213 protein-coding genes, 3 tRNA genes and 1 pseudogene (2 of these 217 only partly in view) are annotated in these 230,686 nt (G+C 58.6%); 107 read left to right on the forward strand and 110 right to left on the reverse strand.

What is annotated here, in order from left to right; translation table 11 throughout:
* The 4 genes in view from FOY56_RS08325 to FOY56_RS08340 are tightly spaced (at most 52 nt apart) and all read left to right on the forward strand, a layout consistent with a single transcriptional unit that may run on beyond the window.
* Positions 1–361: the end of a DUF2270 domain-containing protein gene (locus FOY56_RS08325; RefSeq protein WP_146345377.1), read on the forward strand. The gene continues 464 nt to the left of window position 1, outside the view; only the last 361 of its 825 coding nucleotides appear in the window; the start codon falls outside the window, past its left edge; the stop codon is at positions 359–361.
* A 47-nt stretch (positions 362–408) separates the two neighbouring features.
* Positions 409–1,980, forward strand: a complete 1,572-nt coding sequence (guaA, locus tag FOY56_RS08330; protein WP_146345378.1) for a glutamine-hydrolyzing GMP synthase — start codon at positions 409–411, stop codon at positions 1,978–1,980.
* Positions 1,981–1,987: 7 nt separating this feature from the next.
* Positions 1,988–2,878: an FkbM family methyltransferase gene (locus tag FOY56_RS08335; protein WP_146345379.1), complete on the forward strand. Its 891-nt coding sequence runs from the start codon at positions 1,988–1,990 to the stop codon at positions 2,876–2,878.
* A 52-nt stretch (positions 2,879–2,930) separates the two neighbouring features.
* A complete protein-coding gene (locus FOY56_RS08340) occupies positions 2,931–3,644 on the forward strand; it encodes a class I SAM-dependent methyltransferase (RefSeq protein WP_146345380.1) in 714 nt (237 codons plus the stop codon).
* 135 nt (positions 3,645–3,779) lie between these two features.
* Here the strand turns inward: FOY56_RS08340 and FOY56_RS08345 are convergent, their stop codons facing one another.
* Positions 3,780–4,076 (reverse strand): DUF6477 family protein, encoded by a 297-nt coding sequence (locus FOY56_RS08345; RefSeq protein WP_146345381.1) that lies wholly within the window; start codon positions 4,074–4,076, stop codon positions 3,780–3,782.
* Between the two features lie 237 nt (positions 4,077–4,313).
* Here FOY56_RS08345 and FOY56_RS08350 point away from each other — a divergent pair, with 237 nt between their 5' ends.
* On the forward strand, positions 4,314–5,456 hold the full coding sequence (locus FOY56_RS08350) for a DUF6456 domain-containing protein (protein ID WP_146345382.1): 1,143 nt from the start codon (positions 4,314–4,316) through the stop codon (positions 5,454–5,456).
* 116 nt (positions 5,457–5,572) lie between these two features.
* On the forward strand, positions 5,573–6,526 hold the full coding sequence (gene lipA / locus FOY56_RS08355; protein WP_146345383.1) for a lipoyl synthase: 954 nt from the start codon (positions 5,573–5,575) through the stop codon (positions 6,524–6,526).
* Here lipA and FOY56_RS08360 read toward each other — a convergent pair.
* Both FOY56_RS08360 and hpt read right to left on the reverse strand, forming a co-directional pair.
* Positions 6,523–6,702 carry a hypothetical protein gene (locus FOY56_RS08360; protein ID WP_146345384.1) on the reverse strand — a complete coding sequence of 60 codons (180 nt, stop codon included), beginning with the start codon at positions 6,700–6,702 and terminating at the stop codon, positions 6,523–6,525. The two genes, lipA and FOY56_RS08360, sit on opposite strands and share 4 nt — an antisense overlap.
* The gene (hpt, locus tag FOY56_RS08365) at positions 6,699–7,235 is read right to left on the reverse strand and encodes a hypoxanthine phosphoribosyltransferase (protein ID WP_146345385.1); all 537 of its coding nucleotides are present in this window, start codon (positions 7,233–7,235) and stop codon (positions 6,699–6,701) included. The genes FOY56_RS08360 and hpt overlap by 4 nt, the downstream gene beginning before the upstream one ends.
* Positions 7,236–7,308: 73 nt before the next feature.
* Here hpt and FOY56_RS08370 point away from each other — a divergent pair, with 73 nt between their 5' ends.
* Both FOY56_RS08370 and tmpT read left to right on the forward strand, forming a co-directional pair.
* Positions 7,309–7,752: a type II toxin-antitoxin system RatA family toxin gene (locus tag FOY56_RS08370; protein ID WP_146345386.1), complete on the forward strand. Its 444-nt coding sequence runs from the start codon at positions 7,309–7,311 to the stop codon at positions 7,750–7,752.
* Between the two features lie 132 nt (positions 7,753–7,884).
* Complete coding sequence (gene tmpT / locus FOY56_RS08375; protein ID WP_146345387.1) at positions 7,885–8,535, forward strand: thiopurine S-methyltransferase; 651 nt, start codon at positions 7,885–7,887, stop codon at positions 8,533–8,535.
* A 62-nt stretch (positions 8,536–8,597) separates the two neighbouring features.
* Here the strand turns inward: tmpT and FOY56_RS08380 are convergent, their stop codons facing one another.
* The 4 genes from FOY56_RS08380 to FOY56_RS08395 all read right to left on the reverse strand — a co-directional run bounded on the left by FOY56_RS08380 (position 8,598) and on the right by FOY56_RS08395 (position 12,048).
* Positions 8,598–9,779 (reverse strand): ammonium transporter, encoded by a 1,182-nt coding sequence (locus FOY56_RS08380; protein WP_146345388.1) that lies wholly within the window; start codon positions 9,777–9,779, stop codon positions 8,598–8,600.
* A 165-nt stretch (positions 9,780–9,944) separates the two neighbouring features.
* Positions 9,945–10,412 (reverse strand): CinA family protein, encoded by a 468-nt coding sequence (locus tag FOY56_RS08385; protein ID WP_146345389.1) that lies wholly within the window; start codon positions 10,410–10,412, stop codon positions 9,945–9,947.
* Positions 10,409–10,909: a phosphatidylglycerophosphatase A family protein gene (locus FOY56_RS08390; protein WP_146345390.1), complete on the reverse strand. Its 501-nt coding sequence runs from the start codon at positions 10,907–10,909 to the stop codon at positions 10,409–10,411. The genes FOY56_RS08385 and FOY56_RS08390 overlap by 4 nt, the downstream gene beginning before the upstream one ends.
* Entirely contained in the window at positions 10,906–12,048 is a 1,143-nt protein-coding gene (locus FOY56_RS08395) for a bifunctional 2-C-methyl-D-erythritol 4-phosphate cytidylyltransferase/2-C-methyl-D-erythritol 2,4-cyclodiphosphate synthase (RefSeq protein ID WP_146345391.1), read from the reverse strand. Before FOY56_RS08395 ends, FOY56_RS08390 begins: the two co-directional genes overlap by 4 nt.
* Before the next feature lie 220 nt (positions 12,049–12,268).
* Between FOY56_RS08395 and dusB the strand changes: the two genes are divergently transcribed.
* The 5 genes from dusB to ntrX all read left to right on the forward strand — a co-directional run bounded on the left by dusB (position 12,269) and on the right by ntrX (position 19,477).
* Complete coding sequence (dusB, locus tag FOY56_RS08400) at positions 12,269–13,225, forward strand: tRNA dihydrouridine synthase DusB (protein WP_146345392.1); 957 nt, start codon at positions 12,269–12,271, stop codon at positions 13,223–13,225.
* On the forward strand, positions 13,222–14,304 hold the full coding sequence (locus FOY56_RS08405; protein ID WP_146345393.1) for a two-component system sensor histidine kinase NtrB: 1,083 nt from the start codon (positions 13,222–13,224) through the stop codon (positions 14,302–14,304). Before dusB ends, FOY56_RS08405 begins: the two co-directional genes overlap by 4 nt.
* Positions 14,304–15,671 carry a response regulator gene (locus FOY56_RS08410; protein ID WP_146345394.1) on the forward strand — a complete coding sequence of 456 codons (1,368 nt, stop codon included), beginning with the start codon at positions 14,304–14,306 and terminating at the stop codon, positions 15,669–15,671. Before FOY56_RS08405 ends, FOY56_RS08410 begins: the two co-directional genes overlap by 1 nt.
* A 99-nt stretch (positions 15,672–15,770) precedes the next feature.
* A complete protein-coding gene (locus FOY56_RS08415) occupies positions 15,771–18,065 on the forward strand; it encodes a sensor histidine kinase NtrY-like (RefSeq protein WP_146345395.1) in 2,295 nt (764 codons plus the stop codon).
* Positions 18,062–19,477, forward strand: a complete 1,416-nt coding sequence (gene ntrX, locus FOY56_RS08420; RefSeq protein ID WP_146345396.1) for a nitrogen assimilation response regulator NtrX — start codon at positions 18,062–18,064, stop codon at positions 19,475–19,477. The genes FOY56_RS08415 and ntrX overlap by 4 nt, the downstream gene beginning before the upstream one ends.
* Positions 19,478–19,480: 3 nt before the next feature.
* Here the strand turns inward: ntrX and FOY56_RS08425 are convergent, their stop codons facing one another.
* Positions 19,481–19,975 carry a hypothetical protein gene (locus tag FOY56_RS08425; RefSeq protein WP_246139442.1) on the reverse strand — a complete coding sequence of 165 codons (495 nt, stop codon included), beginning with the start codon at positions 19,973–19,975 and terminating at the stop codon, positions 19,481–19,483.
* A gap of 141 nt (positions 19,976–20,116) precedes the next feature.
* Here FOY56_RS08425 and trkA point away from each other — a divergent pair, with 141 nt between their 5' ends.
* The 4 genes from trkA to hflX all read left to right on the forward strand — a co-directional run bounded on the left by trkA (position 20,117) and on the right by hflX (position 24,672).
* A complete protein-coding gene (gene trkA, locus FOY56_RS08430; protein ID WP_146345397.1) occupies positions 20,117–21,493 on the forward strand; it encodes a Trk system potassium transporter TrkA in 1,377 nt (458 codons plus the stop codon).
* 2 nt (positions 21,494–21,495) lie between these two features.
* The gene (locus tag FOY56_RS08435) at positions 21,496–23,028 is read left to right on the forward strand and encodes a TrkH family potassium uptake protein (RefSeq protein ID WP_146345398.1); all 1,533 of its coding nucleotides are present in this window, start codon (positions 21,496–21,498) and stop codon (positions 23,026–23,028) included.
* Positions 23,029–23,161: 133 nt separating this feature from the next.
* Positions 23,162–23,401, forward strand: a complete 240-nt coding sequence (gene hfq / locus FOY56_RS08440) for an RNA chaperone Hfq (protein WP_146345399.1) — start codon at positions 23,162–23,164, stop codon at positions 23,399–23,401.
* Entirely contained in the window at positions 23,401–24,672 is a 1,272-nt protein-coding gene (gene hflX, locus FOY56_RS08445) for a GTPase HflX (protein ID WP_146345400.1), read from the forward strand. Before hfq ends, hflX begins: the two co-directional genes overlap by 1 nt.
* A gap of 3 nt (positions 24,673–24,675) precedes the next feature.
* Here the strand turns inward: hflX and FOY56_RS08450 are convergent, their stop codons facing one another.
* From FOY56_RS08450 to hemB, 4 genes are all read right to left on the reverse strand, one after another.
* Positions 24,676–25,866, reverse strand: coding sequence for a cation:proton antiporter (locus FOY56_RS08450; protein WP_146345401.1), 1,191 nt, complete (start codon positions 25,864–25,866; stop codon positions 24,676–24,678).
* Positions 25,867–25,869: 3 nt separating this feature from the next.
* Positions 25,870–28,335, reverse strand: coding sequence for a penicillin acylase family protein (locus tag FOY56_RS08455; protein ID WP_146345402.1), 2,466 nt, complete (start codon positions 28,333–28,335; stop codon positions 25,870–25,872).
* A gap of 158 nt (positions 28,336–28,493) precedes the next feature.
* Positions 28,494–29,069 (reverse strand): lipid-binding SYLF domain-containing protein, encoded by a 576-nt coding sequence (locus FOY56_RS08460; RefSeq protein ID WP_146345403.1) that lies wholly within the window; start codon positions 29,067–29,069, stop codon positions 28,494–28,496.
* A gap of 192 nt (positions 29,070–29,261) precedes the next feature.
* Positions 29,262–30,260 carry a porphobilinogen synthase gene (hemB, locus tag FOY56_RS08465; RefSeq protein WP_146345404.1) on the reverse strand — a complete coding sequence of 333 codons (999 nt, stop codon included), beginning with the start codon at positions 30,258–30,260 and terminating at the stop codon, positions 29,262–29,264.
* Between the two features lie 116 nt (positions 30,261–30,376).
* Here hemB and FOY56_RS08470 point away from each other — a divergent pair, with 116 nt between their 5' ends.
* Positions 30,377–30,901: a component of SufBCD complex gene (locus tag FOY56_RS08470; protein WP_146345405.1), complete on the forward strand. Its 525-nt coding sequence runs from the start codon at positions 30,377–30,379 to the stop codon at positions 30,899–30,901.
* 23 nt (positions 30,902–30,924) lie between these two features.
* Positions 30,925–34,389, forward strand: a complete 3,465-nt coding sequence (mfd, locus tag FOY56_RS08475; RefSeq protein WP_146345406.1) for a transcription-repair coupling factor — start codon at positions 30,925–30,927, stop codon at positions 34,387–34,389.
* On the opposite strand, the gene FOY56_RS08480 is transcribed toward mfd, so the two are convergent.
* From FOY56_RS08480 to FOY56_RS08505, 6 genes are all read right to left on the reverse strand, one after another.
* A complete protein-coding gene (locus tag FOY56_RS08480) occupies positions 34,380–35,675 on the reverse strand; it encodes a lysophospholipid acyltransferase family protein (RefSeq protein ID WP_246139448.1) in 1,296 nt (431 codons plus the stop codon). The genes mfd and FOY56_RS08480 overlap by 10 nt on opposite strands.
* Positions 35,676–35,812: 137 nt before the next feature.
* Positions 35,813–37,474, reverse strand: coding sequence for a hypothetical protein (locus FOY56_RS08485; RefSeq protein ID WP_146345408.1), 1,662 nt, complete (start codon positions 37,472–37,474; stop codon positions 35,813–35,815).
* A 58-nt stretch (positions 37,475–37,532) separates the two neighbouring features.
* Entirely contained in the window at positions 37,533–38,741 is a 1,209-nt protein-coding gene (locus FOY56_RS08490; protein WP_146345409.1) for a multidrug effflux MFS transporter, read from the reverse strand.
* 96 nt (positions 38,742–38,837) lie between these two features.
* Positions 38,838–39,197, reverse strand: a complete 360-nt coding sequence (locus tag FOY56_RS08495; protein ID WP_146345410.1) for a potassium channel family protein — start codon at positions 39,195–39,197, stop codon at positions 38,838–38,840.
* Complete coding sequence (locus FOY56_RS08500; RefSeq protein WP_146345411.1) at positions 39,194–39,844, reverse strand: DsbA family oxidoreductase; 651 nt, start codon at positions 39,842–39,844, stop codon at positions 39,194–39,196. Before FOY56_RS08500 ends, FOY56_RS08495 begins: the two co-directional genes overlap by 4 nt.
* A gap of 4 nt (positions 39,845–39,848) precedes the next feature.
* Positions 39,849–41,366, reverse strand: coding sequence for a class I adenylate-forming enzyme family protein (locus FOY56_RS08505; protein ID WP_146345671.1), 1,518 nt, complete (start codon positions 41,364–41,366; stop codon positions 39,849–39,851).
* Between the two features lie 65 nt (positions 41,367–41,431).
* Between FOY56_RS08505 and FOY56_RS08510 the strand changes: the two genes are divergently transcribed.
* Positions 41,432–42,055, forward strand: a complete 624-nt coding sequence (locus tag FOY56_RS08510) for a helix-turn-helix domain-containing protein (RefSeq protein WP_146345412.1) — start codon at positions 41,432–41,434, stop codon at positions 42,053–42,055.
* 27 nt (positions 42,056–42,082) lie between these two features.
* On the opposite strand, the gene FOY56_RS08515 is transcribed toward FOY56_RS08510, so the two are convergent.
* Together FOY56_RS08515 and FOY56_RS08520 are read right to left on the reverse strand one after the other, a co-directional pair.
* Positions 42,083–42,331, reverse strand: a complete 249-nt coding sequence (locus tag FOY56_RS08515) for a hypothetical protein (RefSeq protein ID WP_146345413.1) — start codon at positions 42,329–42,331, stop codon at positions 42,083–42,085.
* A 111-nt stretch (positions 42,332–42,442) separates the two neighbouring features.
* Positions 42,443–44,260 carry an ABC transporter substrate-binding protein gene (locus tag FOY56_RS08520; RefSeq protein WP_146345414.1) on the reverse strand — a complete coding sequence of 606 codons (1,818 nt, stop codon included), beginning with the start codon at positions 44,258–44,260 and terminating at the stop codon, positions 42,443–42,445.
* A 330-nt stretch (positions 44,261–44,590) separates the two neighbouring features.
* Between FOY56_RS08520 and FOY56_RS08525 the strand changes: the two genes are divergently transcribed.
* The 3 genes from FOY56_RS08525 to FOY56_RS08535 are packed head-to-tail and all read left to right on the forward strand — an operon-like array spanning position 44,591 to position 46,729.
* Positions 44,591–45,364 (forward strand): 3-hydroxybutyrate dehydrogenase, encoded by a 774-nt coding sequence (locus FOY56_RS08525; protein ID WP_146345415.1) that lies wholly within the window; start codon positions 44,591–44,593, stop codon positions 45,362–45,364.
* Positions 45,361–45,702, forward strand: coding sequence for a pentapeptide repeat-containing protein (locus tag FOY56_RS08530; RefSeq protein WP_146345416.1), 342 nt, complete (start codon positions 45,361–45,363; stop codon positions 45,700–45,702). Before FOY56_RS08525 ends, FOY56_RS08530 begins: the two co-directional genes overlap by 4 nt.
* The gene (locus tag FOY56_RS08535) at positions 45,695–46,729 is read left to right on the forward strand and encodes a patatin-like phospholipase family protein (protein ID WP_146345417.1); all 1,035 of its coding nucleotides are present in this window, start codon (positions 45,695–45,697) and stop codon (positions 46,727–46,729) included. The genes FOY56_RS08530 and FOY56_RS08535 overlap by 8 nt, the downstream gene beginning before the upstream one ends.
* A gap of 211 nt (positions 46,730–46,940) precedes the next feature.
* On the opposite strand, the gene FOY56_RS08540 is transcribed toward FOY56_RS08535, so the two are convergent.
* The 5 genes from FOY56_RS08540 to FOY56_RS08560 all read right to left on the reverse strand — a co-directional run bounded on the left by FOY56_RS08540 (position 46,941) and on the right by FOY56_RS08560 (position 51,066).
* Positions 46,941–47,618, reverse strand: a complete 678-nt coding sequence (locus tag FOY56_RS08540; RefSeq protein WP_146345418.1) for a DUF502 domain-containing protein — start codon at positions 47,616–47,618, stop codon at positions 46,941–46,943.
* A 77-nt stretch (positions 47,619–47,695) separates the two neighbouring features.
* Positions 47,696–48,610, reverse strand: a complete 915-nt coding sequence (locus FOY56_RS08545; protein WP_146345419.1) for a pseudouridine-5'-phosphate glycosidase — start codon at positions 48,608–48,610, stop codon at positions 47,696–47,698.
* A complete protein-coding gene (locus FOY56_RS08550; RefSeq protein WP_146345420.1) occupies positions 48,607–49,500 on the reverse strand; it encodes a PfkB family carbohydrate kinase in 894 nt (297 codons plus the stop codon). Before FOY56_RS08550 ends, FOY56_RS08545 begins: the two co-directional genes overlap by 4 nt.
* A 41-nt stretch (positions 49,501–49,541) precedes the next feature.
* Positions 49,542–50,348 carry a DUF4198 domain-containing protein gene (locus tag FOY56_RS08555; RefSeq protein WP_146345421.1) on the reverse strand — a complete coding sequence of 269 codons (807 nt, stop codon included), beginning with the start codon at positions 50,346–50,348 and terminating at the stop codon, positions 49,542–49,544.
* 97 nt (positions 50,349–50,445) lie between these two features.
* Positions 50,446–51,066 (reverse strand): thiamine phosphate synthase, encoded by a 621-nt coding sequence (locus tag FOY56_RS08560; protein ID WP_146345422.1) that lies wholly within the window; start codon positions 51,064–51,066, stop codon positions 50,446–50,448.
* Between the two features lie 133 nt (positions 51,067–51,199).
* On the opposite strand from FOY56_RS08560, the gene FOY56_RS08565 reads away from it, so the two are divergent.
* Genes FOY56_RS08565 through FOY56_RS08575 form a run of 3 tightly spaced genes read left to right on the forward strand, consistent with a single transcriptional unit; the run spans position 51,200 to position 54,629 of the window.
* Positions 51,200–51,949 (forward strand): RNA methyltransferase, encoded by a 750-nt coding sequence (locus FOY56_RS08565; RefSeq protein WP_146345672.1) that lies wholly within the window; start codon positions 51,200–51,202, stop codon positions 51,947–51,949.
* Positions 51,950–52,008: 59 nt separating this feature from the next.
* Positions 52,009–53,163 (forward strand): heme A synthase, encoded by a 1,155-nt coding sequence (gene ctaA / locus FOY56_RS08570; RefSeq protein ID WP_146345423.1) that lies wholly within the window; start codon positions 52,009–52,011, stop codon positions 53,161–53,163.
* Positions 53,160–54,629 (forward strand): carboxypeptidase M32, encoded by a 1,470-nt coding sequence (locus tag FOY56_RS08575; RefSeq protein ID WP_146345424.1) that lies wholly within the window; start codon positions 53,160–53,162, stop codon positions 54,627–54,629. The genes ctaA and FOY56_RS08575 overlap by 4 nt, the downstream gene beginning before the upstream one ends.
* On the opposite strand, the gene FOY56_RS08580 is transcribed toward FOY56_RS08575, so the two are convergent.
* The 3 genes from FOY56_RS08580 to gyrA all read right to left on the reverse strand — a co-directional run bounded on the left by FOY56_RS08580 (position 54,626) and on the right by gyrA (position 58,790).
* On the reverse strand, positions 54,626–55,402 hold the full coding sequence (locus FOY56_RS08580; protein ID WP_146345425.1) for a transglutaminase-like domain-containing protein: 777 nt from the start codon (positions 55,400–55,402) through the stop codon (positions 54,626–54,628). The two genes, FOY56_RS08575 and FOY56_RS08580, sit on opposite strands and share 4 nt — an antisense overlap.
* Positions 55,403–55,505: 103 nt before the next feature.
* Positions 55,506–55,865, reverse strand: a complete 360-nt coding sequence (locus FOY56_RS08585) for a hypothetical protein (protein ID WP_146345426.1) — start codon at positions 55,863–55,865, stop codon at positions 55,506–55,508.
* Positions 55,866–56,054: 189 nt separating this feature from the next.
* The gene (gyrA, locus tag FOY56_RS08590; protein ID WP_146345427.1) at positions 56,055–58,790 is read right to left on the reverse strand and encodes a DNA gyrase subunit A; all 2,736 of its coding nucleotides are present in this window, start codon (positions 58,788–58,790) and stop codon (positions 56,055–56,057) included.
* Positions 58,791–58,982: 192 nt separating this feature from the next.
* Between gyrA and FOY56_RS08595 the strand changes: the two genes are divergently transcribed.
* Both FOY56_RS08595 and FOY56_RS08600 read left to right on the forward strand, forming a co-directional pair.
* Complete coding sequence (locus FOY56_RS08595; protein WP_146345428.1) at positions 58,983–59,252, forward strand: usg protein; 270 nt, start codon at positions 58,983–58,985, stop codon at positions 59,250–59,252.
* Positions 59,253–59,425: 173 nt separating this feature from the next.
* A complete protein-coding gene (locus FOY56_RS08600; RefSeq protein ID WP_146345429.1) occupies positions 59,426–60,745 on the forward strand; it encodes a calcium-binding protein in 1,320 nt (439 codons plus the stop codon).
* A 125-nt stretch (positions 60,746–60,870) separates the two neighbouring features.
* Here FOY56_RS08600 and FOY56_RS08605 read toward each other — a convergent pair whose 3' ends face one another.
* Together FOY56_RS08605 and FOY56_RS08610 are read right to left on the reverse strand one after the other, a co-directional pair.
* Positions 60,871–62,646, reverse strand: a complete 1,776-nt coding sequence (locus FOY56_RS08605; RefSeq protein WP_146345673.1) for a SulP family inorganic anion transporter — start codon at positions 62,644–62,646, stop codon at positions 60,871–60,873.
* A gap of 204 nt (positions 62,647–62,850) precedes the next feature.
* The gene (locus FOY56_RS08610; RefSeq protein WP_146345430.1) at positions 62,851–64,068 is read right to left on the reverse strand and encodes an acyl-CoA dehydrogenase; all 1,218 of its coding nucleotides are present in this window, start codon (positions 64,066–64,068) and stop codon (positions 62,851–62,853) included.
* Between the two features lie 101 nt (positions 64,069–64,169).
* Between FOY56_RS08610 and FOY56_RS08615 the strand changes: the two genes are divergently transcribed.
* Entirely contained in the window at positions 64,170–65,075 is a 906-nt protein-coding gene (locus FOY56_RS08615; protein WP_146345431.1) for a LysR family transcriptional regulator, read from the forward strand.
* Between the two features lie 98 nt (positions 65,076–65,173).
* Here the strand turns inward: FOY56_RS08615 and phoB are convergent, their stop codons facing one another.
* The 11 genes from phoB to FOY56_RS08670 all read right to left on the reverse strand — a co-directional run bounded on the left by phoB (position 65,174) and on the right by FOY56_RS08670 (position 75,967).
* Positions 65,174–65,863 carry a phosphate regulon transcriptional regulator PhoB gene (gene phoB / locus FOY56_RS08620; RefSeq protein WP_146345432.1) on the reverse strand — a complete coding sequence of 230 codons (690 nt, stop codon included), beginning with the start codon at positions 65,861–65,863 and terminating at the stop codon, positions 65,174–65,176.
* A 2-nt stretch (positions 65,864–65,865) separates the two neighbouring features.
* Positions 65,866–66,576: a phosphate signaling complex protein PhoU gene (gene phoU / locus FOY56_RS08625; RefSeq protein ID WP_146345433.1), complete on the reverse strand. Its 711-nt coding sequence runs from the start codon at positions 66,574–66,576 to the stop codon at positions 65,866–65,868.
* A gap of 31 nt (positions 66,577–66,607) precedes the next feature.
* Positions 66,608–67,405 carry a phosphate ABC transporter ATP-binding protein PstB gene (gene pstB / locus FOY56_RS08630; protein ID WP_146345434.1) on the reverse strand — a complete coding sequence of 266 codons (798 nt, stop codon included), beginning with the start codon at positions 67,403–67,405 and terminating at the stop codon, positions 66,608–66,610.
* A gap of 15 nt (positions 67,406–67,420) precedes the next feature.
* Positions 67,421–68,776: a phosphate ABC transporter permease PstA gene (gene pstA / locus FOY56_RS08635; protein ID WP_146345435.1), complete on the reverse strand. Its 1,356-nt coding sequence runs from the start codon at positions 68,774–68,776 to the stop codon at positions 67,421–67,423.
* Entirely contained in the window at positions 68,773–70,251 is a 1,479-nt protein-coding gene (pstC, locus tag FOY56_RS08640; protein WP_146345436.1) for a phosphate ABC transporter permease subunit PstC, read from the reverse strand. Before pstC ends, pstA begins: the two co-directional genes overlap by 4 nt.
* An 88-nt stretch (positions 70,252–70,339) precedes the next feature.
* Positions 70,340–71,395, reverse strand: coding sequence for a substrate-binding domain-containing protein (locus FOY56_RS08645; protein ID WP_146345437.1), 1,056 nt, complete (start codon positions 71,393–71,395; stop codon positions 70,340–70,342).
* 192 nt (positions 71,396–71,587) lie between these two features.
* On the reverse strand, positions 71,588–72,649 hold the full coding sequence (locus FOY56_RS08650) for a sensor histidine kinase (RefSeq protein WP_146345438.1): 1,062 nt from the start codon (positions 72,647–72,649) through the stop codon (positions 71,588–71,590).
* A 55-nt stretch (positions 72,650–72,704) separates the two neighbouring features.
* The gene (locus FOY56_RS08655) at positions 72,705–73,892 is read right to left on the reverse strand and encodes a trans-sulfuration enzyme family protein (protein WP_146345439.1); all 1,188 of its coding nucleotides are present in this window, start codon (positions 73,890–73,892) and stop codon (positions 72,705–72,707) included.
* Between the two features lie 4 nt (positions 73,893–73,896).
* Positions 73,897–74,418, reverse strand: coding sequence for a gamma carbonic anhydrase family protein (locus tag FOY56_RS08660; RefSeq protein ID WP_146345440.1), 522 nt, complete (start codon positions 74,416–74,418; stop codon positions 73,897–73,899).
* On the reverse strand, positions 74,415–75,062 hold the full coding sequence (gmk, locus tag FOY56_RS08665; RefSeq protein ID WP_146345441.1) for a guanylate kinase: 648 nt from the start codon (positions 75,060–75,062) through the stop codon (positions 74,415–74,417). The genes FOY56_RS08660 and gmk overlap by 4 nt, the downstream gene beginning before the upstream one ends.
* Positions 75,063–75,076: 14 nt before the next feature.
* Complete coding sequence (locus tag FOY56_RS08670) at positions 75,077–75,967, reverse strand: YicC/YloC family endoribonuclease (protein ID WP_146345442.1); 891 nt, start codon at positions 75,965–75,967, stop codon at positions 75,077–75,079.
* 290 nt (positions 75,968–76,257) lie between these two features.
* Between FOY56_RS08670 and FOY56_RS08675 the strand changes: the two genes are divergently transcribed.
* Entirely contained in the window at positions 76,258–76,878 is a 621-nt protein-coding gene (locus FOY56_RS08675) for a PAS domain-containing protein (RefSeq protein WP_246139445.1), read from the forward strand.
* Positions 76,879–76,929: 51 nt separating this feature from the next.
* Here the strand turns inward: FOY56_RS08675 and FOY56_RS08680 are convergent, their stop codons facing one another.
* Positions 76,930–78,300, reverse strand: a complete 1,371-nt coding sequence (locus FOY56_RS08680) for a class II 3-deoxy-7-phosphoheptulonate synthase (protein ID WP_146345443.1) — start codon at positions 78,298–78,300, stop codon at positions 76,930–76,932.
* 188 nt (positions 78,301–78,488) lie between these two features.
* Between FOY56_RS08680 and FOY56_RS08685 the strand changes: the two genes are divergently transcribed.
* On the forward strand, positions 78,489–79,493 hold the full coding sequence (locus tag FOY56_RS08685) for a GlxA family transcriptional regulator (RefSeq protein ID WP_186766281.1): 1,005 nt from the start codon (positions 78,489–78,491) through the stop codon (positions 79,491–79,493).
* On the opposite strand, the gene FOY56_RS08690 is transcribed toward FOY56_RS08685, so the two are convergent.
* Positions 79,494–80,591, reverse strand: coding sequence for a PQQ-dependent sugar dehydrogenase (locus FOY56_RS08690; RefSeq protein WP_146345444.1), 1,098 nt, complete (start codon positions 80,589–80,591; stop codon positions 79,494–79,496).
* A gap of 179 nt (positions 80,592–80,770) precedes the next feature.
* Here FOY56_RS08690 and FOY56_RS08695 point away from each other — a divergent pair, with 179 nt between their 5' ends.
* The 9 genes from FOY56_RS08695 to FOY56_RS08735 all read left to right on the forward strand — a co-directional run bounded on the left by FOY56_RS08695 (position 80,771) and on the right by FOY56_RS08735 (position 87,733).
* Positions 80,771–81,952 (forward strand): ABC transporter substrate-binding protein, encoded by a 1,182-nt coding sequence (locus tag FOY56_RS08695; RefSeq protein WP_146345445.1) that lies wholly within the window; start codon positions 80,771–80,773, stop codon positions 81,950–81,952.
* 115 nt (positions 81,953–82,067) lie between these two features.
* The gene (locus FOY56_RS08700; protein ID WP_146345446.1) at positions 82,068–82,850 is read left to right on the forward strand and encodes an ABC transporter ATP-binding protein; all 783 of its coding nucleotides are present in this window, start codon (positions 82,068–82,070) and stop codon (positions 82,848–82,850) included.
* A gap of 80 nt (positions 82,851–82,930) precedes the next feature.
* Positions 82,931–83,158 (forward strand): hypothetical protein, encoded by a 228-nt coding sequence (locus tag FOY56_RS08705; protein ID WP_146345447.1) that lies wholly within the window; start codon positions 82,931–82,933, stop codon positions 83,156–83,158.
* A 38-nt stretch (positions 83,159–83,196) separates the two neighbouring features.
* Positions 83,197–84,018 carry an ABC transporter ATP-binding protein gene (locus FOY56_RS08710; protein WP_186766282.1) on the forward strand — a complete coding sequence of 274 codons (822 nt, stop codon included), beginning with the start codon at positions 83,197–83,199 and terminating at the stop codon, positions 84,016–84,018.
* Positions 84,019–84,020: 2 nt separating this feature from the next.
* On the forward strand, positions 84,021–84,422 hold the full coding sequence (locus FOY56_RS08715) for a hypothetical protein (RefSeq protein ID WP_146345448.1): 402 nt from the start codon (positions 84,021–84,023) through the stop codon (positions 84,420–84,422).
* 2 nt (positions 84,423–84,424) lie between these two features.
* Entirely contained in the window at positions 84,425–84,802 is a 378-nt protein-coding gene (locus tag FOY56_RS08720; protein WP_186766283.1) for a hypothetical protein, read from the forward strand.
* A 206-nt stretch (positions 84,803–85,008) separates the two neighbouring features.
* Positions 85,009–85,425: a hypothetical protein gene (locus tag FOY56_RS08725; protein WP_146345450.1), complete on the forward strand. Its 417-nt coding sequence runs from the start codon at positions 85,009–85,011 to the stop codon at positions 85,423–85,425.
* On the forward strand, positions 85,425–86,435 hold the full coding sequence (locus FOY56_RS08730; protein WP_146345451.1) for a branched-chain amino acid ABC transporter permease: 1,011 nt from the start codon (positions 85,425–85,427) through the stop codon (positions 86,433–86,435). The genes FOY56_RS08725 and FOY56_RS08730 overlap by 1 nt, the downstream gene beginning before the upstream one ends.
* Complete coding sequence (locus FOY56_RS08735; protein WP_146345452.1) at positions 86,432–87,733, forward strand: branched-chain amino acid ABC transporter permease; 1,302 nt, start codon at positions 86,432–86,434, stop codon at positions 87,731–87,733. Before FOY56_RS08730 ends, FOY56_RS08735 begins: the two co-directional genes overlap by 4 nt.
* Before the next feature lie 134 nt (positions 87,734–87,867).
* Here the strand turns inward: FOY56_RS08735 and FOY56_RS08740 are convergent, their stop codons facing one another.
* The gene (locus tag FOY56_RS08740; RefSeq protein ID WP_146345453.1) at positions 87,868–89,409 is read right to left on the reverse strand and encodes a helicase HerA-like domain-containing protein; all 1,542 of its coding nucleotides are present in this window, start codon (positions 89,407–89,409) and stop codon (positions 87,868–87,870) included.
* Positions 89,410–89,852: 443 nt separating this feature from the next.
* Here FOY56_RS08740 and FOY56_RS08745 point away from each other — a divergent pair, with 443 nt between their 5' ends.
* A complete protein-coding gene (locus tag FOY56_RS08745; protein WP_146345454.1) occupies positions 89,853–90,479 on the forward strand; it encodes an invasion associated locus B family protein in 627 nt (208 codons plus the stop codon).
* Between the two features lie 64 nt (positions 90,480–90,543).
* Here FOY56_RS08745 and FOY56_RS08750 read toward each other — a convergent pair whose 3' ends face one another.
* The 4 genes from FOY56_RS08750 to FOY56_RS08765 are packed head-to-tail and all read right to left on the reverse strand — an operon-like array spanning position 90,544 to position 94,810.
* Positions 90,544–91,752, reverse strand: a complete 1,209-nt coding sequence (locus FOY56_RS08750) for a beta-ketoacyl-[acyl-carrier-protein] synthase family protein (RefSeq protein WP_146345455.1) — start codon at positions 91,750–91,752, stop codon at positions 90,544–90,546.
* 23 nt (positions 91,753–91,775) lie between these two features.
* Complete coding sequence (locus tag FOY56_RS08755; RefSeq protein WP_146345456.1) at positions 91,776–92,033, reverse strand: acyl carrier protein; 258 nt, start codon at positions 92,031–92,033, stop codon at positions 91,776–91,778.
* Positions 92,034–92,066: 33 nt separating this feature from the next.
* Positions 92,067–93,158, reverse strand: a complete 1,092-nt coding sequence (gene lpxD, locus FOY56_RS08760) for a UDP-3-O-(3-hydroxymyristoyl)glucosamine N-acyltransferase (RefSeq protein ID WP_146345457.1) — start codon at positions 93,156–93,158, stop codon at positions 92,067–92,069.
* Positions 93,159–93,193: 35 nt separating this feature from the next.
* Positions 93,194–94,810, reverse strand: a complete 1,617-nt coding sequence (locus FOY56_RS08765) for a L,D-transpeptidase family protein (RefSeq protein ID WP_146345458.1) — start codon at positions 94,808–94,810, stop codon at positions 93,194–93,196.
* A gap of 339 nt (positions 94,811–95,149) precedes the next feature.
* Between FOY56_RS08765 and mepK the strand changes: the two genes are divergently transcribed.
* A complete protein-coding gene (gene mepK, locus FOY56_RS08770) occupies positions 95,150–95,719 on the forward strand; it encodes a peptidoglycan L,D-endopeptidase MepK (protein ID WP_146345459.1) in 570 nt (189 codons plus the stop codon).
* A 103-nt stretch (positions 95,720–95,822) separates the two neighbouring features.
* On the opposite strand, the gene FOY56_RS08775 is transcribed toward mepK, so the two are convergent.
* The 9 genes from FOY56_RS08775 to FOY56_RS08815 all read right to left on the reverse strand — a co-directional run bounded on the left by FOY56_RS08775 (position 95,823) and on the right by FOY56_RS08815 (position 105,662).
* Positions 95,823–97,682 (reverse strand): CHASE2 domain-containing protein, encoded by a 1,860-nt coding sequence (locus tag FOY56_RS08775; RefSeq protein ID WP_146345460.1) that lies wholly within the window; start codon positions 97,680–97,682, stop codon positions 95,823–95,825.
* The gene (locus tag FOY56_RS08780; protein WP_186766284.1) at positions 97,634–98,134 is read right to left on the reverse strand and encodes a FecR domain-containing protein; all 501 of its coding nucleotides are present in this window, start codon (positions 98,132–98,134) and stop codon (positions 97,634–97,636) included. Before FOY56_RS08780 ends, FOY56_RS08775 begins: the two co-directional genes overlap by 49 nt.
* Before the next feature lie 216 nt (positions 98,135–98,350).
* Positions 98,351–99,310: a 2-hydroxyacid dehydrogenase gene (locus FOY56_RS08785; protein ID WP_146345462.1), complete on the reverse strand. Its 960-nt coding sequence runs from the start codon at positions 99,308–99,310 to the stop codon at positions 98,351–98,353.
* Complete coding sequence (locus FOY56_RS08790; RefSeq protein ID WP_146345463.1) at positions 99,310–99,507, reverse strand: DUF2244 domain-containing protein; 198 nt, start codon at positions 99,505–99,507, stop codon at positions 99,310–99,312. The genes FOY56_RS08785 and FOY56_RS08790 overlap by 1 nt, the downstream gene beginning before the upstream one ends.
* Before the next feature lie 13 nt (positions 99,508–99,520).
* Complete coding sequence (locus tag FOY56_RS08795; protein ID WP_146345464.1) at positions 99,521–100,855, reverse strand: amidase; 1,335 nt, start codon at positions 100,853–100,855, stop codon at positions 99,521–99,523.
* A complete protein-coding gene (locus FOY56_RS08800; RefSeq protein ID WP_146345465.1) occupies positions 100,855–102,219 on the reverse strand; it encodes a TRAP transporter large permease in 1,365 nt (454 codons plus the stop codon). The genes FOY56_RS08795 and FOY56_RS08800 overlap by 1 nt, the downstream gene beginning before the upstream one ends.
* Before the next feature lie 37 nt (positions 102,220–102,256).
* The gene (locus FOY56_RS08805) at positions 102,257–102,826 is read right to left on the reverse strand and encodes a TRAP transporter small permease subunit (protein ID WP_146345466.1); all 570 of its coding nucleotides are present in this window, start codon (positions 102,824–102,826) and stop codon (positions 102,257–102,259) included.
* Positions 102,827–102,909: 83 nt separating this feature from the next.
* Positions 102,910–104,004, reverse strand: a complete 1,095-nt coding sequence (locus tag FOY56_RS08810) for a TRAP transporter substrate-binding protein (protein ID WP_146345467.1) — start codon at positions 104,002–104,004, stop codon at positions 102,910–102,912.
* A gap of 425 nt (positions 104,005–104,429) precedes the next feature.
* Positions 104,430–105,662, reverse strand: coding sequence for an MFS transporter (locus FOY56_RS08815; protein ID WP_146345468.1), 1,233 nt, complete (start codon positions 105,660–105,662; stop codon positions 104,430–104,432).
* 228 nt (positions 105,663–105,890) lie between these two features.
* Here FOY56_RS08815 and FOY56_RS08820 point away from each other — a divergent pair, with 228 nt between their 5' ends.
* The 12 genes from FOY56_RS08820 (at position 105,891) to FOY56_RS08875 (ending at position 115,144) form a co-directional block, all read left to right on the forward strand.
* Complete coding sequence (locus FOY56_RS08820) at positions 105,891–106,124, forward strand: hypothetical protein (RefSeq protein WP_146345469.1); 234 nt, start codon at positions 105,891–105,893, stop codon at positions 106,122–106,124.
* Between the two features lie 37 nt (positions 106,125–106,161).
* Positions 106,162–106,659: a hypothetical protein gene (locus FOY56_RS08825; protein ID WP_146345470.1), complete on the forward strand. Its 498-nt coding sequence runs from the start codon at positions 106,162–106,164 to the stop codon at positions 106,657–106,659.
* 166 nt (positions 106,660–106,825) lie between these two features.
* Positions 106,826–107,065 (forward strand): hypothetical protein, encoded by a 240-nt coding sequence (locus FOY56_RS08830; RefSeq protein ID WP_146345471.1) that lies wholly within the window; start codon positions 106,826–106,828, stop codon positions 107,063–107,065.
* 326 nt (positions 107,066–107,391) lie between these two features.
* Positions 107,392–108,510, forward strand: coding sequence for a tyrosine-type recombinase/integrase (locus tag FOY56_RS08835; RefSeq protein WP_146345472.1), 1,119 nt, complete (start codon positions 107,392–107,394; stop codon positions 108,508–108,510).
* Positions 108,507–108,941: a hypothetical protein gene (locus tag FOY56_RS08840; protein WP_186766285.1), complete on the forward strand. Its 435-nt coding sequence runs from the start codon at positions 108,507–108,509 to the stop codon at positions 108,939–108,941. Before FOY56_RS08835 ends, FOY56_RS08840 begins: the two co-directional genes overlap by 4 nt.
* A gap of 82 nt (positions 108,942–109,023) precedes the next feature.
* Complete coding sequence (locus tag FOY56_RS08845; RefSeq protein ID WP_222434967.1) at positions 109,024–109,254, forward strand: hypothetical protein; 231 nt, start codon at positions 109,024–109,026, stop codon at positions 109,252–109,254.
* A 95-nt stretch (positions 109,255–109,349) separates the two neighbouring features.
* Positions 109,350–109,721 carry a hypothetical protein gene (locus FOY56_RS08850; protein ID WP_146345474.1) on the forward strand — a complete coding sequence of 124 codons (372 nt, stop codon included), beginning with the start codon at positions 109,350–109,352 and terminating at the stop codon, positions 109,719–109,721.
* Positions 109,718–110,659 (forward strand): bifunctional DNA primase/polymerase, encoded by a 942-nt coding sequence (locus FOY56_RS08855; RefSeq protein WP_146345475.1) that lies wholly within the window; start codon positions 109,718–109,720, stop codon positions 110,657–110,659. Before FOY56_RS08850 ends, FOY56_RS08855 begins: the two co-directional genes overlap by 4 nt.
* A gap of 13 nt (positions 110,660–110,672) precedes the next feature.
* Positions 110,673–113,042: a DUF927 domain-containing protein gene (locus FOY56_RS08860; RefSeq protein WP_146345476.1), complete on the forward strand. Its 2,370-nt coding sequence runs from the start codon at positions 110,673–110,675 to the stop codon at positions 113,040–113,042.
* A 395-nt stretch (positions 113,043–113,437) separates the two neighbouring features.
* Positions 113,438–113,923, forward strand: a complete 486-nt coding sequence (locus tag FOY56_RS24125; RefSeq protein ID WP_425468359.1) for a ProQ/FinO family protein — start codon at positions 113,438–113,440, stop codon at positions 113,921–113,923.
* Between the two features lie 415 nt (positions 113,924–114,338).
* On the forward strand, positions 114,339–114,815 hold the full coding sequence (locus tag FOY56_RS08870; protein ID WP_186766286.1) for a P27 family phage terminase small subunit: 477 nt from the start codon (positions 114,339–114,341) through the stop codon (positions 114,813–114,815).
* Positions 114,812–115,144 carry a hypothetical protein gene (locus tag FOY56_RS08875; RefSeq protein ID WP_146345479.1) on the forward strand — a complete coding sequence of 111 codons (333 nt, stop codon included), beginning with the start codon at positions 114,812–114,814 and terminating at the stop codon, positions 115,142–115,144. Before FOY56_RS08870 ends, FOY56_RS08875 begins: the two co-directional genes overlap by 4 nt.
* A 480-nt stretch (positions 115,145–115,624) precedes the next feature.
* On the opposite strand, the gene FOY56_RS08880 is transcribed toward FOY56_RS08875, so the two are convergent.
* Complete coding sequence (locus tag FOY56_RS08880) at positions 115,625–116,569, reverse strand: SphA family protein (protein ID WP_146345480.1); 945 nt, start codon at positions 116,567–116,569, stop codon at positions 115,625–115,627.
* Positions 116,566–118,002, reverse strand: a complete 1,437-nt coding sequence (locus FOY56_RS08885; RefSeq protein WP_146345481.1) for an arylsulfatase — start codon at positions 118,000–118,002, stop codon at positions 116,566–116,568. Before FOY56_RS08885 ends, FOY56_RS08880 begins: the two co-directional genes overlap by 4 nt.
* Before the next feature lie 35 nt (positions 118,003–118,037).
* Between FOY56_RS08885 and FOY56_RS08890 the strand changes: the two genes are divergently transcribed.
* Complete coding sequence (locus FOY56_RS08890) at positions 118,038–119,144, forward strand: AraC family transcriptional regulator (protein WP_146345482.1); 1,107 nt, start codon at positions 118,038–118,040, stop codon at positions 119,142–119,144.
* A 461-nt stretch (positions 119,145–119,605) separates the two neighbouring features.
* A pseudogene (locus FOY56_RS08895) lies at positions 119,606–120,363 on the forward strand (IS5 family transposase).
* A 113-nt stretch (positions 120,364–120,476) separates the two neighbouring features.
* On the opposite strand, the gene FOY56_RS08900 reads toward FOY56_RS08895, so the two are convergent.
* The 3 genes from FOY56_RS08900 to gntH all read right to left on the reverse strand — a co-directional run bounded on the left by FOY56_RS08900 (position 120,477) and on the right by gntH (position 124,912).
* Entirely contained in the window at positions 120,477–121,760 is a 1,284-nt protein-coding gene (locus FOY56_RS08900) for a HupE/UreJ family protein (RefSeq protein WP_146345483.1), read from the reverse strand.
* A complete protein-coding gene (locus tag FOY56_RS08905) occupies positions 121,753–123,549 on the reverse strand; it encodes a hypothetical protein (RefSeq protein ID WP_146345484.1) in 1,797 nt (598 codons plus the stop codon). Before FOY56_RS08905 ends, FOY56_RS08900 begins: the two co-directional genes overlap by 8 nt.
* Before the next feature lie 169 nt (positions 123,550–123,718).
* A complete protein-coding gene (gene gntH, locus FOY56_RS08910; RefSeq protein ID WP_146345485.1) occupies positions 123,719–124,912 on the reverse strand; it encodes a guanitoxin biosynthesis MBL fold metallo-hydrolase GntH in 1,194 nt (397 codons plus the stop codon).
* A gap of 117 nt (positions 124,913–125,029) precedes the next feature.
* On the opposite strand from gntH, the gene FOY56_RS08915 reads away from it, so the two are divergent.
* The 3 genes from FOY56_RS08915 to FOY56_RS24060 all read left to right on the forward strand — a co-directional run bounded on the left by FOY56_RS08915 (position 125,030) and on the right by FOY56_RS24060 (position 130,288).
* Positions 125,030–125,614 (forward strand): TetR/AcrR family transcriptional regulator, encoded by a 585-nt coding sequence (locus tag FOY56_RS08915; RefSeq protein WP_146345486.1) that lies wholly within the window; start codon positions 125,030–125,032, stop codon positions 125,612–125,614.
* 336 nt (positions 125,615–125,950) lie between these two features.
* A complete protein-coding gene (locus tag FOY56_RS08920) occupies positions 125,951–126,928 on the forward strand; it encodes a hypothetical protein (RefSeq protein WP_146345487.1) in 978 nt (325 codons plus the stop codon).
* Between the two features lie 648 nt (positions 126,929–127,576).
* Positions 127,577–130,288 carry a choice-of-anchor Q domain-containing protein gene (locus tag FOY56_RS24060; protein ID WP_146345488.1) on the forward strand — a complete coding sequence of 904 codons (2,712 nt, stop codon included), beginning with the start codon at positions 127,577–127,579 and terminating at the stop codon, positions 130,286–130,288.
* A 324-nt stretch (positions 130,289–130,612) separates the two neighbouring features.
* Here FOY56_RS24060 and FOY56_RS08930 read toward each other — a convergent pair whose 3' ends face one another.
* The 3 genes from FOY56_RS08930 to FOY56_RS08940 form a co-directional block, all read right to left on the reverse strand.
* Positions 130,613–132,535 (reverse strand): UvrD-helicase domain-containing protein, encoded by a 1,923-nt coding sequence (locus tag FOY56_RS08930; protein ID WP_146345489.1) that lies wholly within the window; start codon positions 132,533–132,535, stop codon positions 130,613–130,615.
* Positions 132,523–134,781, reverse strand: coding sequence for an ATP-dependent nuclease (locus FOY56_RS08935; protein ID WP_146345490.1), 2,259 nt, complete (start codon positions 134,779–134,781; stop codon positions 132,523–132,525). Before FOY56_RS08935 ends, FOY56_RS08930 begins: the two co-directional genes overlap by 13 nt.
* A gap of 830 nt (positions 134,782–135,611) precedes the next feature.
* Positions 135,612–135,688 (reverse strand) — tRNA-Arg (locus FOY56_RS08940).
* 288 nt (positions 135,689–135,976) lie between these two features.
* On the opposite strand from FOY56_RS08940, the gene FOY56_RS08945 reads away from it, so the two are divergent.
* The 3 genes from FOY56_RS08945 (at position 135,977) to FOY56_RS08955 (ending at position 138,925) form a co-directional block, all read left to right on the forward strand.
* Complete coding sequence (locus FOY56_RS08945; protein ID WP_146345491.1) at positions 135,977–137,530, forward strand: class I adenylate-forming enzyme family protein; 1,554 nt, start codon at positions 135,977–135,979, stop codon at positions 137,528–137,530.
* A gap of 267 nt (positions 137,531–137,797) precedes the next feature.
* On the forward strand, positions 137,798–138,541 hold the full coding sequence (locus FOY56_RS08950) for a VOC family protein (RefSeq protein ID WP_146345492.1): 744 nt from the start codon (positions 137,798–137,800) through the stop codon (positions 138,539–138,541).
* Positions 138,542–138,925 carry a hypothetical protein gene (locus FOY56_RS08955; RefSeq protein ID WP_186766287.1) on the forward strand — a complete coding sequence of 128 codons (384 nt, stop codon included), beginning with the start codon at positions 138,542–138,544 and terminating at the stop codon, positions 138,923–138,925. It begins immediately after the preceding gene.
* A 182-nt stretch (positions 138,926–139,107) separates the two neighbouring features.
* Here the strand turns inward: FOY56_RS08955 and FOY56_RS08960 are convergent, their stop codons facing one another.
* From FOY56_RS08960 to FOY56_RS09005, 10 genes are all read right to left on the reverse strand, one after another.
* On the reverse strand, positions 139,108–139,350 hold the full coding sequence (locus tag FOY56_RS08960; RefSeq protein ID WP_186766288.1) for a phosphopantetheine-binding protein: 243 nt from the start codon (positions 139,348–139,350) through the stop codon (positions 139,108–139,110).
* A 75-nt stretch (positions 139,351–139,425) separates the two neighbouring features.
* Positions 139,426–140,646, reverse strand: coding sequence for a cysteine desulfurase (locus FOY56_RS08965; protein WP_146345495.1), 1,221 nt, complete (start codon positions 140,644–140,646; stop codon positions 139,426–139,428).
* Positions 140,639–141,229 carry a Yip1 family protein gene (locus FOY56_RS08970; protein ID WP_146345496.1) on the reverse strand — a complete coding sequence of 197 codons (591 nt, stop codon included), beginning with the start codon at positions 141,227–141,229 and terminating at the stop codon, positions 140,639–140,641. The genes FOY56_RS08965 and FOY56_RS08970 overlap by 8 nt, the downstream gene beginning before the upstream one ends.
* On the reverse strand, positions 141,226–141,705 hold the full coding sequence (locus FOY56_RS08975; protein WP_146345497.1) for a YIP1 family protein: 480 nt from the start codon (positions 141,703–141,705) through the stop codon (positions 141,226–141,228). The genes FOY56_RS08970 and FOY56_RS08975 overlap by 4 nt, the downstream gene beginning before the upstream one ends.
* Positions 141,705–142,985, reverse strand: a complete 1,281-nt coding sequence (gene sufD, locus FOY56_RS08980; protein ID WP_146345498.1) for a Fe-S cluster assembly protein SufD — start codon at positions 142,983–142,985, stop codon at positions 141,705–141,707. The genes FOY56_RS08975 and sufD overlap by 1 nt, the downstream gene beginning before the upstream one ends.
* Positions 142,986–142,987: 2 nt before the next feature.
* Positions 142,988–143,743 (reverse strand): Fe-S cluster assembly ATPase SufC, encoded by a 756-nt coding sequence (sufC, locus tag FOY56_RS08985; RefSeq protein ID WP_146345499.1) that lies wholly within the window; start codon positions 143,741–143,743, stop codon positions 142,988–142,990.
* Positions 143,744–143,757: 14 nt separating this feature from the next.
* Complete coding sequence (locus FOY56_RS08990; protein WP_146345500.1) at positions 143,758–144,588, reverse strand: polysaccharide pyruvyl transferase family protein; 831 nt, start codon at positions 144,586–144,588, stop codon at positions 143,758–143,760.
* Positions 144,589–144,616: 28 nt separating this feature from the next.
* The gene (locus FOY56_RS08995; RefSeq protein WP_146345501.1) at positions 144,617–145,192 is read right to left on the reverse strand and encodes a hypothetical protein; all 576 of its coding nucleotides are present in this window, start codon (positions 145,190–145,192) and stop codon (positions 144,617–144,619) included.
* A 75-nt stretch (positions 145,193–145,267) separates the two neighbouring features.
* Positions 145,268–145,873 carry a hypothetical protein gene (locus tag FOY56_RS09000; protein WP_146345502.1) on the reverse strand — a complete coding sequence of 202 codons (606 nt, stop codon included), beginning with the start codon at positions 145,871–145,873 and terminating at the stop codon, positions 145,268–145,270.
* A 3-nt stretch (positions 145,874–145,876) separates the two neighbouring features.
* Positions 145,877–146,188, reverse strand: coding sequence for a heavy metal-binding domain-containing protein (locus FOY56_RS09005; protein WP_146345503.1), 312 nt, complete (start codon positions 146,186–146,188; stop codon positions 145,877–145,879).
* A 56-nt stretch (positions 146,189–146,244) separates the two neighbouring features.
* Between FOY56_RS09005 and FOY56_RS09010 the strand changes: the two genes are divergently transcribed.
* Positions 146,245–146,460 carry a hypothetical protein gene (locus FOY56_RS09010; protein ID WP_146345504.1) on the forward strand — a complete coding sequence of 72 codons (216 nt, stop codon included), beginning with the start codon at positions 146,245–146,247 and terminating at the stop codon, positions 146,458–146,460.
* A 91-nt stretch (positions 146,461–146,551) separates the two neighbouring features.
* On the opposite strand, the gene sufB is transcribed toward FOY56_RS09010, so the two are convergent.
* The 3 genes from sufB to iscR form a co-directional block, all read right to left on the reverse strand.
* Positions 146,552–148,075: a Fe-S cluster assembly protein SufB gene (gene sufB, locus FOY56_RS09015; protein WP_146345505.1), complete on the reverse strand. Its 1,524-nt coding sequence runs from the start codon at positions 148,073–148,075 to the stop codon at positions 146,552–146,554.
* A 17-nt stretch (positions 148,076–148,092) separates the two neighbouring features.
* Positions 148,093–149,136, reverse strand: coding sequence for a cysteine desulfurase family protein (locus FOY56_RS09020; protein ID WP_146345506.1), 1,044 nt, complete (start codon positions 149,134–149,136; stop codon positions 148,093–148,095).
* Positions 149,137–149,242: 106 nt separating this feature from the next.
* On the reverse strand, positions 149,243–149,704 hold the full coding sequence (gene iscR, locus FOY56_RS09025; RefSeq protein WP_146345507.1) for a Fe-S cluster assembly transcriptional regulator IscR: 462 nt from the start codon (positions 149,702–149,704) through the stop codon (positions 149,243–149,245).
* A gap of 183 nt (positions 149,705–149,887) precedes the next feature.
* Here iscR and FOY56_RS09030 point away from each other — a divergent pair, with 183 nt between their 5' ends.
* Genes FOY56_RS09030 through FOY56_RS09040 form a run of 3 tightly spaced genes read left to right on the forward strand, consistent with a single transcriptional unit; the run spans position 149,888 to position 151,352 of the window.
* The gene (locus tag FOY56_RS09030; RefSeq protein ID WP_146345508.1) at positions 149,888–150,541 is read left to right on the forward strand and encodes an alpha/beta hydrolase; all 654 of its coding nucleotides are present in this window, start codon (positions 149,888–149,890) and stop codon (positions 150,539–150,541) included.
* The gene (locus tag FOY56_RS09035) at positions 150,541–150,771 is read left to right on the forward strand and encodes a hypothetical protein (RefSeq protein ID WP_146345509.1); all 231 of its coding nucleotides are present in this window, start codon (positions 150,541–150,543) and stop codon (positions 150,769–150,771) included. The genes FOY56_RS09030 and FOY56_RS09035 overlap by 1 nt, the downstream gene beginning before the upstream one ends.
* A complete protein-coding gene (locus tag FOY56_RS09040; RefSeq protein WP_146345510.1) occupies positions 150,768–151,352 on the forward strand; it encodes an HD domain-containing protein in 585 nt (194 codons plus the stop codon). The genes FOY56_RS09035 and FOY56_RS09040 overlap by 4 nt, the downstream gene beginning before the upstream one ends.
* Here FOY56_RS09040 and FOY56_RS09045 read toward each other — a convergent pair.
* Positions 151,349–152,377 (reverse strand): alpha/beta hydrolase, encoded by a 1,029-nt coding sequence (locus FOY56_RS09045; RefSeq protein WP_146345511.1) that lies wholly within the window; start codon positions 152,375–152,377, stop codon positions 151,349–151,351. The genes FOY56_RS09040 and FOY56_RS09045 overlap by 4 nt on opposite strands.
* A 205-nt stretch (positions 152,378–152,582) precedes the next feature.
* On the opposite strand from FOY56_RS09045, the gene FOY56_RS09050 reads away from it, so the two are divergent.
* The 3 genes from FOY56_RS09050 (at position 152,583) to FOY56_RS09060 (ending at position 155,168) form a co-directional block, all read left to right on the forward strand.
* Positions 152,583–153,797, forward strand: a complete 1,215-nt coding sequence (locus FOY56_RS09050) for an NADP-dependent isocitrate dehydrogenase (RefSeq protein WP_146345512.1) — start codon at positions 152,583–152,585, stop codon at positions 153,795–153,797.
* A gap of 210 nt (positions 153,798–154,007) precedes the next feature.
* Positions 154,008–154,706: a sulfotransferase family protein gene (locus tag FOY56_RS09055; RefSeq protein ID WP_146345513.1), complete on the forward strand. Its 699-nt coding sequence runs from the start codon at positions 154,008–154,010 to the stop codon at positions 154,704–154,706.
* Positions 154,707–154,832: 126 nt separating this feature from the next.
* Positions 154,833–155,168, forward strand: a complete 336-nt coding sequence (locus tag FOY56_RS09060; protein ID WP_146345514.1) for a DMT family transporter — start codon at positions 154,833–154,835, stop codon at positions 155,166–155,168.
* Between the two features lie 8 nt (positions 155,169–155,176).
* Here FOY56_RS09060 and FOY56_RS09065 read toward each other — a convergent pair whose 3' ends face one another.
* A complete protein-coding gene (locus tag FOY56_RS09065; protein ID WP_186766289.1) occupies positions 155,177–156,112 on the reverse strand; it encodes an efflux RND transporter periplasmic adaptor subunit in 936 nt (311 codons plus the stop codon).
* A gap of 143 nt (positions 156,113–156,255) precedes the next feature.
* On the opposite strand from FOY56_RS09065, the gene typA reads away from it, so the two are divergent.
* Positions 156,256–158,076 (forward strand): translational GTPase TypA, encoded by a 1,821-nt coding sequence (typA, locus tag FOY56_RS09070; protein ID WP_146345516.1) that lies wholly within the window; start codon positions 156,256–156,258, stop codon positions 158,074–158,076.
* A 375-nt stretch (positions 158,077–158,451) separates the two neighbouring features.
* Here the strand turns inward: typA and FOY56_RS09075 are convergent, their stop codons facing one another.
* The 3 genes from FOY56_RS09075 to recA form a co-directional block, all read right to left on the reverse strand.
* Positions 158,452–158,739 (reverse strand): DUF1330 domain-containing protein, encoded by a 288-nt coding sequence (locus FOY56_RS09075; RefSeq protein WP_146345517.1) that lies wholly within the window; start codon positions 158,737–158,739, stop codon positions 158,452–158,454.
* Position 158,740: 1 nt separating this feature from the next.
* Complete coding sequence (gene alaS, locus FOY56_RS09080; RefSeq protein ID WP_146345518.1) at positions 158,741–161,410, reverse strand: alanine--tRNA ligase; 2,670 nt, start codon at positions 161,408–161,410, stop codon at positions 158,741–158,743.
* Positions 161,411–161,568: 158 nt separating this feature from the next.
* On the reverse strand, positions 161,569–162,639 hold the full coding sequence (gene recA / locus FOY56_RS09085) for a recombinase RecA (RefSeq protein ID WP_146345519.1): 1,071 nt from the start codon (positions 162,637–162,639) through the stop codon (positions 161,569–161,571).
* 191 nt (positions 162,640–162,830) lie between these two features.
* Between recA and FOY56_RS09090 the strand changes: the two genes are divergently transcribed.
* A complete protein-coding gene (locus FOY56_RS09090) occupies positions 162,831–163,424 on the forward strand; it encodes a sulfotransferase family 2 domain-containing protein (protein ID WP_146345520.1) in 594 nt (197 codons plus the stop codon).
* Positions 163,425–163,426: 2 nt separating this feature from the next.
* On the opposite strand, the gene FOY56_RS09095 is transcribed toward FOY56_RS09090, so the two are convergent.
* The 3 genes from FOY56_RS09095 to guaB all read right to left on the reverse strand — a co-directional run bounded on the left by FOY56_RS09095 (position 163,427) and on the right by guaB (position 168,492).
* Positions 163,427–165,736 carry an ATP-binding response regulator gene (locus FOY56_RS09095; protein WP_146345521.1) on the reverse strand — a complete coding sequence of 770 codons (2,310 nt, stop codon included), beginning with the start codon at positions 165,734–165,736 and terminating at the stop codon, positions 163,427–163,429.
* A gap of 99 nt (positions 165,737–165,835) precedes the next feature.
* Complete coding sequence (locus FOY56_RS09100) at positions 165,836–167,005, reverse strand: RsmB/NOP family class I SAM-dependent RNA methyltransferase (RefSeq protein WP_146345522.1); 1,170 nt, start codon at positions 167,003–167,005, stop codon at positions 165,836–165,838.
* A gap of 38 nt (positions 167,006–167,043) precedes the next feature.
* Positions 167,044–168,492, reverse strand: a complete 1,449-nt coding sequence (guaB, locus tag FOY56_RS09105) for an IMP dehydrogenase (RefSeq protein ID WP_146345523.1) — start codon at positions 168,490–168,492, stop codon at positions 167,044–167,046.
* Positions 168,493–168,791: 299 nt separating this feature from the next.
* On the opposite strand from guaB, the gene FOY56_RS09110 reads away from it, so the two are divergent.
* From FOY56_RS09110 to FOY56_RS09125, 4 genes are all read left to right on the forward strand, one after another.
* Positions 168,792–170,840 (forward strand): ASKHA domain-containing protein, encoded by a 2,049-nt coding sequence (locus FOY56_RS09110; RefSeq protein WP_146345524.1) that lies wholly within the window; start codon positions 168,792–168,794, stop codon positions 170,838–170,840.
* A gap of 112 nt (positions 170,841–170,952) precedes the next feature.
* A complete protein-coding gene (locus FOY56_RS09115) occupies positions 170,953–171,918 on the forward strand; it encodes a sialate O-acetylesterase (RefSeq protein ID WP_186766291.1) in 966 nt (321 codons plus the stop codon).
* 582 nt (positions 171,919–172,500) lie between these two features.
* On the forward strand, positions 172,501–173,574 hold the full coding sequence (locus FOY56_RS09120) for an OmpA family protein (protein WP_146345526.1): 1,074 nt from the start codon (positions 172,501–172,503) through the stop codon (positions 173,572–173,574).
* Positions 173,575–173,614: 40 nt separating this feature from the next.
* Positions 173,615–175,246, forward strand: a complete 1,632-nt coding sequence (locus FOY56_RS09125) for a caspase family protein (protein ID WP_146345527.1) — start codon at positions 173,615–173,617, stop codon at positions 175,244–175,246.
* Between the two features lie 58 nt (positions 175,247–175,304).
* Here FOY56_RS09125 and FOY56_RS09130 read toward each other — a convergent pair whose 3' ends face one another.
* Positions 175,305–175,808, reverse strand: coding sequence for a hypothetical protein (locus FOY56_RS09130; protein WP_146345528.1), 504 nt, complete (start codon positions 175,806–175,808; stop codon positions 175,305–175,307).
* Between the two features lie 252 nt (positions 175,809–176,060).
* Positions 176,061–176,146, reverse strand: a tRNA-Leu gene (locus tag FOY56_RS09135).
* Positions 176,147–176,442: 296 nt separating this feature from the next.
* On the opposite strand from FOY56_RS09135, the gene FOY56_RS09140 reads away from it, so the two are divergent.
* The 6 genes from FOY56_RS09140 (at position 176,443) to FOY56_RS09165 (ending at position 180,076) form a co-directional block, all read left to right on the forward strand.
* The gene (locus FOY56_RS09140; RefSeq protein WP_146345529.1) at positions 176,443–177,708 is read left to right on the forward strand and encodes a hypothetical protein; all 1,266 of its coding nucleotides are present in this window, start codon (positions 176,443–176,445) and stop codon (positions 177,706–177,708) included.
* A gap of 121 nt (positions 177,709–177,829) precedes the next feature.
* Complete coding sequence (locus FOY56_RS09145; protein WP_146345530.1) at positions 177,830–178,408, forward strand: YqaA family protein; 579 nt, start codon at positions 177,830–177,832, stop codon at positions 178,406–178,408.
* Positions 178,408–178,866 (forward strand): disulfide bond formation protein B, encoded by a 459-nt coding sequence (locus FOY56_RS09150; RefSeq protein ID WP_146345531.1) that lies wholly within the window; start codon positions 178,408–178,410, stop codon positions 178,864–178,866. Before FOY56_RS09145 ends, FOY56_RS09150 begins: the two co-directional genes overlap by 1 nt.
* Positions 178,867–179,107: 241 nt before the next feature.
* Positions 179,108–179,314 carry a cold-shock protein gene (locus FOY56_RS09155; RefSeq protein ID WP_146345532.1) on the forward strand — a complete coding sequence of 69 codons (207 nt, stop codon included), beginning with the start codon at positions 179,108–179,110 and terminating at the stop codon, positions 179,312–179,314.
* A 119-nt stretch (positions 179,315–179,433) separates the two neighbouring features.
* Positions 179,434–179,706, forward strand: coding sequence for a DUF982 domain-containing protein (locus tag FOY56_RS09160; protein WP_146345533.1), 273 nt, complete (start codon positions 179,434–179,436; stop codon positions 179,704–179,706).
* A 136-nt stretch (positions 179,707–179,842) separates the two neighbouring features.
* Complete coding sequence (locus tag FOY56_RS09165) at positions 179,843–180,076, forward strand: hypothetical protein (protein WP_146345534.1); 234 nt, start codon at positions 179,843–179,845, stop codon at positions 180,074–180,076.
* A 173-nt stretch (positions 180,077–180,249) separates the two neighbouring features.
* On the opposite strand, the gene FOY56_RS09170 is transcribed toward FOY56_RS09165, so the two are convergent.
* Positions 180,250–180,834: an HNH endonuclease gene (locus FOY56_RS09170; RefSeq protein ID WP_146345535.1), complete on the reverse strand. Its 585-nt coding sequence runs from the start codon at positions 180,832–180,834 to the stop codon at positions 180,250–180,252.
* Positions 180,835–181,061: 227 nt separating this feature from the next.
* On the opposite strand from FOY56_RS09170, the gene FOY56_RS09175 reads away from it, so the two are divergent.
* Entirely contained in the window at positions 181,062–181,685 is a 624-nt protein-coding gene (locus tag FOY56_RS09175) for a pseudouridine synthase (protein WP_146345536.1), read from the forward strand.
* Between the two features lie 140 nt (positions 181,686–181,825).
* A complete protein-coding gene (locus FOY56_RS09180) occupies positions 181,826–183,397 on the forward strand; it encodes an oleate hydratase (protein ID WP_146345537.1) in 1,572 nt (523 codons plus the stop codon).
* Positions 183,398–183,399: 2 nt separating this feature from the next.
* On the opposite strand, the gene FOY56_RS09185 is transcribed toward FOY56_RS09180, so the two are convergent.
* Complete coding sequence (locus FOY56_RS09185) at positions 183,400–183,702, reverse strand: putative quinol monooxygenase (protein ID WP_146345538.1); 303 nt, start codon at positions 183,700–183,702, stop codon at positions 183,400–183,402.
* A gap of 246 nt (positions 183,703–183,948) precedes the next feature.
* On the opposite strand from FOY56_RS09185, the gene FOY56_RS09190 reads away from it, so the two are divergent.
* Positions 183,949–185,229 carry a calcium-binding protein gene (locus tag FOY56_RS09190; protein WP_146345539.1) on the forward strand — a complete coding sequence of 427 codons (1,281 nt, stop codon included), beginning with the start codon at positions 183,949–183,951 and terminating at the stop codon, positions 185,227–185,229.
* A gap of 37 nt (positions 185,230–185,266) precedes the next feature.
* On the opposite strand, the gene FOY56_RS09195 is transcribed toward FOY56_RS09190, so the two are convergent.
* From FOY56_RS09195 to FOY56_RS09205, 3 genes are read right to left on the reverse strand one after another with little or no spacing between them, the layout of a single operon-like run.
* Complete coding sequence (locus FOY56_RS09195; protein ID WP_146345540.1) at positions 185,267–185,761, reverse strand: GNAT family N-acetyltransferase; 495 nt, start codon at positions 185,759–185,761, stop codon at positions 185,267–185,269.
* A gap of 1 nt (position 185,762) precedes the next feature.
* Complete coding sequence (locus FOY56_RS09200) at positions 185,763–186,428, reverse strand: alpha/beta hydrolase (protein ID WP_146345541.1); 666 nt, start codon at positions 186,426–186,428, stop codon at positions 185,763–185,765.
* Positions 186,425–187,057: a DNA-3-methyladenine glycosylase family protein gene (locus tag FOY56_RS09205; protein WP_146345542.1), complete on the reverse strand. Its 633-nt coding sequence runs from the start codon at positions 187,055–187,057 to the stop codon at positions 186,425–186,427. Before FOY56_RS09205 ends, FOY56_RS09200 begins: the two co-directional genes overlap by 4 nt.
* 82 nt (positions 187,058–187,139) lie before the next feature.
* Here FOY56_RS09205 and FOY56_RS09210 point away from each other — a divergent pair, with 82 nt between their 5' ends.
* Positions 187,140–188,351 (forward strand): MFS transporter, encoded by a 1,212-nt coding sequence (locus tag FOY56_RS09210; RefSeq protein ID WP_146345543.1) that lies wholly within the window; start codon positions 187,140–187,142, stop codon positions 188,349–188,351.
* Between the two features lie 34 nt (positions 188,352–188,385).
* On the opposite strand, the gene FOY56_RS09215 is transcribed toward FOY56_RS09210, so the two are convergent.
* The 5 genes from FOY56_RS09215 to cysS all read right to left on the reverse strand — a co-directional run bounded on the left by FOY56_RS09215 (position 188,386) and on the right by cysS (position 193,987).
* Positions 188,386–189,162, reverse strand: coding sequence for a squalene/phytoene synthase family protein (locus FOY56_RS09215; protein ID WP_146345544.1), 777 nt, complete (start codon positions 189,160–189,162; stop codon positions 188,386–188,388).
* Positions 189,152–190,123 carry an alpha/beta hydrolase gene (locus FOY56_RS09220; RefSeq protein ID WP_222434968.1) on the reverse strand — a complete coding sequence of 324 codons (972 nt, stop codon included), beginning with the start codon at positions 190,121–190,123 and terminating at the stop codon, positions 189,152–189,154. The genes FOY56_RS09215 and FOY56_RS09220 overlap by 11 nt, the downstream gene beginning before the upstream one ends.
* A gap of 12 nt (positions 190,124–190,135) precedes the next feature.
* A complete protein-coding gene (locus FOY56_RS09225; protein ID WP_146345679.1) occupies positions 190,136–190,861 on the reverse strand; it encodes a class I SAM-dependent methyltransferase in 726 nt (241 codons plus the stop codon).
* Positions 190,862–190,869: 8 nt separating this feature from the next.
* Positions 190,870–192,483 carry a citramalate synthase gene (cimA, locus tag FOY56_RS09230; RefSeq protein ID WP_146345545.1) on the reverse strand — a complete coding sequence of 538 codons (1,614 nt, stop codon included), beginning with the start codon at positions 192,481–192,483 and terminating at the stop codon, positions 190,870–190,872.
* Between the two features lie 109 nt (positions 192,484–192,592).
* Positions 192,593–193,987: a cysteine--tRNA ligase gene (cysS, locus tag FOY56_RS09235; protein WP_146345546.1), complete on the reverse strand. Its 1,395-nt coding sequence runs from the start codon at positions 193,985–193,987 to the stop codon at positions 192,593–192,595.
* Between the two features lie 205 nt (positions 193,988–194,192).
* Here cysS and FOY56_RS09240 point away from each other — a divergent pair, with 205 nt between their 5' ends.
* Together FOY56_RS09240 and FOY56_RS09245 are read left to right on the forward strand one after the other, a co-directional pair.
* Positions 194,193–194,537, forward strand: a complete 345-nt coding sequence (locus FOY56_RS09240) for an MmcQ/YjbR family DNA-binding protein (protein ID WP_146345547.1) — start codon at positions 194,193–194,195, stop codon at positions 194,535–194,537.
* 95 nt (positions 194,538–194,632) lie between these two features.
* On the forward strand, positions 194,633–195,802 hold the full coding sequence (locus FOY56_RS09245; RefSeq protein WP_146345548.1) for a pyridoxal phosphate-dependent aminotransferase: 1,170 nt from the start codon (positions 194,633–194,635) through the stop codon (positions 195,800–195,802).
* Between the two features lie 37 nt (positions 195,803–195,839).
* Here the strand turns inward: FOY56_RS09245 and FOY56_RS09250 are convergent, their stop codons facing one another.
* Positions 195,840–196,355 (reverse strand): outer membrane protein, encoded by a 516-nt coding sequence (locus tag FOY56_RS09250; protein WP_146345549.1) that lies wholly within the window; start codon positions 196,353–196,355, stop codon positions 195,840–195,842.
* Positions 196,356–196,762: 407 nt separating this feature from the next.
* Here FOY56_RS09250 and FOY56_RS09255 point away from each other — a divergent pair, with 407 nt between their 5' ends.
* Positions 196,763–198,307 carry a trimethylamine methyltransferase family protein gene (locus tag FOY56_RS09255; RefSeq protein ID WP_146345550.1) on the forward strand — a complete coding sequence of 515 codons (1,545 nt, stop codon included), beginning with the start codon at positions 196,763–196,765 and terminating at the stop codon, positions 198,305–198,307.
* Positions 198,308–198,322: 15 nt separating this feature from the next.
* On the opposite strand, the gene FOY56_RS09260 is transcribed toward FOY56_RS09255, so the two are convergent.
* Positions 198,323–199,297 carry a calcium-binding protein gene (locus tag FOY56_RS09260; protein WP_146345551.1) on the reverse strand — a complete coding sequence of 325 codons (975 nt, stop codon included), beginning with the start codon at positions 199,295–199,297 and terminating at the stop codon, positions 198,323–198,325.
* Positions 199,298–199,743: 446 nt separating this feature from the next.
* Positions 199,744–203,430, reverse strand: a complete 3,687-nt coding sequence (locus FOY56_RS09265) for a vitamin B12-dependent ribonucleotide reductase (RefSeq protein ID WP_146345552.1) — start codon at positions 203,428–203,430, stop codon at positions 199,744–199,746.
* Positions 203,431–203,975: 545 nt separating this feature from the next.
* Between FOY56_RS09265 and FOY56_RS09270 the strand changes: the two genes are divergently transcribed.
* On the forward strand, positions 203,976–204,407 hold the full coding sequence (locus FOY56_RS09270) for a hypothetical protein (protein ID WP_146345553.1): 432 nt from the start codon (positions 203,976–203,978) through the stop codon (positions 204,405–204,407).
* 30 nt (positions 204,408–204,437) lie between these two features.
* Here the strand turns inward: FOY56_RS09270 and FOY56_RS09275 are convergent.
* From FOY56_RS09275 to pdxH, 4 genes are all read right to left on the reverse strand, one after another.
* A tRNA-Pro gene (locus FOY56_RS09275) sits at positions 204,438–204,514 on the reverse strand.
* Positions 204,515–204,558: 44 nt separating this feature from the next.
* Entirely contained in the window at positions 204,559–205,020 is a 462-nt protein-coding gene (locus FOY56_RS09280; protein ID WP_146345554.1) for a DUF192 domain-containing protein, read from the reverse strand.
* 4 nt (positions 205,021–205,024) lie between these two features.
* The gene (locus tag FOY56_RS09285; protein WP_146345555.1) at positions 205,025–205,561 is read right to left on the reverse strand and encodes a cold-shock protein; all 537 of its coding nucleotides are present in this window, start codon (positions 205,559–205,561) and stop codon (positions 205,025–205,027) included.
* A 119-nt stretch (positions 205,562–205,680) separates the two neighbouring features.
* A complete protein-coding gene (pdxH, locus tag FOY56_RS09290; protein WP_146345556.1) occupies positions 205,681–206,286 on the reverse strand; it encodes a pyridoxamine 5'-phosphate oxidase in 606 nt (201 codons plus the stop codon).
* A gap of 136 nt (positions 206,287–206,422) precedes the next feature.
* Here pdxH and fabI point away from each other — a divergent pair, with 136 nt between their 5' ends.
* The 6 genes from fabI to FOY56_RS09320 all read left to right on the forward strand — a co-directional run bounded on the left by fabI (position 206,423) and on the right by FOY56_RS09320 (position 213,339).
* Complete coding sequence (gene fabI / locus FOY56_RS09295; RefSeq protein WP_146345557.1) at positions 206,423–207,229, forward strand: enoyl-ACP reductase FabI; 807 nt, start codon at positions 206,423–206,425, stop codon at positions 207,227–207,229.
* A gap of 4 nt (positions 207,230–207,233) precedes the next feature.
* Entirely contained in the window at positions 207,234–207,752 is a 519-nt protein-coding gene (gene gpt / locus FOY56_RS09300) for a xanthine phosphoribosyltransferase (protein ID WP_146345558.1), read from the forward strand.
* Positions 207,753–207,797: 45 nt separating this feature from the next.
* Positions 207,798–208,967 carry an aminotransferase gene (locus tag FOY56_RS09305; protein WP_146345559.1) on the forward strand — a complete coding sequence of 390 codons (1,170 nt, stop codon included), beginning with the start codon at positions 207,798–207,800 and terminating at the stop codon, positions 208,965–208,967.
* An 83-nt stretch (positions 208,968–209,050) separates the two neighbouring features.
* Positions 209,051–210,892 carry a SurA N-terminal domain-containing protein gene (locus tag FOY56_RS09310; protein WP_146345560.1) on the forward strand — a complete coding sequence of 614 codons (1,842 nt, stop codon included), beginning with the start codon at positions 209,051–209,053 and terminating at the stop codon, positions 210,890–210,892.
* An 18-nt stretch (positions 210,893–210,910) separates the two neighbouring features.
* Entirely contained in the window at positions 210,911–212,422 is a 1,512-nt protein-coding gene (gene trpE, locus FOY56_RS09315; protein WP_146345561.1) for an anthranilate synthase component I, read from the forward strand.
* 116 nt (positions 212,423–212,538) lie between these two features.
* Positions 212,539–213,339: a glycoside hydrolase family 25 protein gene (locus tag FOY56_RS09320; RefSeq protein ID WP_146345562.1), complete on the forward strand. Its 801-nt coding sequence runs from the start codon at positions 212,539–212,541 to the stop codon at positions 213,337–213,339.
* A 16-nt stretch (positions 213,340–213,355) separates the two neighbouring features.
* Here FOY56_RS09320 and FOY56_RS09325 read toward each other — a convergent pair whose 3' ends face one another.
* A complete protein-coding gene (locus tag FOY56_RS09325; protein WP_146345563.1) occupies positions 213,356–214,993 on the reverse strand; it encodes a divergent polysaccharide deacetylase family protein in 1,638 nt (545 codons plus the stop codon).
* Positions 214,994–215,183: 190 nt separating this feature from the next.
* Here FOY56_RS09325 and FOY56_RS09330 point away from each other — a divergent pair, with 190 nt between their 5' ends.
* The 6 genes from FOY56_RS09330 (at position 215,184) to lexA (ending at position 220,017) form a co-directional block, all read left to right on the forward strand.
* Positions 215,184–215,765: an anthranilate synthase component II gene (locus FOY56_RS09330; protein WP_146345680.1), complete on the forward strand. Its 582-nt coding sequence runs from the start codon at positions 215,184–215,186 to the stop codon at positions 215,763–215,765.
* Positions 215,762–216,781 carry an anthranilate phosphoribosyltransferase gene (trpD, locus tag FOY56_RS09335; RefSeq protein WP_146345564.1) on the forward strand — a complete coding sequence of 340 codons (1,020 nt, stop codon included), beginning with the start codon at positions 215,762–215,764 and terminating at the stop codon, positions 216,779–216,781. The genes FOY56_RS09330 and trpD overlap by 4 nt, the downstream gene beginning before the upstream one ends.
* Complete coding sequence (trpC, locus tag FOY56_RS09340; RefSeq protein WP_146345565.1) at positions 216,778–217,593, forward strand: indole-3-glycerol phosphate synthase TrpC; 816 nt, start codon at positions 216,778–216,780, stop codon at positions 217,591–217,593. Before trpD ends, trpC begins: the two co-directional genes overlap by 4 nt.
* Positions 217,593–218,066 carry a cyclic pyranopterin monophosphate synthase MoaC gene (gene moaC / locus FOY56_RS09345; protein WP_146345566.1) on the forward strand — a complete coding sequence of 158 codons (474 nt, stop codon included), beginning with the start codon at positions 217,593–217,595 and terminating at the stop codon, positions 218,064–218,066. The genes trpC and moaC overlap by 1 nt, the downstream gene beginning before the upstream one ends.
* On the forward strand, positions 218,063–219,235 hold the full coding sequence (locus tag FOY56_RS09350) for a molybdopterin molybdotransferase MoeA (RefSeq protein WP_146345567.1): 1,173 nt from the start codon (positions 218,063–218,065) through the stop codon (positions 219,233–219,235). The genes moaC and FOY56_RS09350 overlap by 4 nt, the downstream gene beginning before the upstream one ends.
* Before the next feature lie 80 nt (positions 219,236–219,315).
* Positions 219,316–220,017 (forward strand): transcriptional repressor LexA, encoded by a 702-nt coding sequence (lexA, locus tag FOY56_RS09355; RefSeq protein WP_146345568.1) that lies wholly within the window; start codon positions 219,316–219,318, stop codon positions 220,015–220,017.
* Here the strand turns inward: lexA and FOY56_RS09360 are convergent.
* Entirely contained in the window at positions 220,011–222,029 is a 2,019-nt protein-coding gene (locus tag FOY56_RS09360; RefSeq protein ID WP_146345569.1) for a ComEC/Rec2 family competence protein, read from the reverse strand. The genes lexA and FOY56_RS09360 overlap by 7 nt on opposite strands.
* Before the next feature lie 79 nt (positions 222,030–222,108).
* On the opposite strand from FOY56_RS09360, the gene gltX reads away from it, so the two are divergent.
* The 3 genes from gltX to FOY56_RS09375 all read left to right on the forward strand — a co-directional run bounded on the left by gltX (position 222,109) and on the right by FOY56_RS09375 (position 226,176).
* Positions 222,109–223,533: a glutamate--tRNA ligase gene (gene gltX, locus FOY56_RS09365; RefSeq protein WP_146345570.1), complete on the forward strand. Its 1,425-nt coding sequence runs from the start codon at positions 222,109–222,111 to the stop codon at positions 223,531–223,533.
* 97 nt (positions 223,534–223,630) lie between these two features.
* Complete coding sequence (gene gltA / locus FOY56_RS09370; protein WP_146345571.1) at positions 223,631–224,926, forward strand: citrate synthase; 1,296 nt, start codon at positions 223,631–223,633, stop codon at positions 224,924–224,926.
* Positions 224,927–225,195: 269 nt separating this feature from the next.
* A complete protein-coding gene (locus FOY56_RS09375) occupies positions 225,196–226,176 on the forward strand; it encodes a calcium-binding protein (protein ID WP_146345572.1) in 981 nt (326 codons plus the stop codon).
* Here the strand turns inward: FOY56_RS09375 and FOY56_RS23560 are convergent.
* The gene (locus FOY56_RS23560) at positions 226,173–226,316 is read right to left on the reverse strand and encodes a hypothetical protein (protein ID WP_186766293.1); all 144 of its coding nucleotides are present in this window, start codon (positions 226,314–226,316) and stop codon (positions 226,173–226,175) included. The two genes, FOY56_RS09375 and FOY56_RS23560, sit on opposite strands and share 4 nt — an antisense overlap.
* Positions 226,294–227,373 carry a PA0069 family radical SAM protein gene (locus tag FOY56_RS09380; protein WP_146345573.1) on the reverse strand — a complete coding sequence of 360 codons (1,080 nt, stop codon included), beginning with the start codon at positions 227,371–227,373 and terminating at the stop codon, positions 226,294–226,296. The genes FOY56_RS23560 and FOY56_RS09380 overlap by 23 nt, the downstream gene beginning before the upstream one ends.
* 210 nt (positions 227,374–227,583) lie before the next feature.
* On the opposite strand from FOY56_RS09380, the gene FOY56_RS09385 reads away from it, so the two are divergent.
* The 3 genes from FOY56_RS09385 to FOY56_RS09395 all read left to right on the forward strand — a co-directional run bounded on the left by FOY56_RS09385 (position 227,584) and on the right by FOY56_RS09395 (position 230,273).
* On the forward strand, positions 227,584–228,282 hold the full coding sequence (locus tag FOY56_RS09385) for a cobalamin B12-binding domain-containing protein (RefSeq protein WP_146345574.1): 699 nt from the start codon (positions 227,584–227,586) through the stop codon (positions 228,280–228,282).
* Positions 228,283–228,491: 209 nt separating this feature from the next.
* On the forward strand, positions 228,492–229,529 hold the full coding sequence (locus FOY56_RS09390; protein WP_146345575.1) for a Hint domain-containing protein: 1,038 nt from the start codon (positions 228,492–228,494) through the stop codon (positions 229,527–229,529).
* Between the two features lie 81 nt (positions 229,530–229,610).
* Positions 229,611–230,273, forward strand: a complete 663-nt coding sequence (locus tag FOY56_RS09395) for a DUF1638 domain-containing protein (protein ID WP_146345576.1) — start codon at positions 229,611–229,613, stop codon at positions 230,271–230,273.
* Positions 230,274–230,322: 49 nt separating this feature from the next.
* Here FOY56_RS09395 and FOY56_RS09400 read toward each other — a convergent pair whose 3' ends face one another.
* Positions 230,323–230,686 carry the 3' portion of a SufE family protein gene (locus FOY56_RS09400; protein ID WP_146345577.1) on the reverse strand. Its footprint extends 56 nt past the window's final position, so the window shows 364 of its 420 coding nt (coding positions 57–420); the start codon falls outside the window, past its right edge — the gene reads right to left on this strand; the stop codon is at positions 230,323–230,325.

Raw genomic sequence — 230,686 nt, forward strand, 5'->3', positions numbered from 1 at the left:
TGACGGCGACCTGCATCTGGAAGAAAACTGGCAGAAAACCCTGGCCAATGATTATCTCAAGCCGCGCTATCACACCAGTTTTCTGACCGCGATAGGGCGGCGCATCCGGCGCAATTACCTGTGGATTCTGGTGATCCAGACACTGGCCTTTATCGGCAAAATCACCGTGCATCCCACCCCGGCGCAATCCGTGGACGAGGCTGTGCGCCGCGCCGATATCGGCCCGCTGCCGGGGGAGGCGGTTATTGGAATCGGTCTGTTGTATCTGCTGACCTGGTCGGCGATTGCGCTGTGGAGTCACCGCGCGGACGTCAATCGGGGGCAACAACGGGGGGCAAAGGCATCGGAATCGATGGGTTAAGGTCTGCCACCTCTTGCCAGCTTAACCGCACCGGATTAGGAGGCGTCATGACGCAGACATCCCATGACCGCCTTCTCATCATCGACTTTGGCAGCCAGGTGACGCAGCTGATCGCTCGCCGCCTGCGCGAACTGAACGTCTATTGCGAAATTCACCCTTATCAGAACGTCACAGATACGTTCCTGACCGAATTCGCGCCCAAAGCCATCATTTTTTCCGGTGGACCGGATTCGGTGATGCGCGACGGTTCGCCCCGCCCGCCGAAAGCCGCCTATGATCTGGGCGTGCCGATCCTTGGCATCTGTTATGGCCAGCAGGTCATGATGCATGATCTGGGCGGCAAGGTCGAAGCGGGCGAACATGCCACGGCCGAATTTGGCCGCGCTTATGTAACCCCGACGGACGATCGCGCCGACCTGCTAACCGGCTGGTTCATGGATGGGTCGGGCCGCGAACAGGTCTGGATGAGCCATGGCGACCACGTGTCGGAAATTGCGCCCGGCTTTCAGGTTTACGGAACCTCGCCCGGTGCGCCTTTCGCGATCACCGCCGATCCTGCCCGCAAATTCTATGCAGTTCAGTTCCACCCCGAGGTGCATCACACGCCGAACGGCAAGACGCTGTACGAAAACTTTGTCCGCGAGGCTGGTTTTTCCGGCGACTGGACCATGGGGGCCTACCGCGAAGAGGCGATCCGCAAGATCCGCGAACAGGTGGGCGACAAGAAGGTCATTTGCGGCCTGTCCGGCGGCGTCGATTCGTCTGTTGCGGCGGTTCTGATCCACGAAGCGATTGGCGATCAGCTGACTTGCGTCTTTGTCGATCACGGGTTGTTGCGCATGAACGAGGCCGACGAAGTCGTGTCGATGTTCCGCGACAATTACAACATTCCGCTGATCCACGCCGATGAAAGCGACCTGTTCCTTGGCGAACTTGACGGGCAGTCGGACCCTGAAACCAAGCGCAAGATCATCGGCAAGCTGTTCATTGACGTGTTCCAGAAATACGCCAACCAGATTGAGGGCGCCGAATTCCTTGCGCAAGGCACGCTGTACCCCGACGTGATCGAAAGCGTCAGCTTTTCGGGCGGCCCTTCGGTCACCATCAAATCACACCACAATGTTGGCGGTCTGCCCGAGAAGATGGGCCTGAAGCTGGTCGAACCGCTGCGCGAGTTGTTCAAGGACGAGGTTCGGGCCCTGGGTCGTGAATTGGGCCTGCCGACGTCGTTCATTGGGCGTCATCCGTTCCCCGGTCCGGGTCTTGCGATCCGCTGCCCGGGCGAAATCACGCGCGAAAAGCTGGAGATTCTGCGCAAGGCGGATGCGGTTTATATCGACCAGATCCGCAAACATGGGCTGTATGATGAGATCTGGCAGGCCTTTGTTGCCATCCTGCCAGTTCGCACTGTCGGTGTGATGGGCGACAGCCGCACCTATGATTATGCCTGCGCTTTGCGTGCGGTGAATTCGGTCGACGGGATGACAGCCGATTATTACCCGTTCAGCCATGAGTTTCTTGGTGAAACCGCGACCCGGATCATCAACGAGGTCAAAGGCATCAACCGGGTCACCTATGACGTGACTTCAAAACCGCCCGGTACAATCGAATGGGAGTGAGGACGCCATGATCCGATTTCTCAGGAAACGACTGAACCGGCGCCGCGAGCGAACCGAGCAAGACCACCGCATCGGCAAGTTCGATATCACGCTGTCAGCGGGTCATATGTTGCCGGTCTATCAACGTGATAATCCACAATACGACCGCTTTCTGCCCTGTCTGGTGAGAGAGTTGCCCGGCGGGATGGTTGTCGATGTGGGCGCGAATGTCGGCGACACAATTGCGTCGATGGTCGATCAGAACCCTGACCTGAGTTACATCGCGATTGAGGCGGATGACGCGTATTTCGGGTACTTGCAGCGCAACCTTGCCAAAATCAAGAAAGTGTCACCGCAAACACAAATTACTCCGATCATGGCACTGGTTGGAAAGACCGTGAAAGTGGGGGCCTTGCAAGGGGACAAGGGCACGGCCAAGGCTGTTCTTTCGGACGCGGAAGACCAAGATACGGCCATCCAAACCCGAACTCTGGACGATATTGTGCAGGCGGAGCACGGCACGGATCTGGCTTTGATAAAATCCGACGTTGATGGGTTTGATTTCGACGTCATCAACTCGGCTTCCGGATCAATCGATGCGCAAGGCCCGTTGCTGTATTTTGAATGCCAGTGCGATACGGTAGATCAGTATCAGGAATTCCTTGAACTTTTGAACCGGCTTTCATCGCAGTGGGATTACACGTTTTCCGTTTTCGATAACTTTGGCGGGGTTATTGTCGAAAACGCGGATGCATCAACTTCAATTTCGGTTCTGCGTTATGTTCAGGATCAAAACGACGGTACATCTAAGCGCACGATCTATTATTGTGACATTCTGGCCTATCGGGAAAATCACACCGATATCGTGACGCGTGCCTTGCTGCGGCACAGGAAACGCCCTGTCCAAGATAACGCGTGATGGGCGAATGACACCAAGAACGGTCCCGGACCCGAGGTAGGAGACTCAACAGATGAAAAAGCTGTTTTCGCGGTTGCTGAACAAGAAAAAGCACAAGCCAACGGCACCGGCAGATTATGATGGCCTGTCCCGGCAAGAGGCGTTTTCGAAGGTTTACAGGGATCGGATCTGGAGCAGAACCACCCCGGATGAAAGCCCCTTTCATTCTGGAGAAGGGTCGCGCAACCCAGAAGTCACCGGACCTTACGTGGCCGCGATATCCGGGTTCCTGCAGGAATTCGGGTCGGGCAAGTCGGTGGCCGATATCGGTTGTGGTGACTTTGAGATCGGTCGGCAACTGGTGCCGTTTGCGACCCGCTATATGGCATTTGACATTGTACCGGAACTGATCGAGCACCACCGGGCAAACGAGACAGCAGACCACCTGAGTTTCGACGTTTTGGATCTGGTGGAAGACCCGCTACCGCCGGCGGACATCATTCTGGTGCGTCAAGTCCTGCAACACCTAAGCAATGACGACGTCTTGAGCTTTGTCAGAAAATTTCCGGGCAGTTGCCAGCACTTGATCGTCACCGAGCATTTGCCCGCGGACGAAAACTTCGTTCCAAATCTTGAACATGATTCAGGTCCCGGAATCCGCCTGAGCGTGAACAGCGGCGTAGATCTGAGCGCGGCGCCGTTCAACCTGCAGGCCAGTTCCAAGCGGATTCTATGCGATGTGTTGGCCTATGATGGGCGTATCCGCACGACCCTGTACAGTTTCTGATTACCCTGGTCCGATCCATGGCCTGTCGGTCACGATCACATTGCAGCGCAATGTCGGCTGTCCGCCCGAAGATATGAGCCTGAAACGGGTCGACCTCCTGCGTGCGGGGCATTCGGTCGACGGGTTAACCTGACCTTAGGTCAGCTGGAGACGGCTGACCTGTACCAGTTGGATTTCGCCCATCATAGCGATCAGAATATCCAGATGCCGGTGCAGGGAATATCCGGCATCATCTTCGCGGCGTTGGGTATCCAGATCCTGTTCAAGCTCCATCAGGCGCATGAGGGCAGGGGCAGGGCGTGGCAGGCTGCCATATCCCAATATCCGCTGCAGATGTCTGTCGCGATTATAGTCTTTTGCCCCGATGCGCGCGGTGCGGATCAAAAGGCGTGGGCGGCGCAGAGCAGATAATAGTCCCATCAGATCTTGCATGGTCAGTCCCCTGTTTGGTGAATGGCCAGATCAATTTGTCACAACTTAAGCGGGTGTTGCGAATGGCGGAATGGTAGCGCGCGATGGTTTCACAACTGTTTATGATTTGGAAACAATACTAAGCATTCACGGTTATTTTAACACACAGGTAACCAATACACGCATAGGTTGTGTTTGGTTTGAAGATAACTACTGGATAACCGGGTTAGTCTTATTGCCGTAAAAGGATGCTGCAGAATGGACGAATGTCTGGTCGGATCAATTCCGGGATGGGTGCCACAAGGCGCTCTACGCTATCTCGCTCATACGGAGTCAGGCCAATCGATCCGCACGCTTGCGCGTCGGGCCGGGTGCCATGCGTCGACCGTGATGCGCCAGATTCGCCGGATTGAAACGCGCCGCGATGATCCCCTTGTTGATGCCGCCCTTGCAGCGCTGGCTGCTTGCCATTTTTCCCGGTCCGGGCACCGAAAGGTGACCGAGAAAAGAGAGGAACCACTACAAATGTCCATGCCGATGCGCATAGCAGAAGAAACACCGGACGCTTTAACCCTGGAACGCGAGGCAAGCCGGGTCTTGCGCCGGCTTTGTGAAACCGGAGCGGTTCTGGCGGTGGCCGAAGATATGGAGAAAGCCGTCGTGGTACGTGACACGGCCGGTACCAGCGCACGGACGGCTGTGGTCGAATGCTCAATCGCGCAGGCCATGGCCCTGAAAGACTGGATCACCTGCGCATCGCCCGGACGGATCAGCCGATATCACATCACGCCTGCCGGACGGGCAGCGCTAAGCCGGATGCTGGCGGACAATGAAAACCGGGCTCACACCAGCAACAGCAACGGGTTTGGCGAGGCGCAGACACCGTTTGGCGACCAGCATCGCGCTTGGGGCGAAAAGCAGATCGACAGTGATGAGGGCGAGCGTCCGCAGAGGGTGCGCTATAATATGGCCGAAAGCCCGCTGACCGCTCTGGCGCGGCGCAAGGGTCAGGATGGGAAACCGTTTCTGGACGAAGCTTTGGTTCGGGCCGGGGAACGGCTGCGCGAGGATTTCGAACTGGCCCAGATGGGGCCACGCGTGGCGCAGAACTGGGACAGGTTTCTGACTGGCGGGGGCCGAGGTGGTTTTGCGCCGGACGGCGGTATCGGATCAGGGCCAAGCGGCGCGCGCGACAGGGTTTCGCGAGCGTTGGCCGACCTGGGCCCGGGGCTGAGCGATGTGGCGTTGCGGTGCTGTTGCTATCTGGAGGGGCTTGAAACCGCAGAGAAAAAGATGGGGTGGTCGGCGCGGTCCGGCAAGATCGTGCTGCGGATCGCATTGCAGCGGTTGCATCGGCATTATGACGATACCAAGGATGCGGCCAGCAACATGATTGGGTGACAACCCCGTCAGGCGGGACCGCGCGCCGCATACCAGCTATGCATGGCTGGCGGTTCCTGTGACGTCGCGTTATGATAAGGGGAAGACACCCAGCCCCGAAAGACAAGGCCAATTCGATGCGCGACTTGAAAATCCCTGAGCAACGTCACCCGGAAAAGGCGCATCGCCCGGATAACGAACAGCCCAAAAAGCCAAGCTGGATCCGTGTCAAAGCGCCCGGCGGCAAGGGATATGCCGATACGCGCAAGATCATGCGCGACAATGGGTTGGTGACCGTCTGCGAAGAGGCCGGATGCCCGAATGTCGGCGAATGCTGGAGCCAGGGCCACGCCACCATGATGATCATGGGCGAGGTCTGTACCCGCGCCTGTACATTCTGCAACATCGCGACGGGCAAGCCGCCCGAAGCGCTGGATGCATTTGAGCCGGGCCGTGTGGCGCATGCGGTGGAAAAGCTGGGTCTGAACCATGTGGTTGTGACCAGCGTTGACCGGGATGATATCAAGGATGGCGGGGCCGATCATTTTGCCCAGACGATCCGCGCGATCCGGCATCGCAGCCCATCGACAACAATCGAAATCCTGACGCCCGATTTCATTCGCTGTGATCCCTCGGTGCTGGAGATCGTGGTCGAAGCGCGACCTGATGTGTTCAACCACAACCTTGAAACCGTGCCGGGACTGTACCCCGAGGTGCGTCCGGGCGCGCGGTATTTTCATTCGCTGCGCTTGTTGCAGAGGGTCAAGGAACTGGACCCGTCGATGTTCACCAAATCCGGCATCATGGTCGGACTGGGCGAAGACCGCCAGTCGGTGATGCAGGTGATGGAAGACATGCGCGCGGCGGATATCGATTTCCTGACCATCGGTCAGTATTTGCAGCCGACGCCGAAGCATCACAAAGTCGACCGGTTTGTGACGCCTGATGAATTCGCGTCTTACGAAAAGGCGGCGTTTGGCAAAGGGTTCCTGATGGTGTCGGCGACTCCGCTAACCCGGTCATCCTATCACGCGGGCGATGATTTTGCCCGTTTGCGGGCGGCGCGTCAGGCCAAGCTGGCTGGCGTTTAACGCAAACGGCGCGGCACGCGGTCGGCGGTGGCCCAATCGGGCCACAGGCCGAGCTTTTCAATGCCGACAATGGCCAGGCAAATTCCGATAGCGGCGAAGACAAAGATCACGCGTTTGGTGGAGGGCGGATTGCGCGACCAGCGCGAGGCGCGGATCAGCCAGCCCCAACCGTTCACGTGAACCGCACTTTGCCGATAAAGGGCAGGTTGCGGTTGCGTTGGGCGAAGTCGATGCCATAGCCCACGACAAATTCATCCGGAATTTCGAACCCGATCCAATCGGCCGTGAAATCGACCTCGCGCCGGCTGGATTTGTTGAGCAATGCAATGGATCGCAAACGCGCCGGTTTGCGGCTGCGCAGCAGGGCCGTGACATGGCTGAGGGTGTGACCGGTATCCACAATGTCTTCGACAACCAGCACATCACGCCCTTCAATTGCGCCGCGCAAGTCTTTGAGAATGCGGACTTCCCGGCTGGATTCCATCGCATCACCATAAGACGACGCCTCAAGAAAATCGACCTCGATGGGTAAGTCGAGTTCGCGCACCAGATCGGCGATAAACACGAATGATCCACGCAACAGGCCGACAACAACCAGCTTGTTGGTCCCGTCGAATTCATCATGAATCTCGCGGCACAGTTCTTCGATCCGGGCGGCAATCGCCTTGGCCGAAATCATTTCATCGATGACATAAGGCCGCTCTGACATGAGACCCCCTTGAATCTTTTCGCTAACCATACGACATGACGCGCCACTGTCACCCTCAAACCCGCAAGGACAGATGCCAACCCACGCTGAAACCCGACAGCTGCCGTATTCGGCCCAGCAGATGTATGATCTGGTGGCCGATGTGGCGCAATACCCGCAGTTTTTGCCGTGGTGTGCTGCCGCGCGTATTCGGCGAACCTTTGGCGATGGCGACGCGATGGTGATGGAGGCGGATCTGGTGATCAGCTTCAAAGTGTTCCGCGAGCGGTTTGGCAGCAAGGTAACGTTGTACCCGCAGGAGTCCCGGATCGATACCGAGTATCTGGACGGACCGTTCAAGTATATGAAATCGCGTTGGGATTTTGCCGATACCGACAACGGCTGCGATGTGCACTTCTTTGTCGATTTTGAATTTCGCAACGTGATTCTGCAAAAGGCCATTGGCCTTGTGTTCAACGAAGCGATGCAGCGGATTGTGCGAGCGTTCGAAGCGCGCGCCAAGGATCTCTACGGCTGATCCGGAGCAACTTGTGCCAAGCGTTCCACAGCAAAACCGCGCCTGCGGTTTATCATGGCGCTTGCGGCCGAGTTGGCTTTAAGTCGTATCCAAGCAGGGTATCGACAGCATTTGCAAGCGGAGTGGTGCAGCATGGAAGAAACCTTTTGGCAGGAACGGTGGCGCGAGGGGCGCATCGGGTTTCACGAGGCCAAGGCCAACCGGCTTCTGGAGGCGCATTTTCCGGCTCTTGGGCTGACTGCTGGGAATACGGTGTTTGTCCCGCTGTGCGGCAAGTCACTGGATCTGGACTGGCTGCTGGGGCAGGGGCTGCGCGTGGTTGGAATTGAATTCAGCGAAGAGGCCGTGAAAGAGGTCTTTACCCGGTTAGGGCTGGATCCGGTTGTTCAGGATGTTGGGGGCCTGAAACGCTATGAAAACGGGGATCTGGTGATTTTTGTCGGTGATATCTTTGCGTTGACGCGCGACCTGCTTGGCCCAGTCGCCGCCGTTTATGATCGGGCCGCAGTGGTGGCGATGGCTCCGGAAGACCGGGCGCGCTATGCCGCCCATACCAGCGATCTTTCAGGCACAGCGCAGCAGCTGGTGATCACCTTCGACTATGATCAGAGTCGGATGAGCGGACCGCCCTTCGCCGTGAACGCGGATTACGTGGCCGATCTGTACGGGAAGCCCTATGGGATCAACCGACTTGAACGCAGCGACATCAAGGGTCCGATGGGCGAGCGCACTGGCGGCGGGGCTGAGGAAGTCTGGCTTATAACCGCACGCACCGACGACTGAGCCGTTTCAAAACCAAAACGGGCCCCATGAAGGGGCCCGCAGGTATTCGGTTTCCAAGGGCTTTAGCTGGTGATGTCGTAGGCGCGTTCGCCATGCACATCCAGGTCAAGCCCGTTGGTTTCGGTTTCCAGATCCACCCGCATCGGGGTGATCATTCCGACGACCTTGATCAGGACGAAGGTCACGACGATGGTGAAGATGCCGACCACGGCCAGACCGCCGAACTGGGCGGCAAAGGTGCCAGCCCCGAATACCGCGATCATGATCGTGCCGAAGATGCCGCCGACGCCGTGGACCGCGAACACATCAAGCGTGTCGTCGATCTTGATCTTCTGGCGGATCAGGGTCACGGCCTCCTGACACAGGACACCGGCGATGGCACCGATGATCAGCGCCTCGACCGGGCCAACAAATCCGCTGGCCGGGGTGATTGATGCGAGACCGGCAATGGTGCCGGTCACGGTGCCAACCAGCGAGGCTTTGCCGAACTTGATCTTTTCCCACAACGCCCAGGTCAGCGAGGCGGTTGCGGCAGACAGGTGCGTGACCGTCAGCGCCATGGCCGCGCCACCATCTGCTGCCAGTTGCGAGCCGCCGTTAAAGCCGAACCAGCCGACCCACAGCATCGCCGCCCCGATCATCACATAGCCGGGATTATGCGGCGGTGTGGTGCGGTTCTTGCGCGGGCCAAGGAAGAACGCGATCATCAGTGCCGCGATACCGGCCGTTTCATGAACCACGATGCCACCCGCGAAATCGCGCACGCCGATTTCACCAAAGATGCCGCCGTCGGACAGAATGCCGCCGCCCCATATCCAGTGGACCACGGGCGCATAACACAGCAGCATCCAGAGGCCCGAGAACAGCATGACAAAGCCAAATCCGACGCGTTCGACATAGGCGCCGACAATCAGCGCCGGGGTGATGATGGCAAAGGTCATCTGGAAGGCAAAGAACAGGATCTCGGGCAGGGTGCCCGCAAGGCTGTCGGCATCAATGCCGAGCAACAGAACCTTGTCGAGCCCGCCCCAAAGCCCGGAAGTGCCGCCGCCAAAGGCGATGGAATACCCGAACATCATCCAAAGAATGCTCATCAGGCAGGCAATGGAAAAGCAGTGCATGAAGACGCTGAGCACATTTCGTGCCCGCACCAGACCGCCATAGAACAGCGCCAGACCCGGCAGTGTCATGAAAAGGACCAGGGCCGTGGCCACGATGATCCATGCTGTATCGGCTCCGTTCATGGGCCGCTCCTTCCCTCGTATTTATATGGTTGGAGCGGGTTCAATCGAATGCGGGGCGCGGAAAAAAGAGGCAATGGTGAGAAAGGGCGCATATTCCCTATGCGTTTTGCCAAATGCTTAGCTTGCGTGCAGCTTTGGTTGCGGTGTGATGAATTTTTGGGCGATTTACGAAAGCGCTGTGTCCAGCAAGGCCAATGCGTGATCGCGGGCCGCACGGCGGACGTTGTCACGGCCCAATGCGCCAAAGTCGATGGTTTCGGTGCGGGTGTCTGCGCCGATTTGGGCCAGACCGAAACACACCCGGCCTTCTGGCTTGAACTCAGATCCGCCGGGGCCTGCGATGCCGGTGATGGACACGGCCAGTTGTACCGGTGCGTGGGCCAGAGCGCCGTCCGCCATTTCGCGGGCAACCTGTTCGGACACGGCACCAAAGGTATCCAACGTTTGCGCGCGGACGCCCAGCATGTCTTGCTTGGCCTGATTGGTGTAGGTGATGAAGCCGCGTTCGACCACGTCGGACGACCCGGGTATGTCGGTCAATGCCGCGACGACCATGCCGCCCGTGCAGCTTTCTGCCGTGGCGATCATGACCTTGGCGTTGCGCGCCCGGTCCAGCAGGTCAGCAACGGTCATAGGCCCAAGACTCCGTGGGCCAGCCCGGCCAGCACCAAAACACCGGCGGCGGCAAAAACCCCGGCGATCACGTCATCCAGCATCACGCCCAAAGCGTCGCCGCGTTTGTCGGCTGTTCCGATTGGGCCCGGTTTCAGGATATCGAACAGGCGGAACAGAACGAAAGCCGCGATCCAGCCGGGCCACAGGGCGGTGATGTCGATACCATGCTTCCAGGCCGGGTAGGACAGCGGGAACAGGGCGATCAGCTGGCCGACCACTTCGTCAATGACAATTTCGGACGGATCGTGATTGTCTTGTCCTTCGGTCATCACCTGCGTGGCCCAGAGGCCAAAGATCAGCAAGGCGGCGGTGGCCAGCACGAGCAACGGGAAGCCGCCCAGCATATGCAACCCATAGCCCAGCGGCAGCGTGACCAGCGACCCCCAGGTGCCAGGCGCGGGGCGCAGGTAACCGACACCCAACACGGTGGCCGAAAGCTGAGCGAATTTCCTCATGATCGCACCAATGCTGCAGTGGCGAGCGAGGCAATGCCTTCGCTGCGTCCGGTAAACCCAAGCCGTTCGGATGTCGTGGCCTTGACCGACACGGCGTCGGGTGAAAGCCCCATGATGTCAGCCATTTTCTGACGCATTGCAACGGCATGGGGGCCGATCTTGGGGTATTCGCAGACCAATGTGCAGTCGACATTGCTGATGCGATAGCCGCGCGATTGGGCCAGTTCCACGGCGTGGCGCAGGAAAATCTCGCTCGCGGCGCCTTTCCATTGCGGATCAGAGGGCGGGAAATGCTGGCCGATATCGCCTTCGGCCAGCGCGCCATAGATTGCGTCTGTCACCGCGTGCATCCCGACATCGGCGTCGGAATGGCCCTGCAGTCCACGATCATGTGCGACCTCGACCCCGCACAGCGTCACGAAATCGCCGGGGCCAAACCTGTGCACATCATATCCATTGCCCAATCGTACATCCATGCTGTGCCCCAATATGCGTTCTGCCCGCACGAAATCTTCGGGTCGGGTGATTTTGATATTGTCTGCGTCGCCCGGCACGATGGCAACCGCGATTCCGGCGGCGCGGGCGACTTCGACGTCATCTGCTGCTTCGCCGGGATGGGCCGCATGGGCCGCACGGATGGCCTCATAGTGAAACCCTTGCGGGGTTTGCGCCGCGAAGAGGTGCGCGCGATCCTGCGTTCCGGTAACAAGACCGACATCGCCGGTCCAAAGCGCATCTGTGACGGGCAGGCCCGGGGCCGCGCCCTCGTGCTGATCCAATGCGGCGCAAATCGCATCAATCAGATCGGGAGTCACGCAGGGGCGCGCGACATCGTGGATCAGAACCTTGGTGATGCTGCGGTTTTGCAGCGCGTCGAGCCCGTTTCTGACCGAACCTGCGCGGTCAGTGCCGCCCTTGGTGAGAATCAGATCGTTGCAGTCAGAGAACTCGGCCCATGCGTCGCGATCATCCTCGGCCAGAACCAGCATGATGTCGTCCACAGCGGAGGCGTTGCGAAAGCACGCCAACGTCCAGTCCGCGACCCGCTGCCCTGCAAGAGCGCGCCATTGTTTGGGCACGCCGCCGCCAGCCCTTTGACCGCGTCCGGCGGCAACGATCAGCGCAGCTGTTCTTTCCAAACTCGGGCTCCTGAAAGATCGGGATGTGATTGCGGACCCTGTTTATGTGGTGATGTCAGGTGAAGCAATTCCCCACGTAAACTTGCCCAAAAATTAAGCACCTGATGTTAAGCTGGGCCTTTCGACGGCGCAGAACATTGTGCGTCCGCAGCATTCCCGATAGGAAAAATGCAATTGCACAAGGATTGGGCACTTGGCCGCGCGTAAAGATAGCACACTTATGTCTGTTCCCGTGGTGCTGGCCCCGATGGCCGGGATCACCGACCGACCGTTTCGCGATCTGGTCGCAGGGTTCGGCGCCGGGCTGGTGGTCAGCGAAATGGTGGCCAGTCAGGAAATGATCCAGGCCAAACCGGGGGTGCGCGAACGGGCCGAACTGGGGGCCGAGGTGGAAAACACCGCCGTCCAGATTGCCGGGCGCGATGCGTATTGGATGGCCGAAGCCGCCCGGCTGGTGGCCGATAAAGGCGCGCGGATCATAGATATCAACATGGGCTGTCCGGCCAAAAAGGTCACGAATGGCTATTCGGGGTCGGCGTTGCTGAAGACCCCGGACCACGCGCTGAGCCTTATCGAGGCGGTGGTCGCGGCGGTCGATGTGCCGGTAACGTTGAAGACCCGGCTGGGCTGGGACGACGCTTTGCTGAACGCCGCGGACGTGGCGCGGCGCGCCGAAGGGGCAGGGGTGCAGATGGTGACGATTCACGGCCGCACCCGCTGTCAGTTCTATAAGGGATCGGCGGATTGGGCGGCGATTGCAGATGTGAAATCGGCTGTCGGCATTCCGGTGATTGCCAACGGCGATATTGTCGATGCGCAGACGGCTGAAACCGCGCTTGCGCAATCTGGGGCCGATGGCGTGATGGTGGGACGCGGCGCGCAGGGACGGCCGTGGGTGTTGGCCGAAATTGCGCACCAGCTTTATGGCACGGCGATGCCCGAGATCCCGCAGGGCGAAGATCTGTCGGACATGGTTTGCGGACATTACGAAGCGATGCTGGGCTTTTATGGCGCAGATCTGGGCCTGCGGGTCGCGCGAAAGCATCTGGGCTGGTACATGGATACGGCAGGCACTGGCGCAGGGTTGCGCCGGGCGGTACTGACGGAAAAGACCCCGGCAAATGTACTGCGCCTGTTGCCCGATGCGCTAAGTAACACCGAGCAGGTGGCGGCATGACCTCTGATTCCGTGATCTGGGCGTCGTTGCCCGTACCTGCGTTTTTGATCGACGAATCCGATCTGATCATCGACGTGAATTCAGCAGGCGAAGGGTTTTTGAACGCCTCGAAGAAATCGATCACCGGCACACCCGCCTGGGATCTGATCGCGGTGGATGCCCCGATCGAAGAGGCGTTCGGCCGGGCCCGGATGAACGGCACGCCTTTGTTTGTCAATGACATCGATGTCGGATCGGGCAACCGTGCGCCGCTGCAATGCGCCATTCAGATCGCGCCGTTGATGGGAACAGAAGGCAAGATGATCATGATCATCTCGCCGCGTGAACTGGCCGGGCGCATGACGCAGAACCATTCGGTCAAATCCGCCGCCCAATCGGCCATCGGCATGGCCGAAATGCTGGCGCATGAGATCAAGAACCCGCTGGCAGGCATCACCGGCGCCGCGCAGCTGCTGAGCATGAACCTGAGCCAGGACGATCTTGAGCTGACCGACCTGATTGTCGCCGAAAGCCGGCGCATCGTGAAGCTGCTGGAGCAGGTCGAACAGTTCGGCAACCTGTCGGCACCGGATTTCAAGGCTGTGAATGTCCACGACGTTCTGGACCGCGCGCGCCGCTCGGCGTTGCTGGGGTTTGGCGCGCATATGAAGATCATCGAAGATTACGACCCGTCGCTGCCGCTGGCCTTCGGTGATCCGGATCAATTGCTGCAGGTGGTTCTGAACCTGTTGAAGAACGCCTCGGAGGCGGCTGACCCCAGGGGCGGCACCATCCGGATGCATACCTATTTTGAACACTCCTTCCGCCTGCGCCGCAGTGATGGATCGGGGCATTCTCTGCCGCTTCAGATCGAGATCATTGATGATGGTCCGGGCCTGCCGGAAAAGATCCGCGGCGATATTTTTGACCCGTTCGTGTCGGGCAAGGAAAACGGCACCGGGCTGGGTCTGGCGCTGGTGAGCAAGATTATCTCGGACCACGACGGCTGGATTTCAGTGACCTCGGTGCCCGGGCGCACCGTGTTTCGCCTGTCGCTGCCGCGTGTCCCACGTGACCATGTTAACAAGGAGACCGACTGATGGATGGAACTGTCCTGGTTGCCGATGATGACCGTACGATCCGCACGGTTCTGACACAGGCGCTGACGCGTGCAGGGTGCAAGGTTCATGCGACGTCGTCGCTGACAACGCTGATGCGTTGGGTCGGTGAGGGCAAAGGCGACGTTGTGATCTCGGACGTGGTCATGCCGGATGGTAACGGATTGGAAATGCTGCCAAAAATCTCGCAGGATCGCCCCGGTTTGCCGGTGATCGTGATTTCGGCGCAGAACACCATCATGACAGCGATTCAGGCGGCCGAGGCCGAAGCCTATGATTACTTGCCCAAGCCCTTTGATCTGCCCGACCTGATGAAGCGCACGGCGCGGGCACTGGAACTCAAACGCCGTGCCCCAAGCGAGCCACGCGAAGATGTGGCCGACCGCCCTGACGAACTGCCGCTTGTCGGGCGCACGCAGGTCATGCAGGCGCTGTATCGGCTTGTTGCGCGGGTTATGAACACGGATCTTCCGGTGTTGATTTCTGGTGAAAGCGGGACCGGAAAGTCCCTGATCGGGCGTGCAATTCACGACTTCTCGGATCGGAGAACACTGCCATTTGTCACCGTGACAGCGGCCGACTTGCAGAATCTGGAAGGTCCGGCGCGGGTTCTGGCACGGGTTAAAGGCGGGACCGTACTGATCGACGAAATTGCCGATATCGATGATGAAATTCAGGCCCGGATTGTCCGCATGATGGATGCGCCCGGAGACCACGTGCCACGGTTCATGGCGACCAGTCAGAGCGATCTGGGGGCCGCGATGGAAAGCGGGCGGGTACGGCAGGATCTGTATTATCGGCTGTGTGGCGCAACGATCCATGTTCCGGCGCTGCGGGAGCGGGTTGATGACATCCCGCTGCTGGCCGAACATTTCCTGCAGCGCGCTGAACGCGATGGTGCGCCCAAGCGCCAGCTGAGCGATGAGGCGGAAGAGCTGTTTCGCGCCTATTCCTGGCCCGGGAACGTGCGGCAGCTGGAAAACGCAGTGCGCCGACTGGTGCTGACCAGCCGCGCGGACGAGATCAACCGCTCCGAAGTTGAGATCGTTCTCGGATCGCAACCTGAAATGGAGCCGGTTCTGGGCGGAGTCGACCCTGAAAAGCTGTCGGCGTCGGTCGAGCGGCATCTGCGCCGATATTTCGACCTTCATGGCAACATGCTTCCACCTCCGGGGCTGTATGCGCGAATCCTGCGCGAGGTCGAACTGCCTCTGATCGAAATCGCGCTGGATGCGACGGGTGGGAATCAGGCGAAATGCGCCGATTTGCTGGGGATCAACCGAAATACCCTGCGTAAGAAAATCACTGATCTGGATATTCAGGTGACACGGCGCCGCAAGTTGATGTAAAATCGTCACAGAAACGTGGCAAGCCAGTCTCAGCGCTGGTGAAGATCACGATATGTGGCGGTACGTCGCGCAAGCGACACATCAGTATGAGGGCAGCACGTGGCGAGTGGGTCACAAATCAGGCCATTTCCAGCGATAAGTCGCTGGCGACGCACGCGACGTGCGCGCAATATCGGCACATTGGGGCTGGTGATCCTTGGCCCCATTCTGGCCGGTCTCACGTTCCTTGTTCTGGGGCCGTTCGATCTGGGCGCGTCGACGCCAACGCTGCGATTCATTCTGTTGGCGGATTTCGTCTATGTTCTGTCTCTGGCCGCGATGGTTATGGCGCAGATCGGTCGTCTGATTGCGGCGCGGCGGGCCAAATCGGCGGGTTCCCGCCTACACCTCAGGCTGATCGGGGTGTTCACTCTGCTCGCCCTGATTCCGGCAGTGACAGTTGCCGTTTTTGCCGGCCTCACAGTGAATATCGGGCTTGAGGGCTGGTTTTCGGATCGGGTGCGACAGGTGGTGGGATCATCGCTGGCCGCCGCGCAGGCGTATGAAACCGAACACCGCGAAGATCTGGCCGAAGACGCAATTGCGCTGGCCCGATTCCTGGATAACGGGCGGCAGCTGTCGTTCTACATCAATGACGCCGAGCTGCGCCAGATGCTGGTGCAGGGGCAGAGCCAGATTCAGCGCGGTCTGCGCGAGGCTTACATTATCGATGGTACCGGCGAAATCCGGAACCGGGGCGAACATTCTTATCTGTTCAACTTTGAACGCCCTGATCCCAGCCATATCGAAGAGGCGACTTCGAATGATTTCATCATCATTCAGGATTGGAACAACAATGAATTCCGCGCCCTGGTACGGCTGAACGCGTTTCCGGACCGGTTTTTGTATGTCAGCCGCGAAGTCGACGGCGAAATCCTGAACCTGTTGGACGATACCAAGGAAACCGTGCTGCTGTATCAGCAATTGGAGCAGGAACGCGGACGCGTGCTGTTTGAATTTGGCCTGATTTACCTGGGCTTTGCGGTGATTTTGGTGCTGGCTGCGATCTGGTTGGGACTGTGGTTCGCCGAACGCCTGTCGCGCCCGGTGGGACGGCTGACAACGGCGGCGCAACGCGTTGGCGGCGGTGATCTGGATGTGCAGGTGGTCGAAGAAGAGGGCGATGACGAGATCGCCATGCTGAGCCGGTATTTCAACCAGATGACCAAGCAATTGAAGGCACAGCGCGAGACGCTTTTGGACAACACAAGCCAGATCGAGCGCCGCCGGCGTATGTTCGACTCTGTGCTGACATCCGTTACCTCGGGTGTTGTCGGACTTGACCCCAACGGGCGCGTGACCTTTGTGAACCGGTCTGCAAAACGCTTGCTGGACTGGTCGGGGGACGAACAATCGCTGGACCTGTCTGTTGCCGTGCCGGAATTCGGGCCGCTGTTTAGCAACCTAAAGCAGTCCTCGGCGGAGGTCATGCAAGGTGAGGTCAAGGTCTCGCGGCAGGGCCGGTTGGAGAACCTGCTGGTGCGCATGGCCACGCGGCGCAACGAAGACGGCGGGTTGGAGGGCTATGTGGTGGCCTTTGACGACGTGACCGATCTGGTCAGTGCGCAAAGGATGGCGGCCTGGGGCGATGTCGCGCGTCGGATCGCACATGAGATCAAGAACCCGCTGACCCCGATTCAGTTGAGTGCCGAGCGTATCAAACGTAAATTTGCGCCGCGTCTGGGTGAAGAAGATAGCGATCAGCTGGAATCGATGACGGATGTTATTATTCGCCAAACCAATGACTTGCGGCGTATCGTCGATGAGTTTTCAAAGTTCGCGCGGATGCCCGAACCGGACCGGCGCAGTGAGGACCTGACAAAACTGGTCTCGGATGCCGTGTTGTTGCAGCAAGCCGGGCAACCCGATCTGAAAGTGGTGCCTGATTTGCCGGATACGGCGACCATGGCCGAGGTTGATGCAACAATGATGTCTCAGGCCCTGACAAACCTGATCAAAAATGCGGGCGAAGCCATTGAAACCCTGAAGAAAAAGGGTGCACCCGAGGGTCTTGATCCGCAGATCCGGGTCAGTTTGTCGGAAACGGACACCGGATGCCTGATTACGATTGCGGACAACGGCATCGGCCTTCCAGAAGATCGCGCGCGCTTGTTTGAACCCTATGTGACGACGCGCAATGAAGGCACCGGTTTGGGATTGCCCATTGTGAAGAAAATCATTGAAGAACACGGCGGTACGCTTGTTCTTGAAGATGCGCCGGTGTTTGAGGGCCAAAGCCATTTCGGCGCCATGGCGGTGATCCGTTTGCCGTTTACATCGCCCAGCCAAACCCAAAACGACGCGACACCGACACAGGTGGAACCAGTAGTAAAAGAGAAAGCAGGTCTGATATGAGTGACATTCTGATCGTTGACGATGAACGGGACATTCGCGAACTGGTCTCGGACATCCTGGAAGACGAAGGTTTTACAACCCGGCTGGCGGGGAATTCGGATGACTGCATGTCCGAAATCAACGCCGAACCACCTGCGCTGCTGATTCTGGATATCTGGTTGAAAGACAGCCGCATGGACGGGATCGATATCCTGAAGACGGTAAAACGCGACAATCCGGATGTTCCGGTGGTGATCATTTCGGGGCATGGCAACATCGAAATCGCCGTGGCTGCGATCAAGCAGGGTGCGTATGATTTCATCGAAAAACCGTTCAACATCGATCAGTTGCTGGTTGTTATCCGCCGGGCGATGGAAACATCCCGCTTGCGTCGCGAAAACAACTCGCTCAAGCGGCGTGAGGTAACGAGTGCCGAGATGATCGGCAATTCGGCGTCGTTCCGCGGGCTGGTCGGACAGTTGGACAAGGTGACGAAGTCGAATGGTCGGGTCATGCTGACCGGTCCTGCAGGCAGCGGCAAGGAAGTCGCAGCGCGCTATATCCACACCAATTCGAACCGGGCAAGTGCGCCGTTCGTGAGTGTGAGTTGTGCCAGCATTGAACCCGAGCGCGTCGAAGAGGTGCTGTTCGGGCGGGAATCACTGGAACGCGGTGTTGAGCCGGGATTGCTGGAAGAAGCGCATGGTGGCGTGATCTTTTTCGACGAGGTTGCCGACATGCCGTCTGGCACGCAATCCAAGATCCTGCGGGTTCTGGTTGATCAGCAATTCCAGCGGGTTGGTGGCAATGACAAGGTGCGGGTGGATCTGCGGGTGATCTCAAGCACCACCAAGAACCTTGAAGAAGAAATTGCGGCGGGCCGGTTCCGACAGGAACTGTTTCACCGGCTGAATGTTGTGCCAATCGATGTCCCGTCGCTGGAAGACCGTCGCGAAGACATCCCGGTTCTGGCCGAGTACTTTATCGGCGTGTTGAACGATACGCAGGGCCTGCCACCGCGCGCTTTGTCGGAAGAAGCCATTGCGCTGATGCAGACGATGATCTGGCCCGGCAATGTGCGTCAGCTGAAAAATCTTATCGAACGTGTGCTGATCCTTGGCGATAGCTCGGGGCCCATAGAAGCGCGGGAATTGCCCAACGAAGACGAAGCAGATGCCCAAGAGGGCCGTGTTGTGCTGTCTGGCGCGCTGGCGACACTGCCACTGCGCGAGGCCCGCGAAGCGTTTGAGCGGGAATATCTGCTGACCCAGATCAACCGGTTTGGCGGCAATATCAGTCGCACAGCATCTTTCGTGGGGATGGAACGCAGCGCGCTGCATCGCAAGCTGAAATCACTGGGCGTTGTGACGTCAAACAAGGCCGGCGCACGGGTTGCCCATGTCGAGGATGAGACCGCCGAAGCGGCTGAGTAACCCTCAGTCCGCGACGACGGGCGTTACGATCTGCCAGCTTTTGTCCTGGTACTTGATCACGCAGGTTGTGGGGCCAAGCTTGGGCAAAGCCGTGGTTTGGCGCGGTGCAACGGCTTCCCTTACCTGCAGCGAGCAGGCCGGGATGGTAATTGGTTCGTACCCCTTGCCAGCCATGCACATGTCCAGAACCCGTTTACGCAGGTCTGTGTTCACGTCGACAGTGTAAAAACCGCCATCCACCCAATACCCCGGGTTGGTCCAGCATTGTCCTGCCGAATTGCAGACCCGCCGGCCCGGCAAATAAACCGGCGGACGTTGGCGAATTTCGTTAGCGACGGGCGCGTCTTTCAACGCGTCAACCTCGCATCGGGTCTGATCGGTTTGCAGTCGCGACACAGCGACGCCCGGCTTGTAAAACGTTGTCAGGCTGGTGTCACAGCCAACCATCCCGGCAAAGCCAAGGATCGCAAGCAAGTAATGGCGGGCAAAAATCTTCATACCGCGAACCTGCACTTGGGCGAGGCACGTTTCAATAGCCAAGCCTGTGATTTGGCGGGATCCCGCGACAATTGAATTGACCGCTCACGGGGCTTCTGTCATTCAAAACACCGTCGAAACGGAACCGGAGACGGACAGCGCATGAAGGTCATTATCTGCGGCGCAGGTCAGGTCGGCTGGCAGATCGCCCGGCATTTGTCCGGAGAACATAACGACGTCACCGTGGTCGACAACAACCCCGATCTGGTGCGCCGCGCCACCGATACGCTGGATGTGCAGGGTATTGCCGGGTTCGCAAGTTATCCCGACGTGCTGGACCGGGCCGGGGCAGGCGACGCGGACATGATCATCGCCGCCACACATTCGGACGAGGTCAACATGGTGACCTGTCAGGTGGCGCATTCGGTATTCTCGATCCAGCGCAAGATCGCGCGCCTGCGGGCACAATCCTATCTGACGGCGATTTATTCTGACCTTTATCGTCGCGACCACCTGCCTATCGACGTGGTGATCAGCCCCGAACGCGAAGTCGCCGCAGCCGCGATGCGCCGACTGTCCGCCCCGGCTGCGTTTGACACCGAAACCTTCATGGATGGTCAGGCCCAGCTTTTGGGGATCAATCTGGACGAGGCTTGCCCGGTCCTGAACACGCCGCTGCGCCAGCTGACAGATCTGTTTTCGACCTTGCGATCCATTGTCGTCGGGGTCCGGCGCGAAGGGTCGTTGTTTGTGCCCGAACCCGGAGATCAGTTGTTTGCGGGTGACGATTGTTACGTGTTCTGCCATGCGGATGACGTTGACCGCACAATGGAAATCTTTGGTAAGTCACAGAAAAAGCAAGAACGCATGGTCATTGTCGGTGGCGGCAATGTCGGGCTGGAAGTGGCCAGTACGCTGGAGAAAAGCGCCAGTCGGACCCGCGCCAAAATGATCGAACGCAGCCGCAAACAGGCTGAACGCGCCGCCGAGGCGCTTGAACGTACCATCGTGCTGCACGGCGACGGTCTGGACAGCGCATTGCTGCGCGAAGCCGGGATCAACCGCGCCGACGCCATGCTGGCAGTGACCGATGACGACAAGACCAACATGCTTGCGGCGGTTCGTGCCAAGGCCGAAGGTTGCCCGATGGCGATTGCCCTGATCAATGACCCGACGCTAGTGCCCTTGATGGCGCCGCTTGGGATTGATGCCTATATCAACCCGCGCGCCACAACTGTCAGTTCCATCCTGCGCCATATCCGTCATGGCCGGGTGCGGCAGGTTTATTCGGTTGGCGATGCCGAGGCCGAAGTGATCGAGGCCGAAGTGCTGTCGACCTCGCCCATGGCCGGTCAAAAGCTGCGCGATATCGACTTTCCCGAGGGCGTGCTGGTAGGCGCGATCCGCAAAGGCGACAAGATCCTGCGCATTGATGGCAACCTGCGCGTGGAAGAAGGCGATGTCGTGGCGTTGTTCGCCATGGCAGATGACGTTCCCGAAGTGGAGCGTCTGCTTCAGGTTTCAATCGATTTCTTCTGACGATGGCAACGCGCGGGCAACCCAACTGGCTGATGCGCCTGCCTTTGTCCCTGCTGATCTGGGGCGTCACATCGCTGTCCATGTGGCTGCCGGCGATTCATGCACTGAACCGGGATGAGCACGCGATTTCGCGCGCGTTCTTTTATTCAGGGCTATTGGGTCTGGTTGGCGTGGTTCTGATCGCGATTTCGCTGGGCAACCGTAAACTGCGCTATGGATCGTTGGGGCAATTGCTGGCTTTGCTGACAGCATTTTCGATCTTGCCGATGTTCCTGGCCTTGCCGTTGTACGAGGGATTGCAGACGACGACCTATCTGAATGCGTATTTCGACATGGTCAGCGCGTTCACCACGACAGGTGCAGATATATTCAATGATCCCAATCGTCTGGATGACTCACTTCATCTTTGGCGGGCGCAGGTTGGCTGGATGGGCGGGTTCCTGATGTGGGTCGCGGCCTCGGCCATTCTGGCGCCATTGTCTTTGGGCGGGTTTGAGGTGACGGCGCGCGGCGAACCGGGCCGCGCCGTTGCGGCGCCGATGCAGATGGACCGGGTCGATCCCAGAAAGCGCCTGCTGAGGATCGTCAAAACACTGGCCCCGGTTTATGCCGGGCTGACCGGCGTTGTCTGGGTACTGCTGCTGATCGCAGGCGAAGGGTCTTTGGCGGCGGTGTGCCATGCCATGTCGGTGATGGCGACCAGCGGGATTTCCCCGATCGGGGGTGTGACCGAAGGGCTGTCGGGGCGCACAGGCGAAGCGCTTTTGTTCCTGTTCATGTTCTTTGCCTTGTCGCGCCTGACATTTTCGGCCGACACTTTGGCATCAGGCCGGGGGCGGCTGGATCGTGATCCTGAGTTTCGCATCGGTTTGCTGCTGGTCTTCGGACTGCCGCTGCTGATGTTTCTGCGCCATTGGTTGGCGGCGTTTGAGGTCAGCGCCGAACCAGAGCCTATGCAGGCGCTGCAGGCGTTGTGGGGATCGGTCTTTACGGTGATGTCGTTTCTCAGCACGACAGGATTTGAAAGTGCCGACTGGGACGAAGCGCGGCAATGGTCGGGCCTTGGCACGCCGGGGCTTATCCTGATGGGTCTGGCCCTGATCGGAGGCGGGGTTGCGACGACCGCGGGCGGGGTCAAACTTTTGCGGGTTTATGCGCTGTATCTCAACGGCTTGCGCGAAATGCAGCGGTTGGTGCATCCCTCGTCGGTCAGCGGTGAAGGGGCGCGCAACCGGCGGATACAAAAAGACGGCGCGTTTATCGCCTGGATCTTTTTCATGATGTTCGCAATTTCTCTGGCGGTGATCAGCACGACACTGGCCGCCCTTGGATCGGATTTCGAAGAGGCGATGATCTTGACGGTCGCAGCCCTTTCGACCACAGGCCCGCTGATCAAAACCGTTGCGGAAACCCCTATTCAATTGACCGAACTGGGCGCTGCAGCAAAAGGCGTCCTGTGTGCCACGATGGTTTTGGGGCGTCTGGAAACGCTTGCGATTGTTGCCCTTTTCACGCCGGAACTTTGGCGCCGGTAAGCTGCGTTGAATAGATGGGTTGGCGATATCGCTTTTTCGGCTGGAATCTCCTTTCGGCACACGACATACTTGGCACCGAGGGGCGCATTGGTCCGCGATGTGTTGCAAGAACAAAGGCGAGAATTAGAACAAAATGGCTTCAGACAGACAGAATCTTCAGGATGCGTTCCTGAACCACGTCAGAAAAACCAAAGTCCCCGTGACTATTTTCCTGATTAACGGTGTGAAACTGCAGGGTGTGATCACCTGGTTCGATAACTTTTGCGTGTTGCTGCGCCGGGATGGCCAGTCTCAGCTGGTCTATAAGCATGCAATTTCGACCATCATGCCCGCCCAGCCGATCAGCTTGTACGAGGGCGAAAACGCCTCTTGATGGAACACGGGCTGGACCGCACCCGTGCGTGGGTGCTGCATCCGGAAATTAAATCGGATGAACATCGTCGGGCCACCGGGCCCGCGCTTGAAGAGGCCGTTGCGTTGGCGGCAGCCTTGCCCGATCTTGATGTGATCGGATCAGAAACCGTTATCGTGAGGCGGCCGCAACCGGGGTATTTGTTCGGCAGCGGCAAGATCGAAGAACTGGCTGAGCGTCTGAAGGCAGCCGAAGTCGAACTGGTTTTGATAGACGGTGCGCTGACGCCGGTGCAGCAACGCAATCTGGAGAAAGCCTGGAAGGTCAAGATCCTGGACCGGACCGGTCTGATCCTTGAGATTTTCAGCGACCGGGCGCGCACCCGTGAAGGTGTATTGCAGGTCGAAATGGCCGCGCTAAGTTATCAGCGCACGCGACTGGTGCGGGCCTGGACCCACCTTGAACGGCAGCGCGGCGGATTGGGATTTGTCGGCGGACCCGGCGAAACCCAGATCGAAGCCGACCGGCGCGCGATTGACGATCAGTTGGTGCGGTTGCGCCGTCAGCTTGACAAGGTGATCCGAACCCGGACGCTGCATCGCGAGGCGCGGGCCAAGATCCCGTACCCGATTGTTGCACTGGTGGGGTACACAAACGCGGGCAAATCGACGTTGTTCAACCGTCTGACCGGGGCCGATGTGATGGTCAAGGACATGCTGTTCGCAACGCTTGACCCAACAATGCGCCGGGTGACCTTGCCCGACGGTCCCGAGATCATCCTGTCGGACACGGTTGGATTCATCTCGGACTTGCCGACCGAACTGGTGGCCGCGTTCCGCGCGACATTGGAAGAAGTGCTGGGCGCCGATCTGATCCTGCATGTCCGTGATGTCAGCCACGCCGGAACCGAAGAGCAGGCCGCCGATGTTAACGCCATCATGACCTCGCTGGGGATCGATGAGAACCGAAAAGTGATTGAGGTCTGGAACAAGGTCGATCTGCTTCCGCCTGAAGACCGGGACGCCATGAATGCCCGTGCGGACCGCGACCCTGACGTATTTGCGATTTCGGCGCTGTCAGGCGATGGGCTTGATCCGCTTTTGGAGGCCGTTGCTGAACATTTGCAAGGCATACGCCATGAAAGCGCGATCACACTGACATTTGCCGAGGGGCGCAAGCGGGCCTGGTTGTTTGAACAAGACATCGTTCAGCATGAAGAGCAGACCGAAACCGGGTTCGACATTACTGTGTTGTGGACGCCCAAACAGCAAGCCCAGTTCGCCAGCCTGTGACGGTCACGCCTTATCCTGTGATCGCGAGCTGGTCTGGGCGACGCGCTGAATTGCCGCCGCCGCGATCAGAGGGCCGATCAGTTCGAATACAACCGTCGTGCCGATGGTCAGGGCAATGATCATGTCGCCATGATCCGGCAGGTATTCAGCCGCAATCAGGGCCATACCAATGGCAACACCGGCCTGAGGCAAAAGCGCAGGGCCGAACCATTTACGCTCGTTCTTGGGGCTGCCCGCCAGCACGCTGCCGCTCCATCCACCGACCATGCGTCCGGCGGTGCGGAGCAAGAGGTATCCGATGCCAACACCTCCAAGCGCCCAAAGCGAAGACAGATCAAGGGACGCGCCTGCCAGGATGAAGAAGATCACCATGAACGGCCACTGGATGTGTTCAATCTCGTGAAAGGCGCGGGTGTGATGGCGGGCGACATTGACGATAATGGCGCCGACGGTCATGCCGGTGATCAGATAAGACAAGTCCAGCAGCAACGACAGACCTGCCGTGACAAAGATCAGCCCCAGTGCCTCGATCCGCAGTGGTTCGCCTTCGGACAGGCGTCCGGTCAGCAGTGCTCCGGGCAGGCCGATGGCGATGCCCAATGCCACCGAGAGGCCGACTTCGGTGATGGCGTCCTGAAAAAGCTCCGCTCCGTTGCCAGCACCTGACAAGCTTTGCGCCACAACGATGACAAGGCTGAAAACCAGCAGGCCCCAGGCGTCATCAATCGCAACGATGCCTTTGAGCGTATCGGTGAACCTTGTGCGCTGTTTGGATTGGGTGATCACATCCAGTGTCGCGGCAGGATCGGTGGCGGTTGCAATCGCCCCAAAGACCAGCGCCACCGCCAGCGGCAGCCCAAGCGCCCAGAGGCCAAGACTGACCATGGCCAGCGTCACCACAACGATGGTCAGTGAGATGATGAGGATGGCTTTGCCATGTCTGTACAAAGCGCGCAGCGACAGACTGCTGCCCAGCAGGAACGACACAGAACACAAGGCGATCACCGACATCACGGGGTAAAGCTCAGCAAGGGCCTGGGGGATCAGATCGAAGCCTGACGCGCCGCCCAGCAAGCCACAACCCAGCAACAGGGTGACGCGGGGCAGGCGGGTTCTGCGCCCGATGCTGTCGGCCGCCAGCCCGGCCAGAAACAGGCCACCCAGCGCAATCAGGACAGGCGCGACGTCTTGCATCGCTTATGGCTCGGGGATCAGTTGGGTCACGCCGACAGCGGCCGCGCGGGCCAGGTTTTCGTCCAGTGACATCGGAATGTATTCGCCACGCCGCCACAGTTGAGCCAGGTCGTCATAGTGGCGCGACAGGAAATGGCCCGATTGCCCGGTCGAAGTCACAAAAACCGAACTGTCCGGATCGGCAAAATCATAGACACCGCGATACCCGGCACCGTGCACGTTCTGGAACGGATCCGGGCCCTCGCCCGAGGTCCGGCCCCTTTGCAGGGTATTGTCCCCGCCGCTGGTGGATTGGCGGATGTTGACGAAATACCGCAATACGGGAACCTCGCCCAAAATCGGGTGATCATGGGTGGCCTGATGCGCATCGCCCCAGCGCAGGGATTGAAGTGCGGTGCCGAAATTGTCGCCGATCCAGACCAGCGCATCGTCCAATGCCAGCCGCGCCATATCGGTACAGGTTTCGGCCGGCGCACTTTGGCGGACGTCGCACCAGACAGATGCCCCGCCAATATCGCGGTACACACGTTCAATGAACAGCGGTTCAACATGCTTGAACTCGCCAGCGAGCGGACCAAGTTCATCCGCGATCAGGCGATTTTGCAAAGCTCGCAGCCACGCCGCATAGATCAGAGGTTCGGGCAGATGTTCGTTCATTTCGCCGTTCCACTCGGCCAGCAGAGACAGGGCAATCTGGCGCTGGCGGTCAGGTGTTCCGTCAGCAGCGGCTTCGCCCGTGAACCACAGATCAGCGCCGATCAGCGGCAAAAGAGAGCGTGCGGTAAAGCTGACCGGGTCCAGTTGCGCTTCGATAAAGCTGTCGCGGGTATGGACCTGACGGGACTGCATCAGACGCTGCCAGCGGTGGATACGCTGCGTATCGCCCCAGGAATAGGACACGTGGCTTGGAAACGGGCGTTCGAGGATCTTGTTGTTGGTGTTGCCCAAGATCCCGCCGCGGGGGGCCAGAAACTGCGGATTGGCGGCATAGGGCGCGCGGCCCTGCCAGCGGTTTTCGGTGCGCCAGCCTTGCGACGGCATGCGCCCCTTGCTTTGGTGGCGCGGATCACGGCGCGGGGTAAACCCGATGGTCTTCATCGCGATGGTTGAGGTGTCGACCAGCGACAGGTTCATGGAAGGGGCAAGATAGCCTTCGCTGACGCGGATGGCGTCTTGCACGGTATCTGCCCGCATCACGCCGATGGCCGCCGTCATCGAGGTGTCCTGCGCACTCAGCGCCGCCCAATTGACGGTGGCGACATGTCCAGCCGGTGTGACCGTGTCGAGCTTGAAATGACTGCCGGGCAGAACGGGGCCATTTTCTGTCCACCGCAGCGTCAGGGTGATCGGGGGTTCGTCACGGATCTGTATGATCGAGGGACGGTTTTCGAAGGGCTTGTAGCCCTGAGGGGTCAGGTATTCTTCGGGGGTCTCGGGATTCAGCTGCTCGATATAGACGTCCTGATCGTCGAGATATGAAGACGTTACGCCCCAGCCCAGTTTCGCGGACCGGCCCGTCAGAATGACCGGCATCCCCGGGATGGTCGCGCCGATCACGCCGCCGGTCGCAAGCTCCAGCCGGGCCAGATACCAGACCGACGGCGCGGTGAAGCCCATATGTGGATCGTTGGCCAGAAGTGTCCCCCCCGAGGCCGACCGTGTGGGCGCCGCGCTCCACGCGTTTGAGGCTCCGGCCAGGCCGCGTTTCGGAAACGGTGACAGTGGGTCATCCGGCATCGGCGTGCCGCGGGCAAAACGTGGCAGATCCGGGAACAGTGCGGCATATTCGGGCAGCGCGGCAATACCTGTGCCCGGCGCGTCTGGCAGGATATCGCCAAGCCTGTCTTCGTTTGCCAGCATCAGAGAGGTTCTGGCGCGCAGGACTTCGTCTTCGAGATGACCGCTGAGTTGCAGGGCCATGAGTTTCACGATCGCCAGAGAGTCACCGGGTTGCCACGGCGCGACCGGCGCGTTGAACAAGAACATCTCGGGCGCGCCGCGCCCCAGCGCCTTATCGTTGATTTCGGCCAGACGGGCGTTGACCCCGGCAGAATACGACTTGAGCGCGGCTTGCGTGTAATCGTCCTGCGACGGCACCGATTGCACTGCCAGCCGATAGATATCAAGGCGGCGCAAAAGCTTGTCGATGGCAACGGTACGGGTGCCAAAAACCTCGGACAAGCGGCCCTGTGCGGTGCGCCGCATGATGGTCATCTGCCACAGACGGTCCTGCGCATGGGCATACCCAAGGCCGAAAAACACGTCCGGGTCGGTATCTGCAAAGATATGCGGAACATTTGCGTGATCGCGTACGATTTCGACCGGGGCAGTCAGGCCCTGAACGCCGAGCGTGTTGTCATAGTCGGGCAGCGATTGACTGGCCAGGTAATAGGCCAGCACAACGCACAGCACCACCAGTGCTACCAATCCGGCGGTGATCCGCAGCAGCCAACGGAAGACTAACCCCATGTCGATCCTGTTCCCGATCCGAGTGTGCCCGTTGGCAAGGCCACGGTTGGCCGTAACTTATGCCATGTCGCGACCAGGTTAAAGGCGAAGCAAAGGAAAGGGCCGTCGCCGATTTCACGGCGCGGCCCTTTTGACTGTCTGCCCTGACGGATCAAGGTCTAAGGAATGATGCGGGTGTATTTGGTGCCTTCCAGCGTTGCGCCGACGCGCAACCCGGCCTGTCCGAAGATCGCCGCCAGAACCGGCGAGGTCAGCGTATTGGTGTCCGCCGCCAGCGAGTCACCCTTGTCGCTCACGACATATTCCAGATCGGCCCCGGCGGCCCAACCTGCTGAGCGACGGAATTCGCCCAAAGCGTCATCGGTCATGAAAAACAGAACGTGTGCATATTGCTGCGCACCGATCTGAAAACCTGCGCTGCCTTTGACGGTGGAATAATAGTCGACGGTGACTCCGTTCACCCGCAAGGCACCGCGCCCGTACGCACCGCCAAACCCAAACCCGGCTTCGGTCACAAGCGGCATGATCAGCATGCCGGTCGATTTCTCGGCCAGTGTCACCGTGTTGGGAAATTCGTCGTACATCTGGTTCAGCGTTGCATCGACGCGGGCATCGATTGTCGCGGCGTTGGTGGTACCAACGCCGTTGCCGCAAGCGGCCGTCACGGCCAGACCCGCGATTGCTGTCAAGGCGAACCCGCGACGGGTCAGCCGTTGAGTGGTAAGACTGCTCATGTTTTTGTGCCTGTTTTATACCTGATATGGCCAGTTAGCCCGACCTTGCCGAAATACATACGCGGATCGCGCGACTCTGTCACGGCCCATGCACAGGGTTTCGGCGAGTTATCGCTTTTTTTCACCGCAAAACGGCAAAGGTCGCCACCGATTGGTGCCGCCTAACGGAGCCGACTTGTTGCGCTGATCATGTCAGCCGTTCAGCAATCGGGCGGCTTCAGGCGCGAAATAGGTCAGCACACCGTCACAACCCGCCCGCTTGAAACACATCAGGCTTTCCATCATGACCTTTTGACCATCGATCCAGCCATTTTGCGCGCCCGCCTGTATCATCGCGTATTCGCCAGACACCTGATAGGCAAAGGTCGGAACCCCAAACGTGTCCTTCACTTTGCGGCACACATCAAGATAAGGCATGCCGGGTTTGACCATGACCATGTCCGCACCTTCGTTCAGATCGCGCTGGATCAGGCGCAGAGCCTCGTTCCCGTTGGCCGGGTCCATCTGATAGGTGTTCTTGTCGCCCGTCAAAGCGCCCGATGCGCCAACCGCATCGCGGAACGGACCATAAAACGCGCTGGCGTATTTGGCGGAATAGGACAGGATCGTCACGTTCTGATGACCTTCGGCTTCCAAGGCCGAGCGCATAGCGCCGATCCGGCCATCCATCATGTCACTGGGGCCAATGATGTCGGCACCCGCTTCGGCCTGGGCCAGAGTCATCTTGACCAGTGCCTCGACGGTCCGGTCATTGACGATTTCGCCGTTTTCGACAAACCCGTCATGGCCGTTGATATTATAGGGGTCCAGCGCCACATCGGTCATCACGGCCATGTCCGGTACAGCATCCTTGACAGCCCGGATCGCACGGTTGGCGATATTGTCGGGGTTCCAGGCCTCGGCGCAATCTTCGGTGCGTTGTTCAAGCGGCGTGTACGGAAAGATGCAGATCGCCGGGATACCAAGGGCATATGCCTCTTTCGCGGCGTCTGCGATTTTGTCGACAGTGCGCCGCTTGACCCCGGGCATCGACGGCACAGGTTCTTCTTCGCCCGAACCGTCACGCACGAAGACAGGCCAGATGAAGTCCGCAGGGCTGAGCGAGTGCTCGCGGACCATCGACCGAATGGCCGGAGTTTGGCGAACGCGTCGCGGACGGGCCGCAGGGAACGGAGCGATTGTGGGTTTCATCGGCAGACTCCTTGAACAATTCCTCATTGGGTGGCATGGAAAACTGCCACTCACAAGAGTATCAAACGCCGCTATCAAGCTTCGCGGTGAAACAACGGGCAAAAAGGGCAGGGCGCTTGGACTGGTATACCTCGATTTTCGAGCTGATCGATATGCGGTCTTTTTCGAACCTGTGGTTCTGGATCGCACTGGCCGTGGCCTGGTCTTCGGCCAGCCATTGGGTCCTTGGCGTGCCTTATGACATGGTTACACGCGCGCGCCGCGTTGGCGGACAGGCCGAAACCGACCTGGAAGATATTGCGCGCGTGAACACCAACAGGATTCTGTATATCGCGCGGGTCTCGGGGATTTGGCTTTTGGGCGCGACCTGCTTTGTTCTGACAGCTCTGGCGATGCTGGGCTTTCTCTATGGGATCGAATTCGCGCAGGCGGTGTTTCTGCTGGGCTTTCCGATGTCACTGGTAGGTCTGGTGGGCCTGTCGGCCGCGCGCAAGATCGAAGCTGGCGAAGCGCATGGCGAACCGCTGTGTAAGCGTCTGACCCGGACCCGGATCTATACGCAGATGATCGGCACGTTGTCGATTTTTGTCACCGCGCTTTGGGGCATGTACCAAAACATGTCGATTGGCGTTCTGGGATAACCGGCGCAACGAAAGGGCAATCCATGACGGCAGCAACCCATATCACGGTGGGCGGCGCCCCCGAGGGCTTTGACGCACGTCTGATTCTGCGCGAGATTGAACAATCGGGCGGTCCGGTCTGTCATATCGCCCGAGATGACAAGCGGATGGAGGCGATGCGCGCCGCGCTGGCCTTTTTTGCGCCCGACATGCCGGTCTTTGTGTTTCCGGGCTGGGATTGCCTACCTTATGACCGGGTGTCGCCCAACCCGGACATTTCGGCTGCGCGGATGGCAACGCTGGCGGCACTGGTGCACCAGATGCCCGAGCGATTTGTTCTGCTGACAACACTGAACGCTGCAACGCAACGCGTGCCTGCGCGCGCGGTTTTGCGCACATCGGCGTTTTCCGCGCAGGTCAATCATCGCATTGACGAAAAGGCTTTGCGCGATTTCCTCGTGCGTATGGGGTTTTCGCAAAGCCCGACGGTGATGGAGCCCGGCGATTATGCGATCCGCGGCGGCATCATCGACATCTATCCACCGGGTGATGGCGGCCCTGTGCGGCTGGATCTGTTCGGTGACGTTCTGGACGGGGCGCGTCGTTTTGATCCTGCCACCCAGCGCACTACTGAAAAACTGGACGTGGTCGAACTGGCCCCGGTCAGCGAGGTCATTCTGGATGATCCGGCGATCACGCGGTTTCGTCAGAATTACCGTTTGGAATTTGGCGCCGCCGGAACCGACGATCCGCTGTATGAAGCGGTCAGCGCCGGGCGAAAACATCAGGGTATCGAACACTGGCTGCCGTTCTTTCATGATCAGCTTGAAACACTGTTCGACTTCCTGCCGGACGCTGTGATTTCGCTGGACGATCAGGCCACCGCGTCGCGTCTGGCCCGATGGGACAGCATCGCAGACCAGTACGAGACAAGAAAACTGGCGATGGTCGCAAAATCCCGGATGGATACGGTCTATAAACCGGTCCCGCCTGATTTGTTGTATCTGGACGATGCCGCGTGGGAGGCCGCTGTGGCCAACCGTCGGATATTGCAGTTTCACCCGCTCGCCCAGGCCTCGGGGCCCGGTGTGGTGGATGCGGGCGGGCGGATCGGGCGCAACTTTGCGCCTGAACGACAGCAGGAAACCGTCAGCCTGTTCGGTGCTTTGGCAGATCACATCAAGACCCGGATGGACAAGGGTCCGGTGGTTGTCGCGTCTTATTCTGAAGGCGCGCGCGAACGTCTGTCGGGTCTGATCGAAGACGAAGGTCTTGCCGAAACCATCGCCATCCCGAATGGCACCCGCATTGGCAAACGCGGGCTGCATCTGGCCGTCTGGGCATTGGAACACGGGTTCGAAACGCCGGACCTGACCGTCATTTCCGAACAGGACGTGCTGGGCGACCGGTTGATCCGAACCACGCGTAAACGTCGGCGCGCCGAGAATTTTCTGACCGAAACGCAATCCTTGTCGCCCGGCGATCTGGTCGTGCACGTGGATCATGGCATCGGTCGGTATCACGGGCTTGAGGTGATCACGGCCGCCGGGGCTGCGCATGAATGTATCAGCCTTGAGTATGCCGAAAGCTCGCGGTTGTACCTGCCGGTCGAAAACATTGAGCTGCTGTCGAAATACGGCCATGACGAAGGGCTGCTTGACCGATTGGGCGGCGGCGCGTGGCAGGCCAAGAAGGCCAAGCTGAAAGAACGCATCCGCGAGATGGCGGACCGGCTGATCCGCGTGGCGGCCGAGCGGGCGTTGCGCACCGCTCCATCGCTGGAGCCCGAGCATCACGCGTGGGAGGCCTTTAGCGCGCGGTTTCCGTATGAGGAAACCGACGATCAGATGCGTGCCATCGCCGATGTGATGGAGGACCTGTCAAGCGGGTCGCCGATGGACCGTTTGATTTGCGGCGATGTCGGCTTTGGCAAGACCGAAGTCGCCATGCGCGCGGCTTTTGCAGCCGCCATGTCGGGCGTTCAGGTGGCCATCGTCGCGCCAACCACGTTGCTGGCGCGCCAGCATTACGCCAGCTTTGCCGAACGGTTTCGCGGTTTTCCGGTCAATGTGCGCCAGTTGAGCCGGTTCGTCAGCTCGGCCGAGGCGCAGAAAACCCGCGAGGGCCTGGCGCGCGGCACGGTTGATATCGTGGTCGGCACCCACGCCCTTTTGGCCAAATCGATCCGGTTTCAGAATCTTGGCCTTTTGATTGTCGACGAAGAACAGCATTTCGGGGTCAGCCACAAGGAACGGCTGAAGCAGATGCGCTCGGACATTCACGTGTTGACGCTGACCGCCACCCCGATTCCGCGCACGCTGCAATTGTCGCTGTCGGGTGTACGGGATCTGTCGATTATCGGCACACCTCCGGTCGACCGGCTGGCAATCCGCACCTATGTCAGCGAATTCGACGCGGTGACGATCCGCGAGGCTTTGCTGCGCGAACATTATCGCGGGGGACAAAGTTTCTATGTTGTCCCGCGCATTTCGGACCTGCCTGAGATTGAGGCGTTTCTGAAGGATCAGGTGCCAGAAGTCAGCTATGTTGTTGCCCACGGTCAGATGGCAGCGGGCGAGCTGGATGACCGGATGAACGCATTTTATGACGGCAAGTACGACGTGCTGCTGGCCACCACGATTGTCGAATCCGGTCTGGATATCCCGACGGCAAACACCATGATTGTGCATCGTGCGGACATGTTCGGGCTGTCGCAACTGTATCAGATCCGTGGACGTGTAGGCCGGTCCAAGACCCGCGCCTATGCGTATCTGACAACCAAACCGCGGGCCAAACTGACGCCCGCCGCCGAAAAACGCCTGCGGGTTCTGGGGTCTTTGGACACGCTGGGGGCCGGATTTACGCTGGCCAGTCAGGATCTGGATATTCGCGGCGCCGGCAATCTGTTGGGCGAAGAACAGTCTGGTCAGATGCGCGATGTCGGGTACGAACTGTACCAATCGATGCTGGAAGAGGCGATTGCCAAGATCAAGGCCGGCGAGTTGGAGGGTTTGAGCGACGGCGACGATCAATGGGCGCCGCAGATCAATCTGGGCGTGCCGGTTCTGATCCCGCAAGACTATGTCCCCGATCTGGATGTGCGCCTTGGCCTGTATCGTCGCCTGTCATCGCTGTCGACCAAGGTTGAACTGGAAGGTTTTGCTGCAGAACTGATCGACCGGTTTGGGAAATTGCCTAAAGAGGTCAACACCTTGCTTCTGGTTGTTCGCATCAAAGCCATGTGCAAACGGGCCGGTATTGCCAAGCTGGACGGAGGGCCGAAGGGCGCCACAATCCAGTTTCACAATGATAAATTCGCTTCGCCCAAAGGGTTGGTTGAATTTGTGCAGGCCCAGAACGGTCTGGCCAAGGTCAAGGACAACAAAATCGTGGTGCGCCGCGACTGGAGCAAGAACAGCGACAAAATCAAGGGCGCCTTTGCGATCGCACGGGATCTGGCCGAAAAGGTCGTGGCCGAGAAAAAAGCGAGGAAGGCCGCTCAATCCTGAACCGGGTCAGGCATGTCTTCGACAAGGGTTGCAAGGTCTTCCAACTGCTGTAAGGCATCCTTGCGCATCGCCTGCAAGCAGCCCTGCAATGCTTTGTCTTTGCTTAGTTTTCGCCAAGCGCGCACGTCGTGGAGCCAGCGTGTTGCGCGATCCGAAACGTTCAATGTGACCGGTAAGGCTGCGGGCCCGGAGATCAGCGTGACCAGACCCACCACCCAGCCAAAACACAGCCCCGCAAGCAGGCCCTGCAAGCACCAGAAAAACGGAGCAAGAGCAATGGTCGGGAACACCTGCCATGTGGCTCTTTGATCCGGATCACGCCGCAACGCCATGGTTTTCACGACGCCAAAAGACAATAAGTTCAACACAGTACCGACCACTGCAACCGGAAACAGAAGCAACAGGCCACCGGCGGACGACATCAAAAAACGGCGCCAGTCCGAAGCCGAGGCCTCGGCACCAATGTGGACATCACGCATACTGTTCTTGCGCAGGGCAGCATCATAGGCGGCAAAAGACGCCCACGCGGCGGCAGTCTGTTTCGGGTGTTCGGCGCGCAACCAATTATACCGTTGTACAAAGTCCCGCCGCCGTTCAGCCGTGATGACCAGGGCCGGTTGGTCGGACAGGGTCGGATGCGGTGTTTCCCACAACTCGGCCGCCCGTCCAACCAGACGCGCAAGGTCGCGGTTTTCATAGTTCTGGGTCACATCCAGCATGGCGCTGTGAATGGCTTGCGTCAAAGCCCGGGTCGACGCAGCCTCGCTTGATCTGTCTACAAAGCTGGCGACAGGAATGGGTGTGCCCAATTCCATCAATGCGCGGGATCGAAACCGGCCTTTCGCGTCATAACTAAGCCCGATGGGCACGATCGACACGCCCGGCGATGGGGCCTCGGCATGCGCACGCAACGCCAGACGCGCCGTACCGCTTTTCAGCGGTTTGACGCGGGGTTCATCATGGCTTTCGCCCTCAGGAAACACAGAAATCATACCACCTGCGGCCAGGAGGTCGGTAGTGGCGGCAAATGTGGATCGGTTCTTTTGAGCGGAACCTGCAATTTCGGAGCGTCGATGAATTGGGATGACACCGGCCATATTCATGATCGGTATCAACGGCTTATAGGCCCAAATTGTACTGGCGACGATCAAGCGAGGGATGCGGGGAAGAAACCCGCTGACCATGGCGCCATCGACAAGGCTGTTGGTGTGGTTGGCAACTACAACCACGGGGCCGCTGGTCGGCAGGTTGTGCAGGCCGACCACATCGACCTGACGATAAAACATCTTGAGCACGCTACGGGCCAACCATTGCAAAAAGTGGTCAGCCAGTGGGCGTGGCTCGGTTGTTCGTCCACGAGGTTCTGCGCGGTCGCGCAGAGAGGTAGAATTGTACTCAGTCACTTAGGTACTCGGTCAATTGGTTATTCGGCGGCTGTCATCGCCGCCTGGGCACAGGCACATGAGGCCGCAACGCGGTCGGCCCGGGCCTGAGCCAGATCCAACCGTTGACGGATCAGAACGATTTCGTCTGTTTCGCCGCGCGCGTCAAGACAATCGTGCAAGCCTTTGAGGCTCCACACATTATCTGGGTGAATCGTCGCGCGCGACAGGGATCCGCCCAATCCCAGATCCTCGCGGTAAACCGCTTCGGCCTCGTCCACGTGGCCCTGTTCCAGCAACAGTGCGCCAAGCGCATGACGGGTGGGCTGCATCCAGCCCCATGGTTCGTCATAGGGCAGATTGTCATCCAGTTCGACGGACTGGCGCAGATGGGCAAAGGCCACGTCATGGTTGCCTTTGCGATACTCGATCTCACCGCGCAGCATTTCCCGTGCGATTTCAAGCAGGTCGACAACGCGATTGTTGTGCATCAACCGGGTGTCCGGCACGCGGGATTTCGCGGCAAGGAACAGGGCTTCTTCGGCTTCGGCGCGGGCCACGTCACCGGTGGCGGCGCATCCAATAGCACGGGCATAATGGGTTGTGGCCGTCAGCGTGCGGTACAGATCCTGATCTTGGGGCAGATCCAGATCCATCGCCTCTTGCCATTTACCAAACCGGATCAGGATATGCGGCCCCATGGCCATGTAGCTTTCGAAATAGTCCGCCATCGGAGGCGACGGAATACGCAACATCGCTTCCGGGACGGTATCGAACATACCCTGATTTGCATCCAGCGCGGGCTGCATTTGTCCAAGGAAAAGAGCACCATAGATCACGAAGTGATAGTCATGCTGCCGATAGCCGGTGTAAATATTGTAAGCGCCTTCGCGTTCGAAATACTTCAGGTCCGCCTCGACCGCTTTCTGGTTCCAGTAGACGGTGTTGTGATAGTGGCCACACAGCACGTCAATATGGGTTGGCATGTGCACCAGATGCCCGGCATCGGGAACAAGGGTGCGCAACACGTCGCCCGCCTTCAGCGCCTTTTCGGGAAACGGCGACATTTCCATCAGATGCACATAGAGATGCAGCAGGCCCGGATGCGACATCGCCCCGGGCTGGGTGTCCATCGCCAGTTCAAGCACATCCTGCGCTTCCAGGGTGGCCGCGCCTTCGGCGGGGTGGCCTGATTTCAGATCCCACATTTTCCATGGGGTCAGGTTCAGCAACGACTCGGCATAGATAGTGCGCAGGTCAAGATGATCGGGGACCTCGGCAAACGCCGCCCGCATGGCATCTGCAAAATCATGGTTCCACGGGTGCATGTCGTCGACGATTTCGGTCTGAGGATAGCGCGCCTGAACCGCCCGGATCAGGGCCTGTTCGGCCGGGGTGCAGGTTTCAACGCGCGCAAGTGCTTCCCGTGCGGCCTGATGCGCGGTTTCCAGCGCTTTCGCCCGTCCGGCATCGTCAAACAGGTTCCACGGCATGTTGTAGTTCGGGCCAGCCGCATAGGCGACGCCCCACCACGCCATTGCGCAGTCGGGGTCATGCTCCAGCGCGCGACGAAAACAGACGACAGCCTCTTCATGGTTATAGCCATATGTCCAGATCAGCCCGCGGTCGAACCAAAGCTGCGCCTGTTCATCCGACGTGCTGACCGGGCAGCTATAGCGTCCAAGATCGTAATAGGTGTCCATGATACAGCCCCCTCGTTTCACACAGTCTACCGGAGGTTGGCGTTTCAGGCGACCAAGATCATACCGGCAGGCGATCTTCCACCCGGGCCATGTGCCGCATCAGGCCGTATCCGATGCAGGACATGATCAGAATGCCAAAGCCCAAAGGCAGCAACGAGCCATTGAACAACAACCCGACGGGCGCGGCGATCAGGATGGCGCCAACGGTAGCAACGGCACCGATAACGGATGCGGCCGTACCGGCGATGTGACCCATGGGTTCCATCGCCATGGCGTTCAGATTGCCCATGGTGGTGCCCGCGATGAAAAACACGCTGGTTTGCCAGACCACGAAACAGGCGAAATGCACAGGTTCAGACAATGGAAGCGCTTCGAGTGCCAGCATCAGGGCCGAGAGTACGATTTGTGACGCCAGCGACCACGACACGATGCGACGCATGCCTAGCCGGATGACGAGTTTCGCGTTCAGCAAACTGGATGTGCCCGAGACCAGAGCGACAGCGCCGAAGATAAAGGGGAACGATTCGGCCTTGTCAAAAATCACGTCATAAACCGGCTGAACCATGGTCAGCATCGTGAAGAGAATGCCCATGGCCAAGGTCTGGACCATAATCGACAACCGGACGGTGGGGTGACGGGCGATCTCGGCGGCAGCGGCGGCCAGCAGGGCCGGGCGAATGGGGCGACGACTTTCACGCGGCAAGGTTTCCGGCAGGCGCAGACCCATCCAAACCAGGACGATCAGCGAGAACAGGATGAAGGCCAGAAAGATGCCACGCCATCCAACCATCGCAATGATCCCGGCCCCCAACAGGGGCGCGAAGGCCGGAAAGATGGTGAATATCATCATGGCGATCGACATGATCCGGGCCATGTCACGTCCCTGGTACAGATCACGGATAATGGCCAGCGCAACAACACGCGGTGCCGCAGCCCCCAGACCCTGCAACACGCGGGCCATCAGCACGACTTCCAGAGACTGGCTGACCCAGGCCAGCGCGGCCCCTGCGATGTAGATGACCGATCCAAAAACGATGACGTTCTTGCGGCCAAATGCATCCGAGATCGGCCCAACCACCAAGGTTCCGGCGCCCATGCCCAATACGAAAGACGTCAGGATCAACTGCGCACGGTTGACGTCACCGGGGCTGAGTTCCTGAGCGATTTCCGGCAAGGCAGGTAACATCGCATCCAGAGAGAATGCGATTGTGGCGAACATCATCGCAATCAGGGCGATGAATTCGGCTTTGGACATACGATCTGACATGATGCCTCTGCGTGGGGATGACCTGAGGCCGCTACCACGGCAGATCACGCGGGCCAACGGCCGCTACGCACACTGGGGTGTGTGAAAATTCAGGGGTCAGCTGTCTGGCGGATCGTCGCGATTCGCCGCTTGCTGTTCTTTGGGCTCTTGCTGATGCCCAAGCCGGGCAACCAGCCATTCGGTATGCTCTTCGCGTTTGCGCATATGGTAAAAGGCAAACTGCTGGATCGCGACGGCAAAAACGCCCAGCCCGACAAAGATCAATGCCGTGGTTGCCAGCTTGCCAACAATTGTGGCGGGGACAAGCTGCCCATAGCCGACGGTCGAAATCGTGACCATCGTGAAGAAATAGCTATCGATCCACGACCAGCCTTCCACAATGTGGAAAAACACCGTGCTACCTGCCACAACGGCAAGCAGACTTACGATGATGGTGCTGGGCTTCAGCTTGATCACGAGGCGATTTGCTCTTGTATTTCACCGATCACCTTTTGCCACAGCTCGGTCGACTGTGCACCAGGAACCGCATGTTTTCCGGCAACGATGAAGGTCGGGACCGAGTTCACGCCAGCTTCGCGGCTGGCCGCGTCGCGATCGCGGATGTTCTGTTTGTCTGTGTCCGAGGACAACAGCTTCATCACAACGGCTGCATCCATGCCGATTGTGTCGGCAATGTCGCCCAGCACTTCGGGGTCGCCAATGTCACGGCCATCTTCGAAATAGGCCTTGAACAGCTCATCCACAGCTTTGCCCTGCAGACCTTCGATACCGGACCAATGGATCAAACGGTGTGCATCCAACGTGTTGGGGGTTCGTTTCATGGCTTCGAAATCGATGTTCAGCCCGGTGGCCTCGGCATGCTGCACGACGGGCGCATAGGCCCGCACAGCGCCGTCTTTGCCGCCAAACTTGCCTTCAAGATAGGCGCGCCGATCCATGCCGCCTTCGGGCATGTCCGGGTTCAGCTGGAAGGGATGCCATTCGATGACGAACGGATGATCCGGGACCGCCGCAAGCGCGCGGTCCAGATTGGTTTTACCGATAAAGCACCAGGGGCAGATCGGGTCGGACAGAATATCAAGTTTGACAGGCTGGGGCGCCATGGGGTCAGGCTCCGATAGTGAAGTAGGCAGGCAGGGCGCGGCGTATCAGTTTGCCGTTTGCGCCCGCTGGCATTTCTTCGAGATGAATGTAAGCGCGCGGCTGCTTATAGCGGGCAAGCCGTTCACTGGCAAATTGTGTCAGGTCTGCTGTGTCGAGTGGTGCAGGACCCGTGTAAAACGCGGCGATGATACGGGTGTCTTCCTTGATTTCGACATCCGTGACGCCGACCGCCGTTATGCCGGGATGGGCAATCAGCGCGGCTTCGACTTCGACCGGGGACACGCGATAGCCACCGGCGTTCATCATGTCGTCGTCGCGGCCCAGATAGGTGATCTGGCCATCGATGGTCATTGCCCCCTGATCGCCGGTCAGAAACCAGTCACCGCGCATCCGCGTGGCGAATTCTTCCGGCGCGTTCAGATAGCCCAGCATCAGGCCGGGGTCGTCGCGGTGCACGGCGATGGTGCCTTCAGCGCCTTGCGGCACGGGTTGGCCATCGTCATCCACAATCGCAATGCGACGTCCGTTTTGTGGTTGGCCCAGTGCATCACTGCGGGCCGGATGAATCGGGCTGGACGAGATGAAAGTCGAACATTCGGACATGCCATACGCTTCGTGCAGCTCGGTCCCGCTGGCGTCTGTCCAGAGTTCATGCAGATGGCGCGACAGCTTTTCTCCTGCACACAGGCCATGGCGCAGGTCGGGCAGGTGCAAGGTGGTGTTTTCTTGCAGAATCTTGCGGTAAACCCCTGGTGCGGCTGCAAAAATCGTTGCCTTGTGGTGGCGCAGAAGATGCGGGAGCGATCCGATGTCGGTGCCGGGTTCCGGGATCAGGGCGGTCGCACCGATGGTCCATGGGTCCATCAAACCGGTGCCCAGCGTATAGGTCCAGTTGAAGGCGCCAGCATGGCACAACCGGTCTTTCGCGGTCAGCCCGTACCAGCCATCCACCATCATCTGACGCGCCCAGATCGCCCGATGGGCATGGGCCACAGCACGCGGTTTGCCCGAGGTGCCCGATGTGTAAACCACGTAAGCCATCCGATCCGGATCGCCCATGGCCCACTCACAGGGCGGCAGGCTGCGCATCGCGTCCAGCGCTTCAAGTCCGATCTGGTTTGGGTGATCGGCGCAGGCCACAGCCGGATCGCGCAGGATCGCCGACGGGGCCAGATCGTCGATCATCTTTTGCGTTTCAGGCGCGGTCAGTTGGGACGATGTCGGCACCGGCACCAGACCGGCAGCAATCGCGCCCAGATAGGCAATCGGGAATTCGACCGTATTCCCCAGCCGCATCAGAATGATCTGGCCGGGCTTCAACCCGGCCTGTAACAGACCGGTCCCGGTACCGCGCACGGCCTGTTCGAGCTCGGCAAAGCTCCAGTCATCCGAGCCGGCAGGGCGCAAAACCGACAGGGCAATCTTGTCCGCGTTTTGCTGCGCGCGGCCCAAGACAAACGCCGCCAGATTGAACGGCGCAGGGCAGGGCGGCGGGGCGCCATGATCAAAGATAGACAACATGATGCCGTGGCTATCCTGCCTTTGCACACGTTGCAAGATAACGGCATCAGACATATAGAACCTCAATGACAACGCGCGATCCCAAATCGATAATCCGGATAGCCCGCGATGGCGGGCAAGACGTCGAAGTTGAGCCGCTGGACCTTGGCGTGCGGGTGCGCGAACTGCGCAAGGCGCGCGACTGGACGCTGGAGCAGGCGGCCAATCAGGCCGGGCTGGCCCGATCTACGCTGAGCAAGATCGAAAACGGGCAGATGTCGCCCACTTATGACGCGCTGAAGAAGCTGGCCGAAGGCTTGCAGATTTCAGTGCCGCAGTTGTTCACACCTCCGCAACGCGATCAGGTGAACGGGCGCATGGCCGTGACGCTGAATGGCCAAGGGGCTGCCCATGCCACGGCGACCTATGAACACGAACTGCTGGCCGAAGCACTGACCAAGAAACTGATGCTGCCCTATCGGGCGCGGGTTCGGGCGCGGTCGATGGAAGAATTTGACGGCTGGGTGCGCCATGATGGAGAAGAATTCCTGTACGTTCTGACAGGGGTTATCCGGCTCTATACCGAGTTCTATGAACCGGTCGAAATGCGGCGCGGCGACAGCGCGTATTACGATGCCACGATGGGTCACAACGTGGTGTCGCTTAGCGACGAAGATGCGACGATCCTGTGGGTCACATCGCTGGGCTAAGCTTGGCGCGGGCAGGGTTGGTTGAGTTCAGTCCGCCGTTGCGGTTTCCTGCTGCGCTTCGCGTGTGAGTGTTTCGATGTACAGAAAGTCGCGAAATTCTTCGCGGGCTTCTTCGAGTGAGAGTTGATGCGTTTCCGCCAGATGCGCCTCAAAACGGTCCCGGTCCTGTTTCAGAAACGGCATTGAGCCATCATCCAGATTTGGAAACCGTGTTTTGATACGCGAAAAAGCTGACGCCCAATTCTGAGTCAGGTCAGTCCAGTCTATAATCCCCATGAGCATTCCTTGTTGTCTGTGACAAAAGTTGGCGAACGCTCCTCCCCACGGGCAGGCTAGTTACAAAAGTGTTAACCACTTAGGTGACAAGGTGTCGCAGACCGGGAAGGGTTAATCTTCTTCGTACCACCAGACCTCGGGCATGAACTCAATTCCGTCTCCCGAAATCGGCAACCGGTCGGGAAATTTCAGCTGACGCGCGTGGGCGATCCGGCCGACATCGAACCGCCAGATCGGGATCACGTATCGGCCGGCCGTAAGGATGCGGTCCAGCGCGCGGACGGCGGCAAGGAAATCCTCTTGGCTTTCCGAAGACAGCATCGCATCGATCATCGCCTCGGCGGCAGGAGAATCCATGCCCATCAGGTTGCGCGACCCCGGCGTGGTGATGCCGTCGCGCCCCCAATACAGGCGCTGTTCGTTGCCAGGCGACAGTGACAGATCCCTGCGGAACGTTGTCATGTCGAAATCATACTCGGCCTCACGCGCAGTGAATTGGGCGTTGTCGACCTTTTCGGCCTGGATTTCGATCCCCAGCCGCTCAAGCGCGCGGGCATAGATTTCGACGACGCTCAGCATGTCGCCTGCACCTTGCCGCATCAACACGTTGAACGTGAACGGGTCGCCATCCGCATTGCGCAGTAGGCCATCCTGCACTGTCCATCCCGCGTCGTTCAGCAGGGCCATGGCAAGGCGCAGATTTTTGCGATTGCGCGCCGTGCCGTCGCCAACGGGCAGGACATATCCCTCAAGCGTGCCCGGAAGCACGGTGTCGGCAAAGGGGGCAAGCAGCGCCTCGACTTTGTCCGTGGCGGGCCCCGGCAGCATCGCAAGATGCGAGTTCGAGAAATACGAACTGATCCGTGACTGCGCGCCGCCCGTCACCGTGTCGTTGATGTATTCGAAATTGAACGCCAGGATCAGCGCCTCGCGGACGCGCCAGTCATCAAACGGCGCGCGGCGGGTGTTCATCACGAAGCCGGTCATGCCGCTGGGGCGTGCATGCGGGATTTCGGTCTGGACGATATCGCCGCGTCTGGCGGCTGGAAAATCGTACTGCGTTGCCCATTTCTCGGCGTTGAATTCGCGGAGCGCGCTTAACTCTCCGGCTTTGAACGCTTCGAACATCACAGTCTGGTCACCGTAGAATTCCAACCGGATTTCATCGAAATTGTTGGTCCCGCGTCGCAAGGGCAGATCGGCCCCCCAATAGTCGGGATTGCGCTTCAGCGAGACGCTGCGCCCGGGATCGAATGAGTCCACCATATAGGGACCGGTGCCCATAGGCACGTCAGGCAGGCTGGATTCTGCAAAACTGCGACCCTCCCACTGGGCCTTTTTCAGGATCGGGCGCAAAGCGGCAATCAGGGCAAGTTCGCGGTTGTCGCTGTCAAAATCAATGCGCACGCTGCGCTCGCCCGTCTGCGTGATGGCTTTGATCTGGTTCCACAATCCGCGATACCGCAGATGCCCTTCGGTGCCCAATGTTTCGTACGACCAGATCACATCTTCGACCGTAACCGGGCTGCCATCCCAGAATCGGGCATCATCGCGCAAGGTGAATTCGGCCCAGGACCGGTCGGGCGGGATGTCGACCGATTCGGCCAAAAGGCCGTAAAGCGTGAAAGCTTCATCCCGGGAGCGGCCCATCAGGGACTCATATCCCCAGAACCTCCATTGCCAGGGAACGGTGCCTTTTGACACGAATGGATTGAGTGAATCGAAGCCACCGGTATTTCCAAACACGATTTTGCCGCCCTTGGGCGCATCGGGGTTGGCATAGGGCAGAGACACAAAATCCGGTGGGAGCGCGGGCTCACCATACATAGCTATGCCATGTACCGATTCTGCAGACGCAAAACCTGTGGACAAAAACGCCGTGACTCCGGCGATCAGAGCCCGTCTTAGGGGGAAATAAACTGGGCGCACTTTGGCAACAATCCTGCTCTGGCCTTATTTTGTTGGATGCATTGTTACTGCGGGATTCTCATAGATTCAAACTTTTAGCTTGGATGCCGCGAGGGAATTGCTTATAAAGGACCCACTGCTCGATAGGTTTCTTGCCTGTATGAAACCTGCCTCAATAACTTAACGCCAGCTTCGTGCTGGCGTTTTTTTTTGCCCAATGTTCAGGCAAAGCGGGTGGTGATGTGAAGAACATGTCACACCTTTCGGCGGAGTTTCGCGACCTTTGTCGTTTGACATGTCAGAACAGATTGGCAGGGTGCGGACAACATCGAAACGCTAGGAGAGCACAGCATGTCATTGCAGGGTAAAACCGCCGTTGTCACGGGGTCAAATTCAGGGATCGGGCTGGGCGTCGCATGGGAACTGGCAAAGGCCGGTGCAAATGTGGTGCTGAATTCGTTCACCGACCGCGACGAAGATCATGAACTGGCAAAAACCATGGCCGCCGAAACCGGGGTCGAGGTGCGCTATATCAAGGCAGACATGTCCAAAGGGGCAGAGTGCCGGGATCTGATCGAACAGGCCGGGGCGTGTGACATCCTTGTGAACAACGCGGGCATCCAGCACGTGGCACCGATCAGTGAGTTTCCGGTCGACAAATGGGACGCAATCATCGCGATCAACATGAACTCGGCCTTTCACACCACCGCCGCCGCACTGCCCAAGATGCGGGCCGCTGGCTGGGGCAGGGTGGTCAATATCGCGTCGGCCCACGGTCTGACCGCGTCGCCCTTTAAATCGGCCTATGTGTCGGCCAAGCACGGGGTTGTCGGCATGACAAAGGTTGTCGCCCTGGAGACCGCGCAGGAGCCGATCACTGCCAACGCGATCTGCCCGGGCTATGTGCTGACTCCGCTGGTCGAAGCGCAGATCCCCGATACGATGAAAGAATACGACATGAGCCGCGAAGACGTGATCAAGAACGTCATGCTAGAACGCCAGCCATCGAAAGAGTTCGCAACGGTCGAACAACTGGGCGGCACCGTCGTGTTTCTGTGCTCAGACGCTGCAACCCAGATCACCGGAACAACAATTTCCGTCGATGGCGGCTGGACCGCGCTATGAGTGATGAACCCGAAGCCGGTCGTGACAAGCTGGTCATCGACAACATGTTCCTGTGCGGGTCTGCGTTCAGCCGCGTCAGCCTGAAGGACGCGACATTTCGCGATACCCATCTCACGGGTGTTCGGTGCGACGACGTCAATGCGACCGGCATTACGTTTGACAATGCGAACCTCAGCGGGGCGACCTTTCACAACGTCAACCTGTCCGGCGCCACGATCATGAATGCCAATCTGCGGGGTCTTGCGGTAACGCAGGCCAATATCACCGACATGACGATTGATGGCATCAAGGTCAGCGATCTGATTGCCCTGTGGGACACCCATAACGGAAATGGCTAAGCCAAAGCAAATCAACCTCGCCCTGCAAGGTGGCGGGGCGCATGGGGCCTTTACCTGGGGCGTTCTGGACCGTCTTCTGGACGAAGACGATATCGAGGTTGCCGGGATCACCGGCACCTCGGCAGGGGCGCTGAACGGAGCCGCCTTCAAGGCCGGAATCGTCAAGGGTGGGCGTGACGGCGCGCGCGAAAACCTGGATTGGTTGTGGGGTCGCATGGGCGCAGTGGGTGACATGCGCATGAACTATTGGATGGGGTTTGTCGAAGCCGAAAAAATGGCACAGACGATTGAGTATTCACTACCGTATTCCGTTGCCGGACTGTGGTCGCAACTGGTGTCGCCCTATGCCTATGGTCCGTTCTACAAGAACCCGTTGAAGGACATCGTGGATGAGTTCGATTTCGACACCATCTGTGCCGATCAGGGGCCACAGTTATTCGTTTGTGCCACCAAAGTGAAATCCGGCAAGATCCGGATTTTCAAGGGGGACGAGATTTCGACCGACGCGATTCTGGCCTCGGCCTGTTTGCCCAGCGTGTTTCAAGCCGTCGAGATCGAAGATCCTGACACTGGCGTCTCCGAGGCGTATTGGGATGGCGGCTATACCGGCAATCCGGCGCTGTTTCCCCTGTTCAACGCGGATCTTCCCAAAGACGTTGTGATCGTGAACATAAACCCTCTGGAACGCGAGGAAGTGCCTGTCACGCCTCAGCAAATCCAGAATCGGGTGAACGAAATCAGCTTCAATTCGTCCCTGTTGCGCGAGCTGCGCGCCGTGGCATTTGTTCAGCGCCTGCTGGACGACGGCACCTTGCGCCCGGGCCGGATGAGCCGCGTTCTTGTGCACATGATTGCCGACGATCCTTTGATGAACGACCTGTCCATAGCGACCAAGATGGTGCCTGCACCGATGGTTCTGGCCCGCCTGAAAAAAGCCGGGCGCGCGGCTGCAGATACGTTTCTGGCAGATCACAAAGCAGATCTGGGCACCCGGTCTTCCGTGGATCTGGCTGCGATGTTTGGCTGACACGCCGCGCCCCGAACCGAGGGGACCGGGGCGCGGCTGGCCTTGCGTGACCTCTGGGAGGAGGGTGCGTGCAGGCTTGTCGGGTTCAAGATAGTTTTCTCATTCATGTGTCAAGGTGATCTGATCAATGCAGGTCACTATCGGGCACACATGGCTGCAAATTCCGGGCCAAACGGTCACGAGATAGACATGGGTGACGACAAAAGACGCCTCAGGTCGGCGGTGTCGTCGGGTCTTTTCCGTTCGGATAAACAAGCCCGGCTGAAATCACCAGTTTGGCGGCCTCTTCGATGCTCATATCCAACTCGATCACATCTTCTTCGGGAAAGAACAGCAGAAAACCAGACGTCGGGTTAGGGGTCGTTGGAATGAAAACGCCAAACAACCGACCACCAGTTTCCGCCCGGTCCGAGACTTCGCCTTTGGCCACGGTCGAAATAAACCCGATCGCCCAGATCCCGCGGCGCGGGTATTGGACCAGACAGGCTTTCTCAAAAGACCGTTCGGATTGCGCGAACACGGTTTCCGAGATCTGTTTGATCCCGGAATAGATCGACCGCACCACCGGCATCCGGTTCACAAGACCTTCGGCAAAACTGATCAGCGAACGGCCAATTATTCCCTTGGCGATCCACCCGACAATGACGGTGAAAACAAGGAAAAACACTACGCCGACACCGCGCAGGTTGATACCAGTGTATTCTTCAGGGTTGAACCGGTCCGGCACCAGCGGCAACACTACACCATCGATCCAGCCCACCGTGGCCCATAGCAACCAAATGGTCAGGCTGACAGGCGCAATAACCACGATCCCCGTGAAAAAGGACGAGCGCAATCTGGAAAACAGACCGGGACCGCGAGGCGGTTTTTCATCAAATGGGGTGTTCATTTTTTTCCCGTGTGAGCCGTCTGGAACTTAGGCGGTAACCGGCAGGTCTACAATGGGGTCTGGTCGCTGTTGCGACATCAGGCACACAAGCTGCTCAAGGACTGAGCAATTCCGGCCGCCAACCGCGCATTGTTTCGAACCAATGCGATATTTGCCGTAAGCGAGCGCCCCTCGGTGGCCTCAAATATCTCCTGCAACAGGAACGGCGTGACCGCCTTGCCGCTGATCCCCTGTACGTCCGCTTTGGCCTGCGCCGCTGCGATCACCGGGGCAAGTGTTTCTGCCGCGATTTCATCGGCTTGCGGGACGGGGTTGGCGATTAGTTGCCCGCCCGGCAAACCCAAAGCGACACGCATACGATGGGCGCGGGCAATCTGATCGGCGCTGTCCATCCGCAGGGGCGCCGCAAAGGGTGACGTAGCCGACCAGAACGCCGGAAAGCTGTCCTGCCCCACCGAAATCACCGGAACGCCAAGTGTTTCAAGCACTTCCAGCGTTTTGGGCACATCCAGAATTGCCTTGGCGCCGGCGGCGACAACGGTCACCGGTGTCTGGGCCAGCTCATGCAAATCTGCGGATATATCAAAGCTGTGTTCGGCACCCTTATGTACGCCGCCGATCCCGCCGGTGGCAAAAACCTCGATCCCGGCATGGTGCGCGGCGATCATGGTCGCGGCAACGGTGGTGGCACCGGTCCCGCCGGTCGCCAGACACGCCGCAAGATCGGCGCGCGACAGCTTGGCCACGCCCTTGGCTTGGCCGAGGCGGTCAAGCTGATCCGGGTTCAGACCGATATGCAGCCGCCCGTCCAGCACGGCAATGGTGGCCGGAACTGCACCGGCTTTGCGAATGTCGTCTTCGACAAGCCGGGCGACCTCGACATTCTGCGGATGCGGCATCCCGTGCGTGATAATGGTGCTTTCCAGCGCCACGATAGGCAGGCCAGTTTCTTTGGCGCGAGCGGCCTCGTCTGAATACTGCAGGTCGATCACAGCGGTGTTTCTCCTGAAACATAGGTGGCAGCGGCTTTCAGCGCGCGATTTAAGGCGGCTTCGCGGTCATCGCCTGCGGCTTCGGCAGCGATATGGGCGGCCATGAATGTGTCGCCCGCCCCGGTGACGCGGGTCACCAAGACTTCGGGCGGGGGCAGATTGATAATTCCGTCTGCGGATCCTTCGGCAGCCGGGTTGCCGCCATCCGTGACCAACGCGCGCAGCGCTCCGCGATCCAGCAACCCTTTTGCCGCATCGCTCGCTGTCGAAAACTCGCACTGACACAGCAATCCGGCCTCTTCGAGGTTCACATACAGCGTGGCACGGGCGTGGGTCAGAAACGGGCTTAGCCGTTCGGCTTTCCCGGGCGAGGCCGGAGCAACGCGCAGATCGGCCCGCGCAAATGCCGGGCTTAGGGCAATATCGTTCAGCAATGGCAGTTTCAGGTTTCCATCCAGCGCGATCAACCCGTCATAAGGGGCCGCTGCCGTGCCAAGCGGGCCATGTTCCAAAGGGGTAAGGATCTTGGCATCCGCCGCTTCAAGCGAATGCGCATCTGCGATGGCCGCGATCAGGCCATTCGCGCCTTCAACGGCCATATAGCGGTCAGTCGGCAAGTCTTCGGACCGATAGATATGATCTGTGTTCATCCCCAGACGCTGACAGGCCAGCACCAGTTCGTCGCCCTCGGCGTCACGCCCGATGGCGGTCAGCAAAGTTGGCGTCATGCCAAAGCGGGCCAGCGTCATGGCGATGTTCATGGCGACACCGCCGGGCAGGCGGGTGATGCGGCCCGGTACGTCCGACCCTTGCCGCATATGGCTGGCGGATCGCCCGATCACGTCCCACAAGACGCTGCCGATGCAAAGGATTGGCGGAAACGAGTTCATGGACAGGTTCTGCCTTCTATCCCCGAATGGTGCAAGCGCGGTTACTGCACCGGGGTCGAAAACGTAAGCGCCGCCCATAGGGTTTCCCAAACGGCTGCGTCATCGTCATCAGCGGGACGTAAGACGACCGCATCAAGAAGGTAGTCATGACCTGCAGACACCGGGATCACGACCTGACCCAATTGGTCGGTCCGGTGCAGGGTAATAGTCACTTGGCCATCTGGCGCTCGGTCGAACACTTCGACCTGAGCATCGGGCCTCGGCAGGTTTTCATAGAGCAGACCAACCGAGACCCCTTGAGTTAAATCATCGGTGTAAGGGTTCGTAAGCGCAACGAATTCTGTTTCAAGCCCTGTGCGCCCGTCAGCCCCTTTGGCATTGCCAACCCCGACCAATGCCTTGACATATCGGGTGTATAATTCGCTAAAACCCGACGCTGGCAATCCGCGAGCGATGTGTTGGTCGCGCGCTTGCGGGAAATCTTTGTGGGTGGTGAATTTCTCAAAGTTTTTCCATTGCGGATAGGTGATACGGGATGGGGCTGTCTGATGCACGAGAACCCAAAGGCCCGGTTCATCTGCCTGCATCCGGAAAGCCGGATAATCGCCTGCATTACCCAGGTAAACGCGCGTTTCACCATTAACGATAACGTCGAACCGTTCGGATTGGCCCGGAAAGAACGGATATGTTGCACCGCGAAACCGTTCTCCGTTTCTGAAATCGGCCTGGATTTCGGTGCCGACTTCAACCTGTGGCCGATCCGGCGACAACCAGAATTCATGGCCCGCCGCCGGGAAGGCCGAAAGGCAAACGCCGGAAATGACAGTGGCAACAAAGCGCAGCAGCATGGAACCCGATCCTGTGTGTTCACCAAATGCTGATCCCAGTTGGACAAAAGTCAAGAGACGCAGGATTACCCGATGAATCTAATAGGGCTGATCCTTGTCAGTCCAGAGGTGCAATCAGCGTCTTGAGGGCTGACAGCGGATCATCCGCTGACCAAATCTCATCCCCGATTCCGAAGAAATCAGTCATCGGGGCAAGTTGAGCCACCAGGTCGGGGGTCAGGCCACCTTCAGCGACAACCGGCAATTCGACGACATCCGACCACCACTGGAACAACTCAGTGTCAGCCACCGACCCGTCCCCCAAACCCGATCCGCTGACCGGGCCAAAGCTGATGTAGTCAGCCCCGGCTTCACCGGCGGACAGCCCATCATGGCTGGACACACCACAAAAGCTGCCAACGATCGCATCCGCGCCCAGCGTCTTGCGGGCCGCGCGCACCGATTTTCCGGCATCGCTCAGGTGCACACCGTCAAGCCCCAGCCGTTCAGCCAGCAACACATGGTCATTCACCACGATCGCGATATCGCGGGCATGGGCCACGGCGCGCAGCGCATCCGCAGCGCGGGCTACAGTGTCTTCGTCCGTGCTGGCCATGGCCAGGCGGATGCAGGCAATTGGCAACCCGTCCAGGACATTGGCCAAAACCGGTGCAAATGCGTCGGCGTCAAACACCGGCGGGGTGATCAGATAAAGTTGCGGCTGCTCGGGGGCGTCCATAGCGGTGGTCCTTCAATGGTCGTGCCGCGCGGTTTAGCGGATTAACGGCGGGAATCAAACGTTTTTGCAGGGCAGGCGGCTTGCCCTTGGTCGTCTGGGCGACTAGAGCAGGCCAGATTTCCGGAGGATCATGATGCCCACCGCCACGCCGCAGCCTGCCTTTGTCCTGGTTCGCCCGCAAATGGGCGAGAACATCGGGGCCGCCGCGCGGGCCATGTGGAACTTTGGTCTGGACCGGATGCGCATCGTTGATCCGCGCGATGGCTGGCCAAACCAAAAGGCCGTCGCCATGTCGAGCGGGGCAGGGCGTTTGCTGGACGAAGCCGGGTTGTTTGACGGCGTCGCCGATGCAGTGGCCGATTGTTCTTATGTCATGGCGACAACGGCGCGCCCGCGCGGCCTGACCAAACCCGTGCTCAGCCCCGAACGCGCGATGCAGATCGCTGCCGAAAAAATCGCGGCGGGTGAAAAGGTTGCGGTGATGTTCGGACCTGAACGCGCCGGGTTGGAAAACGACGATATCGCCAAGGCCAACGCCATCATCTCGGTTCCGGTGAACCCCGAATTCGCGTCGCTGAACCTGGCGCAATGCGTGTTGCTGACCGGATACGAATGGCAACGCCAGCAGGCCGGTATCGTCCACGAAACCGTGGACAGGCGGCGGCAGACCGATTGGGCCACCGGGCTTGAGGTTGAAAAGCTGGCACAGCACTACGAAGATCGGCTGGATCAGGCGGGGTTCTTCTTTCCCGACACCAAGGCCGATGGCATGAAAACCAATCTGCGCAACCTGTGGAGCCGGATGGAACTGACCCGCGCCGATGTTCAGATGTTTCATGGCATCATGCGGCAGATGGTCCGTTGGAAAGAACGCGGCGACTGAGACTGGACGACGCCGGGGCCTGCACCTAGCTTCGGAACAAAGCAGAATGTGAGGATGGCATGAGCGGCAAGCGCAACATCTTTGAAGAGGTCTCGGGCGATGACCCCGTGCGTCCGGTGACCCAACCCGGTCTGATCGACAAGGGACGGGGCGGCGCGCGCAACGGCATCCGCGTCTGGCTGATGATCCTGTTCGCATTGGTCGTTGCGATGATCGTCGTGGGCGGGTTGACCCGGCTGACCGACAGCGGGTTGTCGATCACCGAATGGCGCCCGGTCACAGGGGCAATGCCACCGATGACCGAAGCGGATTGGCAATCTGAGTTCGATAAATACAAGCAGATCGACCAGTGGCAGATCGAAAATCAATGGATGCAACTGTCTGATTTTAAACAGATCTACTGGTGGGAATGGGGCCACCGCCAATTGGGCCGTGTCATCGGGCTGGTCTGGGCACTTGGGTTCTTCGGCTTCCTGATCGCGCGCAAGATCCCAACAGGGTGGACCGGCAAACTGATCATTCCCGGTGCGCTGGGTGGCCTGCAAGGGGCCATCGGCGGGTGGATGGTTGCATCGGGCTTGACGCAGGGCGAAGGCATGACTTCGGTCGCCTCGTACCGGTTGGCGCTGCATCTGGGACTGGCCTTTGTTATTCTGGGCGTCATCGCGTGGTATGTGTTTGAACTGGGTCGCACGGACCGTGATCTGATGCAGGCGCGGCGGGCCAAGGATGCCAAGCTGTTCGGGATGTCTACCGGGTTGCTGCACTTTGCGTTCCTGCAGATCCTGCTGGGCGCACTGGTGGCGGGTATCGATGCCGGACGCAGTTATACTGACTGGCCGCTGATGGGCGGGCAGGTGATCCCGCCCGATCCGATGCTGCTGGAACCGGCATGGCGAAATTTCTTTGAAAACCCGGGCCTTGTGCAGTTCATTCACCGGGTCAGCGGGTATCTTCTTTTGGCCTTCGGCGTGGTGGTCTGGATGCGCGGACGGGCTTCGGCACACCCGAACACGCGGTTTGCGTTTAACGCGGCCTTTGCAGCGCTGTTGCTACAGGTTGTTCTGGGCATCGTGACCGTGGTCTATGCCGCACCGCTGCATATCGCGATTGTCCATCAGCTTTTGGCGGTCGTTGTCTGGGTCGCGATCCTGCGCGCCCGGTTCCTGTCTGCCTATCCACAAGTCACATCTGTCCGGGGAGCCCCAGCATGAGCGCGTATGATGAATTGATGGCCTTTCAGCGCGATACCAGCGCGATGGGCCAGATTGCCGGTCGTCTGGGCTGGGATCAGGAAACAATGATGCCACGCGGCGCAGCGTCACAACGCGGGGCCGAGATGGCGGCAATGGAAGCCGTGCTGCACGCGCGCAGATCAGATCCGCGCGTCGGCGATTGGCTGGACAAGGCTGAAGCCACCGATGACGTCAGCGCGGCGCAACTGCGCGAAATCCGTCGCAGCTATGAGCGGACGCTGAAAGTACCCGCGGATCTGGCGCGCAAAATCGCACAGGTCACGTCCGAGGCGCAAGGCAAATGGGCTGCGGCCCGCGCCGATGAAGACGTCGACGCGTTCCTTCCGGTTCTGGAAGAAGTTGTCGCCCTGAAGCGCGAAGAAGGCGCGGCCCTGGCCGCCGGCGGCGACATCTATGACGCGATGCTTGAGGATTATGAACCTGGCACAACCGGGACGCAAATTGGCGACACCTTTGATGCCATGCGCCCGCGTCTGGTGGCGTTGCGGGCGGCTGTTCTTGATCAACCAGAACCGCAGGGTTTGAGCGGAACCTATGATGCGGCGGCGCAGATGGCCTTGTCTGAAAAGCTGGCGGTGGCATTTGGCTATGATCTGAACCGGGGTCGGCTGGACAAGGCAGTGCACCCGTTCAGCTCGGGCAGCGGATCGGATGTCCGGATCACGACCCGTACATCTGCGACCGATCCGTTCAACTGCATCTATTCAACGATCCATGAAACCGGCCATGCCTGTTACGAACTTGGCGTCGACCCCGCCTTTGCGCTGACTCCGCTGGGAAGTGGCGTTTCGATGGGCGTGCACGAAAGTCAAAGTCGCATCTACGAAAACCAACTGGGCCGCTCGCGCGCTTTCACCGGCTGGCTGTTCACCCAGATGCAAGACACCTTTGGCGATCTTGGCGTGGCCGATGCCGATGCGTTTTATGCGGCTGTGAACCGGGTCCAAAACGGGTACATCCGGACCGAAGCGGACGAGATTCAGTATAATCTGCACATCATGCTGCGCTTCGATCTGGAGCGCGCGTTGATGAGCGGGGATCTGGCTGTTGATGATCTGGAAGCCGCCTGGAACGACCGGTTTGCCGCCGATTTCGGATATGCTGTCGACAAGCCGTCGAATGGCTGTTTGCAGGATGTGCATTGGTCGGTCGGTCTGTTCGGTTATTTCCCGACCTATTCTCTGGGCAACGTCTATGCTGGGTGTTTGTATGGCGCGTTGCGCGGCGCCGTGCCGGATCTGGACACGAACCTGGGGCAGGGCGACACGTCTGGTGCCACAGGATGGCTGCGCGAAAACCTGCAACGCCACGGCGGGCTCTATGCCCCGCGCGATGTGATCGAACGGGCCAGCGGAGTGACACCCGGCCCCGAGCCGTTGCTGGCCTATCTTGAAGCAAAGTTTAGCGAGATCTACGGCCTCTAAATCCGCATCACGTTGACGTTTTGATAGATGAACCCGGCGGGGTCCGATGTCTCCATAAAGGCCACGTCGCAAGCGTCGCGGCCAACCGAGATCACGGCAACCTCGTCCGGGTGACACATGCCGGTTGCATCGACATTGTGCCATCTGCCGTCCAGCCAGACCTGTGCGACGGCGTGGAAGTCGGGCGGCTGCACACCTATGCCGTACACCGAACAATAGCGCGCCGGGATGTCCGCCGCGCGGACTAAGGCACAGACCATATGCGCATAATCGCGACAAACGCCTGCGCGCGCGGCGAACGTGTCAATCACCGTGGTCGTAGCGTCCGAAGTGCCCGGCACATAGTCCATTTCGGTGTGCACCCAGTCGCGGATCGCGGCCACTTTTGCGCCGCCCTGCAAATGGCCGAACCGACGCGCGACAAAACCGATGAACATATCGGACTGGCAATAGCGGGACGGGCGCAAAAAGCTTAGCACTTCGCCCGGCAAGGCGTGACGCGGTGTGCTGTACAGGGTCTCAAGCGCTGTCGCGTCCGGGGTAATTTCGGCTTGCGCGCAGTATCGCACCGACATCCTCGGCATCTGAAGCCCGGCCCACAAACGCTGTCCGACGCCAGCCTCACCCGCCACGCGGGTCAACGTTGCATTGGGAAAGCTCAGTGTCTCGTAAAAAACAGTCTGGGCTGATGTCCGGGCCACCTCGAACGCCAGGCAAGCAAGAAGGTCACCAGAAAGATCATACTCCATCGCAACGTCGATCTGGATCTGCATTCAGGCCCCTTTGGTGAAAACGGGCAGCTGATCGCCGCCCGATATCATCCGGTATCGTGGTCGCAGAAAACAGTTCTTAAAGCTGACGCCCTCGCAGACGGGATTACTGTTTCACGCAGGTTGATTTTGGAACGCCAGACCCCGACACTGTCAAGCTGCCATTTTTGTTCTGAACGATCTTGCGGCTGGCATTTGTACTTGCGTTGCGCATTTTGCCGTTCTTGTGCAGATTATAGCCCGCCTGAGTGGTCTTGCCGTCCATGGTGACAGTGTAGGGAAAACTTTTTCCCGCGGGGTCCGATTTGGAAAAGGACCAGACCATTGATCCTCCACCGAACTTGCAGTCAAACGTGTTGCCATTTAGCGCGGTCACCAAGTCAGAGCCTTTGAGTTCAGCAGCTGATGCCGAGGTTGACAGAAGCGCCAGACTGACTGCGGCAGAGATTGAAAAGATCTTGAACATAAAAATTACCCAATTCAGCTATGTTTGTTTTTTAGTTTTATTGATTCAGTTTAGCCACAAAACAAAGCCAACTCGCAACACTTTATTCAAAATCCACTGGACTCCACATTACCCGTCAAGATCAAAAAAAATCGGGCCCGGATCATAATGATCGCGGGCCCGAAGACTTAAGTATTACGGATCAAACCGTCATTCTTCGCCGTCGTCCTCGTCGCCCTGATCGGCGATCCAGGCCACGCTCACGACTTCTTCTCGGACGCCCGTGTTGAACACCTTGACGCCACCGGCACTGCGCGACCGGAACGAGATTCCGTCAACCGGGACCCGGATCGATTGCCCCTTGGACGTCGCAAGCATGATCTGGTCGTCCATCTCAACCGGGAAGGAGGCCACGATTTCACCGCCGCGCATCGCCTTGTCCATCGCTGCAACACCCATGCCGCCGCGGCCGCGCACCGGATAATCATGTGAAGAACTCAACTTACCCGAACCACCCGCCGTGATGGTCAGGATCAGGTTTTCGGCAGCCGACATCCGCGCGTATTTTTCGGGACCAAAGGTATCGCTTGCAGCGACTTCTTCGTCGTCCGATCCATCTTCATCGGTCAGTCCGGCAACAGCGCGACGCATTTTCAGATAAGCAACGCGATCTTCGGGCGTGGCTTCAAAATGTCGGATCACAGACATCGACACAACCCGATCGCCATTGGACAGTCGGATGCCCCGCACACCGGTGGATTCGCGCGAGTTAAATACCCGCACATCCGTCGTGCGGAATCGGATCGCACGGCCAGAATTGGTGAACAGCATCACGTCATCGTCTTCAGAACAAATCCGCGCATTTACCAGATGAACGGATCCATCTTCTGGCAGCTTCATCGCGATCTTGCCGTTGCGGCGCACGTTGGTGAAATCCGACAACCGGTTGCGGCGCACATCGCCAGCCGATGTCGCAAAGATCACCTGCAGGTTTTCCCACTCTTCGTCCGGCACGTCGACCGGCATGATCGCCGCAATCGACACACCTGTCGGGATTGGCAGGATATTGACGACGGCCTTGCCCTTGGCAGTTCGGCCACCTTGGGGCAGGCGCCAGGTCTTGAGCTTATAAACCATGCCTTCGGTGGTGAAGAACAGAAGCTGGGTATGCGTGTTGGCCACAAAGAGCGTGGTGACCACGTCTTCTTCTTTGGTCTGCATCCCGGCCATGCCTTTGCCGCCCCGCTTCTGAGAACGGAAATCGACCAGAGGCGTGCGCTTGATATACCCGCCCGAAGTCACGGTCACGACCATGTCTTCACGCTCGATCAGGTCTTCGTCTTCCATGTCGCCGGACCAGTCGACAATCTCGGTGCGACGCGGCACGGCGAACAGGTCTTTGACCTCGCGCAGTTCGTCTCCGATGATCGCCATGATCCGGTCACGCGAACCCAGAATTTCCAGGTATTCCTGAATCTTACGGGCCAGTTCTTCAAGTTCGTCAGTAACTTCCTTGACGCCAATTTGAGTGAGGCGCTGCAGACGCAATTCAAGGATGGCACGGGCCTGGGTTTCCGACAGATTATAGGTCCCGTCATCATTCATCGGGTGGGTCGGGTCGTCGATCAGCTGGATATAACCCGCGATATCCGCGGCTGGCCAACGCCGGGTCATCAGTTTTTCACGCGCTTCGGCGGCATCTGCCGAACTGCGGATCGTTGCAACGATCTCATCAACGTTGGACACAGCGACGGCCAGACCACATAGGATGTGGCTGCGATCACGCGCCTTGCGCAGTTCAAACGCGGTGCGCCGCACCACAACATCCTCGCGGAAGTCTATGAAAGAGGTAAGGAATCTCCGCAACGTCAGCTGTTCGGGGCGGCCACCATTCAGCGCCAGCATGTTGCACCCGAACGAGGTCTGCATTGGCGAAAAGCGGAACAGCTGGTTCAGCACCACTTCGGCCGTCGCATCGCGCTTCAGTTCAATTACGACGCGCACACCGTTACGGTCGGATTCATCCTGAACGTGGCTGACGCCTTCAATGCGTTTTTCGCGCACCGCCTCGGCGATCTTTTCGATCATTGAGGCCTTGTTCACCTGATAGGGAATCTCATCCACAACAATGGCATAGCGGTCTTTGCGGATCTCTTCGACACGGGTCTTGGCCCGGATGATGACGCTGCCACGCCCTTCAAGATACGCCTTTCGCGCGCCGGTTCTGCCCAACATGACACCACCGGTCGGGAAATCCGGACCCGGGACATAGTTAATCAACTGTTCGCTGGTCAGATCCGGTTCGTCGATCAAAGCCAGCGTGGCATCAACCACTTCGCCCAGGTTATGCGGCGGGATGTTCGTGGCCATGCCGACAGCAATACCGCCAGCGCCGTTGACCAGCATGTTCGGGAAGCGGGCAGGGAGCACGGTCGGCTCCTGATCCTTACCGTCATAGTTGTCCTGAAAATCGACAGTTTCCTTGTCGATATCAGCCAGCAAAAACGCGGCAGGCTTGTCCATCCGGACTTCGGTATAGCGCATGGCCGCCGGGTTATCGCCGTCCATCGATCCAAAGTTGCCCTGACCATCCAGCAGCGGCAATGACATCGAGAAATCCTGCGCCATTCGGACCAAGGCGTCATAAATCGCTGAGTCGCCGTGCGGGTGATACTTACCCATGACATCGCCGACCGGGCGCGCAGATTTTCTGTACGATTTGTCGTGCGAATTGCCCGTTTCGTGCATCGCATAGAGGATCCGGCGGTGCACCGGTTTCAACCCGTCGCGCAGATCCGGGATCGCGCGCGAAACGATGACCGACATGGCATAATCCAGATAGGATGTGCGCATCTCGGATTCGATAGAGACAGTCGGGCCTTCATAGGCCGGCCGCTCTGGCGGGGTTTCATCCATGTTTTCAGGGGTTTCCGGCGTATCGCTCACGTCTCGTGCCCAATCTTTGTGCAGGGTCTATATGTTGTGTTCTTACCTTATCATTACCGTCATATAAGGTGCAATGGGCCTTTGAACGACGCGTTGGCAGCCGCCTTCCAGAACTGCTAACACATTGTTTTATATGAAAACTAAAGAATTTGTTGGATCATGGCTTTGGACGCAGTCAAGAAGGAGGTTCAAATGCCCCAATCCGAGACCGAGTTGATGCTGAAAGGTTATGGCCTGACCACGGCTGAGTTTTTCTATCATATGCCCGATTACATTCACGTCCTGAACACGTTCATCTGGCAAGACTACGATCTGGCGCCGGATCATCCCAAGTTGTTTGATTTTGTCGAGTTCTGGCAGAAAGAGATCGACGGACCGTTGCATTCCGTTCGGTTCACGCATCGCAAAATGCTGTCTTCCGGGGAATGGCGAAACATCGTGGGCGAATTCCGTTTGAACTGAAAATTCCGATTCAAGCATTCACAATTGACGAAGATGCCGTAAGGTCAATGATACCTGTAGCTGCACATTGATCACCTTCGCTGAAGGGCAGGCGACACGCAGGTATCAATTTTCGGCCACCTATTTGGGTGCCCAAATCGAATATTTTGTTCAAACAACATGAAAGAGATCCCATGGAAAGCGGACTTAACCTTTCGACCACCACAGTTACAATTTATGGGGACTGGTTTGGACCCAACTTTGTGAATGGCCTCGCGGCTCAGACAATGACCTACGAAGTGCTGTCGGAACACCACGCAAAGCTCGTCTTTGTCGGAGGATTCAATGACAACGTCACCTATGTCCAGCATGTATCCGGCTACGGGTTTGACTATGATCCTGTGACAGAGCGGTATTCCGGCACGGTTACCAGCTATTACTCATACGAACGCGGCGACCAGCAAAACGCATGGAGGTTCACAAACCTCGACGCCTCGCTGGATGTGCTGAATTCGAACGCCTCGGACACAGCGGTTACTTTTGGCGACCTTCTGGTTGTTCCGTTGCAGTACGACTTTGTCGGTGCGGCCGGGAAAGACTTCTATATTCTGGGGTCTTTCAATGACATAGCGCACGGCTTTAATGGCGACGACACGTTTATCGGACTGACTGGAAACGACACCATTTACGGCAACACCGGCGACGACAAACTGGTTGGTAGCGAAGGCGAAGATTTCATCAGCGGCGGCGGCGGGTTCGATTTCATTCGAGGTGGCGAAGACAACGATGAGCTGTACGGAGATGCCGGTGACGACACTATCCTTGGCGGGCGTGGATCGGACGAGATGCATGGCGGTCAGGGTCACGACGACATGGAAGGCGGCGCTGGCAATGACATGATGATGGGCGACAGCGGCGACGACATGATGTTTGGCGGAACCGGTTCTGACCTGATCAACGGTGGCGACGGGCGCGACACAATTCACGGTGGCGACGACGGCGATACGCTGCGCGGCGGCAGCGGCAATGACATGATCTACGGCAATGATGGCTCTGATTTCATCTATGGCGGCGGTGGCAATGACATGATCATCGGCGGCGACGGCACCAACATCATGTATGGCGACAACGGCAACGACACCATTCAGGGCGGCGACGCCAGCGATGAACTGTTCGGTGGGCGTGGCAACGACGTGCTGTCCTCAGGACTGGGGCCGGACTTTCTGAATGGCGGACTGGGCGACGACATCTTGTCTGCGAATGGCGGCGGCGATGGCGACAAGACCAGCGACAACTTCATTTTTGAAGGCACATTCGGCAACGATACGATCACCGATTTCGAAGTCGGTTTTGACAGCATCATCCTGGCAGTCGCCATTGACGAGTCAGACGTGACAACGCAAATCATCGGCGACGACGTTCTGATCGAAGTTGCGCTTGGGCAGGGTCAATCCATCCTGGTCGAAGGCGTGGCGTCAACTTTTGACGCAAGCATCGACATCTCGTTTGCTTGACGGATCTGTCAGCACATCCAGCTAACACATTGGACCATTGCGGTTAATCGCAATGGTCCAATGTGTACTAATTTAACATAATACTGATTATAAGATTATCGTATGATTGGTATGGCCAAGCCATGTCAGGCCGCGCTAGGTTCTGCAATCTGCTCTTTGCTCACCCGCTTGAGCCGTTCGAAGGCCTCGTATTGCGACAGGAAGATCTGCCCTGTCATCTCTTCAAGGAAGTGACTTCGGATCAAACGGTCCATAACCGGGCCTTTGACTTCGGAAAGATGCATCGTGATGCCCATGTCCTTGAGACGCTGATTGATCGCCTCAAGGGACTCAAGGGCGCTAAAGTCGACCTCGTTCACGGCCGAGAACATCAGGATCACATGCTTCAGCTCATCCCGGTTCTGAAGCACCCGCGCCTGAATCAGATCCTCCATCCGGCGCGCATTTGCAAAGTACAGGCTTTCATCGATGCGCAGCGTTACGAAAGACGGATCAGTCAGCACCTTGTGGCGGTTGATGTTGCGGAAATGCTGGCTGCCCGGCACCAGCCCGACCTCGGCAACATGCGGACGCGAGGTTTTCCAGATGAACAACAACAACGAAACACCGACGCCAGCGGCAACGCCCACTTCGACCCCGACCAGCAGCGTCAGCATGATCGTTGTCAGAACTGCGAGAAAATCGGCCCTGGAATAGCCCCAGCTCCGCGTCAGGATCGACAGATCGACCAATGACAGCACCGCAACGATGATGGTCGCGGCCAATGTCGCTTTGGGCAAGAAATACAACAGCGGTGTCAGCGTCAATGCGGCCAGCAACAACCCGACGGCGGTGAATGCCCCTGCCGCAGGTGTCCGCGCACCCGCGTCGAAATTCACCACGGACCGGGCAAAGCCACCCGTTACCGGATAGCCGCCCGACAAAGCCGACGACACGTTCGATGCCCCCAGCGCGATCAGTTCCTGATTGGGTTCGATGCGTTGTTTGCGTTTGGCGGCCAGCGTCTGAGCCACCGAAACGGATTCCACATAGCCGATGACCGAAATCAGCACTGCAGGGCCGACCAGCGCGCCAAGCAGTGCGAAATCTATCGTCGGCAGGCCCAGAGGCGGCAAACCGGTCGGAACCTCTCCGACGACCTTCACCCCTGCCCCCGGCAAGTTCAGCAGCCAAGTGACCAAGGTGGTGCCGACGATCGCAAAAACCGGCCCAACGCGGGCAATCGTTGCGGCCAGTCCCGGCTCGAACCCAAGTTTGGACACCAGCACACGCGCCATGCCCTTGCGCACCCAGAACAGGAAGGACAGCGCGGCAACGCCGATGATCAGCGTTGGCCAGTTCAAGTTCGGCAGTTCATGCCAGATCGAGGTCAGCACCTCGGGCAAGGTATGCCCATGTGCCGTTACGCCCAGGATATGCTTTAGCTGGCTGGCTGCGATCAGGATGCCCGAGGCCGTGATGAACCCTGCGATCACCGGATGCGACAGAAAATTCGCCACAACACCCAACCGCAAGATGCCCATGCCCAGCAAGATCAGACCTGACAGCAGCGCCAGAACGGCGGCGGCGGTGGTGTATTCGCTCAGCGTTTGCAGTTCTAACGGCGCCAGCGCCGAGGCTGTCATCAGCGACACAACGGCCACCGGCCCCACGGCCAACGCCCGGCTGGTGCCAAACAGCGCATAAAAGACCAGGGGCAGGATCGATGCATACAGACCCACCTCAGCCGGCAGCCCCGCCAACAAGGCATAGGCCAGAGATTGCGGGATCAACATGATTGTCACGATCAACGCCGCGGTCAAATCACCGCTCAGCTGATCACGATCATAGCGGCGCCCCCAGTCCAGAACCGGAAGTGAGCGTTGCAGACGCTCGGATTTGCCGAGACTTTCGGACAGCATATTCATTATGTTTTTCAAACTGTTTCACCCCTGGCAAAGGATCGGCCCGGCACAGTCGGCCGGGCATGGGAGCATGTTCCATTAACACATCGTGTTTTTTATATATGTACAACATGCCTTTTGTGAAGGCCACCCCCAGAGTGTCGCAGTCATGACAAAGGCCGGGCACCCTGCCCGGCCTTGTTATCCAGCTCAAAGTGGCGTTCAGAAAAACGCCTGCAACCCGGTTTGAGCGCGCCCGAGGATCAGCGCATGCACGTCATGCGTGCCCTCATAGGTGTTGACAGTTTCCAGGTTCAGCAGATGGCGGATCACCTGGTATTCCAGGCTGATCCCGTTGCCACCATGCATGTCGCGGGCATTGCGCGCGATCTCAAGCGCCTTGCCACAATTGTTGCGTTTCACGATCGAAATCATCTCGGGCGCGGCCCTGGCTTCGTCCATCAAACGGCCAACCCGCAACGACGCGTGCAGACCCAGCGTGATCTCGGTTTGCATATCTGCCAGCTTGCGTTGGAACAGCTGAGTCTGTGCCAACGGGCGGTTAAACTGCTTGCGATCCAGACCGTACTGGCGCGCGGCATGCCAGCAGGCCTCGGCCGCCCCCATCGCGCCCCAGCTGATGCCATAGCGTGCCCGGTTCAGACAGCCGAACGGACCTTTCAGCCCCTGCACATAGGGCAGCAGCGCGTCTTCGCTGACCTCAACACCGTCCAGAACAATCTCACCGGTGATCGACGCGCGCAGCGACATCTTGTTTTCAATCTTCGGCGCGCTCAGACCCTTGGTGCCCTTTTCCAGAACAAACCCGCGGATCTTGCCGCCATGCGCTTCGGACTTTGCCCAGACCACGAACACATCGGCAATCGGCGCGTTGGAAATCCACATTTTGGAGCCATTCAGCACATACCCGCCCTGCACCTTTTCAGCGCGGGTTTTCATGCCAGCCGGGTCCGATCCGGCGTCTGGTTCGGTCAGCCCAAAGCAGCCAATCCATTCGCCGCTGGCCAGTTTCGGCAGATACTTCTGTCGCTGCTCTTCGCTGCCATAGGCATAGATCGGATACATCACGAGCGAACTTTGCACCGACATCATCGACCGGTACCCGCTGTCTACACGCTCGACCTCGCGCGCGACCAGCCCATATGACACATAGCCGCCGCCAAGCCCGCCATACTCCTCAGGGATCGTGGTGCCCAACAGCCCCATTTCGCCCATCTCGCGAAAAATCTCGGGGTCGGTGGTTTCGTTGGCAAAGGCATCTGTGACACGGCTTTGCAGTTTTTCCTGAGCGTATGACCGCGCGCTGGCGCTGATCATGCGCTCATCCTCGGTCAGTTGGTCATCCAACAGCAGCGGATCGGCCCAGTCAAAACTTGACAGATCCGGAGCATCCTTGGCGCGAAGCGTGGGTTGAGACATCGACGTTTTCCTTGCATTGCATCCGGTTTGGCGCACCCTACCCTGCCATTTCATCAAGAAACAGCGAGACTTTTACATGGTTGCATGACTATACCGCATAGATGCTGACAAGTCGCCGCCACCTTCCCTCCTTTGCCGCGCTCAGGGCGCTGGAAGCGCTCGACAGGTTGGGCAGTGCCTCGGCGGTTGCTCAGGAACTTGCCCTCACGCAAAGCGCGATCAGCCGTCAATTGCAGGGCCTGGAAGATCAATTGGGCGTGGCGTTGATCAACCGAGCGCAGAAACGTCTGACGTTAACGCCACAGGCCCGGACCTTTGTCGATGAAATTCGCCCTGCCCTGACTCAGATTGCCCAGTCCGCGCTGCGCTTGCAGGTGCCACACAGCGGTGGCTCGCTGAATCTCGCAATCCTGCCCGCCTTCGGGATGCGCTGGCTGATGCCAAGACTGCCCGACTTTGCACGCCTGCACCCGGATGTGACCATCAACATGGCGACCCGGCTGGAGCCGTTCAATTTCGCCTCGGAAAGCTTCGACGCGGCGATCTGGTACGGGTCCGGAAACTGGCCCGGTACCGGGACTCTGTTGCTGAAGCACGAACAGGTCTTGCCGATTTGTTCACCCGAAATGGCCGCGCGGATCACGTCACCGCAGACCCTGCTGACCCTGCCGCTGCTTCACATCCAGTCGCGGCCCCGCGCCTGGGCCGATTGGTTCACACAGGCCGGCGTCTCACTTTCGGGCCCGGTTCCCGGAACCTTGTATGATCAGTTTTCAACAATCACTCAGGCCGCCCTGCATGGGCTTGGCGTGGCCCTGATGCCCGATTATCTGGTCGAACAGGATCTCGCCACGGGCCGGCTTGCCGCGCCCTGCGGTGCAGCCACCGAAAGTCCCGGCGCCTATTATCTGGCGTGGCCTCTGGCCAAGGCCAATGACAGCGCCCTGTCCCTGTTTCGTGACTGGCTGACGCCACAGGCCCAGCCCGAAGACCCGTTGCCGCGCTAAACGACGCCGGACCTGCGCGCCCTGCCCCATTCTTCTCTTTGCAAAATACTCCCGCCGGAGGCATCCGCCATTACCGCTCACTTAACCGGTTTCGGCCCTTACCCCAGCGCGTATCCCGCGCCACGCACCGTCCGCACCGGATCATCGCCACCATATTGGGTCAACGCCTTGCGCAATCGACCGATGTGAACGTCCACGGTTCGGGTATCAACATAGATGTCGCGCCCCCAGACCCGGTCCAGCAGCTGCTCACGGCTCCACACCCGGCCCGGCTTTTCCATGAAGGTCGACAACAGGCGAAACTCGGTCGGGCCCAACTTCAATGGTTTTTCCGATCGGCTGACCTTGTGCGTTTCGGCGTCCAGCACGATATCATCGAATTCAAGCTGCAGGCCAACGGTCGATGGGCGGACCCGCCGCAACTGAGAGCGCACGCGGGCCATCAGTTCGATCACCGAATACGGCTTGATCACATAATCATCCGCCCCGGTTTCCAGACCGCGCACCTTGTCCAGTTCTTCGGTCCGCGCTGACAACATGATGATCGGGATAGACCGGGTTTCAGCGCGCGATTTCAGCCGTCGGCACACTTCGATCCCGCTCAGGTTCGGCATCATCCAGTCCAGAACGATGATATCGGGGTTCTCTTCCTCAACGATCAAGAGCCCTTCTTCGCCATTCTCGGCCTTCAGAACACGAAACCCTTCGGCTTCCAGATTGTATGCCAGCACTTCGCGCTGAGCCAGTTCGTCTTCGACCACAAGAACTGTCGGCTGATCGACAGACATTCTTACAACTCCAATGTGCTGATCGACGTGGTATCGGCCTTTTGGCGATCTTCCGCCGGGCGATCCCCCGTCACCAGATACACCACCTGTTCGGCAATCGCTGTAACGTGATCACCCATCCGTTCGATGTTCTTTGCGATGAAATGCAGATGCATGCAGGACGAGATATTTCGCGGATCTTCCATCATGAAGGTCAGGAATTCGCGGAACAGTGCATTGTACATCTGATCGACCTCGCGATCGCGTTCGATGATATCCTGCGCCAGTTCAGGATCGCGCTGGATGTATGAATCCAAAGCGTCTTTCAGCATCAGCTCGACTTCCCGGGCCATCCGGCGCAGCGCCGCTGCGCTGTCATTGACCGGCTGGGCCTTTGCCAGCACGCCGGTTCGTTTGGCGATATTCTTGGCGTAATCACCAATCCGTTCCAGGTTGGCGCTGATCTTCATCACCGACAGAACAATCCGCAGATCGACCGCAGTCGGCGACCGCAAGGCCAGCAGACGGGCCGTTTCTTCGTTGATCAGCTCTTCCAGCCCATCAATGGCAAGGTCGTCCCGGATGATTGTTTCGGCCAATTCGACATCGCGGGTTTCCAGTGAATGCGCCGATTTCACGATCGCGGCTTCGACCAGGCCACCCATCTTCATGATCTGGGCCTGAATGGCCTCAAGATCCCGATCAAAAGCAGTCGCAATATGCTGTTCTGGCATAGTTTTCTCCAATTCGCAGTCGGATCTCAGATCACCCGATCCGGCCGGTGATATAGCTTTCGGTGCGCGGATCTTCGGGGTTGGTAAAGATCTGGCCGGTCTCGCCGAACTCAACAAGGTTGCCCAAGTGAAAAAACGCCGTTTTCTGACTGACCCGAGCGGCCTGCTGCATCGAGTGGGTCACAATGACCACTGAATAGCTTTGACGCAACTCGTCGATCAGTTCTTCGACCTGCGCCGTCGCGATGGGGTCGAGCGCGGAACAGGGTTCGTCCATCAGCAAGACTTCGGGTTCTGTCGCGATGGCGCGCGCAATACACAGACGCTGTTGCTGCCCCCCCGACAACCCCGTGCCGGGCGCGTCCAGACGATCTTTGACCTCGTCCCAGATGGCACCCCGGCGCAATGATTTTTCCACGATCTCGTCCAGCTCGGCCTTATTTCTGGCCAGACCGTGGATCCGGGGGCCATAGGCGATGTTGTCATAGATCGATTTCGGGAACGGGTTGGGTTTCTGAAACACCATGCCGACCTTGGCGCGCAGCTGCACCGGGTCGACCTTGGGGTCATAGATGTCTTCACCGTCCAGAGTGATCTGACCTTCGACCCGGCAGATATCGATCGTGTCGTTCATCCGGTTTAAGCAGCGCAGGAACGTGGATTTCCCGCAGCCTGACGGGCCGATAAACGCCGTGACTGTGTTGCTTTCGATGTCCACATCCACGTCTTTGATGGCGTGGGTATCGCCATAGTAAACCTGAACTGCGCGAGCGGAAATTTTGATGTTCCGGGTATCCACGTTTTTCCCCACAAGAGTCATATCGTTCATTTTCAGCCCCCCGCTCTACCAGCGGCGTTCGAAGCGACGGCGCAGGATGACCGCAACCGTGTTCATGGTGATCAGGAATACCAAAAGGATGATGATACCACCCCAGGCGCGTTCATAAAATGCCGGGTCGGCCCGCTTGGCCCATTCATAGATCTGGGCCGGCATGGCCGAGTTTGGCGACATCAACCCAGCGGCGATGCTGTCGGGCGGGTTCGACGCGATAAAGCCGACCATGCCGATCAGCAACAGCGGCGCGGTTTCCCCCAACGCCTGCGCCAACCCGATGATGGTTCCCGTCAGAATTCCCGGCGCGGCCAGGGGCAGCACGTGATGGAACACGGCCTGCATCTTGGACGCCCCGACCCCAAGAGCCGCATCGCGGATCGACGGCGGAACCGACTTCAGCGACGCACGGGTCGAAATGATGATGGTCGGTAAAGTCATCAGCGTCAGCACCAGACCGCCAACCAGCGGTGCTGACATCGGCAGGTGCATATAGTTGATGAACACAGACAGGCCCAGAATACCGAACACGATCGACGGAACCGCGGCAAGGTTCGAGATATTGACCTCGATCACGTCGGTGATCCAGTTTTTCGGGGCGAATTCCTCAAGATAGATCGACGCGGCTACACCGATTGGCAGGGCCAGGGCCAGAACAACCAGCATCATGAACAGAGACCCGACCATCGACACGCCCATCCCGGCCGCTTCGGGCCGTTGGTCGGATGCGTCCGATCCAAGGATGAAGTCCAGGTTGACCCTTTTCTTGATGGCACCGGCTGCGACCAGTTGATCGACCAGATCCAGTTGCGTCACCGAGATGCTTTTGTCGTTGGCAATCGAGTCACGGGTCACGCGGCCCTTCATGTATCCATCAACCCGGCTGTTGGTCAGGAACTTAAACGTAACGGTCTTGCCGATCTCATCGGGGTTCTTGATCACATAATTCCGCATCTGGGCGGCTGCGCCTTTGGACAACAGCTTGCCCATCTTCTTGGGGCTCAGATCGGTTTCTATCCCGTCTTTGGCCACCAGCGTCTCAAAGGCGTTGGCCAGCAGCGGCGCATATCCAAAGGTCGATACCTTCTTGATATCGGCGATATCGCGATTGCCTTTCTTGTCCAGCTTGGCCTCCAGAAGCTCAACATCCAGCGTCATGAAGGTTTGCTGAAAAGCCCCCATACCGGCGCCGAAAATGTTGACGACAAGAATAACCAGCATGATCAGACCGCTGGCAATGGCCGCCATTCCGTACATCCGGAACCGGCGCTCGGCGGCGTTGCGGCGTTTGGTGCGCGGTGTCAGCTCCAGCAGGGATGCGCCGTGCTTGCTGTGCGGGGTTGCGTTTGTGTCGGGCGTATCGGTCATTCGTACTGCTCCCGGTACTTACGGACGATGTAGAGGGCGAAGATGTTCAGCCCAAGTGTCAGAACGAAAAGGGTCAGCCCCAAGGCAAACGCCACAAGTGTTTCAGGGCTGGCAAAGTCGGTGTCGCCGGTCAGCTGGCTGACGATCCGGGTTGTAATGGTCGTCATTGCCTCAAGCGGATTGCCCGAGAATTTTGCAATGGCACCGGCCCCCATGACCACGATCATCGTTTCGCCAATGGCGCGCGAGGCGGCCAACAGGATGGCGCCAACGATGCCGGGCAGGGCTGCCGGAAGGACAACCTGACGAACCGTTTCAGATTTTGTTGCGCCAAGACCCAGCGAGCCATCGCGCATCGTTTGTGGCACGGCGTTGATGATGTCATCGCTTAGCGAGCTGACAAACGGGATCAACATGACCCCCATCACCAGCCCCGCAGTCAGAACCGACGTCGCGCCCGACATCCACTCAACACCCAGCAACCCGTCTTCGCCGCGCCCAAAGACCTTGACCAGGGCGGGGCCAACAGTCAGCAAGGCGAACAGGCCGTAGACGATGGTCGGAATACCGGCGAGGATTTCCAGCAGCGGTTTGGCGAAAGATCGCACCGTGTACGACGCATATTCCGACAGATAGATGGCGGCGAACAAGCCGATTGGCACAGCCACCAGCAAAGCCACCACCGAGATATAAAGCGTGCCCCATAACAGCGGCAGGATCGACAGCTCGCTGTCCCCGCGAAAGTTCGGCGCCCATGTGCTGCCAAAGAAGAAATCTTTCCACGAGTGCAGGCTGAAAAAATTCATCGTTTCAAACAACATCGACAGGACAATGCCGACCGTTGTCAGGATCGCAATCGAGGCCGCCAGCAACAGCAACAGCAGAATGCCCCGCTCAACCGTGTTGCGCGCCCGGAAATCCTTGTCGGTTTTCAGATAGGCCAGCGCCAGCCCCGCAATCGCCAGCACCGCAACCACGATTGACATCCAGACTGCGCCGGTCTGGCTCATCCGGCGGTACCGCTGTGCCGCACTCAGAACTTCGGACCGCACCTCGGACCCAAGTGCAACGCCGACCTCACCAAGACGCGCCCGCACATCGGTGTCGTCGGTGCTGATCGTGTTGACCTCGTCCCGGGTCATGGCCCCTTGGGCGATCGCGGTATCCAGTCCTTCGGCAACGCGGCGCACATCGCTCATTACCAAGCCGCGGGTGGTTGCTTCGGGGATCAGGTCATCCGGGATCATCCCCGACACGGTGCTTTCAATGATCATGGGTTGTGCAAACAGCCAAATCACCAACACACCCAACGCGGGAACAAGTGACGTCAGAGCAACGTTGAGGCCATAATATGAAGGGAGAGAGTGAAGCTGTCGTGCATCTCCACCAGCAGCTTGCAGAGCGCGCTGACGCCCCAGAAAAAAGCCTGCGGCGGACAGCGCGAACAAGGCAACAACAAGCCAGAAAGTCGGCATCTGCAGCTCCAATAGCGTCGGGCAGAAGGAAGGGAAAGCGGATCAGGAATAAGGTGGCCGGGACAAAGACTGTCCCGGCCAAAGCGGCTTACATGCTGCCGCCCATTACCTTTTCGTCAGCCACAGCGGCCTGCGTGTCGGCCAGGTCCGGATCGGCAACCAGACCATATTCGGACAGCGGGCCGTCGGGGCCGGCGATCTCGTCAGCGACGAAAAACTCAGCATAGTCTTTCAGGCCGGGGATCACACCGATGTGGGCTTTCTTCACGTAGAAGTACAGCGGGCGCGACACCGGGTATTCGCCAGTTGCGATTGACTCGGTCGAGGGAACGACACCGGACATGGTTGCAACCTGCAGCTTGTCGGTGTTGTTTTCGTAGAACGCCAGACCAAAGACGCCGATACCGTCCTTGTTGCTTTCGATGCGGGCCAGAGTCTCGGTATAGTCGCCATCGATGTCGACAGAACGGCCATCTGTACGCAACGAGATACAGGCTTTCTCGGCGGCCTTCTTCTTGGCCTTGTCGCTATCCCCTTCGGCCGCAACCAGCAGGTGCTCAAACGCGCCAGTGGCTTCGCACCCTGCCAGGATCACCTTGTCTTCGAACACTTCACGCGTGCCGTGCTTGGTGCCCGGGACGAAGGCCTGAATATCTTGCGCCGGGAAGTGCGGGTTTACCTGATCCCATGTCTTGAACGTGTTCTCGACCAATTTTCCGTCAACCAGAACTTTGTCGGACAGGGCTAGGAACCAGTCGGTCGGCGTAAACTCGAACGAGTTGCCTTTGATGTCGGACGCGAACACAATGCCATCATACCCGATGCGAACTTCGATGATGTCGGTGACACCATTGTCCGCACAGGCTGCGATTTCATTGTCTTTGATTTTGCGCGACGCGTTTGCGATGTCGATGGTGTTTTCACCAACACCTTCGCAGAACCGCTTCAGGCCAGCTGACGACCCGCCGGATTCAACAACCGGGGTCGGAAAGTCGAAGTTTTCGCCAAAGGCTTCTGCCACGATCGAGGCATAGGGCAGAACGGTCGATGAACCGGCAACTTGCACCTGATCACGGGCGGCGGCTGCGGTGGCCGACACGGCGGCAATGGCCAGCGCGGAAGAGGTCAGTTTCACAAAGGACATGTCTGTCTCCTTGGTATAGGTAGAGGTTGTGATCATCCCCATGATGATCTCACGCCCCTCCTATTGTGTGGGCATGTGCCTTTTGTGACAGTCATGTAACAGCTGTATGACAACGACCCTCTATTTTCTGACAACCCGTTTTGCGTCTGCAGCATAGCTTGCAGAAATCATTGGTCAGAAGCCGTCAGTGCATCAGTTTTGTTCGGTTTTGCGCGGCAAAATCACCGTAAATACAGATCCTTGACCCAGATTGCTTTCGACACGCAGCCGTCCGCGATGCCGATTGATAATATGTTTCACAATGGCAAGGCCCAGACCCGTCCCGCCCAACTCTCGCGACCGGTGACTGTCGGCGCGATAGAATCGCTCGGTCAGACGCGGCAAATGGATGGGGTCGATTCCCGCCCCCTGATCGATCACCTGAATGCGCGCACCTGGGGCCCTCAGGGCCGGTTCGCGGTCAGATATCGACAGCACCACATCGACCCGTCCACCAGCCCCGCCATATTTGATCGCGTTCTCGATCAGATTGGTACAGACCTGTTGCAACTGGTCCGGATCGCCGGTGACAATCACAGGGTCGTCCGGCGCGGTCATATGCAAGGTGACACCGGCCTCGTCAGCCAGCGGGCGCATTGATCGCAGGGTCGACTCAATCTGTTGCGTCAGGTTGACGTCTTCACTAGGACGCACCCGCTCTTCGCTTTCGACCCGGTTCAAAGAAATCAGATCGCCCACCAGACGGTTCATCCGGTTGGCTTCACCATCCATGATGCTCAGAAAACGGTCCCGGGCATCGGCATCGTCGCGGGCGGCCCCGCGCAGGGTTTCGATGAACCCCATCAACGCTGTCAGCGGCGTGCGCAACTCGTGGCTGACGTTGGCGACGAAATCGCGGCGCATCTGTTCTGCCTGCCCCAGGTGCGACACGTCCAGAAACGACACCAGCACGGCGCCGCCCTTGACTGCACCAATCCCGTTCACATAGCGGAATGTGACGCGAAACGTGGTGTCCTGCGCCCCGTCATTGGCCAGATGCTGCGCCTCGCGCGGGCGTTTGTCGCGCAGGATGGTTTCAATCGCGTCGGTTACGGGGGGCTGGCGCAGAATGGTCGCGAAATGGCGGCCGACAATCTGCTGCCCCAGCAAGGTCAGTGCCTCGGGGTTTGCCCCGATGATCCGTTCTGACTGGTCAACAAGCAGCGCCGGCAACGGCATAGCGCAAAGGAATTCATCAATAAGGGCGTCAGGCATCAGGATACGACTCGCGTCAAGACAGGTTGGGGGCCAGTTTGCCCTCTGATTGTAACTATGATGCGGCGACAGCGTCCTCGATGGCCCGCGTAAAGACCGCTTTCAGATCTTCGGGCGACTCCAACCCGACGGACACCCGGAAGAACCCTTCACTCAGCCCAACTGCAGCCCGCTCTTCAGGCGTCATGGCCCGATGCGACGATGACGCAGGATGCGACAGGGTCGTGCCCACGTCGCCAAGAGTCGGCGCAAAACTTAGCCCCTCGGCCCCACGAGTGAACGCATTGGCCATGGCGCGGCCACCGTCCAGCTCAAAACTGACCATATTGCAGCCCTGCCCGTTCAACAGCGCCTCTGCGCGGTCCCGATCCGGGTGATCATCGCGCATCGGATAGATCACGCGTTTCACGCCCGGCAATCCTGCAAGGTGGTCAGCCAGATCAGCCGCCGTGCTTTGCGCACGGTCAAAACGCAGATCGAAACTCAGCATGCCACGTTCGGCCAGCCAGCAATCAAACGGGCTGGGCGTCATGCCCGTTGTCACGCAGAAGATCCGCATCCGATCCGTGAGCTCCAGATCACGCGCCACGACATAACCCAGCATGACATCCGAATGCCCTGCCAGCAGTTTTGTGATCGAATGGATCACAATGTCAGCACCATGATCGAAAGGTTTGAACCCGCGCGGCGTGGTGAACGTATTGTCCACAGCCAGCAGGATACCCTTTTCCTTGCAAAGCGCCGCAAGCCCGTCGATGTCAGCGATGGCGAGGGTCGGGTTTGACACGACCTCGACCAGAATGATCCTGGTTTCGGGTCGGATCGCGGCCCGCATCGCCACTATATCGCCCGGATCGACCATCGAAGTTGCGACGCCCAAACGCGGCAGGTCTTCTTTCATCATCCGCAGCGAGCGGCCATACAGCTGGTTGCCACCAATCACGTGGTCGCCGGTCTTCAAAAGCCCCAACAGCACCGCCGAGACCGCCGCCATGCCAGATCCGGTCACCACACCGCCCTGCCCGCCTTCCATCGCATCAAGCCGCGCAGCCACAACATCCGCATTGGGATGGCCTTCACGTGAGTAGGTATACCCGTGTACCCGGCCTTCGTACTGGTCATCCAACGCATCCGGCGTGTCCGAGGCATAGACCACTGACGGGCTGAGCGGCGTCACAACCGGTCGACTGGCGCTGTCAGGCAGCGGAACTGGGCGGATCAGCGACCCTTTGGTGTTCTTCATGATGTCAGACTTCTTTCATCTCGTCGCGAAAGCGGCGCATGTTGTCCTGATAATGCAACGCACCCATTGTGATGCGCTGGGCGTTCTTTTCATCAACCTCGCGCACAACCTTGCCCGGCACGCCCATGACCAGCGAGTTGTCCGGGATCACCTTGTTTTCGGTGACCAAAGCTCCGGCACCGATCAGGCAGTTCTTGCCGATTTTGGCCCCGTTCAGGATCATGGCCCCCATGCCCACAAGCGTGTTGTCGCCAATGGTGCAGCCATGCAGCATGACCTTGTGACCGATGGTGCAGTTCTTGCCAATCACCAGTGGGAATCCCGCATCAATGTGCATCACGCAGTTTTCCTGCACGTTCGATCCATCGCCGATGCGAATCTCTTCGTGATCAGCACGGATTGTGCAGCCGAACCAGACCGAGGATCCGGCCTCCATCACCACTTTGCCGATCAGGTTGGCGTCGGGCGCAACCCAGGTGTCTTCGTGAATCTGCGGGGCGTGGTCGCCAAGGGCGTAAATGGTCATGACATTTCCTCGAATTCGGATTGCAGCATGCGCACATGGTGCTGCAGTCCCGGTTGCTGTTCGCGTCGCAACCGTTCTGCTGCGATCATGGTTTTCAGGTGCGCCTCGGTTTCGTCCAGATCTTCGTTGATCAGAACATAGTCATAGGCCCCCCAGTGGCTGATTTCATCCCAGCTTTTCAGCATCCGCTTGGCGATCACCTCTTCGCTGTCCTGCCCGCGCGAAATCAGGCGGCGGCGCAGTTCGGTAATAGATGGCGGCAGGATAAAAATCGACAGCGCGTGCTTGCCCAGATCCGAATTGCGGATTTGTTGTTCGCCCTGCCAGTCAACGTCAAACAGAACGTCCTGCCCGTCTTCGATGGTTTCTTTGACCGGTCCTGCGGGTGAGCCATAGAAATTGCCAAAGACATGCGCGTGTTCCAGCATTTCGCCATTGGTGACCTGCCGTCTGAATTCATCCTCGGAAAGGAAGTAATAATCCTCGCCATCCACCTCGCCCGGGCGCGGCGCGCGCGTGGTGGCCGAGACCGAGAATTTCAGGCCCTTGTCCCACTGCATCAACCGCCGCGCGAGGGTTGATTTGCCGGCCCCCGATGGGGATGACAGAATGATCAAAAGTCCGCGCCGCTGAGCCTGTTTCATGGGTCTTGTCCTTGTTATTCGACGTTCTGAACCTGTTCGCGCATCTGGTCGATGACAGCTTTCAGATCCAACCCAACTGCAGTCAGGTCCGCATTCTGGGCTTTTGAACAGAGCGTGTTGGCCTCGCGGTTGAACTCTTGCATCAGGAAATCCAGCTTGCGGCCAACGGCACCATCCTGGCCAAGCAAATCGCCAGCTGCCCTGACGTGTGCGCCAAGCCGGTCGATTTCTTCAGTGACGTCTGCCTTGACCGCAAGCAAGGCCAGCTCTTGCGCCACACGGTCCGGGTCGGCCCCGTCCGTATTGCTCAAAACCCGGTTCAGGTTGGTTTTCAATGTGTCGGCCACCGCCTGTTTGCGGAGCTCAGCCAATGCGGCGGCCTGTTCGGTCAGCTCTGCCACGTGGTCCAACTGACCTTGCAAAACAGTCGCCAAGGCGGCCCCTTCTGTCTCGCGCATTTGCAGGAATGCTTGCACAAGCGGCGCGAACTCGGCCTTGATCTGTGCAATCAGCGCCGAGTTATCGTCCTCGGTGGCAGCCGCATCCATCATGCCGCGCACCGCCAACAGATCCGACGCCTTGGCCGGTGCCAGCGACAAGCCCCGCGCCATCGCCTCGGCTTCGATTTGCAGCAATGCGTCGATGGTCGATGAAAGGACGCTTGGATTCAAAGCCGTCGTGGCCGCGTCATCCTCACGTGTCAGCCGCAGCGACAGGGTGATATTGCCGCGCGTAACAGCTTTGGCCAGATCCGCGCGCAACGCGGTCTCAAGCCCTTCCAGCCATTCGGGCACGCGCAAGCGCAGATCCAGCCCCTTGGCATTGACGCTGCGCAACTCCCAGCTCCATGAAAACGGCGGGTGCGATCCCTTGGCCGCAGCAAAGCCGGTCATAGATCTGATCATCGCGTTATCCTTGTGCCCTTGGTCCGGTTCAGCGGCACCTAAAGCCATAGAGCACGACAGGGCAACCCCTGCGGCGACGCCTGATAGGTTAACCAAGTGCTAAAGTATTGCTCCAAATTGACGCCAAATCGTGTCAAATTAACTTTTGAGTAACCTTTGTGAAGCTAGTCCTAAGAATTGAGCAGCTTAAGTGACCTCATCTTGGAACCGGCTGGGGAAGCGAAAATCAAGGACCAAAATCAATGCGATATTTGTCCCGTGTTCAAAATGATAATGAGTCAGGTAATCCAATGGATAAGGTAATTGCAATGGATCGGTTTCGCAGTGGGAAAAGCCTTTCACCACTTCGCCAGGCCGAAGCGTATTGGGCGGCCCTGTGCGACGCCCCCCTTGTTCCGAAGCGGTCTCAGATTGACCCGCGCGGGTTGGAAAACGTTCTGCAGTATACCTTTGTGCTTGAACGTATCGCCCCCGGTATCGCGCGGTTCCGTCTGGCTGGCCAGCATTTGCACGGTCTGGCAGGCATGGAAGTGCGTGGCATGCCACTCTCAGCTTTTTTTGTGGCAGCATCACGGGCCGAAATCGGAGCCGTGCTTGAGGATGTTTTTGATGAACCGTCGATTGCCGAGCTTACCCTGACTGGCGAACATGACAATTTCCGTCGAAACAATGAAGCGCGGATGATCCTTTTACCTTTGCGCAGCGATTGCGGTCAGGTGGACAGGGCACTGGGCGTTCTGGTGGCTGATGATGACTTTTCGGATCAGCCGTCCCGATTCCGAATTGCACAATCCGCGTTTCGCGGGATCCGGGGCAATGCCCCCGCGCCGCAGCAGCACGAGACCGCCGGGTTTGCAGACAGTCAGGCGCCATTCCAGGACAGCGCACCGCGCTTGCGTCTGATAAAATGAAAAAGGCCCGCGTCACAGCGCGGGCCTTGGTCTGAAAAGATAGCGATCAGCTTAACCGACGGCACGCTTTGGATCAGGGCTGCGCATCTGCGACAGCTCTTCTGCCACCAGGAAAGCCAGTTCCAGCGACTGGCTGGCGTTCAGACGTGGATCGCAAGCCGTGTGATAGCGGGCGGACAGATCTTCGTCGCTCAGCGCATGCAGACCACCAGTGCATTCGGTGACGTCCTGCCCCGTCATCTCGAAATGCACACCGCCCGGGATGGTGCCTTCGGATTTGTGGATCGCAAAGAAATCCTGAACTTCGCCAAGGATGTTGTTGAAGAACCGGGTCTTGTAGCCCGAATTCGCTTTCACCGTGTTGCCGTGCATCGGATCACAGACCCAAACCACGTTTGCGCCTTCTGCCTTGACCGTCTTGATCAGGCGCGGCAGGTGCTCGCCTGCCTTGTCATTGCCGAACCGGGCAATCAGGGTCAGACGACCCTCTTCGTTGTCCGGATTCAGTTTTGCCATCAGGCGCTTCAGATCATCCGCTTCCATCGACGGGCCGCATTTCAGGCCAATCGGGTTCAGAACGCCGCTGCAGAATTCGACATGTGCGCCGTCTGGCTGACGGGTACGATCGCCGATCCAGATCATGTGACCAGACCCGGCCAGCCAGTTGCCCGATGTTGAATCCAGACGCGTCAGCGCCTCTTCATATTCCAGCAACAGGCTTTCGTGGCTGGTGTAGAACTCGACCGACTGCAACGCATGCGCCGCTTCGCTTGTGACACCGGCAGCCTTCATGAAGTCCAGCGTGTCGGTGATGCGGTTGGCCAGTTCGCGGTAACGTTCGGCCTTTTCGCCTTCGGTAAAGCCCAGCGTCCACGAGTGGACCTCGTGGACATCGGCATAGCCGCCGGTTGAAAACGCGCGCAACAGGTTCAGGGTTGCCGCCGCCTGCGTATAGGCCTGCAGCATTTTCGACGGATCCGGAATCCGCGAACCGGGGGTGAAATCAAGCTCGTTGATGATATCGCCGCGATAGCTGGGCAGTTCCACACCATCGACGGTTTCCATCGGCGCGCTGCGTGGCTTGGCGAACTGCCCCGCCATGCGGCCCACTTTGATCACCGGCACCTTGGCGCCATAGGTCAGAACCATGGCCATCTGCAGAATCACTTTGAACGTGTCGCGGATCGCGTCCGCGCTGAACTGATCAAAGCTCTCGGCGCAATCGCCGCCCTGCAGTAAAAATGCTTCGCCGCGCGACGCTGCCGCCAGGTGTTTTTTCAATCGGCGCGCTTCACCGGCAAAAACCAGCGGTGGATACTTTGAAAGCTGCGCCTCAACCGCGTTCAATTCTGCGGTATCGGGATAATCGGGCATCTGGATCCGCGGTTTGGCGCGCCAGTCCGATTTTTTCCAGTCAGTCATTGCTTTCACTCCGCTACGGGGCGACCGGCCCCGTCTGTTCAAGTTGGAGCCTTTCTATACAAAACCGCATCCCACATGACCATATCCGTTTTGCGGCACTTGACGTCGCATACATCGTAGGGCCAATTTGCTTATCGCTACCGGTTTACAAGCCGGCTGGCCAACCAGACAAGAAGAGTGGTTAAACCATGCTCGAACAAACCCGCTTCCGCGACATGGATATTCATGCAGAAAAACCGCGCCGGTTTGTGTTTGTTCTGATGGAAGGTTTCACGCTTCTCAGTTTCGCCTGTGCGCTGGAATGTCTGCGCCACGCCAACCGCGCCGGAACTTCACCATTGTACGAATGGGTGATCTGCAGTGAAGACGGTTTGCCGGTCACCTGTTCAGGCGGCGTGTCGTTCAGTGCCGATATCGGGTATGAAGAGCTTGGTCGCGACGATACGATCCTGTTGTGTGGTGGCATCGACGTTCAGAACGCTACATCAAAGAAATTGCTGAACTGGCTACGACGGGAAGCGCGCCGAGGGGTCACCATGGGCGGCTTGTGCACTGCGTCTTATTCCCTTGCCCTCGCCGGGTTGCTCGATGGCAAAAAGGCGACGATCCATTGGGAAAATCAGGACAGCTTTGCCGAGGAATTCGAAGAGGTTGAGCTGACCAAGTCGGTCTTTGTAATCGACGGCAAACGGCTGACCACCGCTGGCGGCACCTCATCCATCGACCTGATGTTAAAACTGATCGCCAACGATCACGGCGAAGAACTGGCCAACGCGGTTGCCGACCAACAGATCTATTCGTCGATTCGCACCGATCAGGACACTCAGCGTCTGTCCGTGCCTACGCGCATCGGCGTGCGGCATCCCAAGCTCAGCCAGGTGATCCAGATGATGGAGGCCAACATCGAAGAACCGATCAGCCCATCGGTTCTGGCCAAGGATGTCGGCATGTCCACTCGACAGTTGGAGCGCTTGTTCCGCCGCTATCTGAACCGGTCACCCAAGCGGTATTACATGGAGCTGCGCCTGCAAAAGGCGCGCAACCTGCTGATGCAGACGGATATGAGCGTCATCAACGTCGCGCTTGCCTGCGGCTTTGCCTCTCCGTCGCATTTCTCAAAATGCTACCGGTCGCATTATGACACGACTCCGTACCGCGAACGCGGCAGTCAGGCAGCCCGGTTGTCTGTGTGATCATTGGCCGGGCGAGATCTTGTAAACTGCGCCCTGCCCGACCGAAATGAACCAGATTGATCCATCCGGGGCTTCGACGATGTCGCGCACGCGCTCGGTTTCATCGCCCTTCAGTTGCTCGACCTCGCGCACCGACCCAGTGTCAAGGCGACTGATATAGTCGAACTTCAACGATCCCACGAATATGTCGCCGCGCCACGCCGGGAACAGTTTGCCCGAATAAATCATCATGCCGGACGGTGCGATGGAAGGGTCCCAATAATGTGCAGGTTGTTCCATCCCTTGTTTTGCGGTCCCTTCGCCAATCTTTGCGCCCGAGTAATGCCGACCATAAGAAATCACCGGCCAGCCGAAATTCGCGCCTTTTCGGATCAGGTTCAACTCATCCCCGCCTTGAGCGCCATGTTCCACGGCCCACAAACGCCCGCGCCCATCCAGTGCCGCCCCTTGCGGATTGCGATGGCCATAAGACCAGATTTCGGGCCGCGCATCGGGTGTTCCAACAAATGGATTATCGCGTGGCACGCTGCCATCCCGGTTGATCCGGATAATCGTGCCATTGTGGTTCGACAGATCCTGCGCCGATGGGCGATCTCCACGCTCACCAAGGGTCATGAACAAAGTTCCATCGCGCGCTTCGACCACGCGACTGCCGAAGTGCCGCCCGCCGGAACTGCCGCGTGCCGCTTCGAAAATCGTACGAACGTCGTTCAATCTTGTACCATCCGCGCTGAGCCGTCCGACCGCCAAGGCCGTGCCCGCGCCGCTGCCTTGACGGCGGGAATAGGTCAGGAACACCTCGCGACTGGTCGCAAAATCCCTTGGCACCATGACATCCAGCAACCCGCCCTGCCCGCGCGCTGCGACCTTCGGCACCCCAGACACCGACCGCGCTTTGCCACCACTGACCCGCAGCAGCCTGCCGTTCCGTTCGGTCACCAGAAACGATCCGTCCGGCAGGAAATCCAACGCCCAGGGTGTGTCCAGCCCGGTCACGATCTGATCCACCCGAACCGCACCTGCGGACGTGTTCCAAGACCCGGCAAATGCCATGCCAGAAAAAACCAAAGTCGCGACAAAACTCAGAAAAACACGCATGAGGACCCTTTCCTTTCGAACACCAAACTAGAAGCACGCCCAACCTTTTGCCAGTTGTCTCACGACATTGTTCTCCTTGGGTCAACTTGCAGTGGTAGACACTTTCCTTTTCCAATTCGCCGTCCTAGGCTCTCGCCCAGAACATTGCGTTCCAATAAGCCTTATAAGGGAGAATACGAATGAAAAAGCTTATGATGGCCACTGCGGCCACCGCACTGATGGCTGGCACAGCCTTTGCAGAAGACGTCAAGATCGGCGTTATTCTGGGTTTCACCGGCCCGATTGAATCGCTGACGCCGTCGATGGCTGCTGGCGCTGAACTGGCGATGCAAGAAGTCACCGACGGCGGCATGCTGTTGGGCGGCATGAAAGTCATGCCGGTTCGTGCGGACTCGACCTGTGTTGATTCAGGTGCCGCCACAGCCGCCGCCGAACGACTGATTACATCCGATGGCGTGTCCGGCATCATGGGCGCTGACTGTTCTGGTGTGACCGGCGCGATCCTGTCCAACGTTGCGGTGCCGAACGGCGTCGTGATGATTTCACCCTCGGCCACGTCACCGGGCCTGTCGACCGCCGATGACAACGGTCTGTTCTTCCGCACCGCGCCGTCGGATGCCCGTCAGGGTGTCGTGATGACCGAAGTGCTGATGGAAGAAGGTATCAAAGAGGTCGCGCTGACCTATACCAACAATGACTATGGCAAAGGTCTGGCCGACGCATTCCAGCAGGCCTTCGAGGCCGCCGGTGGTTCCGTGACCATTTCGGCCGCCCATGAAGACGGCAAAGCCGACTATTCGGCAGAAGTCGGTGCCTTGGCCGCAGCAGGCGGTGAACGTCTGGTCGTGGCCGGTTATGTCGACCAGGGCGGATCGGGCATCGTGCGCGCGGCGCTGGACTCGGGCGCGTTTGACACGTTCCACTTCCCCGATGGCATGATCAGCGCCAAGCTGGAAGAAAACTTTGGTGACGAGATCGAAGGATCGACAGGTCAGCATCCCGGCACCGACAGCCCGGGCGCGGCCAAGTTCGCTGAGATTGTTGGCGACGCGTTCGATGCAACATCGCCTTTCACTCCAGAAAGCTATGACGCGGCTGCCCTGATCATGCTTGCCATGCAGGCCGCCGGATCGACCGACAGCGGTGACTACAAGGACAAGGTCATGGACGTGGCCAACGCGCCGGGCGAAATGATCTATCCTGGCGAGTTGTCCAAAGCTCTGGAAATCATCAAAGCGGGCGGCGACATCGACTATGTCGGTGCCACGGCTGTTGAGTTGATCGGCCCCGGTGAATCGGCAGGCAACTATCGCCAGATCGTCGTCGATGGCGGCAAGATCACCACTGCGAAGTATCGCTGATCTGACCTGAATACCAGACAGCCCGGGCGCTTGTGTCCGGGCTGTTTCAATGACAAAAGGCCGAAAAATGCGACTCGTTGACAGATTGTCGCACAAAACGGTCAAGGGGGTTGGGATGATCGTCATTGAAGACGTTCACAAGCATTTTGGCGGATTCCACGCTGTGGATGGCGCATCGCTGCAAATTGAACCCGGATCGATCACCGGCCTGATAGGCCCCAATGGGGCTGGAAAAACTACTCTTTTCAATGTGATCGCAGGCGTTCTTGCACCAACCAGCGGACGCGTGACGATGGACGGTGAGGACATCACCGGCCTGCCGCCGCATGAACTGTTTCACAAAGGCCTGCTGCGCACCTTCCAGATCGCGCATGAATTCAGCTCGATGAGTTGCCGCGAGAACCTGATGATGGTGCCCGGCGCGCAATCGGGCGAAGCGCTGTGGAACACATGGTTCGGGCGCAAGCGGATTGCTGATGAAGAACGTGCCCTGCGCGCCAAGGCCGATGAGGTTCTGGAGTTTCTGACCGTCGAGCATCTGGCCGATCACAAGGCCGGGCAAGTGTCTGGCGGGCAAAAGAAACTTCTGGAACTGGGCCGCACCATGATGGTCGACGCCAAGATCGTGTTTCTGGATGAAGTCGGCGCAGGCGTGAACCGCACGCTGCTGAACACCATTGGCGATGCGATCATCCGGCTGAACAAAGAACGCAATTATACCTTCGTGGTCATCGAGCATGACATGGATTTCATCGGTCGCCTGTGCGATCCGGTCATCTGTATGGCCGAAGGCAAAGTGCTGGCCGAAGGCACCTTGGATGAGATCAAGGCTAATGAGCAGGTGATTGAAGCTTATCTGGGTACGGGCTTGAAAAACAAAGAAAAGGTTGGGGCATGAGCCAGCTGGCACCGGCTGGGGGGCCAGCCCCCCAGACCCCCCGGAGTATTTGGAAAGAGAAGACAGGTGCAGGCGCGCGTATGGCTGCCGTTGGGAGTGTTGCCACGCGTGTCGCGATTGGATCTGCGGACGGGTTGACGGCACAGGAACCAAGCGCATTCGAACCGGTTCGGGAGCGTCCGATTTTTGGCGGTGCCACCACGACGACGATCATGATTTCGAACGGTGCGGCGGTGCAGTCCGAGAATGCAATCACCGGGCGCGGCCTGACGCCAATTCGGTGCCTTGGCGAATACATCGCGCCCTAGGAGGTTGATATGAAAAACAAAACCGAACGGAGACGCACATGACCAGCGACCCGTATGGCGACCGTGGCAATAAAGATCGGTCGATCACCGACCCTGATGGCGCGGGCACGCTTGAGGCGCATCCCGGCACTGGACAACCGATGAACACTGACAATGCATTTCTGATCGGCGACACCATGACCGGTGGATATGGTAACGGTCCTGACATTCTGCATGACTGTACGATTGCGGTAAATCAGGGGGAAATTGCTGTGATCGTCGGGCCTAACGGGGCTGGTAAGTCGACGGCAATGAAAGCTGTGTTCGGCATGCTGAATGTCCGTCAGGGCTCGGTCAGGCTGGACGGCGAAGATATCACGGGCCTGTCGCCGCAGGCGCGGGTGATCAAGGGCATGGGGTTTGTGCCGCAGACCCAGAACATTTTCACCACGATGACAGTGGAAGAAAACCTTGAGATGGGCGCGTTTATCCGACGGGATGATTTCGCCGACACCATGGCGCAAGTCTATGATTTGTTTCCGATTCTCAAAGAAAAACGCTATCAGGCCGCGGGTGAATTGTCGGGCGGTCAGCGGCAGCAGGTCGCTGTTGGTCGCGCGTTGATGACCCAACCCAAAGTGCTGATGCTGGATGAACCGACCGCAGGCGTTTCGCCGATTGTGATGGATGAATTGTTTGACCGGATCATCGAAGTGGCCCGCACCGGAATCCCGATCCTGATGGTCGAACAGAACGCGCGACAGGCGTTGGAGATTGCTGACAAGGGCTATGTTCTGGTGCAGGGACGCAATGCGTTTTCCGGGACCGGCAAGGAATTGCTGGCCGATCCCGAAGTGCGCAAATCGTTCCTGGGAGGATGAGTTTGGTCCGTTTTGTACATCCCCGCTCCCGTGGTCTGGCCGTTTTGTACATCGGATTTCTGGGCCTCGGGGCGCCAATTGCGATGGCGGGGGAACCGTATCGCGATGTGACCGGGACCTGCCTTGAGATCGGCGATACCTGCACGCCCGCGACGGGCATTCTGAAGATGCAGGTTCAGCCCTCGGGCAAGGCGCTGGTGACGCTGAATGACACGGCTGCGTTAGAAAGCACGGTTCTGGATCAGAACGGGGTGACTGTTCTGTTCTTTCACGATGAGGCTGACGAACATCAGGTGCGGATTTCGCAGGATGTTACGTTCGACGACCCGATCACCAAGCCCGACCCGGCCGCGCATAACGGCAAGGATCAGGTGCTGTATCGTGGTCAGTGTGTCGAGGGATGAGGATGCGATTTGCATATGTCATACCCATGGTACTGATCCCGGCGCAGGTTCCGGCGGGTGTGCTTGATACTGCGGACGAGTCCCCTGCCCTGCGATGCGAAATCGGACCCGAGCAGGGCCAGGTTCTGCGCCTGTCGCCGGGCGGGCAGATCAAGGGCTGTGATTACACCATGGCGTTCGAGGATGGCGACCGTTTTACATGCCTGCTGCACGAGTCCGACGACATGGCACACCGGTTCAGGGGCACGCATTCCGAAGACGTGCTGCAGATCGGCAAAAACGGCGACCTTGACGGGCTGCTCTATGACTTGGAGCCAACCGACACCGGGCGGCAGACCCGGGTGATGTCGGTGTCCGGACGATGCACGGTGGCGGGATGACGGGTTTATTCTTCACGGCTTTCAGTCTTGCACGAATGGCACTGGGGTGGGGGCGAACCCTGCGTGCCGCACCGTTTCGTGCATGTCATCCGCGTAACCGCCCCCCCCGGCGCGGCAAGGCTTTGCCTTTCGCGGTTTCGCTGGCGTCCCAAGAGGCGGCCAGACGTGGGGCGGGTAAAGCGTCTGCATTGAGGGGCTGGCCGAATTTGGCCTGTCTGGTCGTATCGTGTTTCGCAACCACTGCCCAAGCCTTTGCGCCGGTTGGCGAACCACACGAAGCGAACGTCATTTATGCGTGCCAGCTTGAAGCGGATGCCTTGATTGGAACGCTGGTCATACCCGGTGCAACCAGACAGTTTACTCTTTGGATCACCAAATCGGCACAAGAGAATTTTCCCGAAGGGTATCAGGGCGTATTCCACTGGTGGAACCCTCATACCGATGTTCAATTCAGTGGTTTTTATAAACACCGGGCCGGCTTCGACATTTTTGAAAGCCAGGTCAAAGAGCTGATCGTTGGGCCGGACGGACGGGCGCTTTACCTGGTCGGCTACTCTGACGAACAAGGCGCAACAGTTTACGAGACACTTCGAATGACGTGTCGGAAAGGTGATGCAAGCTAATGGATCTTTTGAACGCCATCGTGGCGCTGTCCAACTTTGTCATTGTCCCTGCTATCGCCTATGGCAGCCAATTGGCTCTGGGTGCGCTGGGGGTGACGCTGATTTACGGGATCCTCAGGTTCTCGAATTTTGCGCACGGTGACACCATGGCGTTTGGCGCGATGATCGCGGTGATGGTGACGTGGTGGTTCCAGTCAATGGGCGTAGGCCTTGGGCCGTTGCCGACCGCCCTGCTGGCCCTGCCCTTTGCCATACTGGGCTGTATGGCGCTGGTGCTGTTGACCGACCGGATCGTGTACAGGTTCTATCGAGACCAAAAGGCCAAACCGGTGATCTTGGTGATCGTTTCGATGGGTGTGATGTTCATCATGAACGGGCTGGTCCGGTTTATCATCGGGCCCAACGACCAGCGCTTTGCGGATGGCGAACGGTTCATTATCTCGGCGCGCGACTTCAAGGCAATGACCGGTCTGAAAGAAGGCCTGGCGATCAAGACATCGCAAGGCATAACGGTGGTTGTCGCAGTGATCGCCGTGGCTTTGCTGTTCTGGTTCCTGAACCGGACCCGCACGGGCAAGTCGATGCGGGCTTATTCGGATAACGAAGATCTGGCGCTGCTGTCGGGCATCAACCCGGAACGCGTGGTGATGTATACTTGGCTGATCGTGGCGGCGCTGGCGACGGTGGCCGGGGTGCTGTACGGGCTGGACAAGTCGTTCAAACCCTTCGTGTATTTCCAGTTGCTGCTGCCGATCTTTGCCTCGGCCATTGTTGGTGGTCTGGGCAATCCGCTGGGCGCGATTGCAGGTGGGTTTGTGATTGCGTTCTCCGAGGTCACGATCACCTATGCGTGGAAGAAGGTGCTGAAATACCTGATGCCGGAAAGCCTGGAACCGTCCGGGTTGGTTCAGCTTTTGAGTACGGACTATAAATTTGCCGTCAGCTTTGTCATCCTGCTGATCGTGCTGCTGTTCAAGCCCACGGGCCTCTTCAAGGGGAAATCGGTATGAACGAGATGCTCAAGAATACGATCCTGTTCGCGATTGTTGCCGGCATGATCGTGGCCACCGGCATGATGCAAAGCTGGAACTCGGCGCTGCTGATCCTGAACATGGGGTTGGTGTCGGCGATCATGGCGATCGGGGTGAACCTGCAATGGGGGTTTGCCGGGTTGTTCAACGTCGGCGTCATGGGCTTTGTGGCGCTGGGTGGGCTTGCGGTCGTTCTGACCTCGATGCCGCCGGTGACCGAGGCCTGGGCGGCGGGTGGTACCCGGGTGGTTCTTGGCCTGATCCTGGGCGCGGCCACGGTTGTGGCGGCTGTCCTTGCCTATGGGCGACTGGCCGGGCGGACGCGGGTCATAGCCATGCTGGTGATCCTTGTCGGCGGGTTCTTCCTGTATCGCGCGGTGTTTGATTCCGGTGTTGCAGCTGTCGAGGCGGTGAACCCGGCCAGTACCGGGTATCTGGGCGGTCTGGGTCTGCCCGTGCTGATGGCCTGGCCTGTCGGCGCGTTGCTGGCCGCCGGCGCCGCCTGGCTGATTGGCAAGACGGCGCTGGGGCTGAGGTCGGATTACCTGGCCATCGCCACGCTGGGCATTGCCGAGATCATCATCGCGGTGATGAAGAACGAGGACTGGCTGGCCCGCGGCGTCAAGAACGTCAATGGCCTGCCCCGTCCGGTCCCGAAAGAGATCGACCTGCAGGGCGATCCGGGCTTTGTCGAATGGGCGGCGTCGTTGGGGCTGGAGCCGGTCACAGCATCGACGCTCTATGTCAAGCTCGGCTATACGGTGCTGTTCGTGATCTGCCTGCTGGTGCTGCTCTGGATGGCGCAGATGGCGTTGAAAAGCCCATGGGGCCGGATGATGCGTGCCATTCGTGACAACGAAGTCGCCGCCGAAGCAATGGGCAAGGATGTCACCCGCCGCCACCTGCAGGTGTTCGTTCTGGGATCGGCCGTATGCGGGTTTGCCGGGGCGATGATGACAACGCTGGACGGACAGTTGACGCCCGGGACCTATCAGCCCTTGCGCTTTACGTTCCTGATCTGGGTGATGGTGATCGTCGGCGGATCAGGCAACAATTTCGGCGCGGTTCTGGGCGGGTTACTGATCTGGCTGCTTTGGGTTCAGGTTGAACCCATTGGGCTATGGCTGATGCAGCTGGTCACGTCCGGCATGGCCGACGACAACTGGCTGCGCCAGCACTTGCTGGACAGCGCGGCACATATGCGGCTGTTCACCATGGGGCTTATCCTGCTGCTGGTTCTGCGGTTCTCGCCGCGTGGGTTGATCCCGGAAAAATAGGGGCTCTGCCCCCGCCGCTGCGCGGCTCCCCCGGGGTGTATGAAACAAGAAAGAAGCCCAAACCCGATCCTGCTTCTTTCTTGTTTCAAAATACCCCGGGGGGAGGCCACAGGCCGGGGGGCAGCGCCCCCTTTTTAGCGCCCTTTGAATAGGCCACCAAGGATGCCGCGGACAAGGCGGCGGCCTGTGGTGCCTTTCAGTTCCTTGATCACAGCCTCGGTCAGCGCAGTTCCGAACGTGTCGGTTTTGCGTGTACTGCGCGAGGTGGAGCGCGTGACGCGGGTGCCGGAATATCGCCGTCCTGCATTGTATTCGCGCTGGGCCGGTTCCAGATCTTCGGCCTGTTCTTCGGCGACCTCGGCCTGTTTCGCCGCGTCTTCGGCGCGTTTGGCGAGGATTTCAAAGGCGGAGTGACGATCCAGCGTGGTGTCGTATTTGCCCGAAAGATCCGAGCCTGCCAGATGTGCCTTGCGGTCGGCTTTGCTGAGCGGACCGAGTTGAGAGGATGGCGGGCGGATCAGGGTACGTTCGACGATGCCGGGCACGCCTTTTTTCTGCAGCATCGAGGTGATGGCTTCGCCGACGCCGACTTCGCGAATGGCCTCTTCGGTCGAAAAGTGGGGGTTTTCGCGATAGGTTTCGGCGGCCAGCTTCAGGTTCTTGCGATCTTTGGCGGTGAACGCACGCAGGGCGTGCTGGACGCGGTTGCCAAGCTGTCCAAGGATGTCTTCGGGAATGTCTGCCGGGTTCTGGGTCACGAAATAGACCCCGACGCCTTTGGAGCGGATCAGGCGGGCGACCTGTTCGACCTTGTCGACCAAGGCCTTGGGGGCGTCATCGAACAGCAGATGTGCTTCGTCAAAGAAGAACACCAGTTTGGGTTTGTCGGGGTCGCCGACCTCGGGCAGTTCTTCGAACAATTCGCTGAGCAGCCAGAGCAGGAACGTTGCATAAAGCCCCGGCGCTGCCATCAGCTGGTCAGACGCCAGGATGTTGATCATGCCGCGCCCGTCTGCATCTGTGCGCATCAGGTCGGCAAGGTCGAGCGCGGGTTCGCCAAACAGACGGTTGGCGCCCTGATTTTCAATGACCAGCAGGCGGCGCTGGATCGCACCGATCGAGGCGGTCGAGATATTGCCATAGCGCAAGGAAAGATCCGCGCGGCTTTCCCCGACCCAGACCAGCAGCGCCTGCAGATCCTTGAGGTCAAGTAGCGGCATGCCCTGTTCGTCCGCAAGGCGGAACGCGATGTTCAGGATGCCTTCCTGTGCCTCGCTCAGTTCCAGCAGGCGCGCCAGCAGCAAGGGGCCCATTTCGGCCACCGTGGTGCGGACCGGGTGACCCTGTTCGCCAAACAGATCCCAGAAGGTGACCGGGCTGGCGCGATAGGAATAGTCGGTGAAGCCGATGGTTGCGGCGCGTTTGGTAAAGGCCTCGTGCAGTTTGTGTTCAAACGTGCCGGACTTTGCCAGACCGGACAGGTCGCCTTTCACATCTGACAGGAACACCGGCACGCCCGCGTCGGAAAACCCTTCGGCCAGGATCTGCAGCGTGACGGTCTTTCCGGTTCCTGTGGCCCCGGCGATCAGACCGTGACGGTTGGCATATTTGAGCGACAGCCCCTGCTGTGTGCCATAGTCTTCTCCGCCGCCACCCACAAAAACCTTGCCGTCCATTCTGCTGCCCCTTCTTGATCTTGGTTATTCGCCCCGACCATACAAAGTTAACCTTTGACTGCCATAGTCATTTTTGCCCGCCACGCGCTCTTCCTGCGGGGTGGGCAGACTTCCTCCCTGTCAGACTGGCCGTGCCCGCGGGTACGGCCTTTTTTTCAAAGACTGCTGTTGGGAACAATCGGCCAGCCTCCCGGATCCGCAGGATTTTTTTCAGGTTACCTGTTGATTTGTCGCAGCCGCTCTCGTAACGTTGCGGCATAATAAGTCGGCGAGTCCGACGGGGAGAAGACTATTGGGAAAAGGGAGCGGTTCGCTCCCTTTTTTCTTGCCGTCTTCTGATCCTTACCGGGATTTGATCGCGACAGGTCTGAATTGCCACTGACACCGCTTTACGAGCATGATAAAGCAGCCGAAAGCAGCCCAACAGCAGGAAGTTTTTATCGATGTTGAAATCCCTGAGTGCACTTTCCGTTGCCGCGCTGGTCGCGCTGAGCACACCGGTTCTGGCACAAGACACCGCATCTGACACAGCCGAGACCACCGAAGCTGAAAGCGATGCACCCAAGAACGAAAACCTTCTGGACCTGGGACAGCCTGTCAATGACGGGCCGCAGCTGGGTGAGCGGTATTCAAAAGCCACGCATGGCGACTGGGATCTGGCCTGCATCAAGACCGAGGCGGAAACAGACCCCTGTTCGCTATTGCAGATCCTGAATGGTTCGGATGGCAACCCGATGGCCGAGTTTTCGCTGTTTCGTCTGGAAGGTGGCGGTCAGGCGGTCGCCGGGGCGACCATCATCGTGCCCCTGGAAACGCTTTTGCCAGCCCAGCTGACCATCGCGGTCGATAACGCGGCGGGCAAACGGTACAATTATTCCTTCTGCAACCCGATTGGCTGTATCGCCCAAATCGGTTTGACAGCAGAAGACATCGCCGCGTTCAAAAAGGGCAGCAAAGCTGTGCTGACGCTGGTGCCTGCACCGGCACCGGATCAGCAGATCAATCTGGAACTGTCGCTGTCGGGCTTCACTGCCGGGTATAACGCTGTGGACGTTGTTCAGAACAACTGATCTTTGCGATTTGTGACGTAAATGGGAACCGTCGGCATGGCCGGCGGTTCTTTTTTTGCCGGGGCTACACTTTGCGCAGGGCCAAAACCGCGTTCAGGCCGCCAAAGGCAAAGGCATTGGACAGGACGACGTCGACATTCGCGTCTCGTGCCTCGTTCGGGACAACATCCAACGCGCATTCGGGGTCGGGTTCTTCATAGCCGATGGTCGGCGCGATCACGCCGTCGCGCAGCGCCATGATACAGGCCAGGAGTTCGACAGCGCCGGTGCCGCCGATCAGGTGGCCGTGCATCGACTTGGTCGATGAGATCATCAGGTTGTCAGCGTGGGGGCCGAACACATCGGCCACGGCGGCGCATTCGGTTTTGTCATTGGCGGCCGTGCCAGTGCCGTGGGCGTTCACATAGCCGACGTCGCTGGCGTTGATCCCGGCATCGGCCAGCGCCCCGGCCATGGCCCGCGCCGCGCCCTGCTTTGAGGGCATCACGATGTCAGAGGCATCGGACGACATGGCAAAGCCTGCGACCTCGCACAGGATATCGGCACCGCGGTTTTTGGCGTGGTCATAGTCTTCGAACACGAAGATGCCCGCACCTTCGCCCTGCACCATGCCATTGCGGTTGGCACTGAACGGGCGGCAGGCGTCTTTGGACATGACCCGCAAGCCTTCCCACGCCTTGACGCCGCCAAAGCACAGCATGGATTCAGACCCGCCTGTCAGCATGGCCGGGGCCGCGCCGGATCGCACCATCTGAAATGCCAGCGCCATCGCATGATTGGAAGACGCACAGGCGGTTGAAACGGTAAAGGACGGGCCTTTGAGGTTGTATTCCATCGACACGTGGCTGGCGGCGGCGTTGTTCATCAGCTTGGGCACGACGAAGGGGTGAACCCGGTTTTTACCGTCCTCATAGACCGAGCGGTAATTGTCGTCCCACGTGCTGACGCCGCCCCCGGCGGTGCCCAGCACCACGCCGGACCGCGCCGACATGTCACCGTGAAATTCGATGCCCGACTGCGCGATGGCTTCCTTGGCGGCGGTCAGCGTGAACTGGGTGAACCGGTCATACAGCGTCATCTGCTGGCGGTTGAAGCGGCCTTCGGCTTCGAACCCGCGCACCTGGCCGCCGATCTTGATGGCAAGCCGGTCGACATCGCGAAACTCAAGCTCGCCAATGCCACAGCGACCTTCGCGCATGGCCTCCATCGTGTCGGGGGCAGAATGGCCCAGAGCGTTGATCGAGCCTGCTCCGGTGATAACGACGCGCTTCATGGTGGTGTTCCCGCCCTGTCCGGTCAGGTTTTTTCAGCAGTAAGCTTTTCGATACCCGCCACGATGGCGGCGACATTGGTGATGTCGAAATCGCTTTTGTCAGGCTCGTTCGCGTTGAACGGGATCGTGATGTCGAATTCTTCTTCGATGGCGAAGATGCTTTCGACCAGACCCAGACTGTCGATGCCAAGGCTTTCCAACGTGCTGTCCATGGTCACGTCGGACGGCTCAAGAACAGCCTGTTCGGCAATGATAGCGATGACCTTGTCACGAATGCTCATGGGGACCCTCTGATCTGACGCGTTGGCGCTGATTTACTCGCTGGGTCCAAGTTTGGAAACAGCCTTTTTCAACTCATCAAACTGGCGCATCAGGCGCGGCAGACGGCGCTGCGCCTTGTAGATCTCGGTATGGGTTTCCATTTTGACCGCCGGATAGCCCATCAATACACGGCCTGCCGGTACATTGGACAGCACCTTGCTGCCGCCAGCCACGACCGCGCCGTCGCCGATGAAGATATTGTCCACGACGCCGGTTTGCCCGCCCAGAACAACATTGTTGCCGATTTGGACCGACCCCGAAATACCGCTTTGCCCACACAGCAGGCAGTCGCGCCCGACAACGGTGTTGTGGCCGATATGGACCAGGTTATCGAGCTTGCTGCCCGACCCGATCTGGGTGTCGCGGATGGTGCCATTGTCGATCGTGCAGTTGGCACCGATTTCGACATCGTCACCGATGGTGACAGCGCCCAGCGAATGGATCCGCATCCAGCTTTGCGCCTGCGCCTCGCCCTGATCGCCGAGCGTCTTGCGGGCGTTTTCAACACCCGACACTTCCGGGGTAACAAAGGAAAACCCGTCGGCGCCGATACGAGCCCCGGGCTGCACGATCAGGCGGTCACCGATCTGGGCGCGCGCGCCTATGCTGACCATTTCGCGCAAATATGCGTTTTCACCCAGCACAACGTCGGCCCCGATGAAACACTGCGGACCGATGACCGACCCTGCACCGATACGGGCCCCCGGCCCGACGACGGCAAGCGGTCCGACAGACACGTTTGCACCCAGTTCGGCGGTGGGGTCGATGACCGCAGAGGGGTGTATGCCGTCGCCAAAGCCCTGCCCCGGATCGATCAAGGCGGTAAGGCCCGCCATGCTGCGGCGCGGGCGTGGCGTGATGATCGCCGCCTGAAGGCCCATGGCCTGCCAATCGGCCCCCGGCCAGACCAGCGCCGCGCGGGCCGATCCCTGGCCCAAGGTTTCGGCGTATTTCGGAGACATGGCCAGCGCCAGATCATCCGGCCCCGCCATCGCAGGTTCGGCCGGTCGTGATATGGTCAGCGAGAGGTCGCCATGGGCCTCGGCCCCAAGCGCCTGAGCGATCTGTGCGATCGTGTATGTCATGCTGTGACTCCGCCTTGGTTTTTCGGAGTCAGTGCTTACCCCTGAACAGAGTCAAGAGCCACCCCTGCCCGCGACAGAGCCTCCCAGACCTTGCCGTCACGACCATAGACATCGGCGCGATACTCGGCGCGGCCTTCGGTATTGGTGAAGGCGGTGCGATAGATCAGGTGGACCGGAATGGGTTGTTCCAGTTCGACCCGGGTTTCCTGACCGCTGTCGAGAATGCGGTGAAAGTCGCGTTCGGGGGTGTCAGACTGCAGAGACAGCAGCGCATAGGCAAATTCGAACGGCTGAGCCAGACGGATGCAGCCGTGCGAAAAGGCCCGGACTTCGCGTTCAAACAGGTGTTTTTGCGGCGTGTCATGCAGGTAGATGTTGTATTTGTTCGGAAAGATGAACTTGACCAGGCCAAGCGCGTTTTTGGGCCCCGGGGGCTGGCGCATGGCGTAAGGGAAACTGCGGCTGGAATAGCCCGCAAAATTGGCAGAAGAGCGGCTGATGCGGCGCCCCCGGCTGTCGGTGATTTCAAGGTGACCGACGGCGTTCGGATTGGCCCGCAGCTTGGGCAGGTATTCTTTGACGATGATCGAGCGTGGCACATACCAGCTAGGATTGATCACCATGTGTTCCATGACGTCGGAAAATTCAGGTGTGCGGCGGTCGCCGGTGTTCTTGCCGATCACCGAGCGGGTTTCAAAGGTCACGCGGCCCTGATCGACGATGCGGGCCGAAAAATCGGTCTGGTTCACAAGGATATGCCGGTCGCCGCGTTCATGGTTCAGCCAGCGCTCACGCTCCATCGCCACAACCACTGATTTCAGGCGATCACTGGCCGGGACGTTGATCTGCTTGATGGTGCCAGCACCGGCGACACCGTCTTCTTCCATCCCATGTGCTGCCTGAAACCGCAGCACGGCTTTTTCCATTTCAGCATCGTAGGTGCGCGTCGCCGAGCGTCTGAGGTATCCCATATTTATCAAACGGTTGCGAAGCGATATTACAGCAATGCCGCTTTGACCCGGCTGCAGTTTGCCAACCGGTACGGCCTTGCCCCAACCGCCCGAGGCAACAAGACGTTCAAGCCGCAGCTTTTCCTTCATCAGGGCGCGGTATTCGGCGGTGTTGGGTGGCAGGTTGCGGATATAGGCCTGCGGTTCGGACGCGGCCATCTCTTGCAGATACACCTGCGAGTCGCGCACAGGCACCTCGCGCTTGATGTCACTGTCGACCTTTGATGGCGTCAGGATGCCGGTCTGAATGTCATGGGCATAGCGGACAAACAGCTTGGATAGTTCGACTTCGACCATGCCCAGATCGCGGGTGGTGCGCACTGTCGACATCTGGTCGATCAGGCCATCAACATCATAGCGGCGTTGCGGCAGGCCATGCACCTCGACCCCGCGCAAGGCATCCAGCAACGCGGCGCGGCGGGCCCGGTCCTGATCACCTGTCCCGGTCCAGATCGGCTGGTATCCGTTGTCGCGATAAAAGGCGGCGACCGACGCGTTCCCATAGGCTGCTTCGGCGATGGCCTGTTTATACGCAGTCACCTGCGCCGACCCACCCCCCGGAGCCAGCACAAAGGCCGCTCCGACAGCGCAAACCTGTACAAAGGTCCGGACGCGGCGAAGGGTGAACGACAGAGAGGTCATATGGCAGTCCTTGAACTCAACGAAATTTGTCAAATGGCAAAAGTTAATTTTAATGTTTCCCGAGCGACCATTGGAAAGTCCACTCACTTTTCCATCAGCAGACCCCGCACCCATTGTGATGGTGCGGGTTTGCATCGGGATAGGGGGAAAATTGGATGTTTCTCCCCTTTTGCGCAAAAAATTGCCGAAAATCGGTTGTACTTAAAACACAAAGCATTCGGCCCTTGGTTTGCGATTCGAGTTGTCGTATCAAAAGGCCATCCGGGGATGGATGCAGAAAATATGCTCGTAACATCGGGCGCAGGCAGGACTCATAGCGTACGGGACGACGCAAGACACATGGCAGACCACTCAAGTACCGGGTTCACCCGGCGTGCCCTTTTGGGCGCATTCGCAGCTACGGCAGTGACCGCAGCACCTACATTCTCTAATGCAGCAGGCTTTTTGCGCGGCGCAGGCGACATCCGCCGCATCCGTATGTATTCGGGCCGCACCGGCGAACGGATCGATATGATCTATTGGATCGAAGGTGAATACATTAAAGAAGCGTCGAAACAGATTTCGCACTTCATGCGCGACTGGCGCAATGATCAGCTGAAAACCATCGACCTGCGTACCATCGACATCATGGCGGCATCGCACAATCTGATGGGTGTGAACGAACCCTATATGTTGCTGTCGGGCTATCGCAGCCCACAGACCAACGCCATGCTGCGCTCGCGCTCGCGTGGGGTTGCCAAGAATTCTCTGCACATGAAGGGTCAGGCCGCAGATCTGCGTCTGTCGTCGCGGTCGGTCACCCAGATGGCCCGCGCCGCCCAGAAATGCAGCGCCGGCGGTGTTGGCCGCTATTCGCGGTCGAACTTTGTCCACATGGATTGCGGTGTCACCCGCTCGTGGGGCGCGTAACCCGGCCGATCCGACCCCTGATTTTGCCGAAATAGTCCCGCCCCTGCGCCCGTGCGCGGGGGTTTTTCTTTGATCGGTGATAGCCCGGCCAGTTCCGGTCAAATCAGGTTAGGGAAACGTCCCAGAACAAAATCTTGACCTCGCCTTCGCGGCCCCTGACCGGATACGCCCCGGTGTGGTTGGGTGGCGGCAGGTCAAGATCGGTTAACTGCGCGATCACAGTTTCGGTGACTGCCATGTTCATGCCCTGCGCCTTGGCCATCTCAAGCAAACGGCTGGCCAGGTTCACAGCATCGCCCGCGACCGAAAGCTGTTGCTGGCGATCATCCCCCAGACGCGACAGGACAATCGGGCCCGAATGCACGCCAACGCGGCTGTCCAGCGGATCCGCCAGATGCATGTCTGTGCCCATCGCGCCGATCCGCCCGATCAGCTCAAAGCCCGCGCGACATCCTGCTATGTAGGGGTCGGGCGCATCGTCTGTTGCGCCGAATATGACCAGCGCGCCATCGCCCATATAGTTGATGATGATCCCGCCGTGCGGCGCGACGGTTGACGCGACCCGGCCATGAAACTGCTTCAACAGATCCTGGGTGCCTTCGGGGCCAAGGATCTGCGACAGCCCGGTGAACCCGGCAAGATCAACAAACAGCACCACCAGATCCCGGGTTTCAGGGGTGATCAGAAAATCAGGATCATCGGCGATTTTCTCAGCAAATTCTGGCGACTGGAACTTTTTCAGCTGCGACACGGCGCGGGCGGATCGGGCCATGTTCCGCCGTTCGCGAATGTAGCGATAGGCTCCGGCCATGGCGGCGGGCGGGATCGCTGAGGCCAGCGGCAGCGCCGCCCCCATCCAGATCCCCATCGGAAAGAACAACCAGACCGCCCCCATCCAGGGCAGCAGGAAGGACGCAGCCGAAGGCACGCCAAAGGACAACGGCAGGCGCAGCACCATCACCGTGCAGATCACCGCAAGCAAGACCGAGGCAAACAGGTCAGCGCGCCTTATCCGGCTATCACGGCGCAGGGTGGTACCATCGATGAGTTGAGCAACGGCGGTGGCAATCACCTCGACCCCGGGCATGTCGCCTCCAAACGGATTTGGAAACCGATCGCCAACGCCGGTGGCGGTGGCGCCAAGGACAACCAGTTTTCCGGTCACCCCCGAGACATCACCGTTCAGGATGTCGCTGGCCGAAATCGTCGGGATGGTTCTGGCCGGGCCGCGCAGGCGCAGGGGCAGACGGGCCCCGGCCTCGAGCGGGATGGTGGCGTTGCCCAAAGTCAGCATCTGGACCCCAAATCGCGGCTCGACCCCGCCGAATAATGTGGCGGCCTGCAGCGCCATCGACGGGATCACCCCGCGCGAGGTCAGAAACAGCAGCGGCACATAGCGGGGCGTACCGTCACCGTCGGTGCGCACATTCACAAGGGCGGTGCTGGCGGCGTCGGCAAATCCGGGGCGCGGCCAGAATTCATCGGTGCTGCGCGGGATCTGGTTGGGGTCGCCCTCGGTCAGGCTGCCTGCCGCTGCGGCGACGACCGACGGGATGCGGGTGAGCGCGCGTTGCAGCGCGGCGTCTTCTGCATCGGAGCCAGCATCGGTCAGAAGGATGTTCAGCGCCAGCGCCTTGGCCCCGGCATCGGCGATCTGGTCAATCAGCATGGCCAGTTGCCGCCGCCCGCCATCGCTGGCCAGCGTTCCGGCCAGGGTCGCATCGTCGATTGCGACGATCACAACATCCTGTGGCGGGTCGATGGGGCCAAATGTTGAATAGCGCCAGTCGAGCAAGACAAATTCGCTGGCCTCTATCCACGTGTTTTGCCCCCTCAGATAGGGAATCCCGAGGATAAGCGCCCAGATACAGGCCAAAGCGCCCGCAAGGACAAGTCGGCGCATCCGGGGTGTGATCATCGCCCGAAGCGGGCCAGAAGCGCGTCGACCCGGGACGCGCCCCATGTCTTGGACTCCATCGCGGCGCCCGGCGTGACGTCGACACCCTGCCCGGCCCTGAGGGTCACGGTCGACGAACTGGAACGGTTGCTGACCTTGACCACGCCGCGTTGCACGAAGACCGACGTCCTGTCCGCCTGTGCATCGACCACATAGACGGTGCCGCGAACGGCGGCGATGGCATGCGGCGTTTCGATGATTGGCTTGCTGCCATCGGGATCCACTTCAACAAAAACCGCACCGCTTTGCAGCGTGATGCGGGCGATGTTGCCCTGATCGCCGGAAATCAGGCCCAGTTGTGCGGCGGCTTCGATATCGACGATCAGCCCACCGGGGCATTCGAGCACCTGACGCGGCGGAGACCTGCGTTCGGTGATCGCGCAATTGGCCGGAACCTGCGCCATAAGCGCGGTGGAGCAAAAAAGGCTTACCAGCAGAACACTCAGAAATCGCGGCATCTTCTTGGGCTCCTCGCCATGAAGGGTCATGCCCGCAATACGGACCGGGCCACTTTTTACGTCGCAATAATGCGTTCTACGCCGCAGCGCAGAATGCAGACATGAGGCCAGCCTAAAGCAAGGTTGCTCAGGTTGCTATGGAGGGATTCATGACCCGGTGGCGGCAGTGGTCAATCGGTGCTGTCGCGCGCGTCGCTTAGGGTGTTGCCCAAGGCATCACAAAAGGTCGCCCGGGGTCTGTCCGGCAAAGAAGGCGTCCAGATTGTTGAGGGCGCGAAAGCCCATCGCGTCGCGGGTCGACACTGTGGCGCTGCCGATGTGGGGCAGCATGAACACGTTCTGATATGCAGACAAACGTGGGTTACCGCCGGGTTCGGTGACAAAGCAATCCAGACCTGCGCCCGCGAGTTTGCCAGAATCCAGCGCATCAATCAGCGCGGCTTCATCGACCAAAGCTCCGCGCGCGGTATTCACCATGACCGCGCCATCGGGCAGCAAGGCGAACCGGTCTGCATTCATCAGGCCGGTGGTTTCGGGCGTTGCCGGACAATGCAGGGACAGGAAATCAGACACGGCCAGCACACTGTCGATGCTGTCGTGATAGGTTGCGCCCTGTTCCAGATCGGGGTCCAGTCTGGAGCGGTTGTAGTAATGGATATCCATGCCAAACCCACGAGCTTTTTCGGCAAAGGCACGACCCACACGGCCCATTCCGATAATGCCGATCCGGGCGCCGGTGACCTGTTTGCCCACCATGAAGCTGGGCGACCAGACTTTCCAATTGCCGCTGCGCACCAATGCGTCGCCTTCGACGGCGCGGCGGGCGGCCCCCAGCATCAGCAGCATGGCGATTTCCGCCGTTGCGTCGGACAGCACGTCGGGTGTGTTGGTCACGGCAATGCCACGGGCTTTGAGCGCGGGCAGATCGCAGTGATCGACGCCGACCGAGTGGTTGGCGATGATCTTAAGCCGGGAATCCAGCTGCGCGGCAACCTCGGCCGAAAAATGTTCGGAGTGGCAGGGAATAACGGCATCGACCTTGGCGCTCATCGCGATCAGGTCATCGGCGCTGGACAGCCCGTCCTCCCAATTGATGATGCAGTCATAATCGGCCTGCGCGCGTTCAAGGGTGGCGTCAGACAAGCGGCGCGGGATCCAGACCGTTGGGCGCTTCATCACTCGGGCTTCCGAATGGCGTCTTCCCAGAAATCATAAAGCGCCATGCAAATGACGATGATCGCGATGACCATGAACGGAAAGCCACCCCAGAACCCGGCGAACCCGGTCGAGATCGAATGAGACAGGCCGATGATAAACGTCATCATCAAGGCTGTGCCGATGAAAGCGACGACAATTGTGGTGGTGCGGGACATGTTGGATCCTTTCCTAGGCGTCAGCGGCAAGTGTGGTTTGCATCCAATTGGCGGTGCGCAGCAGGCGATCATCTTCTTCGACCGCGCCGAACAGCTGGACGCCGATTGGCAGATTGTTTTCGCCCACAAGCAGGGGCAGCGTTACGGCAGGCAGGCCGCACAGGCTGGCGATACGGCAAAAGATCGGATCGCCCGTGCCATCGCCCAGCAACGGTGCCTCACCCGTGGCGCTTGGCGACAGGACCGCATCGAAATCGAGATAGTGTTTGGCGAAGAACGCATCCGCCGAGGCTTTGACCGCCATGGCGTCTTCGTATTCGGCCTGCGTGATGGCCTGACCGCGCACGATCACGGCCTGCAACGTATCACTGAGGTCGCTGTGGCGGGTTTCGATCAGATCAGCCAGATGCTGGCAGAATTCGTATTCGTGGATCGTGATGTGGACATCAACCAGACCGGTCAGCGTGGCGGACACCGGCAGGCGTTCAACCCGTGGGCCAAGGGCGTCGATCACGGCATCAAGCCCTTCGCGGGCGTCGGCATCCAGCAGGTCGTTAAACTGAAAGTCGAACCATGCGATATCCGGTTCAACCGGGACATCGGCCCCGGCACCGGCCACAAGGTCAGGGCGCGGGCGGGCAAAGCTGGCAGGATCGCGCGGGTCATAGCTGCCGATCACATTTCCTATCAGGGCAACATCGCTCAGGGTGCGCGCGAAGACGCCCAGATGGTCGAGCGTTTCGGACGTTTGCAGCACACCGGTGCGCGCGATCACACCGCGCGACGGCTTGAACCCATAGGTGCCGCAGAACGAGGCTGGGCGGATCACAGACCCGCCGGTTTGCGATCCAATCGCCAGCGGGACGTGATGCGCCGCAACTGCGGCTGCCGATCCGCTGGACGACCCCCCCGGCGTGCGGGTTGGATCATGCGGATTGGTGGTGTCTGTGGGGTGCACAAAGGCAAGCTCGGTCGTTTTGGTCTTGCCCATGATCACCGCGCCCGCCTCGCGCAGGCGATTGACGATGGTGGCGTCGGCGTCGGGCTTGCGGCCCTTGTAGATGCCAGATCCACGTTCGGTCGGCATGAACCGTGTGTCGACGATATCCTTGAGGCCGACAGGAACACCATGAAGCGCCCCGACCGCTCTGCCCGCCTTACGGATACGATCCATTTCGCGGGCCTGTACCAGTGCAATGTCCGGATCCAGAAACGCCCAGGCGTTCAGCGGGTCGTCCCCGATGCACTCAAGGCAGGCATTTACGTAATCTTCGGACGACAGGCGGCCGGCGCGAATTGCGCCCGCCGCCTGTTCTGCTGTCAGCAGATGATGATCTTTGGCGGCCATTAAGGAATGTACTCGCCAAACAGATAGTCAGGGAACCACAGCGCGATACCGGGGAACTGATACATCAGCACCATCGTCAGAATAACGATCGCAAGGTATGGCATGAGGCCCTTGAAGATCTCCATCAGTTCGATCTGTTTCTTCAGCACACCCTTGAGATAATAGGCCGACATGGCCATGGGCGGCGTCAGGAACGAGGTCTGCAGGTTCAGCGCCACCAGCATCGCGAAGAAATACGGGTTCACGCCGAAAGTATCGAGCATCGGCAGGAAGATCGGCACGAAGATGATCAGGATCTCGGACCATTCCAGCGGCCAGCCCAGCAGGAAGATGATTAGCTGCGCCATGACCAGGAACTGCCACGGCTGAAGGTTCATCGCCAGGAACCAGTGTTCGATGATGTCATGTCCGCCCAGCACCGAGAACACGCTGGCAAAAGTCCATGAGCCGACAAACAACCAGCACACCATGGCCGTGGCCTTGGCGGTCAGGAACACGCTTTCTTTGACCTTTTTCCATGTCAGCGACCGATAGATCGCCGCCAGGACAAGCCCGCCCAATGCGCCCATCGCGGCCGCTTCTGCAGGCGTTGCAAGGCCACCCAGAATGGACCCCAGAACCAGCATGATCAGAACGGTCAGCGGCACGAAGGAGATCAGCAGATCGAGATAGATCTTCTTGGGCGGTGGCACGTCTTCAAGGTTGGGTTTGGGCGCAATCGACGGGTTCAGCGTCACGCGGATCATCACGTAGACGATATAAAGCCCGGCCAGCAGCAAGCCCGGGAACACCGCCGCCGCATAAAGGCGCAGGGGCGACAGCTCCGCAATCGCGGCATAGACGATCAGCATGATCGAGGGCGGGATCAGGATGCCAAGCGTTCCGCCAGCGCAGATCACACCAGACGCGAAGGATTTGTTATAGTTCGCATTGGCCATCGCCGGATAGGCCAGCAGCCCCATCAGCGTCACAACGGCCCCCACGATGCCAGAGGCGGTCGAGAACACGGCGCAGGTCAACAGCGCGGCAATCGCAAGCGAGCCCGGCAGGTTGCGCGCGGCCATGTAGAGCGAGAAAAACAGCCGGTCGACGATATTGGCGCGTTCCACCACGTAGCCCATGAACAGGAACAGCGGGATGGCGACCAGCGTGTCGTTCTCCATCACCGAATAGGTGTTCTGGTTCAGCAGGTAGAAGATGTTGTTGTCAAAGATATCGCCAAAGGTTTCCGGCGCCGCCTTGAAGTAGGCATAGTAGCCAAACGCCACCCCCATCGCGAGCAGGGTGAAAGCAATGGGGAAGCCCAAGAGCACCAGCACAATAAACAGGCTGAGCATCATGATTGCGACTTGAGGGTCCGTCATCTTTTTGTTCTTTCTGAGAGTATTACGGGCATGTGGCTTACGACTTGGCGTCGTCCATATGCATCAGCATGTCTTCGGTTTCGCGTACGTCATCCAGCCGGTCCAGCCAGACGCCAGAGCGCATTGCAATCCAGCATCGCATCATCTCGGCCACACCCTGCAACATCAGCAGGAAACCAGCGAGCGGGATCAGCGTCTTGAAGAAATAGATCTGGATGCGGGCCGGGCTGTTCCAGCTGACTTCTTTATAGCGCCAGCTGTCTTGCGCGATTTCCCAACCGTACCAGAACAGGGCCAACATGCCGGGGAAGAAGAACAGGATATACAGCACGAAGTCGACACGTGCCTGCCAGCGCACCGAGAACAGACGATACAGCACATCACCGCGCACATGCGCATCCTGCGCCAGCGCGTAAGGCCCAGCCATCAGGAACAGGGCGCCGTACATTTGCACCATCATGTCAAACGCCCAGACAGTGGGCGCATTCAGCACATAGCGCACGAACACTTCGTAACTGACGGACAACGTCAGGATCATGATGCACCACCCGAAGGCGCGACCGACCCATTGGCTTAGACCTTCGATGGTATGGATAGTTTTGACCACGTGTGTCCCCTCACATGTCGTATTGCCGCGCCAAGGGCCGCAGTCTGCGGCCCCCGGTCACATCGTTTTGCACTGATCTGAGATCAGCCGAAGTAGTGGTTGTATGCCAGCTTGTAGTCGGGCTGGTTCAGGTTCAGATAGTTCATCACGTTCTTGGCGTAGGCCTTCTGGCTTTCGACAACCTTCGCAAAGAACGGCTCTTCATTCGAGATCCGGTCAACCACGACGTCCCATGCCTTCAACTGTTCGGCCATGACGCTGTCAGGTGTGCGATAGACGTTCACGCCCTGCTCGTCGCGCAGCGTGACAAGGTCATCTGCGTACCGCTTGGTGTTGTTCCAGTAGAAGTTGGAGTTTTCCGCCTCAGACGCATATTTCAGGATTGCCTGCAGTTCAGCCGGAAGGCTTTCATAGGTTTCCTTGTTGAACGTGCATTCAAAGAATTCCTGGCTCTGGTGGAACGACGCCAGGTGATAATGCTTGGACACATCCTGCATGCCGAAGTCACGGTCAGAGGTCGGGTTGTTGAATTCCGCCGCATCAATCAGGCCGGACTTCATCGCGGGCTGAATTTCACCGCCCGGAAGCTGCACAACCGACATGCCCATTTCCAGCAGAACGTCAGCGGCAAGGCCAACGGTGCGGTACTTGAGACCGTTCATCTGGCTGGCGTCTTTGATCTCTTCCTTGAACCAGCCAAGCGGCTGGGCCGGCATCGGAGAGTTGAAGAACGAGACGACGTTCAGACGCAGCGACGCCATCAGTTCGTCAAACAGTTCCTGACCGCCACCATAGTGGACCCATCCCAGAACTTCCTGGCTGGACCAGCCAAAGCACGGGCCGGTGCCGAACAGCGATGCGGCTTTGGATTTCGAGTACCAGTAGGCCGGCACATAGTGCGCAGCGTCCAGAACACCGCGGTGGACGGCGTCCTGCATCTGGCTGGTCTTGACGACCGAGTTGACCGGCAGCAGGTCAATGGTCAGCGCGCCGCCCGACATTTCGTTGACGCGGTTTACATAGGACTGAGCGTTCTCAAGAAAGATACCACCGCCCCATGCCGCTTGCATCTTGAGGGTAATGCCATCGTTCGCGGCAAGTGCCGGAGTGGCGAGGGTCGCAGCGCCTGCAAGAGCGGTGCCGCGCAAAAACTTCCTGCGGTTCACGGTATTGGTCATGGTTCCTCCCAAAAGTTGACCTTGTCACAGGTAAAGGTGCGGGCCGTTACATTTTTTAAGGGCCGCCGCATACAAACAGCTACCCAACGTCTTCCGCGAGTCCTCTCCCAGGGGTGAGTTTTAATCGACTGTGACGATCTGTCGAGCAAAAATTGGCTAGGAAACCTATCCAATTTGGCCAGTTCGCACGATGGGTCAGGCAGCCTTACCCAGCAACACATTGAACTCAAAGTATGTTAGCGCTATCTATGTTTTCGGGATTTCCCGCGAATTTGGATCGTTGCTTGACGCTCTTTTTTGAACGCGTCCCCGTATCGGTCGGAATTTCATACCGGTTCTGGCGACTTAGCGGACAAGTGTTCCGAAAACCTCCGGTTCGGTTCGGGACTGGCAAGCGGTACAGATTGCGTCCTGCCTGCCCGGCATTAGGTCCGGGTTTCCGGCAGAGGCAGCGACCGTTTTGCTTTTTGAATCCCGAAGCTCATCACAAGAGTTGTAAAGACAAAGTACACGGCAATCGCCTGAAACTGGTGCTCGAGCCCAAAGTCGAGATCAATCAACAGCCCCGTCAGGCCCGGCCCCACAGCAGATCCAAAAACCATGACCGCTGCGGCCATCGCCTTGATCGACCCGATATGCGCGGTGCCATAAAAATCGGCCCAGAACGCATTGGGCAGGGTCGAGTTCGCGCCCGTGGTCATCGCAAGGAAGAAGAACCCGAAAAACATCGCGACAGGTCCGGCGGCGACCGAAAAGATCAGAAAGGCCACCACCATTGGCAATTGATACAGCGGCGTCAGCCGGGGTGATCCGAACCGGTCCAGCGCCCAGCCGGACAGCACCATGATCATGACCGACATCAGCGTATAGAGCGGAAAGAACGCCACGAGGTCGAGATGCCCCATGCCTTTGACCTCGGCCAGGTGAACCTGATGGAAGAAGAACGCGGTGTTGAACGCCGATGGTCCAAGGATTGCAGGCACCATAGCCCAGAACAGCGGGTTGCGCAGCGCCTGAGCCCGTGTCCAGCTGATGCCATTCATGCCCGTGCTGCCTTGGGTCTGGGCAAGGTTTTGGGGCGTGCGTTCTTTGCCCAGCAGAACGCTGAGGATCGGCACGCCGGTCAGACACAGCAGTGCGCCCACGACCCACAGATAACGCCAGTCGACAACGGCCATGAGGGCAACAAACAAGACCGGCAGGATCGCTTCACCCACCGCGAACCCCAGCGAGGCGATCGACAGGGCGCGCCCGCGCTTGGCCACAAACCAGCGCGTCATTGCGACAACGGCGATGTGGCTGCTCATCCCCTGCCCGAAAAACCGCAGCAGGAAGATCACGAACGGCAGCGCCCAGGCCCATTGGTTGAACGTCATCGCCAGACAGGCAGAGGCCAGCCCGATCAGCACAACCGGCCCCAGGGCGCGCACCCGGAAAACGTCGGTCAATCCGCCTGCCCACACCATCACGACGGCCGATAAGGTGGTCCCGATCATATAGACCCCGCCCCATTCGCCGTGGCTGAGGCCAAAGGTCTGGCGGATTTCCCCGGCGAAGATCGAAATGAAATAGGTTTGACCGAACCCCGACATAAAGGTCATCAACGCACCCGCGGCAAGAAACGGCGCGTTCTGGACAAGGAAGCCGGTGGATTTCATGCCCCCTCGCTTGCCCGCCTTAACACGGGTCCGCAAGAGATAATGTTGCGGGTGGGCGCCGGCGATGTGGGGGGCTCAGGTCATCGCAACTGCGCTGTCCGGACTTCACCCAACCCGTCGATCCAGCGTCTGCGCCTTGGTCAGGTATGGAATTCCTGACTTATAAAGATTGGACCTCGCGTCTAACTGTTACTTATTAATCACTGTTTAATATCTGGGAGAATTACTATGACACGTTTTGCAAAAACGGCATCTGCTCTTGCCATCTCATGCCTGTTTCTTGGGGCCTGCGCCGACGCATCGGCTGAGTCTGCCAACTCAGTCGTCGCAAAAGACGCAACAGGTATGACGGTCGAGACAAACGCTGCGCCCAATACAATGGAAGATTTCTGCGAAACGCCCGGCGGGTTTGTTGCCTGTGCGACTTTGGGCCTTGTCCTGTTGCCTCTGTACTTTTTGTAACCCTGTCAATTGCTTACACTAAAACTGAGAGTATCCAATGACCCGAATTTTCCGGCACACCGTCGCATGCGCGGCTTTCGTTCTGAGCGTGTTCAGCCTGACCGCCTGCACCCCGCCGTCTTACATCAACACGGAAAACCTTGGCACACCGGTCGTCTCCGAGGCCGAGATAACCCGTCTGATTGCAGGCAACTCGTTCAGAGGCGGCGACGGGTATGCCTATCACGGTCCGGATGGCGCCTTAAAGTATGTCGCCGATGACAGCAGTTGGATCGTGGCCGGGTCATGGCGGGTTCATACCGTGCTTGGGTCATCGAAACTGTGCGAGGAAACCACCGAACATGGGCTGCAGAACGGCAAAACACAGTCGCGTGGACCCTATCAGGCTTGTTATGTCGTCTTTCTGAAACCAGACGGATCTTTGGCGTTAGACAAGATGGGCGGATCAAATTTCTCATATGGCAAACCAATAAAGGGGTTCCTGAAGAAGACCCAGTTTGAAGCCGCCCGTCGCAAGTTGGGCGTTCCGCTCTGAAACACCTGCGTAAAACTGCCGAAAACCCTGGCGTCAGCCGCCTGTCGGCTGGTGCCACTGGCGAAACCTCGTAAGACATCTTAGATTATGAGGTGAACCCCCAAAAGGGTTTCGACGGTTCACAGGTGCGCCTTCGCGCAGGAGCAGGATGCTTCAATTGCAGAAAATGTCCAGATACCAAGACGATGTGGATATCGGCTGGATGTTTTTGATGCGCATGTATCATGATGCCGCATATGGCGACTACCTTGCGCAATCCTATTTGCTGTACGCAGCAGATCGGCTTGTTGACGAACTTGGCGGCGACGGCCCCAAATTCAGACGCCGCGTTCAGGAAGCGCATGACATCGGGTGGCCAAAACCAAGAAACGGGTGGCCGTTTCCGTTCGAAATCGAAATGCTCTGAAGACCTGATGAAGCAAGCTTGATCCAGGAGCAAATCAATCCCGCACCAATTGTCCGCAGAGAGTTCAGCACGATACCGAACCCGTCTGTTGACCGGATAAGCATGAAACCTTGGATATGTAGCGAAAGGTGGCGCACCTGAGAGGATTCGAACCTCTGGCCTCTGCCTTCGGAGTGTAGTTTTTACCGTGTTTTAGGCATGAATAGGGCAGAGTACGACGTAGTTAAGTGTTTGTGGTTATTGACGTTCCCGTGGGCATGGTTAAATTGACCATGGTTATCCGTGGCTATCGGATTTAACCAAAATTTAACCACTCTGGAAAACCAATGCCTGATCTTAGGACCAAAACCGCCCGCACCCGCCTGAAACCAAACAGCAACGGACACGCCGAAAACCTGGCGACAGGCAGGGCATTGCTCTACCGCAAGCGCACCGCAACCCAACCAGGCAAGTGGGTGTTGAGAACAGCTAAGGCCGAGGGTGGTTATTCCTTCGAAACGCTTGGGACTGCGGACGATGCCAGCCCTGCCGATGGTGTGAAAGTTTTGAGTTACGCGCAGGCGCTTGAGGCTGCTTTGGGACGGACAGTTGCTGACCCGACGAAGGTCAAAGTCGAACAGGCACTGGATGATTGGGCCAAGACGAAGAAGCGCACCGCATCCAGCGACAAACAACGTTTGGATATAGACAGCGCCGCCCGGCGCCTGAAAGAAGCATTCCCCCGTGCGACCTTAAAGAGCCTGACAGCCCGTCAAATCAAGACATGGATGGATGCGCGTGTGGATGAAGCCGACAATCCACGTGCCCGAATGGCGACAGTGAACCGACAACTGGCGATCTTGAAAGCTGCCTGCACCGCCGCCGCAGATGATCACGGTTTCCAGGGAAAACGCACATGGACGGACGTCAAGAAATACGAAAAGGCCGAAGCATTTGGGAAACGAATGGCGATACTGTCCGAAGATGACGAAGACAGGCTGATTGCCGCCGCTGAACCTGATATTGCATTGATGCTGACGGCATTGCAGATGACCGGTGCGCGATTTGGTGAAATGCGATCCGCGTTAGTTGGTGACCTGGAAGGCGACAAGCTGGACCTGACGGGAAAGACGGGCAAGCGCACGATCACCCTAAGCCCACGCATTGCTGAATGGTTCGCAGACCAGGCAGGCGATCGTCCTGCCGCCCTGCCCCTGATTGCCAAATCTGACGGAAGCGGTTGGCCTGATGGCGGGCAGTTGAAGCCTACCCGACGCGCGGTCAAAGCGGCTGACCTGCCAAACGATGTGACGACTTATGCACTGCGGCACGGTTTCATATCCCGTGCCCTGGCCCGTGGTGTTCCGATTGCAGCCATTGCCGAATTCTGCGGAACATCGGTGCAGATGATAACCGACAACTATGCGAAATTTACCCCGGCTCAGGCCAAGGAGTGGTTCGCGTGATGAGTCCCGCTGCCGTTGATTTCGTTTTGCATGACATTCGTGCCGCCGAAGGCCAGGGCGATGTGATCGAGACCACCCGTCTTTTGACGTTGCTTGTCGAAGCCTTGTTTGACGATTTCGGGACCGTCACAGAGCAGATCGAACGCGTTAACCGTGGCGAACCGATCCAGCACGGCAAACTGGCCGAAGCGGTGGCATATACGCACATGCGCCGCGTTCAACAGGCCGAGGCAGTCGCAGCAAGGCGCCGTGCGGGCGCCGGGGCATTGAATGCGGAAAAGAAGCGAACGGTGGTGGATAGGCAGGCATTGGGCCGTAGATTGTATCGGCCTGGCATGTCGGGCGAAGCCTTACGCCGCGCATATGCCCGAGAGGGCGAGGTCGTTTCCCCAAGAACCGCAGAACGGGATTTGAAGAAAATCCGAACCTGACGAAATTCTTCCGCCGCACTCTACCGTGTGGCGTATTTCGGTTTGTTAGGCAGTCGGCACCACCACAGAATGGAGTGCTGACATGAAAACTGAAACTGACGGATACGTGGCGTGTGTGCCTAGGCTGCAATTGGGTTTTGAAGACACCGCAGCGGCCTTGGGTCTGCCTCTGAGCACGCTGGAACAGGTTCATCGTCGCGGGGAAGGCCCGACCTTCTTTCGTGTCGGTCGACGGCTGTTCACGACGCCTGACCTGGTTCGCGAGTGGCAAACGGATCAGATCCAAAAGGCCAGGGCAGAGCAAGCGGCCTAACCCCTAAACTCTGAAAAAGAAATCCCGCCGGATAGCGCCGACGGGACAGGTTCAAACGCGCCAAAACGCGCGACTATGCAAGGACAACCCTTACCATGAAATTTTCCACTGGCAAAACCAAAGCCAAAGTCAATGCGGCGCCCGCAGGGCGCCACGAAATGACAATCAAGACTGCAAGTTTACGCGAAGCTGGCGGCGACCGTTTTGTGTCTTTGATCTTCGAAATCGACGGATATAGCCCGACGTCAATTGCCTTGATGTGGGACTCTGATCACGTCAGCAAGGCAGGCGTTTGCACGACTAATCAGGCGGTTCTGGCTGCGATCCTGGTCGCGGCCAACGGAACTGACCAGGCGTCCGAAGTGGTCGATCTTGAGAAGGAACTGCCAAAGGCAATTGGCGCGGTTATTTTGGCCGATTTGAAATACCGCAACGGATTCGCTTCGATTTCAAAGGTATCGGCATGAGCGGGGAAAGCTTTGGCGCCGTGGCCCCGGCCCTTTGGGATCGTGGTTGGCGCGGCCTGATACCGATCAAGATTGGCGATAAGGCGCCTGCCCCAAGGGCATGGGAGCGCTTTGCCGACGGTCGCCAAACACGGCAAGATCTGGACGAACTAACCCGTTTCTGGCCGTGGCACGGGATTGGCGCCACGACTGGCACTGGTCTTACCGTGATCGACCTGGACTGCGATGATTTGCGCGGATGCCAGCGGGCGCTAGACGTCTTTGAACGGCACTTGGACGTGTCACCATTGGTTGTCGTCGGCCAGGCGCCACGCGGCAAGATCTTCTATCGGGGCGCGTTTGCCGCCGGAAAGTGGAAGGCACCACGCGGTTTAGCGATTGAAATCTATCACGGCGGGACAGGCGGCGGTGCTGGTCAGACAGTGCTTTTCGGTACCCATCCCAAGACCCATCGACCGTACTTTTGGCCACGCAAATCGCCTCTTGAGACTGATCTGACCGGCGAAGTGCCCGAGATCACAGAAGCGGCGCTGGTTATGGCTTTGGATGAAATCGCAGGCTTGGGCGACCCCAGCCTTCGCGCCGTCAAACGACTTGGCGCAGGCGCTGGCGTTCCAATCGACCAAACTTTGATGGCCGAAGCCCGATCTGCGATGAAACCCGCCAAAACAACGGCAGAAGCCATCGAATTGGCCGCAGGCTGGGTCGAAGAGACCCTGGGCGCGGGATCACGACACGATGGCACATTATGCGTCTTGTTGGTCCTGATACGCGAGTATCGGGCTGATCCTGAAGCGATACGCGGTCCCCTGGGCGAAGCCTTCGCAGGCGCGGCGGGTATCAGTCGCGAAAGCGAGTTTCACCGCATGATGGCTTGGGCTGCGGACCGCCAGCCGCCTGCCCCACAAATGCAATTCAAGCGCGCTGGCGCGGATTGAAGAAAGAAAAGTTATGAACATGAAATCGCATGATGTCGGGGCGGTCCTGGACCGTCTGAAATCGGCTGGGTTTACGGTCAAACAAATCCAAGACGCAACAGGCCGGAGCCGTCAAACTTTCTCCAATTGGCGAAAGAAAAGCCGGGCCTTCCCGCCTGAAGATATCGCAAAGTTACGCGAACTAGCACCTGACCTTTTTAGTCAGGAACCCGAGACCGAAACGACGGCAGAACCCGAGACCGAATCCGAAACGATCCCCGCAACGGTCGCTAAAAGCCACGATCAGGACGATAAAGACGAAGGCCGGGACGATAACGGTACTGGACCCGATTTCGGGACCGGTGCCACCGCAGATGCCCTAAAACAGGCTTACGAGATCATCGTGATGCAGGTTCGTCGGGCTAAAGACGACCCTGCCAAGGCTGCACGTCAGATCAGATCGGCGATTGGTCGCGCTTTCGCCTCCGGACTGATCAATGACCGCGCGGACGAACTGCGGGCGGCTCTGGAAGTTGTTGCGGGTTTGGATGACGCATTGCCTGGTTGGCGGGACGCTTTCGACAAGGCAGCGGCGGATGCTGGGACCGACAACGCCGACGAAGGCCAGGACGATCCTTTTGGCGATGAACCTGACGTGCCGACAGACGGCCTGCCGGACGGGTACCGCGCGCGATCTGACGGGATTTGGTGGAACAAGCCGATCAAGTTTAGAGGGGTGGCTTTCGGCGCCGAGTTTGTGTGGCTATGTTCGCCCGTCCAGGTTCTAGCCGGTGCCAGAAACGCCAGGGGTCAAGGCTGGGGACGCTTCGTTGAACTGACCGATCACGACGGCACGCAACACGCCTGGGCTATACCTGCCCGCGCCCTGGCTGGCGATGCGACCCAGGTACGTGGCGAATTGTTGGACCTTGGCATGAAAATCCAGGCCGACGATGAAGACTCGCGCCGCGCGTTCGGTCGTCTGTTGCGAGATTGGATTCCCGACCGCCGCGTGCGCACCGTCGCAACGCTGGGGTGGGCAGATCGCACTTGCACATCTTTCGTCCAGGGTAGTGGGGAGATCATCGGCGATGCCGGGTTTGTCTATCAAAGTGACGCGGTAAACCCCCTGCTACGGACCATGGTCGCCAAAGGATCACTCGAAGATTGGCGGGATAATGTTGCACGCCTTGCCGTGGGGAACCCAATCCTGACCACTTCAATCTGCGTTGTCCTGGCAGGCCCGCTTTTGGATCTTCTAGACCGCGACGGCGTGGGCCTTCATTTGATCGGGGACTCTTCACGCGGAAAGACAAGTGCGCTTGCAGTTGCGGCCAGTGTCGTCGGCGGGCCGAAGTATATGACCACCTGGCGGGCGACGTCATCCGGTCTTGAGGGCACGGCTTCGATTGCGAACAGCGGTTGCGTTGTCCTGGATGAAATCGGCCAGGTCGAGCCTCGCGAGGCCGGTTCATGTGCATACCTGCTGATAAACGGAGTTGCGAAGGCCAGGGCCAACGCTTTCGGTGGCGCCCGCGACCGCCTGACGTGGCGTTGCAATGTGCTTTCGTCTGGCGAAGTCACACTGGCCGACAAGATGCTTGAGGCAGGCCAGAAGGCCAAAGCAGGGCAGCTTGTTCGACTATTGGATGTGAACGCCACCGACCAAGCACATGGCGCCTTCGACGATCTTCACGGCTTTGCAGACGGCGCGTCCTTTGCCGATCACGTAAAGAAGGCAGCGGCGCAGCATTACGGCACTGCAATGCCCGCTTTGGCCGGATACATCGCAGAGGACCCGGCCAAAGCCCGAAAAGAAGCCCGGACCTTTGCCGCCCGCTTCATTGAAGAGGCTGAACGCTTCCACGACCTCAGTGACGGCCTGGTGCGACGTGCGGCGGATCGCCTGGCCACGATTGCGGCAGGTGGCGAACTCGCCTCTATGGCCAGGATTACAGGCTGGTCCGAAGGCGCCGCGACGGACGCCGTCTTAGCGATCCTGGAACTTTGGATTTCGGCCAGGGGCGGGACTGGATCGACCGAACAAGCCCAAGCCGTGACCGCATGTCGTGACTTCCTGCTTCGTAATCAGGACAGCCGGTTCAAGCCGCTGATCAACGGCTTTTCGGCCACAACAAACGCGACGGAGCCACAGCAGAGCGAGGACCCACGTCGCGTGTCCAATCACGCAGGTTGGGTGGATGATGCCCACTTCTGGATACACAAAGCGGGATGGTCGGAGATCTTCGAAGGCATGAACCCCCGCGCAGCCGCCAAGCACCTGGATGAAGCCGGGTACCTGGAACGCGGCGAGGGACGCAATGTGCAGGCAAAAACACCCGCCGGAATCACAGCCCCTGACCGGGCATATCGTATCCGAAAAACCGTGCTGAACGCTGGGTGACTGACCACCTCAAAACACCGGACCGTCCACAGTTTCGTCCACTGGACGGTCCATTCAGAAAACTGTGCAGAGCGCTGACCCTTCGCATTTGTGTCGGAAATGTAGGAAAAGTCGGATTATTGTTTAGTATCAATACGTTACATGGATCAACCTGTCGGAAATCGTTCCGACAAATCCGACAATGGGTGTTTTTCGGCAAAAGTGTCCATTTTGCTTGTCGGATTTGTCGGAACAAAATCCGACAAAGTATCACCCCTAAGTATTTGATAAATAACCATTATCCGACTTTTCCTACATTTCCGACTGAAATATTGAGGGTCAGCGCTCTGCACAGTTTTCTGAAATGGACGGTCCAAATGGACGGAAAAAATGGACACAACAAAGGAAAACAACCGATGAATGCGCAATCAAAGCCCCGGCGCCAGGGGACTCTAACCCTCAACTTGAAGGCAACAGCGCCAGGCGTACCAACGCCACAGAAGACCAGGGAGCCGACAACCAAGAAGACCAGGACACAGCTTTATGCAGAGAACGTGGCGGTCTTGCGGATCTTACAGACGAGGTTCCCTTTGGCCTTCGAAGCCGACCTGAAGAAGAAGGGCAAGCCCCTGGCCATCGGGATATTTGAAGCCCTCCGATCCGTCAGCCCCGACATAGGGAAAAAGAGGATGCGTCGTGCGCTTCGCCTACTGACTTCTAGCCGCCCTTACTTGCAAAGCTTAGCAGAGCCCGAGTCCGTCCGAGTGGACCTGACAGGCACTGTGACGACGGCTGTGACCGACTATGAAAGAACCCTGGCCATTGAACGATTGAACGCAATAGCGCGGCGCCGCTGCACCACAGCAACACAACCGCCTGGCCAGGCCACGTCGGGATCTTAACAGGCTGGGCCAAGCGAGATGTCCGAACGCCATGCCTGGTCCACACTGGAACACCTGCCCCATCCAGACATGCAGCGCTTCCACACAGCCGACATTCCCACTGGCACGGGTCGGATATTTCGGACTTCCCCAAAGGAATCTCGCCATCCATATGGGCCAAAGTCAGGCACGGTTTTGTCCACCGGCCTGATGCGGGTCAGCGCCGTCTAGGGGGCGGGTATGGCCAAGGTCAAAGGGAGGGACAGGGACCGCGAGGGAGGGTGAAGCTTTAAAATGGATTCGATCTGGACCCATTTTTGTGGACCGGTCCATGATGGACGATACGCCCGACAGAGGCTATTCTGATGGTCCATACGCCCTCCATTTACGTCAAATCAGGGCAAATCACCCAGAAACAGGACGAAAGGCGGATACATTGCCCCGAGGCCCAGCCAAACACCCCTCCGACAGCACACCAGCACTTCTAAAGGCCGCACGGCAGGCCGACACCAGCACCGCGCAAGCACCGCGCGACCTCCCCGGCACCGAATTTCTGGACGATTTCGGATTTGGCGTTCTGGACGCGTTCTACCGCGAACGATCCGAATGGACTGCGGCTGATCTGGCGCTGATTGTGATGGCCGCAGACGCCACCCAGCAATTACGGGACGCACGGCGCGAAATCGAAGCCCTTGGCCTGATTGTGACGACAAAAACTACGACAAAACCAAATCCGATGCTGGCAGTCTGCGAGGCACTGTCGAACAGGGTCCAGAAATGTTTGCAAGCGGCTGGCCTGCGACAACGCGACGGCCAGAAACCATCCCAAGCTGCGGCGACCCCAGAGGCCGGACCAACGACCGGCGGCGAAACCGTTTCCTTCGAAGATTTCCTGCGGGATCTGGGCAAGTGAGCGCGGTTCAAGATTTCTCAGAAGCCGAACTGGTCAAAGCCATCGGTGGCCCGATCAAATGGCCACAAAGTCCCGATCACTGGCCAATTTATGCGGCATTTATCGAAACCCGCTGCGGCGCAGTCTACGGTCCAGACCGAAACCGCGCAGTTTTTACGATGGGAAATTACGGCGGAACAGCGACCGCAGCACGTATGCACGAAGCCCTGCAACGGCTGGCAAGGTTCAACGCCCTCGCGCCACGCCACGGCCTGCAACAAGGCCCACTTGGGTACATGCAATGGGCGAACATGTCCCCTGACCAGCGGCCTTTTCAGGTGCCCAACTGATCAGCGCTCTCGTTCCAGACCTTTTGGTCAGCCCGATGCAGATCGTCGCCGCAGCGTAGATGCCAGGTCCAATTCCCGATATCTGACTCGCGCCGATGCAAGTCGTTCAAACTCCAAGAATAGTGCGAAGCAGCCCAGTGATCAGATGTTCCTGCGGCGGTGACACAGACTAAGAGTCCGCGTCCAGCCGCCCATGGCTCTGATCCTTCAAAACACCATCGCCAACGACCACCGCTTTCCGCAACAGCCGTAATTGGCCAACAAACTTGCTATGATCAGGTTGCGGACACAACGAACCGTCACTCGGATCAACCCAACTGGCGGTTTCGGCCCTGACCGGACCTTCGAACAAGGTGCGGCCAATGTCTGGTCAGAGCCCAAGGGCGGCCTATGTGCGATTTACATCGACGGTCACCAAGCCCTGACAGCGGTAGCTCGCCGCGCCGTTCACCACAGTCTACTATGCCGAACAAGTGACAATCAGAATGAAATAGAAAGAGTGAGGTAAGCCGCAACGCCTTCTGTTCGGTTCTGTGTTTCGAACTCTCTGTATGCCCGAAGACTAGCGTACACGGGTCGCCCTCCGAGTTCGCCGCTATAGGCTATCTGTGGGCCGATACCGTAGGTTTCCGACCTGAATCCGTTCAAGACCGCCGGTGTGCCTTTGTCGTCCGAGATCTGCTTGTAGGCAAACCCGACGACGCCGACCTGCCAAGCCTCTGAGACGAACTTTGAAACGGACCAATCCAAATGGATCGACTCTCCATTTTGGTAATTTGTGTCCGGGTTCTCGAAGTTGTAGGTCACACCTAGTGTGGCCGAGGCTTCCCAACCCGTATTCGGGTCGAAATATGAGTAAGCTCCACCGATATCTATGGCCCCATGCCCCAGGCCGATATTTGTAAGTCGACCGGCTTGATAGTCTCCGACCGGGATCGCACCGGTCAGATAGGTCATCCAGTTACTCGTGCCTCTGTTCCAAAAGAGTTGGACTGTTGGGTACAGATCACCAATCCCAGTGACTCTTTTTGAGGTGCCTCCAGCCGCCGATCCGAGTGTTGTATCGGCCGAGACTTTACTGCTTGCCACGATTGTCGCTAGCGAAAGAGCCAGTCTTCCACCCAGAACATTATTTTCCGGGCTGTAGGTCGGAATGATGAATTGACCCAAATACCTTGCATCGACGCCAAGGCGAATTTGGCCGCCGATGTCCAAAGGCCGACTGGCCGATGCATCCCCGGAATAGGCATAGGTCACCAGCGGCATTGAAAACCCGGGTTCCGGTGGGATCGCTGCAAAACTGCCGTACTGCCCAGGCAACCAGAAGCCGACGCCTCCTTCGTCGGCAATGGCCTCACTCGAAAGGGTGAGGCCACTGAGAAGCGCGGCCAGCCCAAATCCGATTATCTCACGATTCTTCTTCATTTCGCCGGCGGCTCATAGGGGTCCGGTTGCCCCGGCGGGATCGCGGGAAACTCCTTGAACGTCGCAAGGTGCTCGCCGAGAAGCGGCATCGCCTGTTCCGCGGCCCACGTGTAAACAAGCAAGACATCCTTTCGTTCCCCGGGATCATTGATGAGATCGTAGAGGCGCGGCGTCGAATACGACTTGGTGTCGGCATAGACGGTCTCGTTCTCTTTGAACAAAATCTTCCAATCGGTCCACTTCACGCCGTAGATTTCTTCGCCCATGTAAACGATGACATGATCGCGGTTGGATTTCTCCTGTTCGCCCAGCAGGAACGCCGACTGATCCACGCCGTCAAACGCACGGTCGTCTGGCACGTTTCCACCGGCCACGGCCGCGAGTGTCGGATAGAGGTCCGTCTGGTGGACAATCTCGTTGCTGACCGCTCCTGCTAGAATTTTTCCCGGCCAGCGGATCGCAAAGGGAACGCGCAGGCTGCCTTCAAACGGCGTGAACAAAGTCCCCCGCCACGGGCCCGGTGTGCCCTGAGCATGTGCCATCGGCGCAATGTCATTGCTTCCGACGTTCATGGCTTCGGGGCCGTTGTCGGCTGTGAAAATGACGATTGTGTTTTCAGCGATCCCTGTATCATCCAAGGCCGCTGTCAGCCTACCGACATAACTGTCGGTCTGGTGCAAGAGGTCGGCCCATATTCCCTTTCCTGTCGAGCCGTCGAAATCGGGATGCGGAATGACCGGCGTATGGGTCGCCGTCAGGGCGAAATAGACAAAGAACGGTGCGTCCTCACCACTTTTGCGCAGGATGAAGTCAATAGCCTTGTCCGTCAGGTCGCCATCGATCTGTGCCCGATATTCCAAGTCGTACTCGCGGGCGATTGTGGCTTCCTGTCCGACAACACCTTCCATAACGTGGGGCGGCTCCAACCCAAGCGCCTGCCACCTGCCTTGCGATGTCCATACTGTCTGATCGGTGCTTTCGACCCCGTAGAATTCGTCGAAACCCTGGTCCTTGGGGTAGCGGCCCTCGCTCCAACCCAAGTGCCACTTGCCATACATCGCCGTGTTATAACCCGCATCCTTGAGCATTTCGGCCATCGTGACTTCCCATTGTGTCATACCATAGACACCGCCCGCGACCGGGATCGTGTGGTTGCCGGAGCGGATGCCATACCGCCCGGTCATCAGCGCAGCCCGGGAAGGGGTGCACTGGGCTTCTACGTTGAAGTTTGTCAGGCGCATACCCTCTTCGGCAAGGGCATCCATCGCCGGGGTTGCAGCCCCACGGATGATACCGCCGCCGTTGAAGCCCGGTTCGCCCCAGCCAAAGTTATCAAGGTTGATCAAAACGATATTTGGTTTCTCTTGGGCAAGCGCCGAGTTCGATATGACAAGCGCAGTCACCAGGACAGCGTTGCGAAGGGCCTTCATCATTTTGGCTACCTCTTGATTATCCACAGAAAAGGCGTTTGGCTGAGAAGTTAGCACTGGGCTTATGTTTGATCAGAACCATTTTGCGCCACGTGCGTGAAGAAATTGAGGAACCCGTTGTCATGACGTCCGTCCCTTCAATGACCGTCGCCGAAGCATTAGGCAGCGCACCCAAAGTGATTTCGGATCTGATGGGAGATTCCACTCTGGAACGGTGCTTTCGAACGGCCGGATTGCCCGAAAGCATGGCCTTTCATGTCGGTCACTACATCCCAGAGATTGCTCTAAGTCGGTTTTTCGACGCAGCAGCGCGGGGTGCCGGAGACGATCTCTTTGGCTTGCGTCTGGCAGAACATCTTTCCGTGACGGAATACGGACCTTGGGGCGATTACGTACTGGAGGCAGAAAACCTAGGGGCGGCGCTGCAGCGAGCGGTGGATATCATGCACTTGCATGCAGACGCCGACACCTTGACCGTTCGGACAGGGAGTTTGACCACTCAATTTCAGTACTCCTTTGCCGAAAAGTCGGGTTCGGGGTACCGCCAGATCGCGCTTGCAGCGCTCGGCCCGCTGATGAGCATACCTCGCCACTTTTGTGGACAAGGGTGGCAACCAGCGTCGGTTGGGGTGGACCTGAACGACAAAACAGCTGCCCGAAACATCGAAGCCAGACTAAGGATCGGATCTACAAGCGATTCAAACTGCACCTCCATCGAAATTCCAAACTCTGATCTGTTGGCACATAACCCGGAAACGCCGATAACCTGGACAACCATTCAGGACGTCGAAAGAAGCTGTCTGGGCGGTCCGCCACCAAACCTGGCCTCCTGCGTTGAAGCTTTGGTGATGCAAAGCCTCGCGACCGATGCCGCGACGATAGAAGACGTTGCCTTCATAATGGCGACCAGCACACGAACTCTGCAAAGGCGCTTGAATGACCACGGAACAGATTTCCGCTCAGTTACCGCGTTGGCCAGGATGCGTCGTGCGACAGAACTGCTCACCGGCACTTCGACTACTGTTTCGGAGATTGCCTCGCAGCTAGGCTATTCAACGACCAGTCATTTTTCCCGTGCCTTTCGGAAGAGCGCAGGCATTGCGCCCAACGAGTTTCGCACTCAGTTTGCTCGCACATTAAGGTGACTTCCCGGTTCGGACCGGTCCTTCTCCGATGTTCAAATAGATGGCCGCTATTGGGCCAAACCGTCAGTCGCCCCAAACTGGCCAAAGGTTAGAATTGTCCGCATCTTCCCAGTTCGGAATCGGCGCGGCGAAGGACCGGTTTAGAAAATGGTCTTGAAGCCCGATTTGAAAGTCCGCTTCCGCCGTTTCGACTCGGGTTTCTCGCGGTCGCAGCGGATGACCGCTCTCCGCCCTTGATGTCGGCCTCAGCGAACGGCCCAGAGCCGACCTCCGCAACATCGTCGAACGCTGTAGCGCAGCTTCACCAGAGCGGCCATTCGTGGATTGCGCAGCATTTGGTCAGCCAAAACGTCGGTTAGCGGACGAAGCTCCCCTTTGTGGTACTGTTCAAGCCTTAGGGTCAGGATGCATTGATCTTCAAAGCGTTGCGTGATTCACAGCCCGGAAAACGGAGCGGTGACATGAGCGACCTTTTCTGGCTGACTGACGAGCAGATGGCCAAGCTTTCCCCTTTCTTCCCGAAGTCGCAAGGCAAGCCACAAGTAGATGACAGGCGGGTGCTGAGCGGGATAATCTCCATCAATCGCAACGGGTTGCGCTGGCGTGACGCTCCTGAAGCCTATGGCCCACACAAGACCCTTTATAGCCGTTGGAAGCGTTGGAGCGAGAAAGGCATCTTTGCGCGGATGATGGTCGGTCTGGCTGCCGAACCCCGCGAGGAAAAGACCGTGATGATCGACGCGACCTACTTGAAGGCGCACCGCACGGCGACCAGAATGGCCGCGAAAAAAGGGGGCGTGGTCGTCTGATCGGTCGAACCAAGGGCGGCATGAACACCAAGCTGCACGCCATTTGTGACAGCCAAGGGCGGCCGCTTAGCCTGTTTGTTACCGCTGGACAGGTCAGCGACTACATTGGTGTGCTGGCGCTGCTCAGCAGCCTACCCTAGGTCAACTGGCTGCTCGGAGATCGTGGCTCGGGCGCCGACTGGTTCCGGGACGCGTTGAAAGACAAAGGGATACGCGCCTGCATCCCCGGCAGAAAACAACGCAAGACGCCGGTCAAATACGACAAGCGCCGATACAAGCGGCGCAATCGGATCGAGATCATGTTTGGCAGGTTAAAGGATTGGCGACGCGTGGCGACACGCTATGACCGCTGTCCCAAGGTCTTCCTTTCAGCCATCGCTCTCGCTGCAGTCGTCATCTACTGGTTATGAATCCTGTCCCTAATAAATACCGGTTGGGTATTAAAAACAACCGACCACATCGGAAAACCAAGAACACAAGCGGATTGATCGTTGAAAACAATTAGCACTCAAGAATAAATCGATTAACTCGACAATGCCGTGATGACTCCCATCGAACGTTCGAATGTCCACCATGCGGCGACAGCACAACATATGATAGCGATGCCCCACCGGACGTAGTTTTGCGCACCGATGCTGGCTTTTTCCACAAGATATAGAAGCGGCCAGATTAAGAGGACAATCGCAATCTGACCGATCTCGACCCCGACATTGAACGCCAAGAGGCTCTGCCAGATGTTTGGAGACGTGATCTGAAGGATTTCCTTGAGGACGAAGCTGAATCCCAGACCGTGCAGAAAGCCAATCAGAACGGTGACGAAAAAGATGTTTCGGTTCGCTTCGGCCGTTCGACTGCTGCTGCGCATCGCTAGAAGCGCGGCGTAGATGATCGACAGGGCAATTCCTGTTTCTACAGCCGGCACGAACCATACACCCGACGGTACAAGCCCCCAAAAGCCCAAGGAAAGTGTCACGCTGTGGCCAACGGTAAAACCGGTAACGCGCCACAACAAGTCGCGCAAGCTTGGGGCGCCGATTACGAGGCAGGCCACAAATAGCACGTGGTCAATGCCTTCGAGAATATGGCGGACGCCCTCCCATACAAATGTCGCAAAGGCAGCCAAACGTGAACGCGAAACTTCGATCGGCTTGGCTAACAGGCCACGGGATCGCAAGATGAGCGGTTCACCGGGAGCATAGTCCAGCAGGAGGTTTGCCGTTGTTCGCTGGTCCGGCAATCCGGGGTCCAGTTCGCTGGAAATGAGATAACGAGATGGCGCAGTTTCCATTTTGTACACAATCAAGACATCCACAATCACGTCACCCACATAAGCAGGCGTCGTCTTGGGCAAGGTTGTTGGCTTCGCGATCACGTCCTGAGCTTCGGCGAGTGTTGCAAATCCCGGTTCGCTGCCCACGTGATGCAGGACAACGGCTTTGACATAGCCTTTGACCCGCGCGCCATCGACCTCAATACGAGTGCCCGCCTCGGCGATTTGCCCGAGGCCAAGCGGGACGGACGCAACCTGTGACAAATCTACGAAATGAACCACTTTGTCCCCTTCCAGCGCATTGGTGGTAAAGGGAGCGGCGGCGGGAAGACCATCATCGCTCTCTGCGCCGATCTTGTCTGCCACCAGGTAGGGCATGGGGGTTCGAAGATAGACGTTCAGCCCGTCCTTGACGTGTTCGACGTGAAATACACGGACATTCAGGTTGAGCAGGAAATGCGCGCACGCTGACCCAGATGCCAATAGCAGACACGCGACCATCAGTGGTCGTAGGGATTTGCGAAGGGCGTTAAACATCAGGTGCACGTGCCTCCAGGACAGTTAATGCAGCAAGTTTCCAATGGCCGCCCTCGGGGATGAGAGTGACGCGGGCACGGTATTCTACTGTTCTTCTGTGATCATGGCCCCAATGCCCTGCCTGCGCCTGGACTTTCCATTTCGCAAGTCCCTCGTATGCGCCACCCAGCGACAGCCTTGTTCCTTCGACCGAAACGTCGTCAATTGCGCTAACTTCGGCCAATCCACCACCCGGAACACGGATGGCCAAATCGGTCTCCAGCGCGGCAGCTAGCTCGTCCAGCGCGCGATCTGACACGAGCGGAGCAAGTGTCGCGGCACGCGCAGCCGGAGTGACTTCGAGAGCAGCAACATAGGTATTGGCAAGGAGATCTGACAGAGCGTCCTGGGCCAATTGGGCACCGGATTGCTCGCCAAAGGGGGAAACAACGGGCAACAAAAACATATTGCGCAGGGTGACGCTGGCGATGAACGCGACGGCTGCACATGACAAAACCCCGCGCCAGTGTCGACGATTGGTGGGAATGGCCAATGCACCAAGCGCGGCAACGCCAACCAAAAGAAGCCCAACGGAAACGGCAGGAACGAAACGGATTCCATGGATCGGAACAGCGATCACCTGTGGGTCGGCATATTGCTTTAGATAGTTGGTCCATGTGACTGTTGCGCGATCCGGCGTGGCCCAATCTAGAAATGGCCCTGCGGGATCGGTAAGTGTCACAGGCACTTCACCGATCCTGTTATCGAACATGTCCCACGAGAGGGTTGCGTTGGGAGGCAGTGCCACAACCGGGTAGGACAGGATCGCACCCACGAACGCCGTATCGACAAGCAATGTTCTGGTCCCTTCCTCGACCTGAAAGCCCCGTTCGTCCAGTGTGAGGAAGGCGCCACGAACGGCTGCGGGACGAACGGGTTTTCCAGCGATCGTGACCGGGTTTCGGACCGAAAACTCATCGAGCGCCGCTTTCTGTATCCGGGATTGGCTGGCGCTGTTCAGGTGGGTTCCGGTTTCGATCTGCTCTCCGATCCAAGGCGCCAGATCCGGCACCCGCATCAGGATTTCATGCCGGATTTCCCGAGGGGTGGCGTAGACGTAAGAAGTTGTGCCATTGCGGGTCTGTCGATTCAGGTTTGCGTTCGTGAATGCGGTGCCCCACGGGTCAGCCCAATCCATGACAAAGCCTGCTTGAGTATTCAGAAAACTGAACCGCGAGACGGGCACAGAGCGGTCGAACACCATGAACCCGATGTCGGGACGCTGCGTATCGTCCGCCATGGTCGACCCAAGTACTAGAGCGTCCGGGCGGACCTGAACGAAATCAAAGAGTACTTCCAGAAAGATCACCTCAGGGTCGTCCGGTGGCGAAGGGATTTTTGTCCCGGTGATCGGGTCAGTTTGCCCCGCAAACGGAGAGGCGCGGTCAACGCGGTGGCGGCGTTCCACCCGCACAATGCGCCCCAAGAGCTCAGAGCCGTCCTGTCGTATGACCGTCAGTCCGGCGAAACCAAGGCTTTCTGCATCCACGCCCTGCCGGGTGAACGCTTCGCCATCAGCACCGAAATCAGCGGCAAGAGCATCCGTGAACACTTCGATATCGGGCGGAAACACTTCTAGCTCAAGGCGGACGCCGTCGGGTTCGACGTGGAACACGGCGATGTTGTCGGCCACCTCAGCACCGCTGAAAGGCAATACATCGGCCCTTGACCCGCTGGCCAAAAACAGAGTTGTGAGGAAGGCAAAAACCATCCCAAGCTGCGCTGATCGGCAACCAAGCATTCGTGGCATAGTCTTTCACCCAGTGAATTGCCCACTTCAACTGAGACCGAAGTGGTCAGGTCCAACCCTGCATCATCTGACATCTCGAAAAACGCCTTCACGGGAGCCGAAATGCAAAGAAATTGCGGCTTTACTGGCGGGGTCGCGCTGACGGCCCAGCTAGTTCAAAAACATTTGCCTATTTATCGGGCATGGGGGGCGGTGTGTACCCGTCCCACTTGCCCGCTTGAACCTTGGCTGACGTCTCTTTTTCCGCAGAACGGGGAGCGTTAATGTACTCGTCGCTGACTGCGGGTGGCAGCGCGTAGTCGTCAATTGATGCTTCGCGCACTACGATTTGATCCTTGGTGACGTTTATAACCTGCAGGTCACGTGCCAGCGTAAGAGGCCCGTCATAGGTCGACCGAACGCCTTCTAGGATTGCCTGATAATTCTCGGGTGACAGAACTGAATGGTACCCTAGCGCCATGCGCGGTTCGACCGCAGACATCACCTTGCCGAACGCGGCAGGTTCGGAGTGAATTCGCGTTGCGACATAGGTGGCCTGTGACAAGTCCCAGCCAAAATACTTCGCAAGCGCCTTTGGCGGCAAGAACGCTTCGTGAGACGCTATGTCTGCCCCTTTGGCGTATTCGACATACCACTTGTTCGGATAGGTATCGCCGCCAAAGACATATTTCAGGCCGTTCCAATCCAACGAGTAGCTGACCGACCCATCCAGACTGTGAATGGCAGGCCAAGACCGGACCGTGACGCCGTTTTCCTGATAAACGACTTCGTTTTCCAGCATGTAGTCAAACTCGGTGACTTCCAGCTTGGCGCCTTCGTCTGGAAGGGCGCCGGTCCGCGTGGCCAGATCCCAAGCATAGGCCTTGGACATGCCGTCGACATAGGCTTTGGTGCCGAGTTCCTTTTCGGAACCGGATGGGCCGAAAACCCGCAGCGGCTTGTATCGACCCGACAGCCAGCCACCAACATGCAACCCCATGAAATCTCCGACGTGGTCCACATGCAGATGGCTGAAAAAGACCTTGTCGACTTTTGAGAAATCGGGCCGAAGCGAGAACAGGTTTCCTGTCGCCCCGGTGCCCACGTCAAACAGAAAAACGTCGCCGTTGCCAAGTTCGACGTAGAACGAGATCGAAACCGCGGCCTTTGTCTGGTTCGGCATACCGGTTCCAAGCGCGGTTATTCTCATTTCGGCATCGCCGAGGATCTCGGTGTTCGGGAAATACGAGGCGGGATACACGCCATTTTCAATTGGTGCCGCCGACCGACCGTCTGGCAGTGCGTTTTGTGCGAATGTCACTCCAGAGGCCAACACCCCCAGTGCAACAAGTGCCCCGGCCAAAGGTTTTTGGATATTGATCATGTTGTGTCCCCCAATTGTGTCTGTGCCGCCAAATCCAATGGGATCATCGGGCCTTCAGATTTCCATAGACACGACTACGGTAGAGACATAAAATTATCTGTGTCAATAGAGGTCTCTATGGTGAACCAAAAGATCAAAGTGGAAAAGCGTCGTGCGGCAACGCGCGACGACTGGTTGCAGGTAACCCTTGATGTCCTGAGAGAGCGGGGCATCGAAGGGGTCAAAGTTGTCGCCATCGCTCGTAAAATTGGCCTTACCAGCGGTAGCTTCTACTGGCATTTCGGGAATATTCAGGATCTTCTGGACGCTGTCCTTGCCTACTGGGAGAAATCGCTGACTGGGCATATCATCAAGGATGCGCTTGAGTTTGAAGGGCCGCCGGATGAGCGGATCAGGCTGCTGATGCACCAGGTGATCCGCGAAGACGCGTCGATGCCCGATGGTGCAATTGCAGTCTGGGCGAAGTCCGATGCAACAGCGGCCGCCTGCTTCAAGCGGGCCATGGATCGCCGGTTCAAGTTCGCTACTGTGCTGTTCGAGGAAGTCGGCTTTCCATCTAGGGATGCCGAAATCCGGGGGCGCATGATGGTCATGACGCTTATGGGTGAAACCACCAACGGTCTGAAACAACGTCAGGACTGGGAAGACGTGATTGATCAGCACTGGCGCGTTTTGACCGATCGCGACCTCTCGCAGAAATAACTTTTGGTGACTCGTCTCTGAACGCTCGTCTTGACTGAGAAGCCTGGCCGCAGGGTCGCGTCGCACCAAACGTATTCAGCATTGGTCCGATCACCACTTCGCAGCCACGACGGATAGTACGGAGGACAAATGAACAGGATCAGGATCGATTTCGCAGCTTTTGCAGTCGCGGCAATCACTGCGGCCCCAGTCCCTGCACAGCCCAAGACGCTCGCCGATTTTCTAGTTCCTCTAACCGATCCCACTGATGATTGGCGAACACGCACCTCACCGACAGGGCAACCGATCACATCATACGGCCAGATCAGCCAGGCTGGACTCGCGTACGATGATGGCGTGAGTCGCGATTTTTACGCGCCGCTCGACAACTCGAATGCCAGCACGCGCATCGGGTTCTTGTGGCAACTCTATCCATTCTGGGGGATTAATGCGGTGGCCCGGTTTGAGGGCGGCTTTACCCCCCGTGCCTCCAACACAATAAACCAGATCGACGACAGTGGAAACGGCTTCTCGTTCGACGGCACCAATATCCGAAAGCTGGAGCTGATCATCGACACCGGGCGGATTGGCACGTTTTCCTTTGGCCAGGGAAGCATGGCCACCGACAGTATCGCCGAGATTGATCTGTCCCAGACCAAAGTCACCGCTTACTCTGCGGTTTCCCAATCCGCAGGTGGTCAGTTTTTGCGTCTGAGTGACGGCAGTTTTTCTCCTTTGGTCATTGGTGATGCATTCAAGAACTACGACGGTGACAATGTGACTGGCTACAATTCCGATGGCAGTCGCAATCTGCGCGTGCGGTATGACACACCGGACTATCGCGGTCTCAAGGTGTCTTTTGCTGTGGGCCGCGACGTTCTGGATGAGGGCGATGACGATTATGCGGACGTCGCCGTACGCTATGATGGGCGCTTTCGAAACCTTCGCCTTAGCGCGGGCCTTGGGTATTCGAGAAAAGCAACCGAAGAGGTGACATCTGGATCGGTTTCCGCAGTCCACCACGCTACCGGGGCAAATGTGACTTTTGCATTAGGCCACAGCACGTCCTCGGGAAAAAATGGGTACCTTAAGCTAGGCCTAATCCGCTCGTGGATCCCAGCTGGAGACACTGCCATTTCGATAGATGTCTATTACGGTTCAGATATCGTCGGGCCGGGGTCCAAATCGCGATCAGTGGGCTTGGCGGTATCGCAACAGTTGGATCGCTACAATGTTGAGATTTTTGGCCTGCTCCGGAACTATTCGTATGATGATCTGGCCTTCGACTACAGAAATTCCGTGGCTTTCTTTACAGGGATCAGGTGGCAGTTCTAGGGTTAGGTTTCATAATCAGTAGATGACGACTGCAGCGAGAGCGATGGCTGAAAGGTAGACCCTCGCTCCAAGCGGGTGGGTGGTTGTTTGGTGATAAGCTGTTCCTTGACTAGATAAGCGTCTACCCTAAATCCAACAAAGGGCAGTGGATCGCCCCCCCAATGCCAGCCCGCGGCGCTTCCGGCGACGCTCAGACTGTCTCGTCTGTATAGCGTCGGCAGCACACCCTCGTGGCGGTTTATCCAGCGCGCAACTCATCCAAGGGTGACTGCACCGTATCGGTAGTCTGAATCAAAGCCGTTAGGGAGAAAACAGCCTACATCCAGTCCGAGTCACCTGCCCAATAGGTGGTTTCCGGCCCTTAGCCGACCTTGACCACCCAATCGAGATGCTGCGCCTGCAGCCCGCTTTGCCGACATCCGCTGTGATCGCAAGATCTCAGGTTTGCCGAATTGACAGATTGAGAACAAGACCGCTCGACGCAGTTTCAGCGAGACCTGACGCCTAGTGAGGCGTGATAGAAATTCGTTGCCATGCTAACTCATCCTCGTTAACCATTTTCCCGAATTTATTGCATTCGCTGGTTGGTGGCCCACACCGGGCGCATCATTGACGATCTGGGGATGCCTTTTTGAGAGGGGGGTCCTCATGGCGAATTTCATTGTAACGACCACTGCCGACACTGTTGCTGATGATGGTGTTACCAGCTTGCGCGAAGCTATTGCGCTGGCGGATGCATCTGCCGGAGCAGATACCATCTCCTTTGACGCTGCGCTATCCGGCCAGACGATCTTGCTGAGTGGAACGGAACTTGTTCTTTCGACAGACGTTATGATTGATGGCGATATCGACGGCGACGATGTGGCAGATATCACGATTTCGGGTAACGATGCTTCGCGGGTGATCAATGCGACGGGCGGAACATCGACGCTGGAGTCCCTGACGATCACCAATGGCCACAACGACAGAGGAGGCGATGAAAAAGGAGGTGGCCTAGCTGTGAAAACAGGGGCAACACTTTATCTGACGAACAGCACGATCAGCGGGAATTTTGCCGCATTTGGTGCCGGTGTATGGAACTCCGGCAGCATGACGCTGACCAACAGTACAATCAGTGGGAATGAAGCACTGGTGGGCGGAGGACTAAGCACCAACTACTACGCCACGACCACAATAGTCAACAGCACGGTCAGTGCGAACTCTACGAATTACAGTGGTGGCGGGATATTTATCTATGGCACGGCAACACTTATCAATAGCACAGTCACCGGAAATAGCGCGGGAGGTTCCGGAGGAGGAATATTTAACGTCGGCACCGCGACGGTCATCAACAGCACGCTCAGCGGGAATATGGCAGATTACGATGGCAGTGGGATCTTCAATTTCCGTGATGCCTCGACGACCTTAACAAACAGTATAGTGCTGGGCAATAACGCCAATGGCTCCAGTGACGAGGTTTGGGGTACGATCACGTCCACGACCTCGCTCACAGGAGCGGGTGGCGAGACTGCTGCCGACGTTTTTGCAGAGCTGGACAGCAATGGTGGCGGTTTACTCGCCGACAATGGCGGGCCGGTGCAAACGATTGCGCTGAATGCCGATGTCACTAACCCTGCGCTTGATGCTGGAGATGATGCCGTGGCCCCGGGAACGGACGCACGCGGGCTAGAGCGTGACGACTATTCTGGCACTGTGAACAACGGCCTGAATATCAGTGATCTTGGGGCATTTGAATTACGTCTGACACAGCTCGGTGGCACCGGAGCGGATGATTTGATTGGGTCCAATGGCGATGACGTTCTGGACGGTGGAGACGGCGATGACACCCTAACTGGCGGAGCTGGCAACGATGTTCTGGAAGGTGGAGCTGGCGACGACATTTTGATTGGAGGAGACGGTGATGATATTTTGAATTTTGGGCAGGGTTTCGACTGCTTGTATGGTGGTGCTGGCGATGACGTTTTCCAGCTTTCAGCAGCATTTACTTTTTCTGAAAATAGTGGTGGTCTCGCACCTGAAGTTATGGAAGCGCCCGTTGTCGTACACGGCGCGGAAGGGATAGATACTTTTGACCTTACTGTGACGTCTGGTTTAGCACTTTTAGCAGTTCTGGTTTTGGACACGGACGAAGAAAATGAGGTTCCCCCGGATTGCAGCCACGACAATGATGATGATGATACCGGTGTGATCACCTTGTACGGTATCGAGAACGTCTACTCTGGTTCGGGCGATGACACGCTGACTGGTAGTGAGGATAACAATATCCTCTCTTCCGGTGCTGGCGATGACAAGATAGAGGGTGGACTGGGTGACGATTACCTTGATGGGGGCGTTGGTATTGATACAGCCCTGTTCTTAGGATCGGATGCGGCGACCGTTGACCTTAGAGTTGGAGCTAACTACCAGCAGGACACCGGATATGGCTATGACACCGTGGTCAATTTTGAGAACGTCACGTCTGGTTCGGGTGATGACACGCTGATCGGCGATGATAACAACAACCGTCTTGCTGGGAACAGCGGCAATGACACGCTGGACGGCGGCGGTGGTCGCGACAACCTTTTTGGTGGTCTGGGTGATGACATGTTGATTGGCGGGACCGGGGTCGATCGATTGACTGGTAGCGTTGGCAACGACACCCTGAATGGTGGAGACGAAAATGACATTCTTGGTGGCGGTGGTGGTTTCGATACACTGTTCGGGGGCGATGGCGATGATAGCCTGACCGGAAAAGTCGGGGAAGATATTCTGGAGGGCGGTGATGGCGACGACTATCTTAATGGCGGTGCTGGCGACGACTTTATAGAGGGTGGCCGCGGTGATGACCGTGTGTACGGTGGCCTCGGTGACGATGTGCTTGTTGGCAACGATAACGAAGACACCATAGAGGGTGGCCGCGGTAATGACGAGCTATTCGGAAACGCCGGAAATGATGTTCTGGAAGGTGGCGACGGAGACGATCAGCTATCTGGTGGCCGCGGAAACGATCGACTGTATGGCAACGGTAGGAAGGACGTCTTGTTCGGTGACGACGGCCAAGATTACCTGTCTGGTGGCAGTCAGAATGACGTGTTGATTGGTGGCGAAGGCGACGATGTCCTGAATGGCGGCTCCGGTTTCGACACCTTTGTGTTCGATGACGACTCTGGCTATGACATAATCGAGGACTTCAATTCGGTCAGTGACAATGAAGTCATTCAACTGTCGGCTGTCACGGGCATCACTGACTTCACTGATCTTCAGGACAATTACATGTCGGTCTCGGGCGACGATGTTGTCATTGATGATGGCTTCGGGACCGTGATTATCTTGCTGAATGTAGATATCGCCACCCTCGGGGAAGCTGACTTCATCTTCTAAAGCATGGGATTCTGGCCGCTGTTTCTGTCCAGAAAATTCGCCATCAGCTTCCATCGCCACGGGCTCTGAGCCGCCTTGCGGCAGTGCGGAAAAGAGCGGGATTCGTTGGTCACTTGAATGTCTGCTGCGTGTCCCGCGCCCCTATTGGCTCGCGGCAGCAGCGAACTTCCGGTCTCCGCCCTTGGTGTTGGAGGGAGCGTACGGCCCTAAGCAGACCTTGAACATGCTACGCTGTTCTGCACCGCAACTCGCCAGAAGCGGACTTTCAAGAGTGGCAGCTATCCAGTAATCTGTCCTTGGCAAAATCATGCCAACCATAGAGGTTCAGCCGGGCGCAGCCAGCAAGACCTCGTCCTTGGCCATCCATTCTTTTGAGATCAGAAACCTGTGGATCGTGTCCGGAGCCTCGGAATAGAGCACAAGCGCGAGGCTCTCTTCTGCCCGCGTGCAGGTGACGTACAGCAAACGGCGTGTACGCTCGATCGTGGTTTCCTCGCCCTTGTCCGCCTTTTTCTGCGCGGTTGGGCCCAGGGGCTTAACCTCGAACAGCGTCTCGTAGGAGGCAAGGCCTTTGAAGCGCGTGTGGGCGTCATCGGCGATCACCATAACTCGGGGAAATTGGAGCCCCTTTACCCCTTGGTGGGTGCCAAAGGAGCTGCGGTCTTCGACATAGTCGAGGTAGCGCGCTACCTGAGAAAACGGAGCTTCAAGCGCCTGCGTCCAGGCCTCGGTGATGGTGTTATCGGTGGGTGGTGTGGCCTCGGGCGTGGTCAGGTCGAGCTCTGAAAGGAAATCGGCCGTGTTCTGGGCCACGGGACTTTCGCCAAGCAAACAGGGCCGAAGCTGGTCGGGGACCGGGAACAACTGGTGCTCGGCCACGACCGCTAACACTTCGGCGCAACTCGGGTCCCGTTCTTCCTTAAATAGCGTCATCAGCGCTGCGATGCCCGCCCGCGCCGCTTCGAGGCCAGTGGCCTGGCACCCACGCCCAACCCGGATACCTGCCTTACCGACCAGCGGTGAACCGTCGCGCAGCACCGCCATCGCGGTAAAGGCATCGCCAACCCTTTGTGCCGTCACCAAAGGCAAGACCCGGTGGGTGAAAAGCCGCATTGCAGGCAACGTGCCATCACGAAACCCGTCCTTGAGCTTGTCAGGCTTGCTCAGGGGCTCAAACAGCTCGCTGAAACCAAGACGCGCGGCGGCCATGTGACGCTCGATCGTGAGGGTCTTAACCGCCTCCGCGTCCTGCCATGCAGAGTCTTCGGTGATGCGGGCCATTTCTGCCCGGGTCCAAGCTTCATAGGCCTCGCGATCCGTGCCCTCACTGGGCGCAAGAAAGACCCGCACAGTACCACCCGGTTTGTCTTCTCGCGCCCGCTGCTGGCGGCCATCATCGTCGCGCCGGATCGCATTCGCCAAGTCCACAATCCGCGCGCGGCTGCGGTGGTTCATCTGTTTAGCCGGTTGCGCGAAGTCCCCTACCCGTTGGTCGAGATCGCGCAAACCATCGGTGTAGATGCGCTGCATCGTGTCCCCGAGCAGCCCTAAGGCGATGCGACCGCGATGGCGCGCCTCGAAGCTTAAAAGCGCTTCCATTAAGGGTTTCATCGTATCCTGACTCTCGTCGATCAAGATGAACGGGTAGCGCGCCAGAACGATGTTCTGGAACGTCGCGCTTTCAGTCAAGAAATGCGCAGCGAGCGCAATGACCTCGGTATGTTGCAGCGCATCGCGGCCGAAATTGTCCCCTTCAGGCGCGTAGGTGAAGGCGCGGATCTCGGCCAGGCGCTCCAGCCGCTTTGTCTTTGAGGCCATTTTCTTGACGCGTTTGTCGTGGGCGTCAGTACCGGCCCGGCCCTTCGCGTGGGCTGCCTGGTTCTCAGCAATCTCTGTCTGCAAGCGGCTCTTCAGCCAGCCCCTAATATCCGTCGTTCGCCCCTCAATGAGCGACCAAGCGAAGCTGTGGATGGTCTGCACCTGAAACACCGGATCGGCCATGACACGGCGCGTGATCTCATCTGCGGCGGCGTTGGTATAGGTGATCACGGCGATCATGCGGCTATGTTTGCGAAAGGTGGTCAGGGTCTGTGCGTCCAACCCTTCCAGCGCGTCCTTGAGAGAACGCGTCTTGCCCGATCCCGCCCCGGCGAACAAAAAGAAACTATGCGGCGCGGTAAGCGACAAACAGGCGCGGATCGTCTCATCGGCGCTGGCGTCGCGGTTGTCGTCAGTCACATCCACCATTTCGCTCCTCCTCCACCCTTTAGCCGGCGCGAGAGCCAAGTTAGGCCCGTGTCGATATAAGGAGGCGCGCGCAGCGCTTTGATGTCGTCGATACAAAGAAGATCCAGCGCGAAGGCGGCTTTCTCCGGGTACTTCTCTAACCGCTTGAAGAGTGCACTGGCGAGAGCCTCAGGCGTGGGCTCTTCGTTGATGGATATAGCAAAAGCACGAGTCATGCGGCAGGCCAGTTCGGCCTCTGCAGCGTCCTTCACCGACTCCCGGTTGGCCAGAGTGAGAGCATCTTCGAAGGTACTGGGCGTGACTAGTTGGGTCTGCGCGCCTTGCGTCACCCCTTGCGGGGTCTGATAGGCGACCACGATGGGGCGACCCGGAGCCTTGTGACACAAGGCCTTTAGGGCAGGTGCCAACAGCGTATCGATATCCGCCAGCCTTGGGAGCCAGGATCTTAGTGCGTGGTTAGCGGTGGTCTGAGCGGCCCCGTAGCAGGGCTGAGCCGATTGTTTGACAACCTTATTGCCTTTTTGCTTATTGCCTTTTTGGATTTCCGTCACTGCGTCCAGATCGGTGATGATCAGCGTCGGCACCTCCAGTGCTTCGATCAAGGGACGCATGCGGTGCGCGTGACTGCCCCCCAGCTCTAGGAAGGATAGATAGGCCGCAGCCAGGTCAGGGTAGTGATGCTGGATCAGATGCGGCAGCAGGATCCGCTCCGCGGCGCCCTCGATCACGATAATGGCGTCGGCGAAGAACAGGTCAAAATGTGTGCTCCGGAGATAGCGCGTCACGAAACGACGGGTGTGATCGTCTTCGCCAAAGAGCCCCGTCATATTCGCCACACTGGCCGTGGGCACAACTCCGTGACCGGGCAGCTCGCGCTTGAAATAGCGCAACTCATCAAACGCAGCGGCGTGCGCAATGTGGCCCGAATGGGTGCTCACCACCAGCTGCGTGGTAAAAGCCGAGTCCTCCTTCTCCAGATCCTCATGGTTGCGCAGCACCTTATGTGCCCTGGCCATGAAGACCTGCTGCACCTGAACATGCAGATGTGCCTCCGGCTCCTCGATCAGCACCAGTTGCAGGGGTTCAATGCCCCTGTCGTCCGGGGTCACCACCTGTGATTTGAACTTGCCCACCTGCATCCAGTCATCCCGGAAACGCATGAGCTGAAAAACCATGGAGATCAGGTTCTGGAAGCCCAAGCCGTTGTAGCTTTCAGGCAATTTCACCCCAGATGCGTCGCCAGAGACATCGTATTGCACTGCCGCCGGGTGGTCGAGCCCGTCAACGGGTTTGATCTGTGTGGCAATGGAGAGTTTCGGATTACTGAGTCCGCCGGGGTAGCCAAGATTTTTCAGTTCCTTGATGGCATCGGCGAAGCCCTCCTTGAGGCGGGCATTGAAGGTGGTTTCGGCATCATGGATGGCCTTGAGCGCTTTAACGTCGTTCGGCGTGGGGTCCGTTTCAGGGTCGATATGTTTGCGGAAATAGGGCTGTACCTGGCTTGCGATCTTGCGGCTAGCGGCATGTATGGGCTCGCCATCATCATCTTTCCCCTCACCGGCATCGGCGAACCCACGTTGCGCGTTGATCTCACGAATATGCAGGAGACCGGCAAAAGGGTTGGGGCCGATCCCCTCGGACAGGGGTGGCAGAGGCGGCGGCGCCACTGCTCCGGACGCTGTAAAGCTTGTGGGGTCCAAAAGATGAGCGTTCAGCTCGAATAGCTCCTTGAGGCGTTTGTCCAGAAATTCCCGAAAATCGCGCGGCCAAAGCGCGAACCCGTTGGCCGTTGCGCCGCCGGGTTGCAGCTTCTGAGCGGCCTCTCGCGCGGCCAGGTACTGCGCCTTGATATCCGCATTTTTCTTTGGCTCCAGGCGCAGTCGCACGCCCAGCAGGCCGCCAGTCCAGGTGAGTGTTGGGATCAGATGCGCGACATGGTGCAGCTCTGACGTGTCAGCATGGAGCCAGACGTCGAGGAACGGAAGCTGAACCAAGAGCGGGCTGATATCCGCCTCGGCCTCGTGTGTCCAGGCGCTCGCGGTTTGTTCGATCGCTGCCCAGTTGGAGGCTGTAACATCGCGCGTGTCGATGCCGCCGCGATCCTTGAGGAACTTACGCATCGCCTTCATGGCCGATGTCTTGCCGCTGTTGTTGGCTCCGACGAGCAGCGTTTGATTGTCCGAAAGATCCAGACGGGCGCGCCGCAACTTGCGAAAATTGAAGATTTCAATGCGTCTTAGTTTCAAAATATCGGTTTCCCCGCGCAGGAATTGCTAAACTTATGGTTGCATATATACACTTGTTCTGCCGGTTTGTAGGCGCAAACGACCGCCGAGAGATATGACAGTCTTCACATGTCGGGCTAATCACTTTCGGACCTGAAAGGCTCCATGTTTCCAAAGTCCGCTATTACAGTGTCCAAGGGCTCTAATGCGTCTGCAGCTAAAGTCTGCTTCCCGCCAATCGTGATGAATGCTGCGCTTGAAATAGGCGGCCGCAGGTGGCTCCACTGCCGTCATCTGAGGCTTTTTGTCGGATGTCCGGTGTTCCAAGTTTATTGGGTCTTGACCCGTTGTCATGTTAAAGCATCGGGCGCTAGCCACTCAAAACCGGAAATCGACCGTTGTGCACGTGATCGGTGTTTGCTTATCCTAACCAAACGCAAACCTGAGACCGTGACCATGCCAACCGTGATCCGCTTTCCAAACCCAGACAGACGCCGTCTGCACCTGCCTGTGGACCATCCTCTGGACCGCCCTCTGGCCCGTCCAGAGGGGGAAAGCGGTGCCGTCCACATCACACCCCCGTCCGATGGCAAACACCGGCCCCTGCGCCCGTCTCTGGCCCGCCTGCACCCGTCTGGCCGTGGGTCGGGTTCGCCATGTGCTGCAGCCTTGGATCGTTTCTGGCCGTGTCCCTGGTTTTGGGCTGATTCTTGAGCACTAGGACGGAATCGCCTGGCCAGGACCAATAACGCCAGTTTTTAACCATTTCGGGCAACAAAATCAGAATTTAACCGAATTTTAACCACAGCCCCGTTTGGGCTGCTTCACTTTCCGCTAAGTCGTTGATTTTATGGCGCACCTGAGAGGATTCGAACCTCTGGCCTCTGCCTTCGGAGGGCAGCGCTCTATCCAGCTGAGCTACAGGTGCGTGAATGTCCGGATACCCTATCACGGCGCAGCCCGCAATGGGGGTTTGGGTGGCCCGTCTGGATTTTTCGACCGCGTTTTGCCAGACCGCAGGACACAGGAACCGTGATCGCCCCGGAGAGGGCAAAACCATGGATAATCAAGGGGGATTTCCCGCCGAACGACAATTGGTGCCCTGACAGAGACATGTGAACTTGATACGGTTCGCGCTGTATGGCACCCCAAGGACGGATTCTGTGCCAACTCAAGTTATTAGACCGGGCCAGCCCGGGTTTCAGGAAGAACAGACATGATTCAATTCGACAAGATTCGCCCAATTTCCGAACTGATCACAGGCTGGGCCGAAAAGACGCCTGACCGCATGGCCTTTGCCGATCGGACCCGCCGGGTGAGCTATGCCGAACTTGACCGTGAAACCCGCAATTTTGCCGCCAACCTGCGCAAGATGGGGGTCCAGCCCGGAACCCCGGTGGCGATCTGGCTGCCGAATTCGGTCGATTTGGTGGTGGCGCTGTTCGGGATCATGCGGGCCGATTGCCCGGCGGTTCCGATTTCCTACGAAGCCCTGCCGTACGAGATGTCCTATCGCGTCAAGGATTCCGGCGCGCAGGCGATTGTCACGCGCAGCCCCAAGCACAAGGCGATGGATCCGGAAGCTGGCGATGACTGGCCGCTGGAACATGTGATCATCACCGACAAGCCGCGCGATGGCGACGAAAGCTTTGTCACGTTGTGTGCCACCGAGGGCGACGCGTTGCCAGCGGACGACATCGATGCTGTGTCTCTGCTGCTGTATACGTCGGGCACCACGGGCGAACCCAAGGGCGTCATGCTGACGGCCCGCGCCATCCTGTGGTCGAATGCAGCCGCCTGGGGGCCGATCCTGGGCATGACGCAGGACGATACGATCATCACCGCCCTGCCCTTGTATCATGCGTTTGGCATCAGTTCCTGCGTGACCGCCGTTCTGGCCAATGGCGCCGGGGCGTATCTGATCCACCGCTTTACACCAAGCGAAATGATGAAATTGCTGCCGCAGGAAAAGCCGACGATCATGCCGGGTGTGCCGACCATGTTCCACCACCTGCTGGCTGCGGCCCGCGATGGTGCGACGGCCGAATTCGACAGTCTGCGGGCCTGTGTGTCAGCCGGATCGATCATGTCGGCGGCGCTGATGGCCGAATTCGAAGAAATGCTGGGCGTTCAGATGCTGGACGGGCTGGGCATGACCGAGGCCTCGTCGAACATCACGCTGAACTGGCCCGGAACCAAGAAGATCGCCGGTAGTTGCGGCCTGCCGATCCTTGGCATGGGGATCCGGATCATCGACGTGGAAACCGGCGAGGATTGTCCGCCCAATGTCGAGGGTGAACTGACCTTCCGCGGCCCCAACATGATGCTGGGTTATCACAACAAGCCCGAGGCGACCGCCGCCGCCATCAAGAACGGCTGGTATCACTCGGGCGATCTGGGCACGGTCGATGAACATGGGTTCCTCACCGTCACGGGCCGTCTGAAAGAGCTGATCATTCGCGGCGGTCAAAACCTGCCACCTGCCGAGATTGAAGACGTGATCAAGACCATGCCCGGTATCAAGGACGCGGCTGTCGCAGGTGTGCCGGACGAAGAGTATGGCGAAGTGCCGATCGCGTTCGTCATCCCCGAAGACGGCGAAACCCCGACCAACGGGGATGTCGCGTCGTTCTGCAAGGGCAAGCTGGCGGTGGCCAAACTGCCCGCCGCCACGCTGATCGTGGACGAGATCCCACGCACCGGATCGGGCAAGGTCATGCGGTTCAAGCTGAGCGAGTATTACAAGGATCAGGCCGCGCAAGCGTCCTGATGAAACCAAGTCGGCCATGAATCCGAGAACGGCATTCGCGGAGAGTGGTGCAGTATTCTCTGGCCAAAATGGGTTTTGCGCTGCGAGGGACTTGGTACTGCTCTGGACCTTCGTTTGACGATGTGGCGGTATGCAGGCTGGATGATGAGATTCGGAACTATTCAATTGGGGACCGACACTTTGCGATACCTGAAACCTCAAACCAAAAGTTTTGTGGCCCTGCTTTTGGTCGGCCTAAGCGTTTCCGTGGCTGCGTGCACTCCGACTATGCGGGATGCCAAGACCCCGGGTAGCTTCGCGTGGTTTGATCTGGTCACCGAAGCGCCGGACGTGGCGCGGACCTATTACTCAGAACTGTTCGGGTGGACCATACGTCCGCCAGCAAGTGACAATACCAGCGTCATATCTAGCAATGGCGAATTCATCGGTGGGTTGGTCTTCGTCGAAGGTAAAGACGACAAACCGGAGTCGCGTTGGCAGCCCGTTCTGAGTGTGGACGATACACTGAACGCAATTCAGACAGTGAAGTCCAGCGGTGGGCAGTTGGCCGAACAACCAATTCAAAACCAGGCCGGTGTTTTCGCGGTGGTCCGAGACAACTCCGGGGCTGCCTTAACGCTTTTCGACGGATCAGCCGGTTTACCTCTGGACGAAACCGCAAAAAACAACACCTGGATTTGGGCGGATCTGATCACATCCAACACGTCTGGAGCCAAGCGTTTTTACAAATCCGTGGCGGGTTTCGAAACCCGGCAAGACCAATCTTCGGGTCAGGCATATACGATATTTACCCGGAATGGCGAAGATCGCGGAGGATTGGTCTGGGCATCCAAATCGCAGATTGAGCCCAACTGGTTACCCTTCATTCTCGTTGCAGATCTGAACGCGACAATTGAAAAATCGAATGCCTTGGGAGGCCGTCTTTTGGCGCGGGACGGTGGAACTGCCATTCTGATTGATCCAACTGGTGCGGCTGTTGGCGTTACGACACGCGAAGGAATTTCTGAATGATTGGAACGCGGAAGCTCTTACTCGCATCTTTTGCTGTTTTTGGCGCTGTTGCTCTTGCAGCATGCGATCAATCCGGTGTTCGCACGTCTGTCGGCGTCCACGTCGGATACGGGCATAGCCCGTATTGGCGATACCATGGTCGCCCCCCTGTCGGCGGCATCCCACCCGGCCCTGGCCTGCCGGATATCGGAGGTCCACCAGTTGCAGCTCAATTGCCGTCTTTCCCAGAGCCGGACTTCGGCGGTGGTTTTGGCGGCGATTTCGGCGGTGGTTTTGGTGGCGACTTTGGCGGTGATATCGGCGGGGCCGATTTGTTCTGACGGCTTGAATCCGAAGGAACTCACAAAACCCTTGGCCAGAAACCGTGCTTCAGCGTGCGCCTGAAAACCTTGCCCTGCGGTGCATCAATGTCAAACCAAACTACACATACCGCACTCGCATGACTTTGCGAGAGCGGTCTTTTCTTTGTATTCGATCAAGAGTTCTTTCCTTGGCTATGCAAGGTGCCAAGGAAGGGACGTGCCTCAAGCAGGTCAGTGGTTTTGCATTCGCAATTGTCGAACAGCTTAGCCTTCGACGTATTCCATCAGCGTGCTGACCAGCTGTTCGGCGGTCTTGATGTCTTCGCCAAGGTCTTCGACCATGATCGTGGCGTCGAAATCGTCTTCGACTTTCAGCACAAATTCGGTGAACGAGATCGAGCTCATGTTCAGACCGTCGCCAAAGATCAGCGCGTCGGGGTCTACGGGGCCATCGACTTTGGCGAATTTCCCCAACAGTGTATAGATCGCGGCTTTGGTGTCGGACATGGGCGATTGCTCCTTAAGACTCATTCAAAGACCAGCTTACAGACTGGTTTGCTGGAAATTTCAATGGACGATTTGTCACCCGAACAGATCATGTGCCAATTCCAGCGCATCGATCAGCACGTCGACCTCGTCCTTGGTGTTGTACAGACCGAAGGACGCCCGGCAGGTGGCGGTCAGGCCCAGATGATCCATCAGCGGCCCGGCGCAATGGTGCCCGGCACGCACGGCGACACCTTTCTTGTCGAGAATGGTGGAAATGTCATGGGCGTGGGCCGCGCCGTCCAGCGTAAAACTGAAGATCGCCGCCTTGCCCTTTGCATGACCCTGCACCTGCAACCAGTTGAGACCGTTCAGTTTTGATTCAGCATAGTCGCGCAAACCGGCCTCATGCGCGGCGATGTTATCCATGCCAAGGTCCATCATGTAGTCCAGCGCGACGCCCAGCCCGATGGTCTGGACGATACCGGGGGTGCCGGCCTCGAACTTCATCGGCGGGTCGTTATAGACCACGCTATCCTTGGTGACTTCCTTGATCATGTCGCCGCCGCCAAGGAACGGACGCATTTCGGCCATGCGTTCCGGGCGGACATAGATCGCGCCCGATCCGGACGGGCCATACAGTTTGTGGCCCGTGATCGCGTAGAAATCGCAGCCCAGATCAGACACATCAACCGGCATATGCACCGCGCCCTGGCTGCCATCGACCAGCACGGGCACACCTTTTTCGTGCGCGCTTTCGGTGATCGCCTTCACATCGACCACGGTGCCCAACACATTGGAACAATGGGTGATGGCGACCAGCTTGGTCTTTGGCCCGATCGCGTCGATCACGGCTTGCGGATCAAGTGCACCGGTTTCATCTACATCGACCCATTTCAGCACCACGCCTTGCCGCTCGCGCAGGAAATGCCAGGGCACGATATTGGCGTGATGTTCCATGATGCTGAGGACAATTTCATCACCGGGCTGCATCCGGGGCATGGCCCAGGAATAGGCGACCATGTTGATGCCTTCGGTGGTACCCGAATTCAGGATGATGGTGTCCTCATCGCCCGCGTTCAGAAAGGTCGAGATCTTGCCGCGCACAGCCTCGTATTTTTCGGTCGCGAGGTTGGACAGGAAATGCAGGCCACGGTGGACGTTTGAATATTCTTCAGCGTAGCCGCGCGTGACCGCATCAATCACCACCTGCGGCTTTTGCGCAGACGCGCCATTGTCAAGGTATGTCAATGGCTTGCCGTTCACAGTGCGCGACAGGATCGGAAACTCTGAACGGATTTTAGCTACATCATACATCCGAGGGGATCTCCAGGAAAACGCCCCCGGCAAAGGTGAGCAGGATAGAGACAAAGAAGGCCAACGCGAAACCAGACAGGATCAGAACCCCGATGGCTTTGCCCAGCGACCCAAAACGATGAGCCTGATCAATGAAATTGACCATGATGTAAAGACCGACAATCGTAGCGGCCAGCACCATCAGCGCGGCCAGCATCGGGATTGTAAACGCCAGCACCAGCGTGGCGATCTGAGCGATCACCCGCAGGAACTGAAGCCAGATCATCAGCTTCATGACGTCGTCCAGGCTGCCCTGCCCGCCCATCATGCGACCGGCCCGATAGATGGCGTAGATCGTGATGATCAGCCCGGCGGCGACCAGCCCCAGATAGATACCCGGTGCCTCCAGTGCGCCCGGAAAGGGAGACGGGCCCGGCATCAAGAAGCGCGACAACTGATAGAACAGCGTGTTCAGAACCGCTGCCAGAAACAGTGCCGTCCACAGCGCTTCGCGCGGAACCGGATAGGCCAGGATCTGGCGCGCAGCGTCTGCCGGTCTTGTCACCGACAGGATCACCAGATCGCGGATCATCTTTGTCGTCATGGTTTTTCCGCCTGTAGCAATCCACCGACCCAGAACCAGCTGAACACAGCCACCCAGACCAACCCGACGGTATCCAATGCCGGGCCGCGCCCGACCATGCCCGCCACCAGCCCATGCAGCAATAACAGCGGGGTCGATGCCAGCAAGGCCCAAAACAACGCCACGCGGGCGCCATACCAGCTGCCCTTGCCGCCCAACAGTTTGGCGATGGCGTGGCTGATCGCAGCCACGACATACAACAGCAAAGGCGCGATCATGACCCAGGCCAGCAAGGTGCCACCCAAGAGCATGTTCAGTTCCTGTCCTGTCAGATGCGCTTCGCGCGACAGGCGCGGCAATTGCGCGATGAAAACCAGCACACAAGCCGCCATGACGAAGGCAAGCGCACGATCTTCGCGCTCGCCCATCGACAACAGACGTTGAATCACCCGACCCGGACCACGATAGGTGGCGGCGATATCAGCGGTGACGGCCATCAGCGGCGACGCGTCAGCCAGCTTTCGAGACGGCTGAGGATGTCTGCGGCAATGGCTTCATCCTCGATCTCTTCCACCGCTTCGGCCAGAAACGCCAGCGTCAGCAAATCGGTCGCTTCGGCCTCGGGGATGCCGCGCGAGCGCAGGTAGAACATCCCGGTTTCGTCGATCGCGCCACTGGTCGAACCGTGCGAACAGGCCACGTCATCGGCGTAAATCTCAAGCTCGGGCTTGGCAAGGAACTGGCTGTCGTCGTCCAGCAGCAAGCTTTGCGAGATCTGGTACCCGTCGGTCTTCTGAGCGCCGGGCTGCACTAGGATTTTGCCCTGAAACACGCCGGTCGCGCCGTTGCGCAGCACCTTTTTGAACACCTGACGGCTTTCGCAGTTCACCGCATCATGGGTGATGAACACCGTGTCATCATGCAGAAAATCCCCATCGCCAACACAAGCCCCCGCGACATGGGCCACGGCGTCGTCCCCGGTCAGTTCAACGACGACCTCGTTGCGGGTCAGCACGCCATTGGCGGTCAGCGTGAACGATTTGAACACCGATTCAGCGCCGAGACGCGCGAACATGTGGGTCGCAGCGCGGCGTTCATGATCGCGGCCCTGCGCGCGAACGTGATGCAGCTTGCCGCCATCCGCGATGTCGATCTCCATCACCTTGTTGAACCGCGCAGCCGCCGGTCCGTTTTCAAGAATCGTCGCCTCGGCCCCCGGCTCAACCCGCACGACATGGTGCAGGATCGCGTCGGAAGTTTCTGATTCATGGATATAAATCAGGCTGATCGGCTTGCTCACCTGACCCTGAACGTGGATTGCGACCCCGTCCTGTGCAAAGGCCGTGTTCAGCGCGGCCAAGGGGCGTTCAACCGGGTTTTGACCTTTGGCTTCGAGAACGCCGTAAAGGTCTTTGGCCCAGTGAATGTCCTGACCGCAGATATCCGCGATCCGGTCGATCTGCACACCTTCGACCTCAAGATCATCCGAGGCGTCGGCGTCATAGACACCATCCACGAACACGACCTTCAGACGGTCCAGATCGTTGAACACAGGCTCTTCTTCCACCTCGAAAACGGCGGCGGGCATCGCGACCGGTTGTGTCAGCGTATCGGGGCGAGTGTATTTCCAGTATTCGTCGCGCCGCTGGGGCAACCCCATTTCGCGCAACCGGGCCAGCGCTTCGCGGCGCGCGGTTTGAAGACACCCGCCTTGCGGAAGCGCAAGACCGGCAATCCGCGCCTCGGTGGCGTCCTGTTTTGGATTTGCCAGAGCCATCGTCACTGCACCTCTGCCAGGATGTCGGCATAGCCGTTGTTTTCAACTTCAAGCGCCAGTTCCGGGCCGCCCGATTTGATGATGCGACCATCGGACATGATGTGCACAACATCGGGTTTGATGTGGTCCAGCAGGCGCTGATAGTGGGTGATGACAAGAAAGCCACGCCCTTCGTCGCGCAGGGCATTCACGCCTTCCGCCACCAGCTTCATCGCATCAACATCCAGACCCGAGTCGGTTTCGTCCAAGATGCACATCTTCGGTTCCAGCATCGCCATCTGCAGGATCTCGTTGCGCTTTTTCTCACCGCCCGAGAAGCCGACATTGACAGGTCGCTTCAGCATGTCTGCGTTGATTTTCAGAGACTTGGCGCGCTCTCTTACCAGCTTGAGGAAATCAGCGGCGCTCATTTCCTCTTCGCCGCGCGCCTTGCGCTGAGCATTCACAGCCGTGCGCAGAAAGGTCATGTTGCCAACACCGGGGATCTCGACCGGATACTGAAACGCCAGGAACAGGCCCGCCGCAGCGCGCTCTTCCGGGTCCAGATCCAGCAGATCGTCGCCATCCAGCGTCGCAGATCCTTCGGTCACTTCGTACCCGTCGCGGCCCGAAAGCACATAGGACAGGGTCGACTTGCCCGACCCGTTCGGGCCCATGATGGCGTGCACAGTACCCGGCTCAACCGTCAGGTCCACACCTTTGAGGATCTGCTTATCCTCTTCTTCAAGCTTCACATGCAGGTTGTTGATTTCCAGCATTTTTTCCTCACTTCTCATCTTGTTACCCCGGCCAGTTCGGCGGGGGTCGTATCAGGTTGCGCGCAAAGTTCGGCAGGAAAGCTGTCAATCAGCGCCTGCCGTGCCTGCGCTATGGCGTCAGTGTAAAGAATGGTGTCGCTGTCTTTCAGCGTGGCAAGATGTGCCGGCACATCTGCGATTTCCAGTGGCAGGGTCAGTGGTCGCCCGATTGAGGCGGCGTAATCAAGGTACTTCAGATGCGACTGCCTGCCGGGATCCATCCAGCTGTTAGGGACGCCAAAGGCATCAGCCACAATCAGCCCATGCAGGCTGGACGCGACCACATGGCGACAGGCGGCAATCTGGCGGCAGACGGTCAACGCGTCATCGCGCACGTCAATCACCTGAACTGCGGGGTCAGTCGCCGACAGTCCGGCGATTTGCGGATCGTCCAACTGGCTGTGATGCGGCACGATCCCGATGCGGTCCGTGGTTTCGGGGCGGTCCTGCACAAGGTCCGTCACCAAAAGCCCCGGATCACCAAATTCGCGGGGTTTGATCCCCAGCAAGGCCGCCGTCACCGGCCCCCGCACCAGCGCAATCCGGACGTTTTCCACGAAATCCGAGCTGACCGAATGCAAAAGGCCAGTGCCCCAGATCCATGGCTTTACGCCATCCGCACGCGGTGTTTTGTGGGTCCGGCGCGCGACCTGCAAAAGCGAGCCAAGTGCGAACAATTCGGCCTTGGCCGGCTTTACATGGACCACATCCCGGCCCGACACATGCGCCACGATCAGGGCCGACAGAACGTCACCAAAATTGGGAACGCCCGCCCACCAATGCATTTGAATTGGACCCGCCGTCATGTCTGCCCCCACAGGGGCAGCGCCCGGGTTACTGGACCAGAACGATCGGGTCGCGCAATCCGGCCTGCACCAGCATCGCATCGACATGGTCGACCGAATACATCTGCGCCCAGGCCTCGGGCGCGAGCGAGGCCATATACGGCTCGGCGAAATACATCAGCGGTACGCCAAGCGCCAGACCGATCACATGCGGTTTGTCCCGCAGGCCAAACCCGACCATGATGACGAACAGGATCATCCCGACGATGGCGAACGGCCCGATCGCCGCCAGCAACTCGGCAAAATAGCTGCCCACAACGGCGCTGCTGCGAAACGCGATGACATTGGCTGCCAGCATGACCGCCAGCCCGATGACAAACGTCAGAATACCGGCGCGCGGCAGCTTGCGCGGCTCCTCGTCGGCCTTGATATCCGGGCTGGTCAGGGCCTGCTTTTTGCTGGGCTTCGCCTTGACCTTGGCTGGCGTCACCGATGGGTCCGCCCCATGCGTCGCTTCGATCCGCTGAACGCGTTCCTGAAAACTCAGCTTCTGAAGATCTGCCTGTGCCGTCATACCGCTGCCGCCCTTGCCACCAATAATCGGCGCAACGTCGCAACAGATCATGGCGCCAATAGGGCGCCCTTTGGGAAAGCTTGGGGGCGGTCCACACCGACCGATTGGAACAATTCAACACATGTTTCATGGGCGGCTCATCAGATTGATGACGTGCAACAGCCGATTGGCCGGGATCGGCTGCGGCATCACCGCAAACACCGCCATACGGCCAATGATTTCGGGGGCGCCGAGGAATTCCTCGATCTTGTGGAACCATTTTCGTTTTTTGTAATCGTCAAACAGCAAGATGACCGGACGGGCGATGTTGAACGCTGTCGCAAGGGCGCAACCAATGCGAAACCGCCCATCCACAAACACCACATCCGGGTGACGAAACCCATCCCGTTGCCAGACCGACAGCGCGTACCCGGGGTATTTCCGCCATGCATTTTCGTTTTTGGGGTGACCCCAGTCACGGGTCGGACCGATATCGGCCCAGATCACCTCAACCGAGCTGCCCGTTGCGGGCGGATTGGCGTCAAACCACCCTTGCATCATGCGCACCCATTTCCGGTCGCTTTCGACCGAGGTCACATGTTTGCCCGGCATCTCGGCCGCCATGACGGTGGACCCGCCAGATCCGTATTCCAGAATCACCTCCGCAGATTCATAGACCATCCGCACAGCCTCGGCCTCGGGCGCGGGCATGGTCAGGACCGGACGGTCGATCTGGGCGGGCTGAACGGACATGAGCTAGCCGATCACCACGGCTGTGCCGCTGGCTGACACCATCAGCATGTTGTTGATGACCTCATAATCCAGGTCAACGCCAACCACAGCATTTGCGCCAAGATTGGCAGCGCGCTCTTCCATCTCGGCCAGCGCCGTGGCGCGTGCCTTACCCAGCTCCTGTTCATAGGCTCCCGACCGGCCACCCAGAATATCCGTGATCCCGGCAAAGACATCGCGAATGACATTGGCACCCAAAATGGCCTCGCCCACGACGATACCCTTGTAGTCTGCGATCTGATAGCCTTCGACCGAGGGTGTGGTTGTGACGATCATGTGTCTGTGTCCTGTCCGTCTGACTCGTTTTTGAGTTTGGCGGCTTTGATTGTGGCTTGAAGTTGGCGTTCCTTCTCCAGCGCCTTTTCGTGCAAAAGCCGGGCGCGCTTTGCCTCATCCCGCCGGTTCATTTTCTCTTCGATCGCGACGACCGCCCCAACGCCAAGAAGCAAGCCACAAAAAACAAGGGGGGCTGCGAAAGACGGAAAGAAGATTTTGGCAAGGACACCGAATGCGACTGCCCCCAATACGCCACCAATACCCAAGCGTGAGATCGCGTTTCGCTCGTCCAATTGCTCCGAGGTTTGGCCACTCTCAGCGTGGCGCTCTATGTTGCTCTTGTTGTGTCGCATGTCGCTGCCGTTACCCGACAGACCCCTCCAACGAAATCGCCACCAATTGCTGTGCTTCCATGGCAAATTCCATCGGCAGTGCCTGCAGAACGTCCTTGCAGAACCCGTTTACAACAAGTGCCACGGCCTCTTCTTCGTCCATCCCGCGTGAGCGGCAATAGAACAGCTGATCTTCGTCCACCTTGGATGTCGTCGCCTCGTGTTCGACCCGCGACGAGTTATTCTTGACCTCGATATATGGCACCGTATGCGCCCCGCAGTCCCCACCAATCAGCAGCGAGTCACACTGGGTATAGTTGCGCGAATTCTTGGCTTTTGGATGCATCGACACCAGACCGCGATAGGTGTTCTGCGCCTTGCCCGCGCTGATGCCCTTCGACACGATGCGCGACTTGGTGTCTTTGCCCAGATGGATCATCTTGGTGCCGGTATCGGCCTGCTGCATGTTGTTCGCGATGGCGATCGAATAGAATTCGCCCTGGCTTTCATTGCCGCGCAGGATGCAGGACGGGTACTTCCACGTCACGGCGGACCCGGTTTCGACCTGCGTCCACATCACCTTGGACCGGTCGCCCCGGCAATCGGCACGCTTGGTCACGAAGTTATAGATGCCGCCCTTGCCGTTCTCATCGCCCGGATACCAGTTCTGGACGGTCGAATACTTCACTTCGGCGTCTTCTTCGATGATGATCTCGACCACAGCCGCATGGAGCTGCGCGATGTCCCGCGCCGGGGCCGTACAGCCTTCCAAATAGCTGACATAGCTGCCTTTATCGGCAATGATCAGGGTGCGTTCAAACTGCCCGGTGTTCTCGGCGTTGATCCGGAAATAGGTCGACAGCTCCATCGGGCAGCGCACACCCGGCGGCACATAGACAAACGATCCGTCCGAAAAGACTGCCGAGTTCAGCGTGGCGTAGAAGTTATCCGACACCGGAACGACCGAGCCGAGGTATTTCTTGACCAAATCCGGATGCTCGCGGATCGCTTCCGAGATTGAGCAAAAGATCACGCCGGCCTTTTTCAACTCAGCCTGAAATGTTGTACCCACGGAAACGGAGTCAAACACCGCATCCACAGCCACCTTGCGCCCTTCGGCGGGCATGTTTTCCGCGCCTTCGACCCCGGCAAGGATCATCTGTTCTTTCAGCGGGATACCCAGCTTTTCATAGGTCGCCAGCAATTTCGGATCGACCTCGTCCAGCGATTTCGGCTTGACCTCCATCGATTTGGGCCGCGCGTAATAATACTGGTCCTGAAAGTCGATCTCGGGATAATCGACCATGGCCCAGGTCGGCTCTTCCTTTTGCAGCCAACGCTCATACGCCTCAAGCCGCCAAGTGGTCATCCACTCGGGCTCTTCGTTCTTTTCGCTGATCAGGCGCACGATATCCGGCGTCAGCCCTTTGGGGGCATATTCCATCTCGATATCCGTCGCCCAGCCATACTTATAGGCCCCGCCAACTTCGCGGACAGCATCAACGGTGTCTTGATCGACGCCTTCTTTTACCTGGGTCTGGTCCAATGCGGACATATCGTTTCTCCTGACCATCATGCCGCGCGGGCACGGTGTTTCTTTTCTTTGTCCAGCCACGCTTGGGCAAAGCGCAACACATCTTCTTTAGACGTCGCCGGGCCCAGCGACACGCGGATGGCACTTGCAGCCGCCACGTCATCAAACCCCATCGCCGTCAGCACCTGGCTTGCCTTGACCTTGCCGCTGGAACAGGCCGACCCGGCACTGATCGCAAACCCTGCAAGATCCATCTGCATCACCTGAGTTTCCCCCTTCCAGCCCGGCGTGATCATGCACACCGTGTTGGGGAGTCGCCTGGTATCTTTCCCGACCAAAATAGTCTTATTCGCAGAAGCCTCAATACATGATTCTAGAATATTTCTAAATTCGGCAACCTGCGCCCAGACCCCGTCGGCCAGCATCCGCGCAGCGGCCTCTGCCGCAGCCCCGAACCCGGCGATACCGATGACGTTTTCGGTACCCGACCGGCGCCCCATTTCCTGACCCCCCCCCTTGATCCGAGCCGCAACTTCGGTGCCGCGTTTCACGACCAGAGCCCCGATGCCTTTCGGCCCGCCAATCTTATGCGCCGAGATCAGCGCCATCTCCGCCCCCAGCCAGTTGAACGCAATCGGCATTTTGCCAAAGGCCTGCGTCGCGTCCGTCGCAACCAGCCCGTCTGGCAAGGCCTGAACGATCCCGGTCTCCGAATTGGCCAGTTGCAAAACACTGACCGCCGGATCGCTCACCGAAACATGGCCTTGCGTATCCACGGGCAGATCCTCGTGCACCCAGGCCCGCACCGCGTCATGTTCCACGGATGCGCCATGCAGCCCGCGCCCCGCACAGGCCAGCGCCGCTGCCTCGGTCGCGCCCGACGTAAAGATCACATCCGCGCCGTCTGCGCCAAACGCTGTCGCCACCTGAGCACGCGCGCGTTCGATCACCGCCTTGGCAGCGCGCCCCTCGGCATGCACAGACGACGGGTTCCCCACCAGATCCATCGCCGCGACCATTGCGGCGCGCGCCTCGTCGACAAGCGGCATGGTGGCGTTATGATCCAGAAACACCCGTGGCATCAGACCGTGTTTCTTTCTTGTTCCAAATACCCGCGGGGGTGAATTGCTCGGGACGAGCAAGAGGGGGCGGCAGCCCCCCGCCCGGACCAGGCCCTAATGCCGTCCATCATTCCGCATCCACCACTGAAAACAGCGTCGGAACGGCCGGGCATGGCGCCAGTTCATTATCGATCACGTCCGACAAACGGGTCTGATGCAGAAAGACGTAAACATGCGCAGACAGGCTTTGCCACAACCGGTTGTTCAACGACTGGGCCCGGCTGCCTGACATGCCGCCCGACACACCGGCCCCGGTGTGCATCGCGTCCACGGTTTCATCGACAGCCGACAACACATCAACGATTCGGATTTCCGAAGCCGGACGCGCCAGACGATACCCGCCACCAGGCCCGCGCACCGATTCAACCAATTCCGCCCGGCGCAGTTTCACGAACAACTGCTCCATATAGGGCAGCGAAATGTTCTGACGTTGCGAGATTTCGCCAAGCGTCACCAACTGGCCTGCTGGCTGCATGGCGATATCGGTCAAAGCGACCATCGCGTAGCGGCCTTTGGTTGACAGTTTCATGTCATACTCCTCACGATACGACGCAGCCAATGCTTGAAATCATTGACCTTGCCCGACGCAATGCCTATTTCGCCATTCAGCGTACCGCGCACAGGCGCGTGAATTAGAACCGTTCTAAGGTGCCTGAGGGAATTCGTCAAGAATTTCCGGCACCCCCGACCAGAAGACAGGACTGACACACATATGCCCGAGGTCATTTTTCCCGGACCCGAAGGCCGCCTTGAAGGCCGCTATCACCCGCAAAAGGAAAAAGACGCCCCCATCGCGATTGTGTTGCATCCGCATCCGCAATTCGGCGGGACGATGAACAACAAGGTGGTCTATAATCTCCACTACGCGTTCTACAACATGGGCTTCACCGTTTTGCGGTTCAATTTCCGCGGCGTCGGTCGCAGTCAGGGTGAATACGATCAGGGTATCGGCGAGCTGTCCGATGCCGCGTCGGCACTCGATTATCTGCAGTCGATGAACAACAACTCCAAGCATTGCTGGGTTGCGGGCTTTTCGTTCGGCGCGTGGATCGGCATGCAATTGCTGATGCGTCGCCCCGAAATCACCGGCTTTATCAGCGTCGCCCCCCCGGCGAACATGTATGACTTTTCGTTCCTTGCGCCCTGCCCCAGCTCGGGCCTGATCATCAATGGCACTGCCGACCGCGTGGCCCCGCCCGCCGATACGGTGTCTCTGGTGAACAAGCTGCACGAACAAAAGGGCATCACGATCACCCATCAGGAAGTCGAAGGCGCTGACCACTTCTTCCAGGAACCACACATGGATACGATGGTCGACAGTGTGACCGACTATGTGAAACGGCGCCTGACGGAAAACACCCGCTGATGTCATCGACGATCGAGACGCTGGCCGCCAAATTGGCCGAAGATACGATGGCGGCAATGAAGATCACCGGCGATGATCGCCTGTATGTCGAGGTGGGCGGCGTTCTCGCGGCCTCCTCACAATCGCTGGAAGAGGCCTATCTGACCGAGGTCCGTGTTCGCCTTGCCGAGAGAATCGCGCGCGATTTCCTGAAGAAGAAGGTCGCCGCCGCCAAAAAGGCGGCGACGTGACCGACCGGCTGGATCGGCAAATCGACTTTCTCAAAGAGACCGACAAGCTCAAGTCGATCCTGCGGGCCTCGCGCCTGATTGATGGCAGCCGGTTTGAAAACTCGGCCGAACACAGCTGGCACATCATGCTATACGCACTGGTTCTGGCCGATCAGGCAGGGCCGGATGTGCAGATCGACCGGGTGCTGCGGATGCTGTTGATCCACGACATTGTCGAGATTGATGCAGGTGACGCCCCGATCCACGGTCAGGTCGATCACGCCGCGATGGCCGTGAAAGAGGCTGCTGCCGCAGATCGCCTGTTTGGCCTGCTGCCACCCGATCAGGCAGACGACTTCCTGATGCTGTGGCGCGAATTCGAAGCCGCCGAAAGCCCCGATGCACTTTATGCCAAAGCCATCGACAGGATGCCCAGCCCGATCATGAACATGGCCAATGGCGGCGGATCCTGGACCGAGTACAACGTCACGATGGACCAGCTTGACGCCCGCGTCGGCACGCCGATCAACAAGGGCGCGCCGGGTTTGTGGGCATGGTTGCGCCCCCGGATCATCGACTGGTTTTCGGCCCGCGCCAGCTAGGTCAGCGCCGCACGCAACCACTCCGCCGATGTTCGGATCGCGTCATTGCCCTGCGGCAGGATCTTTGTCATCGACATAAACGCGTGGATCTGCCCGGGGTATTCGATCACTTCCGCTTGTGTGCCCACCGCTTTCAGGCGGTCGGCATAGTTTGTCCCATCATCGCGCAACGGATCGTGCCCGGCCACGACAACCAGCGCCTGTGGTTGGCCCGCCAAACGATCTGACAACATCGGTGACACGCGCGGATCCAGCGGGTCCTGCCCATCTGCCAGATACAGGCTCAGATACCAGAGCATCCGGTCGTGGTTCAGCAGAAATGCGTCTGTCAGGCTTTTGACCGACGGCGTGTTCAGCCGCCCATCAAGTGCCGGATACAGCAACAATTGCGCCTTTGGCAGTGGGGCGCCGGACTCTTGCAACACATGCATCAAAGCCGCCGTCAGGTTCGCGCCAGCGCTGTCACCGCCCACAGCAATCCGCGCCGGATCAACGCCCAGGCTGTCGGCCTGTTGCAGAACCGCGTGATACGCAGCTGAGACGTCATCCAGCCCGGCCGGAAATTTGTGTTCCGGTGCAAGGCGATAGTGGAAAGAGATCACCTTGATCCCGGCCCAGTCCGCCAGCTTGCCACACAGCCCGTCATGGGTGTCGAGATCACATTGAATCCACCCCCCACCATGCAAAAACAACAGCGTCGGCATCGCGCCCGTGGCCCCCGGTGGCGTATACATCCGGGCCGGACAGAGGCCATCGACCCCGGGCAGTTGGATGTCCGATTTAAGAACCCCGGTCGGACAGGGTTCATCCAACAGGCTGGCCATGCGGGACATCTGCGCGCGGCTTTCTTCGACCACAGGATCAGCGCCTGCGCGTATGGTTTCGACCATTTCGCCAAACAATTGCGCCTTGGGGTCGATCTGGCGACCATCCACCACCCGCAAACGCCCTTTCAGCAAACGCGCAACCGCGCTTTCGGGCAGCCAGAGCAATGGAAGTTTGGCCAGTGTCAGCAGTTTGCGCATTGATCACTCCTTCCTCCTGTTCACTCCAACCTAGCCTGCAATGGCGGACAGGTCCGTCACAATCAGGTCGTTGCGTAAGCATTCAGCACATCAGGGAAAAAGATATGCGACAGTTTTGTATACTATTGCATACAGACTTCACCTTACCGGGGTGATCCGCTAAGGAAGGCGCAACATCCTCCCATCAGGCAAAGGGACCTTTCCCATGACCAAGATCAAAGTGGACAAACCCGTCGTCGAAATTGACGGCGACGAAATGACCCGCATCATCTGGGACTTCATCAAGAAAAAGCTGATCACACCGTATCTGGACATCGACCTGTTGTATTACGACCTGAGCATTCAGGAACGTGACCGCACCGATGATCAGATCACCGTGGATGCCGCCAACAAGATCAAAGAGGTCGGCGTTGGCATCAAATGCGCGACCATCACCCCGGACGAGGCGCGGGTTGAAGAGTTCGGGCTGAAAAAGATGTGGCCCAGCCCCAATGGCACAATCCGCAACATCCTGGGCGGCGTGGTGTTCCGCGCGCCGATCATCTGCAAGAACGTTCCGCGCCTTGTGCCGGGTTGGACCAAGCCCATCGTCATTGGGCGGCACGCGTTTGGCGATCAGTACAAGGCGAGCGATTTCAAGTTCCCCGGCCCGGGCAAGCTGACGATGAAATTCGTCGGTGAAGACGGCACCGAGATTGAGCGCGATGTCTATGACGCACCATCAGCGGGTGTTTTCGTCAGCATGTACAATCTGGACAGTTCGATCCGGGATTTCGCCCGCGCATCAATGAATTACGCATACAACCTGAAGTGGCCGCTGTACCTGTCGACCAAGAACACCATCATGAAACAATATGATGGCCGCTTCCTTGAACTGTTTCAGGAGATTTTCGAGGCCGAGTTCGCGGACAAGTTCAAAGAGGCCGGGATCTGGTACGAACACCGGCTGATTGACGACATGGTCGCCTGCGCGATGAAGTGGAACGGCGGTTTTGTCTGGGCCTGCAAGAACTATGATGGCGACGTGCAGTCTGACACAGTGGCGCAGGGCTTTGGCTCGCTCGGGCTGATGACATCGCAGTTGATGACGCCCGACGGGCAGATCGTCGAAGCCGAGGCCGCGCATGGCACCGTCACCCGCCACTATCGTCAGCACCAGAAAGGCGAACAGACCTCGACCAATTCGATCGCGTCGATCTTTGCCTGGACCGGCGGGCTCAAGCATCGCGCCAAGCTGGATGACAACACCGCCCTGATGGAGTTTGCCGACACGCTGGAAAAGGTCATCGTCGACACGGTCGAGTCCGGGTTCATGACCAAAGATCTGGCATTGCTGGTCGGCCCGGAACAGGGTTGGCTGACGACCATGGGGTTCCTTGAAAAGATCGACGAAAACCTGAACAAGGCGCTGGCCAAGTAACAAAGTTAGAAATCACCTGTCGCCCGTTTTTCGGGCGACAGACAGCATGCGCGCTGGGTTTTTAAGCCATTTGACCCCAGCATTTCTAATTATCATCTTTTTTGACTTATTTGCGACGGAACGCCCGCGCCCGAACGTGACGACCCCATCCAAGCCAGCCGGCCACACCCCGGAGGGCCACATAAACCCTCCGACCAGATGGGGACGGATATGATACACGATCCGAACGTTTTGCAGCCTTGGCACATCGCCTCGTATCCACGCAGCGGAAACCACCTTGTCCGTGCGCTGGTCGAATTCGCCAGTCATCGCCCCACGCTCGGCTGCCCCGGATCAACCCGCGACACGCCGATCCATTCCCGCGACCCCAACGCCAAAGCGGATGTTATCGCGATCAGCGACAGCAAACCCATTGCCTGCAAATCGCACTTTCTCGAACAAATCCTGCGACATTCGCACGACGCCCATGCGGGCCGCTTCCTGTTGATCACCCGCGATCCGGTCGCGGCGATCTCGTCGCATCTGGCCCGGTCTGTCGGGAAAAAGCTTTATGTCTCAGACCGCGCCTTGCGGATTCTGGTCGAACGGGAGCTGAACACCTATCTGTCACTTCTCTATGCCTACCGCAGCCAGCCCGAACCTCAGCGGGCGCATATCCGGTTCGAAGACCTGATCGCCGTTGGCGCAAAATCATTGGCAGCCTCTAACGCCTTGCTGAAAGCGCTGGACCCCAAGACCCCCGATTTGACTGCGCCGCAGCTGGATCAGATCCGCGCGCTGGCCAAAGACAGTCAATCGTCGCTGAAACCCCGGAAAACTGCGGCCCGGGACCGCATCCGACCCATTGTATCAGCAAGGCTAACCGAAGCAGACGTCCGGCAGTTTCTAAGCACCGGGCTGTGGGACTGACCCGCCGCCCGATATCAGGCCTTGCCGAAACAATTTGACGGCCGCCCGATTTGAGGGGCTGTTTTTTTCTTGCACAAGCCGCAGCATTGCCGGAAGAGCCTCAGGACACAGCCAGCGGAGCGCCCGATGCCGGTACATTACATTCACCTGATGATCGCTGTATTTGCCGAAACCATCGGCACGTCCGCCCTTCAGGCCAGTCAACAGTTCACCCGGTTCTGGCCGTCGGTTCTGGTGGTCTGTGCTTACGGAATTTCGTTCTACTTCATGGGACTGACGCTGCGGGTCATGCCGGTGGGTATCGTCTATGCGATCTGGTCGGGGCTGGGGATCATGTTTATCGCGGCCATCGGCTACGTCATCTTCCGCCAGTCTCTCGATCTGGCTGCGATCATTGGTCTGGCGCTGATCATCGCCGGTATTCTGGTGATCCACCTGTTCTCCAAGTCGTCTGGCCACTAACGCGCCCGTCACAGGTATTCGCGATAGGCTTTGATCCACAACAGAACCTTGGCAATCACCCCCATCGGCCCGGCGTTTTCGCCAATCACAGTGGCGGAACCAACCGCGCCAATCGGCAAATCTCCGTTCTGCAGTTGCGCGGGCCATACAATCCGGATCAATGCTTCGGACGATGATCCGATATCCGCCTGATCCAGCAGATTTGCACCCACCATGACCTGACCGCCGGATGTGCCGAACACTTTTTCTGCGACGGTCGTCCAGAACACCTGGCCCGGATAGCGCGCAAAGGTCAGCCCGATTTCACTGCCCGGTTTGATCACGCCCCACCCGTTTTGTTCAAACACACCGCCAATAACGACGGCATCGTCGCGGACCATGGGCATGATCCCGGTATTTGCCGTGACCAGATCGCCTTCGGACAACCGCAAACCTGTTATGACACCGTCTGCGGCAGTCGTGATCACGGTATGATCCAGATTATAACGCGCCTGTTGCAGTTGCGCATTTGCCGCTTGCAGGGCAGCGTCGGCTTCGTCCACTGACTGCTCGCTGACAGTGGCCTGATTGAGGTCAAAGGCGGTCTTCTTACGCTGATAGGTTTTTTCGGCAATGTCCTGATTGGCCTCGGCCAGTTGGACTGCATATTCAAAGGGGCGCGGATCAAGACGCACCAGAACGTCGCCCTCGTTCACTCTTGTGTTGGCCGCCACCGGAACCTCGATGACGGTGCCGCTGACAATCGATGCCACCTGAATGACCGGTGCCATGACAGCTATCCGCCCCGACGGCGTGCGGGTGTTCAGCAGCGCCATGACCACCAGAACGATCGCCAGACCGATCAGGGCAACCATGGTTTTGGTCGATCCCCTCCAGGGCAGAACTTCGAACTTGAAGAACAATAGCCACACGATCAGCCCGTATCCGGCAAGAATGATCACCATGGCATTTCCCCCTTTTGAGCCAACCCTACAGGGTTCAAAACACGCGGCAAGTGGCATGAGAATCACATGATGGTGGATTTCCTCTGGTCACGGCCCGTCCGGCACGATATGCGCGCGGCAACTCCCGTACAAAGGCTGGACCAATGGACCTGCGTAATATCGCTATCATCGCCCACGTTGACCACGGCAAAACCACGCTGGTCGACGAACTCTTGAAACAATCCGGTACCTACCGGGAAAACCAGGCCACGACCGAACGGGCCATGGACAGCAACGATCTTGAGCGCGAGCGCGGGATCACCATTCTGGCCAAGGCGACATCGGTCGAGTGGAAAGACACCCGGATCAACATCGTCGACACACCGGGCCACGCCGATTTCGGTGGCGAGGTTGAGCGCATTCTGTCGATGGTGGACGGTGTGGTGCTGCTGGTGGACGCCGCCGAAGGGCCAATGCCGCAAACCAAATTCGTGACCTCCAAGGCGCTTGCCCTTGGCCTGCGCCCGATTGTGGTGCTGAACAAGGTCGACAAACCCGACGCCGAACCCGACCGCGCATTGGACGAATGTTTCGATCTGTTTGCCAACCTTGGCGCCGATGACGATCAGCTGGATTTCCCGTCCATGTACGCCTCGGGCCGCAACGGCTGGTGCGACGCCGAACTGGACGGCCCGCGCAAGGACCTGTCGGCGCTGTTTGACCTGATCGTCGAACACGTCCCTGCCCCGGCTCAGATCGCGCACCGGGACGAACCGTTCCAGATGCTGGCAACCACGCTGGGCAGCGACCCGTTCATTGGCCGGATCCTGACCGGTCGCGTCGAAGCCGGTACTCTGAAAACCGGCGACCCGGTCAAGGCGCTCAGCCATGACGGAACGCTGATCGAAAACTTCCGCGCCACCAAGATCCTAGCCTTCCGCGGCTTGTCTCAGCAGCCCATCGACGCCGCCGAAGCCGGCGATATTGTCACCATCGCGGGCATGACCAAGGCAACCGTTGCCGATTCTCTGGTGGCCCCGCAGGTCACAGAAGCCCTGCCCGCCCAGCCGATTGATCCGCCCACCATCACCGTGACCTTTGGCATCAACGACTCACCTCTGGCCGGTCGTGACGGCAAAAAGGTCCAGTCGCGCGTTATCCGTGACCGCCTGATGAAAGAAGCTGAACAAAACGTCGCCATCCGCATCACCGACACCCCCGGCGGCGACGCGTTCGAAGTTGCCGGTCGTGGCGAACTTCAGATGGGTGTTCTGATCGAAAACATGCGCCGCGAAGGGTTCGAACTGTCGATCTCGCGCCCGCAGGTTCTGTTTCGCGAAGAAGACGGTCAGCGGCTTGAGCCGGTCGAAGAAGTCACCATTGATGTGGATGACGAATATTCCGGCGCCGTGATCGAAAAAATCACCGGCCCCCGCAAGGGTGAACTGGCCGAGATGAAGCCAGCCGGTGCTGGCAAAACCCGGATCATCGCGCATGTACCATCGCGTGGCCTGATCGGGTATCACGGCGAATTCCTGACCGACACGCGCGGCACGGGCGTTCTGAACCGCGTGTTTCACGGCTGGACCCCGCACAAAGGCGCTATCCCGGGCCGTCGGGCCGGGGTTCTGATCTCGATGGAAAACGGTCAGTCCGTGGCCTATGCGCTGTGGAACCTCGAAGAGCGTGGCAAGATGTTCATCGGCGCCCAGGCCGATATCTATCAGGGCATGGTCATTGGCGAACACAGCCGTGAAAACGACCTGGAAGTGAACCCGTTGAAGGGCAAGAAGCTGACCAACGTCCGCGCCAGCGGCACCGACGAAGCGGTCCGCCTGACCACACCGATCACCATGTCGCTGGAACAGGCCATCGCCTATATCGACGATGATGAACTGGTCGAAGTCACACCCAACGCGATCCGGTTGCGCAAACGCCACCTGGACCCGCACGAACGCAAACGCGCTGCGCGGTCAGCAGGCTAACGCAAGAAGGAGCGCCGGTGCAAATCGGCGCTCCTTTTCATTTCAAGTCAAAGAAACGTTCAGGAAACGCAATCTCCCGAAAAATGGCCCCCACCCTGAGGGTCAGGCGTGATGCTCAGATTGGCAATCATTTTTTTTCTGGGCTTCGGCAGGCCAGATGGTTCACAAAACTCTCCATTGCTGCCTCGCTGACTTCGGCCCCATAGGTACCGTCGAATGAGTCGCCGTGGGCGTTCAAGACCAAGCCGCCGGTGTCCACAGGAGGTTCTAGCCAGCCTTCATCGCAACTCTACAAGCCCGCCGCAATGGCCAAGCCCATCAGCACCTTTGACCATCCAGACACACCCGCGCGCGGGCCCAACCCCCACGAAGAGGTCATTCGCTGGTTTCAACAACCATCAGTTCACGCTCGGATGCGCCGCGTGCATGGCTGAGTGCCTCTTGATATTCGGGTGAATTGTAACAATCGACCGCCGCATCGACGCTAGGGAACTTTGCAACCACATTGCGCGGACGTTCCTTGCCCTCCAACTGAACGAACCGACCGCCACGTGCGACAAAGGCACCGCCGTGCTTGGCAATCGCCGGCCCCGCCAGTTCGGCGTATTTCGCATAGGCGTCCGCGTCGGTCACCGTAACATGTGCAATCCAGAGTGCTGGCATCTTATCCCTCCAATACCGCTTCTGCGGCCTTAATCGCGGCCTCGGCGTTCGCGGCGTCCTTGCCGCCACCTTGCGCCATATCGGGGCGTCCACCGCCCCCTTTGCCGCCCAGTTCAACCACAGCCGCCTTGACCAGATCAACGGCTGACACCTTGTTTGTCAGGTCCGCTGTGACGCCTGCGGCCACGGCCGCTTTGCCACCGGTATCAGCGATCAGCAACACAGCGCCCGAGCCCAAGCGCGCCTTGTGTTCATCAATCAGCGCCGGAAGATCCTTGCCTGTGACGCCGCTCAGCACCTGAGCCACCAGTTGCACGCCATTGATCTCATGCACATCGACCGTGGCACTGCCACCGCCCGCCATCGCAAGGTCGCGGCGCAGTTGCGCCACTTCGTTGTTCAGCTCGCGCAGCTTGGTCTGATCTGACTTGATCCGATCCACCAATTCCTCTGGCGCCGCTTTCAGCTCCAATTGCAACGCATTCAGAACGTTACGCATTTTCGAAACATATTCGTTCGCACCCACGCCTGTCAGGGCCTCGATCCGGCGCACTCCGGCGCTGGACGCACTGTCGCCCAGCAGAACAAATTCGCCAATATCGCCAGTGCGTTTCACATGGGTTCCGCCGCACAATTCCAGCGAATAGGTCACCCCGTCGCTGCCCTTGCCCGATCCGGATTGCGTGCACATCGACACCACGCGCACTTCGTCGCCATATTTCTCACCAAACAACGCCTGTGCACCCAACTCGCGAGCATCGTCCGGGGTCATGATCCGCGTATCAACAGGCGCATTCTGGCGGATATAGTCGTTCACCTCGGCTTCGACCGATGCCAGTTCTTCCGCCGTCAACGCCTTGGCGTGCGAGAAATCAAACCGCAAACGATCCGCCGCATTCAGCGACCCGCGCTGCGCCACATGATCGCCCAAGGCCTGCCGCAGCGCTTCGTGCAGCAAATGCGTGGCCGAGTGGTTGGCCCGGATCGCCGTGCGGCGACTGTGGTCCACTTCAAGCTCGACCGGCTCACCCTTGGCCAGCGTGCCGCGTTCAATCAGAACCTTATGGGCATAGATCTTGCCATCAGCGAATTTGCGGGTGTCTTCAACCAGCGCAACATCGTCACGGTTTTCCAACCGTCGGATCACACCGGTGTCGCCAATCTGGCCCCCGGATTCACCATAAAACGGCGATTGATTGACCACGACCCAACCACTGGTACCCTCGGTCAACGCATCAACCTGCTGCCCATCCGCGATCAAGGCCACGACCTGACCTTCGGCCTTTTCAGTGTCATAGCCCAGGAAATCGGTCGCCCCGTCAGCATCCAGCACATCGAACCAGACCGCATTGTCTGCCGCCTCGCCCGATCCGGACCACGCGGCACGGGCCTTGGCCTTTTGTTCATCCATGGCTGTGTCGAACCCTTCGGTATCGACCTCGCGACCTTTTTCACGCAACGCGTCCTGCGTCAGATCCAACGGGAACCCGTATGTGTCATACAGCTTGAACGCCGCGCCACCCGGCAGTGGAGCCCCGTCGGCCAGACCATCCAGTTCATCGTCCAACAACTTCAACCCACGATCCAGCGTTTGCTTGAACCGGGTTTCTTCCAGTTGCAGTGTCTCTTCGATCAAGGACTGCGCGCGCCCCAGTTCCGGGTAAGCCGCTCCCATCTGCTGAACCAGTTGCGGCACCAACCGGTACATGACCGGATCCTTGGCCCCCAGCAGATGCGCATGCCGCATCGCGCGCCGCATGATCCGGCGCAACACATAGCCGCGCCCGTCATTGCTGGGCATCACGCCATCCGCAATCAGGAATGACGTCGAGCGCAAATGATCCGCGATCACGCGATGATGCACGTTCTTATCACCATAAGGGTCAACATTCGTGACATCCGCGCTGGCTTCGATCAGCGCCTTGAACAGATCTGTATCGTAATTGTCATGGCTGCCCTGCAACAACGCGCCGATCCGTTCCAGCCCCATGCCGGTGTCGATCGACTGCATATCCAGAGCTTTCATCGAGCCGTCTTCGAACTGCTCGTTCTGCATGAAAACGATGTTCCAGATCTCGATAAACCGGTCGCCATCTTCTTCCGGGCTGCCCGGAGGACCGCCCCAGATATGGTCGCCATGATCGTAAAAGATCTCGGTGCACGGGCCACACGGGCCAGTCGGCCCCATCTGCCAGAAATTGTCAGAGGTTCCGATGCGAATGATCCGGTCTTCGGGCACGCCGACTTTCTTCCAGATTTCGAACGCTTCGTCATCGGTGTGATAAACGGTCGCCAGCAAACGCGATTTGTCGATGCCGAATTCTTTTGTGATCAGATCCCAGGCGAACGGGATTGCCTCGTCCTTGAAATAGTCCCCAAAGCTGAAATTTCCCAGCATTTCAAAGAACGTATGGTGGCGTGCGGTGTATCCGACATTGTCGAGATCATTGTGCTTGCCGCCAGCGCGGACGCATTTCTGACTGGTCGTCGCGCGCTGATAGTCGCGGTGTTCGACCCCGGTGAACAGGTTCTTGAACTGCACCATGCCGGAATTGACGAACATCAACGTCGGGTCATTGCGGGGCACAAGCGGGCTGCTGTCCACCACCTCGTGCCCGTTCTTGGCGAAATAATTCAGAAAGGTAGAGCGGATATCGTTCAGCGATGGCATTTTGTGTCTCTTCGCGGGCGGGTTTCACAGGTATCGCGCAGGTTTAGCCCTCTGCCCCGGCCCTGTCCACAGCTACAGGTGCCGCAGACACGAATGCAGATGTGAAAACAGGGCCCGCATGACAGCGCGCCCTGTTTGATCTTTCATTTTGGCAAGCCTCAGGCTTCGAGGATGTCGTCGCTGCCCGCCGCACCTTCCGGCATGTCAAAGTCCAGACCGTGCGAGGCGCGGATCTTATCCTCAACCTCCAGAGCGATCCGGGAATGTTCGCGCATATAACTCTTTGCGTTTTCGCGCCCCTGCCCGATGCGCTCGTCACCATAGCTGAACCACGATCCGGATTTGTTCACCACGCCAGCCTTTACGCCCAGATCCAGCAGCTCACCCATCTTCGAGATGCCTTCGCCATACATGATGTCGAATTCAACCTCTTTGAACGGTGGCGCGACCTTGTTCTTGACGACCTTGACGCGCGTGGCGTTGCCAACGATTTCGTCGCGATCTTTTACCGCGCCGATGCGCCGAATATCCAGGCGTACCGACGAATAGAATTTCAGCGCGTTGCCGCCGGTGGTGGTTTCCGGACTTCCGAACATTACACCGATTTTCATGCGGATCTGGTTGATGAAGATGACCATGCATTTCGATTTCGAGATCGATCCGGTCAGCTTGCGCATTGCCTGGCTCATCAAACGCGCCTGAACGCCGACGCTGGCGTCGCCCATGTCACCTTCGAGTTCGGATTTCGGAGTCAGGGCCGCAACCGAGTCGACGACAACCATATTGACCGCGCCGGACCGCACCAATGTGTCGGTGATTTCCAACGCCTGCTCGCCCGTATCGGGCTGTGAGATCAGCAATTCGTCGATATCGACACCCAGTTTGCGGGCATATTGTGGATCCAGGGCGTGTTCGGCATCAACAAAGGCGCAAACGCCACCTTTTTTCTGCTGTTCCGCGATGCAATGCAGGGTCAGCGTGGTCTTGCCCGAACTTTCCGGGCCGTAGATTTCGATGATGCGGCCCATCGGCAGACCGCCAATGCCCAGGGCAATATCCAGACCAAGCGATCCGGTGGAACTGGCCTCGATCTCCTGAACGGCGTTGTCATCGCCAAGCTTCATGATCGAGCCTTTGCCAAATTGCCGCTCGATCTGGGCCAGAGCGCTGTCCAGCGCCTTTTGTTTGTCTGCGTTTTTCTTGCTGCTCATCGTCAAAAGATCCGCCATTGTCCCGTTCTCTTTCCTTCTTGTCACACCCTGTTCCGGGCGGCAATCTCTGCTTTGTTCACCTCATGTTCCTTATGAGATCAAAAGGAGAACATTTCAATAGAATTCTTCACACCTCCACTGTTTCCCAATTGAGTTAAGGAGTGGTTTACGCCAAACTTGCAGCCAGTTATGTGCAAGGTGTCGGATAAATGCTTGTTTTCCATAAAGAACGTCTGGTGTTCCTGTCCGTTCCCAAGACCGGGACAACGGCGTGGCAATCGGCCTTGCGGGATCGCGCCGACATCGTTGTCTCTGACCCTCCCGAGTTGAAACATGCGCCTGTCTATCGCTACAACCGGTTCTTTCACCCGATGTTCCAGAAGGTCACCAAGACCGATATGGAGCTTATCGCCGTCATTCGAGAGCCGATTTCGTGGCTGGGCAGCTGGTATCGCTATCGGCGACGCGCGTTCATGAGGGGCAAACCAAATGCGACCCATGACATGACCTTTGATGCCTTCGTCAAAGCACATTGTCAGGACAAGGTTCCCGGATTTGCCAATGTCGGTACGCAGTCAAAGTTTATCGAACCCCGGCCCAACGGCGTCGCGGTGTCGCGGTTGTTTCGCTATGAAGACCCCGACACGCTTTTGGCTTTTCTGCAGTCCCGCCTGAGCACGAGGATCAGCCTTGAACGGCTAAATGTGTCCCCTGATATGGACCTGACTCTGTCGGCTGAAACCGACGCCCTGATGCGTCGCAAATGTGCCGAAGATTTCGCGATCCACGACAGTATTCCCTGATTTTAGTGAAGCTGCTGGTGAACGGTTTCCGTCAATTGGTTCAGTGAGAATGGTTTCGGCAAGAACACCGAATCCGGTATGCCGGGTTCGGATTCGCCAAAAGCCCCTTCCGCGTAGCCTGACACAAAGACCACCCGGGCGCCGGGCCGCGCGACCAGAGCCTTGCGCACCCAGCTTGGCCCGTCCATTCCCGGCATCACAACATCCGTAACAAAAACATCCACCGTCAGGTCCGGGTCATCCAGCATGGTCAGCGCGTCTTCGGCTGATTCCGCTTCCAGCACCGTGTAGCCGCGCAAACGTAAAGCACGCGATGCAAAGGCGCGGACCGGGGCTTCGTCTTCGACCAGAAGCACCACGCCTTCGCCGTGTTTGGGCAGCGACACAGGTGCGCGTTCCGGACGCGGGGCCACGGCCTCTTGTTCACGTTCGTTGACCGGGAAATAGAGTGTGAACTGCGTGCCGGTCCCCGGAACGCTGTCGACAAAAATATAGCCGCCGCTTTGCTTGATGATTCCATACGCGGTCGACAGGCCCAGCCCGGTGCCTTCGCCGGTACGTTTGGTTGTGTAGAACGGCTCGAACACCTTTTGCAGCGCGTCCGGTTCGATGCCGATGCCTTCATCGCTAACCTTCACGGTGATATAATCGCCCGCCGGCACTGTTGCCCGGTCGCGTGACAGCGGGTCCGCAAGGTTTGCCACTTCGGTTGCGATCCGGATTTCTCCGCCACCGGGCATCGCGTCGCGTGCATTGACCACAAGGTTCATCAACACCTGCTCAAGCTGGCGTTTATCGGCGCGGATCGGGCGCAGGACCGGGTCGTGACTGAGTGTGAGCGTTACTTTTTCGCCCACCAACCGGTTCAACAGATGCGCCAAATCAGACAGCGTGTCGCGCAAGTCCAGAACTTCGGGCCGCAGCGTTTGTTTGCGCGAAAACGCCAGCAATTGCCCAACCAGGGCCGCCGCACGGTTGGCGTTCTGGTTGATCTGGATAAGGTCGCCATAATCCTGATCCCCCTGATCATGGCGCAACAGCAGCAGGTCGCAATGGCCGGAAATCGCAGTCAGCAAGTTGTTGAAATCATGAGCGACGCCGCCGGCCAGCTGGCCGATCGCCTGCATCTTCTGGCTTTGCACGAACTGCGCTTCAAGGGTTTTCAGCTCGGTCGCATCGGTCAACACCGCAATCAGAATTGGCGTGCCGTCATCAAGCGCCCGGCTTAGCGTGACCTGCACGAACACTTCCTTGTCCTTGCGGGTCAGGCGAAGGAATTCGCTTTTTGGTGCCGCCTGCCCTTCGGCTGTTGCGCGCAACCAATCCGCCACTGGCCGCCCCAGGCCTTGCATCAGCTCCGCCAACGGCGTGCCGGTCTGGGCAGAGGGTCCAAGAAGATCCTGGGCCAGCCGGTTCGCCGCGATCAATGCACCACCGGTCGAGATTTTGAGGATCGGGATCGGCACCGCGTCCGAAATCTGGCTCTGTTCCAATGCCTGCGGTCCCTGAACCGGCATGAAATAGAGCTCCCGCCGCCCTGCTGAGCCTTCGCACTCAAGCAACAACACGTCTGTGGGGCCGTCACAGCCGGACAAGGTATTCGCCTGACCGGATCTGAGCGGTAGCTTCGAGAACAGCTGATCCAGGGACTTTTTTCGACCGCCCGCAAGGGTACGCGCAGCGTCGTTCATGAACAACACGGCCCCGGATCGCCCGACTGTGATCATCGGCAGCGGCAGGTGGTCTGGGCCGCGCCCGGCAGCGGCGCGTTCAACCACATCCTCGACCCGCCACAACAGCACATCATCCGGCAACTGGTGCACCGCCAACCGCACGTGCCCCCGCCGTGTCACCACATCTTCGCGGGCCGCCCCGTCGACCCTGGCCTTGCACTGCAGCCGATACAGCGCGGCCGAAGGGTTGGCCAGAACTGCCCGCAGGGTGCCCGCCAGCGAATCGAATTCACTATCAGAAAACCGTTTTCGGGCAGCCGCGTTGCGCTTCAGGATCGCGCCGTCCCCGTCGGTGACAAAACTGGGGCTGGCGTCCTTGTCAATGAACGCGGCCAGCAGGTCGCGTGCAAGATCCTGCCCACGACGCGCAATCCTGATGCGCACCATGACAAAGCCACTGACCAGAACAAGTGTTGCAGCGGCGGCCAACAGGGCGCGCATGACGATCCCTTCCTCCGGAACTGCCAGTAAAGCCGCCAAAACCAGCGCAAACGCCAGAACCAGAACGGCTGCCACGCGGGCAACCGGCGGAGCGGTTACGTTAAGGTTCGGCAATATGGGGTCGATTTGACCGCTCAACGTCATGGCTCCGACAGGGATTCGATTGCCCCATTTCGGGCAACAACTGTTAAACCCGTCTTAAGATAGAGTGATTCTACCTAAGGTTGAGTATCGAAATCACGTGCGCGCGGTCAAGTGGGCCGCAAAGAATCCATCGGTTCCATCTGTCACAGACCAGCTTTTTTGCCACAGACACTGCCAGCCCGTGTGGCGGCCTAAAAACCGGTCGATCTGTGCCGAGTTTTCATCCGAAAGCAGTGAACAGGTCGCATAGGCCAACACACCATCATCCGCGACCAGAGGTGCGGCTTGGTCCAGAATGCTCGCCTGCACAATCAGCAAATCGTCAAGTTGCTCTGGTGTCAGCCGCCATTTGCCTTCCGGCGCGCGCCGCCATGCGCCGCTGCCAGAACAGGGCACATCAATCAAAACGATGTCAAACGGCGCTTGGGCTGCCGCCTCAGCGCGTGTGATCTGGACGATCTCGACACCAGCGCGCTCGGCCCGGGCGGGCAGATCCTGCATACGGTCGGGGTCCGCGTCATAGGCAAACACCGAGACCTCGGCCCGGGCCGCGATGGCCAGCGCCTTGCCCCCACCACCCGCGCAGAAATCCAGAATCCGCATGCCGTCCCGCACCGGCAGAGCATCGACCACGGCCTGACTCGCGGCATCCTGAAGCTCAATCAAACCTTGCTGGTAAGCCGTTGAATTCCTGACCTTTCGGGCGCCATCCAATACGTTCAGCGCCGACAGGGATGCCGGATGCGGCGTACACGTGATGCCATCCTGCGCCAGGGCCGCCATGGCAGACTCCCGGTCCCCCTTGCGCAGGTTGACGCGCAGATGCACCGGTGCGCGATGCTGCAGCGCCAGGGCCGCCGCTTCGGCCTGATCGCCCAAGGAGTCGACAAAACGTGGCCAAAGCCAGTCCGGGATATCCAGACGTTCCGCGTCAGAGCCCGGCGTGTTTTGGGTGTCACGCTCGTCATCGTCCAAAACCACAGGACCATAACCGGTACCGGTGAACAGGGTATCCGGGTCTGTCCCGTCGCGACGGCAGAGGCCCAGCATCAGTCCACGTCCGGTTTCGCTGCCCCCAAGGGCGGCCAGTGACCGGCGACTGCGCAAGGCGTCGAACACAAGATCGCGGACCGCCGCGCGATCTTTGGATCCGGCAAACCGGCTGCGACGCGCCCAGCCTGTCAGCGCCTGTTCCGCCGCGCGGCCGGACAGGATGGTGTCAAGGATCTCGGTCGCAGTCTGCACACGTGCGGCTGGCGTCATAGGGTACCTCAGGTTAGCAATGCAACCCTCTGAAAAGGTTACATGATACGGTAATTCGGGCTTTCCCGGGTGATCTGTACATCATGCACGTGGCTTTCCTTCAGTCCGGCCCCGGTGATCTTGACGAACTGACAGTTCTTGCGCATCTCTTCGACGCTGGCACAGCCGGTATACCCCATCGCCGCGCGCAACCCGCCAACCAGTTGATGGACGACCGCAGCCGCAGAGCCTTTGTAAGGCACCTGACCTTCGATGCCTTCGGGCACCAGCTTGTCGCTGGCCGCATCTTTCTGAAAATACCGATCTGCCGAGCCACGCGCCATCGCGCCCAGAGACCCCATGCCACGATAACTTTTAAAGCTACGGCCTTGATACAGAATGACTTCTCCGGGGCTTTCATCGGTTCCGGCAATCAGCGACCCGACCATGGCGCAGGACGCCCCGGCGGCGATGGCCTTGGCGAAATCGCCCGAGAATTTGATACCGCCATCCGCGATGACCGGCACGTCACCTGCCGCTGCGGCGCAATCCATGACAGCTGTCAGCTGCGGCACGCCAACGCCGGCAACCATGCGCGTGGTGCAGATCGAGCCCGGCCCGATCCCCACCTTGATCGCGTCGGCCCCGGCATCGATCAGCGCACGGGTGGCCTCTCCGGTGGCGACGTTGCCTGCGATGATCTGAACCTCGTTGGACAGTTTCTTGGCCCGGCTGACGGCCTCGATCACACCTTGCGAATGCCCGTGTGCGGTGTCGATCACCACCACGTCAGCCCCGGCATCGATCAGCGCTTCGGTGCGTTCAAACCCGGAATCTCCAACCGAGGTCGCGGCCGCGACCCGCAGACGGCCAAGGCTGTCCTTACAGGCCGTGGGGTTTAGAACCGCCTCTTCCGTGTCCTTCAGGGTCAGCAGGCCGGTCAGCTTTCCCTCGCCATCAACCACCAGAAGCTTTTCGATCCGGCGCGCCTTCATCAGGCTGCGGGCCTCTTCCAGATCGGCAGGCTCGCGCAGCATGGCAAGGTTATCCGAGGTCATCATCGTGTGGACCGGGGTCTTGTCATCGGTGGCAAACCGCATATCGCGGTTGGTGACGATCCCCACCACCCTGCCCGCGCCATCCACGACCGGGAACCCGGTCACGCGATAGCGTTCCTGCAGGACTTTGGCATCAGCCAGCGTCTGATCGGCAGTGAGGGTAATGGGGTTATAGACGATGCCACTGACAAAGCGTTTGACACGGCGCACCTGGCGGGCCTGTTCCAGCACATCAAGGTTTTTGTGGATCACGCCCATACCACCGGCCTGCGCCATGGCAATCGCCATGCGGGCTTCGGTCACTGTGTCCATCGCCGACGACAACAGCGGGATGTTCAGCGCGATCTGGCGGGTGACCCGCGTCCGGGTATCGGCCGTCGACGGCAGCACGGAAGACGCGCCTGGAACCAAGAGTACATCGTCAAAGGTGAGAGCCTCACGAATCTGCATCACATAATCCTCATGCGTGACCTCGTTTGGCGGTTCCCTATGTCACGGATCGGGATCGGGCGAAAGGGGCGTTGCGCCCGAGGCGCCGGGTCTTTTGTCTGAAGGTGGGCACGCGGGCTGCACCGGGCGGAATTTGGGTATTTTCAGACAAGAAAGAAGCACAAGGGTCGGTCGATTGCGATCTGGCGGGGTGCATTCGGGTGAAAATGCCGTAAGCAGAACGGAAATTGCCGCTGGCGGTCTTTCGCTTTATGGGCAATTCCATATCTTCCCGGTTCAGCGCAACAGAAAGACCTGTCATGACAACCGATCCTCTTGTGGTTTTTACCCCCTCTGGCAAACGCGGGCGGTTTCCTGTCGGCACACCGGTTCTGACGGCTGCCCGGCAGTTGGGCGTCGATCTTGATTCGGTCTGCGGTGGGCGCGGGATCTGTTCGAAATGCCAGATCACACCGTCGTATGGCGAGTTTCCCAAGCATGGGGTGAGCGTTTCGGACGACGCGCTGAGCGACTGGAATGCGGTTGAGCAGCGGTATGACGACAAACGCGGGTTGAAACCCGGGCGCCGGTTGGGCTGTCAGGCGGCCATTCAGGGCGACGTGGTGATCGACGTGCCCCCCGAAAGCCAGGTGCACCGGCAGGTCGTGCGCAAGGCCGCCACGGCGCGGGCCCTCAGCATGGATCCAGCAACACGGCTGTATTTCGTCGAGGTGGAAGAGCCGGACATGCACTCGCCCACCGGCGATCTGGAGCGGCTTCAGCGTGCGTTGAAGACCCAGTGGGATGTTGAAAACGTCACTGCCGATCTGTCGCTGTTGTCCAAGCTGCAGCCGGCCCTGCGCAAGGGTGGCTGGACCGTCACCGTGGCGCTGCACCGCGATCACACCGGTGCTGCTGCGCGGATCACCGAAATCTGGCCGGGCCTGCACGAGGGCGGGCTGTTCGGGCTGGCCATCGATCTTGGGTCAACCACCATCGCCGCGCATCTGACCGATCTGGAAACCGGCGAAGTCACCGCATCCTCTGGCTTGATGAACCCGCAGATCCGCTTTGGCGAAGACCTGATGAGCCGCGTGTCTTACGTGATGATGAACCCGGGCGGCGACGTCGAGATGACCAATGCCGTGCGCGAGGCGCTGAACGACCTGGCCCTTTCAATCGCGGACGAAGCCGGGATTGACCCGGCCCTGATTGTCGAGACGGTCTTTGTCTGCAACCCGGTGATGCACCACTTGCTGTTGGGCATTGACCCCGTGGAACTGGGTCAGGCCCCGTTTGCGCTGGCGACCTCGGCCAGCCTGTCGCTGGGCGCGCCCGAAATGGGGATCACGGCGATCAACCCCCGCGCCCGGGTCTATATCCTGCCTTGCATTGCCGGCCATGTCGGGGCCGATGCCGCCGCTGTGGCCTTGTCCGAAGAACCCGGCAAATCCGACGATCTGGTGCTGATCGTCGATGTCGGCACCAATGCCGAGCTGTTGTTGGGCAATACCACCCAGGTTCTGGCCTGTTCGTCGCCAACCGGTCCGGCCTTTGAAGGCGCGCAGATCAGTTCGGGTCAGCGCGCGGCCCCCGGTGCCATCGAGCGGATCGAGATTGACCCCGTTACCAAAGAACCGCGCTTTCGGGTGATCGGCAGCGATCTGTGGTCGACCGATGATGGGTTTGACGCCGCCACGGCCACCTCCGGTATCACCGGGATCTGCGGGTCGGGTATCATCGAAGCGGTGGCCGAGATGCGCATGGCCGGGCTGCTGGATCCCAGCGGCCTGATCGGATCGGCGGAACAGACCGGTACCCAGCGTTGCATCCCCGAGGGCCGCACCCATGCCTATCTGCTGCATGATGCCAGCGCCGACGGCGGGCCGCGCATCACCGTCACCCAGGGTGACATCCGCGCCATCCAGCTGGCGAAATCCGCGCTTTATGCGGGCGCGCGGCTGCTGATGGATGAAATGGGCGTCGACACGGTCGACAAAGTGGTTCTGGCGGGCGCTTTCGGGGCGCATATTTCGACCAAGCACGCGATGGTGCTGGGCATGATCCCTGACGCACCGCTGGACCATGTCTCAAGCGCGGGCAATGCTGCTGGCACCGGCGCACGGATCGCGCTGTGCAGCGTCGCCGCACGGGCCGAGATTGAACGTGTCGTGCGCGAGATCACCAAGGTGGAAACCGCCATCGAACCCAAGTTTCAGGAACATTTTGTCGCCGCCAACGCTATTCCGCATGCCAGCGACCCGTTCCCGCACCTGTCAAGCGTTGTGACCTTACCAGCCGTCGCCTTTGGCGCAGGCGGTAGCGGCGGTCAGTCAGGTCGCAAAAGACGCCGTCGCAGTGCCAGTTGACCAAAACGTCGGCAAGGCCCTGCCCTAGGGGAAAAACCCGCTCTCTTTAGCCTATATGCCTAAAGCCCTGGCTGCTACGATGCGGCCAGGCAAGGATAACAAGGAGAGTAACATGTTCAATGGATGGTTTGCGCGACGATTACGCTCCGCAGGAAAACTGGGGGCAGCAGCATTGATCGCTGTCGCGTCAGTTCCTGCGGCAGCGACGGCGGGCAGCAACGACGTTCTGATTTTCATTTTCGGCGGCCAGTCCAACATGGTTGGCACCACGATCGCACGAAAGGTTCCGGATTCCGCGGCTGCGAAGAAAAAGATCTACTACAGCGATACCAAAGGCGGAAACCGGTTCCCCGATGGTCAGGACTCCAAGAACGCCATGAATTTCGGCCCCGAATACGGCTTTATCAAGTCGCTAGAGGCCAATGGCATCAACAATTTCATCATTCAGAAAACCTCGCATGGGGGCACGTCGATCTACCCTCGCACCGAACCCGGGCGGCTGGACTGGTATCCCGACACGCGGGGCGAGCTGTTCGATCAAATGGTGCGCGACTATCAGGCCTTGACGAAACGGATCAAAGCTCAGGGCAAAACACCTGTTTTAAAAGGGATTTTCTGGGCACAAGGTGCTGCGGATGCGCGCAACGTCGACAATTATCACAAAAATCTGCCCTATTTCTTCGACCGGATGCAGCAAAGCCTTGGCCAGAGCACCGACATCTATCTGGCCCAGACCAACTGGCCCGAGCGCGAGCGCCTGAAACGGTTTGAGCCGCAAATGCAGATCGTGCGCGACACCCAACAGAACTATGCCGACACGCACTCCAACGTGTTCATCTTTTCGACCAAAGGCTACACCAAGGTCGATCAGGTGCATTTCGATCCCAAAAGCAGCTTTGACATGGGGACGCGGTTTGCCGCCCTGTATTTCAAGCGCAACGGCATCACCGGCTATACGCTGCCCAAGCCAAGCTCGGCTTTGGTCAACGCCAAGCAATCCGATGAGTTCTATCGCAAGAAAATGGAACGGTCGGAAAACCGAACCGGTGCCAAACGCAAGAAGCCCAATAACAACTAAGCCCGAAAACACTCAGACGGCGGGGAAGCATTCAGCGCCCCGCCGTTTTTCAACGCTCCAGTCCCTGCGCATTCAAACCGGTATGTCTCTCGGGTCCCGCGAACTGGCCCAATCATGTTGGGTGACGCATTGGCGACGCCCCCATAAGGTAGCCCGAGCGGCCACAAAGGCGGCTAAAACGCAATTTACCGAAACATACAACGTGGGTTGCCCGGCAGGCGGCCTAACCAAGTAACGCGCGCATCAAGACGCGAATCGATCCGAAGCGAGAACAAAGCCAGAGGATTCTCCGACCCGCCGTCAGATCACTGGGCTCTGTTCTGATCGATCCCAAGTGATCCGTTTCCTGATCATCGGGGCAGACCACGTCCAAGGCGAGGCACGATTTGGTGTGATCCTTTTTTCAACCGGTTCAGAAGTAACAGACTCCGTGGGGATCCTTCGGTATGCCCACATCAGCCCATCGTTCCGCGGGGTTAACTTTGCTTGACGGTTCGCGCGCTCCAACTGTAGGTTAACTCGTGCGATCTAACCATATGAGGGCTTTGCAAAAAATCGCGGCTTTCAGGCGGGAGGCGGGAGATGCTCTTTTCTACTTTTGGGGCCGCTGTGCGGTCGTTTTATCTGATATGTGCGCTGACTTGTATTCAGATCGTCGCTCCTACAACCGCAGTGGCTCAAACCAACCCGTTTGACGGCGGCTGGGTTTTGCAAAACCAGGGCTCGGCCCTGAATTTCCAATCCGTGAAAAACGGATCGGTGATAGAAATCAGCCGCTTTGCGACGTTCACCGGAGAGATTCAGCCAGATGGGTCCGCCACTGTTCAAGTGATGCTGGAGTCGGTCGATACGAACGTTGACCTGCGCAATGTCCGCATGCGCTTCTTGTTGTTCGAAAGCTTCAAGTTTCCGCAGGCCACGATAACAACCCAGATTGACGCGGCCTTGGTGAGCGATCTTGCCAAGACGCGGCGGCAACAAATTCGGCTACCCTATACGCTTGCCCTACATGGCATCGAAAAGGCTGATGAGGCTGATGTTGTTGTCACGCTTCTGACCGACAACCTGGTATCCGTCGCCACGGCACAACCGATTTCGGTATCGACCGCGGATTTTGATCTGACCGATGGGGTCGAGAAACTGCAGGACGCCGCCGGGGTGACAATTCTTCCTGTCGCAACCGTGACGTTCGACTTTCTCTTCGAACGGCAATCGGCAGTTACCCAGGCACCGGAAACGCCTGCAGCCGCCCCGGCAAAAGTCGCGCTAGAAGCTGAAGGGACGTTTGATGAAGAGGCCTGTATCGGCCGCTTTGACATCCTGTCCCGCTCGGGCAACATCTATTTCAGACCCGGAAGCTCGGCTTTGGATCCGTCCAGCGGGGCATTATTGAACCAGCTCTTCGATGTGGTGTCACGCTGCCCGGGCATGAAGATCGAAGTCAGCGGCCACACGGATTCAGACGGATCATCGGCATCCAACCAAAGACTGTCAGAAGCACGGGCCGGCTCAGTCACAACCTATCTTATCGACAAGGGAATTGACGGCGCGCGCATCGTCACGGTCGGCTTTGGTGAAGCCAGACCGGTGGCCCCGAATGACACGCCAAAGAATAAGTCCAGGAACCGAAGGATAGAATTTGCAGTTGTCGAGTAACGTCAGACACCTATCGCACAGATGGGTGAGTGGCCTTTTGATGTTGGCCGCTTGGCTTGTTCTTGCGGCACCAGCACAGGCCGAGACGCGGCTGGCGCTGGTCATCGGCAACCAGAACTATGGCTCTGTCGCGACTTTGGACAACCCGGTTGCGGATGCGCGGTTGATGGCGCGCACACTTGAGGATCAGGGGTTTGACGTCACACTGCTGATCGACACGAACCGCATTGCCCTTAATCGCGGGATTGCCCAGTTCGGGCGGGCGCTGCGCGGTGCGGGTCAGGATGCCACGGGGCTGTTTTACTATGCCGGGCATGGTGTTCAGTCCTTTGGAACGAACTATCTGTTGCCGACGGATGTCAGCCTGACGGACGCCGCAGATCTTGACCTGATGGCAATTCCGACAGCCTCGGTGTTGCGGCAGATGGCATCAGCCAAGAACCGGCGCAATATTGTCATTCTGGATGCCTGCCGGGACAACCCGTTTGTCGACATCCCCGACATGAACGACAATGGTCTGGCCGAAATGAAGGCGCCGACCGGGACGTTCATTTCCTATTCGACGTCGCCCGGCGCGGTGGCCACCGATGGGACCTTGGGCAACAGCCCGTTCACGCTGGCATTGTCCCGTTTCATCCCGGAACCGGGCTTGCCGATCGAGCTTTTGTTTCGTCAGGTCCGGATCGAGGTTTTGCGCGACACGCAAGGGCTCCAGACGCCATGGGATACGTCTTCGCTGACGGGTGAATTCGTGTTTTCACAGGTCAAATCCTTGTCGCCGGAAGATCAGGTAGAATTGCAATTGTGGGAAACGATCCGGGAAACACGCGACCCAGTGCAGTTGGTGCTTTTCCTGCGCAACTATCGCAACAGCGCATTCGCGCCGCAAGCGCGTGATTTGTTGACCGAAATCCTGTCAGAAGACATCGCCACCCAGCAGCCCGAGACAGCCCAGCCCAAGCAGCCGGTTGCTGATCCGCAGACCGTCACAAACGCCGAGGCGCAATTGGCCCGCGAGCAGGAAGTTCTGTCGATCGCGCAGGATACCGGGCGGGTCGAAGATTACATCGCCTATCTTGAGGCGTTTCCCGATGGCGCATATTCCGACCTTGTCAGGGCCGAAGTCGAAGCACTTTCGCAAGGGAACTCGAAAGATCCGCTGGCAGCAGAAACCGTAGCAAACGATCAGACCGCCTCTGACCAACCTGACGAAGCCGCGATGATTGAACAGGCCGCCAAATCGGGGGAGCTGGACGACTATCAAGCCTATTTGGCAGCCTTTCCAGAAGGTGTGTATGCAGAGTTGGCCAAAGTGGAAATCGCGATGATCCAGGCTCAAGCCGAACCTGCGGCTGTGGCTCAGGTTGCACAGGAGTCTCCGAAATTCCTGACCTTTGTCACCCCGTTGACCTTTTCAGGTCACGAGTTGGATGGTCAGAGCATTGCTGATCTGATCGACAGATCCCCCTTGTTTCCACCATTCGAAGGGCTCTCGGAAGAGCTGTGGAAAGATCAGTCTTGCAGCAACTGCCATAACTGGACGCAGGATCGCTTGTGCGATCAGGCACAGTCCTATAGCGCCGTTGCAACACGTGCCGCGCGTATCGAACACCCCTATGGCGGGATGTTGAAAAAGACCCTCAAAGTCTGGGCCGAGGACGGTTGCAAATAACACCCGCCGCCTGCATGGGCGCGCTCTCGGTTTGATTGTCGAAAAGCGCCGTAAGACGCTATTGGACGACGGCAAACTTGACGACAGCCTGCGTCTTGCGGTTTTCGCTGTCCGTCACCGTCAGCCTGATCTGATGCTTGCCAAGCGGAAGATCCGCGCCATTGGCTTTCAGTTGCGTTCCGATGACAGATCCATGCCCGGCCAACCGGCCCGTGACGTCCGTCCAGATCGGGCCAAGCCGATATTCGATCTTCAGCGACGACATGACGACAGGAATGCCGTCTTTAGGCTGAATCCGGATATCGAAATTCACCGGTGAGCGCAGTTTGAAACCAGATGGAGCAGCCACGCGGATCCCCGGACCATCTGCCCGCACCATCGCAATGGCGCGGTCTTCGGCAAGATCGTCATCCGGTTGCGGGGCGTTCATATAAGCCGTGGTTTCATCGGGTGTCAGCAGCGGAAAGTTCGCGCCTGCCAGTGCCGGCGCGCTGCCAAGTGAGAAAGCCAGTGCCAGCGAAACGAAAACCTTGCCCAGGGCTGAATTCGAAGTCAGTTTCATAGTCTAATCAACCTCCCTAAAATTTTTTATATATCCTTTTGTGATAGGCTTGCACCGATGGTCCGTCAACGTTTCCATGTGTCGGACCAGGGTCTGCAGGCCTTCGGATGTGGGCATCCAGAAACATGTGACATTGCCGGTTTCCCAAGCCTGTGAGCCTACCCGGAAGGCTGGGGGGCGGCAGCCATAACGAACACCCAGACCCCCCTGTAAGGGGGTTCTGAGAGGCCGGATTATAACCTAAAATCAGGTTGGTACCCAAGGCCGGACTCGAACCGGCACGCCCGTTAAGGCGGGGGATTTTGAATCCCCTGCGTCTACCATTCCGCCACTTGGGCACGGTCCTCTGCGTACCCAAACCGCACCGGGAGGTCCAGCGAAAAAGTCATCTTCACGGACAAAGTTCCAGTCACACCTTGGTTTCTCCGGACCATGCTGTGCCGCAACCAAAAGGATGGGCAACCGCAACGCGGCACCAACTCGTTTGGTGCCGAAACGAATTGCGCCCCAAAACCGCCTCCGCAGACCTCTCGTCGCCAACTATATTTACAATCTTAGGTTTAGTATTTCCCGTATAACGGGAATCACCTTAAAGTTGTCGACACGTCACCACTGTCTTGCGAAAGGACCTTTCATGAAAACGCTTCTCTTGGCCGCGGCCGGCATTGCGCTGGCCTGCGGCTTATCCCCCGCCCTTGCCTGGGCCGAATCCAACGACCCTGCTACGGCCCAACAAACCGGTCAACTGCAAAGTGCCAGCTGGATCAACTGTGCCAGTCAGGGCGATCACTGTTACCCGGACGACAGCGTTGATGTTATCACCATGCGGTATGGCGAGGACGAAAATTACACGTACATCATCACTCAGGGATTAAACCGGATTGCTTGCAACAATTTCTGGGGCAACCCGGCCGACGACAAGGACAAGCAATGTGCCTTTACCACCACCAATATCCTGGATGTGGCCCCCTCTGACAGCTTTTCCACGGTCGCAAACGAAGGTGACACGTTCACCCTGCCGGATACCGGGCTAATCTACTGGGTCCGCTATGGTCTTGACGATACATGGATGTACACGCTGATGTCCGGCGATGGTGTATCGCAGATGGCCTGCACCAACGACTATTTCAGTTACAACCCGTTGGATGGTCCTGACAAAGTCTGTCAGTACAGCACGTCCGCCCCATACAGCCTGTCTGACGGCAGCACACTCGTCGAATGCGCCACCGAAGGCCAGAATTGCGATCTTCAGTCCACAGATGTCGTGCTAATGCGATATGGCGCAGATAACACCTATAACTGGCGGTTCCTGCATGCAAATGACCCGGTCTATCCCTGCGATAACGACACCTTCGCCCCCGATCCGGTTCAGGTCTCCAAGCGCTGCTACTGGATGCCCGTGTCACCATCGGCGCTCAGCACAATCGGCTATTGGCACCAGGTTCAATCCTGTCAGAGTGCGGACTGCACGCTTTCCCAAGAGATCACAGTCGGCACCAGCCGCACAAATACCTGGTCCACGTCCGCAACCTGGAGCGCGACCGTCACCCTATCGATTGAGGACAGTTTCAGCGTGCTCGGCACCGGAGAAAAGGTCGGCGAATCGGTTGCAAGTACGTTTGCAGCGTCAGAAGCGTTTCAAAGCACTGTGTCGATTACGAAAACCGAATCCAGAACAGTCACATGCAGCCCCGAAGGCGTCCAATTCAGCCTGATTATGTATCAGTTCAGTACCGGGACACAGGAAAACTGCCTGCAAAACGTGAATTGCACAGGTGCAACCGCAACCACCGATTACGCCTGTATCCCGGATTCGCCCACCGGTTACCAAGGCCCACAATGTGTGCCTGGCTTCTGCACCCCCGGCGATACTCTGTGTCAGCTACCTTGCGCTGATTGACATCTGACATTGGCTGGCGCCCACCTCGGGCGCCAGCCCGCATGTCTGTTGCACTTGACGCCCCCCCACAGGAGTGGTTTGACCCGAACCACCCCAACGGCCAGCGCGATGGACTGACGTGATGCTGAAACGCACTTATGAAAAAACGCTGGCCATGGCCGAAAGCCCAAATGCGATGTGGGCGCTGGCCTTTGTCGCTTTCATCGAAAGCTCGGTCTTTCCGATTCCCCCCGATGTCTTGATGATTCCGATGATCATCGCCCGCCCCCACAAGGCCTGGGCCATCGCTGGCGTTGCCCTGGTTGCGTCGGTTCTGGGCGGACTGCTGGGCTATGCCATCGGTGCCTTCGCCTATGAGAGCATCGGTCAGCCGATCCTCGCCGCCATGGGCAAGGCCCACGCGATGGAAGCGTTCAACCAGAAGTTCAATGACTATGGGTTCTGGGCGGTGCTGACCGCAGGCGTCACCCCCTTCCCCTACAAGGTGATCACCATCATGTCGGGCTGGACGGCCATGCCGCTGGGCACCTTCATTATGACGTCGATCCTGGCGCGGGCCCTGCGGTTCTTCGTTGTCGCGGGCTTGCTCTATTTCTTCGGCGCTCCCATTCGTGACTTCATCGAAAAGCGTCTGGGCCTTATGTTTACCCTGTTCGTCGTTCTGTTGGTTGGCGGCTTTATCGCGGTGAAATATCTCTGATGCGTAGATTTCTGATTATTCTGGCCGCTGGCGGCTCGGCTGCGATGCTTCTGGGCGCCTTCGGGTTTCAGTATCTGGGCGATATGGCCCCCTGCAAGATGTGCCTCTGGCAACGCTGGCCCCATGCGGCCGCCGTTGTGATCGGCCTCGTCGCCCTTGCCCTGCCCGGTGCCGCCCTGCCCCTGCTCGGCGCGCTCGCCGCCCTTACAACCGCCGGCATCGGCATCTATCACACCGGAGTCGAACGCGACTGGTGGGAAGGTCCGACATCCTGCACCGCAGGCGATGTCAGCAACCTCACCCCCGAACAGCTGCTCGAACAGATCATGGCCGCCCCGCTGGTGCGCTGTGACGACGTCCCGTGGGAGATGCTCGGCCTCAGCATGGCCAGCTGGAACGCGGTTGTGTCCATCGGCCTCGCGATCCTCTGGATCGCCGCATCCCGCTATCGCCGGTAAATGCAAGCCGTCCCAGGGCTCTGACGACAAAACAAGGCAGTCCCTGACAGCACATCGAAACACGCAGACGTCACACTATTATTTCTCTGGCACTGGTAATCGCGGTGATGCGTACATAGGTAGGGAATGCAAAGCATCTTCCTACGACCCTCTGTTTCCTAACGGCCTCAGTTGATCATACGTCGACACTGAGCCAAGCCGTCACATTATGTGGAAGGCAAAAAATCTAGGAGACATCACGATGGCCAATGGCACCGTGAAATGGTTCAACACTCAAAAAGGTTTCGGTTTTATTGCCCCCGAGCATGGATCAAAGGACATTTTTGTTCATATTTCCGCCCTGGAGCGCGCCGGCATTCAACAGCTTGACGATGGACAAGCTGTGACCTTCGACCTTGAAAGCGGTCGTGACGGTCGTGAAAGCGCGAGCAATATCGCTCTGGCTTAAAAGCCCGCATCCAATTGAACACCAAGGCGGGAGTTGCCTCAGGCAGCACCCGCTTTGATTTGTGCAATGCCCCCTGATCTTGGGAGATGGTCATCCTGACAACCTATGGAACGAAATAATTGATAGAAATTCACTGGGGAACACCCATTACACTTATCGTGTCGCCGAACGGGCGCACTCAAAAATTTACGACAATCGAACAAGCCTGTTACTGGCTCCACAAAAAATGGCCAGTTGCCGATTCCAGGCGTGAACATGCGCTCGACCGGATCGATGCCGCGATGAATTGTCTAGTAACCGTGACTGCAGCGCGCAAAGCTTTTGTCTCAGCCGCGAAATCCGCTGGCTTCAAGATGAAACCTGTGGCGACCGAAGCAGACGCCGTTTTCTGAAACTCTTAAACATCCGTGTGCTGAGCGTGCTCGGGATTATCAACGTCCCGACCCCGGCACCAATCCATTCAGACAACCCAAAACCAGTTTGCCAAAAGTCCAGCCCCGGCAATCTGCCCTTCTAGGAGATTGAAAGATGGCGAAACTTACAAAGAATACGTTGTTCAAACCCGCAGCTCCGCGTGCGGAAACACTGGGCGATAAAACCACCCGCGCCGTTCGGCTTATCCTTGACGAGGAAATGGAAAAGCGCGAAGCCAAGACAGATCGTTTGCGCAAGGCCCGTCTTGAAAGAGAGGCGTTTTCCAAACCCGAAGCGCCCAAGGTCAAACCCAAAGCCAAAGCAGCACCCAAGGCACCACAGTCCTGATCCCTGGATCGGTCCAGGTTTCTGTGACGCACCTGCGGGCTGTTGGACGGGATCATCGCATCTGCGATCTGTCCGGGTCAGCCGCCTAGAAGATCTAAACAGGGTCCAAAGCCTTTTGTACAAAACGGCCAACTCCCATGTCAGGCCAAGTACAAAACGGTCAAAACCCCTGTTTACGCGTCCAGTTCGGCGTCCCAGTAAAGAAAATCGATCCAGCTGTCATGCAGGTGGTTGGGCGGGAACTTGCGGCCCGTGTTGCGCAGTTCTTCCGCGCCGGGTTGTCTCGGCGGTTTGCGCAATGCCATGTTCGCCTGCCGCAATGACTTCGACCCTTTGCGCAAGTTACAAGGCGAACAGGCCGCAACCACGTTCTCCCAACTCGTCACGCCACCCGCAGCGCGCGGCACGACGTGATCAAACGTCAGATCCCCTTTCGATCCGCAGTACTGGCAGCGAAACTGGTCCCTCAAAAAAAGATTAAAGCGCGTGAAGGCCACGCGCTTTTGGGGTTTTACATAGTCTTTCAGTACAACAACCGACGGTATTCGGATCTGTGTACTGGGGCTTCGGACAACCTCGTCATACTCGGCGACGATGTCCACCCGCTCCAGCCAGGCCGCCTTGACCGCCTCCTGCCAGGGCCATAGCGACAAGGGGTAATAGGATAAGGGGCGATAGTCAGCGTTCAACACCAGCGCCGGGTATTGTTTCAATATCCCGGGTTCGCGTACGAACTCTGTCCTGAAGTCTCCGTCCATGTGCGACTCGTCCCTCACTCTGTCTGCCAGTTGCGGCACCAGAGCGGGGAACCCGCCCCAGCATCACGGGAACTATATATCGTGGTTCTCAGCTGGCAAGCCCGTAGTTTCCACTACATGTCGAAGCACGTTTAGGGTGATTAAGCGACAGGCACATGACATTCTCACAAGGTCAAGATTGCAGCAGGTGTTCCCATCCGGCGCTGTTTCAGGTAGCGGATCTGGCCATGGCCCGCCTGATCCGTTTCAACAAACCCTATGATGTGTTATCTCAGTTTACCGATGCCGGGACCGAAGGCGGCCCGCGCCGAACGCTGTCGCACTATATCGACTGCCCCGGGGTGTATCCGGCCGGCCGGCTTGATCGTGACAGCGAAGGGTTGATGTTGTTGACCGATGTCGGACGGCTGCAAGCCCGGATTTCGGACCCCAAGCACAAGCTGGCCAAGACCTATTGGGTGCAGGTCGAAGGCACCCCAGACAATGCCGCGCTTGACGCACTGGCGAAGGGAGTAATGCTGAAAGACGGGTTGACCCGACCAGCAGACGCCCGCCGGATTGATGAACCTGACGGATTGTGGCCCCGCACCCCTCCGATCCGGGTGCGCAAGTCGGTGCCAGATACCTGGATAGAGCTGACCATCCGCGAAGGTCGAAATCGTCAGGTGCGGCGGATGACAGCTGCTATTGGCCACCCGACCCTGCGTCTGATCCGGTATCGGATCGGAGAATGGACGCTTGACGGATTGGCCCCTGGGATATGGCAGGACCTACCGGTCGACCCCGGACCACCTTCGCCACGCGGCCCTTCCCACAAACCCCGCCACACACGCAAATCACCGCGCAGGTGACTTTGATTGCCCGGGCTTTGGACAGGCGGGCGCCCTGCTTCCATGGAAATCCTGATCGTCCTTGCGCCAGAGCAAGGTCAGCCCGCCGGGACCGTGTCAGACTTGCATAGCAATATGTGGCGCAACGGGAGGATTGCACAATGAGCCAGCAGGTCGACGGCGGAATTCACTATATGATCGGAGGCGGCATTGCAGCCCTGTCAGCGGCGGTGTTCCTGATCCGGGACGCCGGCGTGGCGGGATCAAGCATCCGGATTTTCGACGACCAGCCACAGCCCGGCGGTGCGCTTGACGGGACCGGCGCGGACGGTCCGGGGTTTCTGTCGCGCGGCGGTCGTATGTTTGAGCCGAACTTTCTGAACACCTTCGATTTGCTCTCAAGCATCCCGTCCGCTGACGACCAGAGCATTTCGGCCAGGGACGACATCTTCGCTTTCAATGAAATGGTTCAGGCCTCTTCGAACTGTCGGCTGGTCGCCAATGGCCAAAAGGCAGACATGGACCATCTGGGGCTGTCGCCAGCAGACATTCTGGCGTTGAACCGGGTCTTGCTGACGCCCGAACGGAGATTGGGCAACCGTACGATTTCCAACTGTTTCGACCGCACGTTCTTTGACAGCAATTTCTGGATCATGTGGTCGACAATGTTTTCGTTTCAGCCCTGGCATTCGGCGGTCGAAATGCGACGCTATCTGCAGAGATTCATTCACTTGTTCCCGGGGTTTGCGCAGATCAAGGGGATCTTGCGAACCCGGTACAACCAGTATGACAGCCTGATCGCACCGATCGTTATCTGGCTGAAAACAAAGGGCGCGCGGTTTGATCCATCGACCTCAATCTCGCAGGTCGAAATCGAGGGCGACGCCAACGCCCGACGTGTGGTTGGTCTTAAGATGGCCGATGGCAAGCACGTTGCGGTGACCGCCGATGACCGGGTTTTCATTACGCTTGGATCCATGACCGACGGCGCCACCTATGGCAGCAACACGACGGCGCCATCATTGGAGCCCGGCCCCTGCCCGTCCTGGGATCTGTGGCGTGATCTGGCGTCAACGCATTCAGGGTTTGGCACACCCGGGGCTTTCGCGGATGACATAGGCAAATCGGCCTGGACGTCCTTCACAGTGACGATGAACCGACCCGACTTTCGCGATTGGCTGGAAGGATTTACCGGCAACGCGACCGGAACCGGCGGACTGGTCACAATCCGCGACAGCGGCTGGCTGATGTCATTCGTGATGTTCCACCAACCGCATTTCCGGGCGCAATCTGACGGATCAGTGGTACTTTGGGGCTATGGCTTGCGCGGGGATCGCAATGGCGATCATGTGAAAAAACCGATGTGGCAGGCCACGGGTGATGAAATTCTGGATGAACTCTGCGGTCAGCTTGCGCCATCAGGTGCGCAACGCAACTGGTTCGACGGGGCAAGGGTGATCCCCGCCCGGATGCCCTACATCACCAGTCAGTTCATGCCACGCTGCCCGGGTGATCGTCCCAAGACCCAGCCCGAGGAGGCCGAAAACTTTGCCCTGATGGGACAATATGTTGAGCTTCCACGCGATACGGTTTTCACCGTTGAATACTCGGTTCGCAGCGCCCGCGCCGCTGTTCATGCCCTGACCGGACACAGCGCTCCGATCCCGGTCGTGCGAACCGACCGGGACCCCAGAGTGCTGTTGAAAGCGGCGCGGGTGTTGTTTGAAGTCTGACTTTAACCCAAGGGCGCTTTGACGCCGTTTGAGACTGTAAAGATCTCGCGCGAGGTGACGCCGATATCGCCCAAAGCTTCGCGAAACGCCGCCATATGCGCGGTCTGGCCGTGAAGTTTGAGTGCCTCCATGTCCTCCCACTCTTCGTAAACGCGGAACTTGTGGGGGGCTTCGACCAGTTGCGAAAACTCATAGACGATGCATCCCGGTTCCTTTCGGGTTTCCTCCATCATCTTTGTTGCCGCAGCTTGCGCCGGTCCGATCTTGTCGGCATTTAATTCGATTATTCCTGTAACGATCAGCATTATTTGGCTCCTCCCAAAATTGCATGTCGGGTCCCGGTCTGGCGCTGCCTGGACAGCTGCAAACCCTTTTCGAACAACCGGGCCTTTTGCATCAAAGGTTAGACGCTAACACGGCGCGACAGAAGCGTGTAGCATGACTTTGCTTCGGCAAATTTCTTGCGAATTATCAAAGGCCGCTTTAGCTTGATCGAATAGTTTGTTCCCGGTAACACCTTTTATTGAAATATTTTTTGGGAGGACGACCACGTGCCACTATTTAATGGAACCTTTGCAACCGACAGGATCTTCGGCAGCAACGTAAACGACACGATCAACGGCCGACGCGGGGATGACAGCCTGTACGGGCAAGGCGGCAATGACACGATCCGCGGCGACGAAGGCAACGACTGGATGGATGGCGGCGACGGGAATGACCGCATCTTTGGTGGCGATGACGAAGACTATCTGTACGGCGGTGTTGGCAACGACATCCTGAACGGCGGGACCGGCGGAACCGATTATGACTATGTCTATTACTATGGCGACGTTGGCGTTACGGTGAACCTCGCCCTGGGCACTGCGACCGATGAATTCGGCGGGACCGATACACTGATTGACATCGAATATGTGCACGCAAGCAGCGGTGCAGACACATTGATCGGCGGCAATGCGGCCAACGACGGTTGGGAATCCTTCCGCGGGTATGCCGGGAACGACTTTATCGACGGGGGCTCGGGATTTGACCGGGCGGACTATGCTCGCGATTACAACAGTAACGATGGCTCCGGTAGTCTGGGAATCATAGCGGATCTGGCGGCCGGAACGGTGCGCGATGGTTTTGGTGATACTGACACGATCGTGAATATTGAGGTGATCCGGGCGAGTATCTTCTCGGACGACTTGCGCGGTGACGGAAATGACAACTGGTTCAACCCGTTGACAGGCAGCGATTATATAGACGGGCGCGGCGGCATCGACGAAGTCAGCTATAACTCGGACAACTATTACGAAGATCGTAGCGGCTTTACCGGAATCGAGGCGGATCTGGCCAGGGGGCAGATCGTCGATACCAGCGGTTATCAGATCGACACCGTGGTCAACATTGAAAATGTACGCGGCAGCGTCTGGGATGATGACATTCGCGGCGATGCAGGCGCGAACCGGTTGCGCGGCGATGACGGAGACGATTTCCTGACGGGCCGAAACGGCAATGACCGGCTGGAAGGCGGCAACGGCAACGATGCCTTGGTCGGTGGATTGGGTGCCGACAGCCTGAAAGGTGGCGCGGGCAATGATGACCTTTGGGGCCGTCAGGGCAACGATGTCTTTGTGTTCGAAGTGGGCGGAGACGTCGACTCAGTGCGCGATTTCCGCAACAATCAGGACATGCTGGATGTGTCTGACTATGGCTTTGCGGCGGCCGCAGATGTCATCGCAGCAGCATCACAGTTCGGCAGCGATGTTCTGATTGATCTGGGCGGCGATGACATGATCGTTCTGGAGAACTTCCGGATCGCCAACCTGGACGCCAGCGACCTGATTATCTGAATTTACATACCGCTTCGCGCCGAACGGCGCGGAGCGGTTAGCCGGTCAGATCAAACCGCTTGGACACGCGATCAACTCTGGTGCCATCGGCCAAAGGCTTGGCCCGCGCGATGTCGTGATCTCTGAACCCCATGGCAGTATAGTATCCAAGCCCGGGCGCATTATCGGCGCGGATCGTAGCATTGATCTGCGTGTATCCTTCGCTGAGCGCCGCTTTGGTCGTCACAGCAAACATCGCCCTGCCCGCCCCTTTGACCGGATCGGTCTGCCGGGCAAAGCTGGCGATATCGGCGCAGTCGACCGGCAGGTTCGGATTGACTCCCAACCATTGAAACGCGGCCACATGGCCCGCGTCATCCAGCGCCACATGACAGCAGATTACTCTGTTGTCGGTCAGGAACGCGGTCGCGAACCCGCTATCGTCAAAGGCGCTTTGAAACGCGGTTGTTCCGCCGATGGCGATAATCTCGTTCAAAAGCGCGCAAGCCTCGGCCACGTCACCCTGTTCCATCGCACGGACAAGTATCGCCATATCAGAAGCTCAGCTTGTCCCGCAGAAAGGCCAGCGCCACGCCCAGACCGTCTGGAGCAATTCCATGCCCTGTGCCTTTCATGACATGCGCGAACACGTCCTGAAATCCGGCCTTGTCAAGCGCCTCGGCGGCTTCGGGCAAAGACTGAACCGGCACCACGTCATCCTGATCGCCATGAACCAACAGGATCGGCATGCGGCTGACCACGTCGTCCTCAAGTGTCTCGGGGGCCAGCAGACGGCCCGAAAACGCAACGATTCCCGCAACGGGGTCGTCGCGACGCGGGGCGACATGCAGGCTCATCATCGTGCCTTGGGAAAAGCCAAACAGAGCGACCTGTTCGGGCAGCACGTCTTCGTCGACCATCAGGGCGTCCAGAAAGGCGTTCAGATCGTCGATGGCCTGTGCCATCCCGCGTTCGGATTCTTCTTCGCTGGAGTTATCGATCCAAGGGATCGGGAACCACTGAAACCCAAACGGCGATCCGGCGCAGTTTTCAGGAGCATCGGGCGCGATGAATAGCGTATCGGGCAGATGTTCCCCCAATGGGTCGGCCAGCCCCAGCAAGTCGGCACCATTCGCGCCGTAGCCATGCAGAAACACCACGACCGACCGGGTCTCACCGGACACCGGCGCTTTGCGTTCAGCGTTAAGTACGCGAGTCATCTGATACCTTCCCTGTTCTTTGCAACGCGGTAGTAGGCCCATAACAGCCGCGCCGCAACCGACCGCCACGGTGACCAGTCTTCGGCCATCTGGCGTAACGCTTTTTCCTTGGGTCTGTCCGGCAAATCGAACAAAACACGGGCAGATTCCTGCAAGGCCAGATCGCCCGGCGCAAACACATCCGCACGGCCCAGGCTGAACATCGCATAGATCTCGGCCGTCCAGGCCCCGATGCCAGGCACAGCGACCAGTTGCCGGATCACGTCGTCAGTCGGAGCCGTGCGCAGGCTGTCATAATCAATCCGCGCGTCGGCCAGCGCCCTTGCATAGCGGATTTTCTGGCGGGACAATCCGACAGAGCGCAATTCGTCATCACTGGCCCATATGATCTTGCGCGGCCCGGTCAAACGCGCCTCTTTCATGCGGCCCCAGATTGCGTTGGCTGAGGCAACTGAAACCTGCTGGCTGACAATCGCGCTGAGCAGTTCGGCAAACCCATCGGGTTTCAGGCGCAATGGCAGCGGGCCGGTTTCGGTCAGCGCGGCCGCAAAGCGCGGGTCACATTGGGCTAACCAATCCGCGCCTTCTGCGACGCAATCTGGGGTTTCTATGATCCGGCCTACTGTCATGTGCGTGACCTTGGCGCGGGTTGTGCGCCTGTGCAAGTCGAAGCAGCTTGCCTCTTAACACATTCACAGTTACGCAATCGACATGCAGCAAATTGACGACGCCAAGGCCCGGCGAAATGTGGCCGTACTGGTAGGGGCACAAGCGCTTTTGGGCGCCCAGATGCCAATGATCTTTACCATTGGCGGGCTGGCGGGTCAGTCGCTGGCATCGAACGCGTGTTTCGCGACATTGCCGATCTCGTTGATCGTGTTGGGGTCCATGTTGGCCGCAACTCCGGTGTCGGCCATCATGCAAAAATATGGGCGTCGGGCCGGATTTCTGCTGGGTGCTTTTGCAGGCGCGCTGGGTGGGGCCGTTGGGGCCTATGGGCTGTACCTGTCGTCCTTCCCGATCTTCCTGTTGGGCAGCCTGATAACCGGCGTCTATATGAGCGCGCATGGGTTTTACCGCTTTGCTGCCGCCGATACCGCGTCAGATGCTTACAGGCCCAAAGCGATTTCCTATGTCATGGCAGGTGGTCTGGCCGCGGCGATCATCGGACCGCAGCTGGTCAAAGTGACCGCCCAGGCCATGGTCATTCCGTTTTTCGGGACCTATCTGGCCGTGATTGCTTTGAACATTGTCGGCTCGCTGCTGTTTTTCCTGCTGGACATCCCAAAGCCAAAGCCACCCACAGCCGATCAGCCGCGTGGCCGTTCGCGATGGGAATTGATCACCACGCCCCGGATCGCCGTGGCGGTGATTTGTGCCATGGTCAGCTATGCGTTGATGAACCTTGTGATGACATCGACGCCGCTGGCCGTCGTTGGGTGCGGCTATACGGCTGGCGACGCGGCAGACGTGGTGACCAGCCACGTGCTGGCAATGTATGTGCCCAGCTTTTTCACCGGGCATCTGATCGCCCGGTTCGGAGTGGAACGCATCATGGCCATCGGGTTGGCGATTCTTGCCGCCGCCGGGGCGGTTGCCCTGTCGGGTGTCGAACTTGAGCATTTCTTTATCGCGCTGATCTTGCTGGGGGTCGGCTGGAACTTTGGCTTTATTGGTGCGACCACGATGCTTGCCGGTGCACATGAAACCTATGAACGTGGCCGGATGCAGGGTCTGAACGACTTGCTGGTGTTTGGCGGCGTGACAATGGCGTCGCTAGCGTCGGGCGGGTTGATGAACTGTTCGGGCGGAACCGCGCAGGAAGGCTGGACAGCCGTCAATATGGCGATGGCCCCGTTCCTGATGCTGGCGGGTGGCGCATTGATCTGGCTGGTTCTGCGCCCGCGTCAGAACACCGCCTGACGGGCACGTTGTATCAAAGGGCGCGGGTTTAAGATCACCAGCGCCCTGTTGCAGCCTTGATCATCAGGCCCAGACGCTTGCGGGCCTCGCTTTGCCCCAGTGCACCGTTGGCGACCCTTGCCGGGTCTTTCAGTGCCTGTTTCAAGGTGGCTTTCGTTTGCCACCCGGACAAAAGCGCAGGGGACGCAACCGCCGAGATCCGGCCCCGTTGCGCACGCGCCGATTGCAGACGTTCAAGCGCAGTTCTGGCCAGCCGTTTGATCCCGTCCTGCGTACCATCGAGAAGCGGAATCCGGCCTTGCGCCTCAAGCTCGGGAACTGCTTGCAACCAGTTGGCCACCCCCGCTGCATATCCGAAATCACGGACCACGGATTCGTCGGCGTCGCCCAGTGACCTGACCGCCGCCCACAGCAACGTCCCCGATGTCTGATCAATGTAACGATCCAAGTCCGCCTGACTTTCGAACGGGTCGCGATAGATGTCCCAGCGCCGGGCCAGGACCAGCCCGTCCAATGCCTCGGACAGATTTGGCAACAGAACAGATGACAAGGGGGTGACGACCTCGTGCCGGCGCACCTGATCGCCGTCAGAGATTTCCAGCAAGGCATCGCGCCACCATTGCAAGCGCATTTCGGCAATCATCGCCTCTTGTGTCACCCACGGCGCGCGGGCCACTTCGACATTCATCGCATAGATTGGAAACAGCTTCGCACGGGCCGAAACCGGTGCAGCCATCGTCGCGCGAAACCGGTCCGGATCAGCCCGCTGCACCAATGCCGCGCAAGCCCCGATATCGGCGTTAAACTCCATTCAGGAACTCCATGATCGCGGCTTCGGTCTGGGGCGCATCGACGATACCCAGATGTGACTGATCCGGCACTACCAAATAGCTGCCCTTGCCAGTTGCCCCCGACATCAAGGGGGCGTACCCGTCTGCGACGAACGCCTCATCGTCGCGTCCAGCAATCAAAAGGAACGGCGGCAAAGCGGCCACATCCGCCAGATACTTGCTGCGCGGCGCATAGGAGGTGTTCAGCCGATAGGAATACGCCGTTGTGGCCAGATCACCATAAGGCCCTTCCAGCACCTCGGGCGGGAAGTTGAAGGTGATCACCTTGAGCCGGTTCAACCCCTGAATGCGAAGCGCATTCAACATGCTCAGACCGATCAGCCGCCGTGTCAAAGGCTGCGCCCATCCACCCGAATTGTCCCGCGTGGTCGGTGCGTTGTGCTTCAGGAACGGCGCCAAAAGCACAGCAGCATCCATCTGCGCACCATACTTGCCACCGGCAAAGCGCACCACCAATCCGCCTCCCGAAGAGTGGCCGATCACAACAACTTTTTGCCCGTCTTCCCGATAGGCGGCGATCAAGTCACTCAGGTCTTCTTCCAGTTGCCCGATATGGGGAATATCACCGCGCAAGCCCGGATTCGCCCCATGCCCGCGTAAATCGGGCACCAGAACGCGCCCCTGATCCGAAAGCCCCGACGCCAGTTGGTCAAATTGCATCCCGTTCCATCCCGATCCATGTACGAAAATGATCAATGGCCCCTGCGTTGCCCCATAGTCGCGCACCAGAAGCTCGTATCCGTCGCGCATCGGCACCGGGTCAGGCATTGGCATGTCGACCCGTACGCGCCCCAGAAGATCGCGAAAGCTCAGCCCGCCAGACCCTTTGAAAGGCCGGGGCCATTCGGACAGGATCAGACCGACGGCAATGGCAACGGTGATCAGAAAGGCAACGGTGATAAACCAAAGGATGGTCAGCAATTCATCGCCTCCTCAGACGCAATTTGGCACTGTCTGCTTCGGTTTCACGACGCATAGAAGGTATCCAAGATGATCGCGATGCGCGCGCCACACCGACATTTCGACCTCGGCTGCGTCCAGTACCTTGGTCAGTGCGGGGTCTGCGGTTGGGCGAAGCTTTGCAATGCGGGCTTCCTGAGGTTGATAATAGGCCTCCCACCCGTCATCCGAGACCGGGCGACTGTCGATCAGTTCAAATCCTGCAGCGTCAATCTCGGCCCTGATCTGGTCTGCATCGCCAACCGGCAGTCCTTCGAACAGCGCATCGACCTCTGCGGGCGGGTCTGGCTTGAACAGACACGCTTGGGAAAACGCGATGGCACCGCCCTTTGAGAGAGCAGATCGCCACCCTTGCAAGGCCTGCGTCACACCAACAAAATAGATCGCCCCCGCGCACCAGATCAGATCAAAAGGCCCCTCAGCCTCCATCATGTCCCCGCACCGCGCCGTGACGCGAGGATCATTGGCAAAGCGGTTGTTCAGGTCAGCGACAAAGCCCGGATGGCTATCCAATGCCAGAACATGCCCGTCTGGCGCGGCCTGCAACAGCGCCGCCACGTCACCCCCCGGCCCGCAACCGGCGTCCAGAATGGATGCATCGGCCAGTGTAGCGGCCCGCGATGTGGCCCAAAGCACGTCCGCTGCACTACCGGGCCCTTCGCGCGGCAACCCGTCGTGCAACCGAAAGAACGCGGTCATATCCACGGTCAGCCCCTCACGTCGCGTACCAGTTTCCACTGTATCGCGTCCAGCAGGGCCTCGAACGAGGCATCGACGATGTTGGCGCTGACACCCACGGTTGACCAACGCCGCCCCTGCCCGTCTTCGCTGTCGATGATGACCCGGGTCACGGCCTCTACTCCGCCTTGGGTAATCCGCACCTTGAAATCGACAAGCTTCATATCAGCCAGCACCGCAGAATACCGCCCAAGGTCTTTGGCGAGGGCCTTGGCCAAAGCATTCACTGGCCCATGGTCATTGCCGGTCTCATCCATCGATTCACTGACAGACAGCTTCTTTTCGCCATCGACCTTCACCACGACCACCGCTTCCGACAGGCTGACCATCTTGTTGTACTTGTTCTTGCGCCGTTCGACGGTGACCTTATAGCGTTTGACCTCAAAGAAATTCGGAATCTGACCCAGCTCTCTGCGCGCCAGAATTTCGAAACTGGCCTGCGCGGTGTCATAGGAATACCCTTCGGCTTCGCGCTCTTTCACCCGCTCCAGAATCCGCCCCAGTGCCGGATCACCCTTGGCCACGTCCAGTCCGGCCTCGGCCAAACGCTTGCGCAGGTTCGACTGCCCGGCCTGGTTCGACATTGGCACGATCCGCGCGTTCCCAACCAACGCAGGGTCGATATGTTCATAAGTTGTCGGGTTCTTGACGATGGCACTGGCGTGCAACCCGGCCTTGTGCGCAAAGGCGCTGGCCCCGACAAAGGCCGATTGTTTGGCAGGTACCCGGTTCAGGATATCGTCCAATGTGCGGCTGACCCGGGTCAGACCGCGCAATGCCGCACCCGACACCCCGATGTCATACTGGCTGGCATAAGGCTCTTTCAGCATCAGGATCGGAATCAGCGTCACCAGATTGGCATTGCCGCAACGCTCCCCCAACCCGTTCAACGTTCCCTGTACCTGCCGCACGCCCGCGTCGATGGCCGACAGTGAGCAGGCCACAGCGTTACCAGTGTCGTCATGCGTATGAATGCCCAACCGCTCACCAGGAAGGCCCGCCGCGATCACCTCGCGCACGATGCGATAGACCTCTACCGGCAAGGCGCCGCCATTGGTGTCACACAACACGACCCAGCGCGCGCCAGCGTTCAGCGCTGCCTGACAACAGGCCAGCGCATAATCCGGATTGGCCTTATATCCATCAAAGAAGTGCTCGGCATCGAACAGGGCTTCGCGCCCCTGAGCCACAATATGCGTAATCGAAGCGCGGATGTTCTCAAGGTTTTCGTCCAGCGTGATCCCCAGCGCTGCATCGACATGAAAATCATGGGTCTTTCCCACCAAACATACCGCGTGTGTCCCGGCGTTCATCACCGCCGCCAGCACGTCATCGTTATCCGCCGATCGCCCGGCCCGTTTGGTCATGCCAAAGGCCGTCAACCGGGCCCGTGTCTTGGGGGCTTCGTCAAAAAACGCAGAATCCGTCGGGTTCGCTCCGGGCCAGCCGCCTTCGATGTAATCGACACCCAGATCATCCAGCGTCTGCGCGATCTGTACTTTTTCCGAAGTCGAGAACTGCACACCCTGGGTCTGCTGTCCGTCCCGCAGCGTGGTGTCATAGATATATAGCCGTTCCGCCATCACGCCCGCCCTTCCTGCTTCTTTCTTGTCTTAAATTCCCTCGGGGGGAGATCGCCTGCGATCGGGGGGCAGACAGCCCCCTTGCTCCAGTTACTCCAGGAACCACGTCTCATTCGACTGCCCTGAGTTTGTCCATGTCGAACCCGGCGCCCGGGACAAGATCAACACCTGCCTTGCTCATCCGGACTTCCAGACCTGCATCCAGATATGCAGACTTCAGCCGGTCTACCTCCGAAAAATCCTTGCTCAACATTGCAGCCTCCCGCGTGGCCGACAACCGCTCTGCAAAGACAGACAGATCTGCAACCGGTGCAACCCAGGCTCCAAGGTCTTCGGTCAAAAGACCCATCACGCGGGCCGACGCCAAAAGATCAGCCGCAGCTCCGTCACCAGCCAGTCGGTGCAACTCGGTCAAAGCCCCCGGTGTGTTCAGGTCATCCCCAAGCGCCGCGATTACTGCGGGGGCCGCGCTGGCGGCGGGCTCGATGCCCGACGTCAGCGCCCGCCACTTGCGCAGTGTGGCGGCTGCCTCATCCGCCTTTTTCTGCGTCCAGTCCATCGGTTTGCGGTAATGCGTCGACAGGAACACAAAGCGGATCACTTCGCCCGGCACGCCCTGATCCAGCAAATCATGGACGGTAAAGAAATTGCCCAGTGATTTGGACATCTTCTTTCCTTCGACCTGCAACATCTCGTTGTGCAGCCAATAATTCGCAAAATGCCCATCGGGATGGGCACAGCGGCTTTGCGCGATTTCATTCTCGTGATGCGGAAACATCAGGTCGTTGCCGCCCCCGTGAATGTCGAAACTTTCGCCCAGCAGTTCGAACGACATGGCCGAGCATTCAATGTGCCAGCCCGGACGCCCCCGGCCCCAGGGGCTGTCCCAACCGGGCAGATCGTCTGAGGACGGTTTCCACAGGACAAAATCCATCGGGTTGCGCTTGTAGGGCGCAACTTCGACGCGGGACCCTGCGATCATGTCATCGACCGTGCGACCCGACAGTTTGCCATAGTCTTTATAGCTGTCGACCGAGAACAACACGTGCCCTCCGGCCTCATAGGCGTGGCCCTTCGCGATCAGATCAGCGATCATGATCACCATCGCAGCGATGTATTCTGTCGCGCGCGGTTCCTGACTGGGCCGCATCGCGCCAAGCGCGTCCATGTCGTCATGATACCAGCCGATCGTCTCGTCCGAGCGTTCCTTGACCAGATCCTCCAACGTGCCGTTTGCCCCCGCCTCTTTGCGCGCCAGCGCCGTGGCGTTGATCTTGTCGTCTACGTCGGTGAAGTTTCTCACGTACGTCACGTGCTCTTCCCCGAAGACATGCCGCAGCAGTCGGAAGAGCGTGTCAAACACGATGACAGGCCGGGCATTGCCCAGATGCGCGCGGTCGTAGACCGTCGGCCCGCAGACGTACATTCGTACGTTTTCAGGGTCGATTGGTACAAAGGCCTCTTTGGCCCGTGTCTTGGTATTGTATAGCTTGATCTCAACCATAGTGTCCTCGAGCGCAGGCGACGTGCCGCGGCGGACTTACCAAGTTCGATCATGGATGAAAACAGATGAACGGCCCGCCTGACGATGTCAGCCGGTAATGCAGCAAATGTTGATTGCGGTCCGTTTCATGTCACGTTGATAGCAGGTCGCAGCTTTCCCGCCAACCCCGTTGATCAGAACACCGATCTGCGGCAGGTTGAGTTTCATGACACGCGCCATTGTAAACGCCATCTGTGCCACTTTTCCCGGGGCAGAAATTTCCGACCCATGGGGCGGCGGCCATGATGCATGGAAAATCGGCGGCAAGATGTTTGCCTCCATTGGCACGATGGACACCGGTGTCTCCGTCAAAACGCCCGATGTTGAAACCGCGACCATGCTGATCGACGCAGGTGTGGGTGAAAAGGCCGCCTATTTCCATCGCAGTTGGATTCACCTGCCATGGGGCGTCGCCGAGGATGAACTGCGCCATCGTTTGGAAGCATCTTACGATATTGTCCGATCGGGTCTTACCAAAAAAGCACAGGCCGCGTTGGCGCCGCGCGGATAACCGTTTGGTTCGAATCTGTCACCCCGCGTCCGCGATTGACAATTTCGCGGTCCTCTGGCCCTCTCCCGCGCGAAACAAGACAGTGGAGTCGGGCCATGCAACTTTCCCATCGTATCACGCATTTGAACGGCGGTGGTTCGGACGGCTGGGACGTATTCAATCGCGCCCGCAAAATGGCCGACGCTGGCGAGCCGATCATAGAACTGACCATCGGCGAACATGACATCCGGACAGATCGTAAAATCCTGACCGCAATGCATCAGGCCGCCACTGGTGGACACACCGGGTATGCCATCATGCCGGGTACAAATCTGTTGCGCGATACGGTGGCAAACCGGGTGGCCGAGCGTACTGGTGTCCCAACAACCCGCGACAACGTTCTGATCACTCCGGGTGGCCAATCGGCGTTGTTTGCCTCGCATCATGCCGTGTGCGACGAAGGCGACACGGCGCTGTTCATTGATCCCTATTATGCCACCTACCCCGGAACGATCCGCGGAGTCGGCGCCAACCCGGTTGCCGTTCAGGCCCATGCGGACGACGCCTTTCAACCCCGCGCGGCGGACATTGCAGCCGTTGCAGAGGGCGCAAAATCATTGCTGATCAATTCGCCCAACAACCCGACTGGCGTCGTCTATACACGCGAAACGCTTGAAGGCATCGCGCAGGTTTGCATTGATCACGATCTGTGGCTGATCTCGGACGAGGTTTATGACACGCAAGTGTGGGAGGGCGAACATATATCGCCACGCGCCCTGCCCGGCATGGTCGAACGCACGCTGGTGGTCGGGTCGATGTCAAAATCCCACGCCATGACCGGATCACGCTGTGGCTGGGTTATTGGCCCGGAAGCCGCTATTGAGCATATGATCAACCTGGCGACCCACACGACCTATGGTGTGCCGGGGTACATTCAGGACGCAGCCGTTTATGCGCTGACAGAAGACGGCGGGTTAGAAGAAGAAATTGCTGCCCCGTTCCGGCGGCGGCGTTTGCTGGCCAAGCAGATCCTTGAAGGGCAGAACGCCGTCGGCCTGATCCCGGCGCAAGGGGCGATGTACCTGATGCTGGACATTCGCGCGACCGGACTGACGGGTGAACAGTTTGCCAATGCCTTGCTGGACACCCACAAGATTGCCGTAATGCCCGGAGAAAGCTTTGGAAAAGCGGCAGCCGGGCATATTCGCGTTGCCATGACGGTCGAAGATCAGACGTTCGCCAAGGCACTGGAAACGCTGTGTGGTTTCGCGGCCGGAATGGTCTGAACGGCAGGCATCTGAACAATGCCTGCCGCCCGGGGGATCAGAACCGGAACGATGCCCGGACCTGGATCACGTCAGCATCGGCGTCAACGCCGGTGCCATTGAAGTTGTTGAAATCGTGGCGCAGGACTTCGCCGCTGAGCGTCCATTGGTCGTTGATCGCGTAAGCAACGCCCACGCCGTAGACCAGCCCGGTGTCGTCCCCCAACGAGGTATAAGCACGGCTGCCACCTAGAACGACATACCCCAGTGCGTCGCCGAAATCATATCCGGCCTTCATTTTGAGGCTGCCCAGGTTGTCGGCGGTCCCGGCCCCTGTTCCCAGATCGATATTGGCCCAGTCGTACGCCAGTTCACCACCGACCACCCAGTCGCCAAAATCATAGTCATAGCCCAGGTGCAGGCCATAAGTGCTGTCGTCTCCGTTCAGCGTGCCGGGTCCGTCAATATCGGCCCAGCCAACACCGGCACCGACATACCCACCGGTCCAGTCTCCGGCCATGGCGGGGGCGGCAACAAGGGTAAGGGCTGTCATTGCAGCTAAGATCGTTTTCATCGTGTTTCTCCATCTGCGCCATTGATCCGGGTTTGGGATCGGGCGCGTCCTGCTCATCTCGCGTTGGGTGTCGTCGGCCCTGAACCTGTCTTGCAGATCAACCGGGTTCATCTTCACCACGCTGATCCTGAAACGCAGGGCGCGCAGGTTTCCGTCGCTTCTGGCCAAAAAAAAATCCTGAGCGTGCCACGGTCAGAAAACGGCATTTTGCCGTTTTCGGAACAGAATGGACGTTTTTTCGGGGGCAGCCTCAAATAAAACAAGAGTGTTCAGACGGATATGCAAGGAAACAGAGCCAAGATCCGACTTGTCGTCGTCACCATTGGTGCCGAACGCGGTCGCGCGGCGCGAGGTCGACCGGACGTGCATTAAGCCCCTCAATGCAACACACTTCCGGAGTCCAGTTCATGAATGACCACCCCCGTTCCGTTCAGCGCAGTGGCGGCCGTGCCGCCCGACGCGCAGCCCGCGCCGCACCTCTGGCCGATCACCTGCGTCCGGTCCGCCCCGGTATGTCAGGGGGCAAATATGCCCCGCTGACCCCTGCTCAGATGGGGCGTATTCACCAGACCGCGCTGGACGCGCTGGAACAGATCGGGCTTGCCGATGCCCCCCCGTCTGGCGTTGAGCTTTTGACCAATGCAGGCTGCATCCTAGGCGATGATGGCCGGTTGCGGTTTCCCCGCGCGCTGGTCGAAGACATGCTGGCCATCGCCAACCGGTCGGTCACTCTGATGGGCCGTGATCCGGCCAATGACATGGATCTGAGCGGAACCCGGGTGCATTACGGCACCGCTGGTGCCGCGGTGCATATGGTCGATGTCAACACCCGGCATTACCGCGACAGCACGCTGCAGGACTTGCATGACGCCGCCCGAATTGCAGACCGCCTGGACAACATCCATTTTCTACAGCGCCCGATGGTGGCCCGCGACGTTCTTGATAACCGAGAGATGGATCTGAACACGATCTATGCCTGCGTGTCAGGCACCACCAAGCACATCGGGACCTCGTTCACCGACCCCGACTATGTCGCTGACGCACTGGAAATGCTGCACATGATCGCCGGTGGAGAGCAGGCGTGGCGCGACCGGCCTTTCGTATCGAATTCGAATTGCTTTGTCGTTCCGCCAATGAAATTCGCGACCGAAAGCTGTCAGGTGATGGAGCGCTGCATCGAAGGCGGGATGCCAGTGTTGCTGTTGTCAGCAGGGATGGCCGGGGCGACGGCTCCGCCCACCATTGCCGGGGCTATTGTTCAGGGCGTGGCCGAATGCCTGGCCGGAATCGTTTATGTCAACGCGATGGCGCCGGGTCACCCGGCAGTGTTTGGAACCTGGCCCTTTGGCTTGGACCTGCGCACCGGTGCGATGACTGTAGGATCGTCGGATCAGGCCTTGCTGAGCGCGGGCTGCGCGCAGATGCATGGGTTCTATGATCTGCCCGGTGGCGCGGCAGCGGGTGCGTCGGATTCCAAGATGCCCGACATGCAAGCCGGGTGGGAACAGGCGATGTCAAACGTGATGGCCGGGCTTTCGGGGCTGAACATGGTATATGAAGCCGCCGGGATGCATGCATCGCTGTTGGGCTTTTGTCATGAAAGCCTGATCCTGGGTGATGATCTGATTGGTCAGGCTCTGCGTTGCGTGCGCGGGATCGAGGTGGACGACGAAACCCTGTGTCTGGAAACCATCCGAGAGGCCTGTATTGGTGGTCCGGGTCATTACCTGGGTACGGACCAAACGCTGAGCCGGATGCAGAGGGATTATGTCTATCCGGCGCTTGGCGACCGGACATCGCCCAAGGAATGGGACGAAAAGGGCAAACCCGACCTGATCGAAAACGCGACGGCCCGCAAGGAAAGCATCCTTGCCGACCGGTCACGTGCGCGGTTTGACCCCATTCTGGACAAGGCTGTGCGGGACAGGTTTAACGTTCACCTGCCCGCCTAACCTTCTGCGAAGAAATCAGAAAATGAAATCGTTGGCGTCGAGATCACCGGCGTCAACGTTTTCCAAAGTCACCGTCAGACCCGCCCCATCATCAATCACCACATCCGCTCCGACCTGGGTCATGTGGCCATTCGCCGGATCGGACAAATCGTTCCAATCGGTGATCCCGGACACGAACCGCAATATGATCACTTCGCGGTCGTCCATCGCATCGAAGTCGGTAATCACGTCGTTGCCATCGTTGTTGCGAAACAAGAAGCGATCCGGACCAAGGCCGCCGGTCAGCATATCGTCCTGACGGCCACCAATCATCAGGTCCCGACCCGAAAATCCACGCAGCTCATCTTCACCATTGCCCCCAGACAAACGGTCGTGGCCGGTGCCGCCGATCAGGATATCGAGGCCGAGACCTCCATCAAGTATATCACGCCCGTTCCCGCCGTTCAGGGTATCGTTGCCAAGGCCGCCAAACATGCTGTCGTTGCCATCGCCAGAGAACAGATTGTCATCGCCCCCCAACCCGTTGAACACGTCATCGCCTTGCGTGTTGAACGGAACCCCATCTCCGATGGTTGCTCCGGCGGGTGCAACATCGTTTCCATTGCTCAGGTTGAAGACCCAATCGAAGGCCAGCAAATAATCTTCGATGGCCGATGGGTTGGCGCCTGTATCGTCATCATGAATGGCCTGCGAAAACTCGTTCATCTGGACGTTCATATTTGCCCAGACAAGCGAGTCACCACCAACCGTGAAGGTTAGCGAATCCATGACACCCGAGGTGATGTAGGGTTGGCCGCCGATCAGGCCAAGTCCAAATCCCGAACCCGCTGCTGTGAACGATGCGGCCTGACCGTCATAGACACCAGCGCCTGTGAAGCTTGTCGGTGATGCGGATGTGATACTGGCATCTATTGTGATGAAATCGATAACCCCCACAATATCGGATATGGTGTAGCTGCCGTTGAGGGGAAGGGTAAATTCGATTGGCATGAAATCCTCGCAATATAAGTAAGCCTGCGGAAAGGTTACCTATTCTGCCAGGTTCGGTAAATCGGAATCACCAATGCCGCGATGCATATGGCACGCCGGTCGCTGAAGAAGAAAAACAGGGAGAGCCGAAGCCCTCCCTAGTTTCGCCGTTCAGGCTCATTTCTTTACCGCCCGGTGGTTTTTTTGCCTGCGGCCTGAACGTCGTCAGAGGCGAGCGCACTCGCCCCGGGTGAGAGTGGGAGGACTGGTCTTCCGCCCCACCCCATCCAACGGATCGTCGGGCAGACGGTCCGTCAGGTGGTGACAAGCTGAGACAGTAAGACTGCCACCACCCTGTCGCTTGAGGGCGGCACCGGATGCGTATGGTGCCGCGCCTCTTGCTTCGTCGGGGCAGGATCAACCGAGGGGAGATCCGAACCCCTGAGCGCCGAAGTGGCACTGTTCGTTTAACTACAGCCCGAGGTCGAGCCGCAGGTGTTGCACTTCATGCAGGTGCCGTTGCGCACCAGCGTATAGTTTCCGCATTCGCCGCAGGCCTCGCCTTCGTAACCCTGCATCTTGGCTTTGACGCGGGCGTCCAATCCGACCGCACCCGAAGAGATCGCCGTGCTGGACACTGTCGTGGTCATCGCAGCTGCGGCCGTTGTTTCCGGCACCAGCGTCTGAAGCGCCACTGCGGGATCTACTGCACTGTTCAGCGCCATGCCGCCCAGTTGTGCATTGCCGCCGTTCAACACGATCAGTTCCTGAGGAAGCCGCTTGCGCAGATACCCGGTCGAGCTGATCTGCTTGAGCACCTCAAGTGACTTTGATGCAGCGTTTTCGGAGATTTCCGAGATGTTCGACACACCTTCTTCTTCGCCGCGGCCGAGATCGTCAAATGTCGCGCCTTCGGGTTTGACATGCGCCAGGTCGGTGCGGTCCAGATAGGAGACGGCCAGTTCGCGGAACACGTAGTCAAGGATCGACGTCGCGTTTTTGATCGAGTCGTTGCCCTGCACCATGCCCGCCGGTTCGAACTTGGTGAAGGTGAACGCATCAACGAATTCTTCCAGCGGCACCCCGTATTGCAGGCCAACCGACACGGCGATGGCGAAGTTGTTCATCATCGCCCGGAAGCCAGCGCCTTCCTTGTGCATGTCGATAAAGATTTCGCCCAGATTGCCGTCCGAATACTCACCGGTTCGCAGGTAAACCTTGTGCCCTCCAACAACTGCTTTCTGGGTATACCCCTTGCGGCGTTGCGGCATCTTTTCGCGATGCGAGCGCACGATTTCCTTGACGATGACCTTTTCGATCACCTTTTCGGCCAGAACGGCGGCCTTTTCCTGGATCGACCCGGATTCAAGCGTTTCGGCAGCCTCGTCATCATCTTCGACCAAAGCAGCGGCCAGTGGCTGGCTGAGTTTTGAGCCGTCGCGATACAGCGCGTTGGCTTTGACACCTAGGCTCCACGACAGTTCATAGGCCTTTTGGCAATCTTCGATGGTCGCGTCGTTCGGCATGTTGATCGTTTTCGAGATCGCCCCCGAGATAAACGACTGGGCTGCTGCCATCATGGTGATGTGGCTGTTGACGCTGAGATAGCGTTTGCCTTTCTTGCCGCACGGGTTGGCGCAATCGAAGATATGGTAATGCTCTTCCTTCAGGAAAGGCGCACCCTCCAGCGTCATTGTTCCGCACACGTGGTCGTTAGCGGCGTCGATATCCTTGCGAGAGAACCCAAGTTGCTTGAGCAGATCAAAGGTTGGGTCGTTCAGCTCACTCGCGGGGATCTTCAGCACATTGGTGCAGAACTCTTCGCCAAGCGTCCACTGGTTGAAGACAAACCGGATGTCAAAAGCCTGAGCCAATGCGTCTTCGACTTTAGCCAGTTCGTTCGGACCAAAGCCTTTTGCGGTTAGCGTGGTGTGGTTGATGCCCGGCGCATTGCCGATGGAGCCATGACCAACCGCGTACGAGATGATCTCTTCGATCTGAGCGGACCCGTAGCCGAGTTTTTCAAGCGCCGCCGGAACCGAGTGGTTGATGATCTTGAAGTATCCGCCACCGGCGAGCTTCTTGAATTTCACCAGTGCAAAGTCAGGTTCGATCCCGGTTGTGTCGCAGTCCATGACCAGACCGATTGTGCCTGTCGGGGCGATCACGGTCGACTGGGCGTTGCGATAGCCGTGCTTTTCGCCAAGGCTCAGGGCTTCGTCCCAAGCGCTTTTTGCCAGATCGATCAGTCGCTGATCGGGGCAATTGGCATGATCCAGAGGCACCGGCTTGACCGCGAGCTTTTCATAGCCATCGGTTTCGCCATACGCGGCTGTGCGGTGGTTGCGGATGACCCGCAGCATGTGGTCACGGTTTTTGTCGAACTTGGCAAATGCGCCCAGCTCACCGGCGATTTCCGCCGAGGTTGCATAAGCAACACCTGTCATGATCGCGGTCAGGGCGCCGCCAAGGGCCCGGCCTTCGTCGCTGTCATAACCAAAGCCCATGTTCATCAGCAGACCGCCAATGTTGGCGTATCCCAGACCCAAGGTGCGGAAGTCGTACGACAGCTGCGCAATTTCCTTGGACGGGAACTGGGCCATCATCACGCTGACTTCCAGCGTCAGGGTCCACAGACGCGAGGCATGCATGTAATCCTCGGCCTGAAACTCACCATCTTTCAGGAAGGTCAGCAGGTTCATTGAGGCCAGGTTACAGGCTGTATCGTCAAGGAACATGTACTCCGAACACGGGTTCGATCCGCGGATCTCGCCATCTTCGGGGCACGTGTGCCAGTCGTTCACCGTGTCGTGGTACTGAATACCCGGATCGGCGCAGGCCCAGGCAGCGTGGCCAACCTTGGCCCACAGATCGCGGGCCTTGATGGTCTTGGCGACCTTGCCGTCGGTGCGGTTCAGCAATTCCCAGTCGGCGTCTTTTTCGACGGCTGTCAGGAACGCATTGGTCACGCGGATCGAGTTGTTCGAGTTCTGACCCGACACCGAGTTATAGGCTTCAGAGTCCCAGTCTGTGTCATAAGTGGGGAATTCGATGCTGGTGTGGCCCTGCTTGGCATAATCCAGCACGCGCTTGATGTAGGTTTCCGGAATGCACAGGTTCTTGGCTTCGCGGATTGCCTTTTTCAGCCCGTCATTGGTTTTCGGGTCAAAGGCGTCGGCTTCGGCCCCGTCCCATGCACGGATGGCGGCAAAGATACCGTTCAGCATCTTCTCGTGCATCTTGGACCCGGCCACGATCGACGCAACCTTTTGTTCTTCAAGAACCTTCCATTCGATGAACTGTTCGATATCGGGGTGATCGGCGTCAACGATGACCATCTTCGCGGCGCGACGGGTTGTGCCGCCCGACTTGATGGCCCCGGCAGCGCGGTCACCGATCTTGAGGAAGCCCATCAGGCCGGAAGACTTGCCGCCGCCCGAAAGAGATTCGCCCTCGGCGCGCAAATGGCTGAAATTGGTGCCCGTGCCCGAGCCGTATTTGAACAGTCGTGCTTCGCGCACCCACAGGTCCATGATGCCGCCTTCATTGACCAGATCGTCCTGCACGCCCTGAATAAAGCAGGCATGCGGCTGCGGGTGTTCGTAGGAAGATTTGGATTTGGTCAGTTTGCCGGTCTTGTAGTCGACATAGTGGTGGCCCTGTGCCGGACCGTCGATACCATAAGCCCAGTGCAGACCGGTGTTGAACCACTGCGGTGAATTCGGCGCGGCGCGCTGGGTGGCCAGCATATAGCGCATTTCATCGAAGTAAGCGCGGGCGTCTTCCTCGGTCGAGAAATAGCCGCCCTTCCAACCCCAATAGCACCATGCACCGGCGAGGCGGTCAAAGACCTGCCTGGACGACGTTTCACCGTCAAATTCCACGTCGTCATCAGCCGGCACCGAGCGCCACAGGAATTCCGGTACGTCCTTTTCGCGGACCTTCTTCAGTCGGTTCGGTACACCTGCTTTGCGAAAGTATTTCTGCGCGATCACGTCGCTGGCGACCTGGCTCCAGCTGGACGGGACTTCGATTCCCTCAAGGCGGAAGACAGTCGAGCCGTCCGGGTTGCGAATCTCAGACGTCGCCGAAACAAAGTCCAGCTCTGAGTATGCGTCCTGTCCTGCCAGGGTGAATTTTCTTTCGATTTTCATTTCAACTGCCTCTGGTCGTCTTCCAAATATTCCGCCCCCTTTACAGGGGCCTTTCGCACCGGTGCATCACGTCCGGCCACACTTTTTCGAGACAGATATCACCTCGCCTGTCCGCGCCCTGTCGAACAACAACGAAGCCTTCAACCGAAGTCTTAAATCGGATTTCCCGTCCCTGCGTGTCGCCCGCGCTTCTGGATTTTGATACCAGATTTAGTGTCTCGGCGACTTGCTCACACAAACTGACGTATTTGGGCCTATAAGGTCAACGGAATTTTTACCGGTTGAGGGCAAACTTTTTGGTTGACCAACACGACCGGCAAACGGCGGGTGATTCACCCACAACTAATCCACAGGGGGCTTCTGCGGCGCGGCTTGCTGGTGGCCCTTGTTTTCCTTTTGAATCCGGCTGGCTTGCCAGATTTCGACTAGCAGAGATGCCCGTTTCGTGCTGCAATGCGGCAGCCTTGGTATCGATATAGGGCGGCCACAAACCTGTCTCATTTTTGCGGCACAACTGATGGCAAGTTGGATATGGGAAGACGCGAATGCGCAAATTCATGGCACTGGGTCTAGTGGTCTTAGGGGCCTGCACCACACAAGATGTAGATGTGACAAGCAGCAAGGCGAGATTCACGTCTTATCCGACGGACCTTCTGGCCGCTTTCGAATCTGCCTGTATGGGTCCTGCTCAGACGTTTTCAGCGCCGGGACCGGATCTGGTCGAGTGTCGCGAATACCTGCCGCCGGAACCCACGGCCGCCATTATTCTGAACTATGACGGAACGCCCGAGGATCTGCCGCAGTTGGTGATCCGGTTTCGGACTCTGGCCGATACACCGGGCTTTGTCGTAGAGAATGACGTTTACCTAAACGTTCCGCAGAAAGCCGGAACCGAAATCCAGGTTCGTCACTATGACACCCGGCTGCACCGCACACTGGAAGAACTCTATAAGCGCGCCGGGGGCGTGCCAGAGTAATCCAGAGTGATCGTCTTTGATGAGACTTTATGGTCGGGGCGAGAAGATTCGAACTTCCGACCCCCTGTACCCAAAACAGGTGCGCTACCAGGCTGCGCCACGCCCCGAACCATGGCGACTACTTAACTGGCGAAATTCAGATTGAAAAGCCCTAACAGGGCCAAATTGCCGGTCCATTTGCAAAAGCTGTGTGCCGCAGCTCGGCACCCGGCAAAATGCCATAGCTTTCAGACAGACCGGCGTTGATTTCGAGCACGGCAAACACCCCGCGCCCCCCGTCAATCAGGGTTGTGTCGTGAGGAATCGCATTTGTATGCACGTGAGTCACCGTGCCACTTTGGTCGGCAAAGATCATATCGAGGGGAATCAGCGTGTTCTTCATCCAGAACGTCGCGCGTTGTGGTTTGTCATAGACAAACAACATACCCGCCCCGCGCGGCATGTTTTCGCGGAACATCAGGCCACGTGATCGTGCTTTGGGCGTGTCGGCCAATTCAATCTGAAATGAAACCTGTCCGAATGGGCCGCGAACGTCGACAGAATCAGGTTTGCACCCGGCACTGGCCTGCCCCCCGCTGAAAATCACGATCAGAGCAGCCAGAAATCGACCCATAATGTCAGGCCTCGGGCTCGGCCAGGGCGGCCTCCCAGGCGAAAATCTCGGCCGCCATGCGACCGCGTTTACCGTCGATCACCCGCAGCGCCAAAGCCTCGCCCGGTTGCAAGTCAGACAGGCCCGACCGCCGCAAAACTTCGACATGCAGGAACACGTCTTCAGAGCTGCCGAAGACATTGGCAAATCCAAATCCTTTGCCCTTGTCGAACCATTTGACGCGCGCGGGTTCAAGGGGAGTGGTATCCAGAACATCCTGCGAAATCTCGGCAAAATCAGAAAGCACCGGCGTGTCTTCAAGTTCAGGAGGCTCGATCGAAATGACTTCGACGGCCTGCACGCCCCGGTCGGTACGATGGGTCAAAACCTGAATCCGCGCCCCGTCCGCGACCGAGCTTTGGCCGAAATTGCGCAACACATTCACGTGCAGCAAGATGTCAGGCCCGCCGTTATCAGCGACCACAAACCCGTACCCTTTGGACGGGTCGAACCATTTCACATGGCCCTGCACCTGGTACATGCTGCTCAGATCTTCAGCCACTTCAATTTCACCGAATTAGTTAACATTGTTCTTCTCTTGGTGTGCCGGATTTTAGCCTGAGATTTCAAGCGAAAAAACCCTCAATTATTCAATGTGTTGCATTTCACGTTGCGTGAACGTCAGGGGCAAAGACGCTGAATATCCCAAGGTTGAGTGGGTTCCGAGCGTCGCCAGACAAATCGATCATGCAATCGAAACGCCCCATCTGCCCAAAATTCAATCTCGACCGGCGTGACCCGGTATCCGCCCCAAAACGGCGGTCGCGACGGATTGGTTCCGTGTTGCGCCGTGATTTTTGCGACTTCGGCCATAAGCGCCGTGCGACTTGTCAACGGGCGGGATTGCTCGGATGCCCAGGCGCCCAGACGACTTTTGAGAGAGCGTGAGTGATAGTAGGCATCGGCCTGCGGTCCGTCTTCGCGGGTCACATGCCCACGGACCCGAACCTGACGGCGCAACGACTTCCAGTGCATCACGAACGCCGCCTTACCCGCCTGATCCAGTTCCTGCGCCTTGGCGCTTTCGTAGTTGGTATAGAACACGAACGCCGCGTCTTCGATGTCTTTAAGCAACACCATGCGGGCGTTCGGCATCCCGTCACTGTCCACCGTAGACAGAGCAATCGCGTTGGGATCGTTCAACTCGTTCGCTTCGGCCTCGCCCAACCAGCGTTGCGCAATCCGAAACGGATCATCTCCGGCAAAAATCCCACTGCGATCGCTCATATCGGTTCACTTTCCCTTCTTGACTCGCAGAACCTAGGACGGCCATGGAGCCGGGGCAAGTGCGCCCGGGCTTGATGCGGTCATGCCAATCGCCTAAAGGACGTCCTCAGAGTTCTGCAACCCGCGGAGGACATACATGTCGCAGCAGCTGATGGCCGGAAAGCGCGGCCTGATCATGGGCCTGGCCAATGACAAATCCATCGCCTGGGGCATTGCGAAAGCTCTCCATGGTGCCGGGGCCGAACTGGCGTTTTCCTTTATGGGCGATGCCCTGAAAAAGCGCGTTCTGCCTTTGGCCGAACAATTGGGCAGTGATATCGTCCTGCCCTGCGACGTCGGCGATGAAGAGTCGATCGATGCGCTGTTTGATGAATTGCAGAAAAAGTGGGGCAAGCTTGACTTCATCGTGCATGCCATCGGATTTTCCGACAAGAACGAACTGCGCGGTCGCTATGTTGATACGAGCCGCGCCAATTTCCAGCTGAGCATGGATATTTCGGTTTATTCGTTCACAGCCGTGGTGCAGCGGGCCGAAAAGATGATGACCGACGGCGGCTCCTGCCTGACGCTGACCTATTATGGCGCCGAAAAAGTCATGCCCCATTACAACGTCATGGGCGTCGCCAAGGCCGCATTGGAAGCGTCGGTCAAATATCTGGCCGAAGATCTGGGCAAGGACGGCATTCGCGTGAACGCGATCTCGGCCGGCCCGATCAAGACCCTGGCCGCCAGCGGTATCGGAGATTTCCGCTACATCATGAAGTGGAACGAGTATAATTCACCGCTGCGGCGCAACGTGTCGACAGATGATGTAGGCAAATCAGCGCTGTACTTGCTGAGCGATCTTGCATCCGGTGTGACCGGTGAAAACCTGCATGTCGATGCCGGATATCATGTCGTGGGTATGAAAGCCGTCGACGCACCGGATATGGAAAAGGGCTGACCAGATGAGCGACCGTCTTCCGCATGAAAAGGGCTTCCACATCAGCTGGGACCAGATTCACCGTGACAGTCGGGCGTTGGCCTGGCGTCTGGATGGTCAGGGACCTGACGATGGGGCGTGGCGTGCGGTCGTCGCGATCACCCGTGGTGGCATGGCCCCGGCCATGATCGTTGCGCGCGAACTTGACATCCGAACGGTCGATACGATTTCGGTCAAATCGTACCACTCGGGCGGCGGTAAGGCCGATCAGCGCAGCGAAGCGCAGGTGATAAAGTCGCCCGATGCCGCTCTGATGGGTGACGGGACCGGTATTTTGATCGTTGACGACCTTGTCGACAGTGGCAAAACACTGGAACTGGTGCGTGATCTGTATCCGAAGGCGCATTTCGCAACCGTGTACGCCAAGCCAAAAGGCAATCCGATGGTTGATACCTTTATCACCGAGGTCAGCCAGGACACCTGGATCTTTTTCCCGTGGGATATGGCGCTGCAATACGTCGAACCCTATCGCGGAACGGACTGACCCACATCTGCGCGCGGATCAGCGCCCCGTATCACAGAGGCGCCGATGACCCGCACCCAAGCCACCTTCCCTGCCCCAATCGTCGAGTCAAAAAAATGGCTCGACGGAGTCAGCTTTCCTTCCAACCGGCCGCTGATCAATGTCAGTCAGGCTGCCCCGGTCGAAGCGCCGCCCCTGGCGTTGCGCGAGGCGATGGCAGAGTTTGTCCTGACCCAGACTGACGCGCATCTTTATGGTCCGGTTCTTGGCAACGGCGACTTGCGGTCGGCCCTTGCCGCGCAGATCTCATCCCATTACGGCGGCTCGGTCGGCGATCAGCAGATCGCAATCACGTCCGGCTGCAATCAGGCCTTTGCGGCGGCAATGATGGCGCTGACCGGCGAGGGCGACGAAGTCATTCTCCCGACGCCTTGGTACTTCAACCACAAAATGTGGCTCGACATGACGGGCGTACGGGCGGTGCCATTGCCGACCGGCGACGATATGCTGCCTGATCCTGAACAGGCCGCCGCGTTGATCACGCCCCGGACCCGGGCGATTGCGCTGGTTACGCCCAACAACCCGGCTGGCGTCGAGTATCCGGCCGATCTGTTGCACGCGTTTCGCGATCTCGCGCGCGAACACGGTCTGCGCCTGATTGTCGACGAAACCTATCGCGATTTCGACAGTCGGACCGGTGCACCGCATGACCTGTTTGTTGATCCCGACTGGGATGATGTTCTGGTACATCTTTATTCATTCTCGAAAACCTATCGCCTGACGGGCCACCGGGTCGGAGCTTTGGCCGCGAGCCCTGCTTTGTTGCAGGACATCGAAAAGTTTCTCGATACGGTGACGATCTGCCCAAGTCAGGTCGGGCAATTCGGGGCGCTTTGGGGGATCAACAATCTGAGGCAATGGGTTGCTGGTGAACGGGTCGAGATTCTTGACCGGCGCGCGGCGATTGCCGAAGGGTTTGCGCCCCTGGCCGAACAAGGCTGGAAGCTAAAAGGCTTGGGCGCCTATTTCGCTTACGTTGAGCACCCTTTTGACATGACAGGCGATGATTTTGCCCGTCGATTGGTGGCTGATGCCGGGGTTCTCTTACTGCCCGCCACCATGTTCGTGCCCGAAACCGACCGGTCGGGCGACCGTCAGGTGCGCATTGCCTTTGCCAATATCGACCGGGCGGGCATCGGCGCGTTGTTCGAACGTCTGCAAAGCCTGCCCTTCTGACCTTGCCCCGCTTTGATACGCGTCGTAGACAAGGCGGCGGATAACAGGGGGCACCAAAAATGGTGCCGGAATAAGGGGGCGACATGGCAGCAGGCGTGAAAAGCTTATCAAACACCTTCGTATGGATTTTGATGGGGATGCTGATTGTCGGTCTGGCCGGCTTTGGGGCCACCAATCTGTCCGGCAATGTGCGCGTCGTCGCACGGGTTGGAAATCAGGAAATTTCGGTCGACCAATACGCCCGCGAGCTGCAGCGTGAGTTGCGCGCAATCGAAGCCCAGATGGGCCAACCAATGCAAATGAGCGATGCGATGGCCCTTGGGCTGGACCAGAGAGCCCTGTCACAGTTGGTAGCTCTGGCCTCAATCGACAGTGAAACCCAGGATATGGGGATCTCGGTCGGGGACGAGAACCTGCAACGCGACATCGTCCAGATCCCCGCGTTTCAGGGTGTTGATGGCTCTTTCGATCGCGAAGCCTATCGGTTCACTTTGGAGCAAGCTGGTCTGAGCGAAGCCGAATTCGAAGCCGATCTGCGCCGCGAAGCCGCCCGCACATTGGTGCAAGGCGCAATCATCAGCGGCGTCGAGATGCCAGACACCATGTCTGATGCCATGATCGACTATGTTTCGGCCCGTCGCAGCTTTACGATGGCGACCTTGACCTCAGAGGTTCTGAGTAACCCGCTGGCTGCGCCCACCGATGCAGACTTGCAGGCCTATTACGACGAAAACCCTGACGCCTTCACCTTGCCTGAAACCAAACGCATCACCTATGCGCGTCTGACGCCGGAAATGCTGTTGGATCAGGTCGACGTTGACGAAGAATCGATCCGGCGGCTGTTTGAAGAGCGCAGCAGTGAATACAATATCCCTGAACGCCGGTTGGTCGAACGTCTGGTCTATCCTGATGAAGCCTCGGCCTCGGACGCCAAGGCGCAGCTTGAAGTTGGTGGCACGACTTTCGAACTGCTGGTGCAGGATCGTGGCCTGTCTTTGGCCGATGTCGACATGGGCGACGTCACAACGGACGAACTTGGCGAGGCTGGCGAGGCCGTGTTTGGCGCCGATGTTGGCGATGTCGTCGGGCCCCTGCCCTCAACCTTTGGCCCGGCCCTGTATCGTGTGAACGGTAGGCTGGCGGCCCGTATCACCAGCTTTGAAGACGCCCGCGCGCAGTTGCAGGACGAACTGGCTGGCGAACGCGCCCGCCGGCTGATCGAAGCACAGGCCGAAGATCTGGAAGACATGCTTGCCGGCGGTGCGACCCCACAGGATCTGGCGACAGAAACCGACATGGAACTGGGCCAGATCGAATGGAGCATCGACTCGACCGATGGCATCGCTGCCTATGACGCCTTCCGTCAGGCCGCTCAGGCCGTGACCAAGGACGATTTTGCCGAGATCACATTCCTGGAAGATGGTGGCGTGTTTGCAATGCAGGTCGACGACGTTCTGCCACCGCGCCCCGAACCGTTTGAAGACGCCATTGACCGGGTGACCGCAGGTTGGCGTTTGCAGCAAATCGGCACTGCGCTGCGCGAACGGGCGAACGAAACTGTGACCCAACTGGCGACAGATGGTGATTTCACAACCTTGAACCTTCCGCTTCGTGTTGAGAATGCCGTGACGCGCACAGCCTATCTGGATGGCACACCTGCTGATTTCATGACGCAGGTGTTCGAGATGGAAACAGGTGAGCTGCGCGTGATTGGCGACGGCGCGACGGTTTTCATCGTGCGTTTGGACGACACGCTGCCGCCTGAAGAAACGCCTGAACTGGCACAGATGCAGGACGCGTTTGGTGAGCAATTGGATCAGGCTTTGGCACAGGCGCTGTTTGATGCCTTTGTGCGCGACGCCCAATTGCGTGCTCAGCCGATGCTGGATCAGGCCGCGCTGAACGCGGTTCAGAACAGTTTTTAACAGACAGGTCCAACGTTAATGGCTCTGACCCCCGATTTCGAAACGTTTTCCAAAGCCTATGAGGCTGGCGAAAATCAGGTTGTCTATACCCGGCTTGCTGCAGATCTCGACACGCCCGTGTCGCTGATGCTGAAGCTGACCGGGGCTCAGAAAGACGCCTTCATGCTGGAATCCGTCACCGGGGGCGAAGTGCGTGGGCGCTATTCGATCATCGGGATGAAGCCGGATCTGGTCTGGCGATGTGACGGGGAAAACGCCGCGATCAACCGACATGCCCGGTTCGAACCCGACGGGTTTGAGCCGGTCGATGGCAATCCTCTGGACACCCTGCGGGAGCTGATCGCCGAAAGCCGCATCAACTTGCCCGAAGACCTGCCACAGGCTGCGGCGGGGCTATTTGGGTATCTGGGCTATGACATGGTGCGGCTGGTTGAACGGCTGCCCGATGTGAACCCGGACCCATTGGGGCTGCCGGATGCGCTGATGCTGCGCCCGTCGGTTGTTGCTGTTCTGGACGGCGTCAAGGGTGAGGTCACTGTGGTCTCGCCTGCCTGGGTCAGTGATGGCCAGTCGGCGCGTGCAGCCTATGCTCAGGCGGCCGAACGCGTGATGGACGCCGTGCGCGATCTGGAACGCGCAATGCCGGTTGAAACCCGGGGTCTTGGCGACCCACATGATATCGGCGAACCGGTATCGAACTTTACCTATGACGGATACAAACAGGCCGTTGAAAAGGCCAAAGAGTACATTCGGGCTGGCGACATCTTTCAGGTCGTTCCGGCGCAGCGCTGGACCCAGGACTTTCGTGAACCCCCTTTCGCGCTTTACCGATCCTTGCGGCGGACGAACCCGTCGCCTTTCATGTTCTACTTCAACTTTGGCGGCTTTCAGGTGGTCGGAGCGTCCCCCGAAATTTTGGTGCGGGTCTTTGGCAACGAGATCACGATCCGCCCGATCGCAGGCACGCGCCCACGTGGCGCGACCCCCGAAGAAGACCGCGCGTTGGAGCAGGATCTGCTGGCCGATCAGAAAGAACTGGCAGAACATCTGATGCTGCTGGATCTGGGTCGCAATGATGCGGGCCGGGTTGCGCGGATCGGTACCGTGCGTCCGACCGAGCAGTTCATCATCGAACGCTACAGCCATGTGATGCATATCGTGTCGAATGTTGTGGGTGAACTGGCTGAAGACAAAGATGCGCTGGACGCCTTCTTTGCCGGAATGCCCGCAGGCACTGTATCGGGCGCACCCAAAGTGCGTGCGATGGAAATCATTGACGAGTTAGAGCCCGAAAAGCGCGGTATCTATGGCGGCGGATGCGGATACTTCAGCGCTGGAGGGGATATGGACATGTGTATCGCCCTGCGCACGGCCATCGTGAAAGATCGCAAACTGTACATCCAGGCCGGTGGTGGCGTGGTCTATGACAGCGATCCCGAGGCCGAGTATCAGGAAACCGTGCATAAATCGAATGCGATCCGGCGCGCGGCGGCAGACGCGGCACGGTTTACCGGAAACGGCAATCAATGATCCCTGCCCGAGCCATGGCGCCGATCAGCTGATCGCCTGGCGTCACGCATCTGTTTGTTGCCGAATGCTGTCGGCACGGGCAAACTTTGTTTCAAGGCACGGCAGGATAGGTTTTGATGCGTAAATTTATGTTTTTCCTGAGCTTTATGGGCGCACTTGCTGCCTGCGGATCGGGCCGGAAGGCGTCTGCCCCAGAACCTGCGCCAGCTCCGGTCAGCGGTGAGACGGCGTCGTTTGCCGCAGCGCCACGCTTTGATGATCTGGACCCAGTCGAATGGCCCGGGACGAAGCCGACAAATTACCGTATTCACGGCATAGACGTGTCGCGCTGGCAGGGCGATATCGACTGGTACACGGCTCGGAATGCAGGTGTGTCGTTTGTCTTTATCAAGGCGACTGAAGGCGGTGACGTGGCCGACCCCAAATTCGACGATCATCGCACCGGCGCAAAACGGGCTGGCGTGCGATATGGTGCCTATCATTACTTCTATTTCTGCCGACCGGCGACAGAACAGGCCGAGTGGTTCATCAAACATGTACCGCGCGAAAATGGCAGCCTGCCTCATGTGCTTGATCTCGAATGGAACCATAAATCAAAAACTTGCCCGTATCGTCCTGAAGGCTATGCCGTGCGCCACGAAGCACGGGTATTTCTCGATATGCTGGAAGCGCACTACGGCAAACGCCCAATGATCTATACGACCCCGGATTTCTATCAAGACACCCGGCTTGACCAGATGCGTGGCGAAACCTTTTGGTTGCGTTCGGTCGCGGACCACCCGCGCACGGTCTATCCCGGCGCCCGCTGGACGTTCTGGCAATACACCGGTACCGGCGTTGTTCCGGGTGTTGAAGGCAAGGTCGATATCAACGTCTTTGCCGGTGCCCCGGAAAGTTGGGCGGGTTGGCGGCGCTGATTGGACTCAGATACGTTTATTCGCCCGCGTTGACTTGTGTCAGGACCGCCGAAACCGGAGCCAGCGCAACACGCTGCGCCCGATCTTGCAGGCCCCACAACAACAGAGCGCTGATCGTGTCGGGACGCACACGCCCCAGCATGATCACGCCACCTTCCTGTCGCGCGCGAAACGCCGCCTGATCCAGAAAACGACGGATCACGGTTGGCGTCTGCCCGGCCCCGTCAAAATCACGGAACACGGTCGACGACGGCACCCCGGCCTTGGCCGCAAGTTTCTGCGCCGTGTTAAGCCCGCTGGACTGCAGAATCAGACCACGACCGGTCGAAAGCGCTATGTCGGTTACCTGATCGGACAAACCGCGGTTGCCCTGGAACCCGGCGCCTGTCCCTTCGAGAATGGCGACGGTTTCCGGCAAGGTGTCCAGCCAGACACCGAATGACACTTCGGCATCTTGCGGCGATGAAGTTGCGGCTAAATTCGCCAACAAAACGACCTCGAAACCTGCCGCTCGATGAATCGCCATCTTGTCAGCGGCATCGGGTGACGCAGGATCGATGGCAAAACTGATCGGATAAGGGAAATCGTGCAGGGCCTCGGCCCCGACCGACCCGGTGTCGTCAATCAGAAGGATCGACATCAAAGGGCGATCGCCGGGATCATCGAAAGCGGCCGCATAAGCCTTGATCGGTGGATCGACTTTACCCGGAGCAGGTGCCGTTGCACCGGTGTTACGCTCTGTCAAAGGCACGACAGGCGTTCCCAAACCGGGGCTCAGGGCTGCAGTTTCCTCGCCCGCGCTACCGGCTTGGGGCAACTCGGCGACGGCGGGCGGATCGCTTGGCGCCGCAGCTTCTGGAGTTGTGGTATCTGCCTCAGGCGCTGTCCCGTCCACAACGATGGTATGGGGCTGTCCGGGTGTTGTTTGGCTTGGCGCGGTATCTCCGCCAATCAGCAACGGGGGCTTTTCTGACGTGCCGGGTGTGGGGGCTGTATCAGACGCTGCCTCTGTTTGGGGGGCAGCACCGGGATCTGTCGACACACTGGGACTGCTTTCGTCAGTGGGTTGATCTACGTTCGCACTTTCAGTTGCAGCCGTTGCGTCATCCGGCGCGGATCCAATGCTCGGTGTCTCACCCGCCACAGGTGGGCGTGCTGCAAATCCGGTTTCGGGCGTTGTCAGCTCTGGCATCGGCGGCTGAGACGGTTCGGACGAGATCGAACTGGAAGCAGCAGCATCATCAGATGGCACGGTCGGAGCGTCGGATCCGGTTTGTGAAACGTCCGGGTCTTCTGGCTCGGCAGTCACTTCGGGTGCGTCATCGCGCGGTTGCGGGCTGCCCAAATCGGTGGTCGCGTCGCCAACCTGCGGTTTATCGGCGGGATCGGTATCCGCATCGTCCAGCGTGCCTAGCCCGTCAGGTGGCGTGTCTGAGTTGTCTGGCGCCGTTGGTAGCGCCTCAACCAGATCAGCATCCGCTCCACTGGGATCGGCAGGCCGGTCTGTGGCGTCGCTGGGCGCTTCGGGCACCGCTTGTGGCGCACGCGCCCCGACATCCGGTCCCTGACCCCTTGGTGCCAAAAGCGACAAAGCGCCGACCGCAACGACTGCAGCCACCAATCCTATTACAAGACCACCGAAAAATCCGCGCATTTTACCTGTGCCTCTACTTTCTGCCCCGCGCACTGCCAATCACCCACGCGATCGTCTGAGCGATCTTGCATACGGGTGGGTCGTGCTTTCATGTGCTCTTGACGCTGCGCTGCAACCCTGAACATGTATGTCGCGACCAGTATAATGCCGGGGCGCCCTCTGCCACCAGCCCTTAATGAGCCGCGACGACATGCTTCTGCTGATAGATAACTATGACAGCTTTACCTATAACCTTGTCCACTACCTGGGCGAGTTGGGTGCAGACATCACCATTCGGCGTAATGACGCGCTGAGTGTGCAGGATGCCATGGCCATGAACCCTGCCGGCATTTTGTTAAGCCCGGGACCTTGTGATCCCGAACAGGCCGGGATCTGTCTGGCTCTGACGCAGGCTGCCGCCGAAACCAGAATTCCGTTGATGGGTGTGTGCCTTGGGCATCAAACCATCGGCCAGGCGTTCGGAGGCAATGTGGTCCGCTGTCATGAGATCGTGCATGGCAAGATGGGGCAGATCCGCCACACCGGGAAAGGCCTGTTCGCCGGTTTGCCGTCACCGTTTGAGGCCACGCGCTATCATTCACTGGTGGTGGATCGCGATACGCTGCCAGACGTGCTTGAGATCACAGCCGAACTTGACGATGGCACGATCATGGGGCTGCAGCACCGCGACCTTCCGATCCATGGCGTGCAATTCCACCCAGAATCCATCGCATCGGAGCATGGTCACGCCCTGCTCCGGAATTTCCTGAATGAACTGAAAGTCCCTGCATGAGTGATGCATTGAAATCGCTGATCGGCACCAGCGCTGATCGGCCCTTGACCCGGCAAGAAGCCGAAACGGCATTCGGCATCCTGTTTGATGGCGAAGCCACGCCCAGCCAGATCGGCGGTTTGTTGATGGCGCTGCGCACCCGTGGCGAAACCGTCGATGAATACGCCGCCGCCGCCGCTGTAATGCGCGCCAAATGCCACAAGGTGACCGCGCCCGACGGCGCAATGGACATCGTTGGCACCGGGGGCGACGGCAAGGGTACGCTGAACATCTCGACCGCGACCGCCTTTGTGGTGGCCGGCGCGGGTGTGCCAGTGGCCAAGCACGGCAACCGCAACCTGAGTTCGAAATCCGGTGCTGCTGATGCGTTGACGCAGATGGGCCTTAACGTGATGGTCGGCCCGAAAGTCGTTGAAAAGGCTCTGAAAGAGGCCGGGATTGGCTTTATGATGGCGCCCATGCATCACCCCGCAATTGCCCATGTCATGCCAACCCGGCAAGAACTGGGGACCCGCACGATCTTCAACATCCTCGGTCCTCTGACCAACCCGGCAGGTGTAAAACGTCAACTGACCGGTGCGTTTTCGCGCGATCTGATCCGACCCATGGCTGAAACGTTGCAACAACTGGGCAGCGACCGGGCCTGGCTGGTGCATGGATCAGACGGCACCGACGAACTGACCATTACCGGAGTAAGCTGGGTCGCCGCGCTGGAAGATGACACCGTGAAAGAGGTGGAATTGCACCCCGAGGATGCTGGCCTGCCGATCCATCCGTTTGACGAGATCGTTGGCGGCACACCACAGGAAAACGCGTTGGCGTTCAGTGCTTTGCTGGACGGAGCGCATTCAGCTTATCGCGATGCGGTTCTGTTGAATTCGGCGGCGGCTCTGGTCGTGGCTGAAAAAGCCACCGATCTGCGCGACGGCGTCGAACGCGCGCGGGAAAGCATCGATAGCGGTGCGGCGAAGAGTAAAATCGCCGCCGTTGCCAGAGTCACTCAGGAGGCCGCATGACCCAGACCATTCTGGACAAGATCAAAGCCTACAAGCTTGAGGAAGTCGCTGCCGACAAGGCAGAGAAACCCTTGGATGAGGTCGAAGCCGAGGCCCGCGACGCCAGCCCGGTTCGCCCGTTTGCCGAAGCTCTGCAATCGGCCAGTCGAACCGGGTATGGGCTGATCGCGGAAATCAAGAAAGCCAGCCCGTCCAAAGGGTTGATCCGGGATGACTTCAATCCGCCCGACCTGGCCAGGGCCTATGCCCAAGGCGGGGCGACCTGCCTGTCGGTCCTCACGGACACGCCAAGCTTTCAGGGCGCAAAGTCTTTTCTGACGGATGCAAGGGCCGCTTGCGACTTGCCTGCCTTGCGCAAGGATTTCATGTATGACCCCTATCAGGTGATCGAAGCCCGCGCATTGGGGGCCGACTGTATCCTGATCATCATGGCAAGCGTCAGCGATGCCCAGGCTGCTGAGTTGGAACAGACGGCGTTCGACTGGGGCATGGATGTGCTGATCGAGGTGCATGACGCTCCCGAACTGAAGCGGTCAACCGCGCTGCAGAGCCCGCTGTTGGGGATCAACAACCGCAATCTGAATACGTTCGAAACCACGCTGGATACGACACGCACCCTGTCGAAACATGTCCCGGCAGATCGCACGATCGTTTGCGAAAGCGGGCTGAACACACCTGCCGATCTTGCCGATATCGCCCTTTATGGCGCGCGCTGCTTCCTGATTGGCGAAAGCCTGATGAGGCAGACGGACGTCGAACAGGCGACGCGTAACCTTTTGGCCAACCCTCTGGTCGCTCCGGGAGGCATTTGATGTCATTGACTCATTTTGATGCCAAGGGCGATGCCCACATGGTCGATGTCTCGGACAAAGCTGATACGGCACGGGTGGCCACAGCCGAAGGCCACATCCGCATGGCCCGGGAAACCTTTGATATCATTAGCGAAGGCCGCGCCAAGAAAGGCGATGTGCTTGGCGTGGCAAGGCTGGCCGGCATCATGGGCGCAAAGAAAACACCCGACCTGATCCCGCTGTGCCACCCGCTGCCGGTGACCAAAGTTGCCGTCGAACTCACACTGGACCCAGACATACCGGGCGTTCGGGTCGAGGCCACAGTTAAGACCGCTGGCAAGACCGGGGTCGAAATGGAGGCGCTGACGGCCGTCAGTACAGCGGCGTTAACAGTCTATGACATGGCCAAAGCCGTAGACAAGGCCATGGAAATCGGAGGCATCCGAGTTATCCTGAAAGATGGCGGAAAATCAGGACGTTACGAAGCGTCATGATCACCGTTCGGGAGGCACAGGACATGCTGTTCGGGCTGGTGGCGCCATTGCCGGTCGAACACGTTCCGCTGGCGCAAGCGGCCGACCGGGTCCTGGCGCACGACGTCAAGGCCAACCGCGATCAACCGCCCTTTGCCGCCTCTTCTATGGATGGCTACGCCGTCAAGTCTGCCGAAGTGCAACTGCATGCCATGTTCAAAGTCATTGGCGAAGCTGCGGCTGGCCACCGGTTTGACGGCGCTGTCGGGGCGGGTCAGGCGGTTCGCATATTTACGGGCGCACCGATGCCAGAGGGTACAGATTTCGTTGTAATTCAAGAAGATGTGACCCGCAGTGGCGATCTTTTTACGATCACGGACGAGCCGGGCACAAAAAGCAACGTCCGCCCCAAGGCCGTTGATTTCTCTTGCGGATCAACGATGTCTGCCCCACGTCGCCTAAGGGCTGCAGATGTCGCGCTGCTAGCCTCGATGAACGTGCCGATGGTGCCGGTTGCACGCAAACCTGTGGTTGCCCTGATCTCAACCGGGGATGAACTGGTGATGCCGGGCGACACGCCAGGACCCGATCAGATCATTGCATCCAACACATTCGGCCTGAAAGCCATGTTGGAAAGTTCAGGAGCCATTGTTCGGGTCTTGCCAATCGCGCGCGATACGGTGTCGTCGCTGCAAATGGCCTTTGATCTAGCGCGTGGCGCTGACCTGGTCATAACCATCGGTGGCGCATCGGTTGGAGATCACGATCTGGTCGGCGATGTCGCTGCCACGCTTGGAATGGATCGCGCTTTTTACAAAGTGCGGATGCGGCCCGGAAAACCGCTGATGGCCGGTCGGATGGGCCGTGCGGCAATGGTCGGCCTGCCCGGCAACCCGGTGTCGGCCATGATCTGCGGCCAACTTATGGTGGTCCCGATGATCGGCAAGATGCTGGGCTTGGGCGAAAATCTCCCTGTCCGGCGCACTGCGGTACTGGCGCAGGACACAGATGCAAACGGACCGCGCGAACACTATATGCGCGCGACGATCCAGAATGGAAAACTAACGCCTGCACACAGTCAGGACAGTTCTCTTCTCTCTGTTCTTGCTGACACCAATGCGTTGTGGGTCCGTGTGCCGCATGACCCACCCCGGACAGCCGGTGAAACGGTCGAATACCTAGAGATCTGACGATCAGCCTCCAAAATAGTTGACACAAAACGTGAACATGCGTAGAACAAACGTAAACGCATGATAGCGAGGTGTGAGCAATGTTGACCAAGAAGCAACTGGATTTGCTAGAGTTTATCCATAAGCGTGTGCAGCGCGACGGTGTTCCCCCCAGTTTTGACGAAATGAAAGATGCGCTGGACCTGCGCAGCAAGTCAGGCATCCATCGTCTGATCACAGCGCTGGAAGAACGCGGCTTTATCCGGCGTCTTGCCCATCGGGCCCGCGCCATCGAAATTGTGAAGCTGCCCGAAAGCCTTGGAGGTGACAGCGGTCCTGGGTTTCACCCTCGTGTCATTGACGGTGATATGCCTAGTACTGGGCGGACGGCCGCAAATCTGGAACCCATTTCCCTGTCATCCGTCGAACTACCTTTGATGGGTCGTATTGCTGCCGGCGTTCCAATTGAAGCGATCAGCCACGCATCGTCTCATGTGGCGGTGCCAGGTTCCATGCTATCAGCTCAGGGCCATCATTATGCGCTTGAAGTCAAAGGCGACTCGATGATCGAGGCGGGTATCAACAATGGTGACGTCGTAGTGATCCGTGAAACCGACGTTGCAGACAACGGGGATATCGTTGTGGCCCTGGTCGAAGGTCACGAGGCGACTCTGAAGCGGTTCCATCGCAAAGGCACCGCTATTGCTCTGGAAGCTGCCAACCCGGTTTATGAAACCCGGGTCTATCCGGAAGACAGGGTGCAGGTTCAAGGCCGTCTTGTCGGGTTGATCCGGACCTACTGAGTCCAGATCCGATCACCGCCGATGCTTTTGGCGGTGATCATGCCGCGCCCGTCGATTGCCACTGCGCCCGTTTTCCGCAGTCGTTGCGGATCAAGGATGATGCAGGGCCCGGTCACTTGCGTATCTGCCGTCAGAACAATGACTTCGCCTGCTTTGCAACTGTCGAAATCGGCGACGGCGCGTTTACCGATGATGTGAGTCACCTGTGCTCCGGCAACTTCAATCGCACGTATCTTGCCGTCGTCCTGAGGCCAACGCGCAGCCGCGCCAACCTGATCCCGGGCATCGCCGTCATTTTCAAGCCAAACGCCAGCAACAAACCCAGCCCCTTTGGGTTTACTCAAGGCCCGTCCGTGATCAGTCAAAACCCCGACAAGCGCTCCGGTGTCGGCAATCAGGACGACAGGACGATCCGATTGCCCCCAAAGCGCAAAGGCAGCAACGATGGGAATGGTACCCGTAAGTCTCCACCGCCCCTGCCACAGGATCAGCCACAGCGCACCCGCGTAAATCAGCGGCAACACGATCGGTGCAGGGCTTTTCACATGCCCGACCGCCCCGGGTAAATCCGCCACCCAATGGGCCACGGCCAAGGTCCAGCGCAGCCCGACCCCCATCAGTTCAAGCCCCAGCGCTTCGGCACCGAAAGGCGCAAGGCATAGCGCCAGAACAGCGGATGGAATCACCAGCACTCCCATCAGCGGGACGCACAACAGGTTAGCGATCAGACCATAGTGTGACATCGTATTAAAGTGTCCGGCCCCAACCGGGGCCGTGGCCAGCCCTGCCACAGCAGACGACACGACAACCCCAACAACGGCCCCTTTCCACCTTTGCTTGGGCAGACCGCCAAAGTCACGCATCCACCCGAACACAGCGACCAAGGCCGTTGTGGCGGCGAATGACATCTGAAACCCTGGGCTCAGCAACGATTCAGGCCTAAGGATCATGACAATCATCGCGGCGACGGCCACAGCCCGAAGCGAAATCGCCCGGCGATCCACCAACACCGCGCCCAGCATCACGGCTGTCATCACAAAGGCCCGTTCCGTCGATACGTTGCCGCCGGACAACACCAGGTAACCAGCGGAGACAAGTAATGCCAAAGCAGCGGCGATTTTGCGTACAGGAATGCGCAAAGCAAGCGGCGGAATCAAAGACAGCGACACCCTGAGGGCTGTGAAAACGAAGCCTGCCAACAGGCCCATATGCAGGCCCGAAATGGCAAGAAGATGCGCAAGGTTGCTGTCGCGAAGGGCCTGCAGAGCGGCTTGGCTGACGCCGCTGCGATCTCCTGTGGTAACAGCGGCCGCGAATCCCCCGGTGTCACCCGATAATACAGACTGGACTCGTCTTGAGATGGTCATGCGTAACGCCGTGACCCGCACCGAGGCGCTCTCATACGCCGGTGGCGCTGCTGTCAAAACGGGTACACGCGTATAGCCCACACCGCCCAGCGACTGAAACCAAGCGTGTCTGCGAAAATCAAACCCACCGGGTTCTGCCGGCCCCTGAGGTGGTGACATATGCGCGGTGGTCATGATGCGTTGGCCCGTTTGCACCCGTTCGGGCAACGGCCCATGCAGCGAGACACGGACACGTTTGGGCAGGTCGCCCGGTGCGACGTTCCTTAGACGGACCTGATCCAACGTCAGGCGCAGCGCATCGGACGCGGATCGGTCAACCCCGACAATCCGCCCCTCGACCGGCCCATAGTAACGCCACTTCAGAACCGGACCCGCGATGGTGTGTGCCCGTGCGCCTGCCAATCCAAAGCCTAAAGCCAGCAAAGCAGCCGCCCACCCGAGTGCAGACCATCCGCCGGGCCACCGCAGAGCAACCAGTGCAAAGGCAGCCCCCAAACCCGATGAAACCGCGTAAACCGGCCAGTCAGGTTCGGCCCGCAACATGAAGTACAGTCCGATCCCCAGCCCCAAAAAAACCGGAGACCAGGGAAACAAATGCCCGCGCTGCTGCAAAAGCACCGCGTCAATCCCAGCCAAGATGCCCATGCTTGCCCCCTGCCGTTCGGCTCGCTAGACAGACCGGAACTTTACGTCTCCCACAGTTACCAAAAGGTAAAATCCCGTCATGCCCGATCCGGTCGTTACCCGTTTTGCCCCGTCTCCTACGGGTTTTTTGCACATTGGCGGCGCACGCACCGCGCTGTTCAACTGGCTTTATGCCCGCGGCCGCGGCGGTAAATTCCTCTTGCGGATTGAAGATACTGACCGCGAACGGTCGACCCCCGAGGCGACTGAAGCGATCCTGCAAGGTATGGCTTGGCTGGGGCTGGACCATGATGGCGACGTTATCAGCCAGTTCGCCCGAGCCGACCGTCACGCCGAGGTCGCCCATCAGCTTCTGGCCGACGGCAAGGCTTACAAGTGTTTCTCAACGCAAGAAGAAATTGCCGCGTTCCGGGAATCCGCCAAGGCCGACGGCAAGAGCACCCTATTCTGCAGCCCCTGGCGCGATGCCGATCCGGCCACCTACCCGGACGCGCCTTACGTTATTCGGATCAAGGCACCGCAGGATGGCGTGACGGTGATCCGTGATCAGGTGCAGGGCGATGTGACAATCCGTAACGATCAGTTGGACGACATGATCCTGCTGCGCTCGGATGGAACGCCTGTGTATATGCTGGCCGTGGTGGTCGATGACCACGACATGGCGGTGACACATGTGATCCGGGGCGACGACCACCTGAACAACGCTGCCCGTCAGATGATGATATATGACGCGATGGGCTGGTCGGTTCCAGTCTGGGCGCATATTCCACTGATTCACGGCCCCGACGGCAAGAAGTTGTCGAAGCGTCACGGCGCTTTGGGCGCGCAGGAATATCAGGCGATGGGCTATCCGGCCTCAGGTATGCGCAACTATCTGGCGCGACTGGGATGGAGCCATGGCGACGACGAATTCTTTACGGACGAACAGGCCCGCAACTGGTTCGATCTGGATGGAATCGGCAAAAGCCCGGCCCGTTTCGATTTCAAGAAACTGGAGAATCTTTGTGGCCAGCACATCGCGATCATGGATGACGCTGCATTGCGGCATGAAATCGAAGCTTATCTGACCGCAGCGGGTGAACCCGCCCTGACGTCAGAAAAAGCCGACGATTTGCAAGCTGCGATGTATTGCCTCAAAGACCGCGCCAAGATGTTTCCGGAACTTATTGAAAAGGCTCACTTTGTCTTGACAGACAGGCCGATCGAACTGGACCAGAAAGCTGAAAAAGCCCTGCGTTCAGTATCCGATGGTATACTGTCTGAATTGACGCCGCAGTTGCAAAATGCTAGCTGGTCGCGGGAAGAACTGGAGGCAGTCCTGAACGCGTTCGCAGCCGAGCGGGATACCAAGTTCGGCAAGCTTGCTGGCCCTCTCAGGGCCGCGCTTGCAGGACGTGCCGTAACGCCTTCGGTGTTCGATATGATGCTTGTGCTGGGGCGGGAGGAATCCCTGGCCCGGCTGAACGACGCCGCAGAAATCGTCCGGAGTTTCACGGACACATAACATTGCGGAGATACGACAGGTCGTGTGCCACCGGCGCAGGGCCTTCCTCGCAGCGCCAATGAACCGGCGCGCGAGCCGATTAGAGGAAGGGATATGTATGACTGAATCGACCAAATCCGCCACGCTGAGCCTTGATGGCAACGACTATGACCTGCCAATCTATTCGCCGACGGCGGGTCCCGATGTTCTGGACATCCGGAAACTCTATGCGCAGGCTGGCGTATTCACCTACGATCCCGGCTTTACCTCGACTGCAAGCTGCGACAGCACGATTACCTTCATTGATGGCGAAAAAGGTGTGTTGTTGCACCGCGGCTATCCGATCGATCAACTGGCCGGAAAATCGCATTATCTCGAAGTTTGCTTCCTGCTGCTGTATGGCTATCTGCCGACGGCCAACGAACTGGAGAAATTCGAGACCACGATCACCCGTCACACCATGCTGCACGAGCAGATGACCTATTTCTTCCGTGGGTTCCGTCGCGATGCACATCCTATGGCGATCATGGTCGGCGTAGTTGGCGCAATGTCAGCTTTCTACCACGATTCAACCGACATTAACGATCCACACCAGCGCGAGATCGCGTCGCACCGGCTGATCGCCAAGATGCCGACCATCGCGGCCTGGGCCTACAAGTTCTCGATTGGTCAGCCGTTCGTGTATCCGCGCAATGATATGGACTATGCGTCCAATTTCTTGCGGATGTGCTTTGCGGTTCCTGCCGAAGAATATCAGGTGAACCCGATCCTGAGCCGTGCGATGGACCGGATCTTTACCCTGCATGCCGATCATGAACAGAACGCGTCAACGTCGACTGTCCGTCTGGCGTCGTCTTCGGGCGCGAACCCGTTTGCATGCATCGCGGCCGGTATTGCCTGCCTCTGGGGTCCTGCACATGGCGGTGCCAACCAGGCATGCCTTGAGATGCTGAAGGAAATCGGCACTCCAGACCGTATTCCGGAATTTATTGCCCGCGCCAAGGACAAGAACGATCCGTTCCGCCTGATGGGCTTTGGCCACCGCGTGTACAAGAACTTTGACCCGCGCGCGACTGTGATGAAGCAGTCTGCTGACGAAGTTCTGGATTTGCTGGGCGTCGAAAACAACCCGGTTCTGGCCACTGCCAAAGCCTTGGAAGAAGCCGCATTGGCCGATCCATACTTCGCAGACAAAAAGCTGTTCCCGAACGTCGATTTCTATTCAGGTATCATCCTGGAAGCGATGGGCTTCCCGACGTCGATGTTCACACCGATCTTTGCGCTGTCGCGCACTGTGGGCTGGATTTCGCAGTGGAAAGAACAGCTGGATGATCCGGCGCACAAAATCGGGCGTCCGCGTCAGTTGTATCTGGGTGAAACCCTGCGCGATTACGTGGACATCGAAAACCGCTGATTCATTTCAAAGTTGCAAAGTTTCAATCGCCCCGAACTGAACAGTTTGGGGCGTTTTTTGTACGATACTCAAATGACCTTACCCGCGTGATTTGAAACTTTGGAGTACCGCGAATGCCCACTCACCTTTAGGTGCTCCGCGAGGCGAGTCCTGCCAACAATCCGTCAAAACGCTTCGCATTGACCGCCGACGGGAAACATCGCAACCGCTCAACTTGACGCTTCGTTAATACTGGTTAACGATTGTAGCGCATCGAAGGAGTGCTCCCAATGCTGCCCATCTATCTTCTCTGTCTGCTCGGCGCCGGATTTTGGTACGCGGTCTATGAAGAATACGATGATGATGACAGCTCAAGTAACAACGACAGATCCATCGATGGCAGCGAGGACAGCGATACCCTGTCAGGTGGCGACGGCGATGATGATATCATCGGCTATGCCGGGGATGACCATCTGAGTGGTGCCGGAGGCAACGATCTGCTGGACGGCGGTGAAGGGGATGACACGCTTTTGGGAGGAAGCGGCAATGACCTGCTGCTGGGCGAAGAAGGCGACGATATCGCAATGGGTGGTGACGGCGATGACACCCTGCGTGGGGCCGAAGACAATGACCTTTTGGACGGCGGCGCTGGCGATGATGACCTGTTTGGCAATCTGGGTGACGACGGGCTGAACGGCGGCGACGGGGATGATACTCTTGTTGGCGGTACAGGTGACGACACTTTGATTGGTGGCGACGGCGAAGATAACCTGCAGGGCGAAGCTGGCGACGACACTTTGATTGGCGGAAATGCGCTGGAAGACGACCTTACCGAAGAGCAACTGACCGCCCTGCGGGACGCACTTCAATCCGACGAAGACGCGACGCTGCCCGGCGAAGTGGCGTTGTCCCTGACAGATGACGGTGCCGCAGATACGCTTGATGGCGGAGATGGCGAAGACGACATTTTTGTCGGCGACGGGGATGAGGCGACCGGAGGCGAAGGCTCAGATATCTTTTATCTGCTGGATGGCGAAGACGAAGATCTGGCCGAGATTCTGGACTATGATCCGGAAGAAGATGCCATTGTGTACATCTACGATGAAGGTATGCCCGAGCCCGAGTTGACCCTGACCGACAACGAAGATGGCACTCAGACTCTGTCTGCAGACGGGGCCGAAGTGGCCATTATTGCCTCGGCTGCCGTTGGTTTGACGGTCGAAGACATTACGGTTCTCGAACAGAGCAGCGAACCTGAAGAAGCCGCCTAGTCCGGTTTGCGCGCGACCATATCGACCAAATTCGACATGCCGGACTGACCGGACCTTTCGTCAATCTTGGTGTCGTAATCCGTCAGGTGCAGGATCTCAGACCCGGCAAACGTATCGTCAGAAAAGCGATAGTTGATCACCGGGTTGCGGCGGGCAGCGAAACAGGTCGCATCGCAACGGGGGGGCTTCGGATTTCAATCCGGTCCGGCGCATTGCGGCCTGAATCCGCTGTGCAATCATTTCGGCATGGGCCCCCTCGCCCCGCATTCTGTGCCCCCAACGTGCGTCATAGTCCTGCCCGCCGTGCATCTCACGGACGCGCGCCATGATTTTGGCAGCTCTGTCTGGCACATTCTCGGCCAACCATTCCTGCCACAACGTCGAAACCTCTCGCGGCAGGCGCAGCATGATCCAGGTGGCCGCGTCTGCCCCAGCGTCATGACCGGCTGCCAGGAGCGCTTCGATTTCATGATCCGTGAGTCCCGGAATGATGGGTGAGGTCATCAGGCGAACCGGGATCCCTGCCCCGGAAAGCCGACGGATCGTTTCCAGTCGACGCGCAGGCACAGGCACACGCGGCTCCATCCGCCGCGACAGATCCGGATCCAACGTGGTTATCGATACCCCAACGCGCACCAGCCCCTGCGCGGCCATTGGGGCCAGAATGTCGATATCCCGTTCAATCAGAGTGCCCTTGGTGACGATAGCGACCGGGTGGTGGAAATCTGACAGCACCTGCAGACAGGATCGCGTGATTTCACGTTCTTTTTCAGCCGGTTGGTAGGGATCAGTATTGGTTCCAATCGCAATTGGCGCCACTTTGTAACGCTTGGCCCGCAGTTCTTTTCGCAACACCTCGGCTGCGGCCGGGCGCGCCACGAGGCGGGTTTCAAAATCCAGACCGGCTGACAACCCAAGATAGGCATGGGTGGGTCGCGCAAAACAATAGATGCACCCGTGTTCGCAGCCGCGATACGGATTAATCGACCGGTCAAAGGGCAGATCGGGCGACTGATTGTACGTAATCAGGGACCGGATCGGTTCTTCCCGCAACTCGGTTCGGAAAACATCCCGGTCTTCGGGAATATCCCAACCATCAGCCTCTTCTGTTCGGGACAAATCGAACCGGCCAGCAACGTTGCTAACCGCCCCGCGCGCCTTGCGTCTGTCTTTGTTGATGGCCAGTTCAGTTGACATGCGAGATAATTAGAACAAAAGAAGAACACATGCAACGACCCCATGATCTTCCTGCAAATTCTTCATTATTCATCATTGTATTTCGTCGCTATAGGTCGGTTGCAGAACGGACTGCGTCGCAATTAACGCAGTCAACCGTCCGCCTGTCGGGCCAAAAGCAAATAAAATGCCACGCGGGGTCCGCCCCGCCCAGTCTGGAAAGCGCGCACAATGTCAGAAGAAGACGACATCATCCTGTCCGAACTCGATGACGACGAACTGGTCCAACAGATGTTCGACGACCTTTACGACGGTCTCAAGGAAGAGATCGAAGAAAGCGTCAACATTCTTCTTGAACGCGGCTGGGAACCCTATCGCGTTCTGACCGAAGCCCTGGTTGGGGGCATGACCATCGTCGGCAACGACTTCCGCGATGGCATCCTCTTCGTTCCGGAAGTCTTGCTGGCCGCCAACGCCATGAAGGGTGGAATGTTCATCCTGAAACCGCTGCTGGCTGAAACCGGCGCGCCTCGCATGGGCAAGATGGTGATCGGCACCGTCAAGGGCGACATCCACGACATTGGTAAGAACCTAGTGTCAATGATGATGGAAGGTGCTGGGTTCGAAGTTGTCGATCTGGGCATCAACAATGCAGTGGACAGTTATTTAGAGGCGATCAAAGCCGAAGAGGCTGACATTCTGGGCATGTCCGCGCTTTTGACAACCACGATGCCGTACATGAAAGTCGTCATCGACACGATGGTCGAATTGGGCATCCGTGACGATTATGTCGTTCTGGTCGGCGGTGCGCCGCTGAACGAAGAATTCGGCAAAGCCATTGGGGCCGATGCCTATTGCCGTGACGCTGCCGTGGCGGTTGAAACTGCCAAAGAGTTTGTCGCGCGCAAGCACAACCAGATGAGCGCCTGACAAAGAAACCCGGGCAGGCAATGCCTGTCCCGAGATCAGGAACGCCGCGTAAGACCACATACGCGGCGCTTTTGTTGTAAAGTTTCGGCTTTGTTTCTCAATCGGTTACAAAATGTTGATAGTTTTCGGCCAATTCTCCCCTCAAAATTGACCGTGACGACCGCTATAGTTACAAACAGCCATCCAGTGATTTTGACGAGTGTGAGACAATGCCATCAACCTTTAACGTAATGTTCCTTGGCAATCTCGCCATCATCGACCCTTTCGAGGGCAACAACACAGCCGAAAACGCGTCAGCACTTGTTGGACTAAGCTTCGGCACGGTCTCGAACCCTCTTTTTGAAGGGGCCGCAAGCTGGAGTCCTGTTGGCAACCCAGGCACGTCGTATAATCAGAACAACAACCTTGGGAATGACTTTTTCCAGTTGGACGGCGGCGGCGGACAAATCTTCGATGCCGCGTCGCTTTACAGTGCCACGCTAACGTATGTTGACGGCAGCACCGCAACCATTTCGGCCGTCATCTCGCAAGACACCGCTGGCAATACGTATCTGGTACCCGAATTTTCGGCCAACGCAGACCAAGCAGCGCTTGAGGCGGCGCCGATCCGATCGATTTCTCTCGACAGCCTTCTTGGAAATACAGCATCCGGCCTGACGGTGAACCGCCAGGAATGGGATTACATGACCTGCTTTGCAGAAGGCACCCGGGTCAAGACAGCCTCGGGTCCGCGCCGTATCCAGAACATCCGCGTCGGCGATCTGATCCCGACTTTCGACAGCGGCATCCAACCCGTGCGCTGGATCGGCGAATCCACCGTAGAGGCCACCGAAGCCTTCGCACCGGTTGTTTTCAAAGAAGGCGCGATCGGCAACAAACGCGAGATCCGTGTCTCACAGCAACATCGGGTTCTGATGAACAACTGGCAGGCCGAGCTTCACACCGGCTGGAGCGAGTCGCTGGTGGCTGCCAAGCATCTGGTCAACGGCGATGATATCGTCCTCGAAACCGGGGGCATGGTGACGTATTTTCACCTGCTGTTTGACCACCACGAACTGATCTGGTCCGAAGGCGCGCTGACTGAAAGCTTCCATCCCGGTGAAATGGCGATGAACGCTCTGGACAAAGACACGCGTGACGAAGTGCTCGGTTTGTTCCCGCAACTGGGTTTGCACGAAACCGGTGGCTATGGCCCCACCGCACGTCCCGAACAAAAGCGTCACGAAGCGGTCCTGTCGGCACGGTAATCCGACGTGTCGCTAACCGGATTGCAATTTGCTGCCCGCTAGTTAGATCTGACACATCGCAACACCTGCGGAGCGCGCGCGATGGATAAGCCCGATGATTCTAGTCTGACACAAGAAACCGTCGACCTTGGGCATGCCACGGGACGCGTCCTGCTGATCGCCTGTGGTGCTTTGGCGCGTGAGATCCTTGACCTGAAGGCCCTGAACGGCTGGACTCATATGGCGCTCACCTGCCTGCCGGCTATCCTGCACAACCATCCAGATCGAATTACCACTGCCGTGGAACAGGCCGTCGCCAAGCACCGTGACGACTATGACGACATTTACGTCGTCTATGCCGATTGCGGCACCGGAGGTTTGCTGCAGACCGCCTGTGACCGACTGGGCGTCAAGATGGTTGCAGGTCCGCACTGCTATTCCTTTTTCGAAGGAAACGACCGATTTGCGCGCCATGGCGAAGACGAAATCTCAACCTTCTACCTGACCGATTTTCTGACACGTCAATTTGAGGCCTTCGTGTGGAAGCCACTGGGTCTAGACCGACATCCCATTTTGCGGGACACTTACTTTGGCCACTACGAAAAACTGGTCTATCAGGCCCAAACCGACGATCCGGTGCTGACGGACAAGGCCCGCGCGTGTGCTGACAAACTGGGCCTTGAATTTGAACGACGCTTCACTGGCTATGGCGATCTAGAAACCGCACTTCGTGACTGGTCTGATCTTTCGAAATCTTCTCTTTGAAAAAACTCCGGGGGTGAATTGGCCGCCGGCCAAGAGGGGGCAGCGCCCCCTAGCCTTTCGCGACTTCGCGCGCGGCGATGTCGCGGATTCGTTCGATCATTGCGCGCAAGCCATTTGACCGCTGAGCCGACAAATGGTCGTTCAGGCCAAGCCGGCCCAATTCGGCCTTGGCATCGACTTTCAGCACGTCGCCGATTGGCAGATCGTTATACAGCATTCGAAGAATCGCGATCAGGCCACGTACGATCATGGCGTCGCTTTCGCCGTCAAACCGGAACACGCCATTTACGATACTTGGGTGTAACCAGACCTGACTGGCGCAGCCATCCACTTTGGTCGCCGGTACTTTCAGGGCGTCTTCCAGCGGGTCCATCGCCTTGCCCTGTTCGATAACATGGCGATAGCGGTCTTCC

It is taken from the genome of Falsiphaeobacter marinintestinus (assembly GCF_007923355.1).
GTDB classification, from domain to species: domain Bacteria; phylum Pseudomonadota; class Alphaproteobacteria; order Rhodobacterales; family Rhodobacteraceae; genus Phaeobacter_A; species Phaeobacter_A marinintestinus.

Excerpts from the sequence above, each read along its gene's own strand:
- FOY56_RS08885 (WP_146345481.1), bottom strand. The coding sequence starts at position 118,002 with ATGATGAAGGCCCTTCGCAACGCTGTCCTGGTGACTGCGCTTGTCATA.
- FOY56_RS09395 (WP_146345576.1), top strand. The coding sequence starts at position 229,611 with ATGGATAAGCCCGATGATTCTAGTCTGACACAAGAAACCGTCGACCTT.
- FOY56_RS09225 (WP_146345679.1), bottom strand. The coding sequence starts at position 190,861 with ATGACCGCGTTCTTTCGGTTGCACGACGGGTTGCCGCGCGAAGGGCCC.
- FOY56_RS08335 (WP_146345379.1), top strand. The coding sequence starts at position 1,988 with ATGATCCGATTTCTCAGGAAACGACTGAACCGGCGCCGCGAGCGAACC.
- FOY56_RS08410 (WP_146345394.1), top strand. The coding sequence starts at position 14,304 with ATGGATGGAACTGTCCTGGTTGCCGATGATGACCGTACGATCCGCACG.
- FOY56_RS08740 (WP_146345453.1), bottom strand. The coding sequence starts at position 89,409 with ATGGACGGCAAGGTTTTTGTGGGTGGCGGCGGAGAAGACTATGGCACA.
- FOY56_RS08425 (WP_246139442.1), bottom strand. The coding sequence starts at position 19,975 with ATGAAGATTTTTGCCCGCCATTACTTGCTTGCGATCCTTGGCTTTGCC.
- hfq (WP_146345399.1), top strand. The coding sequence starts at position 23,162 with ATGGCTTCAGACAGACAGAATCTTCAGGATGCGTTCCTGAACCACGTC.
- FOY56_RS08995 (WP_146345501.1), bottom strand. The coding sequence starts at position 145,192 with ATGATCTGTTGCGACGTTGCGCCGATTATTGGTGGCAAGGGCGGCAGC.
- FOY56_RS08755 (WP_146345456.1), bottom strand. The coding sequence starts at position 92,033 with ATGAGCATTCGTGACAAGGTCATCGCTATCATTGCCGAACAGGCTGTT.
- FOY56_RS08460 (WP_146345403.1), bottom strand. The coding sequence starts at position 29,069 with ATGAGCAGTCTTACCACTCAACGGCTGACCCGTCGCGGGTTCGCCTTG.
- FOY56_RS09145 (WP_146345530.1), top strand. The coding sequence starts at position 177,830 with ATGCTGAAACGCACTTATGAAAAAACGCTGGCCATGGCCGAAAGCCCA.
- FOY56_RS08960 (WP_186766288.1), bottom strand. The coding sequence starts at position 139,350 with ATGTCCGACACCAAAGCCGCGATCTATACACTGTTGGGGAAATTCGCC.
- FOY56_RS08945 (WP_146345491.1), top strand. The coding sequence starts at position 135,977 with ATGATTCAATTCGACAAGATTCGCCCAATTTCCGAACTGATCACAGGC.
- FOY56_RS08695 (WP_146345445.1), top strand. The coding sequence starts at position 80,771 with ATGAAAAAGCTTATGATGGCCACTGCGGCCACCGCACTGATGGCTGGC.
- FOY56_RS08850 (WP_146345474.1), top strand. The coding sequence starts at position 109,350 with ATGAAATTTTCCACTGGCAAAACCAAAGCCAAAGTCAATGCGGCGCCC.
- FOY56_RS09320 (WP_146345562.1), top strand. The coding sequence starts at position 212,539 with ATGCGTAAATTTATGTTTTTCCTGAGCTTTATGGGCGCACTTGCTGCC.
- FOY56_RS09115 (WP_186766291.1), top strand. The coding sequence starts at position 170,953 with ATGTTCAATGGATGGTTTGCGCGACGATTACGCTCCGCAGGAAAACTG.
- FOY56_RS08800 (WP_146345465.1), bottom strand. The coding sequence starts at position 102,219 with ATGACGGACCCTCAAGTCGCAATCATGATGCTCAGCCTGTTTATTGTG.
- FOY56_RS08730 (WP_146345451.1), top strand. The coding sequence starts at position 85,425 with ATGGATCTTTTGAACGCCATCGTGGCGCTGTCCAACTTTGTCATTGTC.
- FOY56_RS08530 (WP_146345416.1), top strand. The coding sequence starts at position 45,361 with ATGAGTGATGAACCCGAAGCCGGTCGTGACAAGCTGGTCATCGACAAC.
- FOY56_RS09045 (WP_146345511.1), bottom strand. The coding sequence starts at position 152,377 with ATGCGCAAACTGCTGACACTGGCCAAACTTCCATTGCTCTGGCTGCCC.
- FOY56_RS09265 (WP_146345552.1), bottom strand. The coding sequence starts at position 203,430 with ATGAAAATCGAAAGAAAATTCACCCTGGCAGGACAGGACGCATACTCA.
- FOY56_RS09130 (WP_146345528.1), bottom strand. The coding sequence starts at position 175,808 with ATGAAACTGACTTCGAATTCAGCCCTGGGCAAGGTTTTCGTTTCGCTG.
- lipA (WP_146345383.1), top strand. The coding sequence starts at position 5,573 with ATGCGCGACTTGAAAATCCCTGAGCAACGTCACCCGGAAAAGGCGCAT.
- FOY56_RS08585 (WP_146345426.1), bottom strand. The coding sequence starts at position 55,865 with ATGTTCAAGATCTTTTCAATCTCTGCCGCAGTCAGTCTGGCGCTTCTG.
- FOY56_RS09360 (WP_146345569.1), bottom strand. The coding sequence starts at position 222,029 with ATGGGCATCTTGGCTGGGATTGACGCGGTGCTTTTGCAGCAGCGCGGG.
- hflX (WP_146345400.1), top strand. The coding sequence starts at position 23,401 with ATGGAACACGGGCTGGACCGCACCCGTGCGTGGGTGCTGCATCCGGAA.
- hemB (WP_146345404.1), bottom strand. The coding sequence starts at position 30,260 with ATGAAACCCACAATCGCTCCGTTCCCTGCGGCCCGTCCGCGACGCGTT.
- phoB (WP_146345432.1), bottom strand. The coding sequence starts at position 65,863 with ATGTCTGTCGATCAGCCGACAGTTCTTGTGGTCGAAGACGAACTGGCT.
- FOY56_RS08810 (WP_146345467.1), bottom strand. The coding sequence starts at position 104,004 with ATGACCAATACCGTGAACCGCAGGAAGTTTTTGCGCGGCACCGCTCTT.
- FOY56_RS09000 (WP_146345502.1), bottom strand. The coding sequence starts at position 145,873 with ATGTCCGTTCAGCCCGCCCAGATCGACCGTCCGGTCCTGACCATGCCC.
- gmk (WP_146345441.1), bottom strand. The coding sequence starts at position 75,062 with ATGAAACAGGCTCAGCGGCGCGGACTTTTGATCATTCTGTCATCCCCA.
- FOY56_RS08950 (WP_146345492.1), top strand. The coding sequence starts at position 137,798 with ATGCGGGATGCCAAGACCCCGGGTAGCTTCGCGTGGTTTGATCTGGTC.
- FOY56_RS08905 (WP_146345484.1), bottom strand. The coding sequence starts at position 123,549 with ATGCCACGAATGCTTGGTTGCCGATCAGCGCAGCTTGGGATGGTTTTT.
- FOY56_RS09065 (WP_186766289.1), bottom strand. The coding sequence starts at position 156,112 with ATGGTGATCATTCTTGCCGGATACGGGCTGATCGTGTGGCTATTGTTC.
- FOY56_RS08490 (WP_146345409.1), bottom strand. The coding sequence starts at position 38,741 with ATGTCAGATCGTATGTCCAAAGCCGAATTCATCGCCCTGATTGCGATG.
- FOY56_RS09280 (WP_146345554.1), bottom strand. The coding sequence starts at position 205,020 with ATGGGTCGATTTCTGGCTGCTCTGATCGTGATTTTCAGCGGGGGGCAG.
- pstC (WP_146345436.1), bottom strand. The coding sequence starts at position 70,251 with ATGCCGACTTTCTGGCTTGTTGTTGCCTTGTTCGCGCTGTCCGCCGCA.
- FOY56_RS08385 (WP_146345389.1), bottom strand. The coding sequence starts at position 10,412 with ATGACCGTTGCTGACCTGCTGGACCGGGCGCGCAACGCCAAGGTCATG.
- FOY56_RS08975 (WP_146345497.1), bottom strand. The coding sequence starts at position 141,705 with ATGGCCGTCACCGCTGATATCGCCGCCACCTATCGTGGTCCGGGTCGG.
- FOY56_RS09180 (WP_146345537.1), top strand. The coding sequence starts at position 181,826 with ATGAGCCAGCAGGTCGACGGCGGAATTCACTATATGATCGGAGGCGGC.
- FOY56_RS09195 (WP_146345540.1), bottom strand. The coding sequence starts at position 185,761 with ATGGCGATACTTGTCCGTGCGATGGAACAGGGTGACGTGGCCGAGGCT.
- FOY56_RS09305 (WP_146345559.1), top strand. The coding sequence starts at position 207,798 with ATGACCCGCACCCAAGCCACCTTCCCTGCCCCAATCGTCGAGTCAAAA.
- cysS (WP_146345546.1), bottom strand. The coding sequence starts at position 193,987 with ATGGTTGAGATCAAGCTATACAATACCAAGACACGGGCCAAAGAGGCC.
- FOY56_RS09175 (WP_146345536.1), top strand. The coding sequence starts at position 181,062 with ATGGCCCGCCTGATCCGTTTCAACAAACCCTATGATGTGTTATCTCAG.
- FOY56_RS08540 (WP_146345418.1), bottom strand. The coding sequence starts at position 47,618 with ATGAACACCCCATTTGATGAAAAACCGCCTCGCGGTCCCGGTCTGTTT.
- FOY56_RS08560 (WP_146345422.1), bottom strand. The coding sequence starts at position 51,066 with ATGGACGCCCCCGAGCAGCCGCAACTTTATCTGATCACCCCGCCGGTG.
- FOY56_RS09125 (WP_146345527.1), top strand. The coding sequence starts at position 173,615 with ATGTTGGCCGCTTGGCTTGTTCTTGCGGCACCAGCACAGGCCGAGACG.
- FOY56_RS09205 (WP_146345542.1), bottom strand. The coding sequence starts at position 187,057 with ATGACAGTAGGCCGGATCATAGAAACCCCAGATTGCGTCGCAGAAGGC.
- FOY56_RS09140 (WP_146345529.1), top strand. The coding sequence starts at position 176,443 with ATGAAAACGCTTCTCTTGGCCGCGGCCGGCATTGCGCTGGCCTGCGGC.
- FOY56_RS08965 (WP_146345495.1), bottom strand. The coding sequence starts at position 140,646 with ATGTATGATGTAGCTAAAATCCGTTCAGAGTTTCCGATCCTGTCGCGC.
- gpt (WP_146345558.1), top strand. The coding sequence starts at position 207,234 with ATGAGCGACCGTCTTCCGCATGAAAAGGGCTTCCACATCAGCTGGGAC.
- FOY56_RS09005 (WP_146345503.1), bottom strand. The coding sequence starts at position 146,188 with ATGATCGTCACAACCACACCCTCGGTCGAAGGCTATCAGATCGCAGAC.
- FOY56_RS08485 (WP_146345408.1), bottom strand. The coding sequence starts at position 37,474 with ATGGACACCTATTACGATCTTGGACGCTATAGCTGCCCGGTCAGCACG.
- pstA (WP_146345435.1), bottom strand. The coding sequence starts at position 68,776 with ATGACCGATACGCCCGACACAAACGCAACCCCGCACAGCAAGCACGGC.
- FOY56_RS08930 (WP_146345489.1), bottom strand. The coding sequence starts at position 132,535 with ATGGTGGATGTGACTGACGACAACCGCGACGCCAGCGCCGATGAGACG.
- FOY56_RS08565 (WP_146345672.1), top strand. The coding sequence starts at position 51,200 with ATGCCCACCGCCACGCCGCAGCCTGCCTTTGTCCTGGTTCGCCCGCAA.
- FOY56_RS08455 (WP_146345402.1), bottom strand. The coding sequence starts at position 28,335 with ATGGGGTTAGTCTTCCGTTGGCTGCTGCGGATCACCGCCGGATTGGTA.
- FOY56_RS09325 (WP_146345563.1), bottom strand. The coding sequence starts at position 214,993 with ATGCGCGGATTTTTCGGTGGTCTTGTAATAGGATTGGTGGCTGCAGTC.
- FOY56_RS08595 (WP_146345428.1), top strand. The coding sequence starts at position 58,983 with ATGCCCCAATCCGAGACCGAGTTGATGCTGAAAGGTTATGGCCTGACC.
- FOY56_RS09090 (WP_146345520.1), top strand. The coding sequence starts at position 162,831 with ATGCTTGTTTTCCATAAAGAACGTCTGGTGTTCCTGTCCGTTCCCAAG.
- FOY56_RS08860 (WP_146345476.1), top strand. The coding sequence starts at position 110,673 with ATGAACATGAAATCGCATGATGTCGGGGCGGTCCTGGACCGTCTGAAA.
- FOY56_RS08575 (WP_146345424.1), top strand. The coding sequence starts at position 53,160 with ATGAGCGCGTATGATGAATTGATGGCCTTTCAGCGCGATACCAGCGCG.
- FOY56_RS08645 (WP_146345437.1), bottom strand. The coding sequence starts at position 71,395 with ATGTCCTTTGTGAAACTGACCTCTTCCGCGCTGGCCATTGCCGCCGTG.
- FOY56_RS08535 (WP_146345417.1), top strand. The coding sequence starts at position 45,695 with ATGGCTAAGCCAAAGCAAATCAACCTCGCCCTGCAAGGTGGCGGGGCG.
- mepK (WP_146345459.1), top strand. The coding sequence starts at position 95,150 with ATGGCAGACCACTCAAGTACCGGGTTCACCCGGCGTGCCCTTTTGGGC.
- FOY56_RS09170 (WP_146345535.1), bottom strand. The coding sequence starts at position 180,834 with ATGGACGGAGACTTCAGGACAGAGTTCGTACGCGAACCCGGGATATTG.
- FOY56_RS08350 (WP_146345382.1), top strand. The coding sequence starts at position 4,314 with ATGGACGAATGTCTGGTCGGATCAATTCCGGGATGGGTGCCACAAGGC.
- FOY56_RS08655 (WP_146345439.1), bottom strand. The coding sequence starts at position 73,892 with ATGAAGAACACCAAAGGGTCGCTGATCCGCCCAGTTCCGCTGCCTGAC.
- FOY56_RS08390 (WP_146345390.1), bottom strand. The coding sequence starts at position 10,909 with ATGAGGAAATTCGCTCAGCTTTCGGCCACCGTGTTGGGTGTCGGTTAC.
- FOY56_RS08745 (WP_146345454.1), top strand. The coding sequence starts at position 89,853 with ATGTTGAAATCCCTGAGTGCACTTTCCGTTGCCGCGCTGGTCGCGCTG.
- FOY56_RS08380 (WP_146345388.1), bottom strand. The coding sequence starts at position 9,779 with ATGAACGGAGCCGATACAGCATGGATCATCGTGGCCACGGCCCTGGTC.
- FOY56_RS09260 (WP_146345551.1), bottom strand. The coding sequence starts at position 199,297 with ATGCCAATCGAATTTACCCTTCCCCTCAACGGCAGCTACACCATATCC.
- FOY56_RS24060 (WP_146345488.1), top strand. The coding sequence starts at position 127,577 with ATGGCGAATTTCATTGTAACGACCACTGCCGACACTGTTGCTGATGAT.
- FOY56_RS24125 (WP_425468359.1), top strand. The coding sequence starts at position 113,438 with ATGAATGCGCAATCAAAGCCCCGGCGCCAGGGGACTCTAACCCTCAAC.
- FOY56_RS09250 (WP_146345549.1), bottom strand. The coding sequence starts at position 196,355 with ATGAAAACGATCTTAGCTGCAATGACAGCCCTTACCCTTGTTGCCGCC.
- FOY56_RS08720 (WP_186766283.1), top strand. The coding sequence starts at position 84,425 with ATGCGATTTGCATATGTCATACCCATGGTACTGATCCCGGCGCAGGTT.
- FOY56_RS08970 (WP_146345496.1), bottom strand. The coding sequence starts at position 141,229 with ATGACGACAAAGATGATCCGCGATCTGGTGATCCTGTCGGTGACAAGA.
- mfd (WP_146345406.1), top strand. The coding sequence starts at position 30,925 with ATGACGGCAGCAACCCATATCACGGTGGGCGGCGCCCCCGAGGGCTTT.
- FOY56_RS09245 (WP_146345548.1), top strand. The coding sequence starts at position 194,633 with ATGCAACTTTCCCATCGTATCACGCATTTGAACGGCGGTGGTTCGGAC.
- FOY56_RS08650 (WP_146345438.1), bottom strand. The coding sequence starts at position 72,649 with ATGCCTGACGCCCTTATTGATGAATTCCTTTGCGCTATGCCGTTGCCG.
- FOY56_RS09075 (WP_146345517.1), bottom strand. The coding sequence starts at position 158,739 with ATGCCAGCACTCTGGATTGCACATGTTACGGTGACCGACGCGGACGCC.
- trkA (WP_146345397.1), top strand. The coding sequence starts at position 20,117 with ATGAAGGTCATTATCTGCGGCGCAGGTCAGGTCGGCTGGCAGATCGCC.
- FOY56_RS08990 (WP_146345500.1), bottom strand. The coding sequence starts at position 144,588 with ATGACGGCGGGTCCAATTCAAATGCATTGGTGGGCGGGCGTTCCCAAT.
- FOY56_RS09035 (WP_146345509.1), top strand. The coding sequence starts at position 150,541 with ATGTCATCGACGATCGAGACGCTGGCCGCCAAATTGGCCGAAGATACG.
- FOY56_RS08515 (WP_146345413.1), bottom strand. The coding sequence starts at position 42,331 with ATGGGGATTATAGACTGGACTGACCTGACTCAGAATTGGGCGTCAGCT.
- FOY56_RS09030 (WP_146345508.1), top strand. The coding sequence starts at position 149,888 with ATGCCCGAGGTCATTTTTCCCGGACCCGAAGGCCGCCTTGAAGGCCGC.
- FOY56_RS08500 (WP_146345411.1), bottom strand. The coding sequence starts at position 39,844 with ATGGCGCCCCAGCCTGTCAAACTTGATATTCTGTCCGACCCGATCTGC.
- fabI (WP_146345557.1), top strand. The coding sequence starts at position 206,423 with ATGTCGCAGCAGCTGATGGCCGGAAAGCGCGGCCTGATCATGGGCCTG.
- hpt (WP_146345385.1), bottom strand. The coding sequence starts at position 7,235 with ATGTCAGAGCGGCCTTATGTCATCGATGAAATGATTTCGGCCAAGGCG.
- FOY56_RS08775 (WP_146345460.1), bottom strand. The coding sequence starts at position 97,682 with ATGGGGCGCGTCCCGGGTCGACGCGCTTCTGGCCCGCTTCGGGCGATG.
- FOY56_RS09185 (WP_146345538.1), bottom strand. The coding sequence starts at position 183,702 with ATGCTGATCGTTACAGGAATAATCGAATTAAATGCCGACAAGATCGGA.
- FOY56_RS08505 (WP_146345671.1), bottom strand. The coding sequence starts at position 41,366 with ATGTTGTCTATCTTTGATCATGGCGCCCCGCCGCCCTGCCCTGCGCCG.
- FOY56_RS09055 (WP_146345513.1), top strand. The coding sequence starts at position 154,008 with ATGATACACGATCCGAACGTTTTGCAGCCTTGGCACATCGCCTCGTAT.
- FOY56_RS08525 (WP_146345415.1), top strand. The coding sequence starts at position 44,591 with ATGTCATTGCAGGGTAAAACCGCCGTTGTCACGGGGTCAAATTCAGGG.
- FOY56_RS08855 (WP_146345475.1), top strand. The coding sequence starts at position 109,718 with ATGAGCGGGGAAAGCTTTGGCGCCGTGGCCCCGGCCCTTTGGGATCGT.
- FOY56_RS08555 (WP_146345421.1), bottom strand. The coding sequence starts at position 50,348 with ATGCTGCTGCGCTTTGTTGCCACTGTCATTTCCGGCGTTTGCCTTTCG.
- lexA (WP_146345568.1), top strand. The coding sequence starts at position 219,316 with ATGTTGACCAAGAAGCAACTGGATTTGCTAGAGTTTATCCATAAGCGT.
- FOY56_RS08405 (WP_146345393.1), top strand. The coding sequence starts at position 13,222 with ATGACCTCTGATTCCGTGATCTGGGCGTCGTTGCCCGTACCTGCGTTT.
- recA (WP_146345519.1), bottom strand. The coding sequence starts at position 162,639 with ATGGCGGATCTTTTGACGATGAGCAGCAAGAAAAACGCAGACAAACAA.
- FOY56_RS08615 (WP_146345431.1), top strand. The coding sequence starts at position 64,170 with ATGCTGACAAGTCGCCGCCACCTTCCCTCCTTTGCCGCGCTCAGGGCG.
- FOY56_RS08670 (WP_146345442.1), bottom strand. The coding sequence starts at position 75,967 with ATGATCAGATCTATGACCGGCTTTGCTGCGGCCAAGGGATCGCACCCG.
- FOY56_RS09060 (WP_146345514.1), top strand. The coding sequence starts at position 154,833 with ATGCCGGTACATTACATTCACCTGATGATCGCTGTATTTGCCGAAACC.
- ntrX (WP_146345396.1), top strand. The coding sequence starts at position 18,062 with ATGAGTGACATTCTGATCGTTGACGATGAACGGGACATTCGCGAACTG.
- FOY56_RS09100 (WP_146345522.1), bottom strand. The coding sequence starts at position 167,005 with ATGACGCCAGCCGCACGTGTGCAGACTGCGACCGAGATCCTTGACACC.
- sufC (WP_146345499.1), bottom strand. The coding sequence starts at position 143,743 with ATGCTGGAAATCAACAACCTGCATGTGAAGCTTGAAGAAGAGGATAAG.
- FOY56_RS08680 (WP_146345443.1), bottom strand. The coding sequence starts at position 78,300 with ATGACTGACTGGAAAAAATCGGACTGGCGCGCCAAACCGCGGATCCAG.
- FOY56_RS08345 (WP_146345381.1), bottom strand. The coding sequence starts at position 4,076 with ATGCAAGATCTGATGGGACTATTATCTGCTCTGCGCCGCCCACGCCTT.
- FOY56_RS08735 (WP_146345452.1), top strand. The coding sequence starts at position 86,432 with ATGAACGAGATGCTCAAGAATACGATCCTGTTCGCGATTGTTGCCGGC.
- tmpT (WP_146345387.1), top strand. The coding sequence starts at position 7,885 with ATGGAAGAAACCTTTTGGCAGGAACGGTGGCGCGAGGGGCGCATCGGG.
- FOY56_RS09110 (WP_146345524.1), top strand. The coding sequence starts at position 168,792 with ATGACAACCGATCCTCTTGTGGTTTTTACCCCCTCTGGCAAACGCGGG.
- FOY56_RS09390 (WP_146345575.1), top strand. The coding sequence starts at position 228,492 with ATGCCATCAACCTTTAACGTAATGTTCCTTGGCAATCTCGCCATCATC.
- FOY56_RS09165 (WP_146345534.1), top strand. The coding sequence starts at position 179,843 with ATGGCGAAACTTACAAAGAATACGTTGTTCAAACCCGCAGCTCCGCGT.
- FOY56_RS08340 (WP_146345380.1), top strand. The coding sequence starts at position 2,931 with ATGAAAAAGCTGTTTTCGCGGTTGCTGAACAAGAAAAAGCACAAGCCA.
- FOY56_RS09375 (WP_146345572.1), top strand. The coding sequence starts at position 225,196 with ATGCTGCCCATCTATCTTCTCTGTCTGCTCGGCGCCGGATTTTGGTAC.
- trpD (WP_146345564.1), top strand. The coding sequence starts at position 215,762 with ATGAGTGATGCATTGAAATCGCTGATCGGCACCAGCGCTGATCGGCCC.
- guaA (WP_146345378.1), top strand. The coding sequence starts at position 409 with ATGACGCAGACATCCCATGACCGCCTTCTCATCATCGACTTTGGCAGC.
- FOY56_RS08835 (WP_146345472.1), top strand. The coding sequence starts at position 107,392 with ATGCCTGATCTTAGGACCAAAACCGCCCGCACCCGCCTGAAACCAAAC.
- FOY56_RS08685 (WP_186766281.1), top strand. The coding sequence starts at position 78,489 with ATGCTCGAACAAACCCGCTTCCGCGACATGGATATTCATGCAGAAAAA.
- FOY56_RS08480 (WP_246139448.1), bottom strand. The coding sequence starts at position 35,675 with ATGTTTTATCGTCAGGTCGATGTGGTCGGCCTGCACAACCTGCCGACC.
- guaB (WP_146345523.1), bottom strand. The coding sequence starts at position 168,492 with ATGCAGATTCGTGAGGCTCTCACCTTTGACGATGTACTCTTGGTTCCA.
- FOY56_RS08750 (WP_146345455.1), bottom strand. The coding sequence starts at position 91,752 with ATGAAGCGCGTCGTTATCACCGGAGCAGGCTCGATCAACGCTCTGGGC.
- FOY56_RS08700 (WP_146345446.1), top strand. The coding sequence starts at position 82,068 with ATGATCGTCATTGAAGACGTTCACAAGCATTTTGGCGGATTCCACGCT.
- FOY56_RS08780 (WP_186766284.1), bottom strand. The coding sequence starts at position 98,134 with ATGCCGCGATTTCTGAGTGTTCTGCTGGTAAGCCTTTTTTGCTCCACC.
- gntH (WP_146345485.1), bottom strand. The coding sequence starts at position 124,912 with ATGATCAATATCCAAAAACCTTTGGCCGGGGCACTTGTTGCACTGGGG.
- FOY56_RS08915 (WP_146345486.1), top strand. The coding sequence starts at position 125,030 with ATGGTGAACCAAAAGATCAAAGTGGAAAAGCGTCGTGCGGCAACGCGC.
- FOY56_RS08900 (WP_146345483.1), bottom strand. The coding sequence starts at position 121,760 with ATGTTTAACGCCCTTCGCAAATCCCTACGACCACTGATGGTCGCGTGT.
- typA (WP_146345516.1), top strand. The coding sequence starts at position 156,256 with ATGGACCTGCGTAATATCGCTATCATCGCCCACGTTGACCACGGCAAA.
- FOY56_RS08550 (WP_146345420.1), bottom strand. The coding sequence starts at position 49,500 with ATGAACTCGTTTCCGCCAATCCTTTGCATCGGCAGCGTCTTGTGGGAC.
- FOY56_RS08795 (WP_146345464.1), bottom strand. The coding sequence starts at position 100,855 with ATGGCCGCCAAAGATCATCATCTGCTGACAGCAGAACAGGCGGCGGGC.
- FOY56_RS09200 (WP_146345541.1), bottom strand. The coding sequence starts at position 186,428 with ATGACTCGCGTACTTAACGCTGAACGCAAAGCGCCGGTGTCCGGTGAG.
- FOY56_RS09350 (WP_146345567.1), top strand. The coding sequence starts at position 218,063 with ATGATCACCGTTCGGGAGGCACAGGACATGCTGTTCGGGCTGGTGGCG.
- FOY56_RS09150 (WP_146345531.1), top strand. The coding sequence starts at position 178,408 with ATGCGTAGATTTCTGATTATTCTGGCCGCTGGCGGCTCGGCTGCGATG.
- pstB (WP_146345434.1), bottom strand. The coding sequence starts at position 67,405 with ATGAACGATATGACTCTTGTGGGGAAAAACGTGGATACCCGGAACATC.
- FOY56_RS09385 (WP_146345574.1), top strand. The coding sequence starts at position 227,584 with ATGTCAGAAGAAGACGACATCATCCTGTCCGAACTCGATGACGACGAA.
- FOY56_RS08605 (WP_146345673.1), bottom strand. The coding sequence starts at position 62,646 with ATGCTGTCCGAAAGTCTCGGCAAATCCGAGCGTCTGCAACGCTCACTT.
- ctaA (WP_146345423.1), top strand. The coding sequence starts at position 52,009 with ATGAGCGGCAAGCGCAACATCTTTGAAGAGGTCTCGGGCGATGACCCC.
- FOY56_RS09270 (WP_146345553.1), top strand. The coding sequence starts at position 203,976 with ATGCGCAAATTCATGGCACTGGGTCTAGTGGTCTTAGGGGCCTGCACC.
- FOY56_RS08580 (WP_146345425.1), bottom strand. The coding sequence starts at position 55,402 with ATGCAGATCCAGATCGACGTTGCGATGGAGTATGATCTTTCTGGTGAC.
- FOY56_RS08705 (WP_146345447.1), top strand. The coding sequence starts at position 82,931 with ATGGCTGCCGTTGGGAGTGTTGCCACGCGTGTCGCGATTGGATCTGCG.
- gltA (WP_146345571.1), top strand. The coding sequence starts at position 223,631 with ATGACTGAATCGACCAAATCCGCCACGCTGAGCCTTGATGGCAACGAC.
- trpE (WP_146345561.1), top strand. The coding sequence starts at position 210,911 with ATGGCTCTGACCCCCGATTTCGAAACGTTTTCCAAAGCCTATGAGGCT.
- FOY56_RS08820 (WP_146345469.1), top strand. The coding sequence starts at position 105,891 with ATGACACGTTTTGCAAAAACGGCATCTGCTCTTGCCATCTCATGCCTG.
- FOY56_RS08790 (WP_146345463.1), bottom strand. The coding sequence starts at position 99,507 with ATGTCCCGCACCACCACAATTGTCGTCGCTTTCATCGGCACAGCCTTG.
- FOY56_RS08815 (WP_146345468.1), bottom strand. The coding sequence starts at position 105,662 with ATGAAATCCACCGGCTTCCTTGTCCAGAACGCGCCGTTTCTTGCCGCG.
- FOY56_RS09120 (WP_146345526.1), top strand. The coding sequence starts at position 172,501 with ATGCTCTTTTCTACTTTTGGGGCCGCTGTGCGGTCGTTTTATCTGATA.
- FOY56_RS08690 (WP_146345444.1), bottom strand. The coding sequence starts at position 80,591 with ATGCGTGTTTTTCTGAGTTTTGTCGCGACTTTGGTTTTTTCTGGCATG.
- moaC (WP_146345566.1), top strand. The coding sequence starts at position 217,593 with ATGTCATTGACTCATTTTGATGCCAAGGGCGATGCCCACATGGTCGAT.
- trpC (WP_146345565.1), top strand. The coding sequence starts at position 216,778 with ATGACCCAGACCATTCTGGACAAGATCAAAGCCTACAAGCTTGAGGAA.
- FOY56_RS08450 (WP_146345401.1), bottom strand. The coding sequence starts at position 25,866 with ATGCAAGACGTCGCGCCTGTCCTGATTGCGCTGGGTGGCCTGTTTCTG.
- dusB (WP_146345392.1), top strand. The coding sequence starts at position 12,269 with ATGTCTGTTCCCGTGGTGCTGGCCCCGATGGCCGGGATCACCGACCGA.
- FOY56_RS08785 (WP_146345462.1), bottom strand. The coding sequence starts at position 99,310 with ATGAAGCGCCCAACGGTCTGGATCCCGCGCCGCTTGTCTGACGCCACC.
- sufD (WP_146345498.1), bottom strand. The coding sequence starts at position 142,985 with ATGGCTCTGGCAAATCCAAAACAGGACGCCACCGAGGCGCGGATTGCC.
- FOY56_RS08600 (WP_146345429.1), top strand. The coding sequence starts at position 59,426 with ATGGAAAGCGGACTTAACCTTTCGACCACCACAGTTACAATTTATGGG.
- FOY56_RS08435 (WP_146345398.1), top strand. The coding sequence starts at position 21,496 with ATGGCAACGCGCGGGCAACCCAACTGGCTGATGCGCCTGCCTTTGTCC.
- FOY56_RS09255 (WP_146345550.1), top strand. The coding sequence starts at position 196,763 with ATGAATGACCACCCCCGTTCCGTTCAGCGCAGTGGCGGCCGTGCCGCC.
- iscR (WP_146345507.1), bottom strand. The coding sequence starts at position 149,704 with ATGAAACTGTCAACCAAAGGCCGCTACGCGATGGTCGCTTTGACCGAT.
- lpxD (WP_146345457.1), bottom strand. The coding sequence starts at position 93,158 with ATGACATACACGATCGCACAGATCGCTCAGGCGCTTGGGGCCGAGGCC.
- alaS (WP_146345518.1), bottom strand. The coding sequence starts at position 161,410 with ATGCCATCGCTGAACGATATCCGCTCTACCTTTCTGAATTATTTCGCC.
- FOY56_RS08845 (WP_222434967.1), top strand. The coding sequence starts at position 109,024 with ATGAAAACTGAAACTGACGGATACGTGGCGTGTGTGCCTAGGCTGCAA.
- FOY56_RS09380 (WP_146345573.1), bottom strand. The coding sequence starts at position 227,373 with ATGTCAACTGAACTGGCCATCAACAAAGACAGACGCAAGGCGCGCGGG.
- phoU (WP_146345433.1), bottom strand. The coding sequence starts at position 66,576 with ATGCCAGAACAGCATATTGCGACTGCTTTTGATCGGGATCTTGAGGCC.
- FOY56_RS08825 (WP_146345470.1), top strand. The coding sequence starts at position 106,162 with ATGACCCGAATTTTCCGGCACACCGTCGCATGCGCGGCTTTCGTTCTG.
- FOY56_RS09330 (WP_146345680.1), top strand. The coding sequence starts at position 215,184 with ATGCTTCTGCTGATAGATAACTATGACAGCTTTACCTATAACCTTGTC.
- FOY56_RS09050 (WP_146345512.1), top strand. The coding sequence starts at position 152,583 with ATGACCAAGATCAAAGTGGACAAACCCGTCGTCGAAATTGACGGCGAC.
- FOY56_RS08710 (WP_186766282.1), top strand. The coding sequence starts at position 83,197 with ATGACCAGCGACCCGTATGGCGACCGTGGCAATAAAGATCGGTCGATC.
- FOY56_RS08610 (WP_146345430.1), bottom strand. The coding sequence starts at position 64,068 with ATGTCTCAACCCACGCTTCGCGCCAAGGATGCTCCGGATCTGTCAAGT.
- FOY56_RS08830 (WP_146345471.1), top strand. The coding sequence starts at position 106,826 with ATGTCCAGATACCAAGACGATGTGGATATCGGCTGGATGTTTTTGATG.
- FOY56_RS08660 (WP_146345440.1), bottom strand. The coding sequence starts at position 74,418 with ATGACCATTTACGCCCTTGGCGACCACGCCCCGCAGATTCACGAAGAC.
- cimA (WP_146345545.1), bottom strand. The coding sequence starts at position 192,483 with ATGGCGGAACGGCTATATATCTATGACACCACGCTGCGGGACGGACAG.
- pdxH (WP_146345556.1), bottom strand. The coding sequence starts at position 206,286 with ATGAGCGATCGCAGTGGGATTTTTGCCGGAGATGATCCGTTTCGGATT.
- FOY56_RS09240 (WP_146345547.1), top strand. The coding sequence starts at position 194,193 with ATGACACGCGCCATTGTAAACGCCATCTGTGCCACTTTTCCCGGGGCA.
- FOY56_RS08510 (WP_146345412.1), top strand. The coding sequence starts at position 41,432 with ATGACAACGCGCGATCCCAAATCGATAATCCGGATAGCCCGCGATGGC.
- FOY56_RS09215 (WP_146345544.1), bottom strand. The coding sequence starts at position 189,162 with ATGGAGTTTAACGCCGATATCGGGGCTTGCGCGGCATTGGTGCAGCGG.
- FOY56_RS09210 (WP_146345543.1), top strand. The coding sequence starts at position 187,140 with ATGCAGCAAATTGACGACGCCAAGGCCCGGCGAAATGTGGCCGTACTG.
- FOY56_RS08765 (WP_146345458.1), bottom strand. The coding sequence starts at position 94,810 with ATGACCTCTCTGTCGTTCACCCTTCGCCGCGTCCGGACCTTTGTACAG.
- FOY56_RS08675 (WP_246139445.1), top strand. The coding sequence starts at position 76,258 with ATGGATAAGGTAATTGCAATGGATCGGTTTCGCAGTGGGAAAAGCCTT.
- gltX (WP_146345570.1), top strand. The coding sequence starts at position 222,109 with ATGCCCGATCCGGTCGTTACCCGTTTTGCCCCGTCTCCTACGGGTTTT.
- FOY56_RS08370 (WP_146345386.1), top strand. The coding sequence starts at position 7,309 with ATGCCAACCCACGCTGAAACCCGACAGCTGCCGTATTCGGCCCAGCAG.
- FOY56_RS09020 (WP_146345506.1), bottom strand. The coding sequence starts at position 149,136 with ATGCCACGGGTGTTTCTGGATCATAACGCCACCATGCCGCTTGTCGAC.
- FOY56_RS09155 (WP_146345532.1), top strand. The coding sequence starts at position 179,108 with ATGGCCAATGGCACCGTGAAATGGTTCAACACTCAAAAAGGTTTCGGT.
- FOY56_RS09310 (WP_146345560.1), top strand. The coding sequence starts at position 209,051 with ATGGCAGCAGGCGTGAAAAGCTTATCAAACACCTTCGTATGGATTTTG.
- FOY56_RS08880 (WP_146345480.1), bottom strand. The coding sequence starts at position 116,569 with ATGAAGAAGAATCGTGAGATAATCGGATTTGGGCTGGCCGCGCTTCTC.
- sufB (WP_146345505.1), bottom strand. The coding sequence starts at position 148,075 with ATGTCCGCATTGGACCAGACCCAGGTAAAAGAAGGCGTCGATCAAGAC.